213 protein-coding genes, 3 tRNA genes, 3 rRNA genes, 1 pseudogene and 1 riboswitch (2 of these 221 only partly in view) are annotated in these 230686 nt (G+C 70.1%); of the genes and pseudogenes, 97 read left to right on the forward strand and 123 right to left on the reverse strand.

Annotation, left to right across the window (positions count from 1 at the left end):
- The 4 genes from CK206_RS02655 to CK206_RS02670 all read right to left on the reverse strand — a co-directional run.
- On the reverse strand, positions 1–605 hold the 5' end (the start) of the coding sequence (locus tag CK206_RS02655) for an MFS transporter (RefSeq protein WP_254050459.1). It extends 802 nt beyond the left edge of the window; the window shows 605 of its 1407 coding nt (coding positions 1–605); the start codon lies at positions 603–605; its stop codon lies off the left edge, out of view.
- A 140-nt stretch (positions 606–745) separates the two neighbouring features.
- Positions 746–1588 carry an aldo/keto reductase gene (locus tag CK206_RS02660; protein WP_096905461.1) on the reverse strand — a complete coding sequence of 281 codons (843 nt, stop codon included), beginning with the start codon at positions 1586–1588 and terminating at the stop codon, positions 746–748.
- Positions 1589–1754: 166 nt separating this feature from the next.
- On the reverse strand, positions 1755–2324 hold the full coding sequence (locus CK206_RS02665) for a TetR/AcrR family transcriptional regulator (RefSeq protein ID WP_069390485.1): 570 nt from the start codon (positions 2322–2324) through the stop codon (positions 1755–1757).
- Between the two features lie 92 nt (positions 2325–2416).
- Positions 2417–5230 (reverse strand): aconitate hydratase, encoded by a 2814-nt coding sequence (locus CK206_RS02670; RefSeq protein ID WP_096905462.1) that lies wholly within the window; start codon positions 5228–5230, stop codon positions 2417–2419.
- A gap of 245 nt (positions 5231–5475) precedes the next feature.
- Between CK206_RS02670 and CK206_RS02675 the strand changes: the two genes are divergently transcribed.
- The 8 genes from CK206_RS02675 (at position 5476) to CK206_RS02710 (ending at position 13725) form a co-directional block, all read left to right on the forward strand.
- Positions 5476–6015, forward strand: a complete 540-nt coding sequence (locus CK206_RS02675; RefSeq protein WP_069390484.1) for a DUF6676 family protein — start codon at positions 5476–5478, stop codon at positions 6013–6015.
- Positions 6016–6299: 284 nt separating this feature from the next.
- Positions 6300–7847 (forward strand): NlpC/P60 family protein, encoded by a 1548-nt coding sequence (locus CK206_RS20225; RefSeq protein ID WP_254050460.1) that lies wholly within the window; start codon positions 6300–6302, stop codon positions 7845–7847.
- 137 nt (positions 7848–7984) lie between these two features.
- Positions 7985–8998, forward strand: a complete 1014-nt coding sequence (locus tag CK206_RS02685) for a MoxR family ATPase (RefSeq protein WP_067714538.1) — start codon at positions 7985–7987, stop codon at positions 8996–8998.
- Positions 8995–9978, forward strand: a complete 984-nt coding sequence (locus CK206_RS02690) for a DUF58 domain-containing protein (RefSeq protein ID WP_069390483.1) — start codon at positions 8995–8997, stop codon at positions 9976–9978. The genes CK206_RS02685 and CK206_RS02690 overlap by 4 nt, the downstream gene beginning before the upstream one ends.
- On the forward strand, positions 9975–10955 hold the full coding sequence (locus CK206_RS02695; RefSeq protein WP_067714366.1) for a VWA domain-containing protein: 981 nt from the start codon (positions 9975–9977) through the stop codon (positions 10953–10955). Before CK206_RS02690 ends, CK206_RS02695 begins: the two co-directional genes overlap by 4 nt.
- 110 nt (positions 10956–11065) lie before the next feature.
- Positions 11066–11752 carry a 3-oxoacyl-ACP reductase FabG gene (gene fabG, locus CK206_RS02700; RefSeq protein WP_096905463.1) on the forward strand — a complete coding sequence of 229 codons (687 nt, stop codon included), beginning with the start codon at positions 11066–11068 and terminating at the stop codon, positions 11750–11752.
- A gap of 1 nt (position 11753) precedes the next feature.
- Positions 11754–12596 (forward strand): NADH-dependent enoyl-ACP reductase InhA, encoded by an 843-nt coding sequence (inhA, locus tag CK206_RS02705; RefSeq protein WP_069390482.1) that lies wholly within the window; start codon positions 11754–11756, stop codon positions 12594–12596.
- Between the two features lies 1 nt (position 12597).
- Positions 12598–13725 carry a ferrochelatase gene (locus CK206_RS02710; RefSeq protein ID WP_096905464.1) on the forward strand — a complete coding sequence of 376 codons (1128 nt, stop codon included), beginning with the start codon at positions 12598–12600 and terminating at the stop codon, positions 13723–13725.
- Positions 13726–13760: 35 nt separating this feature from the next.
- Here the strand turns inward: CK206_RS02710 and CK206_RS02715 are convergent, their stop codons facing one another.
- Positions 13761–14573 (reverse strand): hypothetical protein, encoded by an 813-nt coding sequence (locus tag CK206_RS02715; RefSeq protein WP_069390480.1) that lies wholly within the window; start codon positions 14571–14573, stop codon positions 13761–13763.
- A 76-nt stretch (positions 14574–14649) separates the two neighbouring features.
- Between CK206_RS02715 and CK206_RS02720 the strand changes: the two genes are divergently transcribed.
- Positions 14650–15462: a DUF3097 domain-containing protein gene (locus tag CK206_RS02720; RefSeq protein WP_096907240.1), complete on the forward strand. Its 813-nt coding sequence runs from the start codon at positions 14650–14652 to the stop codon at positions 15460–15462.
- On the opposite strand, the gene CK206_RS02725 is transcribed toward CK206_RS02720, so the two are convergent.
- Entirely contained in the window at positions 15446–16081 is a 636-nt protein-coding gene (locus CK206_RS02725; protein ID WP_227022273.1) for a TVP38/TMEM64 family protein, read from the reverse strand. The two genes, CK206_RS02720 and CK206_RS02725, sit on opposite strands and share 17 nt — an antisense overlap.
- A gap of 138 nt (positions 16082–16219) precedes the next feature.
- Between CK206_RS02725 and CK206_RS02730 the strand changes: the two genes are divergently transcribed.
- The 3 genes from CK206_RS02730 to meaB all read left to right on the forward strand — a co-directional run bounded on the left by CK206_RS02730 (position 16220) and on the right by meaB (position 21466).
- Positions 16220–18058, forward strand: coding sequence for a methylmalonyl-CoA mutase family protein (locus CK206_RS02730; RefSeq protein ID WP_069390479.1), 1839 nt, complete (start codon positions 16220–16222; stop codon positions 18056–18058).
- 1 nt (position 18059) lies between these two features.
- Positions 18060–20366: a methylmalonyl-CoA mutase gene (scpA, locus tag CK206_RS02735; protein ID WP_096905466.1), complete on the forward strand. Its 2307-nt coding sequence runs from the start codon at positions 18060–18062 to the stop codon at positions 20364–20366.
- 92 nt (positions 20367–20458) lie between these two features.
- Positions 20459–21466, forward strand: a complete 1008-nt coding sequence (meaB, locus tag CK206_RS02740; RefSeq protein ID WP_096907241.1) for a methylmalonyl Co-A mutase-associated GTPase MeaB — start codon at positions 20459–20461, stop codon at positions 21464–21466.
- 151 nt (positions 21467–21617) lie between these two features.
- Here the strand turns inward: meaB and CK206_RS02745 are convergent, their stop codons facing one another.
- The 5 genes from CK206_RS02745 to CK206_RS02765 all read right to left on the reverse strand — a co-directional run bounded on the left by CK206_RS02745 (position 21618) and on the right by CK206_RS02765 (position 26286).
- Entirely contained in the window at positions 21618–22409 is a 792-nt protein-coding gene (locus tag CK206_RS02745; protein ID WP_069390477.1) for a class I SAM-dependent methyltransferase, read from the reverse strand.
- 118 nt (positions 22410–22527) lie between these two features.
- Positions 22528–23766, reverse strand: coding sequence for an RNA polymerase sigma factor (locus CK206_RS02750; protein WP_254050665.1), 1239 nt, complete (start codon positions 23764–23766; stop codon positions 22528–22530).
- A 106-nt stretch (positions 23767–23872) separates the two neighbouring features.
- Positions 23873–24238, reverse strand: a complete 366-nt coding sequence (locus CK206_RS02755; protein WP_069390476.1) for a YciI family protein — start codon at positions 24236–24238, stop codon at positions 23873–23875.
- A 351-nt stretch (positions 24239–24589) separates the two neighbouring features.
- Positions 24590–24787: a hypothetical protein gene (locus CK206_RS02760; RefSeq protein WP_067714393.1), complete on the reverse strand. Its 198-nt coding sequence runs from the start codon at positions 24785–24787 to the stop codon at positions 24590–24592.
- Between the two features lie 74 nt (positions 24788–24861).
- On the reverse strand, positions 24862–26286 hold the full coding sequence (locus CK206_RS02765) for an acyltransferase (protein WP_173674755.1): 1425 nt from the start codon (positions 26284–26286) through the stop codon (positions 24862–24864).
- Positions 26287–26494: 208 nt separating this feature from the next.
- On the opposite strand from CK206_RS02765, the gene CK206_RS02770 reads away from it, so the two are divergent.
- Entirely contained in the window at positions 26495–27541 is a 1047-nt protein-coding gene (locus CK206_RS02770; RefSeq protein WP_096905469.1) for an NAD(P)/FAD-dependent oxidoreductase, read from the forward strand.
- Here CK206_RS02770 and CK206_RS02775 read toward each other — a convergent pair.
- From CK206_RS02775 to CK206_RS02800, 6 genes are all read right to left on the reverse strand, one after another.
- Positions 27538–28557: a nucleoside hydrolase gene (locus tag CK206_RS02775; protein ID WP_096905470.1), complete on the reverse strand. Its 1020-nt coding sequence runs from the start codon at positions 28555–28557 to the stop codon at positions 27538–27540. The genes CK206_RS02770 and CK206_RS02775 overlap by 4 nt on opposite strands.
- Entirely contained in the window at positions 28554–29081 is a 528-nt protein-coding gene (locus CK206_RS02780) for a DUF664 domain-containing protein (protein WP_143337683.1), read from the reverse strand. The genes CK206_RS02775 and CK206_RS02780 overlap by 4 nt, the downstream gene beginning before the upstream one ends.
- Positions 29075–30568 carry an SDR family NAD(P)-dependent oxidoreductase gene (locus CK206_RS02785; protein WP_371606824.1) on the reverse strand — a complete coding sequence of 498 codons (1494 nt, stop codon included), beginning with the start codon at positions 30566–30568 and terminating at the stop codon, positions 29075–29077. Before CK206_RS02785 ends, CK206_RS02780 begins: the two co-directional genes overlap by 7 nt.
- A gap of 33 nt (positions 30569–30601) precedes the next feature.
- Positions 30602–31255, reverse strand: a complete 654-nt coding sequence (locus tag CK206_RS02790; protein ID WP_096905472.1) for a hypothetical protein — start codon at positions 31253–31255, stop codon at positions 30602–30604.
- A complete protein-coding gene (locus CK206_RS02795; RefSeq protein WP_096905473.1) occupies positions 31252–31620 on the reverse strand; it encodes a TfoX/Sxy family protein in 369 nt (122 codons plus the stop codon). The genes CK206_RS02790 and CK206_RS02795 overlap by 4 nt, the downstream gene beginning before the upstream one ends.
- Positions 31621–31710: 90 nt before the next feature.
- A tRNA-Leu gene (locus tag CK206_RS02800) sits at positions 31711–31795 on the reverse strand.
- 201 nt (positions 31796–31996) lie between these two features.
- On the opposite strand from CK206_RS02800, the gene CK206_RS02805 reads away from it, so the two are divergent.
- Positions 31997–32539, forward strand: a complete 543-nt coding sequence (locus CK206_RS02805) for a YbhB/YbcL family Raf kinase inhibitor-like protein (RefSeq protein WP_067714407.1) — start codon at positions 31997–31999, stop codon at positions 32537–32539.
- Between the two features lie 13 nt (positions 32540–32552).
- On the opposite strand, the gene CK206_RS02810 is transcribed toward CK206_RS02805, so the two are convergent.
- The gene (locus CK206_RS02810; RefSeq protein WP_096905474.1) at positions 32553–33620 is read right to left on the reverse strand and encodes a quinone-dependent dihydroorotate dehydrogenase; all 1068 of its coding nucleotides are present in this window, start codon (positions 33618–33620) and stop codon (positions 32553–32555) included.
- A gap of 49 nt (positions 33621–33669) precedes the next feature.
- Positions 33670–34671 (reverse strand): hypothetical protein, encoded by a 1002-nt coding sequence (locus CK206_RS02815; RefSeq protein WP_173674756.1) that lies wholly within the window; start codon positions 34669–34671, stop codon positions 33670–33672.
- 205 nt (positions 34672–34876) lie between these two features.
- On the opposite strand from CK206_RS02815, the gene CK206_RS02820 reads away from it, so the two are divergent.
- The 5 genes from CK206_RS02820 to mshC are packed head-to-tail and all read left to right on the forward strand — an operon-like array spanning position 34877 to position 39169.
- A complete protein-coding gene (locus CK206_RS02820; protein WP_194307203.1) occupies positions 34877–35722 on the forward strand; it encodes an undecaprenyl-diphosphate phosphatase in 846 nt (281 codons plus the stop codon).
- Between the two features lie 56 nt (positions 35723–35778).
- Positions 35779–36483, forward strand: a complete 705-nt coding sequence (locus CK206_RS02825; RefSeq protein ID WP_096905476.1) for a histidine phosphatase family protein — start codon at positions 35779–35781, stop codon at positions 36481–36483.
- 40 nt (positions 36484–36523) lie between these two features.
- Complete coding sequence (locus CK206_RS02830) at positions 36524–37111, forward strand: DUF3090 domain-containing protein (RefSeq protein WP_096905477.1); 588 nt, start codon at positions 36524–36526, stop codon at positions 37109–37111.
- Positions 37108–37890: an SCO1664 family protein gene (locus tag CK206_RS02835; protein WP_096905478.1), complete on the forward strand. Its 783-nt coding sequence runs from the start codon at positions 37108–37110 to the stop codon at positions 37888–37890. Before CK206_RS02830 ends, CK206_RS02835 begins: the two co-directional genes overlap by 4 nt.
- 25 nt (positions 37891–37915) lie before the next feature.
- The gene (gene mshC / locus CK206_RS02840) at positions 37916–39169 is read left to right on the forward strand and encodes a cysteine--1-D-myo-inosityl 2-amino-2-deoxy-alpha-D-glucopyranoside ligase (protein WP_096905479.1); all 1254 of its coding nucleotides are present in this window, start codon (positions 37916–37918) and stop codon (positions 39167–39169) included.
- Positions 39170–39249: 80 nt separating this feature from the next.
- On the opposite strand, the gene CK206_RS02845 is transcribed toward mshC, so the two are convergent.
- The gene (locus tag CK206_RS02845) at positions 39250–40176 is read right to left on the reverse strand and encodes a PAC2 family protein (RefSeq protein WP_067714429.1); all 927 of its coding nucleotides are present in this window, start codon (positions 40174–40176) and stop codon (positions 39250–39252) included.
- A gap of 49 nt (positions 40177–40225) precedes the next feature.
- On the opposite strand from CK206_RS02845, the gene metH reads away from it, so the two are divergent.
- The 5 genes from metH to hisG all read left to right on the forward strand — a co-directional run bounded on the left by metH (position 40226) and on the right by hisG (position 47754).
- Entirely contained in the window at positions 40226–43786 is a 3561-nt protein-coding gene (metH, locus tag CK206_RS02850; RefSeq protein WP_096905480.1) for a methionine synthase, read from the forward strand.
- A 185-nt stretch (positions 43787–43971) separates the two neighbouring features.
- A complete protein-coding gene (locus CK206_RS02855; protein WP_254050461.1) occupies positions 43972–45873 on the forward strand; it encodes a heavy metal translocating P-type ATPase in 1902 nt (633 codons plus the stop codon).
- Positions 45874–45876: 3 nt separating this feature from the next.
- Positions 45877–46593 (forward strand): HAD family phosphatase, encoded by a 717-nt coding sequence (locus CK206_RS02860; RefSeq protein WP_096905482.1) that lies wholly within the window; start codon positions 45877–45879, stop codon positions 46591–46593.
- On the forward strand, positions 46590–46853 hold the full coding sequence (locus tag CK206_RS02865; RefSeq protein WP_096905483.1) for a phosphoribosyl-ATP diphosphatase: 264 nt from the start codon (positions 46590–46592) through the stop codon (positions 46851–46853). Before CK206_RS02860 ends, CK206_RS02865 begins: the two co-directional genes overlap by 4 nt.
- Positions 46854–46902: 49 nt before the next feature.
- Positions 46903–47754, forward strand: a complete 852-nt coding sequence (gene hisG / locus CK206_RS02870) for an ATP phosphoribosyltransferase (RefSeq protein WP_067714440.1) — start codon at positions 46903–46905, stop codon at positions 47752–47754.
- A gap of 101 nt (positions 47755–47855) precedes the next feature.
- Here the strand turns inward: hisG and CK206_RS02875 are convergent, their stop codons facing one another.
- Both CK206_RS02875 and CK206_RS02880 read right to left on the reverse strand, forming a co-directional pair.
- Positions 47856–48626: a thioesterase family protein gene (locus CK206_RS02875; RefSeq protein ID WP_341254086.1), complete on the reverse strand. Its 771-nt coding sequence runs from the start codon at positions 48624–48626 to the stop codon at positions 47856–47858.
- Positions 48623–49534, reverse strand: a complete 912-nt coding sequence (locus CK206_RS02880) for a RecB family exonuclease (protein ID WP_067714445.1) — start codon at positions 49532–49534, stop codon at positions 48623–48625. Before CK206_RS02880 ends, CK206_RS02875 begins: the two co-directional genes overlap by 4 nt.
- A gap of 59 nt (positions 49535–49593) precedes the next feature.
- Between CK206_RS02880 and CK206_RS02885 the strand changes: the two genes are divergently transcribed.
- The 10 genes from CK206_RS02885 (at position 49594) to CK206_RS02930 (ending at position 61589) form a co-directional block, all read left to right on the forward strand.
- Complete coding sequence (locus CK206_RS02885) at positions 49594–50433, forward strand: tRNA (adenine-N1)-methyltransferase (RefSeq protein ID WP_096905485.1); 840 nt, start codon at positions 49594–49596, stop codon at positions 50431–50433.
- Positions 50434–50530: 97 nt separating this feature from the next.
- The gene (gene arc, locus CK206_RS02890; protein WP_096905486.1) at positions 50531–52231 is read left to right on the forward strand and encodes a proteasome ATPase; all 1701 of its coding nucleotides are present in this window, start codon (positions 50531–50533) and stop codon (positions 52229–52231) included.
- Positions 52228–53745, forward strand: coding sequence for a depupylase/deamidase Dop (gene dop, locus CK206_RS02895; protein ID WP_096905487.1), 1518 nt, complete (start codon positions 52228–52230; stop codon positions 53743–53745). The genes arc and dop overlap by 4 nt, the downstream gene beginning before the upstream one ends.
- A gap of 60 nt (positions 53746–53805) precedes the next feature.
- Positions 53806–53982 (forward strand): ubiquitin-like protein Pup, encoded by a 177-nt coding sequence (locus CK206_RS02900; RefSeq protein ID WP_096905488.1) that lies wholly within the window; start codon positions 53806–53808, stop codon positions 53980–53982.
- A gap of 6 nt (positions 53983–53988) precedes the next feature.
- The gene (gene pafA / locus CK206_RS02905; protein ID WP_096905489.1) at positions 53989–55395 is read left to right on the forward strand and encodes a Pup--protein ligase; all 1407 of its coding nucleotides are present in this window, start codon (positions 53989–53991) and stop codon (positions 55393–55395) included.
- Between the two features lie 11 nt (positions 55396–55406).
- Positions 55407–56375 (forward strand): YafY family protein, encoded by a 969-nt coding sequence (locus CK206_RS02910; protein ID WP_067714466.1) that lies wholly within the window; start codon positions 55407–55409, stop codon positions 56373–56375.
- Positions 56372–57340 (forward strand): YafY family protein, encoded by a 969-nt coding sequence (locus CK206_RS02915; RefSeq protein WP_067714469.1) that lies wholly within the window; start codon positions 56372–56374, stop codon positions 57338–57340. The genes CK206_RS02910 and CK206_RS02915 overlap by 4 nt, the downstream gene beginning before the upstream one ends.
- 108 nt (positions 57341–57448) lie before the next feature.
- Entirely contained in the window at positions 57449–57871 is a 423-nt protein-coding gene (gene tatA / locus CK206_RS02920) for a Sec-independent protein translocase subunit TatA (protein ID WP_096905490.1), read from the forward strand.
- A 12-nt stretch (positions 57872–57883) separates the two neighbouring features.
- Entirely contained in the window at positions 57884–58945 is a 1062-nt protein-coding gene (gene tatC / locus CK206_RS02925; RefSeq protein WP_067714475.1) for a twin-arginine translocase subunit TatC, read from the forward strand.
- Entirely contained in the window at positions 58929–61589 is a 2661-nt protein-coding gene (locus CK206_RS02930; RefSeq protein WP_096905491.1) for an RNA helicase, read from the forward strand. The genes tatC and CK206_RS02930 overlap by 17 nt, the downstream gene beginning before the upstream one ends.
- A 51-nt stretch (positions 61590–61640) precedes the next feature.
- Here CK206_RS02930 and CK206_RS02935 read toward each other — a convergent pair whose 3' ends face one another.
- A complete protein-coding gene (locus CK206_RS02935; protein ID WP_096905492.1) occupies positions 61641–62570 on the reverse strand; it encodes a 5'-3' exonuclease H3TH domain-containing protein in 930 nt (309 codons plus the stop codon).
- A 93-nt stretch (positions 62571–62663) separates the two neighbouring features.
- Between CK206_RS02935 and CK206_RS02940 the strand changes: the two genes are divergently transcribed.
- Positions 62664–63770, forward strand: coding sequence for a Xaa-Pro peptidase family protein (locus CK206_RS02940; protein ID WP_096905493.1), 1107 nt, complete (start codon positions 62664–62666; stop codon positions 63768–63770).
- 245 nt (positions 63771–64015) lie between these two features.
- On the opposite strand, the gene CK206_RS02945 is transcribed toward CK206_RS02940, so the two are convergent.
- On the reverse strand, positions 64016–64423 hold the full coding sequence (locus CK206_RS02945; RefSeq protein ID WP_069389236.1) for a pyridoxamine 5'-phosphate oxidase family protein: 408 nt from the start codon (positions 64421–64423) through the stop codon (positions 64016–64018).
- Positions 64424–64528: 105 nt separating this feature from the next.
- Here CK206_RS02945 and CK206_RS02950 point away from each other — a divergent pair, with 105 nt between their 5' ends.
- Positions 64529–65308 carry an SDR family NAD(P)-dependent oxidoreductase gene (locus CK206_RS02950; protein ID WP_096905494.1) on the forward strand — a complete coding sequence of 260 codons (780 nt, stop codon included), beginning with the start codon at positions 64529–64531 and terminating at the stop codon, positions 65306–65308.
- Positions 65305–66534 carry a cobalt-precorrin-6A reductase gene (locus CK206_RS02955; RefSeq protein WP_254050462.1) on the forward strand — a complete coding sequence of 410 codons (1230 nt, stop codon included), beginning with the start codon at positions 65305–65307 and terminating at the stop codon, positions 66532–66534. Before CK206_RS02950 ends, CK206_RS02955 begins: the two co-directional genes overlap by 4 nt.
- Positions 66535–66575: 41 nt before the next feature.
- Here the strand turns inward: CK206_RS02955 and CK206_RS02960 are convergent, their stop codons facing one another.
- The gene (locus CK206_RS02960; RefSeq protein ID WP_096905495.1) at positions 66576–67508 is read right to left on the reverse strand and encodes a precorrin-3B synthase; all 933 of its coding nucleotides are present in this window, start codon (positions 67506–67508) and stop codon (positions 66576–66578) included.
- Positions 67509–67577: 69 nt separating this feature from the next.
- Between CK206_RS02960 and CK206_RS02965 the strand changes: the two genes are divergently transcribed.
- Genes CK206_RS02965 through CK206_RS02975 form a run of 3 tightly spaced genes read left to right on the forward strand, consistent with a single transcriptional unit; the run spans position 67578 to position 70858 of the window.
- Positions 67578–68483, forward strand: a complete 906-nt coding sequence (locus CK206_RS02965; RefSeq protein ID WP_096905496.1) for an amidohydrolase — start codon at positions 67578–67580, stop codon at positions 68481–68483.
- Positions 68483–70078: an apolipoprotein N-acyltransferase gene (gene lnt, locus CK206_RS02970; RefSeq protein ID WP_096905497.1), complete on the forward strand. Its 1596-nt coding sequence runs from the start codon at positions 68483–68485 to the stop codon at positions 70076–70078. Before CK206_RS02965 ends, lnt begins: the two co-directional genes overlap by 1 nt.
- Positions 70079–70858: a polyprenol monophosphomannose synthase gene (locus CK206_RS02975; RefSeq protein WP_067714501.1), complete on the forward strand. Its 780-nt coding sequence runs from the start codon at positions 70079–70081 to the stop codon at positions 70856–70858.
- A 118-nt stretch (positions 70859–70976) separates the two neighbouring features.
- On the opposite strand, the gene CK206_RS02980 is transcribed toward CK206_RS02975, so the two are convergent.
- Positions 70977–71321 (reverse strand): RNA polymerase-binding protein RbpA, encoded by a 345-nt coding sequence (locus CK206_RS02980; RefSeq protein WP_067714504.1) that lies wholly within the window; start codon positions 71319–71321, stop codon positions 70977–70979.
- Between the two features lie 157 nt (positions 71322–71478).
- On the opposite strand from CK206_RS02980, the gene CK206_RS02985 reads away from it, so the two are divergent.
- The 6 genes from CK206_RS02985 to CK206_RS03010 all read left to right on the forward strand — a co-directional run bounded on the left by CK206_RS02985 (position 71479) and on the right by CK206_RS03010 (position 77908).
- Positions 71479–71835, forward strand: a complete 357-nt coding sequence (locus CK206_RS02985) for a hypothetical protein (protein WP_096905498.1) — start codon at positions 71479–71481, stop codon at positions 71833–71835.
- Positions 71832–73580 (forward strand): alpha/beta-hydrolase family protein, encoded by a 1749-nt coding sequence (locus CK206_RS02990; RefSeq protein WP_096905499.1) that lies wholly within the window; start codon positions 71832–71834, stop codon positions 73578–73580. The genes CK206_RS02985 and CK206_RS02990 overlap by 4 nt, the downstream gene beginning before the upstream one ends.
- Before the next feature lie 67 nt (positions 73581–73647).
- Positions 73648–76002: an excinuclease ABC subunit UvrA gene (locus CK206_RS02995; protein WP_096905500.1), complete on the forward strand. Its 2355-nt coding sequence runs from the start codon at positions 73648–73650 to the stop codon at positions 76000–76002.
- 29 nt (positions 76003–76031) lie between these two features.
- Positions 76032–76475, forward strand: a complete 444-nt coding sequence (locus CK206_RS03000) for a PaaI family thioesterase (protein ID WP_096905501.1) — start codon at positions 76032–76034, stop codon at positions 76473–76475.
- A gap of 203 nt (positions 76476–76678) precedes the next feature.
- On the forward strand, positions 76679–77269 hold the full coding sequence (locus tag CK206_RS03005) for a pyridoxamine 5'-phosphate oxidase family protein (RefSeq protein ID WP_096905502.1): 591 nt from the start codon (positions 76679–76681) through the stop codon (positions 77267–77269).
- Positions 77270–77278: 9 nt separating this feature from the next.
- The gene (locus CK206_RS03010) at positions 77279–77908 is read left to right on the forward strand and encodes a GyrI-like domain-containing protein (protein WP_096905503.1); all 630 of its coding nucleotides are present in this window, start codon (positions 77279–77281) and stop codon (positions 77906–77908) included.
- A 2-nt stretch (positions 77909–77910) separates the two neighbouring features.
- Here CK206_RS03010 and CK206_RS03015 read toward each other — a convergent pair whose 3' ends face one another.
- A complete protein-coding gene (locus CK206_RS03015; RefSeq protein ID WP_096905504.1) occupies positions 77911–78357 on the reverse strand; it encodes a MarR family winged helix-turn-helix transcriptional regulator in 447 nt (148 codons plus the stop codon).
- Between the two features lie 60 nt (positions 78358–78417).
- Here CK206_RS03015 and CK206_RS03020 point away from each other — a divergent pair, with 60 nt between their 5' ends.
- A complete protein-coding gene (locus tag CK206_RS03020) occupies positions 78418–78894 on the forward strand; it encodes a DoxX family membrane protein (protein ID WP_096905505.1) in 477 nt (158 codons plus the stop codon).
- A 24-nt stretch (positions 78895–78918) separates the two neighbouring features.
- Positions 78919–80409: an amidase gene (locus CK206_RS03025; RefSeq protein ID WP_096905506.1), complete on the forward strand. Its 1491-nt coding sequence runs from the start codon at positions 78919–78921 to the stop codon at positions 80407–80409.
- A gap of 535 nt (positions 80410–80944) precedes the next feature.
- On the opposite strand, the gene CK206_RS03030 is transcribed toward CK206_RS03025, so the two are convergent.
- Both CK206_RS03030 and CK206_RS03035 read right to left on the reverse strand, forming a co-directional pair.
- Positions 80945–81325, reverse strand: a complete 381-nt coding sequence (locus CK206_RS03030) for an SRPBCC family protein (RefSeq protein ID WP_096905507.1) — start codon at positions 81323–81325, stop codon at positions 80945–80947.
- A 284-nt stretch (positions 81326–81609) separates the two neighbouring features.
- Positions 81610–82392, reverse strand: a complete 783-nt coding sequence (locus CK206_RS03035) for an alpha/beta fold hydrolase (RefSeq protein ID WP_096905508.1) — start codon at positions 82390–82392, stop codon at positions 81610–81612.
- A gap of 107 nt (positions 82393–82499) precedes the next feature.
- Between CK206_RS03035 and CK206_RS03040 the strand changes: the two genes are divergently transcribed.
- Complete coding sequence (locus CK206_RS03040; protein WP_096905509.1) at positions 82500–83003, forward strand: DUF309 domain-containing protein; 504 nt, start codon at positions 82500–82502, stop codon at positions 83001–83003.
- A 59-nt stretch (positions 83004–83062) separates the two neighbouring features.
- On the opposite strand, the gene CK206_RS03045 is transcribed toward CK206_RS03040, so the two are convergent.
- Positions 83063–83806, reverse strand: coding sequence for an MBL fold metallo-hydrolase (locus tag CK206_RS03045; protein ID WP_069388883.1), 744 nt, complete (start codon positions 83804–83806; stop codon positions 83063–83065).
- 155 nt (positions 83807–83961) lie between these two features.
- Between CK206_RS03045 and CK206_RS03050 the strand changes: the two genes are divergently transcribed.
- The 3 genes from CK206_RS03050 to CK206_RS20235 all read left to right on the forward strand — a co-directional run bounded on the left by CK206_RS03050 (position 83962) and on the right by CK206_RS20235 (position 86838).
- Positions 83962–85392, forward strand: a complete 1431-nt coding sequence (locus CK206_RS03050) for an L-lactate permease (protein ID WP_096905510.1) — start codon at positions 83962–83964, stop codon at positions 85390–85392.
- Between the two features lie 56 nt (positions 85393–85448).
- Positions 85449–85802 (forward strand): cupin, encoded by a 354-nt coding sequence (locus CK206_RS03055; RefSeq protein WP_096907244.1) that lies wholly within the window; start codon positions 85449–85451, stop codon positions 85800–85802.
- Between the two features lie 556 nt (positions 85803–86358).
- Positions 86359–86838 (forward strand): N-acetyltransferase, encoded by a 480-nt coding sequence (locus tag CK206_RS20235; RefSeq protein ID WP_241742343.1) that lies wholly within the window; start codon positions 86359–86361, stop codon positions 86836–86838.
- Here the strand turns inward: CK206_RS20235 and CK206_RS03065 are convergent.
- Positions 86822–87589, reverse strand: a complete 768-nt coding sequence (locus CK206_RS03065) for a thioesterase family protein (RefSeq protein WP_096905512.1) — start codon at positions 87587–87589, stop codon at positions 86822–86824. The genes CK206_RS20235 and CK206_RS03065 overlap by 17 nt on opposite strands.
- 64 nt (positions 87590–87653) lie before the next feature.
- Between CK206_RS03065 and CK206_RS03070 the strand changes: the two genes are divergently transcribed.
- Complete coding sequence (locus CK206_RS03070; protein ID WP_067717382.1) at positions 87654–88136, forward strand: MaoC family dehydratase; 483 nt, start codon at positions 87654–87656, stop codon at positions 88134–88136.
- A 62-nt stretch (positions 88137–88198) separates the two neighbouring features.
- On the opposite strand, the gene CK206_RS03075 is transcribed toward CK206_RS03070, so the two are convergent.
- Both CK206_RS03075 and CK206_RS03080 read right to left on the reverse strand, forming a co-directional pair.
- Positions 88199–88678, reverse strand: a complete 480-nt coding sequence (locus CK206_RS03075; protein WP_069388887.1) for a nitroreductase family deazaflavin-dependent oxidoreductase — start codon at positions 88676–88678, stop codon at positions 88199–88201.
- Positions 88679–88688: 10 nt separating this feature from the next.
- Positions 88689–90029: a class I SAM-dependent methyltransferase gene (locus CK206_RS03080; protein ID WP_069388888.1), complete on the reverse strand. Its 1341-nt coding sequence runs from the start codon at positions 90027–90029 to the stop codon at positions 88689–88691.
- Between the two features lie 226 nt (positions 90030–90255).
- Here CK206_RS03080 and CK206_RS03085 point away from each other — a divergent pair, with 226 nt between their 5' ends.
- On the forward strand, positions 90256–91695 hold the full coding sequence (locus CK206_RS03085) for an NAD(P)/FAD-dependent oxidoreductase (RefSeq protein ID WP_096905513.1): 1440 nt from the start codon (positions 90256–90258) through the stop codon (positions 91693–91695).
- Between the two features lie 99 nt (positions 91696–91794).
- Here CK206_RS03085 and CK206_RS03090 read toward each other — a convergent pair whose 3' ends face one another.
- Positions 91795–92211 carry a PaaI family thioesterase gene (locus tag CK206_RS03090; RefSeq protein WP_096905514.1) on the reverse strand — a complete coding sequence of 139 codons (417 nt, stop codon included), beginning with the start codon at positions 92209–92211 and terminating at the stop codon, positions 91795–91797.
- Positions 92212–92318: 107 nt separating this feature from the next.
- Positions 92319–93083, reverse strand: a complete 765-nt coding sequence (locus CK206_RS03095; RefSeq protein WP_096905515.1) for a hypothetical protein — start codon at positions 93081–93083, stop codon at positions 92319–92321.
- 297 nt (positions 93084–93380) lie between these two features.
- Between CK206_RS03095 and gndA the strand changes: the two genes are divergently transcribed.
- The 3 genes from gndA to CK206_RS03110 are packed head-to-tail and all read left to right on the forward strand — an operon-like array spanning position 93381 to position 97125.
- Positions 93381–94853 carry an NADP-dependent phosphogluconate dehydrogenase gene (gndA, locus tag CK206_RS03100; RefSeq protein WP_067717399.1) on the forward strand — a complete coding sequence of 491 codons (1473 nt, stop codon included), beginning with the start codon at positions 93381–93383 and terminating at the stop codon, positions 94851–94853.
- 41 nt (positions 94854–94894) lie between these two features.
- Positions 94895–96181: a DEAD/DEAH box helicase gene (locus CK206_RS03105; protein WP_240341283.1), complete on the forward strand. Its 1287-nt coding sequence runs from the start codon at positions 94895–94897 to the stop codon at positions 96179–96181.
- Positions 96178–97125: a hypothetical protein gene (locus CK206_RS03110; RefSeq protein WP_254050463.1), complete on the forward strand. Its 948-nt coding sequence runs from the start codon at positions 96178–96180 to the stop codon at positions 97123–97125. Before CK206_RS03105 ends, CK206_RS03110 begins: the two co-directional genes overlap by 4 nt.
- Positions 97126–97145: 20 nt before the next feature.
- On the opposite strand, the gene CK206_RS03115 is transcribed toward CK206_RS03110, so the two are convergent.
- Entirely contained in the window at positions 97146–98081 is a 936-nt protein-coding gene (locus tag CK206_RS03115) for a hydrogen peroxide-inducible genes activator (protein ID WP_096905517.1), read from the reverse strand.
- 152 nt (positions 98082–98233) lie between these two features.
- Here CK206_RS03115 and CK206_RS03120 point away from each other — a divergent pair, with 152 nt between their 5' ends.
- The 3 genes from CK206_RS03120 to CK206_RS03130 all read left to right on the forward strand — a co-directional run bounded on the left by CK206_RS03120 (position 98234) and on the right by CK206_RS03130 (position 100504).
- Entirely contained in the window at positions 98234–98830 is a 597-nt protein-coding gene (locus CK206_RS03120) for a peroxiredoxin (protein ID WP_067717408.1), read from the forward strand.
- Complete coding sequence (locus CK206_RS03125) at positions 98827–99351, forward strand: carboxymuconolactone decarboxylase family protein (RefSeq protein WP_067717410.1); 525 nt, start codon at positions 98827–98829, stop codon at positions 99349–99351. Before CK206_RS03120 ends, CK206_RS03125 begins: the two co-directional genes overlap by 4 nt.
- Before the next feature lie 178 nt (positions 99352–99529).
- Positions 99530–100504 carry a hypothetical protein gene (locus CK206_RS03130; protein ID WP_096905518.1) on the forward strand — a complete coding sequence of 325 codons (975 nt, stop codon included), beginning with the start codon at positions 99530–99532 and terminating at the stop codon, positions 100502–100504.
- A 94-nt stretch (positions 100505–100598) separates the two neighbouring features.
- On the opposite strand, the gene CK206_RS03135 is transcribed toward CK206_RS03130, so the two are convergent.
- The 4 genes from CK206_RS03135 to dut all read right to left on the reverse strand — a co-directional run bounded on the left by CK206_RS03135 (position 100599) and on the right by dut (position 103212).
- Positions 100599–101234, reverse strand: coding sequence for a DUF3159 domain-containing protein (locus CK206_RS03135; RefSeq protein ID WP_240341332.1), 636 nt, complete (start codon positions 101232–101234; stop codon positions 100599–100601).
- A 79-nt stretch (positions 101235–101313) separates the two neighbouring features.
- Entirely contained in the window at positions 101314–101583 is a 270-nt protein-coding gene (locus tag CK206_RS03140; protein ID WP_227022268.1) for a hypothetical protein, read from the reverse strand.
- A 169-nt stretch (positions 101584–101752) separates the two neighbouring features.
- Complete coding sequence (locus CK206_RS03145) at positions 101753–102652, reverse strand: DUF3710 domain-containing protein (protein ID WP_096905520.1); 900 nt, start codon at positions 102650–102652, stop codon at positions 101753–101755.
- 80 nt (positions 102653–102732) lie between these two features.
- Positions 102733–103212 carry a dUTP diphosphatase gene (dut, locus tag CK206_RS03150; protein WP_067715856.1) on the reverse strand — a complete coding sequence of 160 codons (480 nt, stop codon included), beginning with the start codon at positions 103210–103212 and terminating at the stop codon, positions 102733–102735.
- A 53-nt stretch (positions 103213–103265) separates the two neighbouring features.
- On the opposite strand from dut, the gene CK206_RS03155 reads away from it, so the two are divergent.
- Positions 103266–103772, forward strand: a complete 507-nt coding sequence (locus tag CK206_RS03155) for a DUF3093 domain-containing protein (protein ID WP_067715853.1) — start codon at positions 103266–103268, stop codon at positions 103770–103772.
- A 34-nt stretch (positions 103773–103806) separates the two neighbouring features.
- Here CK206_RS03155 and CK206_RS03160 read toward each other — a convergent pair whose 3' ends face one another.
- On the reverse strand, positions 103807–104109 hold the full coding sequence (locus CK206_RS03160; RefSeq protein WP_067715850.1) for a DUF4193 domain-containing protein: 303 nt from the start codon (positions 104107–104109) through the stop codon (positions 103807–103809).
- Between the two features lie 203 nt (positions 104110–104312).
- Between CK206_RS03160 and cei the strand changes: the two genes are divergently transcribed.
- Positions 104313–104951, forward strand: coding sequence for an envelope integrity protein Cei (gene cei / locus CK206_RS03165; protein WP_067715848.1), 639 nt, complete (start codon positions 104313–104315; stop codon positions 104949–104951).
- Here the strand turns inward: cei and CK206_RS03170 are convergent.
- Positions 104941–105816, reverse strand: a complete 876-nt coding sequence (locus CK206_RS03170; RefSeq protein WP_096907246.1) for an inositol monophosphatase family protein — start codon at positions 105814–105816, stop codon at positions 104941–104943. The two genes, cei and CK206_RS03170, sit on opposite strands and share 11 nt — an antisense overlap.
- 226 nt (positions 105817–106042) lie before the next feature.
- Between CK206_RS03170 and ppgK the strand changes: the two genes are divergently transcribed.
- Complete coding sequence (gene ppgK / locus CK206_RS03175) at positions 106043–106897, forward strand: polyphosphate--glucose phosphotransferase (protein ID WP_096905521.1); 855 nt, start codon at positions 106043–106045, stop codon at positions 106895–106897.
- 178 nt (positions 106898–107075) lie between these two features.
- Complete coding sequence (locus tag CK206_RS03180) at positions 107076–108452, forward strand: RNA polymerase sigma factor (RefSeq protein ID WP_096905522.1); 1377 nt, start codon at positions 107076–107078, stop codon at positions 108450–108452.
- 216 nt (positions 108453–108668) lie between these two features.
- On the opposite strand, the gene CK206_RS03185 is transcribed toward CK206_RS03180, so the two are convergent.
- Both CK206_RS03185 and CK206_RS03190 read right to left on the reverse strand, forming a co-directional pair.
- On the reverse strand, positions 108669–110507 hold the full coding sequence (locus tag CK206_RS03185; protein ID WP_067715840.1) for a DEAD/DEAH box helicase: 1839 nt from the start codon (positions 110505–110507) through the stop codon (positions 108669–108671).
- Complete coding sequence (locus CK206_RS03190) at positions 110500–110745, reverse strand: DUF3039 domain-containing protein (RefSeq protein WP_017837712.1); 246 nt, start codon at positions 110743–110745, stop codon at positions 110500–110502. Before CK206_RS03190 ends, CK206_RS03185 begins: the two co-directional genes overlap by 8 nt.
- A 58-nt stretch (positions 110746–110803) precedes the next feature.
- Here CK206_RS03190 and CK206_RS03195 point away from each other — a divergent pair, with 58 nt between their 5' ends.
- From CK206_RS03195 to CK206_RS03210, 4 genes are all read left to right on the forward strand, one after another.
- Positions 110804–111244, forward strand: coding sequence for a DUF3099 domain-containing protein (locus CK206_RS03195; protein WP_096905523.1), 441 nt, complete (start codon positions 110804–110806; stop codon positions 111242–111244).
- Positions 111241–112836 carry a class I SAM-dependent methyltransferase gene (locus tag CK206_RS03200; protein WP_096905524.1) on the forward strand — a complete coding sequence of 532 codons (1596 nt, stop codon included), beginning with the start codon at positions 111241–111243 and terminating at the stop codon, positions 112834–112836. The genes CK206_RS03195 and CK206_RS03200 overlap by 4 nt, the downstream gene beginning before the upstream one ends.
- The gene (gene dtd, locus CK206_RS03205; RefSeq protein ID WP_067715834.1) at positions 112833–113270 is read left to right on the forward strand and encodes a D-aminoacyl-tRNA deacylase; all 438 of its coding nucleotides are present in this window, start codon (positions 112833–112835) and stop codon (positions 113268–113270) included. The genes CK206_RS03200 and dtd overlap by 4 nt, the downstream gene beginning before the upstream one ends.
- 162 nt (positions 113271–113432) lie before the next feature.
- Positions 113433–114401, forward strand: coding sequence for a sigma-70 family RNA polymerase sigma factor (locus CK206_RS03210; protein ID WP_096905525.1), 969 nt, complete (start codon positions 113433–113435; stop codon positions 114399–114401).
- A 178-nt stretch (positions 114402–114579) separates the two neighbouring features.
- Here CK206_RS03210 and CK206_RS03215 read toward each other — a convergent pair whose 3' ends face one another.
- Both CK206_RS03215 and CK206_RS03220 read right to left on the reverse strand, forming a co-directional pair.
- On the reverse strand, positions 114580–117330 hold the full coding sequence (locus CK206_RS03215) for a GNAT family N-acetyltransferase (RefSeq protein ID WP_096905526.1): 2751 nt from the start codon (positions 117328–117330) through the stop codon (positions 114580–114582).
- Between the two features lie 57 nt (positions 117331–117387).
- Positions 117388–118620: an acetoin utilization protein AcuC gene (locus CK206_RS03220; RefSeq protein ID WP_096905527.1), complete on the reverse strand. Its 1233-nt coding sequence runs from the start codon at positions 118618–118620 to the stop codon at positions 117388–117390.
- Positions 118621–118849: 229 nt separating this feature from the next.
- On the opposite strand from CK206_RS03220, the gene CK206_RS03225 reads away from it, so the two are divergent.
- The gene (locus tag CK206_RS03225) at positions 118850–119539 is read left to right on the forward strand and encodes a metal-dependent transcriptional regulator (RefSeq protein WP_096907248.1); all 690 of its coding nucleotides are present in this window, start codon (positions 118850–118852) and stop codon (positions 119537–119539) included.
- Complete coding sequence (gene galE / locus CK206_RS03230) at positions 119536–120516, forward strand: UDP-glucose 4-epimerase GalE (RefSeq protein ID WP_069390204.1); 981 nt, start codon at positions 119536–119538, stop codon at positions 120514–120516. Before CK206_RS03225 ends, galE begins: the two co-directional genes overlap by 4 nt.
- 11 nt (positions 120517–120527) lie before the next feature.
- Here the strand turns inward: galE and CK206_RS03235 are convergent, their stop codons facing one another.
- Positions 120528–121685, reverse strand: a complete 1158-nt coding sequence (locus CK206_RS03235; protein ID WP_241504281.1) for a DUF4192 family protein — start codon at positions 121683–121685, stop codon at positions 120528–120530.
- 286 nt (positions 121686–121971) lie between these two features.
- Here CK206_RS03235 and CK206_RS03240 point away from each other — a divergent pair, with 286 nt between their 5' ends.
- The 7 genes from CK206_RS03240 (at position 121972) to CK206_RS03270 (ending at position 129201) form a co-directional block, all read left to right on the forward strand.
- Positions 121972–122922, forward strand: coding sequence for a proteasome assembly chaperone family protein (locus CK206_RS03240; RefSeq protein WP_096905529.1), 951 nt, complete (start codon positions 121972–121974; stop codon positions 122920–122922).
- A gap of 27 nt (positions 122923–122949) precedes the next feature.
- Positions 122950–125496: an RNA helicase gene (locus tag CK206_RS03245; protein WP_096905530.1), complete on the forward strand. Its 2547-nt coding sequence runs from the start codon at positions 122950–122952 to the stop codon at positions 125494–125496.
- 85 nt (positions 125497–125581) lie between these two features.
- Positions 125582–126040 carry a DUF3817 domain-containing protein gene (locus tag CK206_RS03250; protein WP_096905531.1) on the forward strand — a complete coding sequence of 153 codons (459 nt, stop codon included), beginning with the start codon at positions 125582–125584 and terminating at the stop codon, positions 126038–126040.
- The gene (locus tag CK206_RS03255) at positions 126037–126657 is read left to right on the forward strand and encodes a TetR/AcrR family transcriptional regulator (protein WP_067715815.1); all 621 of its coding nucleotides are present in this window, start codon (positions 126037–126039) and stop codon (positions 126655–126657) included. The genes CK206_RS03250 and CK206_RS03255 overlap by 4 nt, the downstream gene beginning before the upstream one ends.
- A 52-nt stretch (positions 126658–126709) precedes the next feature.
- Positions 126710–127525, forward strand: coding sequence for an NUDIX hydrolase (locus tag CK206_RS03260; RefSeq protein ID WP_067715878.1), 816 nt, complete (start codon positions 126710–126712; stop codon positions 127523–127525).
- A gap of 79 nt (positions 127526–127604) precedes the next feature.
- Positions 127605–128606: a hypothetical protein gene (locus tag CK206_RS03265; protein ID WP_096905532.1), complete on the forward strand. Its 1002-nt coding sequence runs from the start codon at positions 127605–127607 to the stop codon at positions 128604–128606.
- 55 nt (positions 128607–128661) lie between these two features.
- Positions 128662–129201 (forward strand): hypothetical protein, encoded by a 540-nt coding sequence (locus tag CK206_RS03270; protein ID WP_096905533.1) that lies wholly within the window; start codon positions 128662–128664, stop codon positions 129199–129201.
- Here CK206_RS03270 and CK206_RS03275 read toward each other — a convergent pair.
- Positions 129198–129581, reverse strand: a complete 384-nt coding sequence (locus tag CK206_RS03275) for a YchJ family protein (protein ID WP_096905534.1) — start codon at positions 129579–129581, stop codon at positions 129198–129200. The genes CK206_RS03270 and CK206_RS03275 overlap by 4 nt on opposite strands.
- 140 nt (positions 129582–129721) lie before the next feature.
- On the opposite strand from CK206_RS03275, the gene CK206_RS03280 reads away from it, so the two are divergent.
- Entirely contained in the window at positions 129722–129970 is a 249-nt protein-coding gene (locus tag CK206_RS03280; RefSeq protein WP_206471979.1) for a hypothetical protein, read from the forward strand.
- A gap of 42 nt (positions 129971–130012) precedes the next feature.
- Positions 130013–131569 (forward strand): fatty acyl-CoA synthetase, encoded by a 1557-nt coding sequence (locus tag CK206_RS03285; protein WP_096905535.1) that lies wholly within the window; start codon positions 130013–130015, stop codon positions 131567–131569.
- A 15-nt stretch (positions 131570–131584) separates the two neighbouring features.
- Here CK206_RS03285 and CK206_RS03290 read toward each other — a convergent pair whose 3' ends face one another.
- From CK206_RS03290 to CK206_RS03375, 18 genes are all read right to left on the reverse strand, one after another.
- Positions 131585–132433: an alpha/beta fold hydrolase gene (locus CK206_RS03290; protein ID WP_173674757.1), complete on the reverse strand. Its 849-nt coding sequence runs from the start codon at positions 132431–132433 to the stop codon at positions 131585–131587.
- A 26-nt stretch (positions 132434–132459) separates the two neighbouring features.
- Entirely contained in the window at positions 132460–133287 is an 828-nt protein-coding gene (locus CK206_RS03295) for a hypothetical protein (RefSeq protein WP_096905537.1), read from the reverse strand.
- A 50-nt stretch (positions 133288–133337) separates the two neighbouring features.
- Positions 133338–136217: an aminomethyl-transferring glycine dehydrogenase gene (gene gcvP, locus CK206_RS03300; protein ID WP_096905538.1), complete on the reverse strand. Its 2880-nt coding sequence runs from the start codon at positions 136215–136217 to the stop codon at positions 133338–133340.
- Positions 136218–136394: 177 nt separating this feature from the next.
- Positions 136395–136494: riboswitch (glycine riboswitch) on the reverse strand.
- Between the two features lie 34 nt (positions 136495–136528).
- The gene (locus tag CK206_RS03305) at positions 136529–137170 is read right to left on the reverse strand and encodes a MerR family transcriptional regulator (RefSeq protein WP_069390214.1); all 642 of its coding nucleotides are present in this window, start codon (positions 137168–137170) and stop codon (positions 136529–136531) included.
- 248 nt (positions 137171–137418) lie between these two features.
- Positions 137419–137919, reverse strand: coding sequence for a bifunctional nuclease family protein (locus tag CK206_RS03310; RefSeq protein ID WP_096907250.1), 501 nt, complete (start codon positions 137917–137919; stop codon positions 137419–137421).
- An 80-nt stretch (positions 137920–137999) separates the two neighbouring features.
- A complete protein-coding gene (locus CK206_RS03315; protein ID WP_096905539.1) occupies positions 138000–138734 on the reverse strand; it encodes a MerR family transcriptional regulator in 735 nt (244 codons plus the stop codon).
- Positions 138731–139150 carry an FHA domain-containing protein gene (locus tag CK206_RS03320; protein WP_172812138.1) on the reverse strand — a complete coding sequence of 140 codons (420 nt, stop codon included), beginning with the start codon at positions 139148–139150 and terminating at the stop codon, positions 138731–138733. The genes CK206_RS03315 and CK206_RS03320 overlap by 4 nt, the downstream gene beginning before the upstream one ends.
- A gap of 121 nt (positions 139151–139271) precedes the next feature.
- On the reverse strand, positions 139272–139676 hold the full coding sequence (gene gcvH / locus CK206_RS03325; protein ID WP_067715784.1) for a glycine cleavage system protein GcvH: 405 nt from the start codon (positions 139674–139676) through the stop codon (positions 139272–139274).
- Positions 139677–139723: 47 nt separating this feature from the next.
- Positions 139724–140488, reverse strand: a complete 765-nt coding sequence (locus tag CK206_RS03330; RefSeq protein ID WP_096905540.1) for a CDP-alcohol phosphatidyltransferase family protein — start codon at positions 140486–140488, stop codon at positions 139724–139726.
- Positions 140485–142782, reverse strand: coding sequence for an accessory Sec system translocase SecA2 (gene secA2, locus CK206_RS03335; protein WP_096905541.1), 2298 nt, complete (start codon positions 142780–142782; stop codon positions 140485–140487). Before secA2 ends, CK206_RS03330 begins: the two co-directional genes overlap by 4 nt.
- 87 nt (positions 142783–142869) lie before the next feature.
- The gene (locus tag CK206_RS03340) at positions 142870–144009 is read right to left on the reverse strand and encodes a hypothetical protein (RefSeq protein ID WP_096905542.1); all 1140 of its coding nucleotides are present in this window, start codon (positions 144007–144009) and stop codon (positions 142870–142872) included.
- 115 nt (positions 144010–144124) lie between these two features.
- A complete protein-coding gene (locus CK206_RS03345) occupies positions 144125–145726 on the reverse strand; it encodes a polyamine aminopropyltransferase (RefSeq protein ID WP_067715776.1) in 1602 nt (533 codons plus the stop codon).
- Positions 145727–145748: 22 nt separating this feature from the next.
- Positions 145749–146201 carry a DUF350 domain-containing protein gene (locus CK206_RS03350; protein WP_067715773.1) on the reverse strand — a complete coding sequence of 151 codons (453 nt, stop codon included), beginning with the start codon at positions 146199–146201 and terminating at the stop codon, positions 145749–145751.
- Positions 146202–146244: 43 nt separating this feature from the next.
- Positions 146245–146664 carry a DUF4247 domain-containing protein gene (locus CK206_RS03355; RefSeq protein ID WP_067715770.1) on the reverse strand — a complete coding sequence of 140 codons (420 nt, stop codon included), beginning with the start codon at positions 146662–146664 and terminating at the stop codon, positions 146245–146247.
- On the reverse strand, positions 146661–147266 hold the full coding sequence (locus CK206_RS03360) for a DUF2617 family protein (RefSeq protein ID WP_096905545.1): 606 nt from the start codon (positions 147264–147266) through the stop codon (positions 146661–146663). The genes CK206_RS03355 and CK206_RS03360 overlap by 4 nt, the downstream gene beginning before the upstream one ends.
- A complete protein-coding gene (locus CK206_RS03365) occupies positions 147263–147889 on the reverse strand; it encodes a DUF4178 domain-containing protein (protein WP_067715765.1) in 627 nt (208 codons plus the stop codon). The genes CK206_RS03360 and CK206_RS03365 overlap by 4 nt, the downstream gene beginning before the upstream one ends.
- Before the next feature lie 517 nt (positions 147890–148406).
- Entirely contained in the window at positions 148407–148589 is a 183-nt protein-coding gene (locus CK206_RS03370) for a hypothetical protein (protein ID WP_096905546.1), read from the reverse strand.
- Entirely contained in the window at positions 148576–148914 is a 339-nt protein-coding gene (locus CK206_RS03375) for a hypothetical protein (protein ID WP_096905547.1), read from the reverse strand. The genes CK206_RS03370 and CK206_RS03375 overlap by 14 nt, the downstream gene beginning before the upstream one ends.
- 202 nt (positions 148915–149116) lie before the next feature.
- On the opposite strand from CK206_RS03375, the gene CK206_RS03380 reads away from it, so the two are divergent.
- Together CK206_RS03380 and CK206_RS03385 are read left to right on the forward strand one after the other, a co-directional pair.
- A complete protein-coding gene (locus tag CK206_RS03380) occupies positions 149117–150526 on the forward strand; it encodes an IS1380 family transposase (RefSeq protein ID WP_069389547.1) in 1410 nt (469 codons plus the stop codon).
- Between the two features lie 34 nt (positions 150527–150560).
- Positions 150561–150992 (forward strand): hypothetical protein, encoded by a 432-nt coding sequence (locus tag CK206_RS03385; protein ID WP_096905548.1) that lies wholly within the window; start codon positions 150561–150563, stop codon positions 150990–150992.
- A gap of 266 nt (positions 150993–151258) precedes the next feature.
- On the opposite strand, the gene CK206_RS19445 is transcribed toward CK206_RS03385, so the two are convergent.
- A complete protein-coding gene (locus CK206_RS19445) occupies positions 151259–151828 on the reverse strand; it encodes a hypothetical protein (RefSeq protein ID WP_143337685.1) in 570 nt (189 codons plus the stop codon).
- Positions 151829–151947: 119 nt separating this feature from the next.
- Positions 151948–152148 carry an AlpA family transcriptional regulator gene (locus CK206_RS03390; RefSeq protein WP_096905549.1) on the reverse strand — a complete coding sequence of 67 codons (201 nt, stop codon included), beginning with the start codon at positions 152146–152148 and terminating at the stop codon, positions 151948–151950.
- Between the two features lie 126 nt (positions 152149–152274).
- On the opposite strand from CK206_RS03390, the gene CK206_RS03395 reads away from it, so the two are divergent.
- From CK206_RS03395 to CK206_RS03400, 3 genes are all read left to right on the forward strand, one after another.
- Positions 152275–152829, forward strand: a complete 555-nt coding sequence (locus CK206_RS03395; RefSeq protein ID WP_143337686.1) for a hypothetical protein — start codon at positions 152275–152277, stop codon at positions 152827–152829.
- Between the two features lie 5 nt (positions 152830–152834).
- Positions 152835–153053: a hypothetical protein gene (locus CK206_RS19450; protein ID WP_143337687.1), complete on the forward strand. Its 219-nt coding sequence runs from the start codon at positions 152835–152837 to the stop codon at positions 153051–153053.
- A gap of 111 nt (positions 153054–153164) precedes the next feature.
- Entirely contained in the window at positions 153165–153524 is a 360-nt protein-coding gene (locus CK206_RS03400; RefSeq protein WP_096905551.1) for a tyrosine-type recombinase/integrase, read from the forward strand.
- A gap of 25 nt (positions 153525–153549) precedes the next feature.
- Here the strand turns inward: CK206_RS03400 and CK206_RS03405 are convergent.
- A pseudogene (locus CK206_RS03405) lies at positions 153550–154811 on the reverse strand (IS256 family transposase).
- 4 nt (positions 154812–154815) lie between these two features.
- On the opposite strand from CK206_RS03405, the gene CK206_RS03410 reads away from it, so the two are divergent.
- A complete protein-coding gene (locus CK206_RS03410; RefSeq protein WP_096905552.1) occupies positions 154816–155427 on the forward strand; it encodes a site-specific integrase in 612 nt (203 codons plus the stop codon).
- 74 nt (positions 155428–155501) lie between these two features.
- Here the strand turns inward: CK206_RS03410 and CK206_RS20075 are convergent, their stop codons facing one another.
- The 43 genes from CK206_RS20075 to infC all read right to left on the reverse strand — a co-directional run bounded on the left by CK206_RS20075 (position 155502) and on the right by infC (position 199761).
- The gene (locus tag CK206_RS20075; protein WP_216824114.1) at positions 155502–155972 is read right to left on the reverse strand and encodes a hypothetical protein; all 471 of its coding nucleotides are present in this window, start codon (positions 155970–155972) and stop codon (positions 155502–155504) included.
- Complete coding sequence (locus CK206_RS03415; protein ID WP_096905553.1) at positions 155969–157129, reverse strand: hypothetical protein; 1161 nt, start codon at positions 157127–157129, stop codon at positions 155969–155971. Before CK206_RS03415 ends, CK206_RS20075 begins: the two co-directional genes overlap by 4 nt.
- Positions 157130–157411: 282 nt before the next feature.
- Positions 157412–157485 (reverse strand) — tRNA-Pro (locus CK206_RS03420).
- 71 nt (positions 157486–157556) lie between these two features.
- Positions 157557–159023 (reverse strand): ribosome biogenesis GTPase Der, encoded by a 1467-nt coding sequence (gene der, locus CK206_RS03425; protein WP_067715763.1) that lies wholly within the window; start codon positions 159021–159023, stop codon positions 157557–157559.
- Complete coding sequence (gene cmk / locus CK206_RS03430; protein ID WP_067715760.1) at positions 159020–159748, reverse strand: (d)CMP kinase; 729 nt, start codon at positions 159746–159748, stop codon at positions 159020–159022. Before cmk ends, der begins: the two co-directional genes overlap by 4 nt.
- Positions 159745–160587 (reverse strand): pseudouridine synthase, encoded by an 843-nt coding sequence (locus CK206_RS03435; RefSeq protein ID WP_371517504.1) that lies wholly within the window; start codon positions 160585–160587, stop codon positions 159745–159747. Before CK206_RS03435 ends, cmk begins: the two co-directional genes overlap by 4 nt.
- On the reverse strand, positions 160511–161224 hold the full coding sequence (gene scpB, locus CK206_RS03440) for an SMC-Scp complex subunit ScpB (RefSeq protein WP_067715754.1): 714 nt from the start codon (positions 161222–161224) through the stop codon (positions 160511–160513). Before scpB ends, CK206_RS03435 begins: the two co-directional genes overlap by 77 nt.
- Positions 161215–162060 carry a ScpA family protein gene (locus CK206_RS03445; protein WP_067715751.1) on the reverse strand — a complete coding sequence of 282 codons (846 nt, stop codon included), beginning with the start codon at positions 162058–162060 and terminating at the stop codon, positions 161215–161217. The genes scpB and CK206_RS03445 overlap by 10 nt, the downstream gene beginning before the upstream one ends.
- 7 nt (positions 162061–162067) lie before the next feature.
- Positions 162068–162943, reverse strand: a complete 876-nt coding sequence (locus CK206_RS03450) for a ParA family protein (RefSeq protein ID WP_067715749.1) — start codon at positions 162941–162943, stop codon at positions 162068–162070.
- A gap of 102 nt (positions 162944–163045) precedes the next feature.
- Positions 163046–163996: a site-specific tyrosine recombinase XerD gene (locus tag CK206_RS03455; RefSeq protein WP_082923875.1), complete on the reverse strand. Its 951-nt coding sequence runs from the start codon at positions 163994–163996 to the stop codon at positions 163046–163048.
- Positions 163997–164012: 16 nt separating this feature from the next.
- Positions 164013–164582 carry an NUDIX hydrolase gene (locus CK206_RS03460; RefSeq protein ID WP_067715746.1) on the reverse strand — a complete coding sequence of 190 codons (570 nt, stop codon included), beginning with the start codon at positions 164580–164582 and terminating at the stop codon, positions 164013–164015.
- A 5-nt stretch (positions 164583–164587) separates the two neighbouring features.
- On the reverse strand, positions 164588–166417 hold the full coding sequence (locus tag CK206_RS03465) for a CTP synthase (protein ID WP_096905554.1): 1830 nt from the start codon (positions 166415–166417) through the stop codon (positions 164588–164590).
- A 58-nt stretch (positions 166418–166475) separates the two neighbouring features.
- Entirely contained in the window at positions 166476–167408 is a 933-nt protein-coding gene (locus tag CK206_RS03470; protein ID WP_254050465.1) for a copper transporter, read from the reverse strand.
- Positions 167405–168577, reverse strand: a complete 1173-nt coding sequence (steA, locus tag CK206_RS03475) for a putative cytokinetic ring protein SteA (protein ID WP_096905555.1) — start codon at positions 168575–168577, stop codon at positions 167405–167407. Before steA ends, CK206_RS03470 begins: the two co-directional genes overlap by 4 nt.
- A gap of 58 nt (positions 168578–168635) precedes the next feature.
- Positions 168636–170381: a DNA repair protein RecN gene (gene recN / locus CK206_RS03480; RefSeq protein ID WP_096905556.1), complete on the reverse strand. Its 1746-nt coding sequence runs from the start codon at positions 170379–170381 to the stop codon at positions 168636–168638.
- A gap of 9 nt (positions 170382–170390) precedes the next feature.
- Complete coding sequence (locus CK206_RS03485; RefSeq protein ID WP_096905557.1) at positions 170391–171320, reverse strand: NAD kinase; 930 nt, start codon at positions 171318–171320, stop codon at positions 170391–170393.
- On the reverse strand, positions 171317–172138 hold the full coding sequence (locus tag CK206_RS03490) for a TlyA family RNA methyltransferase (RefSeq protein ID WP_067715729.1): 822 nt from the start codon (positions 172136–172138) through the stop codon (positions 171317–171319). The genes CK206_RS03485 and CK206_RS03490 overlap by 4 nt, the downstream gene beginning before the upstream one ends.
- Positions 172138–172350: a hypothetical protein gene (locus CK206_RS03495; protein WP_067715725.1), complete on the reverse strand. Its 213-nt coding sequence runs from the start codon at positions 172348–172350 to the stop codon at positions 172138–172140. Before CK206_RS03495 ends, CK206_RS03490 begins: the two co-directional genes overlap by 1 nt.
- 10 nt (positions 172351–172360) lie before the next feature.
- Positions 172361–173359 carry an HAD-IIA family hydrolase gene (locus CK206_RS03500; RefSeq protein ID WP_096905558.1) on the reverse strand — a complete coding sequence of 333 codons (999 nt, stop codon included), beginning with the start codon at positions 173357–173359 and terminating at the stop codon, positions 172361–172363.
- A 5-nt stretch (positions 173360–173364) separates the two neighbouring features.
- Positions 173365–174450: a hypothetical protein gene (locus CK206_RS20080; protein ID WP_216824115.1), complete on the reverse strand. Its 1086-nt coding sequence runs from the start codon at positions 174448–174450 to the stop codon at positions 173365–173367.
- A gap of 108 nt (positions 174451–174558) precedes the next feature.
- Positions 174559–174675 (reverse strand): 5S ribosomal RNA (rrf, locus tag CK206_RS03510).
- Between the two features lie 91 nt (positions 174676–174766).
- Positions 174767–177862: ribosomal RNA gene (locus CK206_RS03515) — 23S ribosomal RNA — on the reverse strand.
- 341 nt (positions 177863–178203) lie between these two features.
- A 16S ribosomal RNA gene (locus CK206_RS03520) occupies positions 178204–179720 on the reverse strand.
- The 16S, 23S and 5S rRNA genes sit together here, the layout of an rRNA operon.
- A 546-nt stretch (positions 179721–180266) precedes the next feature.
- Positions 180267–181547 carry a tyrosine--tRNA ligase gene (gene tyrS, locus CK206_RS03525; RefSeq protein ID WP_173674758.1) on the reverse strand — a complete coding sequence of 427 codons (1281 nt, stop codon included), beginning with the start codon at positions 181545–181547 and terminating at the stop codon, positions 180267–180269.
- 6 nt (positions 181548–181553) lie between these two features.
- A complete protein-coding gene (locus CK206_RS03530) occupies positions 181554–182177 on the reverse strand; it encodes a DNA-3-methyladenine glycosylase (protein WP_096907256.1) in 624 nt (207 codons plus the stop codon).
- A gap of 59 nt (positions 182178–182236) precedes the next feature.
- Positions 182237–182458, reverse strand: coding sequence for a Trm112 family protein (locus CK206_RS03535; RefSeq protein ID WP_067714095.1), 222 nt, complete (start codon positions 182456–182458; stop codon positions 182237–182239).
- A gap of 5 nt (positions 182459–182463) precedes the next feature.
- Entirely contained in the window at positions 182464–183903 is a 1440-nt protein-coding gene (gene argH / locus CK206_RS03540; RefSeq protein WP_096905559.1) for an argininosuccinate lyase, read from the reverse strand.
- The gene (locus CK206_RS03545) at positions 183900–185099 is read right to left on the reverse strand and encodes an argininosuccinate synthase (RefSeq protein ID WP_067714089.1); all 1200 of its coding nucleotides are present in this window, start codon (positions 185097–185099) and stop codon (positions 183900–183902) included. Before CK206_RS03545 ends, argH begins: the two co-directional genes overlap by 4 nt.
- Positions 185100–185147: 48 nt before the next feature.
- Positions 185148–185645, reverse strand: coding sequence for an arginine repressor (locus CK206_RS03550; RefSeq protein WP_096905560.1), 498 nt, complete (start codon positions 185643–185645; stop codon positions 185148–185150).
- Positions 185642–186649, reverse strand: coding sequence for an ornithine carbamoyltransferase (argF, locus tag CK206_RS03555; protein WP_371606843.1), 1008 nt, complete (start codon positions 186647–186649; stop codon positions 185642–185644). The genes CK206_RS03550 and argF overlap by 4 nt, the downstream gene beginning before the upstream one ends.
- Positions 186646–187887, reverse strand: coding sequence for an acetylornithine transaminase (locus CK206_RS03560; protein WP_096905561.1), 1242 nt, complete (start codon positions 187885–187887; stop codon positions 186646–186648). The genes argF and CK206_RS03560 overlap by 4 nt, the downstream gene beginning before the upstream one ends.
- Entirely contained in the window at positions 187884–188819 is a 936-nt protein-coding gene (gene argB / locus CK206_RS03565) for an acetylglutamate kinase (RefSeq protein WP_067714080.1), read from the reverse strand. The genes CK206_RS03560 and argB overlap by 4 nt, the downstream gene beginning before the upstream one ends.
- A gap of 1 nt (position 188820) precedes the next feature.
- A complete protein-coding gene (locus CK206_RS03570; RefSeq protein ID WP_069390102.1) occupies positions 188821–189297 on the reverse strand; it encodes a hypothetical protein in 477 nt (158 codons plus the stop codon).
- Positions 189294–190331: an N-acetyl-gamma-glutamyl-phosphate reductase gene (argC, locus tag CK206_RS03575; protein WP_096905562.1), complete on the reverse strand. Its 1038-nt coding sequence runs from the start codon at positions 190329–190331 to the stop codon at positions 189294–189296. The genes CK206_RS03570 and argC overlap by 4 nt, the downstream gene beginning before the upstream one ends.
- Before the next feature lie 112 nt (positions 190332–190443).
- Positions 190444–191247 carry a DUF2786 domain-containing protein gene (locus CK206_RS03580; protein ID WP_096905563.1) on the reverse strand — a complete coding sequence of 268 codons (804 nt, stop codon included), beginning with the start codon at positions 191245–191247 and terminating at the stop codon, positions 190444–190446.
- Positions 191248–191338: 91 nt separating this feature from the next.
- The gene (gene thiD / locus CK206_RS03585; RefSeq protein WP_069390176.1) at positions 191339–192178 is read right to left on the reverse strand and encodes a bifunctional hydroxymethylpyrimidine kinase/phosphomethylpyrimidine kinase; all 840 of its coding nucleotides are present in this window, start codon (positions 192176–192178) and stop codon (positions 191339–191341) included.
- Complete coding sequence (pheT, locus tag CK206_RS03590; protein WP_067714076.1) at positions 192171–194690, reverse strand: phenylalanine--tRNA ligase subunit beta; 2520 nt, start codon at positions 194688–194690, stop codon at positions 192171–192173. The genes thiD and pheT overlap by 8 nt, the downstream gene beginning before the upstream one ends.
- Positions 194691–194738: 48 nt before the next feature.
- Positions 194739–195788 carry a phenylalanine--tRNA ligase subunit alpha gene (gene pheS, locus CK206_RS03595; protein WP_067714075.1) on the reverse strand — a complete coding sequence of 350 codons (1050 nt, stop codon included), beginning with the start codon at positions 195786–195788 and terminating at the stop codon, positions 194739–194741.
- A gap of 119 nt (positions 195789–195907) precedes the next feature.
- Entirely contained in the window at positions 195908–197569 is a 1662-nt protein-coding gene (locus CK206_RS03600) for an ABC-F family ATP-binding cassette domain-containing protein (protein ID WP_096905564.1), read from the reverse strand.
- Positions 197566–198429, reverse strand: a complete 864-nt coding sequence (locus tag CK206_RS03605; RefSeq protein ID WP_067714052.1) for an RNA methyltransferase — start codon at positions 198427–198429, stop codon at positions 197566–197568. The genes CK206_RS03600 and CK206_RS03605 overlap by 4 nt, the downstream gene beginning before the upstream one ends.
- 10 nt (positions 198430–198439) lie before the next feature.
- Positions 198440–198820 (reverse strand): 50S ribosomal protein L20, encoded by a 381-nt coding sequence (rplT, locus tag CK206_RS03610; protein ID WP_007630820.1) that lies wholly within the window; start codon positions 198818–198820, stop codon positions 198440–198442.
- Positions 198821–198889: 69 nt separating this feature from the next.
- Positions 198890–199084: a 50S ribosomal protein L35 gene (rpmI, locus tag CK206_RS03615; protein WP_007630819.1), complete on the reverse strand. Its 195-nt coding sequence runs from the start codon at positions 199082–199084 to the stop codon at positions 198890–198892.
- A gap of 92 nt (positions 199085–199176) precedes the next feature.
- Positions 199177–199761 carry a translation initiation factor IF-3 gene (infC, locus tag CK206_RS03620; RefSeq protein ID WP_082923789.1) on the reverse strand — a complete coding sequence of 195 codons (585 nt, stop codon included), beginning with the start codon at positions 199759–199761 and terminating at the stop codon, positions 199177–199179.
- Between the two features lie 353 nt (positions 199762–200114).
- Here infC and CK206_RS03625 point away from each other — a divergent pair, with 353 nt between their 5' ends.
- On the forward strand, positions 200115–200516 hold the full coding sequence (locus tag CK206_RS03625; RefSeq protein ID WP_069390177.1) for a DUF1844 domain-containing protein: 402 nt from the start codon (positions 200115–200117) through the stop codon (positions 200514–200516).
- 91 nt (positions 200517–200607) lie between these two features.
- Here CK206_RS03625 and uvrA read toward each other — a convergent pair whose 3' ends face one another.
- Positions 200608–203688 (reverse strand): excinuclease ABC subunit UvrA, encoded by a 3081-nt coding sequence (gene uvrA, locus CK206_RS03630; RefSeq protein ID WP_096905566.1) that lies wholly within the window; start codon positions 203686–203688, stop codon positions 200608–200610.
- 148 nt (positions 203689–203836) lie between these two features.
- Here uvrA and CK206_RS03635 point away from each other — a divergent pair, with 148 nt between their 5' ends.
- The 4 genes from CK206_RS03635 (at position 203837) to CK206_RS03650 (ending at position 208778) form a co-directional block, all read left to right on the forward strand.
- Entirely contained in the window at positions 203837–204538 is a 702-nt protein-coding gene (locus CK206_RS03635; RefSeq protein WP_096905567.1) for an MBL fold metallo-hydrolase, read from the forward strand.
- A 195-nt stretch (positions 204539–204733) separates the two neighbouring features.
- Positions 204734–205801: a DoxX family protein gene (locus CK206_RS03640; RefSeq protein ID WP_096905568.1), complete on the forward strand. Its 1068-nt coding sequence runs from the start codon at positions 204734–204736 to the stop codon at positions 205799–205801.
- Positions 205802–205968: 167 nt separating this feature from the next.
- Positions 205969–208362: an ATP-binding domain-containing protein gene (locus CK206_RS03645; RefSeq protein ID WP_096905569.1), complete on the forward strand. Its 2394-nt coding sequence runs from the start codon at positions 205969–205971 to the stop codon at positions 208360–208362.
- A complete protein-coding gene (locus tag CK206_RS03650) occupies positions 208359–208778 on the forward strand; it encodes a DUF732 domain-containing protein (RefSeq protein WP_240341260.1) in 420 nt (139 codons plus the stop codon). The genes CK206_RS03645 and CK206_RS03650 overlap by 4 nt, the downstream gene beginning before the upstream one ends.
- Positions 208779–208817: 39 nt before the next feature.
- Here CK206_RS03650 and CK206_RS03655 read toward each other — a convergent pair whose 3' ends face one another.
- Complete coding sequence (locus tag CK206_RS03655; protein WP_069390259.1) at positions 208818–209267, reverse strand: universal stress protein; 450 nt, start codon at positions 209265–209267, stop codon at positions 208818–208820.
- Between the two features lie 90 nt (positions 209268–209357).
- Positions 209358–211487: an excinuclease ABC subunit UvrB gene (gene uvrB / locus CK206_RS03660; protein WP_096905570.1), complete on the reverse strand. Its 2130-nt coding sequence runs from the start codon at positions 211485–211487 to the stop codon at positions 209358–209360.
- 126 nt (positions 211488–211613) lie between these two features.
- Between uvrB and CK206_RS03665 the strand changes: the two genes are divergently transcribed.
- A complete protein-coding gene (locus tag CK206_RS03665) occupies positions 211614–213038 on the forward strand; it encodes a DUF4185 domain-containing protein (RefSeq protein ID WP_096905571.1) in 1425 nt (474 codons plus the stop codon).
- 1 nt (position 213039) lies between these two features.
- Positions 213040–214596 carry a DUF4185 domain-containing protein gene (locus tag CK206_RS03670; RefSeq protein WP_096905572.1) on the forward strand — a complete coding sequence of 519 codons (1557 nt, stop codon included), beginning with the start codon at positions 213040–213042 and terminating at the stop codon, positions 214594–214596.
- 43 nt (positions 214597–214639) lie between these two features.
- Here the strand turns inward: CK206_RS03670 and coaE are convergent, their stop codons facing one another.
- Positions 214640–215728, reverse strand: a complete 1089-nt coding sequence (gene coaE, locus CK206_RS03675; RefSeq protein ID WP_096905573.1) for a dephospho-CoA kinase — start codon at positions 215726–215728, stop codon at positions 214640–214642.
- A gap of 101 nt (positions 215729–215829) precedes the next feature.
- Here coaE and CK206_RS03680 point away from each other — a divergent pair, with 101 nt between their 5' ends.
- Entirely contained in the window at positions 215830–217383 is a 1554-nt protein-coding gene (locus CK206_RS03680; RefSeq protein ID WP_143337688.1) for a DUF4185 domain-containing protein, read from the forward strand.
- A gap of 360 nt (positions 217384–217743) precedes the next feature.
- Here the strand turns inward: CK206_RS03680 and rpsA are convergent, their stop codons facing one another.
- Positions 217744–219219 carry a 30S ribosomal protein S1 gene (gene rpsA, locus CK206_RS03685; RefSeq protein ID WP_067714021.1) on the reverse strand — a complete coding sequence of 492 codons (1476 nt, stop codon included), beginning with the start codon at positions 219217–219219 and terminating at the stop codon, positions 217744–217746.
- A 142-nt stretch (positions 219220–219361) separates the two neighbouring features.
- Between rpsA and CK206_RS03690 the strand changes: the two genes are divergently transcribed.
- Positions 219362–220117, forward strand: a complete 756-nt coding sequence (locus CK206_RS03690; RefSeq protein WP_254050668.1) for a class I SAM-dependent methyltransferase — start codon at positions 219362–219364, stop codon at positions 220115–220117.
- A gap of 27 nt (positions 220118–220144) precedes the next feature.
- Here the strand turns inward: CK206_RS03690 and CK206_RS03695 are convergent, their stop codons facing one another.
- The 4 genes from CK206_RS03695 to polA all read right to left on the reverse strand — a co-directional run bounded on the left by CK206_RS03695 (position 220145) and on the right by polA (position 225673).
- Positions 220145–220906, reverse strand: a complete 762-nt coding sequence (locus CK206_RS03695; RefSeq protein ID WP_096905575.1) for an amino acid ABC transporter ATP-binding protein — start codon at positions 220904–220906, stop codon at positions 220145–220147.
- Positions 220903–221886 carry an amino acid ABC transporter permease gene (locus tag CK206_RS03700; protein ID WP_067714016.1) on the reverse strand — a complete coding sequence of 328 codons (984 nt, stop codon included), beginning with the start codon at positions 221884–221886 and terminating at the stop codon, positions 220903–220905. The genes CK206_RS03695 and CK206_RS03700 overlap by 4 nt, the downstream gene beginning before the upstream one ends.
- An 11-nt stretch (positions 221887–221897) precedes the next feature.
- Positions 221898–222800, reverse strand: coding sequence for an ABC transporter substrate-binding protein (locus CK206_RS03705; RefSeq protein WP_096905576.1), 903 nt, complete (start codon positions 222798–222800; stop codon positions 221898–221900).
- Between the two features lie 86 nt (positions 222801–222886).
- Entirely contained in the window at positions 222887–225673 is a 2787-nt protein-coding gene (gene polA / locus CK206_RS03710; protein WP_096905577.1) for a DNA polymerase I, read from the reverse strand.
- Between the two features lie 79 nt (positions 225674–225752).
- Here polA and CK206_RS03715 point away from each other — a divergent pair.
- The 3 genes from CK206_RS03715 to CK206_RS03725 all read left to right on the forward strand — a co-directional run bounded on the left by CK206_RS03715 (position 225753) and on the right by CK206_RS03725 (position 228243).
- A tRNA-Leu gene (locus CK206_RS03715) sits at positions 225753–225829 on the forward strand.
- A gap of 240 nt (positions 225830–226069) precedes the next feature.
- Positions 226070–226456: a MarR family winged helix-turn-helix transcriptional regulator gene (locus CK206_RS03720; protein ID WP_206474142.1), complete on the forward strand. Its 387-nt coding sequence runs from the start codon at positions 226070–226072 to the stop codon at positions 226454–226456.
- Positions 226453–228243, forward strand: coding sequence for an MDR family MFS transporter (locus CK206_RS03725; RefSeq protein ID WP_096905579.1), 1791 nt, complete (start codon positions 226453–226455; stop codon positions 228241–228243). The genes CK206_RS03720 and CK206_RS03725 overlap by 4 nt, the downstream gene beginning before the upstream one ends.
- A 36-nt stretch (positions 228244–228279) precedes the next feature.
- Here CK206_RS03725 and CK206_RS03730 read toward each other — a convergent pair whose 3' ends face one another.
- A complete protein-coding gene (locus tag CK206_RS03730; RefSeq protein ID WP_067714004.1) occupies positions 228280–228729 on the reverse strand; it encodes an SRPBCC family protein in 450 nt (149 codons plus the stop codon).
- Between the two features lie 81 nt (positions 228730–228810).
- On the reverse strand, positions 228811–230686 hold the 3' portion of the coding sequence (locus CK206_RS03735) for a cation-translocating P-type ATPase (RefSeq protein ID WP_096905580.1). It continues 872 nt past the right edge of the window; 1876 of the gene's 2748 nt are visible here — the last part of the coding sequence; its start codon lies off the right edge, out of view; the stop codon is at positions 228811–228813.

Here is a 230686-nt window from a genome sequence, read left to right on the forward strand (position 1 = left end):
GGCCCGCCGCCGGCGGCGTCGCGCAGCGCCGGGCCCCCGCCCCCGGTGAGCAGGATCGCCGCGGCAAGAACGGCCACCCGCCACGCCAGCAGCGTCACGCGGGCGGCGGCGTCATCGGTGAGCTCGGCCGGCAGTGCCAGATACGGCACCTGGAAGCACGAATACGCGATCGAGGCCAGGAGGAAGAAGCCCATCACCCACACCCCGGCCGCGCCCGTGCTCCAGCCGGGCGGCGCCGAGAAGGTCGCCACGAACAGCAGCGGCAGGGCCAGCGCGCCGAACAGCATCAGGCCCGTGCGATAGCCGCTGCGGTGGGACGCCCTGTCCGAGATCGCGCCGATGAGCGGGTAGGCCAGGACGTCGATGACCTTGGGCACCAGCACGAGCACCGTCGCGACGGCGGCCGCCACCCCGATCGAGTCGGTGAGGTAGTACGCCAGCACCAAACCGGGCAGGGTGCCGAACGCACCCGTGCCCAGGCTGCCCGCCGCGTACGAGGCGAGGACCGGGGCCGTGGTGGACCGGTCGGTCGCTGTCCGGCCCGGCGCGCCGCGGGGAGCCCCGCCCGCGCCGGGCTCCCCGCCCGTGGCCGCGGTGGTGGTCATGGACCGACTCTAGGGCGCTTGCGGCCCGTCGCGCCGTCGAAAAGAGCGTTCCGCACACCTACCTCTCGGCAAACGTGTGCGGAACTGTCTTCGCGACGGGGTCGGGAGCCGGGGTCTGGCGGTGGGGTCAGGCGGTGGGGTCAGCCGCGCCAGTCGAAGCTGTCCGGGTCCGGGCCCGAACGGGTGCCGTTGTGCAGCGCGGTGATGGAAGCCATCTGCTCGTCCGACAGCTCGAAGTCGAACACCTCGAGGTTCTCGCGCATGCGGGCCGGGCTCGAGGACTTGGGGAAGACGATGTCGCCCCGCTGCAGCACCCACCGGAGCACGACCTGGGACACCGTGCGCCCGACCTGCTCGGCGAGCGCCTGCAACTGGGGGTCACCGAAGACCGCGCCCTGGGCCAGCGGACTCCACGCCTCCACGGCGATGCCCCGCTCGACGCACGCCGTGCGCAGGTCGTCGTTGACGAAGTACGGGTTGGACTCGATCTGGTCGACCGTCGGGGTGCTCAGGCCGGCCTCCGCCAGTCGCGCGAGGTTCGCCGCGGTGAAGTTGGAGACGCCGATCGAGTCGACGGCCAGGTCGGAGCGGATCTCCTCCATCGTCTCCCACACGGTGGCGACGTCGTTGTGCATCGCCAGTGGCCAGTGCACGAGGTAGAGGTCGATGCGCCCGCCCAGGGCCTCGAGCGAGCGCTCGGTGGCCTCACGGGCGGCGGTGCGTTCGTGGAAGGTGTTGTTGAGTTTGGTGGTGATCCAGAACTCGTCGCGCGGGATGCCGGACGCCGCGATGGCCCGGCCCACGCCCTCCTCGTTGCCGTACATCTGAGCGGTGTCGAGGTGGCGGTAACCGGCTTCGATCGCGTCGGTGACGACCTTCTCGGTGTCGGCGGGCGGGACCTGGAAGGTGCCGAATCCGACCTGGGGGATCGAGCGGCCGTCGTTCAGGGTGAGCTGGGGGATCTGCGTGTCAGGTGTGGACATGCGACCAACGTACGCGCCGTTCCCGTGGCCCCGCCGAGAAGAGGATCTCGTGCACGCTCACTCGACCGATACGCGCGTTTTCCTCTTCTCGGCGGGAACCTGCGGAGGCGGCGGGAACCTGCGGAGGCGGCGGAGGCGGCAGGCCCGGCGGGAGACCGGCTCCGGGTCACCCCTGCCCGGTCCGCAGGGACGCCTCGACGAGGTCGAGCATCTCGCTGACGTGCTCGGTGCCGCGACCCGTCGCCAGGTGAGTGATGAGGCCATCGAGCACGATGTCGAGGTACACACGCAGCACATCCGCGGGGATGTCGGTGCGCATCCTTCCGGACGCCTTCTGTTCGCGGAGGCGGGCCACGACCGCCGCGTCGACCTCCGCCTGTCGGTCCGTCCACCGTTCCCGGAAGTCCGGGTCGGTGCGGATCCGCCGGGCGATCTCCAGACGCGTCCCGAGCCAGGAGAACTCCTGGGGGTCGGCGAGGATCTCCCGCATCACCTGGACCAGACCCTGCGCGGCCACGGTGGCGGCCATCGCCGCCGCGTCGTCGTGCGCGAGTGCGAGGAAGAGCGCGTCCTTGTCGTCGAAGTGGTGGAAGATGGCACCCCGGCTCAGTCCGGTGGCCTCTTCCAGACGACGCACCGTGGCGCCCTCGAACCCGTACTCGGCGAAGCACTCACGTGCGCCTGACAGGATCTGGTGTCGCCGGGCGTCCATGTGGTCCTGACTGACCCTGGGCATCTCGCAACCTTCCTTCGGAAACACCGCGGCGGTGCGCAGTCACCTTGCCTGAGCAGGGGAAACCGCGCACCGCCGTTGATGTGGGAGGCCGATCAGCCCTTGATCATGTTCCGCAGGACGTACTGCAGGATGCCGCCGTTGCGGTAGTAGTCCGCCTCACCGGGGGTGTCGATGCGCACCTTGGCGTCGAACTCGACGACCTGGCCGTCCTCCTTGGTGGCGGTGACCTTGACCGTCTTGGGCGTGGTGCCGTTGTTCAGCTCCTCGATGCCGGAGATGTCGAAGGTCTCCGTGCCGTCGAGCCCGAGGGTCTCGTGGGACTCGCCCTCGGGGAACTGCAGCGGGATTACGCCCATGCCGATGAGGTTGGAGCGGTGGATGCGCTCGAACGACTCGGTGATCACGGCGCGGACGCCGAGCAGGCGCGTGCCCTTGGCGGCCCAGTCACGCGAGGAGCCGGTCCCGTACTCCTTGCCGCCGAGTACGACGAGCGGGGTGTTCTGCTCGGCGTAGTTCTGTGCGGCGTCGTAGATGAACGCCTGCGGCGCACCCTCCTGGGTGAAGTCCCGGGTGTAACCGCCCGTCACGCCGTCCAGCAGCTGGTTCTGCAGCCGGATGTTGGCGAACGTGCCACGGATCATGACCTCGTGGTTGCCGCGGCGGGAGCCGAAGGAGTTGTAGTCCTTGCGCTCCACGCCGTTGGCGTCGAGGTACTGCGCCGCCGGGGTACCCGGCTTGATGGTCGACGCCGGCGAGATGTGGTCGGTGGTGACCGAGTCGCCGAGCTTGGCCAGGACGCGGGCGCCCTTGATGTCGGTGACCGGCTCCGGCTCCATCTCCATGCCCTCGAAGTACGGGGCCTTGCGAACGTAGGTCGACTTCTGGTCCCACTCGAAGGTCTTGCCGTCCGGGGTGCTGAGACCGCGCCAGCGCTCGTCTCCGGCGAACACGTCGGCGTACTTGGACTTGTATTCGTTGGACGAGATGGAGGCCTTGATGGTCTCCTCGATCTCCTCGGAGGTGGGCCAGATGTCCTTGAGGAAGACGTCGTTGCCCTCCTTGTCCTTGCCCAGCGAGTCATTCTCGAAGTCGAAGTCCATCGAGCCTGCGATCGCGTAGGCGATGACCAGCGGCGGGGACGCCAGGTAGTTCATCTTGACGTCCTGGTTGATCCGGCCCTCGAAGTTGCGGTTACCGGACAGGACGGCGGTCGCGGTGAGGTCGTTCTCCTGGATCGCGGCGGAGATCTCCTCCGGCAGCGGACCGGAGTTGCCGATGCAGGTGGTGCAGCCGTAGCCGACGAGGTGGAAGCCGAGGGCCTCCAGGTCGGGCCAGAGACCGGCACGCTCGTAGTACTCGGTGACGACCTGCGAGCCCGGGGCCATGGAGGTCTTGACCCACGGCTTGGCCGTGAGGCCCTTCTCGTGCGCCTTGCGGGCGACGAGCCCGGCGCCGATCATCACCGACGGGTTGGAGGTGTTGGTGCACGAGGTGATCGACGCGATGGACACGATGCCGTGGTCCAGCACCATCTCCGTGTCGCCGACCTTGACCTCGACCGGCTTCGACGGGCGGCCCTCGGAACGCGTGGACGCGTCGGCGCGGACCGCACCTTCCTCGGCATGGGCGAGGGTCACCTTGCCGGCGTTGTCCGACGGGGCACCGCCCTCGGACTGCATCCGGCCCTTCTCGGTGTCACCGAGCGGCTTGGCCTCGCCGTCCACGTAGTTGTGGATGTCCTTGCGGAACGCGCTCTTGGAGTCGGACAGCTCGATGCGGTCCTGCGGGCGCTTGGGGCCGGCGATCGACGGGACGACGTCGCCGAGGTCCAGCTCGAGGTACTCGGAGAACTCGGGCTCGGCCGCCTCCGGGTCGAGCCACATGCCCTGCTCCTTGGCGTAGGCCTCGACCAGCGCGAGCTGCGCCTCGTCGCGACCGGTCAGGCGCAGGTAGTCGATGGTCTCGCCGTCGATCGGGAACATGGCGCAGGTGGAGCCGAACTCCGGGCTCATGTTGCCGATGGTGGCGCGGTTGGCCAGCGGCACGGCGGCGACGCCGGCGCCGTAGAACTCGACGAACTTGCCGACGACGCCGTGCTTGCGCAGCATCTCGGTGATCGTGAGGACCACGTCGGTGGCGGTCACGCCCGGCTTGATCGACCCGGTGAGCTTGAAGCCCACGACGCGGGGGATGAGCATGGAGATCGGCTGGCCGAGCATGGCGGCCTCGGCCTCGATGCCGCCGACACCCCAGCCGAGGACGCCGAGGCCGTTCTCCATGGTGGTGTGGGAGTCGGTGCCCACGCAGGTGTCGGGGTAGGCGACGCCGTCGCGGACCATCACCGTGCGGGCCAGGTACTCGATGTTGACCTGGTGGACGATGCCGGTGCCCGGGGGGACGACCTTGAAGTCGTCGAACGCGCCCTGGCCCCAGCGGAGGAACTGGTAGCGCTCCTCGTTGCGCTGGTACTCGATCTCGACGTTCTTGTCGAACGAGCTGTGGTCACCGAACGACTCGATGATGACGGAGTGGTCGATGACCATCTCGGCGGGGGCGAGGGGGTTGACCTTGTCCGGGTCGCCGCCGAGCTTCTCGACGGCCTCGCGCATCGTGGCGAGGTCGACGATGCAGGGCACGCCGGTGAAGTCCTGCATGATCACGCGGGCGGGCGTGAACTGGATCTCGGTGTCCGGGTCGGCGTTGGGATCCCAGTTCGCCAGGGCGTCGATGTGCGCCTTGGTGACGTTCTTGCCGTCCTCGGTGCGCAGGAGGTTCTCGGTGAGGACCTTGAGGGAGTAAGGGAGCTTCTCCGCTCCCGGGACCGCCGACAGGCGGTAGATGTCGTAGGCCTCGTCGCCGACCTCAAGGGTCCCCTTGGCGCCGAAACTATCAATGCTTGCTGTCACGTCAGCTCCACTCGTGGTGCGAATGTCGGTTCGTCATCCCTCCCGGTGTCACCGCGTCTGTCTCGGGCGGCGGCGCCGGGGCGGACACAGCATCCATTGTGGACCCTGTGATCCGTCTTCGGCCGCCAATTTACCAGTACGCCCGTCCTGTATAGCCCCCGGCACGCCCGAACGTGGGCACGCGACTGCGGTTATCGCCGACGAGCGGCGCGTGGGTTCGTGGGCGACGACGGAGAGATGGCACCATGTCGCACGTGGACACTCCCTCCGATCCCGTGACGGTGCTCGCGTATGCGGCCGAGCCGATCATGTCGTTACGGGAGGACGAGGTCCCGCCCTGGTTGGACTACCAGGCCGTGGTCGCCGACCTCGCCGACGACGGGGTCTCCGCACCTGCACGGTTCGTCGAGGGCCTCCGGACCGTGGTGGACGAGGCCGGTGATCGCGGCCTGGACCTGAAAGTGGTCTACACCGAGGCGCCGGCGACCGTCTACACGGACGCCCGTGACCTCGCGGCGCTCCTGGGCGAGGAGTACGACGGCACGATCCTCGTGCGCACCCCGGTGTTCATCGGTAGCTCCAGCGACTCGATCCCGCGCCACCGACTCGAGGCCGGACAGGACGACGCCTGGGAGGAGTTCGACCCGGTGGCCTCCGCCGCGGTCTTCGCCCACAAGGTCACCGCCCCCGCTCCGCCATGGGGCGCCCTGACCGCGGCCGCGATCGTGGTCACCGTGCTCGCGCTCGTCGCCTTCGCGATCGTCCTGCGACGTCGCTCACGCTGAGAAGACGCCGAAACGTCGCTTTTCCGACAGCGGTGTCCAGTTCGCGACACGCCGTCAGTCCTGCTGTTATGCAAGTTACAGCAGTGTATTTTGCCGACCGATGTTTCACATGTGTTCCCTGTGACCTACGGTGCTAAAGGAACACTAGGTTCTACCGAGTCGTGTTGAGGCTCCAGTGGCGCAGGGGAAGGCATCACCGGCCGCCGACACCGCCTCGGTCTCGCGTCCCGCCGTGCGGGTCGCGCGGTCAGCCGCACCCCGGTGCGGTCAGCGGAAGGTGAAACGTGGAGCCTGACCATTCGTCGAACCGTGCCCGAGGGGCGCGCACACGCAGGTATCCCGGAAGGGCACCCGGGCGGGCGGCACTGGCCGCGGTGCTGGTCCTGGGAACAGCCGCCGGTGCGGTGCAGGCGCCGGTGGCCGGAGCCCAGCAGGTCACCGCGGTCGCGCCCGGCGACATCTCCGGCCTTATCCGTGCCGTCGCCGATGCCAGCGCCCGACTGGACCAGACCCGCGAGGAGATCGCGGTCAGCCGGGAGGGCGTCAATAAGAGCCTGGTCGACCTCCAGATGGCCCGGATCGAACTCGACCGGGCCGTCGCCGAGGCAGACCGCACCTCCGCCGAACGCGAGCAGGCGGAGTTCGGCGTCGAGTCCGCGCGCGGCACCCTCGACGACTATTCACGGCTGTTGCACCGGCAGGGAACCGCACCGGGCGCGGCGTCGGCGATCCTCGATCCCGGCGGGCCGGCGGATGCCGGGTTGCGCCAGGAGTATCTCCAGCGAGCCGCGGCCGACCAGCGCACCGTGGTGGGGGAGATGGTGGCGGCCGCCGATGAGGCCGCCCGGCGCGAGTCCGAGGCAGTGGCCGCCCGCGACTCCGCCGAGCAGCGTTACTCGGACGCCGCCGAGCGTCGGGCCTCCGCCGAGGCGGAGGTCTCCAGGGTCGCGGGCGACGTCACCGCTCTGGAGGACCGGGTCGTCGCGCTGACCCGTGAACTGGACGAGCACCGCGCCGCCCTCGCGGAGTCGGGTGCCACCCCGGCGGGGCCACGGGTCGACGCCGCGGACGCGGTCGACGCAGAAGCGATGCGCGCGGAGGCCCTCAGTGTCCTCGCGGGCCAGCCGGAGGCCGGGGAGCAGGCGGCCGACATCGCCTCCGCGCTCCCGTCGCATCTCGACCTGGGTGCGGTCCGGCAGTTCGCCGGGGGCTCCTCGGACGAGGCGACCCGCGCCATCGGGGGGACCATCGACGCCGGCAGCGTGGGCGCGGCGGTCGACGCCGGCATCAACGGTGACACCGAGGCGATCGTGCAGCAGGTCGCCGACGCGATCAGTCGGGCCGACTTCGGCTCGATCGCCCAGGGGCCGGCGGCGCCCGGGCCGGGCGCCGGCCAGGGCGGGAATGCCGGGACCCCCTCGAACAGTGCTCGCGTGGAGACCGTCGTCAACCGCGCCCTCTCCCAGCTCGGGATGCCGTACGCGTGGGGAGGCGGCGATGCCAACGGGCCCACCCGTGGCATCCGCGACGGCGGGGTCGCCGACTGGCACGGTGACTACAACAAGATCGGCTTCGACTGTTCGGGGTTGATGATCTACGCGTTCGCCGGGATCGGCAAGGCGCTCCCGCACTACACCGGCTACCAGTACACCGCCGGGCCGCAGTTCCCGGTGGCCACGCGACAGCGGGGCGACATGCTGTTCTGGCCCGGCCACGTGGCCCTGTACCTCGGCGACGGCCGCATGGTCGAGGCACCCCAGTCCGGTGACGTCGTGAAGATCTCGCCGGTGCGGATGGCCGGGATCTCGCCGATGGTGGTCCGGTTGGTCTGACCGCGGCACCGGTACTGTCGTCCCCAACCCGTTCGGACGGCCCCGGCAGGGCGCCCGGAACACCCGACCACGCGAAGGAGCCCTCCGCGGTGAGCGATCCCCATCCCGAACAGTCGAGCCGTCCCGGCGAGCCCCCCGTGAGTGCGTCGACGGCCGCGGAGGACGCACGTCTCCTCGAGCGAGCGGTCTACGAGGTCAAGAAGGTCGTGGTGGGCCAGGACCGATTGATCGAGATGATCCTCGTCGGCCTCCTCTCGCGGGGTCACATCCTGCTCGAGGGCGTCCCGGGCGTGGCCAAGACCCTCACCGTGGAGACCTTCGCCACCGTGGTGGGAGGGAGTTTCCGGCGGCTCCAGTTCACCCCGGACCTCGTCCCCGCAGACATCGTCGGCACCCGCATCTACCGGCAGGGCCGCGAGGAGTTCGATGTCGAGCTCGGCCCCATCCTGGCGAACTTCGTGCTCGCGGACGAGATCAACCGTGCACCCGCCAAGGTCCAGTCCGCGCTGCTCGAGGTCATGGCCGAGGGGCACGTCTCGATCGGCGGGCAGACCTTCCCCATGCCCAGCCCATTCCTCGTCATGGCCACGCAGAACCCCATCGAGAGCGAGGGTGTCTACCAGCTGCCGGAGGCACAACGGGACCGCTTCCTGTTCAAGCTCGTCATGGACTACCCCACCCCGGAGGAAGAACGCGAGATCGTCTACCGGATGGGCTCGACCCCTCCGGAACCCACGCGGGTCCTCGGCGTCGACGCCCTCATCCGGTTGCAGAAGGCCGTCCGCGAGGTGTTCGTCCATCACGCGTTGGTCGACTACGTCGTCCGCGTCACGGTGGCCACCCGCGAACCCGCACGGCACGGGCTGGAGGACGTGGCGCGGTGGCTCTCCTACGGCGCCTCTCCCCGTGCGACGCTCGGGGCCGTCACCGCAGCCCGTGCGCTCGCCCTGGTGCGGGGACGCGACTACGTGGTGCCGCAGGACGTGATCGACGTCCTGCCGGCCGTCCTCCGGCACCGTCTCGTGCTGACCTATGACGCGCTGGCCGACGAGGTCACCGCCGACACCGTGGTGCGACGCGTGCTCGAAGCCGTACCGCTCCCACAGATCAGCGCGGTTCCCGCCCAGGCCGGCCCGCCGCCGTCACGGTGACCGCCGCGGACGAGGGCAGACGCGACGACCCCGTCGACGCGTCGTCCCGTGCGGCCCTGGCCCAGCTGGAACTGCTCGTCACGCGCCGTCTCGACGGGGTACTCAACGGCGACCACCGCGGACTGCTGCCCGGGCCTGGCACCGAGCCCGGGGAGGCGCGGGCCTACGAACCCGGGGACGACGTCCGAACGATGGACTGGTCCGTCACCGCCAGGACCACCGTCCCGCACATCCGTCAGACCATCGCCGACCGCGAGCTCGAGACGTGGCTGGTCGTCGACCTCTCGCCGAGTCTCGACGTGGAGGGCCGGTACGGAGCCAAGCGGCGACTGGTCGAGGCCGCCGTCGCCACCGTCGGCTTCCTCTCGGCGGGCGGTGGCAGCCGGGTCGGCATGGTCCTCACCGGGGACGGACGCCCACGCGTCCTGCGGGCGACCGGCGGACGGGACCACGTCCGACGCCTACTGGAGGAGGTGGCGCGGTCGACACCACGCGTCACGCCGGGGGGCTCGCTCGACGACTGCCTCCACGCCGTCCGGAACGCCGCTCGCCGGCACGGCCTGGTGGTGGTGATCTCCGACTTCCTGTCCGAGGTGGACTGGGAACGGTCGCTGCGCGTCCTGGGCACCCGCCACGAGTTCCTCGCCGTCCACGTGGCGGACCCACTCGACATCGCACTCCCGGCCGTGGGCGCCGCCCTGCTGCAGGATCCCGCCACCGGGGAGGTCCTCGAACTCGACGTCGACGACGCGCTCGCCGCCGACTACCGCCGAACCGCCGGTGAGCACCGCGACCGCGTCCACTCCGCGCTCCGGCGGTGCGGCGCACCCGTCCTCGCCCTGCGGACCGACCGTGACTGGATCCGTGACGTCATCGACTTCGTCGGCGTGCGCCGCCAGGGCGGCCTGCCGACCGGCGACAACCTCGTCCGCGACCTCCCCGACGACCGGCCCGGCACGCAGGAGGTGGCGACGCGATGAGCCTGTCCGAGTTCCAGCATCCGCTCTGGCTGATCCTGCTGGTCGTTCCACTGGCACTCGCCGTGGGATACGTCATCGCGCTGCGGTCCAAGAAGCGCCGGACCGTGCGGTTCGGCAACTTCGGGGTCCTCCGGACCGTCGATCGCCGAGGACGCCGCTGGTTCACGCACGTCCCGGCCGTGCTCCTGGTGCTGTCACTGCTCACCCTCGTGGTGGCCCTCGCCGGCCCACAGCGCGAACAGAAGGTTCCACGGAACCGGGCGACCGTCATGCTCGTCGTCGACGTGTCCCTGTCCATGGAGGCCACCGACGTCTCCCCGTCGCGACTCGAGGCCGCACAGCAGGCCGCCACGACCTTCGCGAACAACCTCACCCAGGGCGTCAACCTGGGCCTGGTCTCCTACGCGGGCACCGCCTCGATGCTCGTCGCCCCCACCACGGACCGGGGACCGGTGGTCCGCGCGGTCGAGCGACTCAGGCTCGACGAGCGCACCGCCACAGGGGAGGCCATCTACACCGCCACCCAGGCGATCACCACGTTCACCGAAAGCCTGGGCGGACCAGACCAGGCACCTCCGGCGAGGATCGTCCTGCTCTCCGACGGCAAGGAGACCGTCCCCGCCGACCCCACCGAGGAGCGGGGCGCGTTCACCGCCGCCGAACGGGCCTCGGAAGCCGGCATCCCCGTCTCCACCATCTCGTTCGGCACCCTGTACGGCACCGTCGACATCCAGGGCAGGCCGCAGCCCGTGCCCGTCGACGACGCGTCGCTGCGACAGATCGCCGACATCTCCGGGGGCGACTTCTTCACCGCCTCCAGCCTCGAGGAGCTCGACTCCGTGTACCGCACCCTCGAGGAACAGATCGGCTACGAGTGGAAGAAGGCCGACGCCTCCCGCCCCTGGCTCGTCATCGGCACCCTGCTGGCCATGCTCGCCGCGGCCGGGTCACTGACCGCGCACCGGCGGATCCCGTGACACCGACCGGGACACGGTTGCGGACCAGCGCCGGACCGCCCGCCCCGGCTCGCTAGGGTGGAGGACATGGTTTCCGAGAGCACGCCCGGCACCACCCCCGAACGGTCCTCGTGACCGGAGGCAACCGCGGAATCGGGCGGGCGGTGGCCGAGCGGCTCCATGCCGACGGCCACCGCGTCGCCGTCACGCACCGCGGATCCGGCGCCCCCGAAGGGCTCCTCGGAGTGCAGTGCGACGTGACCGACCCCGACTCAGTCGACGCCGCCTTCACCGCCGTCGAGGCCGAGTACGGCCCGGTGGAGGTGGTGGTCTCCAACGCGGGGACCACCGAGGACACCCTGCTCATGCGGATGAAGGACGAGCAGTTCACCAGCGTGGTGGACGCCAACCTCTCGGGCGCGTTCCGGGTGGCCAAGCGTGCCTCCCGCGGGATGTTGCGGGCCCGGTTCGGTCGCCTGATCTTCATCGGTTCGGTGGTCGGGCAGTCGGGCACCGCGGGGCAGGTGAACTACGCCTCGTCGAAGGCCGGGCTGGTCGGCATGGCACGCTCGCTCACCCGCGAACTCGGGTCCCGCAGCATCACCGCGAACGTCGTGGCGCCGGGTTTCATCGACACCGACATGACCGCCGGTCTCGATGACAAGACGCAGGAGCAGGCGATCGCGGCGATCCCGCTCGGACGCAAGGGGTCGGCCGGAGACGTGGCCGGGATCGTGAGTTTTCTCGCCGGTGACGACGCCGGCTACATCTCCGGGGCCGTGATCCCGGTCGACGGCGGAATGGGAATGGGGCACTGACATGAGCCAGACCGACACGGGCGAGAAGGTGGCGACCGGCTCCGGGCTGCTCTACGGTAAGACGATCCTCGTCACGGGCGTCATCACCGATGCCTCCATTGCGTTCCACATCGCCAAGCACTGCCAACTGCACGGTGCGCAGGTCATCCTCACCGCCTTCGGCCGCCCGTCGTTGGTCAAAGCCATCGCCAAACGCCTGCCCGAGCGTCCGCCTGTGATCGAGTTGGACGTCCAGAGTGAGGACGATCTGGCCGCGCTGGCCGACCGGGTGCGGGAGCACGCCGACTCGCTGGACGGCGTCGTGCACTCGATCGGGTTCGCGCCGCCCAGCTGTCTCGGGGATCCCTTCCTCGACGCGCCCTGGAAAGACGTGGCCGTGGCACTCGAGGTCTCCGCCTACTCGTACGCGTCGCTGGCGAAGGCCGTGCATCCCCTGCTGAACCGCGGTGCGTCGATCATCGGCCTGGACTTCGACCCCCGGTTCTCCATGCCGTTCTACAACTGGATGTCGGTCGCCAAGAACGCCCTCGAGGCGGTCAACCGGTACGTCGCCCGCGACCTGGGTCCAGAGGGGATCCGCTCGAACCTCATCGCGGCCGGGCCCGTCAAGACGCTCGCGGCGAAGGCGATCGCGGGCGAGGCCCTCGGACCCGGTGGCGAGCTGGACCAGATGCAGGACGAGTGGGACCGGCGGGCCCCGTTGGGATGGGACGTCGACGACCCCACCGCGGTGGCCACGACGGCCGTCGCCCTGCTCTCGGACCTCATGACCGCCACGACCGGCACGGTGATCTACGCGGACGGCGGCGCGGGGACGGTCTCGTTCAGCGGACAGGAGAAGTGACATGACAGGAGCGACGGACGACACCGTGGGGCAGGACGACACCGTGGGGCAGGTCGACGCCCTGCTCGTGCTCTCATTCGGCGGGCCGGAGGGGCAGGAGGACGTGATCCCGTTCCTGGAGAACGTCACCCGGGGCCGGGGGATCCCGCAGGAGCGCCTCGAGGAGGTGGCCACCCACTACCGCCACCTGGGCGGCCGCAGCCCGATCAACGACCTCAACCGCGAGATCATCGCGAATGTCGAGGCCGAACTGGCCCGCCGCGGCCGCGACCTGCCCGTCTACTTCGGCAACCGCAACTGGACCCCGTACCTCGAGGACACCCTCATGCGGATGAGAGACGATGGCGTCCGCACCGCGGCGGTGTTCGTCACCTCGGCATGGGGTGGATACTCCGGGTGCGGGCAGTACCACGAGGACATCGAGCGGGCACGGGGCGCGGTCGAGAACGCTCCCACGCTCGTGCGCCTGGGACAGTTCCACGACCACCCGAAGTTCGTCGATCGCTTCGCCGCCGACCTGTCACGTGCCCTCGAGGACGCCCGGCAACTGGCCCGCGACGCCGACTCCGACGGTGCCGGGGTCGGTACGGGGGGAGAACCCCGACTGGTGTTCACCGCACACTCCGTCCCGACCACTGCCGACGCCACCGCCGGCCCCAAGAGACTCGGCGGTCACCTCTACAGCCGTCAGGTCAACGATGCCGCGCGTCTCGTCGCCGCGGCGGCCGGGGTGGACGAGTACGACGTCGTGTGGCAGTCCCGGTCGGGGCCACCGAGCGTGCCGTGGCTCGAACCGGACGTCGTGGACCACGTCCGGGACCTCGCGACGCATCAGGGGATACGTGACGTCGTGGTGTGCCCGGTCGGCTTCATCTCCGACCACGTCGAGGTGATCTGGGACCTCGACACCGAACTCGTCGAGGACACCGACGACCTCGGGGTGCGCATCACCCGGTGCGCGACCCCGGGCCCGTCTCACGAGTTCACCGAGATGATCTTGCAGATGCTCGACGAGGTCGAGACGGGGGAGCGGATCGAGCGGCTCGGTGACGTGCCGTCCCTGGGCTGTACCCGGAACGGCGCCCGGTGCGCGGTCGACTGTTGCCCGGCACCCTCGCGGAGAGCGTGACCTGACGCTCCGACGGTCCCGGTCCCCGGGCGTCGTCAGAAGGTTCTCAGCGCCGCCTCGCCGGCCGCGGCCACCGCGGACCGGCGTGCGGCGTCCTTCACCGCGACGAGTCGCCGGAGGACCGGCTCGCGCGCGGCGGGATCCACCCCGGCCTCCGGCTGTGCCAGCGCGACGGAGGTGATCGCCTCCACCCGGTCGATCCTGTCCACCAGCTCGAGGACGCGGGACGGGAGCCCGGCCGGCAGGCGGGTGACGTGGGAAGGGATGTCGATCCGGGCCACGTCGTTGGTGCGTACGGCGGTGCGTTCGATGAGGTCGGCGGCCTCCACGACGGCTCCACCCAGGTCGGCGAGCGCCTCCGAGGGGCCGGCCGGTTGGGGCGCGACGGGGCAGTCATGGACCCCGCGCGCCCGCCACCGCAGCACCTCGGGATGCGGTTGGACGCAGGTCAGGCACACGGCGTCCCGTGAGCCGGGGTCGCGGACGAGGATCCCCCACCCGGCGTCGGCCACGTCCGCGCGAACCGACGGGACCGGCGGCAGGCTCGAGGAGTCCCCGGGCGCCGTCGTGAGCAGGGACAGCGCCTCCGGCGCCGGATACGAACGCCCGGCGCGCCGCAGCGTCGTGACGAGCCCGGGCAGGAGTCCTGCCGGGCCGGCGGCGGGGGAGACCTCGGCGAGCATCGGGACAGGCGCTCCGACGATCTCCAGCAGGTGCGACTCCGCCAGGCCGGAGACGTACGAGGTCAACTCGTCGAACGGTTGATCCGCCCACGCGGTGCGCAGGAGGTACAGCGGCAGCGGCCACGCCGGGGACAGCGCGGTACTGCGGGTGAGGGGTCGGGACATGACGATCAATCCTACCGGCGGTGTGCCGCCGGCACCCCCGGCGCGGCGACGGCTACCGTGTCTGGCCATGGCAGACATGTACGGCTCCGACATCCTGTCCGGCACGGCGCGACGCCGCCGCCCGGAGGTCCCCGTCGTCGACGCCGAACGGGACCTGGTGGTGGAGGACGCCGATTCCGGGTTCTGCGGCGCCGTGGTGGGTTTCGACCGGTCCTACGACGGCGAGTTCGTCAAACTGGAGGATCGGCGCGGTCGGGTGCGCCTCTTCGCGATGACCCCCTCGGCGTTCCTCATCGACGGCTCCCCGGTCACCCTGCGGAAGCCGGCCCCGGCAACGCGGCGGGGGCCCGCGGTCACCGCGTCGGGGTCGCGGAAGGTCGAGGGACTGCGGGCCCGCACGGCCCGCGCGGGGCGAATCTGGGTCGAGGGCATCCACGACGCCGCGCTCGTGGAGAAGATCTGGGGCCACGATCTGCGGGTCGAGGGCGTGGTGGTCGAACCGCTGCACGGGATCGACGATCTGCACGCGCTGGTCACCGAGTTCGGCCCCACCCGTCAGGCGAGACTCGGCGTGTTGGTGGACCACCTCGTCGAGGGCAGCAAGGAATCGCGGATCGTCGCCGGACTGGGGCAGGACGTCCTCGTGACCGGCCACCCGTACGTGGACATCTGGCAGGCGGTCAAACCCTCCGCCGTGGGGATCCGCGAATGGCCGGTGGTCCCCCGCGGCGAGGACTGGAAGACGGGGATCTGCCGGCGGCTGGGCTGGGGCGAACCCGCGGACGGGTTCCGCCACGTGCTCGCCTCCGTGAGCACCTACCGGGACATCGAACCCGCGTTGCTAGGAGCGGTGGAGAGGTTGGTCGACTTCGTCACCGAACCGGCCTGACCGGCAGCGTGGCGTCGAGGACCATCCCCACCAGTCCGATCAGTGCGAACCCAGCGGTGGCCCACAGTGCGGCCGTGCCGTCACCCTCGGTCAGGGAATGCCCCAGGAGAACCGCGGCGACGGTCCCGGGCGCACTGCCGATGAGGGTGGCCAGCAGGAACTGCGGGTAGGAGATCGAGGTCAGCGCGGCGGCGTAGTTGACCACCGAGAACGGCACCGCGGGTACCAGCCGCAGACTGCCCACCGAGAGCCACCCGCGCCGACGCAGTCGTGCGTCGATCGAGGCCACCCGCGGATCCGCACGCAGCGCGGCTGTCCGGTCGTGACCGAGGCGACGGACCCCGGCGAACGCCAGTGTCGCCGCGATGCCGGTGGCCACGAGAGACCACGGGATGGCCACGGCCGGGGTGAACAGGACCGCGGCGGTGTAGGTGAAGGTCGACCGGGGGATGGGCGAGACCGTGACGAGCGCGTAGGCGGCGAAGAAGGCAACGGGGAACCACGGACCCAGTCGCGTGGCCCAGTCACGGAACTGCTCCAGCCCCGGGGTCGGCACGAGGGTCGCGACCAGGACCACCAGCGCGACGGCCGCCACCCACGCCAACACCCGGTTCCGCACCGGGACGACTGTAGTCGCCGTGGTGCGGAGGTCGTCCCCCACAGGTCCCCCTCACCGCGAGGGCGTGTTCCGGCCCCGGTGGGGCTGGACTAGAGTCCGGGGGTGACCCCCTTCACTCCACACGAGAACGAGGTACCGGTGACCAGTTCGACCACAGGCCCAGACCTTCGCTCCTGGTACGCCTCTGTGGGAGCCGTCCTCGCGAAGGCCGCCCGCAAGGATCCCGCCGACATGCCCGAGGACGCCTGGCGCGCACTGGTCGCCACCACACGCGACGGCATCGAGATCAACCCGCTGTACACGCGGGAGGACGAGATCGCCGAGCGCCCCGCGCCCGGGCAGTTCCCCTTCGTCCGCGGCGGGGACCGGTCGGGGCTGCCCGAGAGCGGCTGGCACGTCAGCTCGCGCGTCGAGGTCACGGGGGAGGCATCGGAGGTCAACACCGAGATCCTGGACCTGTTGAACCAGGGTGTCTCGGCACTGTGGCTGACCGCCGAGCCCGCCGAGCTGGGCGCGGTCCTCAAGGACGTCTACCTGGATCTGGCCCCGGTCACCTTCGATTCCGGCGCCGGCCTGGTCGAGGTCGCCGAGTCGTTCCTCGCCCTGCTCGACGAGCGCCGCACCGCAGGTGACGGGGTCGTGGACCGCGCCGCCGTCGTCGCCGACCTGGGGGCCGCGCCCGTGACCGCCGCCTACGTGGGGACCGGCACGATCGAGCTCGACTCCGCGGTGCAGCTGGCCACGCGGGTCACCGAGCGCGAGGAGACCATCCGGACCTTCGTCGCCGACGGCACGGTATTCCACGCCGACGGCGCCGGCGACGCCCAGGAGTTGGCCTACGCCGTGGCCGCCGGGCTGGAGTACGTGCGTGCGTTGATGTCGGCGGGGTTGTCCGCCGCCGCCGCGCTGCGCCAGGTCTCGTTCCGGCTCGCCGCCACCGATGACCAGTTCGCGTCGATCGCCAAGTTCCGCGCGGGACGGCTTATGTGGGCCCGCGTCGCCGAACTCCTCGGCGCTCCCGAGGCCGGTGGCGCTCCGCAGCACGCGGTGACCTCCATGGCGATGATGTCGCGCCGGGACCCGTGGGTGAACATGCTCCGGACCACCCTCGCCGCGTTCGGTGCCGGGGTCGGCGGCGCCACCTCGGTGACGGTCCTCCCGTTCGATGCCTCGGTGCCGGGGGGCCTCGAGAGCACCTCCCGTGCCTTCGCCGCGCGTATCGCCCGCAACACCCAGCTCCTGCTGCTCGAGGAGTCCCATCTCGGCCACGTCGTGGACCCGGCCGGTGGCTCCTGGCACGTCGAGTCGCTCACCGACGCGCTCGCGGACGCCGCGTGGTCGGCGTTGCAGACGATCGAGGCGGAGGGCGGCCTGACCGCCGCGATCTCCTCGGGGACCGTCGCCGACGCCATCGCCCGCGTACGCGAGGCACGCGACGCCGACATCGCCCACCGCACGGCCCCGATCACCGGTGTGTCCGAATTCCCCGATCTCGACGAGCAGCCCCTCGACGCCTCCCGCCGTGGCGGCGACGACTACCGCTACGGCCGCGCGTTCGAGGACCTGCGGGACCGGTCCGACGCGCACCTGGAGACCACCGGCTCCCGCCCGACCGTCCTGATCGCGGGCCTCGGCCCCCAGGCCGAGACGACTCCCCGCGTGACGTTCGTGGCCAACCTGCTCGCCGCCGGCGGCATCGAGGCACGCAATCCGGTCGTCACCGAGGCCGGGCAGTACGCCGGGGCGCACGAGGGCGAGCGGATCGCCGTGCTCTGCGGCGCGGACAAGCGCTACGCGACCGAGGGCGCCGACGCCGTCCGCGCCCTCCGGGACGCCGGGGTGTCGACGGTGTACCTCGCCGGCGCCGAGAAGGGCTTCCCCGCCGACGCCACCGACCGCCCGGACGGGTACCTGGCCCTCGGCATCGATGCCGTCGCCGCCCTGACCACCCTCCTCGACCAGCTGGGAGTGCAGTGACATGACGACCTTCCCCGATTTCAGCACCACCCCGTTGCGGGAGACCTCCGAGGGGGCGCCCCTGCCGGACGGTGTCGAAACCACGGCCGACCACGAGGTGGGTCCCGGCGTCGACGCGGACCCGACGTGGGAGACGCCGGAGGGTATCGACGTCAAACGCGTCTACACCAAGGCCGACCGTGACGCCGTGGAGGCGGGCACCGCCCCGACCGACGACGGCGAGGAGGTCACCCCCTTCCCGTTGGACACGGTGCCGGGTGCGGCACCCTTCCTCCGCGGGCCCTACCCGTCGATGTACGTCAACCAGCCGTGGACCATCCGCCAGTACGCGGGGTTCTCCACGGCCGCCGAGTCCAACGCCTTCTACCGGCGCAACCTCGCAGCCGGCCAGAAGGGCCTGTCGGTCGCGTTCGACCTGGCCACGCACCGCGGGTACGACTCCGATCACCCGCGGGTCGCCGGCGACGTCGGCATGGCCGGGGTGGCGATCGACTCCATCCTGGACATGCGCGAGTTGTTCGACGGCATCGACCTGTCGTCGGTGTCGGTGTCGATGACGATGAACGGCGCCGTCCTGCCGATCCTCGCGTTCTACGTGGTGGCGGCCGAGGAGCAGGGGGTGACGCCGGACCAGCTCGCGGGGACCATCCAGAACGACATCCTCAAGGAGTTCATGGTCCGCAACACCTACATCTATCCGCCCAAGCCCTCCATGCGGATCATCTCGGACATCTTCGCCTACACGTCGAAGATGATGCCGCGCTTCAACTCGATCTCCATCTCCGGTTACCACATCCAGGAGGCCGGTGCGACGGCCGATCTCGAGCTGGCGTACACGCTGGCCGACGGCGTGGAGTACCTCCGCGCCGGTCTGGACGCCGGGTTGGACATCGACAAGTTCGCGCCCCGCCTGTCGTTCTTCTGGGCCATCGGCATGAACTTCTCCATGGAGATCGCCAAGCTGCGCGCGGGGCGTCTGCTGTGGAGCGAGCTGGTCGAGAAGTTCGGGCCGAAGAACGCCAAGTCCAAGTCGCTGCGGACCCACTCGCAGACGTCGGGGTGGTCCCTGACCGCGCAGGACGTCTTCAACAACGTCGCGCGGACCTGCATCGAGGCCATGGCGTCCACCCAGGGTCACACGCAGTCGCTGCACACCAACGCCCTCGACGAGGCTCTGGCACTGCCCACCGATTTCTCCGCGCGGATCGCCCGCAACACGCAGTTGCTCCTGCAGCAGGAGTCCGGGACCACGCGGCCGATCGACCCGTGGGCCGGCTCGTACTACATCGAGTGGCTCACCGCCCAGCTCGCCGACAAGGCCCGTCTGCACCTCCTCGAGATCGAGGAGGCCGGCGGCATGGCCCAGGCGATCGGGGAGGGCATCCCCAAGCTCCGCATCGAGGAGGCCGCCGCCCGGACCCAGGCGCGCATCGACTCCGGTCGTCAGCCCGTGATCGGCGTGAACAAGTACGTTGTGACCGAGGACCAGGAGATCGACGTCCTCAAGGTCGACAACTCCCGGGTCCGCACCGAGCAGCTGGCGAAACTGGACAAGCTGCGGGCGGAACGGGACGAGGACGCCTGCCAGGCAGCCCTCACCCGCCTGACCGAGGCCGCCTCCGGCGGGGCGAGCAGCGATATGGACAACAACCTCCTCGCCCTCGCGATCGACGCGGCCCGCGCGTACGCCAGCATCGGGGAGATCTCCGACGCGCTGGAGAAGGTCTACGGTCGTCACAAAGCGGAGATCAAGACCCTGTCCGGTGTGTACCGGCAGGAGGTCACCAAGGAGGGCGCCGTGGACAACGTCACCCGGGCCATGCGGATGGCCGATGCGTTCGCCGAGCAGGAGGGACGCCGTCCCCGCATCCTGCTGGCCAAGATGGGACAGGACGGCCACGACCGCGGTCAGAAGGTCGTGGGCACCGCGTTCGCCGACCTCGGGTTCGACGTCGACATGGGCCCGTTGTTCCAGACGCCGGAGGAGGTGGCCCAGCAGGCCGCCGACGCCGACGTGCACGTTGTGGGCGTGTCCTCCCTGGCCGCGGGCCACCTGACCCTGGTACCCGCACTGCGTTCGGCGCTCGCCGGGGTGGGGCGCGAGGACATCATGGTCACGGTCGGTGGCGTCATCCCGCCGGGTGACTTCCAGGAGCTCTACGATGCCGGGGCCGCCGCGATCTACCCGCCGGGCACCGTGATCGCCGAGGCCGCCATCGGGCTGCTCGACGCGCTCGCCGGCGAGCTCGGCCACGACCTCTCGTCGGCCGCCTCGGGTGAGGGGGCCGGCTCGGAGGTGACGTCCTGACCCGCCTCGGCTCCGGACCCGACCCGGCCGGTTCGGGCAATCTGTCGGGCAGTCTGTCTACCACGGCCGGTACCGGCTCGGTGCGCGGCCCGGTGCCCTCGGCCACCGGGCCGCGTCCGCGGCGCGAGATCGATGTCGACGCCCTGCTCGCCGGCGTGCTCGAGGACCGCCGCCCGGTCCTCGCCCGCGCGATCACACTGCTGGAGTCCACGAACCCGGCGCACCGGGAGAAGGCCCAACAGCTCCTGCTGGGCGCGCTGCCGCATGCCGGTGGGGCGCTGCGGATCGGCATCACCGGGGTGCCTGGGGTCGGCAAGTCGACGTTCATCGAGTCCTTCGGCCTGTATCTGGTGGAGCAGGGTCACAAGGTCGCGGTCCTCGCCGTCGACCCGTCGTCCACCCGCACCGGCGGCTCGATCCTCGGCGACAAGACCCGCATGGCCACCCTGTCCACGGAACCGAGGGCCTACATCCGGCCCTCGCCCACGTCCGGCACGCTCGGGGGCGTGGCCAAGGCCACGCGGGAGACGATGGTCCTGCTCGAGGCCGCCGGGTTCGACGTGATCCTCGTGGAGACCGTCGGTGTCGGCCAGTCCGAGGTGACGGTGGCCGGGATGGTCGACTGCTTCACGTTCCTCACCCTCGCCCGCACCGGCGACCAGCTGCAGGGCATCAAGAAGGGTGTCCTCGAGTTGGCGGACATCGTCGCCGTGAACAAGGCTGACGGCCCGCACGTCAAGGACGCCTCGCGGGCCGCCCGTGAACTCGGGGCCGCACTGCGACTGGTGCGTCCGGCCGACGCGGTGTGGAAGGTGCCCGTCCTGACCATGTCGGGACTGGAGGCCGAGGGACTGGATCGCTTCTGGGACGCCGTCCGCTCGCATCAGGACACGATGAACGGGATCGGCGAGGTGGAGGCGCGGAGGGCGCGTCAGCAGGTGGACTGGACGTGGTCCATGGTCCACGACACGCTGATGGCCCGGCTGGCCGCCGATCCGGAGGTGCGCAGGATCGCCCCGGAAGTGGAGCAGCAGCTGCGCGAGGGCACGCTCACCGCGGCCCTCGCTGCGCAGGCGATCATCGACGCCTTCGACTCCTGAGCCCCGCCGGGCACCGTCTTGCGCAGTGCGCAGGCTTCGCACCGCCCCCGACCGCCCACACCAAATCCGCTACTCGCACTGCCAATCTGCTACTCGGAATCGGGTAGCGGATCCGGAGGGAGAGTAGCGGATTTCGTGTGCCGCGGCGTGGTCAGCGTTTGCGCAGTACGAACCCGACCGCGCTCATGTGCTGGTCGTGCGCGACGAAGGTCCTGCGCATGGCGAGAACTCGTCGGCGGGCGTCCGCGTCGCGGAGGAGGTTTCGGACGATCCGGGCCACGCCGACGATGCCCTCGTCGGCGAGGACACGGCGGGGCTGGAGCAACGCCATCGGGCGGAGTTCGGTGCTCTCGACCTCGAAGCCGGCCTCGTCGAACAGGTGGGTCCACTCCGCTACGGTCAGTGGCCGCGCGTTCACTCGGATCGAACGGGCGAGGTCCTTGCGGATACCCGTCTTGATCTCGTCGTCCAGGGTGTCGGGGACCAGGCACAGTTCGTGGACCAGGTACCGCCCGTCCGTCCCGAGCACCCGGCTGGCCTCGGCCACGATCTGCCGCTTGGCCGAGTCGCCCTGCATGGTGAGCATGGCCTCGCCCACGACGATGTCGGCGGACGCGGTCTCCAGACCGGTTTCCTGGGCAGTCGCCACCACCAGTTCACCCCGGCCTCCGATTGCGTGGCGCGCGACGGCGACGGCGTCGGCATCCGAGTCCACGCCCACATACGAGGCCGGGCTCTCGTCGAGCAGCAGTGTCGCTGTCAACCCCAGTCCGGGAGCGAACTCCACTACGCGTTTGCCCGTCACGGTGGTGGCCGAGACGAGCCAGCCGGACAGTTCCTTACCGCCCGGACGAAGGACCTTCTTGCCCATACGCGCCAGGAGCCAGTGCCCGGCGACGGACTCGGGGTCCCGGTCGTGCTGGGGGAGCGGACTGGCGGTCATGTGGGATCCTCCTCGGGGATACGGCGCCGACACCTGGAGGTCGCGGCGTGAGGTTAGCCTAACCTCCCTTGGGTCGAGGGGGAAGGGAAGGCGAGTCGAGCTACGCGACGCACGAGCTTCAGGCGTCCCACCAGCGCTGCATCAGGTAATCTCGCTCGGCGTCGTTGCGGCTGAGCGCGTGGGCACGGGCCCACGCCTGACGCGCCTCCTCCGGACGCCCGAGCAACTCCAGGGTGACCGCCCTCGCCTCGTGGAACGGGTGGTGCTCGGCGAGCGCCGGGTCCGCGGACAACTCGTCCAGGTGGGCGATCCCCACCTCCGGCCCGTCTCGTCGCCCGAGGGCCACCGCCCGCGCCATCCGGACCACCGGGCCGGGAGCGAGGATCACGAGCACATCGTAGAGAGCCACGATCTGCCGCCAGTCCGTCGACGCGAAGTCAGGGGCCTCGGCGTGCACGGCGGCGATGGCGGCTTGAACGGAGTACGGGCCCGGGCCGCCCGCGGCAGCCTGCTGTGCGAGCGACAGGCCTTCCTCCAGCAGAAGACGGTCCCACGTGCGGCGGTCCTGGTCCGGCAGGGGAACGGGCATCCCGTCGCGACCGGTCCGTGCGGACGCCCGTGCCTCGATCAGCACCATCAACGCCAGCAACCCGGTGACCTCCGACTGCGTGGGCATCAACCGGTGGACGATGCGGGCCAGCCGGATCGCCTCCTGCGTCAGATCCGTCCTCAGGTGACTCGCCCCCTCGGTCGCGGCATACCCCTCGGAGAAGACGAGGTAGATCACGGTGAGAACGGCCGAGAGCCGGTCGGGAAGCTCCGCGCTCCCGGGTACCCGCACCGGGATCCGGGTGACCCGCATCCGCCTCTTCGCCCTGACCAGCCGCTGCTGCATCGTGGGCACCGGCACCAGGAACGCCTGGGCGATCTCGGCGGTGGTCAGCCCCGCCAGGTACCGGAGCGTGAGCACGACCTGCTCCTCGACCCTCAGGGTGGGGTGGCAGCAGGCGAAGAACAGCTCGAGACGCTCATCCGGGATTTCGTCCGGATCCGCGGGCGAGACCTCCACCGCACGGGCCACCCGGTGTTCCTGCTCGACGTGCAGCCGGGCCAACCGCTCCGTCAGAGCCCGCTGTCGCCGGAGTCGGTCGATCGCCTTCCGCGCCGCGGTGGTCATGAGCCAGGCCAGGGGCTTGTCCGGCACACCGGTGACCGGCCACTTCTCCAGCGCGGCCGCGAAGGCGTCCTGCGTCGCGTCCTCCGCGAGGTCGAGGTCTCCGAACCGCGCCACGAGAGCCGCGAGCAGTCGCGAGCGGTCCTCCCGGCGCAGCGCGCCGAGCACGTCGCGAACCGCCAGACCCGGGGCCGCGCTCTCGCACCCCCCGGGTCGGCGGTCACCGGGCGCCCCGCGCTCGGTGCCCACGGCGTCTCCTGGTCCCTCGGTCACCGGTGCCCGGCGTCCGTCAGTACTCTGCGATGGCCCGGACCTCGACCCGGCCACCATGCACTCCCGGGCATCGCCGCGCCCACGCGAGCGCCGCGTCGATGTCGGGCACGTCGATGATGATCGTGCCCCCGACGAACTCGCGGCTCTCCGCGAACGGACCCGAGGTGATGACGGGGTCGCCGCCACCGGCGGGGGCCGCGAGACTGACCGCGGTCTCCGGGTCGTGCAGGGCGAAACCGCCGGCGAGGACCCCCGCGGCCTCGAGTTCGGCATCGAACGCCATGAACGCCTCCGGTCCGGGCCCCTCGACGGCCCCCTCCGGCCCGGCCTCCCCGCACCGGACGTCGTCGATGTTGCCGAAGAGTAGAAGCACGTACTTCATGTCGATCTCCTGACTGTGACTGGTGGATGCCGGCCGCGGTGAAGTGCGCCGACACCTTCTTGACGAACGGGCACCCGAAGATCGACAGGTCCGCAGAATGAATCTCGGCGCTCGCGGATTCCGCTCCCGGGGCATCCGCGCAGGAGATGTCGCCCGCGGCTGTCTCAGAGGCCGCGCGACTACACTCTCGCGGGCACACGAGGCTCACAGCCGTCAGGGTCGGATGCACACGCCGGCATGCTCACCCACACGCGACAGCTCGTCTGTGAACGACGCGGACGCGAATGGAGTCAGACAGGAGACGACGGGGGAGACGACAGATGCCGACTCCGAGCCCGCCGACGCTCCGGTTCAGTACCGTTCGTCCGGCACCCGACGGCTCCGCGAGCGCATCGCGAACAGCAGACCGATCACGAAGAGCACCACACCGGCCACCATCAGGATCACCGCGAGGGTGTTCGAGTCGATACCCGGAATGCTGATCTCGACCGCGTACATGAGTATCGCGCCGAGCACCACGAGGACCACTCCGCCGCCGATGTAACCCATAGCTGTTCTCCTTCGTCGTGAGCGTGCGCGTGTCCGCGGTTGTGCGCTCACCCTACGAGAACTCGGCGCCGAATTCAGGCGTGCGGGGAGAGCAGCTTTCGTGCCGGTTCCTCGATGAACCGGTGGCTCGCTGCGCCCGCGGCCAGCGAGCCGGCCACGGTGACGGGCCAGATGACCCCCATCCGCTGGTCCCATAGCCGCGTGCGGGTGAGGGGGAACGCGGCGTGCAGGACGAGCTGATGCCACAGGAAGATTCCGTAGGACCAGGTGCCGACCTTCTGCAACGGCGCGGACTCCAGGACCGGGAACCGCGTGCCCTCCGGGGCGAGGACCACCGGGGCCAGGACGAGGAACGCCATCGTGCCCGCCAGACCGGTCCGGGCCGCGAACTCGACGGGGCCCGGGTGGACGAATCCCTCGGAGAACCATCCGGGAACGGTGGTGGCGACCAGGGCAGCGCCGCCGGCGAGCCACCACCCCCACCTCGCGAGTCGATCGCGACACATCCGAGCGAGCGTGCCGGGGGGCGCGGTGACGACCTCGGCCAGCAGCATCCCCGCGGCGAACCAGGCGGCGAACGACGGCGGGAGGATCTGGACGTTGACGTCGGCCGGCAGGATGCCGAGGGCGTGCCACGGGAGCATCGGGAACACGAGACCCGAGGCACCGAACGCGGCGATCGCCGGGATACGCCACCGGGCGGAGTCGCCGCGCAGGTCCTTCATCGCGGTCCACAGCAGCGGGAAGGCGAGGTAGTACGCCATCTCCACGGCCAGCGACCACGCGTGCGTCAGCCCGGCGACGAGGAAGTTCGACGTGTAGATCTGCGTGAGGGTCAGGTTGGCGATCCAGGAATCCGGGCCGTTGACGTGGTTCTGCTCGAGCAGCAGCATCGCGGCGGCGACCAGCACCGCGTACGACGGCAGGATCCGCACGAGACGCGAGCGGAGGTACTCGCGGGTCGGCCGGGCGGTTCCCGGCTCGTCCCTGCGCGCGTGGGCGGCGTGGGCTCGCCACAGCAGGAACCCGGATTTGGCGAAGAAGACGGCGACCGCCAGGTCGAGTCGCCCGAACAGCCGTTTGACGGGTGACCCGGTGGACGCGCGGGTGACGAAGGCGACGTGGGTGGTCAGCACCCCGACGGCCGCGAGGCCACGGATCCCCTCGAGGGCGGGGACGAATCCCCGGGCCCCGGCGAGTCGGCGTGGCGCCGAGCCGGCCGAAGTCGCGTCCCTGCCCGCCGGGTATCCCGAACGGGTGGCCGTCGCGTGGCCCGCACCCTCGAAGGACGCCGCACCGGGGCCTGCCGCCGGTACGGTCACCTCGGCGCGTTGCCGGATCCGCCTACGCACGGTCTCCCGCGCGGTGGCCACGGCGTTCCGGACGGTGGCCACCGCAGGCTCGGCCTCGCCGGAGGCCACCGCTGCGCGACGTGCGGAGACCCCGGCGACGACCGCCCCGCCCGCGACGACGATCAGGGCGGTGGCGACAGACCTCATGGACTCTCCCGGGGCGGTGAGGTGGGATGACGGCGGTGCCCGGGAGGGCCCAGAGGCCGCCCGGAACATCCGGAGGAGCCTAACACCGGTTCTAGTTCCGTCCATCGACCGCCCGCGCCTCCGGGTCCGATCACTCCGGGGGCGGGCCGGTGGTCGGTCGGCACCGGTTTTCGTAGGGTGGCATCACCCGTTTCCCGATCGGAGAGCCATGACCGACGCCCCCACCGACCCCGGGTCCGACGCCGTGGACTACCACCCGCCGGAGGCCGTGGACGTCCTGGTGATCGGCGGGGGCCCGGCGGGCCTGTCGGCCGCCACCTGGGTCGGCCGGTATCAGCGCTCCACCCTGCTCGTCGACGCCGGGTGCCAGCGCAATCTCGCGGCGCAGCGGATCCACGGCATGCTCGGCACCGGCCCCACCACACCCGCCGAGTTCTACGCCGACGTCGACGAGGGTCTTCGCGAGTACCCGACCGTCCGACGACTCGGTGGAGTCGTCACCGACCTGGTCAGGGAATCCGACGACCGGTTCGTCGCCCGAATCGCACCCGGCGCCACAACGGATGGTGGTGACGAGAACCCCGTCACGGTCACCGCCAGGCGGATCATCCTCGCCACCGGCGTGCGCGACCGGCTACCCGACCTCGCGGGGATCGACGACCACTACGGGGTCGACGTGCACCACTGTCCCGCCTGCGACGGCCTCACCGCCGCCGGCCGGCGGATCATCGTGCTCGGCGTGGGCGCGCATGTGCCCGCCTACGCGTCCGAATTGCTGGACTGGGCGTCGGAGGTGGTCATCGTCACCGAGAGCGACTCCGACCCGGCCTTCGACGACGATCAGCGGGCCGCCTGCGCGGAGCACGACATCGAGGTGATCGACGGGGTCGCCCGGGAGCTCGTCGGCGACCCCGGCCAGCTGGAGGGGGTCCGGCTCGCGGACGGGAGGGTGATCGCGGGGTCGAAGGTGTTCTTCTCCTACGCGCACCACCCGACGAACGAGCTCGCGACGTCCCTGGGCTGCGAGCTGGACGACGAGGGCGGTCTCACCGTCAACGCGATGCAGCTGACCAGCGTCGACGGCGTGTACGCCGCCGGCGACATCGTGACCGGCCTGCAGCTCGTGCCGATCGCCGTGGGCACCGGCGCCGCGGCCGGCGTGGCGTGCGCGACCTCGCTGCGCGGGCACGCCACCGCCGAGTGCGTTCCCGACCCGGCACCGCCGACCCGGAACTTCACGCGGCCGGACAACTAGCCGGGCCGGCCCGCCACCGAGACGATCGCCGCGCAGATCTCGTCCAGGACCGCGTCCGGCCCACCCGGCACCAGCACGTCGGTCGCGATGCGGGCGTTGTCCACCCGGCGCCGGTGCCCGCGGACGTCCGCCACCGTCATGCCGCGAGTGTGCTCGCCCGAGCACTCGACCCGTACGTTCGCCGGCGCGGCCACCACCGCCTCCGGGTGCAGGGCCATCCACGCGACGAACGGGTCGTGGACCTGCGCCAGGTATCCCTCCCCGACGGAGTCGTGGAACTCGAAGTAGAACCGCAGGGCCTCGGTCAGCCGCCGCGCCAGCGGGGAATCCGTGGCCTCGAGGAGCCACTCCGACCGCTCGGGGGTCCATACCGCGCGTTCGGTGAGGTTCAACCCGCACCACAGCGGGGTCGGCACCGCGGGATCGGCGGTGCGCGCGTCCTCCCACGCCCGGCACACGCGGTCGGCGGCTTCGGGGTCCACGTCGACGTTCCATTCGCTGACCGGCGTGGTGTTGCCCGGATGCCCACGGAACGTCCCGCCCATCACCACCAGCCCGCCCAGCAACCGGGGGAGTGCGGGATCGAGTGCCAGGGCATGGGCCAGCGTGGACGAGGGACCGGTCACGATCCCCACCAGCTCACCGGGGTGGGCGCGCGCCGCGTCCACCCAGAGTCGCGCACCGTCGCGGGGATCGACCGGCCTCGTCGTCGTCGCCCTCGTCGTCGTCAGTTCGGCGTACCCGGCCCCGCGGGGGCCGTGCGTCTCGGGGGTGAGCACGTGGGGCACGGCGATCGGGCCGGGCGCGCCGGCGGCCACCGGGAGCCCCGGCGCGCCCGCGAGGTCCAGCCACGCACACGCGTTGGCGACCGTGTCCTCCGACCCGACGTTGCCGGCCGTGCACACCACGCCGGTCAGCTCGGTCCGCCCGGCGCGGTGCTCGGCCACCAGGTAGGCGATCGCCAGGGCGTCGTCGATGCCCGGGTCGCAGTCGAGCAGCACCGGGGTGCGGCTCACCGCGAGCGGCCCCGGGACAGCAGGACGTCGCGGGTCACCTGCAGCTGGCCGGTGTGGGCGGCGACCTCGTGCAGGATGTGGCCCACGACCCACTCCGGGGTGAAGGTCCCCGCCCGGCGCGCGGCGTCGACGTCGACCGTGGTCCCGGCGGGAGTGGCCAGATCGCCCCGTCCGACCGCCGCGGTGACCCACCCGGGAAGTCGGTCGATCAGGGCGCCAAGCCGGTCGAGCTCCGGCCCCACCGGTCCGGTGAAGGCGAACTCGGCGTCACGATCCCGGACGATGTCCTCACCACCCAGGCAGGCCGCGCCCCAGGAGGCGAGCACCCCGCACAGGTGGTGCACGAGCGCGGCGGCGGTGTTGGTGGGCCAATCCGACCCCGCGGTCGTGGGCCGCGAGTGCACCAGCGTGTCGGGCCCGTCGCCGCCGAGATCGGCCACCGCGGCGCGGATCGTGGGCAGCAGCTCGTCGGCGAGGATCCGGCGGGCGGCGTCGACGATCACGGCGGGGTCGACGTTCACCACGGGCTGGGCTCGAAGTCCTTGAGGAAGCAGCCGTAGAGGTCCTCGCCGGCCTCGCCGCGGACGATCGGGTCCACCACGCGGGCGGCGCCGTCGACGAGGTCGAGGGGCGCGTGGAAGCCCTCCTCGTGCAGCCGGACCTTGGTGGTGTGCGGGCGCTCGTCGGTGATCCAGCCGGTGTCCACGGCGGTCATGAGGATGCCGTGTTCGGTGAACATCTCCTCGGCGGAGGTGCGGGTGAGCATGTTGAGGCCCGCCTTGGCCATGTTGGTGTGCGGGTGGCCGGCGCCCTTGTAGCGGCGCGAGAACTGTCCCTCCATGGCGGAGACGTTGACGACGTACTTGCGGCGCGCCTTCGAGGCCGCCATGGCGGGGCGCAGGCGGGAGACGAGGATGAACGGGGCGACCGAGTTGGCGAGCTGCACCTCGAGCATCTCCATCGGCTCGACCTGCTCGACCGTGGCCACCCAGCTGTTGTGGTCCACCACGTCCGGCAGCAGCCCGCCGGCGTCGATGGCGGTCCCGGCTGCCATCCGCTCCAGCGAGGACGAGCCGGCCTGCAGCGCCAGGGTCGCGATGTGGTCGGCCTCGCGCTCGGCCTCCTCGGACCCGATCAGCGCGGACTCGCCGCCCATGAGCGCGGCCGGGTGCAGCTCGGAGGTGCGGCCCATGGTGACCACGGGGATGTCGGCGGCGCGGCCGGTGAGGGCAGCGGACTCGCCCTCGACGAGCCCGGAGTACGAACCGGGGGAGCGGCGCACGGTCTGGGCGGCGTTGTTGATGAGGATGTCCAGTGGGCCGCCGGCGGCGACCTCGTCAGCCAGCGCCACCACCTGGGCGGGGTCGCGCAGGTCCACGCCGATCACGTGCACGCGGTCGGCCCACTCGGAGTGGTCGTCCATCGAGGCGAACCGGCGGGCGGCGTCGCGGGGGAAGCGGGTGGTGATGGTGACGTCGGCGCCGGCGCGCAGCAGCATCAGGGCGATGTACATGCCGATCTTCGCCCGGCCGCCGGTGAGCAGGGCCCGCCGGCCGGTCAGGTCCATCTCGGGATCCCGCCGGGCCCGGTTGAGCGCGGCGCACCTCGGGCACAGCTGGTGGTAGAAGGCGTCGACCTGGGTGAAGCGCTGCTTGCAGACGTAGCACGCCATCGCGCGCTGGAGGTGGCCGGCGACGGCGCCCGGGGTGGTGGAGACCAGGCGGATGCCGGCGGTCTCGTCGTCGATGCGGGTGGGCGAGCCGGTCGCGGTGGCCTCGATGACGGCCTTGTCCGCCTCCTGGCGGGCGCGACGCACCTCGGCGCGGCGCGTCTTCTTGAGGAGCTTGAACATGTGGCCGACCGACCGCTGCACCCGGATGGAGTCGGGGTGGTCCTCGCCGAGCGCGGCGGCCTGGTCGAGGACGCGCAGGCAGATCTCGAGGTCGCCCGGGTCGATACCGCTCGGGTCACTACCGCCTGGATCGAAACTGTCTGGGTCGATGCCGGTCACCCCGATACGGTACGACGACGAGGTGGTCAGCCCCTAAACCGTCCGCCCCCGCAGGGTGGACACGTCGCCGGCACGCAACCCGGTGAGCACGTGCTCCACCGCCCGCAGGTGATGGTCCCGCCCGGAGAGGACGGCGGTGGGGGCGAAGCCGTGGCCCGCGGCGTACGCCTCGGACACCAGCTGGGCGTGGGCCTCCACGGGCAGCACGCCCGGGCCCTGGCCGGCGGGGGCGTCGTGGACGACGCGGGCGAATGCCGCCCGCCAGTCGTAGGCGCGCCGGCCCAGGCGGATCTGCTCGCTCAACGACCGCACCACGTAGCGCGGGCCGAGGTACCGGCCCTGCCAGATGTGGGTCAGTTCGTGCACCAGGGTCGGGGTGGCCCGTAGCCGCGTGGGGCCGGGGTCGGTCATGACCACGATCCCGGGGTCGGCGCCGAGATAGATCAGGCCCGGCAGCGCAAACGCACGCCGGTGTGGGACTCCCGGAACGTGGCCGCGGCGGATCACGACCGGCGTGGGGTCGATCGTGCCCGCGAAGAACCCGTCGAGATCGGCGCGGACCTCCGACGGCAGGTCCAGGGGCGGCGGAGCCAGCCCCAGGGCGTCCAGGCCCCGGTCTGCGGCGCGGGCGGCAGCTGCCAGGGCCCGTCCCGCCGCATCGCCCGGTCGGCCGGCGCTCGCCCTCACGGCGTCCCGCCGGTGACCGAACGGTTGTACTCCAGGGCCGGCGCGAGCCACCCGGCCACCTGATCGTCCGTCGCGATCGACGACGGCTCCACGGTGATCCACCCGGGCCCCATGTCCCGCCCGGCGCCCATCTCGGCCCGGATCGCGCCGGGCAGGGCCATGAGCTCATCGTGCCGGTCGGGGGAGACCCTCACGAGCAGTGACCCGTCCCGTCCGGCGCTGACCGCGATCTTCTCGGACACCATGACGCAGTGGCCGCCGAACATCGACACCTCGCGGGTCACCGGCTCATCGACGAGGAGTTCGCGCAGGCGGTCGATGAGCTGCTGCTGAGCGGGGGGCGGTGTGCGGGGTGTGCGGGCCATCGGGCGACCTCCCCAGCAAAACTCACCCAGAAACAAGTGGGCCCCGGATCCTCACGGATCCGGGGCCACTTCTACTGTCTCGACACAGTGTGCGCGAGGGGGACTTGAACCCCCACGTCCGTTAATAGGACACTAGCACCTCAAGCTAGCGCGTCTGCCATTCCGCCACTCGCGCTCGCACACTGGTGACCTCCACCGGCTCGTGTCCGGCTTGGTCGTGCGAGGAATGACATTAGCCGATGCCCGAACCGTGGACCAAATCGGGGTCCCGCCGCGGCTCCCACCGCCGGGTCATCGCTGGTAGACAGGGCTGGTAGACAGGGACGTGACCGGATGGAGGACCACTCCACACCGCCACGATCGCAGGAGGATGACGATGACCGACTTCCGTGTGCCCGACCCCTACGCCGCACTCCCGGATCTACCGGCCCTCGAGGTGACGAGCGAGTCGTTCACCGAGGGTGCCACCCTGTCGGCCGCGCAGCTCGGCGGGAAGATGGGTGTCGAGGGCGGCGAGGACAGGTCGCCACAGGTGAGCTGGAGCGCGGGTCCGGAGGGTACGAGGACCTACGTGGTCACCGTCTTCGACCCGGACGCCCCCACCGCGTCGGGCTTCTGGCACTGGTCGGTGGCCAACATCCCGGCAGAGGTGACCTCACTGCCCGAGGGCGCGTGCACGGGCGACGACACCTCGGGCCTCCCCGAGGGCGCGGTCGTGGTCCGCAACGACGCCGGCTTCAAGGGCTTCGTGGGCGCGGCCCCGCCGGCGGGCCACGGGCCGCACCGCTACATCCTCGCCGTCCACGCGGTGGGCGACGAGATCGAGCTCGGTGACGACGCCTCGTGCGCGTTCGTCGGGTTCAACCTGTTCGGCCAGGGCCTGGCCCGCGGCACGGTGACGGGGATCTTCGAGCAGTAGCGCTCAGTAGCGCTCAGCGCACCGCCGAGCCGACGGCCTCCGCCAGGGACCCGAACCCGCCCTGGCGGAGGCGCTTGGCCACCAACCGGTTGGTGCCGCGCAGGAGCGTGGGTCCGGTGAAGATGAACCCGGTGTAGGTCTGGACGAGGTTCGCGCCGTGGGTGATGCGGTCCCAGACGTCCTCGGGCGTCTCGATGCCACCGACGGAGATGATGACGATGCGGCCGCCTGCGCGTCCGTGGATCCGCGAGAGGACCTCCCGCGACCGGGCGGCGACCGGCGCGCCGGAGATGCCCCCGGCGCCCAGTGCCTCGACCGCCGCGGCGGGGGTCCGCAGTCCGTCACGCGAGATGGTGGTGTTGGTGGCGACGATGCCCGCCAGCCCCAGTTCCAGCACGAGGTCCGTCACCGCGTCGATGTCCGCGTCGTCCAGGTCGGGCGCGATCTTCACCAGGACGGGGATCGTGGCCACGTCCCGCACCGCCGCGAGGATGGGCCGGAGCGACTCGACGGCCTGCAGATCCCGTAGACCGGGAGTGTTGGGGGAGCTGACGTTGACGACGAGGTAGTCGGCGAGACCCGTGAGCATCGTCGCCGAGGCCACGTAGTCGCGGACCGCGTCCTCCGCGGGGACCACCTTGGTCTTGCCGATGTTGATCCCCACCGGGTCACTGCTGCGGCGCCGACGGAGGTTGTTGGCCGCGTTACCGGCCCCGTGGTTGTTGAACCCCATCCGGTTGAGGATCGCCCGGTCCTCGACGAGCCGGAACAGGCGCGGGGTGGGATTGCCCGGTTGGGGAGAGGCGGTCACGGTGCCCACCTCGCTGAACCCGAAGCCGATCGCGCCCCACGAGTCCACGGCGGCGGCGTTCTTGTCGAACCCGGCCGCCAACCCGAGCGGGCCGGGGAAGGTACGACCGAGCACCTCCTGGGCGAGCACGGGGTCCCGCACACCCAGGATCCGGCGAGCCACGGCACCGAGCGGGGGCACCAGGGTCAGGAGCTTGAGCAGGCCGAACACCAGGTGGTGGATCCGCTCCGCGGGAAAGCGGAACAGCACCTTCTTGAGCAGTGCGTACACGGTCCTCCTCGGTGAACGTCCCCGGGCGGGACGTGGGTCTTCTGGGCGATCAGCTCGCCGGCTCGGTGAGGGTCGGTCGGATGAGGTGCAGTCCCGCCCCGTCCGCGGAACCGACCACCACCGTCCCCGAGTCGGTGACCGCCAGCGAGTCGGGCTGGCGCACCGTCGGGATGTCCGCGCGCTGGATACCGACGCCGTCGCCGAGATCGTACGCCTGGACGGTGTTCGTCCCCGTGGAGGTGACCCAGACGAGTCCTCTGGACGTGTCCTCCGCCACCGCCCACGGGGCCGCGGCGACGGGGAACTGCTGATGCAGCCGGACGGGCGAGGTCGAGTACACCAGCAGGGTCCCGCCGACCGTGTCGCTGGCCACCACGGAACGCTCGCCGAACTCGTCGAGCTGACCCGCCCCCTTGCCGGCACGCAGGAGCGGCCCGGCGTTGTCCGAGTCGAGGTCGATGCTGGCGATGACGGTGTCGGGGCGGCTCAGGGCCGTCACCGAGCCGTCCCGGGCGACGCTGATCCGGTCCACGGCGGTCAGCCCGCCGATGCGACGCTGCTCGGCACCGTCGGCGTCGCGCACGACGATCTCGCCCTCCGGGGTGCCGGTCAGTAGTCGACCGTCCGTGGTCAGCGCGGCCGCGGTGACCGGGCCCAGCCCGGTGATCTCACGGACCTGCCCGGTGGCCGACACCAGGACGACGCCGTCGGAGTGGGGGACCAGCACCGTGCCGTCGTGCGCGGCCGAGACATCGCCGGCACCCGGGGGCAGCGGCACGGAGTCCTCCTCCACCCAGCGGGTGCCGTCGATTCGACCGATCTCCAGCGACGGCGGGTCGTCGACCCGGGCGATGACCCGGTCACCCACCGCGACGAGGGAGCGGACCGAGCCGGGAACCGGGATCACGTCACCCCCGGCGGGGTCGGAGACCTGCGGCGACTCCGCGGGGGAGGCGTTGCCCTGGGCGATTCTGTTCTGCTCCTCGAGCTCCGCGGTGGGCGAGGAGCAGGCGGTCAGTGCGATCGCCAGGGCGAGGAGGGCGGCGGGCATGCCGGAACGGTGGAGGACACGTCGGTGCACGGTGTTCCTTTCGACTGCCCGCCATTGTCCACCACGCGGGTGCTCGGGCACCGTCCAGGTCCGGGCGACTACTCTCGCTGGGTGCGGTGACGCGATCCGCGTCCGATCCGCCGGAACCCGAGAGGAAACAGCGCACGTGAACACATCGGTCCTCGCCGCGCCCACCGCGGAAGGGATGTCCTGGCTCCAGGTCGTCGTGCTCTCGGTGCTCCAGGGCCTCACCGAGTTCCTGCCGGTGTCGTCGTCCGGCCACCTACGGATCTTCTCCACCTGGTTCTTCGGCGAGGACGCGGGCGCGTCCTTCACCGCCGTGGTCCAGCTGGGCACCGAGGCCGCGGTGCTGGTGTTCTTCTTCAAGGACATCGTGCGCATCCTCGTCGCCTGGTTCCGGGGCGTGTTCGACTCCGAGCACCGCGCCGACCCGGATTACCGCCTGGGGTGGTTCGTCATCGTCGGGTCGGTCCCGATCGCGCTCATCGGTTTCGTCGGCAAGGACTTCATCCGTGACGCCGCGCGGAATCTCTGGATCACCGCCATCGTGCTCATCGTCTTCTCCTTCGTGTTCCTGCTCGCCGAGAGGTTCGGCCGGCAGGACCGCCCCGTCGACGCCAAATCGCTCGAGGGTCTGACGATGAAGGACGCGATCGTCATGGGGCTGGCCCAGTGTCTGGCGCTCATCCCGGGCGTGAGCCGCTCCGGGGGCACGATCTCCGCCGGCCTGTTCCTCAACATGTCGCGTGAGGCCGCGGCGCGGTTCTCGTTCCTGCTGGCCATCCCCGCCGTCCTCGCCTCGGGCCTGTTCAGCCTCCCCGACGCGTTCGAACCGTCGGTGGGGCAGTCGGCGAGCGGATTCCAGCTCCTCGTGGGGTCGGCGATCGCGTTCGTCATCGGGTACGCCGCCATCGCCTGGCTCCTGAGGTTCGTGCAGAACCACTCGCTCGCCTGGTTCGCCGGGTACCGCATCCTCCTCGGCGCCCTGGTGATGATCCTGCTCGGCACCGGCACGATCCCCGCGACCTGACCGGGGCCGCCGCCCGGCCGGTGACCGACCCGGCGGGCCGTCGGTAATCTTCCCGTATGACCGTCATCCTGCTCCGGCACGGCCGATCCACCGCCAACACCGCCCTCACGTTGGCAGGCCGTACACCGGGGGTCGGCCTCGACGACACCGGCCACGCCCAGGCCGCGGAACTCGGCCGTCGGCTCGGGGAACTGCCCGTCGAGGCGGTCGTCCGGTCGCCCCTCATGCGGTGCCGTCAGACCGTCGAACCCCTGGCGCGGTCGCTGGGCGTGGAGCCGCTGGTCGACGAGGGGCTGGTCGAGGTCGACTACGGCTCCTGGACGGGCCGACCACTCAAGGACCTCGCCTCCGAGCACCTGTGGTCGGTGGTCCAGCAGCACCCCTCGTCGGCGGTCTTCCCGGACGGGGAGTCCCTGGCCGGGATGGCCGGTCGGGCGGTGACCGCCATCCGTCGCCACGACCAGCGCCTGGCGGAGGAGGCGGATCGCGACGTGCTGTGGGTGGCGTGTAGCCACGGCGACGTCATCAAGGCGGTGATCGCGGACGCCTACGGGATGCACCTGGACCAGTTCCAGCGGATCGTGGTGGAACCCGCGTCGGTGTCCGTGGTCCGGTACACGCCACACCGCCCGTTCGTGCTCCGGGTCAACGACACCGGCGGCGACCTGGCGGGTCTCCGCGGGGACCCGGCCGGCCGGGTCGGCGACGCCACGGCGGGGCACGCCAGCTCGGACGCCGTCCCCGGCGGGAACGTAGCCTGATGATCCGCACCACCATCCACCCCACGAGGAGACCACCCGCATGAGCAGGGCAGTGCACGAGTTCCGCGACCCGACCCGGTTCGTGGTGGGCACGGTCGGCCAGCCGGGCGAGCGCGTCTTCTTCGTCCAGGCCACCGAGTCGGGCCGGACCATCTCGGTGCGGTGCGAGAAGCAGCAGGCCCAGATCCTGTCCGAGAGGATGGGCGACCTGCTCGACGAGATCGCCGCCAAGTCCGACGTCCCGATCCCGCCGGCCGGCGGCGTCGTGGATGATCTCGACCCGCTCGAGATGCCGGTCGACGCCGAGTTCCAGGTGGGCACCATGGGGCTCGGCTGGGACGGGGAGCACTCCAAGATCGTGGTGGAGTTGTTGGCGATGGACCCGTCCGCCACAGACGAGTCGGTGGTGCTGTCGGACGCCGAGGACGCGCCGGACGCGCTGCGCGTCTTCCTCACCCCCCAGCGCGCCCGGCAGTTCGTGCTCCGCAGCGAGAAGGTCGTCTCCGCCGGCCGTGCCCCGTGCCCGCTGTGCGGCGAACCGATCGACACCACCGGCCACCTGTGCGTCCGCCTCAACGGTTACCTCCCGCGGTCCGATGAGGCGCTCACCGACCTCATCGACCCGTGACCGACCGCCCGGTCAGCCCCGAACTCACCGTGCTGTACCGGATCCCGTCCGGCAGCAACGCGGTTTACCACTGCGTGGACGCCCACGGGGACAGCTGGGTCTACAAGCCGTCGGCGGGGGAGCGGCCGCTGATGGACTTCCCCGACGGCAGTCTGGCCGCGCGGGAGATCGCCGCACACGCGGTCTCCGAGGCGTTGGGCTGGGACCTCGTGCCACAGACCGTGGCCGCGCACGGCCCGGGCGGGCCGGGGATGGCCCAGCGCTGGATCGAGGAGATCGATCGCGAGCAACGCTCCGGGCACGACCCGATCGACGTCCACCCCGCCGACGCCGTCCCGGGCGGCCGGGCGGTCGTGCTGCGGGGGGAGGGCGCGCGGGGAGAGGACGTGGTGGTGGCACACGGCACCGACGACCGGCTGCGCCGTATCGCGGTGTTCGACCACGTGGTCAACAACGCCGACCGGAAGGGCGGACACGTCCTCGTCGACGCCGCGGGGGTCGTCTGGGCGATCGACCACGGCCTGTCCTTCCACACCGAGCCCAAGGTGCGCACCGTCCTGTGGGGGTGGGCGGGTCAACCCCTCACCGCCGACGACGTGGCGGGGTTGGAGCGTCTCCGGCGCGACCTGGCAGAGGGCGGCGCACTCGGCGCGGCCCTGTCCGACCTGCTCTCCTCCGCCGAGGTCGAGGCTCTCACCGAGCGCGTCGACACCCTCCTCGCGACCCGGGTGTTCCCCGTTCCCGGCCCCGGCTACCCCTTACCCTGGCCGCTCTTCTGACCGCGTGGTCTCTAGACTCGGCCGCATGCACTCGTGGTCCACGCCTGTCGTCCCCTCGGTCCCCGGCGACGGCGTCCCCCTGAGGTTGTTCGACACGGCCGGCGGGGAGTCCCGCGAGGTGGCGCCGGGGCCCGTCGCACGCATGTACGTCTGCGGGATCACCCCGTACGACACCACCCATCTCGGTCACGCGGCCACCTATCTCACGTTCGACCTCGTCTACCGTCAGCTGCTCGACGCCGGGCACGAGGTCCACTACGTCCAGAACACCACCGATGTCGACGACCCGCTGTTCGAGCGGGCCGAGCGTGACGGCGTCGACTGGCAGGAGCTGGGGGACCGCGAGACCGACCGGTTCCGCGAGGACATGGAGGCGCTCCGGGTCCTCCCGCCGCGTGACTACGTCGCGGCCACCGAGACCATCGACGAGGTTGTGGAGATGGTGGCCGAGCTCCTTGAGCGTGGTCACGCCTACTGCATCGACCCCGCCGTCGACGGCTACTCCGACGTCTACTACCGCCACGGCGCGACCGAGGAGTTCGGGTACGAGTCGGGCTACGACGACGACGAGATGGCCGCCGCCTTCGCCGAGCGCGGTGGCGACCCCGACCGAACCGGCAAGGAACACCCGCTGGATGCGTTGCTGTGGCGCGTCAATCGTCCCGGCGAGCCGGCGTGGCCCTCCCCCTGGGGGGCGGGCCGACCCGGGTGGCACATCGAGTGCTCGGCGATCGCCCGCAACCGACTGGGGATGGAGTTCGACATCCAGGGTGGCGGCAGCGACCTGGCCTTCCCCCACCACGAGTTCTCCGCCGCCCACGCCGAGGCGGCCACGGGGGAGGCGCCCTTCGCCCGTTTCTACGTCCACGCCGCGATGATCGGGCTCGACGGCGTGAAGATGAGCAAGTCGCTCGGCAACCTGGTGCGCGTGCAGGCGCTGCGGGAGGAGGGCGTCGACCCGGCGCTCATCAGGCTCGGCCTGTTCGCCGGGCACTACCGCGTGGACCGGTCCTGGTCCGGGGAGCTCCTCGAGGCCGCCCGTCTCCGATACGACACGTGGAACCGGGCCGTCGCCCGCGGCGCCGGTGCGGACTCGGCGGCCGCGATCACGGCTCTGCGCGAGCGCCTCGCGGACGACCTGGACACGCCCGGGGCGTTGGCCGCGATCGACGCGTGGGCGGAGGCGACGCTGGGCGGTGACGAGGCGGACCCGGCCGCCGGTGTCGCGGTCGCGACCGCCCTGGACGCTCTTCTCGGCATCCCGTCGACCGCCGCCTGACCGGCCGGGCCGGCTGACCTGCTGACCGGCGGGGCCGCCTGCCTGCGGGACGCGGGTGCCGCGTCCCGACCGGCCGCGGGTCACCCGGCGTCGGGCTCGTCCCGCTCGCCCCGCAGGAAGCGCTCGAACTCGGCGGCGATCGCGTCGCCGTCGACCAGCGGCATCGCCTCCCCACCCGACGCGCGGCCGCGGTCGGGCTCCGGGTCGACCCCCGGGGTCACTCCGGAGTCCTCGTCCATCCGGTCCTCGAGGGACTGGATGTAATCGCGGAGGTCCTCGTCCTCGCCCGCGGCTGCGTCGACACGGTCGGCCCACGTCCGCGCCTGCACGCGCAGCGCGTCCATCGGTACCGCCATGCCCAGGTTCTCCGCGATCCAGGACAACATCGCCTCGGTGCCCCGAGGGTTCGGCGGCGAGGCCACGTAGTGGGGGACCCCCGCGAACACACTCAGCGTGGGCACCCCCGCCTCGGTGAGCAGTTGCTGGAGCACCCCGGACATCCCGGTGGGCCCCTCGTAGTCCGACGGTTCGACACCCATCGTCGCCATCCGCTGGCGGCTGAACGCCGCGCCGGTGAGCGGGACCGGACGGGTGTGCGGCACGTCGGCGAGGTAGGCCCCCAGCAGGATCACCTGGGACACCCCGAGGGTGTCGACCAGGTCGACGAACTCCGAGGCGAACCGGCGCCACTTCAGGGCCGGCTCGGGCCCCCGCACCAGCAACACGTCCGCGGCGAACCCGTCCGGTCGACACGCCGACACCACCACCCGGGGCCACTCCACCGAGCGGGACACCCCACCCGAGATCCGGACGACGGGCCGCTGGTCCAGGTAGTCGAAGAACTCGTCACCGCCGACCTCGGCGATCTGGCGGGCCTCCCAGTTCAGGGCGAGGTGTTCGATGGTGCCGGTCGCTACGTCCGCGGCGTCGTTCCAGCCCTCGAAGGCCACGATCATCACCGGGCTCTCCAGATCGAGATGCCCGTCGGGACTCCATTGGACAGTCATTAGTACAGCCTACGTTCGTCCGGTTGTTCCCCACCCATACACTGGGGCCATGTCTGTCGATTTCGATTCGCCCTTATTGGATGCCGCCCGTCGGCGAGTACTGATCGGTGACGGGGCGATGGGCACGATGTTGCAGGCCGTCGACCTCGACGTGGACGCGGACTTCCTGGGCCTGGAGGGCTGCAACGAGATCCTCAACGCCACACGTCCGGACGTCGTGGAGGACATCCACCGGGCGTTCTTCACCGCTGGCGCCGATCTGGTGGAGACCAACACCTTCGGCTGCAACCTGTCCAACCTGGGCGACTACGACATCGTCGACCGGATCGGTGAGCTCGCGGAGAAGGGCGCGGCGATCGCCCGCAAGGTCGCCGACGAGATGGGTCCGTCCGAGGACGGGACCCCCCGGATGGTGCTGGGTTCCCTCGGGCCGGGCACCAAGCTGCCCTCCCTGGGGCAGACCACCTTCGAGGAGATGCGGGACGCGTACGCCCAGGCCGCCGAGGGGCTGGCACGAGGTGGCGCGGACGCCTACCTCATCGAGACGAGCCAGGACCTGCTCCAGGTCAAGGCCGCGGTGCTCGGGTGCCAGGACGGGATGGCCGCCGCCGGCCGGCGGCTGCCGATCATCTCCCACGTCACCATCGAGACCACGGGCACCATGCTGCTCGGCTCGGACATCGGCGCGGCCCTCACCGCGTTGGAGCCGCTGGGCATCGACATGATCGGCCTCAACTGCGCCACGGGTCCGGCCGAGATGATCGAGCACCTGCGGTTCCTGTCCCGGCACGCCGGGATCCCCGTGTCGGTCATGCCCAACGCGGGACTGCCGGAGCTCGGCGAGCACGGCGCCGTCTACCCCCTGGGCGCCGACGCGTTCGCGCCGCAGGTGGCCGATTTCGTCTCCGAGTTCGGCCTGTCGATGGTGGGCGGGTGCTGCGGCACCACCCCCGAGCACATCACCCGCCTGCGCGACGAGGTCCTGGGCCGCGAGAAGGCCGAGCGTCGGGTGGAGCCCGTCAACGCGGTCGCCTCGCTGTACAGCTCGACCCCCCTGCGCGCCGACGCCGGGATCCTCATGATCGGTGAGCGCACCAACGCCAACGGTTCCAAGCGGTTCCGCGAGGCCATGCTCGCCGGCGACTGGGACACCTGCATGGACATCGCCAAGGAGCAGATGCGCGACGGTGCGCAGATGGTCGACCTCTGCGTGGACTACGTCGGCCGGGACGGCTCCGACGACATGAAGGAGTTGGCCGGCCGGCTCGCGACCTCCTCGACGCTGCCGATCATGCTCGACTCGACCGAGCCCGGTGTCATCGAGGCCGGTCTGGAGAAGCTGGGTGGCCGCTGCGCGGTCAACTCGGTCAACTACGAGGACGGCGACGGGCCGGAGTCCCGTTTCCAGCGGATCATGCAGCTGGTCTCCCGCCACGGCGCGGCTGTGGTCGGGCTGACCATCGACGAGGAGGGCCAGGCCCGGACCGCGGATCGCAAGGTCGAGATCGCCGAGCGGCTCATCGCCGACCTCACCGGTAACTGGGGGGTGGCGGAGGAGGACATCATCATCGACTGTCTGACCTTCCCCATCTCGACCGGCCAGGAGGAGGTCCGCCGCGACGGCATCGAGACAATCGAGGCCATCCGCCGGCTCACCGGGTCACACCCGAAGATCCACACCACGCTCGGCTTGTCGAACATCTCGTTCGGCCTCAACCCGGCCGCCCGCCAGGTGCTCAACTCGGTGTTCCTGCACGAGTGCATCCAGGCGGGTCTGGACACCGCGATCGCGCACAGTTCCAAGATCCTGCCCATGAGCAAGATCGACGAGCGCCAGCGGGAGGTCGCCCTCGACCTGGTCTACGACCGTCGCGGTGAGGGATATGACCCCCTCCAGGTGTTCATGGAGCTGTTCGAGGGCGTGTCCGCGGCCGGCGCCAAGGACGCGCGCGCGGCCGAGCTCGCCGCGATGCCGCTCATGGAGCGGCTGTCGGCCAGGATCGTCGACGGCGAGCGCAAGGGACTCGAGGCGGACCTCGACGCCGCGATGGCGGAGATCCCCCCTCTGGAGATCATCAACACCCACCTGCTCGGTGGGATGAAGACCGTGGGTGAGCTCTTCGGGTCCGGTCAGATGCAGCTGCCGTTCGTCCTGCAGTCGGCGGAGACCATGAAGGCCGCGGTCGCCCACCTCGAGCCCCACATGGAGGCCAGCGACGAGGACGGCAAGGGCCGCATCGTCCTCGCCACGGTCAAGGGCGACGTGCACGACATCGGCAAGAACCTCGTGGACATCATCCTGTCCAACAACGGCTACGACGTGGTCAACATCGGCATCAAGCAGCCGATCTCGGAGATCATCTCCGCGGCCCGCGAGCACAAGGCCGACGTGATCGGCATGTCCGGCCTGCTGGTGAAGTCGACCGTCGTGATGAAGGACAACCTCGCCGAGCTCAACTCGGAGGGGATCGCCGGGGAGTTCCCGGTCCTACTCGGCGGTGCCGCGCTGACCCGGTCCTACGTCGAGGTCGATCTCGCCGGGATGTACCAGGGTGAGGTGTTCTACGCGCGGGACGCGTTCGAGGGCCTGCGGCTCATGGACGAGGTGATGACGTCCAAACGGACCGGGGTCCCGATGTCGCAGTCGTCGGAGTCCGCGGCCAAGGCCGAAGAACGCCGCGAGCGCCGCGCTCGCAGTGAGCGGATCGCCGCCAAGCGCGCCGCCGAGGCCGAGCCCGTCGTGGTCCCCGAGCGGTCGGACATCGCGGCCGACCAGCCGATCGCGACCCCTCCGTTCTGGGGGACCCGGATCGCCAAGGGGATCCCGGTGGCGGACTACGCCGGTCACCTGGACGAGCGTGCCCTGTTCTTCGGCCAGTGGGGCCTGCGGGGCACCCGCAGCGGCGACGGGCCGGACTACGAGGAGCTCGTGGCCACCGAGGGCAGGCCCCGCCTGCGTTCGTGGATCGACCGGTTGACCACCGAGAACATCCTGTCCCACTCGGCCGTGGTGTACGGCTACTTCCCGGCCTACTCGGTGGGCGAGGAGATCTGGGTGCTCGCCGAGCCGCGCCCCGACGCCGAGGTGCTCCACAAGATCGCGTTCCCGCGCCAGCAGCGACCGCGCTTCCTGGCCATCCCCGACTTCCTGGCCTCCAAGGAGCGCTGCGAGGCCGAGGGAGTGGTGGACGTGCTGCCGTTCCAGCTGGTCACCATGGGCACGCCCATCGCGGACTTCGCCAACAAGCTGTTCGCCGCGGACAACTATCGGGACTACCTCGAGGTACACGGCCTGTCCGTGCAGCTCACCGAGGCCCTCGCCGAGTTCTGGCACCGACGGGTCCGCGACGAACTCCGCCTGCCCGAGGGCACGGTCTCCGACGAGGACCCGGACAGCATCGAGGAGTACTTCAACCTCAAGTACCGGGGTGCCCGGTACAGCTTCGGCTACGGCGCCTGCCCCGACCTGGAGTCCCGCAAGGTGGTCGTCGATCTGCTCGAGCCCGAGCGCATCGGCGTCGAACTCTCCGAGGAACTGCAGTTGCATCCCGAGCAGTCGACCGACGCGTTCGTGCTGTACCACCCGGAGGCCAAGTACTTCAACGTCTGAGGCGGGCACGCAGGACAGCCTGTCCTTGCTGGTAGAGGCCATATCCGACGGCGGATGATGAAGTCATGCACACCATCGGGCACCGATCTGGCGGTGAATCCACCAGCCCCGCGTCGGCATCGACGCGGGGCCGGGCGGACGGGCCACTCCGCGCCTTCGTCGGCTCTCGCCAGGGGGTACTCGCGATGGCCACCGTCCTGGCCATCGCGATCCACCTCGTGTCGCGCGCGGTCACCGGTCCCGGCGTCTCCACGACGGTCGAGTGGTCGATCCGGGCGCCCCTGGTCGCGGTGGTCGTGGTCGGCGGGGTCCCACTCATCCTCGAGGTACTGCGCTCGGCGGTGAGGAGCGCGGGTGGGGCGGACATGCTCGCCGCCATCTCGATCATCACGGCGGTCGCTCTCGACGAGTGGCTGGTCGCCGCGATCGTCGTCCTCATGCTGTCCGGGGGCGAGGCGCTCGAGGCCGCGGCGTCGCGGAGGGCATCGGCCACCCTCGACGCCCTCGCGCGGCGCAGTCCCACGATCGCGCATCGACTCCGCGGGGACTCTACGGCCGCGGGCGTGGACGACATCCGCGCGGAGGAGGTCCGCGTGGATGACCTCCTCCTCGTCCTGCCTCATGAACTGTGCCCCGTCGACGGCGAGGTCGTGGGTGGCGACGGCGCCATGGACGAGTCGTTCCTGACCGGCGAACCGTACGTCGTGCCGAAGTCACCCGGCTCCCAGGTGCTCTCCGGGTCCGTCAACGGCGAGGTGGCGTTGACCGTCCGGGCCGAACGCCGGGCGGCAGACTCCCGGTACGCGCAGATCGTCGGCGTCCTGCGGGAGGCGGAGGAACACCGGCCCCCGATGCGTCGCCTGGCCGACCGTCTCGGCGCCTGGTACACGCTGGTTGCACTTGCCCTCGGCGTCCTCGGCTGGGCCATCTCGGGCGACCCGACCCGCTTCCTCGCCGTGGTGGTCGTCGCGACCCCGTGTCCACTGCTCATCGGCGTACCGGTCGCCATCATCGGCGCCATCTCGCTGTCCGCCAAGCGTGGGATCATCATCCGGAACCCGGCAATGCTCGAGAACGTCAGCCGGATCGAGACGATGATGTTCGACAAGACGGGCACACTGACCTACGGTCGCCCCGTCCTGACCGAGATCATTCCTCGACCGGGCGCCGATCCGGATGGCGTGCTGGCGACCGCAGCAGCGGTCGAGGTTTACTCCCGTCATCCTCTTGCCCGAGCTGTCGTCGACGCCGCCACCGAACGAGGTCTCGCCATACCACCACTCAGCTCGGTCGCCGAGAAACCCGGCGCCGGACTGGTCGGTGAGGTGGGCGTCCACAGCCTTCGCCTGACCAACCGTCGTGGACTCGCCGCGGTCGACCCCGACGCCGTCGACCTCCTCCCGGAGACGGAGGCCGGTCTGGAATCGATCGTCCTCCTGGACGAACGGTACGCCGCCACCTTCCGGTTCCGGGACGAACCGCGGGCGACCGCAGGCGACTTCATCGCACATCTGCCGCGCTCGCACGGCGTCAAGCACATGATGATCATCTCGGGTGACCGCGAGACCGAGGTCCGCCGGTTGGCGGACCGGGTGGGCATCAGTGAGGTGTACGGCGGGGTCGGCCCCGAGGGCAAACTCGCGATCGTCCGCGAACGCACTGCCACGGGGCCGACGCTGTTCCTCGGGGACGGCATCAACGACGCCCCGGCGATGACGGCCGCGACCGCAGGAGTCGCGTTCGGTGCCACCTCCGACGTGACGTCCGAGGCCGCCGACGCCGTGGTGCTGGATTCCTCACTGGAGCGCCTCGACGACCTGCTCCATATCGGAGCACGTATGCGTCGGATCGCCCTGCAGTCAGCGGTCGGCGGGATGGCCGCCTCCGTGATCGGGATGCTCCTCGCCGTCTTCGGGTTGCTGAGCCCTCTCGCGGGGGCGATCGCGCAGGAGGTCATCGATGTGCTGGCGATCCTCAACTCGGCGCGCGTCGTGATGGTGCCACGGAAGCTCAGTGACTTCGATGCGATCCCGTCGCAATCGGCGCCTCGGGTCACCCCCGGTTCACTTGACTCGGGTAGACAGTAGGCCGTGACCAGCAATTCCTCTGACAGTGTTCCGGCCGCCGTCTGTCTCGACATGGACGGCACCCTCGTCGACACCGAGCGACTGTGGGACATCGCCGTGTACGAGCTCGCCGAGCACCTGGGGCGCCCCCTCGACGAGACGACGCGCGAGAGGACGCTGGGCAACTCCCTCCACGGGTTCTTCGAGATCCTCGGCGAGTACACGGGTCGCCGGATCGTGGGCGAGGAGTTCGACCGCCTCGCCCACCGCTTGAACTCCCGGGTCACCGAGCTGATGCGAACTGATATGAGGTGGCGGCCGGGCGCCGAGGATCTCCTCGCCGATATCGCGTCGACGGGGACTCCGGTCGCGTTGGTCACCAACACCACCGCCGATGTCGCGGTGGTGCCCCTCGAGTTCATCGACCGCTCCCGCTTCGACGTGGTGGTCACCGGGTGCATGGTCACCGAGGCCAAGCCCGCCCCGGACCCGTATCTCCTCGCGTGTGCCCGGCTCGGGGTGGAGCCCGGCTCGGCGGTGGCGGTGGAGGATTCCGTCACCGGCGCGACCGCGGCGGTCGCCGCCGGATGCCGGGTGCTGTACATCCCGTCGACCGACGGCCAGCCCGGCGTCGTCGGGGCCCACACCCACGACACCCTGGAGGGCGTCGACACCGCGGCGCTCCACGGGCTCACCTCCGGCACACCCGTGGGTGCGGCTATGGGACAATCGAGCGTGTGAAGACCTTCGACTCGCTGTTCACCGAGCTGTCCGAGCGCATCACCGCGCGCCCCGAGGGGTCCGGCACCGTCGCCGCGTTCGACAAGGGTGTGCATCAACTGGGCAAGAAGGTCATCGAAGAAGCCGGAGAGGTGTGGATCGCCGCCGAGTACCAGTCCGACGAGGAACTGGCGGAGGAGATCTCGCAGCTCCTGTACTGGACCCAGGTCATGATGCTCAGGCGCGGACTCGGCCTCGAGGACGTCTACCGACATCTCTAGACCCCGCCCCGCGTCCACCCTCACGCTCACAGATCCCGGAGCCCCCGTCATGCTGCGCGTCGCACTGCCCAACAAGGGCGCCCTGTCCGAGTCCGCCTCCGAGATGCTCGCCGAGGCGGGGTACCGCCGTCGGCACGAGGGGAGCAAAGACCTCACGCTGATCGACCCGGACAACGACGTCGAGTTCTTCTTCCTCCGTCCCAAGGACATCGCCGTCTATGTGGGCTCCGGCCGCCTCGAGATGGGCATCACCGGCCGGGATCTGGCCGCGGATTCCATGGCCGAGGTCGATGAGCTCCTCGATCTGGGCTTCGGCCACTCCACCTTCCGCTACGCCGGTCCCGCCGGGGCGGGATGGTCCACCGACCGGCTCGCCGGCGCGCGGATCGCGACCTCGTACCCCAATATCGTGCGTCGGGACCTCCAGCAGCGGGGGGTCGAGGCGGAGGTCATCCGCCTCGACGGCGCCGTGGAGATCTCGATCCAGCTGGGGGTGGCCGACTGCATCGCCGACGTCGTGGGGTCCGGGCGGACGCTCAAGGTCCACGGCCTGGAGGCGTTCGGCGACATCCTGTGCGACTCCTCGGGCGTGCTGATCTCCCGGGCGGACGCCGAGGTATCCGCGGCGATGGCACAGCTCAGGGCGCGCCTGCAGGGTGTGGTGTTCGCCCAGCAGTACATGATGCTCGACTACAACTGCCCCAAGGATCTGCTCGACGAGGTCTCGGCGATCACGCCGGGGATCGAGTCGCCCACGGTCTCGCCGATGGCGGACCCGGCGTGGATCGCCGTCCGGTCGATGGTGCCGCGCAAGCGGGTCAACTCGATCATGGACGAGCTCGCCGCGTCCGGTGCGAAGTCGGTCATCGCGACCGACATCCGTTCCTGCCGAATGGGCTGACAACCACAAGATCCGCTACCCTCCCTTCGAATCCGCTACCCGCACAGGGGTAGCGGATCCGAAGTCGGAGTAGCGGATCCCTGGGCAGGGACCGCGCCCGATCAGACCCGCTCGACCAGCAAGGCCTGCAGGGTGTGTCCGATCGCACCGACCTCGTCGAAGAGCGTTCCGGTGGTCGCGCCCACCCCGTCGGGACCGATCGAGGCCCGCGCTGTCACCCCGATCCACTGCCCGACGGGCCGGCGGTGCAGGTGCGTGACCACGTCGGTGTTGAGGAATCGCCACTCGTGGGGCTCGAGGACCGCTCCGACACCGTTGGCGATGTCCGCCACGCACATCACGTGTTCGGCGGGGGTCGTCTCCTCACCTGCCACCAGCGGCAGGGTGGGCCGCGCCCACACCGTGCCGTCCTCGGCACCCCGGATCTCGAGAGAGTCGATGTAACCGCTGGTCCAGCGGTTGAAGAACTCACTGTTGTGATCAGCTCCCGGCAACTCGCGGGGCTGATCCAGCGTCTGCTCGACCTCCGCGGTGTCGCTGACGAGCATCCGCCACGCACTCGCCCGGGCGACGATCCGTCCCCGCGCCTCGAGCTCGGACTCGACCAGCTGGATCCGCCGGCCAGGTCGGGTCACGCGCGCCCGCGTCCGCAACTCGCCCAGGGGCACCGGACCCAGCAGGTCGACCGCCACCCGCGCGATCCGCGTCTCCTCGGACGGGTCCAGCCGATCCATGGCCCGGGTGAGGAGGGCAGAGGGCGGGGCCCCGTGTTGCAGGTCGGGGCCCCAGGCGCTCACGGTGTGCGGCGTCGCTCGGAAGACCTCCCAGCCGTCGTCGGTACCCAGCGGCTCGAAGTAGGCCTCCGTCATCATGTTCTCCTCGGTTCTCCCTGACCTGACAGCAGACTGTCCGTCCCGGCTGGTACCACCCGCGTCCCGGGCCACCCCGGGTACTCCGGCGGGGTACCGCCGTACGCCGGACACAGCGCCTGATGATTGCACCAGTCGCACAGGCGGGACGTACGGGGGCGGAAGTCCCCCGTCTCCCCGGCCCGCTCGATCTCCGACCAGAGCGAGTCGAGGGACGCCTCGGTCTCACCGAGGGACGCATGATCCGGGGTGAGGGTGAGCCAGCTGCCGTTCTTGAGGTAGATGAGTTTGAGCTGCGCGGGGAGCACCCCGTGGACGCGGTGGTACATCAGGGCGTAGAAGCGCATCTGGAACATCGCCTGGTGCTGGTACCGCGGGTTCGGGGGTTTGCCGGTCTTGTAGTCGACGACCCTGACCTCGCCGGTCGGCGCCACGTCGACCCGGTCGAGGTAGCCGTGGAGCGGGGTCCCCGACTGAGTGGCCGTGAGCAGGTACTGCTCGCACGAGGCGGGGGAGAAGCGCTGCGGGTCCTCGACGCCGTAGAGGGCCGAGACCAGGCCCGCGACCTCGGCCTCGAACCCGGGGCGTTCGGCCACAGGTACCACGTCGGCGCCGTCCTCCGCCGCGTAGAAGTTCTCGACGGCGGCGGGGACGAGGTCCGCGGCGCGCTGCGGTGCCCGGTCGGACTGCTCGAGGCCGTAGAGCTCCTCGAGCACCGAGTGGACGACGGTGCCCGTCACCTGGGCGCGCGTCTTGGGTTCCGGGATCCGGTCGATGGTGCGCAGGCGGTACAGCAGCGGGCACTGCCGGAAGTCCGCCGCGCGCGAGGCGGACAGGGCGAGGGGCTTGCGTTCCGGCAGGGGTACGTCGCCCGCTGCCGGGATGCCGCCGATTTCCAGGGGATCCGTCACACCTGGCAGGGTAGACAACCGGTCGGACAACCGGCCCGTATGTCCCCCCTGGAGGTCCTGTGCAGCGATCCGGTCCGTTCGTCGTGGGCGACCGCGTCCAACTCACCGACACCAAGGGGCGCAAGTACACGGTCGTCCTCGTCGAGGGCGCCGAGTTCTTCACCCACCACGGGGCCGTCCGCCACGACGACCTGATCGGTGCGCCGGAGGGGTCGATCGTCACCTCGACCAAGGACTCCCACTACCTCGCGCTCCGGCCGCTCCTCACCGACTACGTGCTGTCCATGCCGCGCGGCGCCCAGGTGATCTACCCCAAGGACGCCGCGCAGATCGTGCACGAGGGTGACGTGTTCCCCGGCGCCCGGGTGTTGGAGGCCGGTGCCGGTTCCGGTGCGCTGACCTGCTCACTGCTCCGGGCCGTGGGCCCCGAGGGTCGGGTGTTCTCCTACGAGATCCGTGAGGACCACGCCGAGCACGCCGAGCACAACGTCCGCACGTTCTACGGCGAGCACCCCGAGAACTGGGACCTGCGCGTCGCGGACCTGGCCGAGACCTCCGTGGAGGCGCTGGGGGGCCAGGTCGACCGCGTGGTGCTGGACATGCTCGCGCCCTGGGAGTGCCTGCCCACGGTGAGCGACGTGTTGGTGCCCGGCGGGGTGCTGGTCGCCTACGTGGCCACCACGACCCAGCTGTCGGACGTCGTGGAGGCCCTGCGGCGTCAGCAGTGCTGGACCGAGCCCCGGGCGTGGGAGTCGATCAACCGCGGCTGGCACGTGGTCGGCCTGGCCGTGCGTCCGGAGCACCGCATGCAGGGCCACACGGCGTTCCTCGTGACCGCCCGCCGGCTCGCCGAGGGCGTGACCACCCTCAAGCCCAAGCGGCGCAGCGGAAAGGGCTGACCGGCGGACTCGCAGGGACCTGCGCCCGCGTCCGCCGATAGGGTGGAGGGGACGACGACGAGGTGACTCGTCGACGACCAGGAGGGCAGGTGATCGCGTGACCGAGGGACGTTCCCCGGCCGGCGACGGGCAGGACCGGGTCGCCATCGACCGGGCCGAGCTCGCACGGCTGCGGAAGGCCGTGGACGAGGGGGCCCGCTCGGACCGCGAGAAGGCGATCAAGATCGACGCCCTCGGCGCCCGCAACGTCCGGCTCGCGGACCTGCTCAGGGACTCGCGCGACCAGCTCGAGGCGCTCAAGGGTGAGGTCGAACGACTCGGCACCCCGCCCAGCACCTACGGCGTCGTACTGGCCCGACCCTCCGGCCCGGACTCCGTGGAGGTCATGGCCGCGGGTAGGCGGATGCGCCTCGCGATCGCCCCGGGGGTGGACGCCGCCGAGCTGACCGCCGGTACGACGGTGCGTCTCAACGAGGCCATGACCGTGCTCGAGGTCTCCGGGGAGCTGCCCGTCACGGGCGTCACCGCCGTGTTCCGCGACGTACTCGCCGACGGCGTCCGCGCCCGCGTCGTGATGGGCAACGACGAGGAGCACATCGTCGTGCTGGCCACCGCCCTGCGGGGCGGTCGGACCGCCGAGCACCCCGCCCCGGTCCGTCCGGGCGACGCGGTGCTGGTCGACCCCAAGGCGGGCGTGGCGTATGAGGTCGTGCCCAAGGCCGAGGTCGACGAGCTCCTGCTCGAGGAGATCCCGATGGTGGAGTACTCCGACATCGGTGGACTCGGACCGCAGATCGAGCAGATCCGCGACGCCATCGAGCTGCCCTTCATCCACCACGACCTCTACCGCGAGTTCCACCTGGCCCCACCCAAGGGCGTCCTGCTCTACGGGCCCCCCGGCTGCGGCAAGACCCTCATCGCCAAGGCCGTCGCGCACTCGTTGGCCCGCGCGTCGGCGGTCTCCCGGGGCGACGACGTCTCCGACGGTCGCTATCCCAACTCGTACTTCCTGTCCATCAAGGGCCCGGAACTGCTCAACAAGTACGTCGGCGAGACCGAGCGGCACATCCGCTCCATCTTCGAGCGGGCGCGTGAGAAGGCGACCGAGGGCAACCCGGTCATCGTGTTCTTCGACGAGATGGACTCGATCTTCCGCACCCGCGGTTCCGGTGTCTCCTCGGACATGGAGACCACGATCGTGCCCCAGCTGCTCGCGGAGATCGACGGCGTGGAGGACCTGCGCAACGTCATCGTGATCGGCGCCTCCAACCGCGAGGACATGATCGACCCGGCCATCCTGCGCCCCGGCCGGCTCGACCTGAAGATCCGCATCGACCGGCCCGACCGCGACGCCGCGACCGATATCCTGGCGAAATACATCACCCCCGACCTGCGCTTCGACCCGGAGGAGGTCGGGGACGCGGACGAGCAGACGCACGTGGCGGACCTCATCGACCGGATCGTCGACAGGCTCTACACGCGCGACGCGTCCACCACGTACGTGCACCTGGTGTACGCCTCGGGCCGCCGATCCTCCCTGTACCTGGCCGACCTCACCTCCGGGGCGATGCTGCGCAACATCGTGGACCGGGCCAAGAAGCTGGCGATCAAGGACATCGTCCACGGCACCGGGCAGGGCCTGACCACAGACGACTTCCTCGACGCTGTCGACGCCGAGTTCGCCGAGAGCGCGGACCTGCCCAACACCTCCAACCCGCAGGAATGGGCGCGGCTGACCGGTGTCCGCGGTGAGCGCGTCGTCGACGTCTCCATCCCCAACAAGGGCGTGGACCAGTGACCCCTCCCGTTCGGAACGCGTCGGGTGAGGTCGGGCGAGGCCGGATCATCGGCACCGAGATCGAGTTCGGCATCGTCGCGGTCGGGCAGCCCCTGCTCAGCTCGGTGGTCACCTCCACCCAGGTGATCAAGGCCTACACCGACCCCGGGGAGTCCGCCGGCGGCGCCGACGAGACCCGCTGGGACTACGAGTCGGAATCGCCCCTGCGCGACGCCCGCGGTTTCGACCTGGGAGCCGTGCGCGCCTACGACCCCGGCGAGTTCGGGGTGACCAATCGGGTGCTGACCAACGGCGCGCGCTTCTACGTCGACCACGCGCACCCCGAGTACTCCGCGCCGGAGGTCGACTCCCCGCGCGACGCGGTGATCTGGGACAAGGCCGGCGAGCTCGTCATGCACCGCGCCGGGGTCGAGTCCTCGGCGACCGAGGGCAGCGCCGAACTCAAGCTGTACAAGAACAACGTCGACGGCAAGGGCGCCTCGTACGGCGCGCACGAGAACTACCTCGTCCGCCGCGACGTCGACTTCGACGCCCTGACCCTGAGCCTGGCACCGCACCTGCTGTCCCGGCAGGTGTTCTGCGGCGCCGGACGCGTGGGGATCGGGCAGTCCGGCGAGACGGCCGGCTTCCAGCTCTCCCAGCGCGCCGACTACATCGAGGTGCTCACCGGGCTCGAGACGACCCTGCGTCGCGGGATCATCAACACCCGCGACGAGCCGCACGCGTCCGACGAGACGTGGCGCCGACTGCACGTGATCATCGGCGACGCGAACATGTCCGAACTGGCGACGTACCTCAAGATCGGCACCACGTGCCTGGTCCTGGACGCCATCGAGGAGGGCGTGGACTTCTCCGATCTCCTGCCCGTCGACCCAGTGGAGGCGGTGCACGTCATCAGTCACGACACGTCGCTGACCGCCACGGTGCCGCTGCCCGACGGCCGCGCACTGACCGGGATCGGTCTCCAACGCGAGATCCTGGACCGGGTCGCCGACCTCATCGGCGACGGCGCCGGCCGACCGGACTGGGCCACCGAGGTCCTCGCCGAATGGCGGGAGATCCTCGACGCCCTCGAGCAGAACCCCATGTCGTGCGCCGACCGCCTGGACTGGCCCGCCAAGCTGCGCCTGCTCGAGGGATTCCGCGCCCGCGACGCACTGGACTGGGACCACGCACGGCTCGCGCTCATCGACTTCCAGTACCACGACATCGATCCGGAACGCGGCCTCTACAACCGTCTGGTGGCGAAGGGCGCGATGCGCCGACTGACCACCCCAGACGAGGTCGAGGCCGCCGTCACGACCCCGCCCGCCCGGACGCGGGCCTGGGCCAGGGGGCGCTTCCTCGCGGAACTCGGAGACAGCATCCACTCCGCCGGATGGGACCTCGTCGTCGTCGTCGACTCACGCGGCCACCAGCGCCACGTCGACCTCACCGACCCGTACACCGGGACCCGGGAGTACTGCGAGGCGCACCCGGACTTCCTCACCACCGACGGACCGTCACCGTGGTGACCGCACCGACCCACACCTCCACCTCCGACCACCGAACCTCCCACCGCTAAGGAGCAGTCCATGTCCCGGATCCAGAAGAACGCCGGCGGCCCCGCCGACGGTGACGACGAGGCCGGCCAGGTCGCCAAGGCCGCCGACACCACCTCCGCCGACTCGCTGCTCGACGAGATCGACGACATCCTCGAGACCAACGCCGAGGAGTTCGTGAAGTCCTACGTCCAGAAGGGCGGGCAGTAGACCGCCATGATCCGTCGCATCGTCGGGATCGAGACGGAGTTCGGGATCACCAGCGTCGGCGGTGACGGCGCGCGGTCCCTCGGCGCCGACGAGATCGCCCGCTACTTCTTCCGGCCCGTCGTGCAGCGGTGGCGCAGCTCCAACGTCTTCCTGGAGAACGGCTCCCGCCTCTACCTCGACGTGGGCTCCCACCCCGAGTACGCGACCGCCGAATGCGACGGCCTGCGCCAGCTCGTCGCGCACGACAGGGCGGGGGAGCGGATCGTCGACGACCTCGCCCTGCAGGCCGAGCAGGCACTCGCCGCCGAGGGGATCGACGTCAACGTCTATCTGTTCAAGAACAACACCGACTCGGTGGGCAACTCCTACGGGTGCCACGAGAACTACCTGCTCGACCGTGCCACCCAGGTCCGCAGCATCGCCACCACACTGTTGCCGTTCCTCGTGAGCCGGCAGCTCCTCTGCGGCGCCGGCAAGATCCTGCCCGGCACCCCGGCGGGCGTGGGCCTCGGCGAGACGGAGGAACCGACGTTCTGCTTCTCCCAGCGCGCCGAACACATGTGGGACGGCGTCTCGTCCGCCACCACCCGGTCGCGACCGCTCATCAACACCCGCGACGAGCCGCACGCCGACTCGACCCGGTTCCGGCGCATGCACGTGATCGTGGGCGACTCCAACATGATCGAGACCACCACGCTGCTCAAGATCGCCAGCACCCGGCTCGTGCTGGAGATGCTCGAGGCGGGCGTCGAGCTGCGCCCGATGGCGGTGGCGCACCCGGTGCGGGCCATCCGGGAGATCAGCCGCGACCTCACCGGCACGCGGCCCGTCGCGATGACCGACGGCACCACCATGACGGCGCTGGAGATCCAGCGGGAGTTCCTCGCCGCGGTCCACCGCTACCTCGACAGCGGCGGCTGGGAGCGCGACGACCGCCCCGACATCGAGCGGTGCGTGGCCCTGTGGGAGCGGGTCCTCGACGCCGTCGAGTCCGGGGACCACGAGTCGATCGCCGCCGACATCGACTGGGCCGCCAAACTGCGGCTCATCCGGCAGGTGCAGGCGAAGACCGGCGCCGACCTCGACCACCCGAGGCTGTCCCAGATCGACCTGACCTACCACGACGTGCGGCCCGGACGCGGGCTGCACTCGGTCCTCGAACGCCGCGGGCTCGTCTCCCGCGTCGTGGACGACACCGAGGTGGAGCGGGCCCGCACCGTCGCGCCCGAGACCACCCGCGCCGCGCTGCGTGGCAGGTTCATCACGGCCGCCCGGGACGCCGAGCGCGACTTCACCGTGGACTGGGTACACCTCAAGGTCTCCGACGGCACCCTGCCCACCGTCGCGCTGACGGACCCGTTCGCCCACGAGGACCCGCGTGTCGACGAACTCGTCGCCGCGCTCGGACGATAGCGTCTCCAGGCGTGCCCACCTCGAAGTCCCAACGTCTGGTCAACCTCGTGATCTGTCTGAGGTCGACCAACGCGTTCTTGTCGGCGGGGGAGATCCGCAGGATGGTCCAGGGGTACGACGACGCCGAGAACGACGCCGCCTACCTGCGGATGTTCGAGCGGGACAAGCGGGAACTGCGCGACGCCGGGGTCCCGCTCGAACAGGGCGCCTCGCTGGCCCCCGGATCGCCGGCCGGGTACCGCATCCCCGCCCACGGGTACGAGCTGCCCGACATCACCCTCACGCCCCAGCAGGCCGGCGTGCTCGCCGTCGCGGCCGAGGTGTGGCGCGAGGGGGAGCGGGCCGCGCGCGCCGACGGGGCGCTGGCCAAACTCACCGCCGCGGGGATCGAGCCCGCGCACGACGCCGGCGCGACCGTGTCCGTGACCGACCCGGCCGAGCTGGCGACCGCCGCCCTGGTCGCCGAGGCGATCGCCGAGGGATCCACGGTCACGTTCTCGCACACCCCCGCGGGCGCCGCCGACCCCACCTCCCGGCGGGTCGAGCCCTGGTGGACCGGATCCCGCCACGGCCACTGGTACCTCGTCGGTCACGATCTCGACCGTGGCGAACCCCGGACGTTCCGGCTCGTCCGCATCTCCGACGTCCGGCTCGGGCGCGCCGCCCGGACCGTCCCCGTCCCGCCGACCGAGCAGGTCCTCGCGTTGCTGGACGGCGCCGTCTCCCGGCTCAACCCCCTGGTGGAGGCCACGGTCTGGGCCGCCGACGGCAGAGCCGCCGAGCTGCGCGCCATGGCCCGGTCCCAGAGCCCCGCCCGGCGATTCGGCAGGGACGGGGTCGACCTCGAGGTCGCCGCGCCGCTCGGTGAACTGTCCGCGCTCGTGGCCGCCCAGGGTGCCGACGCCGTGGCCCTGCGCCCGGCCGAGCTCCGCGTCCGGGTCGTGACGATCCTCACCGCCGCCGAGGAGGCCGCCCGATGAGCGCCCGCGCCGTCCCGCTGGCCACGTTGCTCAGCGTGGTCCCGTACTTCCACACCCGGGGCGCCGTCCCCGTGGCCGACGCGGCCCGCGACCTCGGGTTGACCGAGAAGCAACTCCGGGCCGCCCTGTGGCAACTGTGGTCCTGCGGTCTGCCCGGGTACGGCCCCGGTGACCTGATCGACCTCGCCTTCTCCTCCGAGGACCTCGACGACGCCGATCTCGTGGAGGTGACCTTCACCGCCGGGATCGACCGCCCGGTCCGCCTGACCGCCGCGGAGGCGGTCACGCTCGAGACCGGGCTGGCGGTGTTCCTCGACCAGCCGGAGGTGATCGACCAGGGCGCGCTGCGCGACCTGCTGTCGACGCTCCGGACCGCCACCGGCGCCGACGTGCACGCCGGGGGGCTCGACGCCCGACGCGAGACGGCCGACTCGGACGCGGACGTCGTGCGCACGGCCGTCCACGACGGTCGGGCGCTGCGCTTCGTCTACCACTCGGCCAGCTCCGACACCTCCACCACCCGGGTCGTGGACCCCGCACGCCTGTCCGTCGCCGACGGCCATTCCTACGTCCACGGGGTGGACCGTGAGTCGGGTCAGTGGCGGACGTTCCGCACCGACCGGATGAGCGGGGTCGAGGAGGTGGGGCCGCGCCGCGCGCTGGGACCCCGACCCCAGGACGACGGCGAGGGCGACGTCCGCCTGGAGTCCGCCCGTGTCCCCGCCGCCGCGGCCTGGTTCCTCGACGAGTTCCGATTCCACAGCGTGGTCCGCCGCCCGGACGGCGACCTGGACGTGGAGATCGCCTACCACGACCGGGCGTGGCTCCTGCGCTTCCTGCTCGGTCACGCGGACGTCGTGCGGGCCGCCGATCCCGAACTGTCCGCCGAGGTGGCGCGCCGCGCCGTCGAGGGGCTGGAGGCGTACTCGGCGGAGCCGGGGGAGACCTCCGTGACGGATTCGTGAAATCTCGGTAAATAACCAGGTAGCAGCCGGTTTCGGGGAGCGCTCGGGTGACGCCGCCCGGTGTGGGTGCGCTAGCATGGGCACGTTGTCAGACAAACGGAGGTTGACATGGGTGCGTTGAGCATCTGGCACTGGCTCATCGTCCTCGCGGTGGTGCTCCTGCTGTTCGGTTCGAAGAAGCTCCCGGACGCCGCCCGCGGCCTCGGACGGTCGATGCGCATCTTCAAGTCCGAGATCAAGGAGATGCAGAACGACGACAAGCCGGTCGAGGACCCCGCGCCGCAGGCTCTCACCCAGGCGCAGCCGAACGCCGCCCAGTACGCGCAGCCGCAGGCACAGCAGTCCGCCCAGCCCCAGCCGCAGCAGTACCAGCCGCAGGCACCCCAGCAGTACCAACCGGCGGGGCAGCCGAATGCCCAGGGGCAGGGTTACCCGCAGGCACCCCAGCAGCCGTACCAACCACAGGGGCAGCAGCAGTACACCGACCCCACCGCCCCGTACCACGGCGGTCAGGGTCAGCAGGGGCAGTAGGCCGACCCCTCCATGACGCAGACCGACACCGCGGACACCGGCGCCACCCGCAAGGGTGGCGCCGGTCGCCTGCTGACCAGACGCCGCCGCAGGCCCCGCAACCCGGACGGCACCATGCCGTTGATCGAGCACATCTACGAGCTCCGCAACCGCGTGCTCATCGCGATGGCGGCGATCATCGTGACGTTGGGCTTCGGATTCTGGTGGTACGGCAGCGGCTTCTTCGGCATCCCGTCGTTGGGCGGGATCCTCACCGGCCCCTACTGCGACATCCCCCCGGGGGCGCGCCTGCAGCTCGGTGACGACGGCGACGAGTGTCGCCTGCTCGCCACCGGACCGTTCGAGCAGTTCATGCTCCGCCTCAAGGTGTCCGCCACCGCCGGCATCGTGTTGGCCAGCCCGGTCTGGCTGTACCAGCTGTGGGCGTTCATCACGCCCGGCCTGCACAAGAACGAGAAGCGCTACGGGGTCGTCTTCACCATCCTGGCCGCGGTGCTGTTCATCGGCGGCGCGGTGCTCGCCTACGTCGTGATCGTCCACGCGTTGGAGTTCCTGCTCTCGATCGGCGACAACGTCCAGACCACCGCGTTGTCCGGCACGCAGTACTTCACGTTCCTCATCCAGCTCATCCTCATCTTCGGCGTGAGCTTCGAGATCCCACTCCTGCTCGCGATGCTCAACGTCGCCGGGGTCGTGAGCTACGAGGTTCTCGCCAAGTCGCGCCGCGGGATCATCATGGGCATCTTCGTCTTCGCGGCCGTGGCCTCGCCCGGCCAGGACCCGTTCTCGATGCTCGCCCTCGCACTGGCGGTGACCATCCTCGTCGAGGGCGCGATCCAGTTCGCCCGCCTGCATGACAAGCGCAAGAACAAGTCCCGCGCCGACTGGCTCGAGGTCGACGACGAATCCGCCTCGCCCCTCGGCCCCGCCGACGACCTCGGCGGATCCGGCCCACTCGAGCGGCCCGCCCCTCTGACCACCCCGGCCCCGGACACCGGCACCCGAACGCCCGGCGACACCCGACCGCTCCAGGCCCCGGCCGGTGGCGGTTCACTCTATGACGACATCACCTGACCGTCCCCGGACCGATCACCTGCTCGAGGACTTCCTCACCGGGGAGGGGTTCTCGCCTGACCCCTTCCAACTGGAGGCGTTCTCCGCCCTCGACGCGGGACGCAACCTGCTCGTCTCGGCGCCCACCGGGTCCGGCAAGACCCTCGTCGGCGAATACGCGGCTCACCGGGCGCTCGCCGGGGGAGGGCGCTGCTTCTACACCACCCCGATCAAGGCGCTGAGCAACCAGAAGTTCCGGCAGTTCCGCACGCGCTTCGGCCCCGAGAACGTGGGGCTGCTCACCGGCGACCACTCGATCGACGCGGACGCGCCCATCGTGGTGATGACCACCGAGGTCCTGCGGAACATGATCTACAGCGGCTCGTCGGCGCTCCACGACCTGGACTGCGTGGTGATGGACGAGATCCACTACCTCGGGGACCGCTCGAGGGGCGTCGTGTGGGAGGAGATCATCCTCACGCTCGATCCGGCCGTCCGCCTGGTCGGGCTGTCCGCCACCCTGAGCAACACCGACGAGCTGGGCGACTGGATCACCGAGATCCGTGGCGACACCGCGGTGGTGCTGTCCGAGCACCGTCCCGTGCCGCTGGCCCACATGCTCTACACCGATGGGGACCTGATCCCCATCCGGGCCGCTGCCGACCAGCGCAGACGGTCCCGGAGCGGCTACCACGAGGAGCGGGTCACGGCCCGGCCCCGAGCGCAGTGGGCCAGACGCCAGGACGTCATCGAGAAGCTCGACGACGAGCGACTCCTGCCGGCCATCTACTTCGTGTTCTCCCGGGCGGGGTGCGACGGCGCGGTCGCTCAGATGCGTCGCGCCCGCCTCCGGCTCACCACCGGGGAGGAGGCCCGGCGTATCGCCTCACACGTGGACGCCGCCTGCGCCGAGGTCCCACAACACGACCTCGACGCCCTCGATTTCACCTCGTTCCGCGCCGGGCTGGTCAACGGGCTCGCCGCCCATCACGCCGGGATGCTCCCGCTCTTCCGCACCATCGTGGAGGAGCTGTTCTCCGCAGGGCTGATCAAGGTCGTGTTCGCGACCGAGACCCTGGCGCTGGGCATCCACATGCCGGCTCGCGCGGTGGTGCTGGAGAAGACGACCAAGTTCAACGGCGACACCCACGCGATGCTCACCTCCGCGGAGTACTCACAGATCACGGGCCGGGCCGGCAGACGGGGCATCGACACCAAGGGCACGGCAGTCGTGCTCGACCAGCCGGACCTCGACCTGGACGCCCTGTCCGCGCTCGTCGACACCCCGCGGTTCCCATTGCACAGTGCCTTCGCTCCCGACTATTCGATGGCGGTCAACCTCGTCGAGCAGCTCGGCGTCGAGGAGGCCACCATCCTGATCGGCCGGTCGTTCGCCCAGTTCCAGACCGACCGCACCCTGGTGTCCCGGTCCCGCGCCATCGAGCGCCGGTCCGATGAGCGCGACCGCATGCGGGCGTCGCTCGAGGAGGCCGGGGGAGACGAGGACCTCGACGAGTACATGGGGTTGCGCGCCGAGCTCAGCCGTCTCGAACGCAAGGCCGAGAAGTCGAACCGGGACGACCGGCTGGCGTCCGTGCGCGCGGCCATGCTCAAGCAGACCGCCGGCTCCGTGATCACCGTGGGCCGCAAACGATTCGGCATGGTGGCGACCGTGCTGCAGGTCCGGACCGACATCCAGTCCGACCCCGCGCTGCTCTGTCTCACCGACACCGGGTGGACCGGCTGGTTACGCCAGAACGACTTCGCCTCGCCCCCGATCCCCGTGGGTCGGGTCGACCTGCCCAAGGGCCGCCGCAAGCTCGACGGGCGCGCCAAGCGGGCTCTGGTCCAGCGGATGGAGCACCTGCGGGGCAAGGCGAAGGGTCGGATGAAGAACGCCGGCGGTAAGCCGGTCCGCAAGGACCCGCGGATCGCCGCGGCGCGCCGGGCACTCCGGCAGCACCCGCTGCACGAGGACCCCCGGATGGACAAGCTCGCCCGCCTCCACGAGCGCTGGGCCCACGCCGACGCCGACGTGGCCGCGCTCACCGCCGAGGTCGACGCCGACGCCGATTCGCTGGCCCGCCGCTTCCGCCGCATCGTCGACCTGCTCCGGCACCTCGGTTATCTCGAGAAGGTGGACGGCGTACTCCGTGCCACCGACGCCGGGCGGCTCCTGGCCGGGGTACACACCGAGCAGGACCTGTTCGTCGCCGAATGCCTGCGGCGGGGAGTGTGGCGCGGGCTCGATGCCGCCGGCCTCGCGGCGGTCGTCACCACGGTCGTGGCCCACCCGCGGACGGACTCCGCGGTCCGCGAACCCTCCGACGACACCCTGCGCGCCGCCCTCGCCGAGACGGAGCGGGTGGCCGGTGACGTCGCCGAGATCGAACGCGCGCACCGCCTGCCCACCACCCCGGACCTGGACGCCGGCCTCGCGCCCGTGATGCACCACTGGGTCTCCGGCGGGGCGCTGGCCTCGATCCTCGCCGCCTCGTGGCAGGAGGGCGTCGAACTCACCGCCGGCGACTTCGTCCGCTCCGCCCGCCTCGTGGTGGACGTCCTCGCCCAGGTCGGTCAGGTCGCCGAACCGGAGCTCGCCCGCACCGCCCGGTCCGCCGTGGGGTCACTGCGCCGCGGTGTGGTGCTCGACCACATGGCCTGAGCCGACGCGGGCGAGCGGCGACGGGAACGGGGCGACGGGCGCCTGCCCGGCTCAGACCGCGTCGAGCCCCTCGGTCGCCTCGACGAGCCGGCCGATCGCGCGGGCCTGCCCGGTCGATTCGCCCAGCGCCTCGAGGCGGTCGGAATCCACGGCGCCACGGCGTCCGTCGACGTCGCCCTCGAACTGTACGTCGAACGCGCGGCCGCCCAGGCGGACGACCCCGCGCGCGGCGGAGAGGTAGTCGGCCCCCTCGGTGATCGCCGTGCGCTGGCGGGCGGTGAGCGCCGACCCCGGATCGCCGGCGGCGGCGACGATGCCGTCGAGGTCGCCGTATTCGCGCAGCAGGGCCGCGGCGGTCTTCGCACCGACCCCCGCCACGCCGGGCAACCCGTCCGACGCGTCGCCGACCAGCACCGCGTAGTCCGCGTACACGCGGGCGTCGTCACCAGCGGGCAGATCGAAGCGCTCCGCCACGACCTCCGGGGTGTACGCCAGACGCTTCTTCATCCCCGCTCCCACGTACACCACGGTGGTGCTCGCCGATGCCAGCTGGAACAGGTCGCGGTCGCCCGTCACGACCAGCACCTCGCGATCCCGGGCGGCCAGCGCGGCCAGCACGTCGTCGGCTTCCGCGTCCTCCGCCCACGCCTGGGCGATGCCCGCCGCCCCGAGGATTCCGCGGATCGACTCGACCTGCGGGCCCAGTGACGCGGGGGCGTCCTCCTCGCCTTCGTCACCCACGCGGTGCGCCTTGTACGAGGGCAACAACTCCACCCGCCAGTCCGGACGCCACGCGCGGTCGAGGCCGGCCACCAGGCCGGTCGGGGAGTACTCGTCCACGAGCACGGCCACCATGTCGCAGAAGCCGCGCACGGCGTTGGCGGGGGAGCCGTCCGGGCCGGTGATCTTCTCGGGCACGGAGTGGAACGCGCGGAACCACAAGCCGGCGCTGTCGAGAACCATGAGCGGGCCCTGGGACACCGCGCCTCCTTGATGTCGTCGGGTCGGGAGCGAGTACCTGCCGTCAGGCTAGTCGGCTCCGGCCCTCTGCGGCCCCGGCCTACTGTGGAGGACATGAACAGCCCCACTACGCAGATCCACTCGCACCGTCTGGCAGCCGTCCGCGATCGCGCGCGGGACCTCGGGATCGACCACGTGGTGGTGTATTCCGGCGAGGACATGTCCTACCTCACCGGTGAGCGAATGGACTCGCACGAGCGGCTCACCGCGCTGGCCGTGCCCGTGGACGGGGCTGAGCCACTGCTGGTGCTGCCGTCGCTCGAACTCACCGACGTCACCCGGCGAGCCGCCGACCGCGTGGGCGCGAGGATCCACCCGTGGGCGGACGGGACCGACGCCATCGCGCTCGTCACCGGGTCGGTCGCCGGGCGGGTGGCGGTGTCCACCGCCCTGCCGGCGTTGCACCTGGTGCCGCTCCAGGACGGGGTCGACGGCGAGGTGGTCCTCGCCTCGGAGGTGATCGACCACGTGCGGGCCGTGAAGACCGCGCACGAGGTGGGCGAGCTCGCCGAGGCCGCCCGTCGCATCGATGCAGTGCACGCCCGGATGGGGGAGTTCCTGCAGGTGGGCCGGACCGAGGCGGAGGTGGGCGAGCTCATCACCGCCGCCATCGAGGCCGAGGGGCTCACGCGCGCCGAGTTCGTGATCGTCGGCTCGGGCCCGAACGGCGCCGACCCGCACCACGGGGTGTCCGACCGGGTGGTCGAGACCGGGGACATCGTGGTGGTGGACATCGGCGGGCCGCTGCCCAGCGGCTATCACTCCGACTGCACCCGGACCTACTCGATGGGCCAGCCCTCCGCCGAGGTCGCCACGACGTACGCGGTGCTGGAGGAGGCGCAGCGCCTGGCACGCGAGTCCGTCCGACCGGGGATCGCGATCGGCGAGGTCGATGCCGCCGCACGCGAGCACCTCGCCGCGGCCGGGCTCGGGGAGTTGTTCATTCACCGCACCGGGCACGGGATCGGCCTGGGACTGCACGAGCCGCCGTTCGTCGCACCCGGAGCCGATACCGTGCTGGAGGAAGGGATGACCTTCTCGGTCGAGCCCGGCGTCTACACGACCGGGTCGTGGGGCGCGCGGCTCGAGGACATCGTGGCCGTCACCGCCGATGGCCGCCGCGACCTCAACGACGGCGAGCGCGGCCTGCGCGTCCTCTAGAGTCGGCGGACGCCAGCCTGCCCGCATCCGCTCCCGCCCCTGGCGCCTCGCCCCCGCCCCTGCACGCGTCCGCCACAGCCGCCCCCGGGCATGTCGTCCGGCCTGCGCCTCGGCTCACGCGAGACGCCATGGCGGCGGGCGGCTTTGACCGAGCAGGCGAACCCGGGAGATTCCTCTGATTCCGTCCGGCAGGCCGCGGCCCGGCGCGCACCCGGCGCGCACCCGCCGAGCGCCCGGCCGCGGTGTCAGTCGCCGGTGAACATCTGCTTGGAGCCCAGGACGCGATCCACCTCGATCGCCAACACCACCCTCTCGGGGTTCGGACTCGGCTCGCGGTACCGCAGCGCGTAGCGGCGCTCGCCCTCGCGGACCGAGTCGGGATCCTCGAGTAGGCGGATTGTGCCCTCGAAGGTGAGCCACCGTCCGCGGTCGACGTGCGAGACCGCCGCGCGGCCGCCACGCCGGGCGTTGGCCGCCTTCTGCGATCCCCGCCGGGTGATGACGCGCGCCAGCCCGCCCTCCACGTCGATCGTGAAGCCCACGGCGACCACGTGGGGCGAACCGTCGCGCCGGAGTGTGGTCAGGCTGCCGAGGTGGTATTCGGACAGGAACCGGTGTGCCTCGTCAGAGAGTTCTGCCATCGAGTGGGCCATGACGCCGAGCCTGCCACAGTGAACTGACTGCAGTGAGCCGGCCGCAGTGAGCGGACCGCAGTAAGCCGACGCAGAGCGCGACGCGGTACGTGGGACACTGGGCCCATGCCCACATCCGCAACCCCGTCGTCCCGGTCCGAATCCGGCGGTGAGGTCGTGGTGGTCTTCGGTGGCCGCAGCGAGATCGGTCTGGCCGTCGCCCACCGCCTCGCACCCGGCCGCACCGTCGTGCTCGCGAGCCGCCCCGGTGGCGACGTCTCCGCGCTCGAGGCCCCACTCCGGACCGCGGGCGCCGTCGCGGTGGAGCTCGTGGACTTCGACGCCGACGACCTCGACTCGCACGCCGCGATCGTGGCGGACATCGAGACCCGGGTCGGGGAGATCGACATCGCCGTCCTGGCGTTCGGCATCCTGGGCGACCAGGAGGTGGCCGAGCGCGATTCCCGGGCCGCGGCCCGCATCCTGCATACCGACTTCGTGGCGCAGGCGGCGCTTCTCACGGTCCTCGCCGAGCGGATGAAGCCCCGTCGCCGCGGGGTTCTCGTGGCGTTCTCCTCGGTCGCCGGGCAGCGGGTCAGGCGCGCCAACTACGTGTACGGATCGGCCAAGGCGGGACTCGACGGGTTTGCCTCCGGCATGGCCGACGCCCTGCACGGCACGGGCGTCACGCTGGTGATCCCGCGTCCGGGCTTCGTGATCGGCCGGATGACCGAGGGCATGGACCCCGCCCCGTTCTCGTCCACGCCGGACCAGGTGGCGGACGCGGTGGTCGACCGGGTGGAGTCGCGCACGGCGGATGTGGTGTGGATCCCGTGGCAGCTGCGCGTGATGTTCGCCGTCGCACGGCTCGTCCCGCAGCCGATCTGGAGGCGGATGCCGCGGTGAGCGCTCCACCCCGGTCGGGCGCCGACCCGGCCGCCGTACACCTTGTCGGCACCGGTCCCGGCCCCGTCGATCTGCTCACCGTCCGCGCCTCCCGACTCATCGCCATGAGCGGCACCGTCCTGGCGGAGCCGGGTCCGATCGGCCCTGGGGCGCTGAGACTGTGCCCGTCGACGGCCCTGGTCATCGACGCCTCAGCGCTGTCGCCGACGGACGCCGCCGCGAGGATGCGTGAGGCCGTCGACCGCGGCGACCGGGTCGTCCGGCTCTATCCGGGCGATCCCACGGACCACCCCGAGCTGCCGGCCCACACCGGCGCCCTCGACGCCGAGGGGATCAGCTGGGAACTCGTGCCCGGCATTCGTTCCGGCGCCCCTGTCGAGGCCCTCCGGGACGCGCGGCCCGCGCCCGCCCCGGAGGCCCCGCGGTCTCAGCCCGTCGCCCCGCCCGCGACCGCGATGCCGGGAGGCTCGCCCGGCCTGATCCTGGTGCTGGGGGGCACGGGCGAGGCCCGTCGACTCGCCGACCTCATGGTCACCGCCGGGCTGGACGTCGTCACCTCGCTGGCGGGCAAGGTCACGCGGCCGAGACTCCCCCGTGGGGAGGTGCGGATCGGTGGCTTCGGAGGTGCGGAGGGGTTGACCCACTGGATGCGCGAGAACGGCGTCAGCGCCGTCATCGACGCGACCGACCCGTTCGCCGACCAGATCTCGGAGTCCGCGGTCCACGCCGCGCGCGAGACGGCCACGCCGCTGCTCCGCCTGCACCGCCCGCCGTGGACCGAGCAGGCGGGCGACGAGTGGATCCGCGTCCCGGACATGCAGACCGCGGCCCACGTAGTGCGGGAGCGTTTCCGCCGGCCGATGCTCACGGTCGGCAAGCAGGGCGCGTCCGCGTTCGCCGGGGACACCCGGGGGTCGTATCTCATCCGGTGCTCCGAGCCGCCCCCCGGGGCGCTGCCGCACCGCTACCTGCTGGTATTGGACCGGGGCCCCTTCGGGGTGGAGTCCGAGCGGACGCTAATGTCCCGCCACCGGATCGACGTGCTGGTCACCCGCAACAGCGGCGGAGCCACCTCCGAGGCCAAGCTCGCCGCCGCCCGCGACCTGCGCATACCGGTGGTGATGGTGGACCGGCCCGAGACCCCGCAGGCCCCTCGGGTCCCTGAGACCGTGCACTCCGTCGAGGACGCCGCCCGCTGGCTGGTCGAGCGGTTCGGCGCGCGCTAAGCCTGCCCAACTGCTGAGCCGACCTCACCACAGAACCGACCTCACGGGAAAGCCGTCACCCAGGGCGATTCGGCGTCGAAGATCATCCCCATCGGTGCCAGCACCCGCACCACCTGCTCCGCCATCGGTTCGGTGAGTTCGTGCAGGCCGATGACCGGGTCGGCCGAGACGGTGGTCGGACGCTCCACCGCGCCGAGAAATTCGGCGAGTCGGGCGGGAACGACGCCGTCGGGCACCACGGCGAGCAGGCTCACCAGCCCGTCGGCGGTGTCGATCCAGCCCACCCTCGGCACGTCTACATCGGTAGCAGGAGGGGACGTCGGGTCGACGGGAGCGGGGATGGTCCGGGGGTGGGATCCCAGGGCGTCGACGACGAGCTGGTGCAGGTCGCCGGACCCGGGCACTCGCGTCGGTCCCGCCGAACCGGTGAGCTTCACGGCCGCGTCGACCAGCACGGTGGCGGCGTCGGCCACCGCGACCCGGAGCGGGACGGGGTGACCGGCGACGTGGACCCGCGCGCCGCCGTCGGACCCGTCCACCGCCACCGCCAGGTCGGGGGAGTGCGCCAGGACGTCGCCCGACCCGTCGTCGATCCCGAACAGCACCTGCCCGTGCAGGGCGTCAGCCGCGTCGCGGGCGAGCAGCGCGGCCCCGAGCCCCGTCGGCAGGTCGCCGACGTCGTGATGCCCGCCGAGCCGGCCGGCCAGAGGAGAGGCGATGATGTCGCGTCCCCTGGGGTGGGCGACTGCCTCGGGCAGGCCCGCGGCCTCGAGGTCCCGCACCGCGAGATCGATCGGATCCCGGTCCGCGCCCACGATCCGGGCTGCGCCCCCGGCCGTGAGCTGGATGCCGCCGCGATGTCCGGCCGCGAGCTCCGCCAGGGCGGTCCAGTGCTCGGGGCGCAGCCGGCCGCCGGGAAAGCGCAGGGTGTCCCCGGGTCGGGACGACCCGGCCGCGTGGTGGGAGTCGTTCATGAGCACCCAGCGTAGGCGCGGGGGGTGGGCGGCCGGGCCGCCGGTCGGTGCTCGGGGATAATCGCCCGCATGACCGCTTTCCTGGCTACCGGGGGCCGCGTGCTCACGCCCGCCTCACGAGACGCAACCGCCCTGACACACGAGAACGGGCTCATCGTGTGGGCCGGCTCGGATGCCCCGGGCCCCGCCCTGTTCCCGGGTGCCGAGCAGGTCGACCTGGAGGGGGACTGGGTGGCCCCGGCGTTCGTCGAGTGCCTCCCCGAGGGCCTCGACCCGGCGGTCGCGGCCGCCGGCGGCGTGGTGCCCGCCGGTCTGCCGCGCGCACACGGGCTCGAGGAGGTCGAGGAGCGGGTGCGTGCGGGGGAGCGGGTGGTGCTCGACGACACCGTCGACCCGGCGCGCCTCGCGACCGAACTCACCCGCCTCGCCACCGAACTCGGCGGGCCGGCGGTCGCCCGGTGCATCCCGGTCCTCGTCGGTGGGGCCGGGGCCGGGAACGCGGACGGCGACACGCTCGCCGCCCTGGCCGCCGTGGGCACGGTGAGCCTGTTGCACCCGCTCGTCGATGACCTGACGGGGATCGACCTCGTGCGCATCGCCGCCTCCGGCGTGGCACTGGCCGCGTCCACCCGGGCCGGTGACGAGGTCCGGCCGTGGGACGCCCTGCGGGCCCTGACCTCCGTCGAGGGCGGCCGTGGCCTGTCCCCGCGGGCGGCGTTCACCGCGACCACCCGGGGCGCACACCGGGCGGCCGGCGCGCGCGACGGCACGGCGGGCACCCTCACCCCGGGCACGGCGGCCACCTTCGCGAGGTGGCGGACCGGGGAGCTGGCCGTGATCGCCGCGGACGACGCCGTCCAGCGGTGGTCCACGGACCCGCGCTCCGGAGTTCCTCCGATGCCGGATCTCACCGGACCCGACCCCGTTCTGCGCGCGCTCGTCGTGGACGGCCTGCCCGCCGGCCCCGCGACCTGATGCCCCTGCTCACCAGGCTGGCCTTCGCGGCTGCCGCCGGGGCGCTGCTGGCGGCCTCGTTCCCCCCGGTGGGTCTGTGGTGGACGGCGCTTCTCGCGATTGCCCTCCTCGTCGTCGTCCTGTCCCCGTCCGGCGCCTCCACGGTCCGGCCGCGCACCGGCGCGCTCCTCGGGTTCACCTCCGGCCTGGTCTTCTTCCTCCTCCTGGTGCCGTGGGTGGGCCTGTACGTGGGCGCCTACGCCTCGTGGGGCCTGTCGCTGGTCGAGGCGCTGTACCTCGCCGCGTTCGGCGCCGGCGCCGCGGTCATCCTCCGGGCCGGCCTGGACCCCGGCAACCGGCGCGGCCCGCGTGCGGTCGGCGCCGTGCTCGGGGTGGCCGGCTGGTGGTCGCTGTGGGAGTGGGTCCGCTCGTCCTGGCCCTGGGGCGGCTTCCCGTGGGGACGGCTGGCGTTCGGCCAGGCCGACGGGCCGCTGCTACCGCTGGCGTCCCTGGGCGGCACCCCGCTGGTCGGGTTCGCGGTGGCGTCGATGGGGGCGGCGATCGGCGTCGCCGTCCTGCTCCTCGCCCGCCGTGACCGACCCGTCCGCGCCGCCACCGGCCTGCTCACGGTGCCCCTGGTGACCGCGGGCCTGGTCGCCGTCGCGTCCCTCGCCCCGACCGGCGACGAGCCCACCGACACCGTCGAGGTCGCCGTGATCCAGGGCAACGTCCCGCGCCTCGGCCTGGACTTCAACGCCCAACGCCGCGCGGTGCTCGAGAACCACCTGCGCGTCACCGCCGAGTACGCCGACGATGTCGAGGCCGGCACCGAGGCCCCGCCGGACTTCGTGCTGTGGCCGGAGAACGCCTCCGACATCTCGCCGCTGGCCGACCGCCTCGCCGCCGCCCAGATCACCGCCCTGTCCCGACGCCTGGACGCACCGATCCTCGTGGGCACCGTCCTGCCCACCGGCGAGGGCCGCGAAGCCCACAACTCCTACCTCGTGTGGGACGGCCGTTCCTCCGACCCCGCCGAGGGCCCGGTGGTCGACCGCCACGACAAGAAGTACATCCAACCGTTCGGCGAGTGGCTCCCGCTCCGCGAACCGCTCGAGGCGCTGTTCCCGATCGCCCGGACCGCCGGGCACTTCATCCCCGGCGACGGCGACCACGTCGTCACCGCGGGCGGGGTGGACCTGGGCGTGGCCATCTGCTTCGAGGTCGCCTTCGACGCCGCCGCCCGCGAGCCCGTCTCCCGCGGCGCGCAGATCCTCACCGTCCCCACCAACAACGCCACCTTCGGCCGCTCACCCATGACGTACCAGCAACTCGCGATGTCCCGGGTGCGGGCCGTGGAGCACGACGTGCCCGTGCTGATCGCCGCGACCAGCGGGGTCAGCGCCGTCATCGGCCCCGACGGCGACGTCCGCGCCGAGAGCGGCATCTTCGAGCCCGCGGTGCTGGCGGCGCAGGTCGAGGTGGGCGGGGCCGGTACGATGGCAACCCGACTGGGTGGCATCCCGCAGGCGGTGAGCTGCCTCATCGGGCTCGTCGCACTGGCATGGGCGCTGGTCCGCACCCGGCAACGAGCCGCGACCCGAACCGAGGAGAAGTAAGTGACCGATCCGACGACGCCGGGCCGACACGCGCCGTCCGCGCGCACCCTGGTGATCATCCCTACCTACGACGAGCGGGACAACCTGCCCGGCGTGGTGGAGCGGTTGCTGGCCGCGGCCCCCGAGGTCTCGGTCCTCATCGCCGACGACAACAGCCCCGACGGCACCGGCGAGGTGGCCGACCGGCTCGCCACCGAGGACCCGCGCGGGCGCATCACCGTGATGCACCGCGAGGGCAAGCAGGGGCTCGGGGCCGCGTACATCGCCGGGTTCCGCTGGGGTCTCGAGCGCGGGTACACCGTGCTCGTGGAAATGGACGCCGACGGCAGCCACCCGCCCGAGCGGCTCCCCGCGATGCTCGCCGCCGTCGACGGCGGCGCCGACCTGGCGATCGGCTCCCGCTACGTCCCCGGCGGCGCGGTGGTCAACTGGCCGTGGCAGCGCCACGTCATCTCCCGCGGCGGCAACGTCTACTCCCGGGTCATGCTGGGCGTGGGCATCAAGGACATCACCGCCGGCTACCGCGCCTACCGGGCCGACGCCCTGGCCGAGCTGGACCTCGACGCCATCGAGTCCAAGGGCTACTGCTTCCAGATCGACATGACGTGGCGCCTGCTGAACAACGGGCGCCGGGTCACGGAGGTGCCCATCACCTTCACCGAGCGCACCGTCGGTCAGTCCAAGATGAGCGAGTCGATCTTCCGCGAGGCCGCGGTCAACGTGGCCCGCTGGGGCTGGGAGAAGCGTCGACACCAGCTCAAGGGCCTCGTCGGCCGCTGACCCGGTGCGCGCCGGCTCCGGCCGCACACCGACCCCGGACACAGGAGAACGCCCCGGCCCTGCGGGGCCGGGGCGTTCCGGTGCCACCGGGTGATATCCGGTGACCGCTCGGTACTACCTACCGCGCACCGGCGCGGCGCCGCTTCTTGAGCAGGTCCATCCGCTCCTTGAGCAGCTCCTCGAGCTCCTCCAGGGAGCGACGCTCGAGCAGCATGTCCCAGTGGGTACGCGGCGGCTTGCCCTTCTTGACCTCGACCGCGGGGCCGTCGATGAGCTGGCCCTCCTGGCCGTTCTTGCACATCCAGGCGCCGGGGATCTCGGCGTCATCGGCGAACGGGACCTCGTAGACCTCGCCGTTGGGGGTCTGGTACCGCGCCATGCGGCGCGGCGCGAGGTCGGTGTCCCGGTCGGTCTCGTAGCTCACCGCACCGAGGCGGCTGCCCCTGAGGACTCGATCTGCCATGCGAACTCCTTCTGCCGTGTTCGTCTGCGTCAATTCATGCGGATCGACACGACGCTGCGTGGTTCCTGCTTGTGTCAACGCCAGGGGAACCCCCAAATGTTCCCACGTCCCGACACCACGGGCCACCCCGGGGGCGCCGCTGGGTAACCTCACACCCGTGGAACCCGACGCCCGACCCGAGCCGACCGCGCCCCGGAGGGGCGAGGCCTCGTGCGCCTGGTGCGGCCGTCCCGTGGACGAGGGCGGGACCGGGCGCCGGCGCCGCTACTGCCGGCGGTCCTGCCGGCAGCGGGCCTACGAGCAGCGCCGGTCGCTCCGGATGCAGGACCTGCCCGAGGGCACGGTCGTACTCACGGAGGCCGAATCGACCGACCTGATGGACCGCATGTTCCAGCTGCGCTGCGCCTGCGAGGATCTGCGGACCGCCATCGCCGAGGGCGAGGACCCCGCCGAGCTGGCCCGCATGTCCCAAGAGCTCGTGGCGGCGGCGAGACGGGCCGAGCGCCTGCGGTGAGCGAGGACGGAGAGGCCGGTCGGCCGACAGCGGGGACCACGCCCGTCGCCGCGCTCCGGACGTGGTGGGAACGGTGGCGCCCCTCGGTCACCGGCCTCATCGTGGCCGCGCTGGCGGCGTGGGTCTCGCTCATGCCGTCCCTGCTGCCGCGGGCCTGGTACTACCAGGGGGTGGTCACCGGCGTGTCAATGCTGGTGGGCTACGGGGTCGGCGTTGCACTGAGGACCCTCTGGCGGCGGGTCGTGGCGCCCCGCATCACCCTCCACCCCGACCTCCTCGCGTTCGGTGACCGTCTCCTGGCCTTCGCCCGTCTGTCCGCCCCGTACATCCTGGTGGTCTACCTCATCACGGCCACGGCCACGGCGATCCGCTGGCAGGACCAGGTCTCCGATCTGGTGCGCTCACCCCGCCCGCCCTGGGCGGACTACATGAAGATCCCGTGGGTCGCCCTGGCGATCTTCCTGGGGCTCCTCATCGCAGCCCGCGGCGTCCGGGCGGGGTACCGGTGGCTGGCCCGCGCGGTGGGCCGCAGGTTCGGCGTGGGGGAGTACACCGCCCGGCTCACGGGCGTCGTGATGGTGGCCGTGCTCGCGCTCGGCGTGGTGCAGGGCGTGGTGCCGCGCCTGTTCTTCGGCGGCGCCAACCGGATCTACAGCGGGCAGAACAACGAGTACCTCCCCGGCGCGCGACCGCCGTCGGCGCCGGAGCGATCCGGGTCCCCGGGGTCGGTCGTGGACTTCGGGGACCTGGGCCTGCAGGGCCGACGGTTCGTGAGCGGCGGCCTCGACGGGGAGCGACTGGGGGATCTGTTGGGCGAGAACGCACCCGAGCCGATCCGGGCGTACGCCGGTCTGGAGTCCGCGCCGACCGACGACGAGCGTTCAGCGCTGGTGGTGGAGGAGTTGGAGCGGACCCGGGCCTGGGAACGTGAGTCGGTGGTGATCGTCCCGACCACCGGCACCGGGTGGATCAACCCCCATGCGGCTCAGGCCATCGAACTGCTCTCCGGTGGCGACGTGGCGATCGTGGGCACCCAGTACTCGTACCTGCCGAGCTGGATCTCGTTCCTCGCCGACCGCGAGAAGGCGGAGGCGGCGGGCCGGTCACTGATCGAGGCGGTGGTGACCTGGCGCGACTCCCTCCCACCGGGTCGGCCGCAACCGAAGCTGTACGTCTACGGCGAGAGCCTGGGCACCCGGGCCGGGGAGGCGGCGTTCTCCGGCATCCGCGATATCCGGGCGACGGTGGACGGGGTGCTCTGGGTCGGTCCACCCAACTCGAACCACATCTGGCACGCGCTCGTACAGCGGCGCGACCCCGGTACCCCGGTCACCGAGCCGGTGTACGCGGACGGCCTGCTGGTGAGGTTCTCGGAGGATCCCGCGGAGTTCCGCGACGACGACACCCCGTGGATCCCGCCGCACGTCCTGTACGTCCAGCACGCGACCGACCCGGTGGTGTGGTGGACCCCGGATCTGCTGTTCGACCGCCCCGCGTGGCTGGCCGAACCGCCCGGCAAGGGCCGACATCCGGGCATGTTCTACATGCCCGTGTTGACCCTGTTCCAGGTGACCGCGGACCTCGGAAACGCGATCGGCGGGTCGCAGGGCTACGGCCACCTGTACGACCATCAGATCCTCGACGGATGGGCGGCCGCGACGGGACGCGAGGGATGGGACGACGACGAGTTCCAGCGGTTCGCCCGACTGCACGCCACCGCGATGGAGCAGCAGGACCGCGGCTGACGCCCTTTCCCGCCGGGGGCCCGCGGTCTAACGTTGCCGCTGAGCGGACAGGCTGAGGAGACCCGGGATGAGCGCCCACACGGCAGACACGCACGACACCATCCGCGTCCTCGGCGCGCGGGAGAACAACCTCCGGTCGATCGACGTGGATCTGCCCAAGCGGCGGCTCACGGTGTTCACCGGCGTCTCCGGATCCGGCAAGAGCTCGCTGGTGTTCTCGACCATCGCGGCGGAGTCGCAGCGGATGATCAACGAGACCTACAGCGCGTTCCTCCAGGGCTTCATGCCCACCCTGGCGCGGCCGGACGTGGACGTGCTGGAGGGGTTGACCACGGCGATCGTCGTGGACCAGGAGCGGATGGGCTCCGACCCCCGCTCCACGGTCGGCACCGCCACGGACACCGGGGCGATGCTGCGGATCCTGTTCAGCCGTCTCGCGCAGCCGAGGATCGGCGGCCCCAAGGCGTACTCCTTCAACGTCGCGTCCGCCTCCGGGGTCGGCACACTGAAGAAGGCCGACGGAACCTGGCAGAAGGCCGAGTTCTCCATCACCGGCGGGATGTGCGTCCGCTGCGAGGGTCGCGGATCAGTCTCCGATTTCGACGTCGACGCGCTGGTGGACCGCTCCAAGTCCCTGTCCGAGGGCGCGATCACCGTCCCCGGATACTCGATGGACGGCTGGTACGGCCGCATCTACTCCGGCTCCGGGTTCTTCGACATGGACAAACCGGTGGGGGAGTTCACCGATCGGGAGATGCACGACCTGCTGCGTAAGGAGCCGGTCAAGGTCAAGGCCGACGGCATCAACGTCACCTTCGAGGGCCTGATCCCCAAGATCCAGAAGTCGATGCTGTCCAAGGACGTCGAGGCGATGCAGCCCCACATCCGCGCGTTCGTCGAGCGGGCCGTTGTCTTCACCCCCTGCCCCGAGTGCGACGGCACCCGGCTCAACGAGGGGGCCCGGTCCTCCCGGATCGGGGAGAGAAACATCGCCGACGTCTCGGCGATGCAGATCACCGATCTGGCCGAGTGGCTGCGCGGTCTCGACGAACCGTCGGTCACGCCGCTACTGGATGCGCTGCAGCACACGCTCGACTCATTCGTGGAGATCGGCCTGGGGTACCTGTCGCTCGACCGCCCCGCGGGCACTTTGTCAGGCGGCGAGGCACAGCGGGTCAAGATGATCCGCCACCTCGGTTCCGCCCTGACCGACGTCACCTACGTGTTCGACGAGCCGTCGATCGGCCTGCACCCCCACGACATCCAACGCATGAACGGGCTGCTCCTGCGGCTGCGCGACAAGGGCAACACGGTCCTGGTGGTGGAGCACAAGCCGGAGACCATCGCGATCGCCGACCACGTCGTCGACCTCGGACCCGGCGCCGGCTCCGAAGGCGGTCGGATCTGCTTCGAGGGATCGGTCAGCGGGCTCCGCGGGAGCGACACCGTCACCGGCCGGCATCTCGACGACCGCGCCGCACTGAAGGACAGCGTGCGGGCGGCCACCGGGCGGATCGAGGTGCGTGGCGCGACAGCCCACAACGTGCGAGGCGTGGATGTGGACATCCCCCTCGGGGTGCTGTGCGTGGTGACCGGCGTGGCCGGATCGGGCAAGAGTTCGCTCATCCACGGCTCGGTGTCGCCTCGCGACGGGGTGGTGGCGATCGACCAGGCCGCCATCCGCGGGTCGCGGCGCAGTAATCCGGCGACCTACACGGGACTCCTCGAACCCATCAGGAAGGCGTTCGCCAAGGCCAACGGCGTCAAGCCGGCGCTGTTCAGCCCGAACTCCGAGGGCGCGTGTCCCACCTGCAAGGGCGCGGGCGTGATCTACAGCGACCTGGCCATGATGGCCGGCGTCGCGACGACGTGCGACGACTGTGAGGGCAGGCGCTTTCAGGCCGAGGTGCTCGAGTACCGGTTCGGTGGCCGGAACATCGGCGAGGTGCTGGCGATGTCCGTCGCACAGGCCGAGGAGTTCTTCGCCGGGGGAGAGGCGCGGATCCCCGCCGCGCACAAGATCCTCGTCCGGCTCCGCGACGTCGGTCTGGGCTACATCCGTCTCGGCCAACCCCTGACCACGCTGTCCGGTGGCGAGCGGCAGCGGCTCAAGCTGGCCGCCCAGATGGCCGACAAGGCCGAGGTCTACGTGCTGGACGAACCGACCACCGGCCTGCACCTGGCCGACGTCGCGACCCTGCTGGCGATGCTCGACCGGCTGGTCGACGCCGGGAAGTCGGTGATCGTGATCGAACACCACCAGGCGGTGATGGCCCACGCGGACTGGATCATCGACCTCGGCCCCGGGGCCGGGCACGACGGGGGTCGGGTCGTGTTCGAAGGCACCCCGGCAGATCTCGTCGCCGCAGCCTCCACTCTCACCGGGGAGCATCTGGCGGAGTACGTGGCTGCGGCGACCTAGCCGGTGCCGGTAGCGGGTAGAAAGACCCCATGATCGATTCCGGCGGGTTCCCCGATGCCAGTTCCTCCGACGCTAGCGCCTTCGTCCGCGCCTCCGGGCTCGTCGTCGACGGGGTGACGACCACCTCGCTGCGCGGCCACGCGGAACTGGGGGAGGAGCACCTCACCGCGTGGGGAACGGTCCACGGCGGCGTCTACGCGAGCATCGTGGAGTCCGCCGGCGGCGCGGGAGCCGGATTCGCGGTCGCTGACCGGGGGCAGATCGCGGTCGGCGTGCACAACGGCACCGATTTCCTCCGTCCGTCCACCGGCGGGCGGGTCGAGGTGACCGCCCACGCGCTGTTCCAGGGCCGCAGCCAGCAGCTGTGGGATGTCGTGATCAGCCAGGCCGAGGGTGGAGCCGTGCTCGCGCGGGGCCAACTCCGGCTGCAGAACGTGCCCAGGCCGGACACCGCCGCCACTCCCGGACGCTGAGCACTTAGCCGAGCTGCGCTCCGATGCGTCGGCACTGTTCACGGATACGCACGTCGACGGGTTGGTCGACGTCGTGCGCGGTCACTCCGTCCTTCCGAATCGCTTGTGCAGCGCCTGTGTGCTGACGCCGAGCACCATGCCGATCGACGCCCAGCTCATGCCCTGCAGCCTGGCGTGCCGCACCGCAACCTATATTGACGACCATGGCAGCCAATCACTACCCGGGGATCGCGTACGGACCGGCGGTGCGGGCCCGGCAGGACGCCGTGGGGGTCACCCTCCCCGTCGACACCGGCGACTTCGCCCTCGAGGGCACAGATGTCGCCCTGATCCGGAGCGCCGACCACTTCTCCCTCTCGACGGTCACCGAGTCGGGCTGGCCGTACGCGCAGCACCGCGGCGGCCCGGCGGGATTCGTGCACGTCGTCGACGACACGACACTCGCCTGGGCCGAGTTCCCGGGCAACCACCAATACCTCTCCACGGGCAACGTGGATCACGACGGACGCGTCTGCCTGCTCTTCGTCGACTACCCGACCCGCCGGCGGTTGAAGGTCTTCGGTCACGCGCGGACGGTCGAGCCTGACGCCGACCCCGAGCTGATCGACCGGCTCCGGGCCATGGGGGAGAAGCAGTACTCCGGCCGCGTGGAACGCGCGATCGTGGTGGACGTCGTGGCCGCTGACGCCAACTGCAGTAAGCACATCACCCCACGGTGGAACCGCCGGTACATCGACGAGTTGACCGCGGTGTACCGACGCCGGATCGAGGAACTGCAGGCCGAATCGGCGTAGCCTGCTGCCATGGTCGGCGACCCACCCAACTTCGACATCAAACGAGAGCGCAGGGACCTCTACGGCGGTAAGGCCGGCCGATTCGACCTGGTCGAGGTGCCGCCGATGCGGTTTCTCATGGTCGACGGGCGGGGAGATCCCAATACCGCCCGAGAGTACCGAACCGCGGTCGAGGCGCTGTACGCCACGTCCTACGCCGTGCGCGCGGCGGCCCGGACCGTGCTGGGACGGGTCTACACGGTGGGCCCGCTCGAGGGCCTCTGGTACGCCGACGACCCGCAGGTGTTCACGGCCCGCGACAAGGCCGCCTGGAGTTGGACGATGATGATCTGGCAGCCGGACTGGGTCACCCCGGACATCCTGTCCGCCGCCATGGAGAAGGTGACGACGACGAAGGTGCCGGACGCCCGCGAGCGGGTGCGGTTCGACGGGTATGCCGAGGGGTCGGCGGTGCAGACGCTGCACGTGGGCCCCTACGACGACGAGGGCCCGATCATCGCGCGGATGCACGAGGAGATCATCCCCTCACGAGGGGCGACCCCGTCGGGCCACCACCACGAGATCTACCTCTCGGACCCCCGCAGGTCCGATCCCGCCAGACTCAGGACGATCCTGCGTCAGCCGATCACCATCGGCTGACGCTACTGATCGCCGCGATCGACTCCTTCGAGCGAGGTCACGAGACGCTGGGCCAGGGTCCGCAGCTGGACGAGGTCCTCCTGCGGCATGTCCACCCTGTCCAGCAGGGAACACTGGATCGTCTCGGCTTCGGCGCGCAGCCGCCCGCCGGCCTCGGTGAGGTGCACGTGGACACTCCTCCCGTCGCCGACGGAGCGGGACCGCTCGACCAGTCCGGCATGCTCCAGCCGTGCGAGCAGAGGGGAGACGGTGCCCGAGTCGAGGAGTAGTCGGTCGCCCAACTGGCGGACCGTCAGCCCGTCCTCCTCCCACAACACGAGCAGGGCGAGGTACTGCGGATAGGTGAGGCCGACCGACGCCAGGGCGTGGCGGTAGGCCGACGTCGAGGCGCGGGAGGCGGCGTAGAGGGCGAAGCAGACTTGCTCTTCCAGTCGGAGATCGGGATCCATCACCCGAGTATCGCCCATTTTTAGGTTGCGCTCAATTAAGTTGTGCGCAACACTACCCCCATGGACAAACTCGACCGGCCCCTGAAGAACTCGCGATCCCGCACACCGGTGCGCCGCCGCAGTGCGGGCGAGGTGGTCCGACATCTCGGACGATGGGCCCTCGGCGCCGCCCTTCTCGGGGCGGGGACCGGGCACCTGACCACCATGCGCGAGGAGTTCCAGGCACAGGTCCCGACGTGGGTCCCACTCGACCCGGACTTCGTGGTCGTCGCCTCCGGCGTGGTGGAACTCGGACTCGGCGCGGCGCTCATCCTCGCACCGGCGCGATACCGGCCGGCGGTGGGCGGCGTGACGGCGGCGTTCTTCGTCGCGATCTTCCCCGGCAACATCTCTCAGTACGTGACGGGCACGGACGCGTTCGGACTCGACAGCGACCGCGCACGCCTCGTGCGGTTGTTCTTCCAGCCCGTCCTCGTCGCGTGGGCCCTGTGGTCCACGGGCGCCTGGCGCGCCTGGCGGAACCGGAACAATCGCTGATCGCGCTGCGTAGACTCCGGCCCCATGCGCTTTGACGAGTTCCGAAGTCACGATGCCCTCGGTCTCGCCGCCCTCGTGCGGCAGGGCGAGGTCACCCCGGGCGACCTGCTCGACGCGTCGATCCAGCGCGCCGACGGTGTCAATCCGCGACTCAACGCGATCGTGCGCCGGCTGGACGGGCCGGCTCGCGCCCGGGCGACCGAGGAGCTGTCGGGCCCGTTCGCCGGGGTGCCGTTCCTCCTCAAAGATCTCGGTCAGGACTACCGGGGAACACCCACCAGTGGCGGGTCGCGTCCACTGGCCGACGTACCGGCGACCGAGCACGCGACCGTGGTCCGGCGGTGGTTGGACGCTGGCCTGGTGGTCTTCGGCAAGACCAACACCCCGGAGTTCGGGGCCAAGGGAATCACGGAGCCCGAACTGTTCGGCCCCGCCAGGAACCCATGGGACACCAGCCGCAGCCCCGGGGGCTCCTCGGGCGGGTCCGCCGCCGCGGTCGCAGCCGGCATCGTCCCGGTCGCCGGGGCGAGCGACGGCGGCGGTTCGATCCGCATCCCGGCCGCGTGCTGCGGGCTCGTCGGCCTCAAACCCGGCCGCGGACTGGTCCCGATGGGGCCCGCGCGCGGCGAGGCGATGCACGGCGCGGCCACCAATGGCGTCATCTCGCGGTCGGTTCGCGACTCGGCTGCGATGCTGGACGTCCTGATGGGAGGGGAGCCGGGCGGGCCGTACGTCCCGGCCACCCCGTCGGAGTCGTTCCGGTCCCAGGTGGGGGCGGACCCCGGACGTCTGCGGATCGGCGTGTGCACCGCGTCCTCGATCAACTCGTCACCCCACCCTCAGGCTCTCGCCGCTGTCGAGACCGCCGCCAGAGCGCTCGAGGATCTCGGCCACCGCGTCGACATCCTCGAGTCACAACCCGTGGACGACCTGGCTCTGGCCCGCGATTTCCTCACCAGCTGGTTCGCCTACCTCGCGTGGTCGGTCGAGGACACCAAGCGCCGGACGGGGTGCGCAGACCGGGACTTCGAGACGGACACGCGGATCGTGGCGGCACTCGGCCGGGCGCAGAGCAGCGTGGACTATCTCGATGCCGTGATGCGGCGGGATCAGTACGTCGGCGAACTCACCAGCTTCTTCGAGGGCTACGACTTGCTCATGACGCCGACGCTCGCAGATCTCCCGCCCCACATCGGCGCGCTGGACACCCCGCCGCTCGCGCGTCGCGCGGCGACCGCGTTGCTCGCGACGCGCACAGCTCCGCTGCTGCGGTACTCGGGATTCGTGGAGTCGCTCATCGACGCCAACCTGAGCTGGGTGCCGTACACCCAGCTGGCCAACCTGACCGGTCGGCCGGCGCTGTCGCTCCCGCTGCACTGGACGCCCGAGGGCGTCCCCATGGGGGTGCACTTCACCGCCGGACTCGGGGGCGAGTCGATGCTGCTGCGTCTGGCCGGCCAGCTGGAGCAGGCACTGCCGTGGACTGACAGGCAGCCGGCGGCTCTGGGCGGATGACCCCGCAGGCGTACTGCGTCGGGGACACCCGCCCCCGAAACGTCACAGTGTCGAATCGGAGCTGACTGGCGGGACCACCGGCAACAGTGGCGGATAGATGCCGCGAGGCCCAGGTGCGGATTCGCACGGTAAACCGACGATGTCCACGACCCGGGGCCTCGCAACGAACGACGGCGACGGATCGCCGCCGGGGAACTCAGGCCATTGCAGAACTCAGGTCATGTCCGCCGGGAGGACACTGAGGAGCCACTGGTAGAGATCCACCAGAGGGTTGTGGATGAGCATGAAAGCGTTCTCGACTGATCCGCGCATGATGTCGCACCTTTCTCTACCGAGCGACACGGTCTCGCCTCAGTGACCATTCGTGGCAGTGTGCACGGCGGATGGTGACGAACTCCGGAAGCTTCTCACCGGACCACCCACTCCCGAAGTGCCGATAATCTACATTATGTAAAGTTCGAATACCGCTGTCCCATCCCCATCGGCGCGGTGGTCACATGCCACCGTCCTGCTGCGCGATCCACGCCGACGCCTCTCAGTGAGCTCGTTCGACGGAGATCCGTTCGATGCGCGGCAGCGCGATCGCCAGCACCGGCAGGTATCCCGCCGCCCAGACCGGAGCACCGAAGCTGAGGACACAACCACCCGGTACCTCGATCACCTCGTGCCGGGTAGCGCTCACTCCTGCCACCTTCCACACCCAGAGCCGCCGCTCCACGAACTCGGTGATCTCGAAGGGCAGGGACAGCCCCACCGCGGTCGTGACCGTCCCTCGCGCGCCGCCCGTCAGGCCGGAGTCACCGTCGATCCGCGCCCCTGAGACGGTGGGCCCCCATCGCGGCCAGGTCTGCACATCGGTGATGACTGACCACACCGTCTCCGCATCCACGTGCATCCGCAGTTCGGTCGTCCACATCCCTCGGCGGAACGCACTTCGCATTCTCAGCACCGAACTCAGCGCAGCGAAACTCGGTGCAGTGGAACTCAATGCAATGGCGGACGCGAGGTGTTTCATCGTCCGGCCCGGCTGTTCGACTCCCGGGCTTCTCCACCCCCGCCTCGCGGTGGGCTACTCCTCCACGTTGATGGCGGTCTCCCCCGGTCGCGCGTGTGACGCATCATCCGCCCATGGTGGCAGAGCTTCGTGCGGGCGCAACCGCCCATGGTGCTCACCACACCACTACCGCGGAATGCGCCGGGTCAATTGGTCCGGTCCAGAATGAGCCGACTCGCTTCGCGGGGCGCGTCCCATTGCGGGAAGTGGCCGCACCTATCGAACCAGTGCAGTGTCGCGTCGGGGAACGCGCGGGCGGCTCGCCGGGCCTGGGCCGGGAGTGTCACCAGATCGCGACGCCCCCACCCGATGGTGACCCGTCCCGGGACCGTGCCCGCGGGGGCACCCTGCTGCGGGGGGCCCTTCGTGAGCGCGTCCATCGCCGGGCCCGTCGCCGGTGCGTCCGCCAGCCCGGCCACGTCAGGCAGCACGGTCTGTGCCGACAGCGCCCATGGCCGCGCCGACAACTGCGCCAGCACGGCGGTCCGACTCATCGGATTGCCCAGGAGTGCCGGGAGCGCTCCGCGCACAGCGCTGACCAGGGCGATCGACGGCCGCAGGGTGGCGCTGAAGATCGCCAGCTCGCGATCACTCCAGAATCCGCCGGGGTCCAGCGCCACGGTGTCGCCACCGACGCCGCGCCGGGCCAGCTCGAGAACGATCCGCCCACCCATCGACTGTCCGGCCGTGGACACCCCGTCCAGACCCGTCTCCTCGATGAACCGGGCGACGGCGTCAGCCAGCGCCGCTATGGACACCTCACCCTCCAGCGGTGGGGACTCACCGAAACCCGGCAGGTCGACAGCGATGACCTCGCGACGCGCTGCCAGATCGTCGATGATGGGTTCCCACGATCGCCACCCCGCGCCGAGTCCGTGCACGAGAAGTAGAGGGCTCCCCTGCCCGCGTCGAACATGATGCAACGTCATGGGACAAGCCTACGGAGCGCGCGCGGAGGAGAGCGCGCGCGACGTGTCACGATCGGGGCCCGTGTCCGAGGTGGCCGGCCGTCGTCAACAGATGAGACGATGGCGCCATGCGCACCCCACCCGGCATGGACCGTGATCGCGACGAAGACGGCCGCGCGCGCAATTCGCGCCCTCGCGATGAACTCGGTCGGCCATTGCCGATCGGCAGCGTCGGTGTCGAGCGTATCCCCGAGGATCTCGATCTGCCCCCCGCCCGATCGCTGGAATGGGCACAGGATCTGCTGGACCGCGGCCTCGCGTTCAATGCCCACGAAGTTCTCGAGGGTGCCTGGAAGGCCAGTCCCGATGACGAGCGCATGCTCTGGCAGGGCCTGGCCCAGTTGGCGGTCGGCATCACCCATATCCAGCGCGGCAACACCAAGGGGGCATTGTCGCTGCTCGCCCGTGCCGCCGAACGTATCGGCCACGGCGGCGGCCCCGCGCCTCACGGGATCGATGCGACCGGGTTGATTTCCCACGCTGACGCACTCATCGCCACCGTCGAGGGGGGCGACGAGCCCTCTCCGGATCAGCTGACGCCGCGGCTGCGCGTCCCGTCAGCTCTCCCCTGACCTCCGCCAGACACTCCTCCCCTCGGGTCTCCCTGCTCTCGTGCGGTGATGCGCTCTGATCAGTGTTCGCCGACGGCGCGGGCGTGTCCGACCGCGGCGTCGACTCCGTGGGTCCAGGGGTCCCCGTGGCCGGGCAGGACGGTCGAGGCCCCGGTGGCGGCGACCGGGCCGAGAGACTCCATCGCGCGGGCGGTGTCGGCCGTGGCCGCCGAGGCGACGATCTGCGGTCCCGTGGCGCCGGTGTACGGGTCCAGGGTGACCAGGGCGTCCCCGCTGATGACCGTGTCCCGGTCGGGTAGGTGCAGGATGCAGTGTCCTCCGGTGTGCCCGGGGGCGAACATCGCCACGGGACGACCCGGGACGTCGAGAGCGGGACCCACCGGTAGCTCCTCGGTGTCCTCGACCCCCTTGATCGTGAGAGCGCCGGCCATGGCCATCCTTCCGAGCACGGGAAGCGACCGGGGATGGGTGAACGGGTACAGGAAGCGGTTGCGCTGGGGTGTGTAGCTGTAGGGGTGCGCGGCCAGGTGTCCGTCCGCGGGGTGCACCAGCACCGGCACCTCCAGCTCGACCCGGGCGCGCCGTGCGAAGCCGACGTGGTCGAAGTGCCCGTGGGTGAGTACGAGAGCCCGCACGTCAGCGGGACCACGGCCCAGCCGACGGAGTGTCTCGGTCATGAGGTCCCACATGCTCGGCAGGCCGGCGTCGACGAGGGTCACCCCGTCATCGTCCTCCACGAGATAACAGTTGACGTGGGCATGCGCCAGGCGGTGGACCCGGTCGGCGACTTCGGTGGCGTCCACGGTGCTCCTCTCCGTCGGTGTCTCGGGGGGTCGGCCGCGGATCGCGTCGACGTCTCACCCGCCCGCGGTTGCGCCCGCAGGTGTGTGACGAGGCTGCTCGCCGTCCGGCGCTCTCGCAACCGCTGGCCCCGGGCCACCTGGGTAGGTTGGGTGCAGTGAGCGCTCTCGTGCAGACCGGCGCCGCCGTCGCGCCGGTCGTGGTGGTCCTGGCCCTGTTGGCGCTCCGCTCCCCCTCTCTCCTGGCGGGAAGCGCCGGCCTGGTGGCCGCGCTCGTCGGTGCGATCACCGTTTTCCGGCCCGACGACGACGAGGTCCTCGCCTCACTGGCGCAACTCGGGCCGACGGTCCTCGAGGTCGCTCTCATCCTCCTCGGCGGCGTCCTGTTGGCCACCGCCCTGTCGGCGACCGGGAGCAGGGATCACATCGCCGGATGGCTCGAACGAGTCGGCTCCGGCGACGACCGGGTGCCCGCGATCCTGCTGCTGGTCTTCGGGTTGACCCCGTTCATGGAGTCGGTCACCGGCTTCGGACTCGGCGTGGTGATCACCGCCCCGCTTCTCGTCCGGATGGGACTGTCGCCGGTGAAGGCCGTCGTCACGGGGTTGCTCGGGTTGGTCCTGGTCCCGTGGGGCTCCCTCGGCCCCGGCACCCTCGTGGCCGCGGAGCTCGGCGGTCAGGACGTCGCGGAACTCGGATACTGGTCGGCTCTCCTGACCCTGCCGGTCCTCCTCGTGAGCATGACGACCGTCCTCGTCGTCGTCTCCACCCGGCCCTCCGCGCGCCACGTGGTTCTCGGCGCCGCCGTCGTCGTGACCCAGTGGGCCGCCCTCGTCGCGGCCAACGCGGCGGTCGGCGTCCCCCCGTCGGGCATCCTCGCCTCGACCGCCGTGATCGCCCTCCTCCTGGGGGTCGGGCGCGCCCGGCACGGCGTTCTCCCCGCGGTCACCGCCGAGCTCGGACGCGCACTCATCCCGTTCGCGGTCCTGCTCGCGGGGATCCTCGGCGCCAGCGCCGTGCTCGCCCTCGCCGGCGCCCCGGCCGGGACGGGATGGCTCACCTCCCCCGCCCTCTGGGTGAACGTCGCGGCCCTCGTCGCGCTCCGCGTCTACACCACACCGGGCCCGCCCGTGACAAACCTGGTCCGGACGGCGCTGGCGACGTGGGTCCCCGTAGCGGGCAACGCCATCGTGTTCATGTCCATCGGCGTCGTCATGGCCGCCGCCGGGATGGCCGCCCACCTCGCCGATCTCGCGTCCGGGTTCGGACCTGCGTCACTGGCCGGCATCCCGGCCATCGGGGCGCTGGGCGGCTACCTCACCGGTACCAACACCGGCGCGGCGGCCATGTTCTCCTCCGCCACCTCCGGCGCCGCGACCGGGCTGGGAGCCGACAGCCTCGTCACTCTCGCCGGCCAGAACGTCGGCGGGTCGTTCGCCATCATCGTCTCGCCCCCGCGCGTCGCCCTGGCCGTCGGCTTGGTCATGGCCGGACACACCCGGCTCCCCGGCGCCGCCACCCGGACGCTGGCCACCGCCGTCGTGGCCGCCACGATCATGCTCTGCGCGGCGGTCGCCGTCCTGGCGTAGGGTGCGGACCACGCGACCCAAGAGGCAGTTCACACCGAGAGGCAGTGAGTTCCACCATGAACCATGTGACCGAGACCGCCGACCGCATCCTCGCCCGCGCGAAGGAGTCCGCACACGGACGCCACGCCGAGATCCTCGTTCGCGAGGGGCCGCTCCGGCAGTCCCTGCTCGCGCTGACGGAGGGCACCGAACTCGAGGAGCACAACTCTCCCCCGGCCGCGAGCCTCTACCTCCTCAAGGGCGCCGTCCGCGTCACGGGCGAGGGGGACACCGACATCGCCGCTGGCGAACTGCACACACTCACCCACCACCGCCACGCCGTCACCGCGCTCGCCGATTCCGTCTTCCTCCTGACGACGGTCACCAGCATCGCCGGCCAGGGCAGCTACGACGAACCCGCCACTCCCTGACCACCCGCGCCACATCCCGACCACCCGCGCCACAGTCTGACCACTTTGCCTCTGCTGCACCCTGGCGCGGACGGTGGACGCGGCGGATACTCGTCCCATGCGCACCCGGCACCTGGGCGTGGTCATCCGCCGCTCCCCCGACGAGGTCTACGCCCTCGCCGCCGACCCCGCCCACCTGCCGTCGTGGGCGGCCGGACTCGCGGCGGGTGAGGTGCGATCCGACGGCGACATTCTCGTCGTCAACTCCCCCACGGGCGAGGTCCGCGTCCGGTTCGCGCCCACCAACGCGTTCGGTGTCCTGGACCACGAGGTCACACTCCCCGACGGGACGGTCACCCTCAACCCGCTGCGGGTCCTCCCCCACCCGCACGGGAGCGAGGTGGTGTTCACCCTGCGCAGAACCGACGGCGGCGACGACGAGGACGACGTCGAACGGGACGCCGCCGCCGTGGCCGAGGATCTCGACCGCCTGCGCCAGTTACTCGACACGGCCGCACCATCTGTAGAGGACACTGCGCAGGCCCCGGCGCGTCCTGCCGAACCGGCGAAGATCCGCATGGCCACGCCCGCGGACGCGGAGTCACTGGGGCGCCTGCTGTTCGACTTCAACACCGAATTCGGCGCGGAGACCCCGGACGGCCCCACCGCCGCCGCCCGATTCGAGTACCTGCTGCGCCGGGACGACGTCCTGGCGGTCCTCGCTCGAGTCGGCTCGGATATCGGCGGCGAGAACACGGCGGACATCGGGTTCGCGTTCCTCACCCTGCGCCCCACCCCCCTGTGGGACGGTCCGCTGGCACAGCTCGAGGAACTCTACGTCCGTCATGACCTCCGCGGGAACGGGGTGGGGACCGCGCTGCTGGCCCGCGCCGTCGACGAGGTGCGGTCCCGCGGCAGCGAGGAGATACTCATCAACGTGGACACCGACGACGCCGGTGCCCGTCGGTTCTACGAACGGCACGGGTTCTCCGACCGCGACCCCGACACCGGCTCCGGCATGCGGTGCTATCTCCGACAGCTCACGGTCGGACTGTGAGCGACTGGGCGACGGTCCCCAACGGTCCGGCCTCATCGTGGATCACGCTCGACGTCAGCCCCAGTCCGCCGGGCCCGAAGGTCACACGGGTGTCGAACCCCAGCCACTCGCCTGCCGGCGGGCGGGTGAGGTGCGCGGTGAGGTCGATGTTCGGATAGTGCACCGACGTCGGATCGGCCCGGACCGCCATCCCGTTGGCGATATCGAACAGCGCGGCCATCCGCGCCAGTGCGCTGACATCCTCGCCGGTCAGGAGTGGGACGCCGGTGCGGACCCAGTACCGCGACCGGCCGGGGCCGTCGCTGATCCGCCGGACCTCGACCGAGGCGAGGTACCCCCCGCGCCAGATCGTGGTGGGGTCCCACGGCTCCATCCGCTCCGGCGGCGGGATCGGGTCGAATCCGGCGCCCTCGATCGCCTCGGTATCGCGGGGCTGCTGCAGCCACGCCCGCAGTCGGATGCCGGTGCGCTCGCCGTGCCCACAGGTGGCCTCGACCAACTCGATGGTGCGCCCCGGTCGGACGACCTCCACCCGGATGTCCATGATGTCCATCGGCACCACACCGAGCAGTTCGTAGGACAGGCGGGACACCACCATGGGATCGTCGCGACGAGCGGCGAGGTCGAGCTCGACGGCGTGGACGAGCAGACCGAGTGCGGGCCCGATGTGCTGCGTTGACTCGTCCCAGGCTCCGCCCACGTGCTCGGTCGGGCGGAATCTGCCCGGCCCGAGACGATCGAAGTACGCCATCTCCGTCCTCCAGTCGGTGAGTGGTGATTAACTAAAAAGCGTACACACCGACGTGGGAGAGACGATGCAGGACGAGACGTACGACGAGTTCACCGCCCCGATCGACGACAGGTACCTCGAGGACTACACCGAGGGCGCGAGGTACCGGTTCGGTGAGGAGTCGGTCGACGCCGACGAGATCATGGAGTTCGCGCGTCGGTACGACCCGCAGAGCATCCACACCGATCCCGAGGCGGCCGCCGCCGGCCCGTTCGGCGGACTCATCGCCAGCGGGTGGCAGACCGCCGCACTGATGATGCGCCTGTTCGCGGACAACTACCTGACCAGCGTGGCGAGCCTGGCCTCCCCCGGCATCGACGAACTGAGGTGGGTGCGCCCGCTGCGGCCGGGCGACCGTCTGACCCTGCTCTGCGAGACCACCGAGGTCCGACCGTCCAGGACCAAGCCGGACCGCGGCGTGCTCACCACCGATGTCACGCTGGTCAACCAGGACGGGGATCCGATCCTCACCGCCACCGCGATGAACATGGTCGCCCGTCGCGGATGACCCGGGCCGCCCGGCGCGGACGTGACTACAGACCCCGGCCCCACCCGGGGCCGCCCCCGCGGCTACAGACGGGGGGTGAGGTGGAAGACGGGTAGTTCGCGGCTGGTGCGCCGAGCGTAGATCTCGTAGTTCGGCCAGACACGGGCCGCCGCCGACCATGCCGAGTCCCGCTGGTCACCGGTCAATTCACGGACGTCCACGACCAGCCTCGCGCCGTAGACCGAGATCTCGACCTCGCCCTCGGCGGCGGCCCGGAGATTATGGACCCAGGCCGGGGTCTTCTGCCCACCCCAGTTCGACCCGACGACGACCAGCCCGTTCCCCCACGACGCGCACAACAGCGGCGTGCTGCGTGGTGCGCCGCTCTTGCGACCAGGGACGTGCAGGGTCAGAGTGGGCAGCCCCGCGACCCGGAGAAGCGGCACCCGCCCGCGGGTGACCCGGTCGAGCCACCGGTCCACCGTCACGACAAGGTGAGAGTTCTCCCGGGTGGCGTCCTGTCGGCCGAACCACACGGCGATCGGGGTGAGGATGTTGCCCATGGGGCAAACCCTATGTCGTGCGCCCGTCCGCGCGCCGCCGGACCGCCTCACCGGCCGTCGCGAGCAGCTGAACCGACTCGACCCATCCACTGCGGAGCCCGGTCTCCAAGGCCGCCAGGTGGAACGACCACATCCGTCGGTAGACGGCGTCGAACCCCAGCGCGGCGGCATCGCGTCCGCGCTGCGCGAACGTCTCCGACCACAGGCGCACGGTCTCCGCATGATGAGCGGTGATCTCCACCCGCCCCCGGAGCGTCAGACAGGGCGCCCGGTCGACCATCTCGACGAGTTCCGACCACCCCACCGGGGGCCCCGCCTCGGACACGTAACGGGACTCCCACGCGGCCAGCTCCACGACCGCCGGGGTGGGCCGACCCGGTGAGACCGTCGTCTGGAGGGCGAGACGGCCCCCCGGGCCGAGAAGCCGGGCGGCCACGGCGAGGACCTCGGCGTGCCCGGCGGATCCGGCGGTGATGCCGGGGTCCACCGCGACGACGGAGTCGACCGCGCCCGCGACTTCCGACGGCGCTCCGAGGAACAGCGAGATCTCCTCGTCGAGACCTGCCGCGGTGAACCTCGACCCGAGCGTCGCCAGTCTCTCCGTCGACGATGTCATGGTTCGGACGTGCGCCCCGCGCTCGGCAGCCCTCATGGGCAGTTCGCCCCACCCCGGTGTGGCGACCAGGGCACGGGTCCCCTCCCCGATCCCGGCCAGCGTCAACAGGGTGTCCGCGGCCCGGCGTTGGGCGTCGCCGAGGTCGGTGCGGTGCGGCGGAGCCGCCGGCGCTTCGAGGCGTACCACCTCGGTCCCGTCGTCCAACCGGGCACGGGTGCGCGCTCCGGAAGCGAACACTGCACCCGCGGTCGACATCGTCTCGTCCGTGTACAGCGAGGTCAGCGCGCCGGGGACCGAATCCTCCAGTTCCACGGCGACCGGCCCGCCACGCCGACGACCGCCACCGGCGGGGCCGCGACCCTCCCGGCCGTACGCGCGTTCACCAGGGTGCGCGCAGTCGGCGTTCGAGGCGATCCACGGGGCCAGCACCGCAATGGCGGCACACAGGTCCGGAGTGGCCCAGTCGCCCGCCATGAACGACTCGCCGAGCCCCACCACGCCAGCGTCCGCCAGCCGGGCCCAGAAGTGATCGGGTTCGCGCAGTACCACGCGCACCGGGGCGTCGTACTCTCCGGCCGCCGACGAATCGGGGTAGTCGATCCGCACCCCGAGCTCGCGCGCCGACCGCCGGAGCGCCTGGGCGACGAGCGCCGAGGGCTGTCCCCCCGGTCCGGACGGTGGCGCGAGCGCGGGCCAGCGTTCGAGGTCGACGGTCTGCGGTTCGACTCTGACCACCCTGTCCCTCCCTCCGGGGCTCTCGTCAAGTGGACGGTACCGTCGCCTGCGCGTCCGCCCGGTCAGGCGCGGCGGGGGGCCACCCACCCGCGTGCGGTGCGGCTACCTGTGCACGGGGTCAGGCGGAGCACTATCCTGGGGACCCGTGCCCGGCGTCATCCCGCGCGGGCCCCAGACCGACGAGGCCACCGAGCCCCTCAACCCACCAGCCTCATCAGGAGACGCCATGACCGAGCCCGCAACCGACCAGGTCACAGCCACCGCACCGGCCGGCCGCCGGCACCGCGTCGTCATCGTCGGCTCCGGCTTCGGCGGTCTGTTCGCCGCGCAGCAGCTCGCCAAAGCGGACGTCGACGTGACCCTGGTGGCCAGGACCGGCCACCACCTGTTCCAGCCCCTGCTGTACCAGGTGGCCACCGGCATCCTCTCCGTGGGCGAGATCGCCCCGCCGACGCGACTCATCCTGAGGGATCAGAAGAACGCCACCGTGGTCCTGGGTGATGTCGACACGATCGACGTGGCCGGGAAGAGGATCCACGCCTCGGCAGGACACATCGACTTCGATCTCGAGTACGACAGCCTGGTCGTCGCCGCGGGGGCCAACCAGTCCTACTTCGGGAACGACCACTTCGAGCGGTGGGCGCCGGGGATGAAGACCGTCGACGATGCGCTCGAGTTGCGCAGCCGCATCCTCGGCTGCTTCGAGCAGGCCGAGGTCATCGACGACGAGGAGGAGCGCCGCCGGCTGCTGACCTTCATCATCGTCGGGGCCGGCCCGACCGGGGTCGAGATGGCGGGTCAGGTCGCCGAGCTCGCCCAGCACACCCTGAAGGACAGCTTCCGCCGCATTGATCCGGCCTCCGCACGCGTGATCCTCCTCGACGCCGCCCCGGCCGTGTTGCCCCCGTTCGGAAACAACCTCGGCAACGCGGCCCGCGCTCGGCTGGAGAAGATGGGCGTCGAGATCCAGCTCAACGCCATGGTCACCAACGTCGACTACCAGGGCATCGAGGTCAAGGACCCGGACGATTCGGTCCGCCGGATCGACGCCTCGTGCAAGATCTGGTCCGCGGGCGTCAAGGCCAGCCCGCTCGGCAAGCAACTCGCCGACCAGACGGATGCGGAGATCGACCGTGCCGGGCGCGTGCTGGTCAACAAGGACCTCTCACTGCCCGGTCACCCGGAGATCTTCGTCGTGGGCGACATGATGAGCCTCGACGGATTGCCCGGTGTCGCGCAGGTCGCCATCCAGGGCGGCAAATATGCGGCCAAGCAGATCATGGCCGAGGTGGAGAAGGGCCGGACCCCAGCCGAGCGGAAGCCGTTCAAGTACTTCGACAAGGGGTCCATGGCCACGGTGTCGCGCTACAGCGCAGTCGTGAAGATGGGACCGATCGAGATCTCGGGCTTCATCGCCTGGGTCATGTGGCTGGTGGTCCACCTCGCCTACCTGATCGGCTTCAAGAACCGGATCACCACCATGTTCTCGTGGGGCATGCACATGGGCGGCGACCACCGGTCGCAGCTGACCTCCACCAAGCAGTGGGTCTACGCGCGCCAGGCCATCGAGCGGGTGGCTGCGGACGAGGCGGCCGCATTCCAGTCGGCCGAGCGGTCCCGCGTCGAGGCGCAGCAGTCGGCGTCCGCCTCGGCCACGACCGACTGACCGGGGCGAGACGGCGACGCGCCCGGCGGGATCCACCCGCCGGGCGCGTCTTTCTCTCTGCCAGGGAGTTCTCCCGGTCTCAGACGCTTCCCTGCCCGCTTACTGGAGATTCGCGAGCCGTACCTGCCCGACCGCTGCGGTGCGCCCCCGGTCGTCCTCGATCTCGACCCGCCAGAGTTGCTGTGAGCGGCCGCGGTGGACGGGCGTGCCCGTCGCCGTGAGGGTGCCCTCCGTGACGGCGCGCAGGAAGTCGGTGGAGTTGTTGACACCGACCACCTTGCCCTCGCCACCGAGCCACACCGCGCCGGCGATACTCGCGACCTCCTCCGCGATCGCGCAGTACACACCGCCATGGACGATCCCGTAGGGCTGGTGGAGATGCGGCCCCACCGTCACCGTGACGACCACCTTGTCGGGCGTCACCTCGGTGTATTCCATCCCGATCCCGCCGCCGAACCCGGTCCCGGAATGGGAACGGATCATGTCGATGAATTCGCTACGAGCCGCCTCGGACATCCGACCTCTTTCCCCGGCCCGGCGTGCCCGGGCGTCCGGGACGGAACGTTACCCGCGGGGACGGGCGCCCGTCGCGACTCCCTCGACGCGCAGCGCGCCTACGACGCTCAGCGGACCGATCGCCAACCGCGGTCCCGCACGGGGATCGGCCCGGCACCGGGGGTGCGTGGGAGCCGGCTCCGTCGCCGGACCGCCAGGCCCGAGTCGTGGAGAGCCTGCAGGACCATCTGCCCGCGACGGTAGCCGGTCTCCTGACTGGTCTCCGCGAACGTGGGGACGATCGTCGCGGCGCCGAGGACGCACTCGCCCGCCATCGACCACAGCGTCTCCACACTGCAGTTGCTCACCGCCGACAGCCCCTCGAACACCGTCGTCAGTGTCGCGCGCGACCGGCAGGCGAGCCACTGCGCCAATGCCTGCTCGCAGGGCAGGATCACGGTGCCGGGCGAACCCGCGACGGGGTCGTCGGGCAGCACCCTCAGGGTGGTGTCGCGGACGCCCGCCCAGTCCAGGCCGCCCTCGATGTCGGTTCGCACGGCCATGTTCTCGGCGCCGGTGTCCCACACCCTGCCGATGGTGACGAAACTGGCCACGGCCCTGCCGAGGACGCCGTGGGTGAATGCCTCCGCCACGAGATAGGTCGAGAAACGGATATCGCCGGACTCCGCGAAGTGGTTGCGGAACATGAGTTCCACCCGCCCGCTGTCGACCGCCTGCTCAAGCGGCACCCACCGACGTCGCGACTGCGTGCACAGATCAGCGATCGAGTAGAACTTGGGATAGCCCGCGCGAAAGCCGCCGAGCGCCTCGACCGTGTCGTCGAACACGGTGCGTGTCCCCATCAACTGCGTGGGCAGCGTTGAGCCGGTCATGTCTGGTCTTCCCCCTAGTCGGTTCCTCTACACGGCCGGTCCGTCCCTACGAAGTACGTCCCGGCACCGCGATCCGACCCCCCGATCCGCAGTGGCCCAGGTCATCCGGCCGGTATTAAGTGTTACAACAGACACCCGTCCGTAACCAAGGGATTTCGCCCGGTTCGGCCAAACGGTGCACTCAGTGCACGTCTGATCTGTCAGCAAGAACACAGGTGGTGTTCAGCCACGCGGTGAGTGTCGGTACCCATCACCGCAGGTCCGACCGGCCGGAGGGCGTCGACTACTCTGAACACCATGAGTACTGAACGCGAAGGCGCGACGCCCACCTCCGACACTGCCGGAACCGCCGATATCGGTGTGACCGGTCTCGCCGTCATGGGCTCGAACATCGCCCGCAACTTCGCCCGGCACGGGTACACGGTCGCCGTCCACAACCGCTCCGCGGGGAAGACCGACGCACTGCTCGGCGCGCACGGCGATGACGGGGACTTCGTCCGCACCGAGACGATCGAGGAGTTCGCGGCAGCGCTGCGTTCCCCCCGTCGGGCACTGGTCATGGTCCAGGCCGGCGCACCGACCGATGCAGTGATCGACGCGCTCGCCGATGCCTTCGACGAGGGCGACATCATCATCGATGGTGGCAACTCCCTGTACACGGACACCATCCGGCGCGAGAAGGCCATGGCCGCGCGCGGAATCCGGTTCATCGGTGCCGGGATCTCCGGCGGCGAGGAAGGGGCCCTGGAGGGACCGTCCATCATGCCGGGCGGCCCGGCCTCCAGCTATGAGGTCGTCGGGCCGATGCTCGAGGACATCTCGGCGAAGGTCGACGGGATCGCCTGCTGTACCCATGTCGGCGAGGACGGCTCGGGTCACTTCGTCAAGATGGTCCACAACGGCATCGAATACTCGGACATGCAGCTCATCGGCGAGGCCTACCATCTCCTCCGGGGCGTGGCCGGGATCGAGCCGGCCGCCATGGCCGATACATTCCGCGAATGGAACACAGGCGAACTCGACTCCTACCTCATCGAGATCACCGCCGAGGTCCTCGCCCAGGTGGACGCCGAGACCGGCGCCGCCCTGGTGGACGTGATCGTGGATCGGGCCGGGCAGAAGGGCACCGGTCGCTGGACCGTCAAGTCCGCTCTCGACCTGGGCGTCCCCGTCACCGGTATCGCCGAGGCGGTGTTCGCGCGAGCCCTCTCGAGCTCGGTTCCGCAGCGCGAAGCCGGTCGGGCCCTGCCCGCGGGCTCCGTATCCACTCCCGCCGGGATCGGCCCCGATTTCGTGGAGGACGTGCGCAAGGCGCTCTACGCGTCCAAGGTCATCGCCTACGCCCAGGGGTTCGATCAGATCACCGCTGCCAACGCCGAGCACGGCTGGGAAGTGGCGCGCGGTGACCTCGCCACCATCTGGCGCGGGGGTTGCATCATCCGCGCCACGTTCCTCGACCGCATCCGCGAGGCGTACGCCGAGAACGGCGATCTCCCCTCACTCCTCGCCGCGCCGTACTTCGCCGAGGCCCTGTCCGACTGCGTGGACAGTTGGCGCCGGGTCGTGACGACCGCGGTGACCGCAGGGATCCCCGCACCCGGGTTCTCCGCCGCCCTGGCCTACTACGACGGCCTCCGGACCGAACGCCTGCCGGCCGCGCTCATCCAGGGCCAGCGTGACTTCTTCGGCGCGCACACCTACCAGCGCACCGATCGAGAGGGGAGCTACCACACCCTCTGGAGCGGCGACCGTTCAGAGGTGCGGGCCTGACCGGCCCGCGGCCCGGGGAACTGGGCCGCCTGCTCGAGGAGTTGGGAGTCGCGGTCCCGATCCGGCACGCCGTGTCGGGTCTGGTTCCGGGGACGCCCACCCCGATCCAGGCCGCCGCCCTCGCGGATGCCGTCGGGGGCGCGAACCTCCTGGCCGTCGCCCCCACCGGATCGGGCAAGACGTTGGTGTTCGCCATCGCGGTGGCCCACCGCCTCGCCGGGTCGCCGAGCCTGACCGGCCGGCCCCGCGCCCTGGTCGTCGCCCCCACTCGCGAACTGGCCGAGCAGAACGCCGAGGTCCTCGCCGCGGTGGGCGCGGGCGCCGGGCTGAAGATCGCCTCGTTCGTCGGGGGACAACCCCTCAAACGGGACCGGCGCGCGCTCATAGCTCCGGTCGACGTGGCCGTCGGGACCCCCGGGCGTCTCGCCGACCTGGTGCGCGCCTCGGCCCTGTCCCTGGACGGTGTGGACCTGGTGGTGCTCGACGAAGCCGATCAACTGCTGGGTCCGTCCTTCGCCGAGCAGACAGAGGCCCTTCTCGCCGACTGCGTCGGCGCGGGCCTCGTGGCGACCACCGCCACGGCCGACGACGACATCGAGTCGATTCTGGAACGCACACGCCCGGGACTCCGGGTGCACCGCGTGGAGCACTCACCGCTCCCGTCGTCGGCCCCCACCCGCGGCGACTCCGAGGCGGCCGGGGCACCTCGTCGACTGGTGGTGCTCTCGACCCCGGACCCGGACCGTCTGGTGGTCCGCCTGGCGGCACGGTGCACCCGCGGCCTGTTCTTCGTCCCCAGACGGGACGCCGTGGAGCCCCTGCGTTCGGCAATCGCCGACACCGGTGTCACCGCTGCCGGGGTCGCGGGGTCCGCCTCCCCCACCCGCCGGGCGGCCGCGTTCGCCGATCTGGCATCGGGCGCGGTGAGGGTCCTGGTGAGCACCGACCTGGCGGGGCGGGGCCTCGACATCGACAGCATCGGACACGTGGTGCACGTGGGCCCACCGCACTCGATGGACGACCTCGTCCACCGCTCCGGGAGAACCGGTCGAGGCGACGCCCGGGCCGGCGTCGTCGCCGCGGTTCTCCGTCCCTTCGAGGTCGCCAAGGTCGCCGACCAGGCACGTTCGGCCGGCATGACGGTCGAGATCGTCGACACCTCCCGGTCCGACGCGGAGCGGGTCATCGACGCGCTGTTCGGCCCGGAGATCGTCCTGCCACGTACCCGCAGGGCACCCGCACCGTCGGAGCGGTCCCGCCGCCCCTCGCAACCCCGACGTCCGACGCAGTCCCGGGTTCACCGCCCCAAACGGAAGAAACGCTCGTGACCTCGGCGCGGCGACGGAACCGTCATCGAGTCGGTGCCCCGGTCGTCGTTCCCGAAGAGCTGTGGCGCGTTCGCGAACAGCGACACCACGACAGGGTCGACCGTCTCACCACCGACCACCTGGAGCGACGTCGCAGGGGCGAGCAACACCCGGTCGTCGACTTCCTCTTCACGTACTACCGGACCAGCGTCGCCACCGTCCGACGGTGGCACCCGGGCCCGGGTGTCCTACTGGAGAACGCCCATCTGACCGAACGTCAGGACTGGCGCCACTACCGCCGGGAGGGTGTGGCCGGCCGGGAGGGGCTCGTGGTCGACGCGCCCTCGGTGTGGGAACGCGCCGGCGGCAGGATCGCACGGGCACGTGACGTGATCGCGTCCACCGCGTCCCGCCGGGGCGCCACCGGATGCTTCGGTCTGCACGAATGGGCGATGCTGTACAAGACCGGGCAGGGGGACGTCCGGCACGGCCGGGTGCCCCTGCGGCTCCCACACGAGCGGATCGACGAGGTCGTCCGAGGTTCCCGCCTGCGGTGCACGCACTTCGACGCTTTCCGCTTCTTCACCGATGCCGCCGTCCCCCGCAACCAGGATCCGCTGACCCGGGACGACCAACTCCGACTGGAGCAGCCTGCCTGTCTCCACGCCGGAATGGACATCTACGCCCACACCGCGACGATGGAGGCAGGAGCACCGGGGGAACTCCTCCTGGACTCCCTCGCGGCGGCATTCGACGCGCGGGAGGTGGACATGCGGTCCTCTCCCTATGATCTGTCCTCCTGGGGGCTCCAACCGATCCGGGTGGAGACCAGCGAGGGTCGGGCCGAGTTCGTCGCGTTCCAGAAGAAGTGGACGGAGCGCACGCAGGGCCTCAGGTCGAGATTCCTCGCCGCCGTCGACACGGTGGAGGAACTGGCGTCCCCCGTGGGCGATCTAGTGACCTGAGGACGTGAGCTGAGGACTCGTCACACCGGGGTCGCGTCGAACTGGTCTACGGCCACCTCGGCGACGACTCTGCCGAACTCGCCATAGGCTTCCGCTCCCGCGGTGGCGCTGCGCAGTACCAATCCGATCGTGCGGCCCGGGACGGGATCAGCGAACCTCGCGACCGCGATCCCCGGATCCCGGGTCTCGGGACCGACCGCGGACTCGGGGACGAGCGTCACTCCCAGACCACCCGCCACACACCGAACCGCGGTGGTCAGCGATGCGGCTCGGGACTCCCCCCTGCCCAACACGGGGGCGGACACCCGGCGGCACAGTTCCACCGTCTGTTCGCGCAGACAGTGCCCCTCGTCGAGCATCAGCAGCGGTTGGTCGACGAGAATCTCCAATGGCAACCCCTCTCTGCCTGCGAGTTCGTGATCCGCGGGCACGAGGAGCGCGAAGGGCTCGCTGTACAGTGGCGTGGCGGCCACCCCCACAGCGTCCGTGGGGACGGCCATGATCGCCAGGTCGATCACGCCGCTCCGGAGTCCGTCCAGGAGCCTGGCCGTCTGATCCTCGACGACCCTCGGTCGCAGGTCCGGGAACCGCTCCCCCAGTGCGGGCAGCAGCCCGGGCAAGAGGTAGGGAGCCACCGTCGGGATGACCCCGATGCGCAGCGAGCCGAACAACGGGCCGTCGCTTCCCGCCGCCGCGTCCGCCACCGCGTCCATCGCGGTGACCGCGGCCCGGGCGTACGGCAGGAGCCGGTGCCCCGCGGGGGTGACGAGGACGGAGCGGGTGCTGCGCTCGACCAGGTGGAGACCGAGCCCGTCCTCCAGCGTCGCCAGGGCCTGGGACAGCGAGGGCTGGCTCATGCCGAGGTCCTCCGCGGCGCTACGAAAGTGCAGTCGCTCCGCCACCGCGAGGAACACCCGGAGCTGCATGAGACTCGGAACGAACCGATGATCGGCCATGTCGATGAGTCTATGCCCGGTGATAACCAGAAGTCGATGATTATTTGCACAATCCTATGAGTGATCTACCTCTCATTGGCTTTACCTCTCATAGGAAGTGGGGCATAGTCGGGGTCGTCCGTCCGACACAGGCACATCCTCAGGAGGATCACATGGCTATTCTCACCATCGGCGACCAGTTCCCCGACTTCGAACTCACCGCGCTCAAGGGCGGTGACCTGCAGGCGGTCAACGCCCAGCAGCCGGAGGACTACTTCGAGACCGTCACCAACCAGTCCTACGAGGGCAAGTGGCGCGTGATCTTCTTCTACCCGAAGGACTTCACCTTCGTCTGCCCCACGGAGATCGCCGCGTTCGGCAAGCTCGACGAGGACTTCCAGGACCGCGACACGCAGATCCTCGGCGGCTCCATCGACAACGAGTTCGCGCACTTCAACTGGCGTGCGACCAACGATGAGCTCAAGACCGTGCCGTTCCCGCTGCTGTCGGACATCAAGCACGAGCTCATCCGCGCTCTCGGCGTGGAGAACGCCGACGGTGTCGCCGATCGTGCCACCTTCATCGTCGACCCGGACAACGTCATCCAGTTCGTCTCGGTCACCCCGGACGCTGTCGGCCGCAACGTGGACGAGGTTCTCCGCGTCCTCGACGCCCTCCAGTCGTCCGAGGTCTGCGCCTGCAACTGGCAGAAGAACGACCCGACGAAGAACATCAACAAGATGGACATGCTGCAGGAGGGCATCAAGTGAGCATTGAGAATCTGAAGTCCGGACTCCCCGAGTTCGCCAAGGATCTCAAGCTGAACCTGGGTTCGCTCGCGCGATCCACCGAGCTGAACCAGCAGCAGCTCTGGGGGACGTTCCTCGCCACCGCCGCTGCGACCAAGTCGGCGACCGTCCTGTCAGAGATCGCGGACGAGGCCCGCCAGCACCTGTCGGACGAGGCGTTCAACGCCGCCCTCGGCGCCGCCTCGATCATGGGGATGAACAACGTGGCCTACCGCGCCAAGGAGTTCCTGGGCGATGACTACACCCAGGTCCGCATGGGCCTGCGGATGAACATCATCGCCAACCCGGGCGTGGAGAAGGCCGACTTCGAGCTGTGGTCGATGGCCGTCTCCACGATCAACGGCTGCGAGAACTGTACTGCCGCTCACGATGCCGTCATCCGCAAGGAGGGCATCACCAAGGAGCAGGCCTGGGAGGCGGTGAAGATCGCCGGCACCGTCGCCGGCGTCGCACAGGCCGTCGAGATCGACGCAAACATCTGATCCTCACCCTCCCCCGGTGAACACGGGCCCCGCTGACCGCGCGTCAGCGGGGCCCTGTCGTCTCTTCCGGTTGCGGGCGCGCGGCGAGTTGCCCCTCCCGCAAAGCACTCCCCGGCACTAGGTTCGTATGTAGAGCCGGGGAAATCCTTCGCGGCGCACATAGCGATCTGGAGACGTCATGACTACCGGAGGTACCCCGTCAGGGGACGGCTTCCCGAACGATCCGTCCAACTCCGGCCCGGGCGAGCCGAACTGGGGCCGGGGTTACGGGGAACAGGGCCACGGGAACCAGAATTACGGCCCGACGCAGGGTCAGGAACCCTACACGGGGCAGGGTTACGGTCAGGAGCCCTACCCCGGTCAGGGTCAAGGTCACGAGCCCTACCCCGGCCAGGGATACGGACAGCAGGGTTACGGGCAGCAGGGCTACGGCCAGCAGAATTATGGCCACCAGTCCTTCGGCGATCCCGCCTACGGCGGTGCGTACGGGCAGAGCGGTCCGGGCGGCGGCCCGGTCATGACGGGCAAGGTGTCCGCGACCGACGCGGTCAGTGCCGGCTGGCAGCTGTTCAAGAACAACCCGCTGCCCTGGGTTCTCATCACCCTGGCGAGCGTGGTGGTCGGCAGTATCGCGGGGCAGCTCGCGAACTCCGAGTCTCTCGCGGTGGTGTTCCTGGCCCAGATCATCTCCTTCGTCGTCGGACTGCTGTTCCAGGCGTTCATCCTGCGCGGCGCCCTGCTCGAGGTGGACGGACACAGGCCCGCTATCGGCGACTTCTTCAAACTGCACAACTTCGGCTGGTTCGTCGTCGCGGCGATCCTCGTCGGGATCGCGACGTTCGTCGGGCTCATCGGCTTCATCATCGGCGCGTTCGTCGTGGCGTTCTTCCTGTACTGGACGCAGTACTTCGTCGTCGACCGCAACATGACCGCCACCGACGCGATCGTCTCGAGCTTCAACGCGATCAAGTCGGACGCCGGCAACCTCTTCGCACTCGCCCTCCTCAACGTCCTCATCCTCGTGGTGGGCGCGCTGGCACTGCTCGTCGGCCTGTTCGTGGCGATTCCGGTCACCACACTCGCCTCGGTCTACGCCTACCGGGCGATTACCGGGCCGAGCGACTTCTCCCGCGCGGCGACCGCGGCGGTCTGACCTCCCGTCGACGTCGTCCATCGCTCGCGAAGCAACGGGACAGCCCCGGCGACCATCCGGTCGCCGGGGCTGTCCCGTCCCGCGGAGCGGAGTGTCAGGCGCCGCCGGTCTCGTCCTCGGGTGACGCCGGGGCCCCGGTGTCCGAGTCAGCCTCGTGCAGCATCTCCTTCTCGTGCGTCGAGGCCCGTCGGACCGCCCAGACGGTTCCCAGGAAGGCCACGAGTGCCAACGGCCATCCCATGCCGATGCGCGCGGCACCGAGCCAGGTGACCTCGTCATTGAGGTACAGCGCGTATTGCAGGACGGCTCGGATGGCGAACAGTCCGGCCCAGAACGACGTCGCGACCGTATACCACCGCCGGGCCGCCGGAATCCGGCGCCAGGCCATCCCCCTGCCGTCGAGGAATCCCCAGATCACTCCGACCAGAGGCCAGCGGACGAGCGCGGAGATCGCGAACGCCGCGCCGTACACGGCCTGGGTGATGATCCCGTAGAGGAAGTAACCCTTGGCGTCCCCGGTCCGCCAGGCGATGAAGACGCAGATGGCGACACCGATGAAACCCGAGATCGCGGGCTGCGGGTTCTCTCGACGCCCCAGTGACCACGCCAGCATCGCCACGGCGACGCCCAGCGCACCCCAGATCGCGACGGTCAGCCCCCAGATCCCGTTGAGGGGGACGAACGTGAGAATCGGGATCGACGAGTACACCAGCCCGCGGATCCCGCCCATCTGATCGATCAGGGACGCGTCGGGGTCCCCGAAGGACGATCTCCGGCGCGTCGCACCGGTCGCCTGCGGGGTCGCCCGTTCAGACTCGGTCACGCGACTCCTCCACGGCGGTGCGGGGCTGCTCGTCCAGTAGCTCATATCGCGGGTTGAACATGATCTTGTGTCCGTGCCGGACGCCGACCCGTCCGGTGACACGGAGGCACCGGCCGGTGTCGATGCCCGGAACGGTGCGTCGCCCGAGCCAACACACCTCGACCGCGCCCGTACCGTCGAAGACCTCGGCGGTGAGACCGAGGAAGTCCTCTCCCCCACATGTCAGGACGGTGCGGACACGCCCCGTCAGGGTCACGTGATCCCCACGCGACACAGTCGCGACATGCGAGCATCCGGTACGGTGCACCCGGCCGGCGAGGTCAGCCGCGTCGAGCATTTCCACCGGATCGGTGAGCCGGGCGGTCAATGCCCGGAGCGTTCGGGGGAACGGCACGGTCACCCCCCCGCTCGCTGGTCGGGAAACCTCACAGGTCGTCGTCTCGGTCACGGAGCCTGTCCATCGCGCTACCGTCTCTCCGCGGCGCCCTGGGGGCACTGTCCGGCGCGGGCGACGCCGCGGGAGCGGCAGGCTGCGCCTGGGGGTTCCGGGATGCCCGAGCCTCCTGCGATGCCGGCGACTGGGCCGGAGCCTGGCCGGCAGGGCCTGGCTGGCGCGTCTGGCCGGCATTGCCGGGCTGGCCGGTCCGGCCTGCCGCCATCTGCTGCTGGTACGCCTGGGCCTGCTGCTGTGCGGCCAGCTGGGACTGCGCCTGCGTCAGTGCTTGTTGGATCTCGTCCGGAATGGTGAGCGGTAGCTGCTCACGAACCGGCATGGGGCCGTCCCCGCGATGGATGAGCAGGTGCTGGAAGACCTCGCGGCCCTCCTCCGCAGCCTGGTCCGCCAGCTCGGGGGTGGCCATGATCCGCACCTCGGCGGTCCAACGGTGGCCGTCAACCCCGATCGCGCGGAAAACGGCTCCCGGCATCACCGCCACCAGTTCACGCCCCCACGGCCCGTCCTCGACGGAGACGTCCGCGCCCTGTTGCTCGAGCTGCTCGCGCATTCCCGTCACCATCGTCCGCCACTGACCCGCGGACTTGGGCGCGGCGAACGCGCGTGGGATGACCCTCGAGACCTGGGTGACCACATGGAACTCGGGCTGACCGTTGGGGTCCAGTGCGACGTTCAGGTCACGTCCCTTGGGAACTCCGATGACCAGCGAACCGAGATCGATGTGGCCGTAGCCGAGCGAGGTGTAGTACCCGGGCACGTCACCGACGGACGAGCGGTCATGAGGCCCCGTCGTGGAAGGGGGCTGCGACTCCTGCTCGGTGGCCGTGGTGGCGTCGCGGGCCCCGGTCACCGGCTTCTTTCGTCCGAACATGGTGGAAATCCTCTCCCCGTGCGACCCGGCCCCGAACGGGACCGTCTCGGGTCGACGCTACCCAACGAGGTGGACGCCGGTCAGGTCAGGCGGTGGTGCCCGCCCGTCGACCCGTGGCCGCCCTCACCCCGGTCGGTCTCGCCGAGCTCGTCGACCTCCACCACATCCCACAGTTCGACGCGCTGGACCAGGAGCTGGGCGATGCGGTCACCTCGTCCGATACGGACCGGCTCCGTGGGGTCCAGGTTGACGAGGTTGACCTTGATCTCCCCCCGGTAGCCGGCGTCGACCGTCCCCGGGGCGTTGACGATCGACAGACCCGCCCGTGCCGCGAGGCCGGACCGCGGATGGACCAGGCCCACGTAGCCCGCGGGGACCGCCACCGCCACCCCCGTGCCCACCAGGGCCCGGTGCCCCGGCGCCAGCTCACAGTCGTGCGCGGCGTGCAGATCGATCCCCGCATCCGTGGCGTGTGCCCGGACCGGAAGGGGAAGCCCACGGTCCAGACGGCGTACCCGTAGCACCCCGCCGGTGCCGTTCTCGTCGTCCGGATTGCTCATGGCCTCTCGCCCTCCTGCCGGGTCCGACCCGGTTGCTCGATAGTCTTGACGTCGTGACCGACGAAGATCTCCGCCCGCCGCCCGATCGCGCTCCGCGCCCGGTTCACTCGGAAACCCTCCGGGTCCCGGCATGGTGGTGGGTCGTCCTCGCCGTGATCACCGTCGTGGTGGTCGCCCAGGCGCTCGTTATCGGAGCGCGGTGGTGGCTGTGGCTGCTGGCCGTCGTGGTCCCCGTCCTGCTCGCCTGGCTGTTCATCTCCGTCGGCCGGGTGAAGATCGAGGTCGAGTCCGACGGCCAGGGAGGGGGGACCCTCTATGCGGGCAACGCCCGCCTGCCCTTCGACGCCATCGCCCGCAGCGCCGTCGTGCCCGCCACCGCCAAGCAGGCCGCGATGGGGCGGCAGCTCGACCCCGAGGCCTTCGTGGTCCACAGGGGATACATCCCCACGATGGTGATCATCGTCCTCGACGACCCGATGGATCCCACCCCGTACTGGCTCATCAGCACGCGGGACCCCGAAGGCCTCGCAGCGGCGCTTCCGGACAACCACTACAGCTGACCGGCCGAGCCGCGGCGGAGTAGCCGGCGGTCGATCAGCCGGCGCAGTCCACGCAGATCGGCATCCCGTCCCGCTCCTCGGCGAAACGGCTGCGGTGATGCACCAGGAAGCACTCACCACAGGTGAACTCGTTGTCCTGCTCCGGCACGACACGCACCGTGAGCTCCTCGCCGGACAGGTCGGCGCCCGGCAGTTCGTAGGACTCGGCGGTGTCCGTCTCGTCGACGTCGACCTCGCCGGTCGCTCCCTCTGCGCGCCGGGCCTTCAGCTCCTCCAGCGAATCGCCGGTGAGCTCGTCGGCCTCGGTGCGGCGGGGGGCGTCGTAGTCGGTTGCCATGAGTCTCATTTCTGCGGGTCTGTGTGGGGGGCGCGCGGACCGGTCGTGTCGCGACCAGCGCACGCATAGTAACGGAATTAATCGGCATTTTCATCCGCGGCATCCGCCAGTGCGGCGACCGGGCCGACAGACGCCGGGCGTTTACAGTGATGGGTCAGGGCCCGGAGGGGCTCTCACTCCGTCCACCTGCAGGAAAGGACCTCATGGTCGTCCACCTCAGCACCCAGGCGACACCGAGTCCGACCCCCACCCGGGGGATACACCGTCTGCGTTCCGCCTACGTCCTGTTCGTAGTGGTGGCGCTGGTGCTGGGAGCACTCGTCTGGGCCACCGCACTGCGGGGAAATGACGCCGCCACACAGGCCGCGGCGTGTCCGGTACCCCCCGCGGCCGAGGACGCGGGCCTCCGTGACCAGCCCGCGGACGCCCTCGACGGGGTCGAGCCGGCACTACTGGACGAGACCCGCGTCCGCGTGCTGAACGCGAACGGGCAGAGCGGCCAGGCCGGAGCCGTGGCCGCTCAACTCGCCGAACGCGGATTCCAGCCCGCCGGCTCGAACGCCATCGGCAACGACCCGATCTACGGGCAGGCCCTCGAGTGCCACGGACAGATCCGCTACGGCGACGCGGGGCAGGCGGCCGCGCGGTCACTCTCGCTCGCGGCGCCGTGCATGCAACTGGTGAGGGACGGCCGTGAGGACGACACGGTCGACCTCGCACTGGGCACGATCTTCTCGCGGTTGTCCGACTCGACGGAGGCGGTGGGGGCACTCGACGAACTCGAGGTCGGGCGTCAGCCCATCTCCGCCGAACTCGACGCGGCCCGCATGGTCAGCTGTTGACCCCGGCCGACAGGTGGTCGAGCGCACCGAGGAAGTCCTCCGCCACGCCGGGCGATGCAGCGGTCGTCGGCACCGCGGGGTCGTCCGACACGGTTACCATCGCACCGGCTTCGCCCGCGACGAGGGCCCCGGCAGCGTAGTCCCACGGCTTCAACCCGCGCTCGTAGTAGGCATCCAGCCGGCCACCGGCGACCATGCACAGATCCAGTGCCGCCGACCCACACCTCCGGATGTCCCGTACGCGCGGCAGCAGGCCCGCGACCACCCGACCCTGCTCGGCCCGGATCCCGGCGTCGTAGGAGAAGCCGGTACCGACCAGTGACAGGGACAGGTCCACGCACGCCGAGGTCCGCAGCGCCCTCGACGTGCCGTCGGCCTCCCGCAGGGTCGCCCCGCGGCCGAGGCCTGCCGACCACGTCTCACGGGTGACGATGTTGTGCACCGCCCCCGCCACCACGACGCCGTCCACCTCCGCGGCCACCGAGACCGCCGTGAACGGGATGCAATAGAGCAGGTTGACGGTCCCGTCGACCGGGTCGACGATCCAGCGCACGCCTCCCCGGCCACCCGGGGCGTCGGCCGAACCGGACTCCTCGCCGCCCTCCTCGCCCAGCACCCGGTCACCCGGACGGCTGGACTCGATCTCCCCGCGCAGATGCTGCTCCACCGAGGTGTCGATGACGGTCACCGGATCCGTGGCCGAGGTCTTGGAGCGCGAGTCCAGACCAGACGTGTCGAACTCGGCCAGCATTCGCCGCGCCACGTCACCGCCGGAAGAGGCGAACCGCAGCGCGAGGGCCAGCAAGTCGTCGATGAACTCCGGGCCCGGTCGGCCGACCGCCGCGTTTGTCCCCCGCCCCGTCATGTGCGTCTCCTCGTCGTCGTATCCCACATGGTCGTATCCCACATGGTCGTATCCCACATCGTCCTCACCCACTGTCGTCACCCGGTGCCCCTCCGGCGATGATCCCGCCCGGCGGCGCGACCGACGGATACCCTGGCGGGCGCCCCACGCCCATCGTGCCCCGACGACGCGGGCGCCCGACGACCCACGCCGCGCCCGTGTACGTCCCGCCACCCAGGAGCCCGACATGTCCGTCCCCACCCCCGCAGCGACCGACCTCCCACCGGGCACCCCGGGCACTCCCACAGGCCTCGGCGTCGATGTGGGCGGCACCGGGATCAAAGTGGGGCTCGTCGACCTCGCACGCGGCGAACTCATCGGGGACAGAGTCGTGCGGGGCACCCCCCAGCCCGCCACGCCCGACGCGATCGCGCAGACCATCCGCGAGATGACCGAGGAGTTCGAATGGACGGGCCCGGTCGGGGTCGCCCTGCCCAGCGTCATCCACGAGGGGGTGGCGCGGATCGCCCACAACATCGACAAATCGTGGATCGGGTGCGACGTGGCGGAGCTGTTCGACCGGCATCTCCCCGGCCGCACCGTGCTCATGCTCAACGATGCCGACGCCGCCGGCCTCACCGAGGTGCACTACGGCGCCGGCGAGGGAATCGACGGGCTGGTGATCCTCCTGACCTTCGGCACCGGCATCGGCTCCGCCCTCCTGCTCGACGGGAGACTGCTGCCGAACTCCGAGTTCGGTCACGTGATCGTCGAGGACATCGCCGGACGCGGATTCGACGAGGCCGAGCACCTGGCCTCCGCCGCGGTCCGGTCCCGCGACGGCCTGAGTTTCGCCGAATGGGCCCCCCACGTGTCCAACGTCCTGCGCTCGATCGAGGACCTCCTGTGGCCCCGCGCCTTCGTCCTGGGCGGCGGGGTCAGCGAGGTCGCCGACGAGTGGTTCCCTCTCCTCGAGAACCGGACCCCGGTGCGGGCCGCGGTCCGGCGCGGCGACGCCGGGATCATCGGCGCAGCGCTGTACGCGGCCGGCCATTCGGGCGTTCTCGACCTCGGCGGGGCACTACCAGACGACGAGGACTGACGCGGACCAACCCCGCCGGATGCGACCCCCCGACCAGAATCTCGTTACAATGGCCCACGCCGGGAACACGTACCGGCCGGGGACGGGCCCGGTACCGCAAGGCGGACGGCTCGAGTGTCTGCAGAAGGCGGCATCGATCCCCGATTCCCATCAAGTAACCGGTTGTGAAGGGGCGTTTGTGGCAGCCACGAAGACCACCAGTTCGGATTCCGCGGCGAGCGGCGATCCGTTGGACAGCGAGGTCGCTGGCGAGGCCCCCGCCAAGAAGACCGCCGCGCGCAAGGCGCCCGCGAAGAAGACGGCGACCAAGAAGACCGCCGCCAAGAAGGCCCCGGCGAAGAAGGCGGCCGCCAAGAAGACCGCGGCCAAGAAGACGGCGGCCAAGAAGACCGCCGCCCCGACGAAGCCCGAGGGCGTCGACGGCGACCAGGTCGACGAAGAGCCGACCGATGCTCCCGAGGCCGAGCCGGACACCTCCGAGCTGGAGGACGTCGAGGTCGACGTCGAGGACGTCGAAGCGGACGAGGAGACCAAGGAAGAGCCCACCGCCAAGGACAAGGCGTCGGGCGATTTCGTCTGGGACGAGGACGAGTCGGAGGCCCTGCGCCAGGCGCGCAAGGACGCCGAGCTGACCGCCTCCGCCGACTCCGTACGCGCGTACCTCAAGCAGATCGGCAAGGTCGCCCTCCTCAACGCCGAGGAGGAGGTCGAGCTGGCCAAGCGCATCGAGGCCGGCCTGTACGCCACCTGGTTCCAGGCGCAGGTCGCCGAGCGCGGGGAGAAGCTCACCACCGCGCAGAAGCGTGATTACCGATGGATCGAGCGCGACGGCGTCCGCGCCAAGAACCACCTGCTCGAGGCCAACCTGCGACTCGTCGTCTCGCTGGCCAAGCGCTACACCGGCCGCGGCATGGCGTTCCTGGACCTCATCCAGGAGGGCAACCTCGGTCTGATCCGCGCGGTCGAGAAGTTCGACTACACCAAGGGCTACAAGTTCTCGACCTACGCCACCTGGTGGATCCGGCAGGCCATCACCCGCGCGATGGCCGACCAGGCCCGCACCATCCGTATCCCGGTGCACATGGTCGAGGTCATCAACAAGCTCGGGCGTATCCAGCGTGAGCTGCTCCAGGACCTGGGCCGCGAGCCCACCCCCGAGGAGCTCGCCAAGGAGATGGACATCACGCCGGAGAAGGTGCTGGAGATCCAGCAGTACGCCCGGGAGCCGATCTCGCTCGACCAGACCATCGGCGACGAGGGCGACTCGCAGCTCGGTGACTTCATCGAGGACTCCGAGGCCGTGGTGGCCGTGGACGCCGTGAGCTTCACACTCCTGCAGGACCAGCTCCGTTCCGTCCTCGACACGCTGTCCGAGCGTGAGGCGGGCGTGGTGCGGCTGCGCTTCGGCCTCACCGACGGGCTGCCGCGCACCCTCGACGAGATCGGGCAGGTCTACGGGGTCACGCGCGAGCGGATCCGGCAGATCGAGTCCAAGACGATGTCGAAGCTGCGCCACCCGTCGCGGTCCCAGGTGCTGCGCGACTACCTGGACTGAGCCCTTTCACGCATTCTCCGGCCCCGTTGTGCTCGCCCGACGGGGCCGCGACGTGTCCGCGACACCCGGGAGGGACGGGGGCATACGATCTCCGGCATCAGCCTGGGAGAGACGACGAACGGCACCTGAGCTCCCGTCCGACAAGAACGCCCCGGCCAGTGCGGCCGGGGCGTTCTCTTGCGTATCCTGCGCTCGGGGCCTACCCCACGCCGCCGGTCACCAGCTCCGCAGGAGGGTGATCCTCTCGCGGATCTGCTCGGCGGAGGCCATCGGCACGGGCGGGCCGCCGCACGCATTGCGGAGCTGCGTGTGGATCGCCCCGTGCGACTTGCCCAGGCGACCCGAGTACACCGACACGAGGGTGTTGAGCTGGCGCCGCAGGTCCTTGAGCTCGGCGGCGGAGGCGACCCGCTCGGCGGCGGCGCCGGCATGTGCGCCCGGGCCGGCGGCGTTGCCGGGGATCGTCGCTCCTGATACCGCCGGGTCCGCTCCCACGACCGCGACCGACCCCGCCCCGGAGGCGGACTGGGCGGACGTGCGCTTGATCTGCTCCTTCTCGCGCTGCCGCAGCAGGGCCTTGACGTCGTCGGCGCCCAACAGTCCGGGGAGCCCGATGTAGTCGGCCTCCTCCTCGCTGCCGGCGAATGTGGCCGTGCCGTAGGACGAGCCCTCGTACACGATCTGGTCGAGCTCTGCGTCGGCGCCGAGGGAGATGTAACCGCGGTCCTCGTCGTCCTCGGTGTTCTCGTCCTGCTGCTGGTTCGCCTGGGCGAGCAGCTGGTCCTCCAGCCCCTCCTCCCGGTGGGGCTTGCCCAGGACGTGGTCGCGCTGCGCCTCCATCTGCGAAGCCAGTTGCAGCAGCACGGGTACGGACGGGAGGAACACCGACGCGGTCTCCCCGGGCCGACGGGACCGGACGAACCGCCCGATCGCCTGCGCGAAGTACAGGGGTGTCGAGGCACTGGTGGCGTACACGCCGACGCTCAGTCGTGGCACGTCGACGCCCTCGGAGACCATCCGGACCGCGACCATCCACTCGTCGGTGGAGTCGGAGAAGGTACCGATCCGACTCGAGGCGGTCGGGTCGTCGGAGAGGACGACGGTCGGCGGGGTACCGGTGATCTCCGTCAGGAGCGCCGCGTACTCGCGGGCGCGCTCCTGGTCGGTGGCGATCACCAGACCGCCGGCGTCGGGCACTCCGCCGGCGCGGATCTGCCGGAGCCGGGTGTGCGCCGCCTGGAGCACGGCGGGCATCCAGTCACCGTGGGGGTCGAGGGCGACGCGCCAGGCACGGGACGTCTGGTCGGCACTCAGCGGCTCGCCGAGGCGGGCCGAGAACTCCTCGCCGGCGTTGCTGCGCCACCGGGCCTCGCCCGAATAGGCGAGGAAGACCACCGGGCGGACGACGCCGTCCGCCAGAGCATCGGCGTAGCCGTAGGAATGGTCGGCCTTGGAGCGCTGGTGCCCCTGCCCGTCGGGCTCGTAGGTGACGAACGGGATGGGACTGTCGTCGGACCGGAAGGGGGTGCCGGTCAGCGACAGGCGGCGCTCCGCGTCCTCGAACGCCTCGCGGATCGCGTCGCCCCAGCTCTTCGCGTCACCACCGTGATGGATCTCGTCGAGGATCACCAGGGTGCGCCGGGACGCGGTGCGTTCCCGGTGCTTGAACGGGTGCGCGGCCACCTGGGCGTATGTCACCACCACGCCGTGGTATTCCGGGGCGAGCGCGCCCGAGGTGTTGGAGTACTCGGGGTCGAGGGCGATGCCCGCGCGCGCGGCCGAGGCGGCCCACTGGTACTTGAGGTGTTCGGTGGGGGCCACCACGGTGATCGCGTCGACCGTGCGGTCGGCGAGCAGTTCGGAGGCGACTCTCAGGCCGAACGTCGTCTTGCCGGCGCCCGGGGTCGCCACGGCGAGGAAGTCCTTCGGCCGCGCCATGAGGTACTTGCGCAGCGCGGTGCGCTGCCAGGCGCGCAGCGACGCACCCCCGGCCGGCGGGGTGGAGTGTTCTGCGGTCTGTTCGTCTGGGCCCGGGACCGCGCCGGGATCACTCACCAGGCTTCAGGGTCTCGTAGACGCGCTTGCACTCCGGGCACACCGGCGATCCGGGCTTCGCGGATCGGGTGACCGGGAAGACCTCACCGCACAGGGCGATCACGTAGGAACCCATGACCGCGCTCTCGGCGATCTTGCTCTTGTCCACATAGTGGAAGAACTTGGGTGCGTCGTCCTGCGTCTCCTCGGTCGTCGTGACCTCGGGACGCTCGAGTGTCTTCGTCCGGGTGGTACTCACCCCCTCATGATGCCGCACCCGGGCGTCGCGGCGCCAACGCCGGAGTACCTTGGGCCCCATGGCACCCGACTTCCGCCGTCAGCGATCCGGGGAACGGGACGACACCTCGAGACCCGTTCTCATCACGGGTGCGCGCGAGTCGTACCACGACGAGCTGGCGGGCCGGAAGAAGCGCTACTTCCTGCTGATGAGCATCCGGATCCCCGCACTGTTCCTTGCGGCGGGGTCACTGGCCCTCTGGAACAACCCGTGGATCGCCCTGGCGATCGTGGCGGGGTCCATCCCGATCCCGTGGATCGCCGTCATCGGGGCCAATGACCGGCCTCCCCTCCCCAAGGGGCAGGCCCGCACCTACACCGCGGGTCGCCTGTCGTCGAACACCCCGTACGCCCTGCCACCCGGGCTCACCGGGACCGACGCACCGCCCCGGGACACGAGCGCCCCCGACGCCGCACCCGATCCCACCCCGTCCACCGACGAGAGCGACCCCGACACGTGAGCAGACCGAACCCGACCCTCGCCGAGCTCGCGCCCGCGCTGGCCGAGGCCTTCCGGCGGCACGACTACACGGTGGAGGGACTGGAGCGGGAGCTGGGGCCCGAGGCGATCTCGGCCCTGGACAGATCGGATGCCGCGACGGTCCGCCGCCACGCCCGTGACGCGAAGGCTGTCGGGACCCTGGTGCGGTTGTTCGTGCTGGGTGATCCGCTCCCCCGCTCCGAGGTCACCGCGACCCTGCCCGGGGTCGACGTGCGGGACGGCGTCGCTGCCGGATTGTGGACCGCGATCGACGACGGTGCCTCCCTGCGTGCGGAGATCGACCTGCGTCCGGTGGACACCGGGCACGGGACCCGCTGGGTGTTCGCGGACGTCGACGGGTCGATGGTCCACACCACGACCCGGCCGGACCACGTCCTGGGGGTCGGGCAGGCGACGCTCTCGCTGCTGCGTGTCACGCCCTCGTCCACCACCGGGTCGGTCCTGGATCTCGGCACCGGGTGTGGGATCCAGATGGTCCACGCGTGGGGGTCCGCCCGAACCGTCACCGGGACCGATATCACCCCTCGGTGCCTCGAGTTGGCGGCCGCCACCCTGGCGATCAACGGCCAGCGTGCGGAGCTCCTGCACGGTCCGTGGTTCGAGCCCGTGGCGGGGCGCCGGTTCGACCGTATCGTCGCCAATCCCCCGTTCGTGGTGGGCCCGCCCGAGACCGGGCACTCCTACCGCGAGTCCGGCCTGAAGCTCGACGGTGCCAGTCGGACGGTCGTGTCGGGCGCGCCGCAGCATCTGGCCGACGGTGGCACCGCGGTTTTGCTGGCGTCCTGGGTGGAGCGGGAGGACTCGGACTGGCGGGCCCACGTGTCGTCGTGGGTGCCGGCCGAGGGCGTCGACGCATGGATCGTGCGGCGGGACGTCTCCGACCCCGGCCTCTACGTGTGGACCTGGCTCACCGACGAGGGCATGGACCCACGCGACGAGGCCACCACGAGGGCCGCGGACGCCTGGTTGGACCACTTCGCCGAGGAGGGTGTGGCCGGGATCGGGTTCGGCTACGTCTACCTCCGGCGGATCGACGGGCCGTCGTCCGTCCTGTGCGAGGACCTCACGCACCCGCTCGGCGACGGCCTCGGTGACGAGGCGGAGGCCTACTTCGCGCGCACGGCGTGGCTGCGGGAGGCCGCGGAGCAACACGGCGGACAGGAGCGCGCCCTCGATGCCACGGTCTTCACAGTGTCGCCGGACGTCCACCTCCACCTCTCCGAATCCCTCGCCCCCGCCGGGCCGGACGAGGTCGGCTCCCCCGGTCCGTCCACCGTCGTGGTGGAGCGGGTCACCGGCGCCCGGTGGCGCCACGAGATCGATCCGCTCACCGCGAGCGTCCTGCGTGGGGCGCGGACGGGCGCGCTGCAGTTGGAGGACCTGGTGGTGCTCGCCGCGGTCGGTGCCGGGGAGGATCCCGACGCCCTCGCCGGCCCCGTCCGCCGGGTGGTCGCCGACCTGTTCCTCCACGGGTTCGTCGTCCCGGCGGGGATGCCAGGCCTCCTGCCCCCGGGGGTCGCCGCGGCCGTGGCCGCAGGGGCGGCGGGATGAGGGCCGTCGTCTCCCGGGTCACCGAGGCGTCGGTGACGGTGGACGGTGAGGTCGTCGGGGCCCTGTCACGCCCCGGGCTGCTGGTCCTGTTGGGGGTGTCGGACGACGACGACGAGACCGACGTCGCCACGATGGTCCGCAAGATCTCGGACCTGCGGATCCTGCGGGAGGAACGCAGCGCCGCGGAGGTGGGCGCCCCCGTCCTGGTCGTCAGCCAGTTCACGCTCATGGGGTCGACCGCGAAGGGCAGGCGGCCGTCGTGGTCGAGAGCGGCTCGGGGCGAGGTGGCCGAACCCGTGGTGGACGCCGTGGTCCACGGTCTGCGCGAACGCGGCCTCGAGGTGGCCACGGGAGTCTTCGGCGCGATGATGCAGGTCCATTCGGTCAACGACGGCCCGTTCACGCTGCTGGTGGAGACCCCCGGCTCGGGCTGAGCGGGTTTCCTCGACGGATCGTGACCGACATCATCGGCGCGGGAACATTCCCGGTACCCCCGTCGTTGTAGAGGTACGTGACCGTGACCCGGCCACGCGCCTGATCCGTCCACCAGCAACCGAACGCCGGCCTCGTCACATGGCCAGGCAGGAGGAGGAGACATGACGTCAGCCACCACCCGATCGGACCGTCGGACGGAGGCGGGGCCGGACGGCCAGAGCCCGAGCGCTGACCTCGTCCGTGTCTACCTCAACGGGATCGGCAAGACGGCACTGCTCAACGCTGAGGACGAGGTCGAGCTCTCCAAGCGGATCGAGGCCGGTCTCTACGCCAAGCACGTGCTGGAGACCAAGAAGCGTCTGGGTCCGGTCCGCAAGGCCGACCTCAAGGCGATCGTCGCGGAAGGTGAGGCCGCCCGCGCCCATCTGCTGGAGGCCAACCTGCGCCTGGTGGTGTCGCTGGCCAAGCGCTACACGGGCCGCGGCATGCCGTTGCTGGACCTCATCCAGGAGGGCAACCTGGGCCTGATCCGTGCGATGGAGAAGTTCGACTACGCGAAGGGCTTCAAGTTCTCCACCTATGCCACCTGGTGGATCCGTCAGGCGATCACCCGCGGAATGGCCGATCAATCCCGCACCATCCGTCTGCCGGTCCACCTGGTCGAGCAGGTCAACAAGCTCGCCCGGATCAAGCGTGAACTCCACCAGCAGCTCGGCCGTGAGGCCTCCCTCGAGGAACTCGCCGAGGAGTCGGGCATCCCCGCGCACAAGATCGAGGAGCTGCTGGACCATTCGCGTGACCCGGTGAGCCTCGACATGCCGGTCGGCGCGGACGAGGAGGCGCCGCTCGGTGACTTCATCGAGGACGCCGAGGCCACCAGTGCGGAGAACACCGTGGTGACCAATGTGATGCACTCCGACGTGCGCGCGGTCCTGGCCACCCTCGAGGAGCGCGAGCAGCAGGTCATCACGCTGCGTTTCGGTCTCGACGACGGCCAGCCTCGCACCCTCGACCAGATCGGCAAGCGTTTCGGACTGTCGCGCGAGCGGGTCCGCCAGATCGAGCGCGAGGTCATGGCCAAGCTCCGCGAGGGTCGTCGCGCGGACAAGCTCCGCTCCTACGCCGTCTGACCGGACGCCGGATCGCACGCCGCACGATCAGACGCTGCCCGATCGGACGCCGCCCGATCAGACGCGAGCCGGGTTCCCCGGAGCCCTTCACACCGTGAGGTCGCAATCCCAGGGCCCCGCCTCCCCCGATCGGGAGGGGCGGGGCCTTCGCGGTGCCGTCCAGGGCCGACCACAGCGCCTAGCGCAGCCGGCGGGGCCCCTCGTCGGCGCTGAACCTGGGGGGCGGCCCCAGCCGGACCGTTGCGTAGAGCACCGCGAGACCGTCGGGTCCGGCGAGCGCCGGGTCCACCGACAGGCGCCGCATCTCCGGCACGTCCTCTGCCAGGCATGAAACCCGCCCCATGAGCTCCACCAACGCGTCACGGTCCACAGGCGCGTCCCCGGCATACCCGTCGAGGAGCGCTGCGGCCCGGGGCCGGTCGAGCAGGGCGGCCGCCTCGCGGGGTGAGATCGGCAGCGTGCTGAACGCCCGGTCGGCCAGCAGATCCGACAACATCCCGGACAGTCCGAACGAGATGAGGGTGCCGAAGATCGGGTGATCGGCGACCCGGATGGTCACGGCGACCCCCTTGGTCGCCATCTTCTGCACGTGCAGGGAACGTGAGCCCGTCGTGGACTGGAGGAACGCGAAGGCATGCCGCACCGCGGCAGAGTCGACGAGGTCGAGTCGCACCCCGGACTGATCGCTGCGGGTCCGCCACCGGTCACTCATCGCCTTGACCGCCACCGGGTAGCCCAACTCGTCGGCGGCCATCACGGCCTGGTCGACATCCGTCACGACGCGGTAGTCGACGATGTCGATCCCGTAGCACTCCAACAGGGCCCGGACCTGGCCCTGCGTGAGCTCGAACGACTCGGTTCCGGCGTGGAGCTGGCAGAGCGAGTCCACGAGCTCCCGCGCGCGTGCGCGGTCGATGTCCTCGTACTCGGCGGGCTCCTCGGCCGGCTTGTCGAGCCACTCGGCGTACCGGCGGGCGCGCACCAGTGCGGACACCGCTCGTTCGGGATACGGGTAGGAGGGTATCGAGCCCCGCGCCGCCACCCCGGACTCGTCGGTCACCGTCAGTCCCTCCGGCAGCCCTTCCCCCGCGAGGAAGGTACTCACCACGGGCTTGCTGCTCTCGCCCGCGGCGGTACGGATCGCCTCGGCATAGGCGTCGGGTTCCGTCGCGACCGGAGGGACGAACACCGTCAGGACCGAGTCGACCTCGTCACGTGCGAGGACGTCCGCGATCGCCTCGCGGAACTCCTCCGGGGACGCGCCGGCACCCAGATCGACCGAATGCGCCACGGTGAAGCCCTGTTGACGCGCGGAGTCCCCGCCGAGGCGTCCGACCGCGGAGGAGTTGCCGACGATGCCGAGGCGACCTCCCGTGGGCAGCGGTTGGTAGGCCAGGAGCGTGGCGGTGTCGAACATGTCCGTGATGGAATCCACCTGGATGAGGCCGGAGTCGCGGAACAGTCCACCGATGGCGTTCGCCGTCAGCCCCTCGACGCCCGACTCCAGATCGTCGGCCGCTCGGCGGACCACCACCACCGGCTTGTTGCGCGCCACGCGCCGGGCGATCCGGGAGAACTTGCGGGCGTTACCGAAGCTCTCCAGGTAGAGCAGCACCACCTCGGTGGCGGTGTCGGTGTCCCAGTACTGCAGCAGGTCGTTGCCGGAGACGTCGGCGCGGTTACCGGCGGAGACGAACGTGGACAGCCCGAGCCCACGTCGGGCCGCGGCGGCGAGGATGGCGATCCCGAGCGCACCCGACTGGCAGAAGAACCCCGTGCGGCCGGGTCCCGGAACGACTTCTGCGAGGGTCGCGTTGAGCTGCACGTCGGGTGAGGTGTTGATCACCCCGAGCGCGTTGGGGCCGACCACGCGCATCCCGTGGGCGCGGGCCTCGCTGACCAGACGCCGTTCGGAGACGACGCCGGCGCTGCCGACGTCCGAGAACCCGGCGGAGATGACGACGAGGGTCGACACGCCCTTCGACAGGCAGTCGTCGAGGACTTCCGACATGGACGCCGCCGGTACTGCCACTACCGCGAGGTCCACGGGATCCGGGATGTCCCTGACGCTCGGATAGGCGCGCACGGACTGCACCGACGTGGCATCGGAATTGACGGGGTACACGGGACCGGAGAACCCGTTGCCGATGAGGTTGCGCAGTACCGTGTGCCCGATCTTGCCCACCTGGTCCGAGGCGCCGATCACGGCGACGGAACTGGGGTTGAGCACACGCGCCAGACTCCGTGCCTCCGCCGCCGCCTCCCGCGAGTTCCGGACATTGGTCAGGGCCTCGGACGGGTCGATCGCGAACTCCAGGTGGAGAGTGGACCCATCGAACGAACGGGAGATCTCGTACCCGGCCCGCCGGAACACCTGGATCATCGACCGGTTCTCGGAGAGCACCTCGGCCTCGAAGTGGTCGATCCCGCATTCGGCCGCGGCGCCGGCCAGGTGCTCGAGGAAGATCGACCCCAGCCCACGCCCCTGATGCTGGTCGGAGATGGTGAACGCGACCTCGGCGAAGGTCGAGTTCGGCAGTCGCTCGTAGATCGCCATGCCGATGACCTCCGCGCCCAACTCGGCGACGAACGCCATCCGGTCGCGGTAGTCGACGTTGGTCATCCGGGCGAGTTCACGGTCGGACAGCACATCGTGCGATCCGAAGTAACGCAGGTAGCGGGTGCGCTCGGACAGGCTGGTGTGGAACCGGGAGATCTTCTCGGCGTCGTTGGGCAGGATCGGCCGCACGCGCACGGCCCGCCCGTCGGATCCGAGTACGTCCGCAGCCCACTCGTGGGGATAGCCCTCCGGGTACTCGTCGACGGAGGTGTCGGTCGACGCGTGCTCGGGTGGGTCCACCGCCGGGGTGGCGTCGGTGGGGTTCTCGGTCACCGTGTCAACGGTCTCGCGGTCGCCGGGGTGCGCCATGGGGTCCTCCAGGGACTGAGGGGTAGGGGGTCGATGAGTCTGTTGCAGTGCCGCCGGTCAGTCGCGGGGATCGTCCGGGTCGAGTCCGAGCAGGGGGTAGACCGAGCGGCGGGTGTCGAGGATCGACTGGTCGAGACGGGCGAGCGAACGATCCATCTCCACCCCCCGATCGGATCCCGCGGGCTCCCACGGGGTGTAGCCGGGGGTCTCCCCGTCCCCCATCGTCTGCGGGACGCGGTCGGGGACGGTGAACCTGCCGGCCGCGGCCCGCCACTGGTCCGGGATCGCGGTCGCCGGGTCGAGCGGGACCCCCAGCACGGCAGCGATGAGGTGGGTCCACGACCGCGGGACCACCCGCACCAGTTCGTAGCCGCCCCCGCCGATCGCGATGAGTCTCCCTTCGCAGAGTTCGTCAGCCAGCGCCACGACCTCAAGATACGACTGCCGGTGACCGTCGACGGTCAACGAGAGGTCGGCGAGCGGGTCTTCGCGGTGCGAGTCGCACCCGGCCTGCATGACGATGATCTGGGGTTCGAACGTCCGCAGCACTCCGGGGACCACGGCGTGGAAGCCCCGCAGCCAGAGATCATCGGTGACCGCGGGGAGGTACGCCAGGTTGACGGCGGTGCCCTCCGCGCGGCCGACACCGGTCTCCGACGCCCAGCCGGTGGACGGCCACAGGGTGGCTGGGTGCTGGTGCAGGGACACCGTCAGGACCCGCGGGTCCTCGTAGAACGCGGTCTGGACGCCGTCCCCGTGGTGGACGTCGATGTCGACGTAGGCAACGCGGTCGTACCCGTTGTCGAGCAACCAGCTGATCGCCACCGCCGCGTCGTTGTAGACGCAGAACCCGGCGGCGGCAGCGGGCATGGCGTGGTGCATCCCCCCGGCGACGGAGACCGCACGCGTCGCGGCCCCGCTGGCGATGGCCCGGGCGGCCGTCAGCGTGCCGCCCGCGACCGCCGCGCTGGCCTCGTGCATCGCCGGGAACGTCGGGTTGTCGGCCGTCCCGAGCCCGTGGCTCATCCCGACATGCTCACCGGGCGGCAGGTCGCCGGCGGCCTTGACGGCGTCGATGTAGCGGGAGGTGTGGACCCTCAGTAGCTCGTCCTCGCTGGCCGACCCGGGGTCCAGCATCTCGACACCCTGCAGGACGCCGAGCTCGGTCGCGAGCGACATGGTCAGATCGAGCCGCCGTGGACTCATCGGGTGGTCAGCGGAATGCCGGTACTCCAGCAATGACGGACTCCACACGACCTTCGCCGCGACGCCGTCCCCGATCCCGGCCATAGCCACCGTCCTCCCGTGGGCCGGGTCGTTCCCGGCCCGAGCACCCCGAGCGAGCAGTGGGGCACGTCACCCGTGAATCTACGCGTGTGGCACCGGGCCCGGCCCCCGATTGTCCGCTCTCCACCCCGGTCGGTGGCCCGACGGTAGTCTCGGAGGCAGAACCCTGACGGCGCCCGCGCCTGCGGGGAGTCGCACACCTATCGACGATCCGACCGTGGAGGACTGCAGCGTGAAGGACCTGGTGGACACCACCGAGATGTACCTCCGCACCATTTACGAACTCGAGGAGGAGGGCGTGATCCCGCTGCGGGCGAGGATCGCCGAGCGCCTCGAGCAGAGCGGGCCGACCGTGAGCCAGACCGTCGCGCGGATGGAGCGCGACGGGTTGGTCCTCGTGGCCCCCGACCGGCATCTCCAGCTCACCGCCACGGGCAGGGAACTCGCGGTGGGTGTGATGCGTAAGCACCGCCTCGCCGAGCGTCTCCTGGTCGACGTGATCGGACTGGAGCTCGAGAAGGTCCACGCCGAGGCGTGCCGCTGGGAGCACGTGATGAGCGACGACGTCGAGCGGCGGCTCATCGAGGTCCTCGATGACCCCCGGACCTCTCCCTACGGCAACCCGATCCCCGGGCTGGAGCGGATCGGGTACCCCGCCTCCGCCCTCGACGACCCCAACCAGATCAGGCTCTCGGCGCTGGAGAGCGACGTGGCCCACCGGGTCCGGATCCGGGCGATCGGTGAGAACGTGCAGATCGACACGGAACTGATCTCCGAGCTCCGGGCCGCGGGCGTCGAACCGCTCAGAACCGTCACCGCCACCCGCCGCGGGCACCTCGTCGAGCTCGACTCCGGTGAGGGGCACACGGTGGAACTCGACGGCGACCACGCCCACGCGATCCAGGTCGAGATCGTCTCGTGAAGCTGCTCGTCACCGGCGGCGCCGGGTATGTCGGCGGGGTCTGCGCGACGGTCCTGATCGAGCGCGGTCACGAGGTGGTGGTGCTCGACGACCTGTCCACGGGTAACCGGGACGGGGTTCCCGAGGGGGCGACGTTCGTCGAGGGGGACGTGGCCGTACGCGCGCCGGAGGTTCTCGACTCCTCGTTCGACGGTGTCCTGCACTTCGCCGCGCGTTCCCTCGTCGGCGAGTCCGTCGAGAAGCCCGGGGAGTACTGGCAGGGCAACGTCGTCACGTCCCTGGCCCTCCTCGACGCGATGCGTGAGTCCGGGGTGGGCAACCTGGTGTTCTCCTCCACCGCCGCCACCTACGGCGAGCCCGAGCAGGTCCCCATCACCGAGGACATGCCCACGCGTCCGACCAACACCTACGGGGCCACCAAACTCGCGATCGATCACGCCATCACGTCGTACGCCACCGCGTACGGTCTCGCCGCGACCAGCCTGCGCTACTTCAACGTCGCCGGGGCCTATCACGGTGCGGGCGAGAACCGGGTCGTGGAGACCCACCTCATCCCCCTCGTGCTGCAGGTCGCGCTCGGCCATCGCGCCGATATCAAGGTCTTCGGTGACGACTGGCCCACCCCCGATGGCACGTGCATCCGCGACTACATCCACGTCGCCGACCTCGCCGACGCCCATCTGCTGGCGCTGGAGACCAACACTCCCGGCACCCACCGGGTGCTCAACCTGGGCAGCGGTGAGGGGTTCTCCGTCCGTGAGGTCATCGACGTGTGCCGGGAGGTCACCGGACATCCCATCCCCGACGTCGTCGCCCCACGTCGCGCCGGCGACCCGGCGGTGCTCGTGGCCTCCAGCGCCCGGGCGATCGCCGAACTCGGGTGGAACCCCTCCCGCACCGACCTGCGTACGGTCGTCGAGGACGCCTGGGCGTTCACCGAGGCGCTCGGCGACCGCGCGCACTCGGCTCCGCGCTGACCCGGAGCGGCTCAGGCGGCCGCGGCCACCTGCCTGAGCCGTTCCGGAGACAGGCCCGCGTGCAGGCTGTCGATCAGGAGCCGGGCGAGGGAGTTGCCGGCGTCGGCGTCCAGGGCCGCCGACAGGGCCGACCAGGCGTGCACCCCGCTACCGTCGAAGTAGGCCGCGGCGCCGAGTAGCAGGAGCGCCACCGAGCGTTCGCGCCCCGGCCTCCGGCGCGCGACCGCCCACCACACGAGACGTCGGCCGTCGCCGTCGCCCAGACCCCGCTGGGCCAGCCGCCGGTAGATCTCGTCCCGAACCGCGATGACGAGCAGGTCCCGGCCGATTCCGGCGAGCTCGTCGTCGTCGACACTCTCCCCCACCTCCAGTCGACGTGCGGCGTCGTCGTGACGCTCGACCGCCTCGGCCACCACCGCCTCCGCCACCCGACGGGCCCCGTCCACCCGCGGCGGCCCCGACTCGTGGGGATCCTCGTCGCAGGCGTCCGCGTCCCGCACGAGGTACATCCGGTCTATCTCGTCCCGCGAGCCGGCCCGGACCCGGCCACCGTACGCGTGGACCGCGGCGATCTGCGTCGAGTCGGGATCGAGTTGGACCCCACGGACCATCCCGAACAGGTCCACCCACGGTGCGCCCTCGGCGAACTCGCCGACGCCGTAGGCCGCCGCGACCTCTGTGCCCGCGACACCCAGCCAGTACTCGAACGCCGATGCGGCGTCCTCCGCCCGCAAGCCCGCGTGGTAGTCCTCCACGCAGTCCTCGTGCACCACGACCAGATGCACCGACCCGATCCCCTCCCGCGCGCAGAACTGCGCCAACCCGCGCGCGGGACCGGGATCGACAGCCGGGTTCGAGCGCCCCACGGAAGCGTCGTCGGGACCGCCGTCGTGATAACCGTCCACGTCGTCGTCACCGTCGAGCAACTCGTCGTCATCGGGGTCGCCCCGTCCCGCCCCCAGCAACCCGTCGACATCCATACGGACCACCGGCCCCTGCCCGCCGTCGGCCGTCTCGCCGCACAGCACCACCACCGACCCCCGGCCCGGTGGGAACCCGAGCATCGCCGGTATGGAGGCGATCAACTCCTCCGGCGAGGAGATCACCACCGTCGCCCGTCCGTCCGCCCCGTCATCGTCGATCATCTCGCCGGTCGTCATCGTCCTCATCCGTCTCCTGTCTCGCGCGTCCTGGGCCCCGCCCGGGTCCCGGCCCGCAGGTGCCGTGCACCGGTCTCACCATCGGGCACGTGGTCGGCCACCGGAGGCCTGCGGGCGTCCTGTCGCGCCCCGCCTGTGGAGAGGGGGACGACCTGTGGGGAACGGCAGGGGCACCGCCACCGGGGAATCAACCCGGGCGCGGTGTCGTTGTCACAGTTGTGAACCCCGTCCCGGATGGACGACCGGGCGACCCCGTACTCCCGACGGACGGGGTGTGGTGACGAGAGGAGTCGACATGGCCAGGCACAGCGATCTGTACCGAATGATCGAACCCGTTCCCGACCTGCGTTCTGAGGACGGCCGCGGGCCGGTCCTCGTGCACGGACTCGAGGGGTTCTCGGATGCCGGCCAGGCGATCCAGGGCGTGGCCGAACACCTCCGCGAAACCCTGGACTCGCAGCTGATCGTCGAGTTCGACGTCGACGAGCTGGTGGACTACCGGTCCCGCCGCCCCCACCTGAAATACTCGTTCGATCGGTTCTCCGAGTACGACCAGCCGACGATCCAACTGCACGCCGTCAAGGCCACCGACGGCACGTCGTTCCTGTTGCTCTCGGGCCTCGAACCCGACCTGAAGTGGGACGGTTTCACCAACTCCGTGATCGATCTGGCCGCCACCTTCGGCGTCCGCATGTCGATCGGACTCGGGGCCATGCCGCTGGGCGTGCCGCACACCCGGCCGACCAACTCCAGCGCCCACGCCAGTGATGTGGACCTCATCCAGGGGTTCACCGCCTGGCCCGGCGAGTTCTCCGTGCCCGGCAACGTGACCTCACTGCTCGAGCTGCGGATGGCCGAGCACGGGATCCCGTCCGCGGGCTTCACCGTGCACGTCCCCCAGTACCTGTCCCAGACCGCGTACCCCGCGGCGGTGCTCAACCTCGTCGACAACGTCTCGCGGCTCGCGGACCTCGAGCTGCCGACCACCGGACTGGAGAAGGCCGCCGAGGAGTTCACCGCGCAGGTCAACGCGCAGATCGAGAACAACCACGAGGTCCTCACCGCCGTCGAGCTCATGGAGAAGCAGTACGACCAGTTCATGGAGACGCGGCTGGGCTCCGATTCACTCAACCCCGGCGGCAAGCCGTTGCCCTCCGGCGACGAGATCGGTGCCGAGTTCGAGCGGTTCCTGGCCCAGCAGGCCGAGGACGACGGGTCGGGCCGGGGCCCGGAGATGAACGACTGACCGACCCCGGCGACTAGGCTCGGACCGGTGCATCTGCCCCACCTCCTCGCCGACCTCGACGACGTCCCCGCCGACCTGCACGACGAGGCGGTGTTCGACGCGTTCGTGGCGTGGGCCGCCGACCGGGGGCTGACGCCGTACCCGGCGCAGGAAGAAGCCGTCCTCGAGATCGCCGCCGGCAGCCACGTGATCCTGGCCACCCCCACAGGCTCCGGCAAGTCCCTCGTGGCACTGGGGGCCCACTTCTCGGCGATGGCACGAGGTGTCCGCAGCTACTACACCGCCCCCATCAAGGCGCTCGTCAGCGAGAAGTTCTTCGCACTGTGCGAGGTCTTCGGCGCCGAGAACGTGGGCATGCTCACCGGCGACGCCTCGGTCAACGCCGACGCCCCCATCGTCTGCGCCACCGCCGAGATCGTCGCCAACATCGCCCTGCGAGAGGGGTCGGCCGCCGACATCGGCCAGGTGGTGATGGACGAGTTCCACTACTACTCCGAGCCGGACCGCGGGTGGGCCTGGCAGGTGCCGCTCATCGAACTGCCCGACACGCAGTTCCTGCTCATGTCCGCGACCCTCGGGGACGTCGACTGGTTGCGGGAGGACCTGCGTCGGCGCACGGGTCGGGAGTGCGTGCACATCGGCGGCACCGAACGCCCCGTCCCCCTGTCGTTCGAGTACGAGCTCAGCGGCGTCCACGAGACGGTGGAACTGCTCCTCCGTGACGGCAAGGCCCCCGTCTACATCGTCCACTTCACCCAGGCCGCCGCACTCGAACAGGCCCAGGCGTTGACCTCGCTCTCGGTGGCGACCAAGGAGCGCAAGGCCGCGGTCTCCGAGGAGATCGGCGGGTTCCGGTTCAGCACCGCGTTCGGCCGCACCCTGCGCAAACTCCTGCTCCACGGGATCGGCGTCCACCACGCGGGCATGCTCCCCAAATACCGGCGGCTGGTGGAGCGGCTGGCGCAGGACGGCCTGCTCACCGTCATCTGCGGTACGGACACCCTCGGCGTCGGGATCAACGTGCCCATCCGGACCGTGCTGTTCACCGGCCTGACCAAGTTCGACGGCCGTCGTCAGCGGGTCCTCAAGGCCCGCGAGTTCCACCAGATCGCGGGCCGTGCCGGTCGGGCCGGGTTCGACACCGAGGGGTTCGTGGTGGTGCTCGCCCCCGAGCACGAGATCGAGAACGCCAAGGCCGCCGCGAAGGCCGCCGCCAACCCCAAGAAGAAGGCCAAGGCGGGCAAGAAGAAGCCCCCCGAGGGGTTCGTCAACTGGTCCCGGTCGACCTTCGACAAGCTCGTCGGCGCGCAGCCGGAGGAACTGACCAGTCGCTTCGAGGTGAGCAACTCGATGCTGCTCAACATCATCTCCCGACCCGGCAGTTGCTACGACCACATGCGGCACCTGCTGTTGTCCTCGCACGAGACCCGCGCGCGGGTACGTCGGCACGTGCTCCGCGCGATCGAGCTGTTCCGCGGACTGGAGGCCGCCGGGATCGTGGAACGGCTCCCGGAGCCCGACGGCGACGGGCGGCACGTCCGGCTGACGGTGGACCTCCAACGGGATTTCGCGCTGAACCAGCCGCTGGCGCCGTTCGCGATCGCTGCGATGGAGGTGCTCGACCCGGAGTCCCCCACCCCCGAGCTGGACTTGGTCTCGGTGATCGAGGCCGTGCTCGACGATCCCCGGCCGATCCTGTACGCCCAGCAGCGCCAGGCCCGTGGGGAGGCGATCGGGGCGCTCAAGGCCGACGGGGTCGAGTACTCCGAGCGCATGGAGTTGGTCGAGGACATCTCGTGGCCCAAGCCGCTCGGGGACCTCATCGCCGACGCGTACGACGCCTACCGCGCAGGGCATCCGTGGGTCGCCGGGATCGAACCTTCACCGAAATCGGTCATCCGGGAGATGGTCGAACGGGGCATGACGTTCTCGGACCTCGTCTCGGCCTACGGGCTCGGCCGCTCCGAGGGAGCCGTCCTGCGCTACCTCACCGACGCCTACCGGGCACTGCGCCAGACCGTCCCCGCCGACCGACGCTCCGAGGAGTTCGAGGACCTGGTCGAGTGGCTGGGCGAACTGGTCCGACAGGTGGACTCGAGCCTGCTGGACGAGTGGGAGCTCCTCACCGACCCGGATGTGTCGTCCGCCCAGGTCGCGGAGCTCGCGTTCGGTGAGTCCGCCGGGAACACCAGGCCCGTCACCGCGAACAGGCGCGCGTTCCGCGTGATGGTGCGCAACGCGATGTTCCGCCGCGTCGAACTGCTCTCGCGCGACGACATCGAGCGGTTGGCGGAACTTGACGCCGACGTGCCCGACCACCCCGACTGGGACTCGGAGATCGACGCCTACTGGGACGAGTACGACGCCATCGGAACCGGGCCGGCGGCCCGTGGCCCCGCACTGTTCACGGTCACCGAGTCGGGCCCCGGCGTGGAGACCAATACGTGGCGGGTCCGGCAGGTGCTCGACGACCCGGAGGGCGACCACGGTTGGGCGATCGAGGGTGTGGTGGACCTGGCGGCCTGCGACGAGGCGGGCGAGGTGCGTTTCGCCTCACTCGCCCTCCACGGGTGAACCCGCCCCCGACCTGGAACCTACCCGCGCGGCCCGGGTCCGTAGCATGTCCGACGAACCCCGACCCGATCGATGGAGGACAGTTGTGACCCCCCGCATCCTGTACAAGAGACTCGCGCTCGCGGAGGTGGTCACCTGGACGCTCCTGATCCTGGGCATGATCGGCAAGTACGGCTTGGGATTCGACTGGGCGACCATGGTCGGCGGCAGCGTCCACGGGTTCGTGTTCCTCTGCTACGCGGTGGCCACCGTCGCGGTCTGGACCGACAAGCGGTGGACCGCAGGGACCGGTGTCCTCGGTCTGGCCTCCGCCGTGATCCCCTATGCGACCGTCCCGTTCGAGCGGTCGGTGGAGCGTCGTGGACTGCTCGACGGCCCGTGGCGGGTCGGCCCGGAGGGCGACGCCCCGCGTACGCTCCCGGAGCGCGTGCTGGCCTTCGCGGTGCGGTCGCCCGCCCTCGCGTTGGTGGCGACGCTCGTCGTGGTGGCGATCGTGTTCTCGCTGTTGCTGATGGCCGGCCCGCCGACCGAGTGGTTCTCGTGACCCCCACCCGCGAACCCGGCCGCCGGGAGTTGAACAAGGCCGACAAGCAGCGGCGCATCCACGCGGCCGCCCGCGACCTGTTCACCCGTCGCGGCTACTCCTCGGTGACCACCCAGGAGGTCGCCGATCTGGCCGAGGTCGGGACGGGGACGCTGTTCCGGTACGCGCAGTCCAAGGGCGAACTGTTGTGCATGGTCGCCAACGACGAGTTCCGCGCGATGGTCGAGACCGTCCCGGCCACCGGCGACCCGGTGAACGATCTCGTCACCCTGTGCGAACCTCTCCTGGTGGCGCTCGACAGGCAGCCGGAGAACATCGCGGCGTACCACCGCGAGACGCTGTTCGGGGAGCCCGGGCCGCACCGCGCGGAGGCGCAACGCATCCTCGGAGAGCTTCGCGACCTCATCGCCGGCGTCCTCGCAGGTCACTCGGGCACCTCCGCGACCGCGGACGACCTCGCCGGTCCGGCCCAGACCGTGTTCGACGTGCTCTACATGACCATCGTGCGGTGCGGGGTGGAGCGCTCCCCCGTCAGCGACAGCCGCGGGACTGTCACCGAGCAGGTCCGCCACGTGCTCTACGGCGTCCTGCCTCCGGCTGCCACGGGTTCCGACTGACCACACCCACCCCGGTGTGGGGCGCGCCACCGCGTCGGGCGAGACTGACAGCATGACCGAGGTTGACCAGAGCACCGCCCGCCCCGTCAAGGACGCCTCCACCGTGATGGTGATCCGCGATTCCACCGCCGGCCCGGAGGTGTTCGTCGCCCGCCGCGTCAAGGGTATGGCGTTCGCCGGTGGGATGACCGTCTTCCCGGGTGGAGGGGTGGACGCCGCCGACGACGACCCCGACCTCGCGTGGACGGGCCCGGCCCCCACCTGGTGGGCCGAGCGCCTCGGGTGCGACGAGCCGCGGGCCCGCCGGCTGGTCTGCGCCGCCGCCCGGGAGACGTTCGAGGAGTGCGGTGTCCTGTTGGCGGATCACCTCGACGGAGCCGCGGTCTCGGATGCCGGCAGGTACCACTCGGCCCGGGCCGAGCTCGAAGCCCACGAATTGTCGTTCAGCGGCTTCCTGGAGCGGGAGGAGCTCTCGCTGGCCGCCGGCCGTCTCCGTCCGTTCGACCACTGGATCACTCCCGAGGTCGAGAAGCGCCGGTACGACACCCGGTTCTTCCTCGCCGCACTGCCGGGCGGGCAGGAGCCGGACGACCTGACCACCGAGGTGGACCTGACCATGTGGGCCCGCCCCGTGGACCTGCTGGCGGACTTCCGTACGGGCCACTCGATGCTGCTGCCGCCCACCTGGACCCAGCTACGCCACCTCGCCGAGTTCGCTGACGTCGACTCCGCACTGGCCGCGTCCCGGACCATCGCGCCGATCCAACCGGAGATCATCGAGCACCGCGGCGGCATCAGGGTCGGGTTCGACGGCTCCGACGAGTACTGGTCGGACTATCAGGCAGGGCATCCGCCGACCGGGAACTGATCGGCGCGCGCCGGGACCCGTGCGCCGGACCCTGTCGAACCGCTCACGGAGACGGTGGCTCGGTGGTTGACTGCCTTGCATGCCGGCATTCGAGTTCGACGTGGACGCGTCGATCGCGGCCGGGTGGGACCGTTTCGCCTCCCACCTGGCCGATCTCCTGCGCGACCTGGTCCCCGGCGCGATCTTCGACCTGGCGGTACCCGTCCTCGGTGCGCCCTCCGCGCACACGCCGTACATCCGGTTCACCGCCGTCGCCTCCGGGCGGGTCGACGCCGAGGTCTCCGGCGGCGGTTCTGAGGACACCCCCACCCCCCTGCGCCCCGCGCAACTGGCGCAGCTCTCGGCCCTCGGATGGCAGGCCGCCGACACGGGTCGTGAACCGGATCCCGCCGCCGGCCCACGTGTCAGCCTGACGACGGACCGGGCCCGCGAGCTGTCCCACCTCGTCGCCGGGACCCTGGAACAGGTGTTCGGGATCCGACACCCGGTGTTCCTGCACGATGTCACCGACTCCGATCCGGATGACCTCGTCGGCGCGCGTCCGGTCGAGCCCGGGGCTCCGGACGGGGACCCGGACGGGGACCCGTCCGACGCCGGGAGCCCCCCGGGCGGCGAGGATGACTTCCGCCCGCAGCCGATCACCGATCCGGACCAGGCGACCCGGGCTGTGGAAGCGGCCCTCACCGAGGTCTACCGGCGGCGCGTCCGGGCCGACGAGCACGATGTCTTCACCGTCCCCGCCGGGTGCGTCCTGCTCTTCGTGCGCGCGCACCGTTCCCTGCCGCTCATCGTGTTCCGCAGTCCGCTGGTGTCGGTGGTGGAGGACGCGGCCGCCGCGGAGACCGAGGTCGCGATCCTCAACCGCGACTCCTTGTGGTGCCGGTACGTCTTCGACGGCGAGGCGATCACCGCCGAGTCGGAGTTCGTCGACCGGGTGTTCGTGCCGGTCAACTTCAAGATCCAGCTGGCCGAGATCTCCGCGGAGCTCGATGACGTCTACCCGGACCTCGTACGCCGGGTCGCGGGCAAACACTCGCGGGACCTGCGAGCCTCCGATGACCCCGACCCCGACGGGCCGTAGGATCAGGGACTGCCGGGACCGGCCCGGCGCACGATCCCGCCACAGGAGCGCCCCTATGCGTCGCGCCGCCCTCGCCGCCGTGGTCACGGCGGCGACCGTGTTGACCAGTGCCTGCTCTCCGTCGCTCCTCGGCGACGACGACGAACGCGCCGTGCCCGTCCCCACCGCCGAGCCCAGCGGCCCGCTGCCCTCATCCCAGCAGTTCGACCGCCCGTTCCCCGTCTCGGGCGATCTGTGGGACGCCACCGTCACCGTGTCGAACCTGCGGATCGAGCCGTCCTCCGCGTACTCGGACGCCGTGCTGGTGGTGGATGTCCGTGCCGTGCAGTCGTCCGGGCAGCCCGAGCTGGGTCCGGCCGACTTCTCCGCCTTCGACCCCTCGGGACGACCCTTCGAGCGGATCCAGAACCCCGCGGGAATCGTCGACGACCCGCTGGTCCCCTCGGTCCTGGCCACCCCCGGCGAGGAGATCCGGGGAATGGTGGCCTGGACGGTGCCCCGCGGTGTCAGGATCGGCCGGATCGATGTGACCACCCCCGGCACGATCAGTTCGTTCATCGTGACCCGCCAGCCGGACGACCCCGCCCGGTCCTAGTCGCCCGCGGGATCCGACCCCGTCAGGTACGTCCAGCGCCCGCCCCTGCGCTCGAACAGCGACCGTTCCCGCATCACGGTCGGGCCCTCCGGGCCGGTGTACCGCGCTTCGAACTCGACCACCCCGTCGTCGTCGCCCTCATCTCCGGCGACCACCTCCACGACGGTGAGCCCGGTCCACTCCACGTCGGATGCCTCGACCGTCGGCGGCCTGGTCCGGGGATGCCACGTGCGCCAGAGATGGTCCGTGTGCCCCAGCACGAACGCCGTGTACCGCGACCGCATCAGCCGCTCGGCCGTGCGCGCGGGTAGGCCGTCCTCGACGATCGGACCGCAGCACGTCCCGAACCCGTCCCCACTGCCACACGGGCATGCGCTCATCGGTCCACTCCGTTCACCCTGCGATCCGATCCGATCAGGATACCGCCGTCGCACCGGGCGGCCACCGACCCGCCCCGTACCGCCACCGGACGCCGCGCGTCCACCCCCGGCCTTCCCGACGGTCTATCCTCGCTGGTGACATGACTGGTTTCGCTTCCCTCCGCTCGCTCGCGCGACGCCGCCCGGACCCCGACCTCGCACCCCTGCGCGTGCGCTCCTGCCGCGACCTGTGCAATTGGAACGAGACCCCGGTCGAGCGTCGGGGAGAGCCGCTGTTCGCGTGCCGCGGATGCGGATCCCAGTGGGTCCCGAGTGAACCGTGGACCCCGCGCGAGGCCACCGGGGAGATCCCCCGGGCCGTCCTGGACCTCCTCCGGTCCGGCGACTGACCACCCGGGGTACGACGTCACCGTCCGCTATAGAGTCGGACCATGACCACGACCCCTCTGTCCCCCCTCTCGTCCGCCGGCGCCGGGACCGTCGACGCGATCCTGCGACGGTCCGCCCGCCGGTTCCCCGACCGGGTCGCCCTGACCTTCGCCGACCGTCGCTGGACCTACGCCGAACTCGACACCGCCGTCGACCGGGTCGCCTCCCTGCTCGCCGCTCGGGGGCTCGACGACGGTGCGCGGATCGCCGCCTACGGGGTCAACTCGGACGCCTACCTCATCGGCTTTCTCGCGACCTCACGGGCGGGGTACACCCACGTCCCGGTGAACTACGCCCTGACGGGCGGAGAGCTCGAGTACCTCCTGACGGATTCCGGCGCCTCACTCGTGCTGGTCGACCCCGCACAGGCGCCGACCCTCGAGACCGTCGTCCAGACCCTGCCGTCGCTGCAGACGCTCGCGCTGCAACCCGCCGCCGGGGACCCCGCCGACGGCACGCTGCTGGGCGCGGCAGTGGATCGGGGCGAGGCCCGGCCCGTCGACTCCCCCGCATCCGGGAGCGACCTCGCGCAGCTCCTGTACACCTCGGGCACCACCTCGCGGCCCAAGGGCGCGATGATGACGCACGCGGCACTGGCGCACGAGTACGTCAGCTGCATCCTCTCCCTCGACCTCGCCGCGGATGACGCACCACTGGTGACGATGCCGCTGTACCACTCCGCGGCCATGCACGTGTTCGCGATGCCCTACCTCTCGCTGGGGGCGACGGTGCACCTGATGGCCGCGCCCGACATCCCGGAGATCCTCCGGCGCGTCGAGGAGGACGGGATCGGGTCGCTGTTCCTCGCACCGACGGTCTGGGTTCCGCTGGCCTCTCACCCCGACCTCGACACGCGTGACCTGTCGAGCCTGCGCAAGGCCCAGTACGGCGCGTCGATCATGCCGGTCACCGTGCTGCAGCGCCTGCGCGACAAGTACCCCGAGCTCGGTTTCTACAACTGCTTCGGGCAGTCCGAGATCGGGCCGCTGGCGTGCGTCCTGCGTCCCGAGGAGCACGATGCACGCCCGGCCAGTGCCGGCCGTCCCGTCTTCTTCGTCGAGGCGCGCGTCGTCGACGAGAGCGGCGCGGAGGTCGCGGCCGGCGAGCAGGGTGAGATCGTCTACCGCTCCCCGCAACTGTGCCAGGGGTACTGGAACAAGCCCGAGGCCACGCAGGAGGCGTTCCGCGACGGGTGGTTCCACTCCGGGGACCTCGTGGTGCGTGACCCGGAGGGGTTCGTCGAGGTGGTCGACCGGATTAAGGACGTCATCAACACCGGCGGTGTCCTGGTGGCCTCCCGCGAGGTGGAGGACGCCGTGTACCGGGACGAGCGGGTCGCCGAGGTCGCCGTGATCGGCACCCCGGATCCCAAGTGGATCGAGGCGGTGACCGCGGTCGTCGTCCTCAAGGACGGAGTTCACGCCACGGAGGACGAGATCGTCGCGGGCACGCGCGAGCACCTCGCCCCGTTCAAGGTGCCCAAGCGGGTGGTGTTCGTCGATGAACTGCCCCGCAACCAGTCCGGAAAGCTCCTCAAGCGGGAGCTGCGGCAGGACTGACACGCCTCGGGGCGGTCAGGCGATCCGGGCCAGGACCTCGCGTGCCACCAACGCGGGGGCCTGTTCCGGTATCCAGTGACCGAGGTCATCGAGCGGGACGAAACGGTACTCGGCCGTCACCCGCTCCGCCGTCGCGTCGGCCCCGCTGCGCGCGACCGCGGGATCCTGCCCGCCCCACAGGAAGGTGGTGGGGACGGTGACGTCGGGGAGGTCGTACCTCCGCATCGCGCGGTACCAGTGCAGGGCCGCGGTCAGGGCCGAGCGCTCCCCGAGCACCTCGAGATGCCTGTCCACCAGATCCGGCGGTACCTGCCCGCCGAACATGGCACGCAATCGGTGGGCATCCCCCTCGAGGAGCACGTCCTCGGCCTTGCCCTCCTGTCGGAACAATCCGAAGTACGCCGACCGGGCCTGTTGATCGGGATCCGCCCCGATCGCATCGGAGAACGCCGCGAGATGCGGGATCGAGATGGCCGTGAGACTCGCGACCCGATCGGCGTGGTGGGCGGCCAGCCACCATGCCACGGACGCCCCCCAGTCATGACCGACCACGTGGACACGCTCGAGCCCCAGACCGTCCGCCACGGCGAGGGCGTCAGCCGACAGGTGCTCGATGGCATAGTCCGCCACATCGTGCGGACGCGCTCCGGGCGAGTATCCACGCTGCATGGGGGCCACCACCCGGACACCCTGAGTCACCAGGTCCGCGGCGACGCGTTCCCATTCCCACGCCGACTCGGGGAAGCCGTGCAGGGCCAACACCGTCCGCACCGGTGCAGTGTCGGCCGCGTGGCCGTCCGGCTCCCACACCAGGACGTCGAGGGTGCCTGCCGGGACGTCCACGGTCGTTCTCCGGGGTTCCATGGAGCGGACCCTAGCGCGCCACCGGGTCAGCGCGGGCGGGTTTCCCGATGCGTCCGGTCGGACGCGCCCGAGCAGTCGGCCGGCGCCCGCCGGTCGTGCCACTCCCGGACGAGCCACATCTCGATCACCAGCGGGTCGACGGCCGCCTCGCGAGCCCACGCGGCGACCACGTCCAGGTAACGCTGGTAGCGCCGCGGGGTCAGCCGGGAGGCCGAGTCGATCTCGGTCCAGCCGGCGTGGATCAGGGTGCCGATCCCCGCCGGATCGACCGGCACGATATCCGGCGCCGACCAGGCCATGCCCAACGACGACAGGTACAGCGACGCCAGGGGGTACCCCAGGTCGGGAACGCCGCGCCCCGCTCTGCCGGCGGGAGCCCCGTGCCGCAGGAGGTTCATCGCCTCCACCGGCGCGTCGAGCCAGTCCACCACCTCGTGCAGCACGAGTGGGTATCCGTGGGAGGAGACCGATACCCGACCGTGCCGGTCCCGCTCGGCCACCCGGAAGTCCGGCAGCCCGCGCCGCACCCCCGATCGCGACGGGTGGCCGGACAGCCAGGCGGCGCACATGTAGAGCGCCACGACGGATTCCTCGAGACTGCCCCGGGCACGCCGACCCGCCGCCCACAGGTCGCTCCTGCGGAGGTACCCGGGCCCGGACTCGACCCGCCCGCCGTCGAGGCCACCGGCGACCAGGCGTAGGTCGACGCGCTTCTCCGCGAGGCGCAGGTTCCACAGGTCCAGATCGATCCCGACGTACTCGTCGGCGACCAGCAGCGCGGGAGGCTGCGCGCGGCACCACTCGCGGCAGGCCGCGGGGAGTGCGGGGATCGGGTGGGGTCCGGTCGTCGTCATGCCCCGTACCGTGTCATGCGGGTACGACAACACCGGACCCCGGCGCCGGCTCAGTCCTCTGCGAACGCGTCCAACGGCGGGCACGAGCAGACCAGGTTGCGGTCGCCGTAGGCCCCGTCGATCCGGCGGACGGCCGGCCACACCTTCGGGCGCCAGGTCGACCCCAGGGGGTACCCCGCGACGCTGCGCGGGTAGGCGTGCGCCCACTCGTCGGCGGACACGCTCTCGGCCGTGTGGGGCGCGCCCCTGAGCGGGTTGTCGTCCACGGTCCACTCACCGTCGGAGACGCGGTCGATCTCGGAGCGAATGGCCGCCATCGCATCACAGAACGCGTCCAGTTCGGACAGGTCCTCGCTCTCGGTCGGCTCGACCATGAGCGTGTTGGGGACCGGGAAGCTCATGGTGGGCGCGTGGAAGCCGTAGTCGGCGAGACGCTTCGCGACGTCGTCGATCGAGATGCCGACCGAGTCGATGAGCGGGCGCAGGTCGAGGATGCACTCGTGGGCGACCCACCCGCCGTCACCGGAGTACAGCACCGGGAAGTGCTCCCCGATACGCCGGGCCAGATAGTTCGCGCTGGCGATGGCGGTGAGCGTGGCCCGGCGCAGTCCGTCGGCCCCCATCATCCGCACGTACGCCCACGTGATGGGCAGGATCGACGCGGAGCCGAACGCGGCCGAGGAGACCACGCCACCCGCGCCCAGGCCGTCCTCGTGGGGATGCCCGGGCAGGAAATCGCGCAGGTGCTCGGCCACCGCGACGGGGCCGACACCCGGCCCACCGCCACCGTGGGGGATACAGAAGGTCTTGTGCAGATTGAGGTGGCTCACGTCGCCCCCGAACCGGCCCGGACGTGCGACCCCGACCAGCGCGTTGAGGTTGGCCCCGTCGATGTAGACCTGACCCCCGGCATCGTGGACGATCGCGCAGATCTCCTCGATGTCGTGCTCGTAGACGCCGTGTGTGGACGGGTAGGTGATCATGATCGCCGACAGTTCGGCGCCGTACTTGTCCACCTTCGCGCGCAGGTCGTCGACGTCGACATCGCCGTTCTCACGGCACGCCACCACGACGACCTTCATTCCGGCCATGACCGCGGAGGCGGCATTGGTGCCGTGGGCGGACGACGGGATGAGGCAGACCGTCCGGTCCTCCTCCCCGCGCGATCGGTGATAACCGCGGATCGCGAGGAGTCCGGCATATTCGCCCTGGCTACCGGCATTGGGCTGCAGACTGACCGCCGCGTACCCGGTGATGTCGACGAGCCACTGCTCGACATCCGCGACGAGTTCGCGGATTCCGGCGCTCTGGTCCGCCGGGGCGAACGGGTGGAGTCGGTTGAACTCCGGCCACGTGATGGGCTCCATCTCGCTGGTGGCGTTGAGCTTCATCGTGCACGAGCCCAGCGGGATCATGGTCCGGTCCAGCGCCATGTCCTTGTCCGAGAGCGCCCGCAGGTACCTCAGCATCGCGGTCTCGGTGCGGTACCGCACGAACGCCTCGTGCTGGAGGAACTCGCTCGTGCGATCCCCGTGTCCCGGATCCACCGGGATCTCGACGGCCCCGACGGCACCTGCGCCGAATGCCTCGAGCACGATCCCGACGTGCTCGGCGGTGGTGGCCTCGTCACACGCGATCGACACGGAGTCGTCGTCGACCTTCCACAGGTTCACCCCGCGCGCGGCGGCGGCGGCCAGTACCTCATCAGCGCGTCCCGGTACACGGGTCAGGACCGTGTCGAAGAACTCGTCGTGGACGACGTCGACCCCGGCCGAGCGCAGCCCCCGGGCGAGAGCGTCGGCGTGGGCGTGCACCCGGCGGGCGATCGCCGAGAGACCGTCGGCGCCGTGATAGGACGCGTACATCGCGGCCAGAACCGCCAGGAGGACCTGGGCGGTGCAGATGTTGGACGTCGCCTTCTCCCGGCGGATGTGCTGCTCACGGGTCTGGAGGGCGAGCCGGTAGGCGACCCGGCCGTCGGCGTCGGTCGACACCCCGACCAGGCGCCCCGGAAGGTTGCGGGCGTGCGCGCTGCGGCACGCGAGGAAACCGGCGTGCGGCCCGCCGAAGCCCATCGGCACCCCGAAGCGCTGGGTGGTGCCGAAACACGCGTCCGCACCCTTCTCCCCCGCGGGGGTCAGGACCGTCGCCGCCAGCAGGTCGACACCCGCGGCGACCATGGCGCCCCGCTCGTGGCACTGCTCGATGAGCCCGGACACGTCGGCGACACGACCGGACGCGCCGGGGGTCTGCACGAGCGCCCCGAAGAACTCTCCCTCGGGCAGGCCGTCGTCCAGCAGGTTCGCCGTGACCAGTTCGATGCCCAGGGGCTCCGCGCGGGTGGCGAGGATCGCCGCGGTCTGGGGGAAGATGTCGGTGTCGACGGCGAAGCGGGGGCTCTTGGAGGAGCGGTTGGCCCGTCGCAGCATCGTCATAGCCTCGGCCGCGGCCGTGCCCTCGTCCAGCATGGAAGCGTTAGCCATGTCCATACCGGTCAGGTCGGAGACCATCGTCTGGAAGTTCAGGAGCGCCTCGAGACGGCCCTGGCTGATCTCCGGCTGGTAGGGGGTGTAGCCCGTGTACCACGCCGGGCTCTCGATGATGTTCCGGATCAGTACCGGCGGAGTGAGCGTGTCGTAGTAGCCCTGGCCGATCATCGACACGGCGACGGTGTTGCGGTTGGCGAGTTCGCGCAGCGCCGCGAGGGTGTCCGCCTCCGACAGCGGCTCCGGTAGGGCGTCGATCCCCTCCGCGCGCCCGTCTGGTCCCACCTCGTCGAGGATGACCGAGGGCACGGCCCGCTCGGCGAGTTCATCCAGCGAACCCACGCCGATGGTGTCGAGGATGCGTTCCAGGCCGTGGGCGTCGGGGCCCAGATGGCGGGCGACGAACTCGCCTCCGGTCCGGGCGGTGTCAGGGGTCGTCGTCACAGGTGCTCCTCAGGTGGCGGGGCCGCCCGGAAAGGCGGCCTGCGGGCCGGTGCTACCCTCTCCGCTCTGTCCCCTGCCGGACGGGTGCCGGCGCCTGAGAGATTCACCGAGCCGCGTGTGCGGCCCCGGCTTTCCCCGTGGGCGGGTGGTCTGTTCCACCGCTCTCCAGAGGCGTTAGGCGACTACACGGTCCGGGTGCCTGAGAGATTCTCGGAGAGGAGTTGCTCCTTCGGCGCCCGCGACCGACAAGGCCGCGGAGCTCTCCCGTGAGTCGCGTGAACGCATGGCCGAGTCTAGACCACCGGCGCCGATCAGCCCGTGCGGCGTGAGGCGCGAGCGCGCCGTCGGGCCGCCAGCTCGTCCTCCACCGGTGCGAGGATGTCGTCCTCGGAGACCGTCTCCGCGGGGAACTCGGCGATCGACCCGGCGAGCTCACGCATCGCGCCCCCGATACCGATGCCGAACACGCCCTGCCCGCCCTGGAGCAGGTCGAACACCTCCTCCTTGGAGGTGCACTCGAACACGGTGCGGCCATCCGAGAACAGGGTGATGGTAGCCAGGTCCTCCACGCCCCGTGACCGGATCTGATCCACGGCCTTCCGGATGTTCTGGAGCGAGATACCGGTGTCGAGCAGCTGCTTGACGATCTTCAGGACGAGGATGTCCTTGAACGAGTACAGGCGCTGGCTACCCGAGCCGGCCGCATTGCGGATCGAGGGCACCACGAGGTCGGTGCGTGCCCAGTAATCGAGCTGCCGGTAGGTGATCCCGGCGATCTGGCATGCGATCGGGACCCGGTACCCGCTCGTGCCGTCCGGGATCCCGTCATCGGGGAACAACCCGGGCTGCACCTCGTCGAAGGAAGCCTGGGTGCCCTCTCCTCGGTCCCCGAAGAGACTCTCCGTGTTCGTATCGGCGACGGACGGCTCCGAGACCCGGGTGTGGTCGGCCACGATTGCTCCCTCAAGCTGCGGGTGTCGCCACGATCGTGACGACACGGTACCGGGCGACGAGGCCCGGATCCTGGACGCGTGAACACCATCGGTGTAGTTCACTGAGGGCAACGCTATGCCCGCCGGGGGCCCTGATCAATAGGACACGCGGTAAACCTCAACCTCAAGTTGAAGTTTAGAGTCTGTCCTGACCTGCGAACTGGTATCGGTGTGGCCACTGTGAATGCCAAACTCGCAGGTCGCAGGCGTCAGGACGATGACCCGCCCGGTTCTCTGGGCGCCTCCGGTCCGCCGAGAAAATCGTCAGGGTTCACCTGATCGAGGAACTCCCGGAAGGCTTCGACCTCTTCCTCGCCCTGCTCCACGAGGGAGATCCCCACCTCGTCGAGCACCTCCCGGCTCACGAGTACCGGCGAGGAGGTCCGCAGTGCGACCGCCACCGCGTCGGACGGGCGCGCGGACACCCTCGTGTCGCCGAAGACCAACTCCGCGAAGAACGTCCCCTCGGACACTCCGATGATCTCCACCTGCTCCAGCGGATGCGAGAAGGTGTCCAGTAGCGCGGCCACGAGGTCGTGGGTCAGCGGCCTGCTCGGCCGCACCCCCTGCTGTTGGAGGCTGATCGCCGCGGCTTCGGCCGCCCCGATCCAGATCGGTACGTACCGGCCACCGTCCTTCTCGTGCAGGATCAATACGGGTGCGTACTCCGGCTCCTCGAAACGGACGCCGACGATGTCGACCTCGCGCATGTTCTTTCCCATGTTCTCCGCCTCTCCCACGTCTCAAGCGTAGCCCCGATCCGGTTCACCGCGAGCGGGCGCTGTTCCCGTCAGGACTCGAGGGCGTGCCTCACGGCGACGGTCACCAGGGTCGAATGGAGCGACACCGACAGTGCCGCGATCTCCCGCGCCAACTCCGCGGCCCGGTCACGGGCATCGGCATCGCCCTGGCGAGCCACCGGGCCGGCGATCTGGGTGATCAACCCGGTCTGCCGATCCGCCGCCGTGCGGAACCCCCTGAGGTGACGCACATCCACCCCGTGCGCGGCCAGGTCGTGCGCGGTCCGCGCCACGAGCACCGCCTCCGGGTCGAAGAACCCGCCGGGGCCCGCGGCGATCAGGCCCGCGTCGATCAGCGCGTCGACCAGAGCGGCGTCCACCCCGGACTGCTCGACCACGTTCTCGCGGGTGAGCCTCTTCAGGGTGTCGCTTCGGAAGTCGTCCGGGGTCGACCCGGGGACGCCGTCCTCGCCGGGCCGCGGCCGCAGCGCGGTGGTCGACCCGTCGGCGATGCCGGCGTCCAGCGCGTCGAGCTCCTGCCGGATCACCTTGAGGGGCAGATACCGATCGCGCTGGGCGGTCAGGACGTACCGCAGCCGCTCGCGGTCCTCGACGCTGAAGCGCCGGTACCCGCTCGCGGTGCGTTCAGGGGTGACCAGCCCCTCGTTCTCGAGGAACCGGACCTTCGACACCGTCAGGTCCGGGAACTCCGGACTCAGAAGTGCGATGACGCCCCCGATGGAGAGGTACTCCTCCCTCGGGGCGCCCTGCCCGGCGGCGGTCACTGCCCGGGCGTACCCGTCAGGAAGACGAGACGGAACTTGCCGATCTGGACCTCGTCGCCGTTGGACAGCGACGCCGAGTCCACGGGCTCACGATTGACGTAGGTACCGTTCAGCGACCCCACGTCGACGACGGTGAAGGTCTCGCTCTCGCTCCGGAACTCGGCGTGCCGCCGGCTCACCGTAACGTCGTCGAGGAAGATGTCGCTGTCCGGGTGCCGTCCCGCGGACGTGGTGGCCTGGTCGAGCAGGAACCTCGACCCCGCGTTGGGGCCACGCTTGACCACGAGCAGCGCCTGCCCCTCGGGGAGCCCCTCGACACCGGTGACGGCGGAGTCGGACTGGGCCGCCTGCTGGTCGGATTCGTTGAGGAGCTCGGCACGGAACACCGAGGTGGTCTCGGCGGTCGCCTCGGGCATGTTCTTGTTCTCGGTCACGTTCGTATCTCCTCGTCCGAGCCCAGCGGGGGCTCACCGTGCGGTGCTGTTGATTCTATGTCGGAGTCCCCGGTCGCGGGGCCCGGGGGCGGCGACTACCCGCTCAGCCCTCGGTGATCTTGGCGTACCCGTCCGAATCGAGGGTCTGCTCGAGCTGGGACTCCAGGTCGTCCACATCGGCGATCTCGAGGACGACGATCCACCCCTCACCGTACGGATCCGAGTTGACCAGTTCGGGAGACGTCTCGAGGGCGGTGTTGACCTCGACGACCTTGCCGCTCAGTGGCGCGTAGAGGTCGGACACGCTCTTCGGCGACTCGACCTCACCGAAGGGCTCACCCGACTCGGTCTCCCCACCGACGTCCGGGAGTTGGACGAACACGATGTCGCCCAACTTGGACTGCGCGTACTCGGTGATACCGATGCGCACGCGGGTGTCCGACACCCGCTCCACCCACTCGTGCTCATCGGTGTACCGGAGCTGGTCGGGGATGTTCTGATCGCTCACTGACGCGCCCTTCTCGAGTGGCTCACTTCGAATTCCATCTGGCGACATTACACACCGTCGGGCGCCCCCACATCAGCCGATCGGACCCCGCGCGGGGGAACCGCCCGCGCGATCCGCCACGCCTGCCACACGTAGATGCCCCCACTCCAGGCGTACAGGCCGACACCCCAGTACAGGCACGCCTCCCCCACGAGCTGGAAGGCCTGTCCACCCGGCACACCGGCGTGGCCGGCCAGCAACAGCGGGAGCGACCAGAACAGGGCGAAGGTCGCCGCCTTGCCCAGATAGGTGACCTCGGGGTCCAGCCCGCGCCGGCGATAGACCGGGAGCGTGGCCGTCAGCAGGAGGTCCCTGGCGATCAGGACCACCACGATCCACACGGGGATGTATCCCGCGACCGCGAAGGCCACCGGCACGGCGGCGACCAGGATCCGGTCCGCGATCGGGTCCAGTCGCTCGCCCCAGGTCGAGCGCATATTCCACAGACGCGCGATCTTGCCGTCGAGCCAGTCCGAGATGACCAACACCCCGAGCAACCACAAGGCCAGGGGTGGGTCGTCCCACGCCAGGATGCTCAGGATGAGAACCGGGATCAGCGCGATCCGCGCGAGCGAGATCGCGTTGGGCAGCGTCCAGAACCGATCGCTGACCTCAGGTACGCGGGCCGGCGATTCGGGGCCCAGGCCCGGCGGGACCGCCGCGGACAGGTGCCCGTCGCGGGGAGGCGGGATCCTGGCGCCCAGGACCTTGCCCTCTCCGGTCCGCCACTCCCGGAGGTCGGTTTCCCGCCTGCCGTCGCGCGCCGCATTCATCGGAACGTCGACATCATCCCGGAGAAGACGTTCCCACCGGCCGCCATCGGGTTGTCGTGGACCATGTAGGTCCAGGTCGAGGTGGGCCGTGCCATGGAATTGGCCTCGAGGTCCACCCCGGAGGCGGTGAACTCGATCTCGGCGAACGTGGTCTCGGACTTGCGGACCGCGTCGGAGGCGAGATCGCGGAAGTGGTCGATCGCGATCCGGTGGAACTCGTCGAGGGGGTTCTCGCGTCCCAGCGCGCGGAGGTGGATCGACTCGCGGACGTCGTTCATCGTCTCGAGATGTCGCGCCCAACCACGGTCGAGATGCCACAGCATGATCTCGCGGCATCCCTGCACCACGGCGTCGCGGCCGTGCGCCTCCACCAGTCGGGCACTCCGTTCGGGATCATGTGCCGTGAGTTCCTCGAACGCCTTGTCCGTGCGGAGCAGCGCGGCACGTCGCTCGGCGAGGATGTCGCGCTGCTCGGCGAGGAGACGGCTGTAGCGCCAGGTGTTGGCGTGGATCTCCAGCATCTGTCCCTCGGTCACCCGCTGCGCGTGATCGACGGCGTCACGACCGCGATTGCCCTTGAGCAACCCGGTGATCCGGTCGTGGGCGGTCGGGATCTTCTCGGGTTCGAGCGCCGAGGTCACCACCGGGTCGTCCATGGACGCGAAGAACACCGAGCTACCCGGGTCGCCCTGACGCCCCGCCCGTCCTCTGAGCTGGTTGTCGAGTCGCTCCGTCCGGTGTCGACCGGTACCCACCACGTGCAGTCCGCCGAGCTCCACGACCTCGTCGCGCCGCGACTCGTCGGAACCACCGAGCCGGATGTCCGTCCCGCGGCCGGCCATCTGGGTGGAGACGGTGACGTTCCCCACGTCGCCCGCCTCGGCGATGATCGCCGCCTCCTCCTCGTCGTTCTTGGCGTTGAGGACCGCGCAGTCGACACCCTTCTCGGCGAGCCGCGCGGCCAGTTCCTCGGACTCGGCCACGTCGTGTGTGCCCACCAGGACCGGCTGGCCGGTGGCGTGGACGCTCACGATGTGCTCGACCACGGCGCGAGTCTTGCTGTCGGTGTCGATGTAGGTCCGATCGGCCTCGTCGAAACGGATGTTCGGCGCATTGGAGTCGATCTGGGACACGCCCAGGGAGTAGAACTCGCGCAGCTGGGCACCGGCGGCGAGCGCGGTACCGGTCATGCCGCACACCTTGTCGTACCGCCCGATGAAGGCCTGGACCGTGAGACTGTCCAGAATCTGGCCCGCTTCGGACACCGGGACGCCCTCCTTGGCCTCCACGGCGGCCTGGAGTCCGTCCGGCCACCGCTGGAGCTCGGCCACGCGCCCGCGCGAGGCGTTGACCAGTTGCACCCGTCCGTCGCGGACGATGTAGTCCACGTCCCTGCGCAGGAGGAAGCACGCGTGGAGGGCCACGTTGACCTGCACGAGGGTGGTACCGACGTGGTCGGCGTCGTACAGGTCGGCGATGCCGAGTTCGGTCTCGATGGCCTCGGCACCGTCCTCGGTGAGGAAGATGTTGCGCCGCTCGGAATCGGTCTCGTAGTGCCGCCCCGGGCGCAGCTTGCGCACCGCGGCCAGGACCTCCCCTGTCGGCGCCTCCCCGGACGTGGACCCCGCCAGCACCAACGGCACGAGAGCCTCGTCCACCAACACCGAGTCGGCCTCGTCCACGAGGGCCACGTCCGTCGTCGGGGAGATGAGGTCCGACGGGTTGGTCACCAATTGCTCGCGGAGGACGTCGAAACCGATCTCCGAGACCGAGCCGTAGGTGACATCGCAGCCGTAGGCGTCACGCCGTTCATCGCGTGTCGAGGATTCGGTGACGTGGCCGACCGACAGTCCCAGCAGCTCGAACATCGGGCCCATCCAGCGGGCGTCCCGGGCGGCGAGGTAGTCGTTGACGGAGACGACGTGGACGGTGTGTCCCTGGAGGGCGTACCCCGCCGCCGCCACCGCCCCGGAGAGGGTCTTGCCCTCGCCCGTCGCCATCTCCACGACATCGCCGGAGAACATGCGCAACGCGCCCTGGAGTTGGACGTCGAACGGCCTCAGCCCCACCGTCCGGTCGGCGGCCTCCCTGGCCAGTGCGAGGAAGCGGGCGAGGTCCTCGGGAGGATCCCCGAAGAGCTGCAGGTCGTGCGCCGTGTCCGCGAACTCGCCGTCGTCCAGTCCCGCCGCCCACCCGTCGTACTCGTGCGAGGCCTCGACCGCGCTCTGCGCGCGCGAGGTGTCGCGTCCCTGGGTGGAGCCCATGAGCTTCCAGAAGCGGTTGGCCAATCCCACGCGTGGAGTCCTTCCCGGTCACGAACAGATGCGTCCACCGTACGCAGGCGGGACGCGGGCGGGGACGTGCCCCGCCGGTCACGGCGTCTAGCGCTCCGGGTCGATCTGGCCCCGCAACCGCCGCATGGCCTCCGTCGAGAGCATCCGGTCACCCGCGCGCGCCGCCAGATGCTCGGCCGCCACATCCGCCGGGGAGGGACGGTAGGGGGTCGAGGGCGACGCCACACCGTTGTCACGGGCGATGCCGGCGAGACGGTCCGCCTCCGCCACCGCGGCCTCGGCCCGCGACTCCACCGACTCGACGAGCTCCCGGAACGCGACCGCCCTGTCGACGACCTCCGCCCACACCTCGTCGATGGAGACGCCCATACCGGTCAGAGTGGTGAAACCGTCGCTCGCCGGCGGCACCCCGGCCGTGGCCGCGGCCTCGCGCAGTCGGCACAGATCCCCGGCGAGGCCGACCACCTCGGATTCGGCGTCGAACTGCAGCCGGATCTCCTCCACCGACCGTCCGCCCCGCGAGTACGCGCGGTACAGACGGTCGTACAGACCACCGACCTCCATGAGGGTTGCCGTATACATCTCGGGAATCCGACGCCGGTCCGCGCGGATGTGCGGGAGCGAGGGAAGGGACTGCACCACCGACTGCACCCGTGGTGGCAACACCACCCGGCCCATCTCCCGCTGCCCTCTGGCCGCTGCGACCGTCCCGAGCTCCGCGAGGGTCCGGGGCACGAGCGGGACGGGGGCCATGGTCGGCGTCGATGCCAGGGCGTCGAACAACCGGCCACGGTCATCGGTGTCCAGGTGCACACCGCGCCGCCGGTCGGCGCGGATGTCCTTGACCCGGAAAGCCCAGACGCCGGAACCCCGGGTGAACCCGGTCCGCAGGACGAGGTACTTCCGGTCGAGATCTGCGAGTCGGGTCCGCAGCGCCATGCGCAACATGGAGGGCACCGGGGTGCCGAGGATCCGCCTCAGATCGTGGCGCTGCTCCTCGATGATCCGGAGCTGGTGGAATCCGTTCACAGTCGGGAACGGCAGATTGCGGTGCATCCGGGCCAGGACGACGTCGCCGATGCAGGGTTCGATCAGCCCGCAGGCGACGAGCAGAGCCGCCCGGTCGGACAACTCTGCCACAGGGGCCTGCCCCTCCCCCCGGCACATGCGGTCGATATCGGACACGATCCGGTCCCGTGCCGTCTGTGGCGTGCGCTCGTCGGCCATGCCCCTCCTCGCCCGCGCGTCCGGCGCGCGGCTCTTCTCACGGGATACCTATCGGTTACAACGGTAGGCCCCGGCCCCGTGTTCCCCCGCGGGGGGCAGGCCGGCTCCGCACCGGTCAGCGTTCATAGCCACGTCGGGCGTCATCGAGGATCCGGGGCCGGTCGAGTGTGGAGGGCTCGAGTCGCATCGGGGCCACGTCGCGACCGAACCGGCCGGCTGCCTCGAGGGTCCCCTGGTCGAGGTATCGCAGGCCGGTGACGTCGGGCCGCAGTCGGAGATCCGGGGCGTCACCGTCGGCCGAGGCCAGGACGAAACCCCAGTCCCCGAACGTCGGGACGTGAACGTGGTACGGGGTCGTGCCCCATCCCGCGGAATCGACTGTCGACACCGTCCGCCAGAACTGCCGCGGTGTGGAGAACGGGCTCCCCGATTGGACGACCATGAGGCCGTCATCGCCGGTGACCCCGCGCACGAGGCCGTAGAACTCCTCGGAATACAGGCGGGACAGCGCGGCGTTGCGCGGGTCCGGCAGATCCACGAGCACCGCCCCGAAGCCGCCCGGCGGCACGGCGCCGTCGCCGCCCCGGCGCAGCCACGCGAAGGCGTCGTCGACCACCACCTCGACGCGCGGGTCGTCGAGGGAACCCCGGTTGTCCGCGCGCAGCTCGGTGCGGGCGATCTCCAGCACGGCCGGGTCGAGCTCCACCTGGACCACTCGCCGAACGCCCGGCACGGCCAGGAGGTCTCGGGCCGCCAGACCGTCGCCGCCGCCGAGTACCAACACGTCGCCGGGCCGCTCGGCCATCGCGGGCTGGACCAGCGCCTCGGTGTACCGGTACTCGTCCAGACTCGAGTACTGGAGCGTGCCGTCGAGGTACAGACGGCGGTCCGTGCGGCCGTTGTACCTCGCTCTGGTGACGACGATCTCCTGGTAGGCGGACTGGGTGTGGGAGAGCACCGGGTCCGGGTACAGCTTGGACCGCGACCACTCGGTGACGTCGTCGAGCGCGACGAGCAGCGTGCCCAGCAGAGCCGCGACCAGCGCGAGCGACAACGCCGCTACGGCAGTCTGCGTCCGGGTCAGCAGACCCCGCAACGCGAGCGCGAGCAGCACGGCCGCGGCGGCCACGTTGACCACCCCCGTGATGGCGGCGGCCTGCTGCATCCCGAACGACGGCAGGAGCAGGAACGGCCACAGCAGTCCCCCGACGAGCGCCCCCAGGTAGTCGGCGGCGTTGAGATCGGCCAGTACCCGGCCGGCCTCGGCCGACCCGGTCCGGCGGCCGGTCTGCAGCAGGGACATGAGCAGTGGCACCTCTGCGCCCACCAGCACGCCGATCGCGGCGGTGGCCACCACCAGCGTCACCAACGACGCCGAGTCCGACCCCAGGGTCGTGAAGGTCACATAGAGCGCCGTGGCCGACGCCCCACCGACGAGCCCCAGCGTCGACTCGACGGCGACGAAGCTCGACGCCGGGCGGTCGACGAACGGCTTGGCCAGCAATGCGCCGAGGCCGAGGGCCGCGACGTACCCGGCCACCACGAGACTCGTGGCGACGATCCCTCCGCCCTGGACTGTCGTCGCGAGCGTGAGGAGGGCGAGCTCGTAGATGAGCCCGCAGGCGGCGCACGCGGCGACGGAGGCCAGCACGACAGGACGCCACCAGCGGCCGGCGCGCGGCGGGGGTTCTCCGGCAGGGTCCGCCTCCGTCGGCACGGGAACCGCCGTGCCGACCTCGTCAGGCAATGGCGGCCGCGTTCACGGCGGAGACGGCGAGGAGTGTGGCCGCGACGGCGAGTGCGGCGGTGCTGAACCGTGGCGCGCCGACGAGGTCGCGGAACCTGCCGGGGACCAGCAGTTCCAGGATCACCAGGGTGACGGCCTGGAAGATCACGCCGAGCAGGCCGTAGACGGCGACGTCGATCAGGCCCAACACCAGGGAGTCCGAGGCGTTGGTCATCACGGTGACGACGATGATCGCGAGGGAGAACGCCGAGGACACGAACAGCGCCGCGGCGTTGGGACGGTGGTCGACGAACACGTGGTGGCGCAGGCTGCCCGGCGTCAGCAGGTCGAGCATGACGAAACCCAGCGCCAGGACCAGGGCGCCGACGCCGAAGTACGCCAGCGACACCCCGATCCCGTCCAGGAGTTCGGGTACGTGGTCGGCGGTTCCGGCGGCGATGGTCACCGTGTCTCCTCGGGGTTCGGGTGATCTGTGGGCGTCTCGTGGGTCACTTCACGCCGACCCCGCCGGAGCTGCCCCCGGCGGACCGCGCCGGGCTGCCCGGCCCGAAGGCCCCGCCGAGGAAGATGAAGCCTCCGGAACGGAGCGTGCGCGAGTTCTCGTCGAGCTGGACACGACAGGCGAGATCGCCGGAGCGGCCGACGACGATCATGTCGTCCCCGTACCTCAGGTACCGGGTGTCCTCGTTCAGCTGGTCGGCGTCCGGCCGCTCGTGGTTGCTGATGTCCCTCGCCGTGGAGTCCCGGTCGCCCCGGCACTCGTAGGTCTGGGACGCGCCGGCCACCGGGGAGTAGTTCTCACGGACATAACGCACGGCATTCGTGCCGGACCCCACCAGGACGAGGCCCAGCAGGACCGCGCACAGTCCGGCGACGAGCGCGATGATCCACCCGCGGTAGGGCTTCACGAGGCCACCCCCTCTGCAACGTCCACCCCGGCGCCGGCCAGCCCGGCGACGTGCACCCCGGCGACGTGCAACCGGGACGTGGTGGCGACGACGTCGCCACCGCTCTCCCCGGAGTCGTCTCCAGCCGGGTAGAGATGCCAGGTGTCCCACGACCAGCCCGTGTCGTCCGGCGTCGGAGCCACCACCGTGAGCGCCCCGTCAGAGCCCGGGAACCGTCCCGCGAGCACGGTCGGATCGGCAGCCGCGAGCGACGTCAGTCGCTCCACGACCGCCCCGAAGTCGGCGGCGGCGAGGGTCTCGGTGGTCCCGCGCAGATGGTGGACACCCCACGGACCGGGAAAGGACTCCTCGGCCGGCAGAGGCGCCCCGCCGTCTGCCGTTGCGCGGCAGGACACCTCCTCGGTCATCGCGTCGCGTCCGTCGATCATCAGCGTCACCGCGTGTGACGCCCCGAGGATGGACAGGCGTAGAGCGCTGTCGAGTGCGGGGTGCTCGAGAACGGTGGAGACGAGGGCGTTCCGCTCGGGCGTCACGCCGACCCGGTAACCCAGTGCCGCGGCCGCCACATCACTCGGTTCCGTGGCGAGGTCGTGGACGGTCACCGTCTGTAGTCCGGGTCGCCGGCGACGGGGGGCGCCGGGTAGACGGTCAGCTCACCCCGGGACATCGGGCGTCCGGAGGAGACCTCCCAGCCGGCCCCGTCCCAGTCCTCGAAGGACAGCAGCGAGCTGCCGTCCCCGGTACGCATGTCCTGGTACCGCATCCGGCCGCGCTCGGGCAGACCGGTGGTTCCCTCGCACGAGTACTCCGCCTCACCCGACTCCTCGAGCCGATGGACCCGATCGTCGACGATCACCTCGGATCCGGGGCTGACGCCGAGTCCCTTGCGGGTGTTCCACCAGGTGAGCTCGAGGGTTCCCTCGTCCTCCTCGACGCCCAACCACTGCGCTCCGTCGCCGCCCTCCAGGAGATGCTCCCACCAGATATACGGGCCCTGGCGAAGGGTGACCGAGCCGCGGACCACATAGTCGATGCCGCCGTAGGAGACGATCGCACCGGGGCCGAGCTCTCGCGGGCCGAAGCCGTGGACCGGCCGGTCGGCGGCGAGCGGGTCGAGGCGGGGTCCGGCCGCCTCGGGCTTCGTGCCACCCCGTGCCTTGACGATGATCCCGACGACCGCGATCACCGCGACTACCAGCCCCGCTATGACGAGTAGCTCTCCCACCGCGCGCTCACTCCTGGATCGAAGACTGACGGTCGACCCGGGTCGCCGTTTCGTGACCAGGCCAGGCTAACGCACCCCGGATTCTGCGGGCGTGACCCGCCGCTTGAACCGGAGTGAACCGCGGAAATGGACTCAGAGCCGGTCCCCCTCTCGGGAAACCGGCCCTGATCTGTGTCGGGCTGACAGGATTTGAACCTGCGACCCCTTGACCCCCAGGATTCGCAGGCATGTTCGCATGCGTCCATGGGCGTCCGTCCGTCGCAGTTCAGGGCCCGCTTCATTTCCGCACATCAGCGGACAGCCACGGACACGGCGGGAAACTGTCCGGTTGGGGTGCGCGTTGGGGTGCGGCACCGGTTTAACCCCCTGAGTGCCCGGTAGACGGCCTAGCTGCGGCGACCGGCCCCAGAGTGCACCCCAATCGCCTCCGCCCCGGAGAAAGCAAGACGCCCCCCGGCGCTACGCACCTAGCGGGTCGGGGGACGTCTTACTGTTCCGCACCGGACGCCGGGGAGGTCTAGCCGACGACCGCCTCAATCGTCGCCTGATGCCGGGGCGAGAGGGTAATCAAACCCGCACGCGCCTCGGCCAGCTCGGCGTCGTAATGCGCGATGACGAAGCGGGCGAACGCCTCGGGATCGGCGGGCAGGTCGAGCCCGGCGGCGGCGAATATTGCCGCGACCCGCTCAGGCGTCGCCATATCGCGCCTGCCGTGCTGCTCGCAGTGCGTCGATGGTGTCCGGGGCGGGGCCCGCGTCCACGTCGCCGACGCCCCCAGCGCGTTCGTACACGCGCTGGCGGCGAGCGCGGTCGACCGCCTCGGCGGACTCAGCTCGGGCCCGGTGCGCCTCGGTGACGTGCTCGGGCACCTCGGGCGCGGGGATGTCCACGTGATTCCAGCCGGACACGCGGGCGGTGGTCTCACGGTCGCGGCGCTCCCATTCGACCTCGGCGGCGTCGTGCTCACGGACGGCATCCCAGAACGCGCCCTCGGTGACGAAGTCCTCGCGTGCGGGGCGGGTCACTTGGTGCCCCCCTTGCGGCGTGCGCCGAAGTCGGCCAGTGACCCCATGCGTCCGGCCTGGGTCCACGCACTTCCCTTAAGCCTGGATCCACCGATGAGATGAACTTCTAGCGCGGTGTGGGAACGCGAGAATGCCCTTCTGAACTGGCAAGATACGACTTGCTTAAGGTCCGTATCGCCAATTCAAGAAGGGCATCCCGCAGATGCAACTATCTCACACTCTGCCCGTAAGCTTCGCGACGTTCGATGAGCCCAACCTCGTGTCGGGCGCCGGCCTCGTGCCGCTGATGAAACTCGCCGACCGGGCGGGCCTGCACCGGCTCGGTGACGAGCATCTGAGCGTGCCCACCGACAAGGGCTCCAACGGTGGAGTGAAACTGGCCTCGCTCGTGGCCGGGATGGCCGCAGGCGCGGATAGCATCGACGACATGGCCCTGCTGCGCCACGGGGCGATGGGCACACTCTTCGACCGCCCGTACGCCCCTTCGACGCTGGGATCGTTCCTGCGGCAGTTCACCTTCGGCCACGTCCGCCAAACCGATGCGATCGCCTCGCGGTTCGTGCGCGCACTGGCCGAACACACCGGACTGCTCGGTCATGAGTCGGACACCGGGACGGTGATGGTCGATATCGACGACACGATCGTGGAGGTCTACGGACACGCCAAGCAGGGCGCCTCGTTCGGCTACTCCGGGGTACGTGGCCTGAACGCGCTGCTGGCCACGGTCTCCACCGAGCAGGCTGCTCCGGTGATCGCCGCTCAACGGCTGCGCAAGGGCTCTGCCGGGTCCCCGCGAGGGGCTGCCCGGCTGGCCACCGACACGCTGGCACTGATCCGCCGCACCCACCTTCACGGCCGTGACGTGCTGGTCCGAGGCGATTCGGCGTTCTACTCCCACAGCATGGTCACCGCCTGCCTGGCCGCCGGAGCCGAGGTCTCGGTCACCGTACGCATGGACCCGGCGGTCAAACGTGCCATCGCCACCATCGACGACGACGCGTGGACCACGATCAACTACACCGACGCGATCTTCGACGAACACACCAACCGTTGGATCTCCCGCGCCGAAGTCGCCGAGGTCGACTTCACCGCATTCACCTCGAAGCCCAAGAACGACCAGGTGCCGGGTCGGCTCGTGGTGCGCCGTATCCCCGACCTGAATCCCAAGGCTGCAAGTGGGCAGGCGAGCCTGTTCGATACCTGGCGGTTCCATGCGTTCTTCACCACTACATCCGTAGAGCAGTACGACACAGTGGCGGCCGACAAGACCCACCGCGCACACGCGATCATCGAGAACGTCCACGCTGACCTGAAAGCCTCCGCGCTGGCGCACCTGCCCTCGGGCGTGTTCAACGCCAACGCCGCCTGGCTGACCTGCGCCGTCATGGCGTTCAACCTCACCCGCGCCGCCGCCACCCTGACCACAAGCTCGAGCCTGGCACGCGCGACGACCGCGACGATCCGCCGCAAACTCATCAACATCCCGGCCCGGATCGCCTCCTCAGCCCGGCGGCTCCGACTCCATCTACCCGAAAGCTGGCCATGGCAAACAGCCTGGCAGGCGCTCTACGACACCGTCTTCTCCCCGCGCCGGCCCAACGTGCCGATCTGACTCCCAACTCCAGCACCTACGACCAGGAACCAAAGTGGAAAGCCGGGCAGACCGGCGGACCTCACACGCCCTCCATACGGTCACGACCCACGACCATGCCAGCGACCGCCCCGGCTACTTCATCGGTGAATTGAGGTTAAGGGCCCCGGCGTTCTCCGTACCTGCGGGCGGTACGGCCTGGGTGGTGCGGGGGCTGATGGTGGAGAAGCCGGACCCGGAGGGCGTTCGCTTCGAGCTGTTACTCATGGGTGTTCCTTTCGGTCGCGACCTCGGCGGTTCCGGGGTCGTCGTCTGTGGGGGCGACCTCGGCGGCAACGGCGACCGCGAGGGCATCGAAGACAGACAGCACGCGGGCTCGGGCCGCATCGTGGTCCGGGCTGACGAGGATCGACTTGTCTACGGCCACGGCGGCAGCGATGACAGCGGCACGTACGTCGGTCGGCTTGGCTGGATCGGCGGCGTCTAGCGTGCGGTCGGCAAGGTCTAAGGCTTTGGCAACGACGGCGCGGCGATGCTCTGAGGCATGCAAGCGGCGACCGGCACCCGACGCGGGGGACGGCGACGAACCCCACACGATGCCGAGTGCTGCGGCGTCGTCTGAGACGGTGTCTCGGCGCACCCCGAGCCGGGCCGCTATCGCGTTGCGCCCCAGGCCCTCGGCGGCAAGCCGGTCGACCTCGGCACGCCGGTCGGCGGCTTCGTCTTTTACGGAGCGGGGTCCGGGCCCGGTTGTCACGACACACCGCCCGGTTCGTCCCACGGGACGTCTGATGGGCCCCAGCGGTTCGCGTACTGGTCGGGGTCTAGTTGGTCGACTGTCGCGGGGCGTTCGGTTGCCCTTCCGCTGCATCGTTCTTCTGCTCCCATCAATGCCCCGTCCTGTACCCGTCCTGTCCTGTCCCTTTGGGTTTCGCTTCCGCTTTGCGACTCGGAAACCGACTCGGTTTCGGGGGCGCTGCGCTCGGGCTTGCTGTCAGGTCGTGCCTTGCGGGGCCGTCCGCCCTTGCGCCCGTTCGTCTTGTTCGCTTCCTGTTGCGCGATGACCTGCTCCCGCAAGCGTTGGTAGTCGGCGTGGTGGCGGATGCGAAGTGTGTCGCCCTCGGCTATCCACCAGCCGCCGTCTAGTAGCTCGTTCACGGCATCGGGGTGCTTGGCGAACCGGCGTAGGTCGTCGCGAGGGATACGGCAGTCCAACAGCTTCCGGTTCGACCACGTCAGTCCTTCCACGTGCATCCGGAACGCGGCATCGGAAAGGGTCCAACAGTCGTCAGGGAAGTCGTCGCTGAGCTTGGTCCACGTCATGCGGCGTTCCCTTTCGCTGGCTGTCCGGGAGGCGTGTGCGGGGCTCGGGTAGTCCGTCGCGGGCCCGGTCGTGGATGTCCAAGGGCGTGCTCACTGCGGCGTTGTCGTCGGTGTCCGGGTCAGTCACGGGGAGCAGTCCCCCGCAGTCGGTCGACGTAGGCGTCGATGCTGTCGATGGTGATGAACCCTCTGCGCCCGATGCTGACCTTGGTCAGTTCGCCGTTCTGAACCAGCTTGTAGAGCGTTGAGCGGCCGATACCTCCGAGCGCGGTTCGGGCTTCGTCGATGGTGGCGAGGTGCCGGGTCGGGGTCTCTTGCATGTCCCTACCTTTCAGTGCGGTCCCCCGGCGTCTGCCGGTGTATATTGAGAATGACATGGTTAGTGACAGGGTTTCCCTGTCACCGAGTAAGCGGATGCTGACAGGGGCGACATGAGTGCGGTTTGGGTGACGCAAGGCCTGTTCATCGAGTGGGAACCGGGAGCGAGGCTGGTTCCCGTTGGGGATGTGTTTCTCCCCGAGGTGCTGAGGGTCGACGGGAGAGTCAGCTCTACCGGCCCGACGCTCACGGTCGTCATCACCGTTATCGAAGGGATACCCCGATGCACTGAGGTCGAACTGCGAGAGTCCCCCGAGTGCCCGGAGGTGCGGGCGCGTGACCTTGCCGCCGTTCGACTAGAGGACGTTCTAGAGGCCGCTACGGCGCTCTCTGCGTACCGGGCAGGCGAAGACGGGGCTATGGTCCGCGTGTCGCCAAAGCAGTCAGACCGCGCCGCCGACCTGCGGGCTATCAGGGCGGCGCGGTCACAGACTCGCCGAAAGGTCACCCCGGAACTTCTCGCGGAGGTGGCAGACCTATACCGCGCGTTCTTCGACGACTCCCCCATTGAGCGCATCGCGACGGCCTTCCAAGTGTCAGAGCGAACCGCCGCCCGATACGTCCAACTATGTCGACGTGGCGGGCACCTCCCCCCGACGACCCCCGGCAAGAAAGCGAAGTGAGAAAAGTGAGCAAGCGAAGCAACGGCGAGGGCAATATCCGGCGGCGCGAATCCGGCGGGTGGGAAGCTCGCCTGTCCTACGTCGACCCCGCGACCGGGGTGCGGCGGCGCGTGTCGTTCTACGGGCGGACCAAAGCTGACGTGCGAGACAAGATGCGGGAAGCTCGGGATCGGCTCGACGCGGGGGCACCGCCGAAAGACGCCACGATTACCGTTGCGGAATGACTCGCACGGTGGCGGGCGACGACGCTCGCAGCATCAGACCGCAAGCCGACCACTAAGGCCCTCTATTCGTCCCTGTCGAAGTCGCATCTAGACCCCGCCCCATTCGGTGCGGTGCGGCTCGACAGGCTGGCACCGACCGACGTAGAGGCCCTGTTGGTGGTGCTTAGGGATAAGGGACTCGCCGAGTCGTCGATCCGCAACGTGTTCGCAGTGCTGTCGCAGGCGTTGGACGTGGCGGTGCGGGATCGACTGTTGGCGCGCAATCCGGCGTCGGCGGTGAAGCGCCCTCGGGTCGCGGCGTCCGAAGCGGTGCACTTGGACGTGACTCAAGTCGGCAGTCTTCTCGACGCGGCGAACGGCATGCGCTACGTGGACGCCCTGCGCCTTATCGCGGCGACAGGCTTACGGCGGGGCGAGGCCCTGGGGCTGTCGTGGGGCGACGTAGAGGTCAAGCCCCTAGAAGTGGTGTAACTGAATTGTGATCCTTCGTTGGTGATCAGGCGGGTAGTTGCATCAGTGCATCAGTGGTCACCTCCGTCTGCGAGCTGGTGTCGGTGTCGGCGGTCAGGGTGAGTCGGCAGCGGCCCAGGACTTCGAGTCCGAGGTATCGGCGTCCTTCGGCCCATTCGTCGGTCTGCTCGGCAAGGACGGCGCCGATGAGGCGGACGATGGCATCGCGGCCCGCGGAAGATGCCCACGACGTCGGTGCGGCGGCGGATCTCTCGGTTGAGCCGCTCGGTGGGGTTGTTGGACCAGATCTGTCGCCACACGTCGTCGGGGAACACGGTGAAGGCGAGCAGGTCCTCGCGGGCGTCGCCGAGGTGCTCAGCCACGTCGGGCAGTCTGCCTTCGGTGTACTCGAGGAGCCGGTCGAACTGCTCGTGCACCGCGGTGTCGTTGGGCTGGTCGTACACGCTGTGCAGCATCGCCTTCACGGCCGGCCACATGGACTTGGGGCACACCGCCATGAGGTTCGCCGAGTAGTGGGTGCGGCAGCGTTGCCACGCGGCTCCCGGCAGGTTCGCCGCAATCGCCCCGACCAGCCCGGCGTGGGCATCGGAGGTCACCAGCCGCACCCCGCCCAGGCCGCGGGCAACCAGGTCGGCGAAGAAGGTGTTCCACGAGGCCGTGGTCTCACTGGTGGCGACCTGTATGCCCAGTACCTCGCGGTGGCCGTCGCCGTTGACGCCGGTGGCCAGCAGCACGGAAGCCTTGACGACCTGCTTGTTCTCGCGGACCTTGATCGTCAACGCGTCGGCGGTGACGAAGGTGAACGGCCCGGCCTCGTCCAGGCGGCGGTGCCGGAACGCCGCGACCTGCTCGTCCAGGTCCTGGGCCATGCGTGAGACCTGCGACTTGGACAGCGAGTCGATACCCAGGGTCTTGACCAGCTTGTCCATCCGGCGGGTAGACACCCCGGCCAGATAGCAGTCGGCTACGACGGTGATCAGCGCGGACTCGGCCCGCTTGCGGCGCTCGAGCAGCCACTCGGGGAAGTAGCTGCCCGAGCGCAACTTCGGGACGGCGACGTCGACGGTGCCGACCCGCGTATCCAGGGGCCGGTGGCGGTAGCCATTGCGGTGGTTGGTGCGCTCAGCCGAGCGGGCGTTCCACTCGGCGCCGCACACAGCGTCGGCATCGGCGGAGAGCAGTGCGTTGATCATGGTCTCCCAGCAGCTCGCGCATCAGATCCGGCGACGCGTCAGATAGGGCTTGGCCAAGCAGGCCTGCAGGGTCGACAATATGGGGTGCGGTAATCGCGATGACTCCTCGAGGATTCTTTAGACGGTTGACTCGAAAGATCACGCGGTGGCCGCTCTACATCCGTCAACGACACGGATGTCGGAGACGATCTCGGCCACCGAGTTACACCACTCTATGGGGCACTACTGACGTAGACCTAGACGGCGCGACTATCCGCGTTCGTCATACGGTCGCGTCGGTTGACGGAAAGCTCTCCCTGTCGGATGTGAAGACGGCGAAGTCCAAGCGGACCGTTCCGCTTTCCCCAGCCACGGTGGCGATGCTGAGAGGGCGTCGTCCCGCTCTACTTCGTGAACGTCTCGCAGCGGGCAACCAGTACACCGACAACAGTCTCGTGTTTCCGACCGAGGTCGGCACGATAGTCGATCCTCGGAACCTGTTGCGCGAGGTCGAGACGGCGGCGGCGCGGTGCGGATTCGAGGGTGTGGGCGTCCACACCCTGCGTCACTCGGCGGCGGTCGCTTGGCTAGAGGCTGGCGTCCACATCCGGGCGGTGGCTGACCTACTGGGGCACTCGTCCGTCTCGATCACGGGAGACGTGTACGGACACACGTCCGAGCCGGTGTCACGGTCGGCTGTCGAGGGTCTTTCGGACGCTCTGGGCTTCTAGCGATGAGGCGAGCGTGTGCTGGCCATTGATGCACGAAGGAAAGACTGACACTGCCCTCTTTCACGATTCGACGACTAGAAGAGGGAGCCGTCCGCGCGGAGTGGCTCTGTAGGAATTTCTCCACGCCCCATCGCGTGCATGTACAGCTTTGCCCGCAGCTCTCGCTCTTCAGACTTGGGGAGTCCTCGGAAGTCGACGAAGCAGTGGCCAGGCGCGCGGTCGCTTTCGCCCTCTGCGAGGGGGCAGCAGGAGTCGTCGATCACGACGCTTCCGGCCGTAACCACCTCCTGTACCGACACCGCATAGACGGCTTCGGAGGGACTTCGGGCTTTGGATGAGTGCCAGTCACGTGCTTCTTGAGCAGTCACGATTGACGAACGCGAGTACGAAGGTTTCCCCGCGTCTGCGCTACTCGGTCCGAATGCAGAACTCGCAACTTGGTCGCCGTCTTTAAGCAAGTGCGGTGTGATCTGTCGATAGGTGAGCTCGTCAGCATCGCCGACGAGCTGCTCACCGTCTTGTAGCTCGACACGCATTTCGGTCATGCTTCGACCGCCTTGAGGAACTCGATCGCAACTGTGAGGTTGTCCCCCTCGGAATGCTCGCCCCGCTTCTCACCCGCAGCCAGTGCAAACGTCTCGTAGCTACCGTCTGACAGCAGTTCGACGCTCACCACCGACTGTGCGCTCCCCCATTCGAGAAGGACACCGCCCTCCGGTGTAGGGAACACGCCCGGTCGTTCACGCCCGACCTCAGTGACCGCTCGAAGGACAGTCTGCGCCGCGTCAAGCGCGACGGGGGAAATCTGCTCCGCACCGGACCCGTCCCAGTTGGAGCGAAGTGTGGCGAACTCGCCAAGACGCTGGCCCCAGTCGGTGTCGTCAAACTGCACCTGCTCGACACTAACGGTCTTCCAGAATCGGAACAGCTCGCCGTTCTTCACCTGCAGTTCGCCTGTGACCCGTGTCAGCGGGCCCTCTTCCGCGTCGTTCACGACCTTGCGGAGGTCTCCTAGAAGGCTGGGGTGGCTCTTGTAGCGGCCAGTCAGTCTTCTGCCGTCGTGCAGTGTGAACCGGTAGGTCATCTCGTCGGCATCAAGCGCCGTAACCTTCCCGACGAGGCTCTCGTTCACTTTCTGCAAAGACGCCTTGTCCGGCTCGGGTTCGGGAGAACGTAGGAAGTCCTCCGGCGTCAGAAGCACCCCGACTGCTTGATCGCGAGTTTCGACTGAAATCGTGATCGGGCTCGCGCTCGGGGCGTCCGGGTAGTACTCGATCGTCTGGCCTGGTTGCAGTGTGCTCCCGAACTCGGCGACGATAACTCGGAACTGATATGCCTCTTCCTCTGACAGCCCGGGGAGCTCGGGAATCTCCGTGCCCGAGTACGCCGCGACAAGGAAAGCATCGGCATCTTCTTGGGCTTCAACCTGATAGTGGTCATAGGCCTGGTGTTGCTCGAACGCGAGAAGGACGTCCGCGCTGCCCTCATCAATGCGCTCGATGGTTAGGCTCACAGAGCTGCGGAGGTCCTCCGGGATGTCCTCGTCCGGATGCTCTTGCTTCCACTCAGCCTCGGCAGCGATTCGGACTATGTCCTGGTACTTCTGCAGCTCGACAAGCGAGTCGACTGGAAGTCGGCCACCCTCAAAGCGCGCGCCAGTCAGACGAACACGCTTCAACTCGGAACGCTCGTCACTTGCCACGGACCGATCCTAACCGAGGGTCACCCCGCCGCCCGGGTTTGACCCGACGCTGCCGAGCAAAGCCCCCGTAGCAGGGTGAAACTCGCATCTGCCCGTCCTCGGGTGCCTTTACCTCTACCCGCAGCGTGGCCGGGCAGACCCTGAGCTCTATTGCATTCGGCTAGCTATTAACGCCCGGCGCGTCCGGCAAATTGCGGGTCGCGCGTTCCGGTTGGGGTATCCGTTGGGGTATTCGACGAATCAGGGGCGGTCTCCCGTTTGGAAAACCTCCCCTGACCTCTGTCGGGCTGACAGGATTCGAACCTGCGACCCCTTGACCCCCAGTCAAGTGCGCTACCAAGCTGCGCCACAGCCCGTCCGCCACCGCGGCTCGCGCGGCGACTCGATTACCCTAGCGCACCGGTTCCGTCGGACTCCAATCGGCAGGTCACTTGCGCTGTCGACGCTCCTTGACCCGCACGTTCACCCGGACCGGGGAACCATCGAAGCCGAAGGTCTCACGGAGGCGACGCTCGAGGAAGCGCCGGTACCCGGCCTCGAGGAACCCCGTGGAGAAGAACACGAACGTCGGGGGCCGGGTGGTGGCCTGGGTGCAGAACCTGATCCGCGGCAGACGACCACCACGCATGGGCGGCGGGGTCGCGGCGACGACCTCGCTCATCCACGTGTTGAGGGGCCCGGTGGGGATCCGCTTGTCCCAGGAGTCCAGCGCCGTCTCCATCGCGGGCACGAGCTTGGCCAAGGCGCGGCCGGTCCTGGCCGAAATGTTGACCCGGTGGGCCCAGCTCAGCACCCGGGACAGTTCGCGGTCGATCTCCTTGTCGAGGTCGTACCGCCGGTCCTCGTCGACCAGGTCCCATTTGTTGAAGGCGATCACCAGCGCCCGGCCGGCGTCGGCGACCATCGAGATCACCCGCAGGTCCTGCTCGGTGATGGGCTCCGAGGCGTCGAGGAGCAGGACGACGACCTCGGCCGCCTCGATCGCGCCACGGGTACGCAGAGAGGCGTAGTACTCGTGACCGTAGGCCTGGTTGACCTTGCGGCGCAGGCCGGCGGTGTCGACGAACCGCCAGGTGCGTCCCCCGAGCTCCACGAGCGAGTCGACGGGGTCGACGGTGGTGCCGGCGACGTTGTCGACCACGGAGCGCTCCTCGCCGGTCAGCTTGTTGAGCAGGCTCGACTTACCGACGTTGGGCTTGCCGACGAGCGCGACGCGCCGCGGCACGTCGGTGGCCTCGCGCATCCTCGCCTTGGACGGCAGCTGCCGGAGGATCTCGTCGAGGAGATCCGCCGTGCCGCGACCGTGGGCGGCGGAGATGGCGTGGGGCTCGTCCAGGCCGAGGGACCAGAACTCGGCCGCCTCCAGTTCGGCCTTCTCACTGTCGACCTTGTTGACGGCGAGGATGACCGGGGTGTCGGACCGACGCAGGCTCTTGGCCACCGTGGCGTCGGCGGCGGTGATGCCCACCGTGCCGTCGCACACCAGCACGATGAGGTCGGCCGTGCCCATGGCGATCTCGGCCTGCTGCGCGATGGAGCGGTGCATGCCCTTGGCGTCCTGCTCCCAGCCACCGGTGTCCTGCACCATGAAGGTGCGGCCGTTCCACAGCGCCTCGTAGGAGACCCGGTCGCGCGTGACGCCCGGGACGTCCTCGACGACGGCCTCCCGGCGGCCGATGATGCGGTTCACCAGGGTGGACTTGCCGACGTTGGGTCGGCCGACGATCGCGACGGTGGGCAGGATCTCCACGCCCTCGGTCACGGCCCCGATCTCGTCGGCGAACTCCGCGGCGACCGCCTCCCAGTCGGTGTCGTCGTTCCAGCCGTCCTCGATGGTCTCCTCGCCGGGCCCGGTGGGCAGGTCGAAGTCGGTGCTGTCCTCGTTGGTGGTCACAGTGCGGTCCCTTCTGCGGTGGCGCCGTGCGACGCGTGGATTCCCTCGGCGAGCGCGACCAGGCGGTCGAGCACCTCGTCGAGGGTCAGGTCGGAGGTGTCGATGACGACCGCGTCGTCGGCAGGCCTCAGGGGGCTCGCGGCGCGCGTGGAGTCCTTGCGGTCGCGTTCGATGACGGCGGCCAGCACCTCGTCGTAGTCGGCCCTGCGGCCGGCGGCCAGGTCCTGGTCGGTGCGGCGCCGGGCCCGCACCTCCGGGCTGGCGGTGAGGTAGACCTTCACCTCGGCGTCCGGCAGCACGACTGTGCCGATGTCACGCCCCTCGAGGACGACGGTGCCCCCGCTGGCGGCCAGCCGTCGCTGCAGGAGGACCAGGTTCTGGCGGACCTCGGGCACGGCGGACACCGCCGAGACCGCAGCCGTGACGCGGGCGGTGCGGATCTCCTCGCTGACGTCCTCACCGGCGAGCAGGACGCGCTCGGCTCCGGCGTCGGTGCCGATCTCCAGAGGCAGGTCGGCCGTGGCGGCGATCACGGCGGCCGCGTCCTCCGGGTCGATCCCGGCGCGCAGGACCTGCAGGGTCGCCACCCGGTACATCGCGCCGGTGTCGAGGTACGCGCCGCCGATACGCCGTGCCAGGGTGCGGGCCAGGGTGGACTTCCCGGTGCCGGCGGGGCCGTCGATCGCGATACGTCGACGCGCGGCCGGGGCGCTCGGGGCGCTCACAGGCCTACCGCCTCGTACAGGTCGGAGACCTCTTTGCGGCCCAGCTTGCGGAAGGTGCCCGCGCGCTGGTCACCGAGCGCGATGGCCCCGAACCGGGTCCGGACGAGCGCCTCGACCGGGTGCCCGACCTCGGCGAGCAGCCGCCGGACGATGTGCTTGCGACCCTCGTGGAGCACGACCTTGACCAGCGAGCGCCCGTCGTGGACGTCGAGGATCGAGAACTGGTCGACCTTGGCGGGTCCGTCCTCCAGGGTCACCCCGGCGCGCAGCTGCTTGTTGACGCCCTTACCCACGACGCCGGTGACGGTCGCCATGTAGGTCTTGGAGACCTCGTAGGACGGGTGCATGAGGCGGTGCGCCAGCTCCCCGTCGTTGGTCACCAGGAGCAGCCCCTCGGTCTCGGCGTCGAGACGCCCGACGTGGAACAGCCGCTGCCCGGCGTCCACGCGGTCCGCGACGAGGTCGCCGACACAGGGCCGGCCCTTCTCGTCGGACATGGTGGTGTGGTAGCCGCGGGGCTTGTTCAGTGCGAGGTAGACCAGGGTGTCGTCCAGGACGATGCGGGTGCCGTCCACGCGGATGACCGCCGTGGCGGGGTCGACCTTGACGCCCATCTCGCGCACCTTCTTGCCGTCGACCTCCACCCGTCCCCGGGCGATGAGCTCTTCGGAGGCCCGGCGGGAGGCGACCCCGGCCTGGGCCAGGATCTTCTGGAGGCGGACCGGTGCGCCGTCTCGGCCAGCGGATTCAGTCATGAAAACGTCACATCTCTTCGTCGTCGTCTCGGGGAGTGGGGTCGGGCGCCGCGGTTCGGCGCCGCCCCAGTGGGATCCGCGGATCGTCCGCGGGGTCGTCGCTCATCTCGTCGACCAGGTCGACATCCGGCAGCAACGGGGCGATGTCCGGCAGCTCGTCGAGCGACGTGAGTCCCAATCTTTCCAGAAATAGCTCTGTGGTCCTATACAGGATGCCCCCGGTGTCCGCATCTGTGCCGCATTCCACCGCCAGCCCGCGCGCCACAAGTGTCCTCATCACGCCGTCGACGTTCACCCCGCGGACCGCCGCGACCCGCGACCGGGTGACCGGCTGCCGGTAGGCGATCACGGCGAGGGTCTCCAGCGCGGCCCGGGTCAGCGTGGACCGGGTGCCGTCCGTGAGGAGCCGTTCCACGTACGGCGCCAGGTCTCGGCGGGTGTAGAGACGCCAGCCGTCGGCGCTGCGACGCAGGTCCATCCCGCTCCCCGCGGCCGTGAGCTCGTCGCGCCACGCCCGCAGCTCGGCCTCGACCTCGGCCGCCGTCGACCCGGCGGCCGCGGCCAGTGCACTCTCCGGTGTCGGTTGGTCCACCACCAGCACCAGGGCCTCGAGCCGGGCACGGAGCGGCGGCCCCTCTGGCTCCGGCACACCGGGCTCGTCGTCGTCCCCGATCGCCACCGGCTCGGGGGCGCCGGGCCCCGACACGTCGCTCACGTCCACTCGTCCCTTCCCTTCGTCACCTCGTCGGCGTCCACGCCCGTCCACCTCACCAACAGGTCCCCCAGTGCCTCGTCCTGGGCGAGCGCGACCGCGCGCGCCCGGTACAACTCCAACAGGGCGAGGAACCTGGCGACGACGACGAGGGAGTCGTCGCACCCCGTGATCAGGTCGCGGAAGTCCACCCACCGACCCTCGCCGTGGAACTTCAACAGCTCGAGGACGCGGCCCGCCTGCTCGGGGACCGAGACGACGGGAGCGTGGATGTGCCCCACCCCCACCTCGTCGACCGGCCGTGGCCGGAACGCGACCGCGGCGATGGTGGCGAACTGGTCGGGATCCACCCCGAGCTCCACCTCGGGGAGCAGTCCCAGGAACTCCTCGTCGGGCCCGGCGGTCCTCGGGTACGCGTGTCGCGCGGTGCGGTCGAGCTCACCGAACAGCTCCGCGACCTGACGGAACGCCCGGAACTGCAGCAGGCGGGCGAAGAGCATGTCCCGGGCCTGGAGCAGGGCCAGGTCCTCGGGATCCTGGACCTCGCCGGACGGGACGAGTCGGGCCGTCTTGAGGTCGAGCAGTGTCGCCGCGACGACCAGGAACTCGGTGACCTCCTCGAGCCCGGCCTCCGTGCCCAGGCGGCGGGTGTGCGCGATGAACTCGTCGGTGACGGCGTGGAGGGCCACCTCCGTGACGTCGAGGCGCTTGGAGTCGATGAGCCCCAACAGCAGGTCGAACGGACCGGTGAAGTTGGTCAGGTGGACGGTGAACGCCCGCGGGTCCCCGACCTCCGTCGCCGACCCGACCGGGTCCTGACCCGACGGGGGCCCGACGCCGGTCACCGCCCGGTCACCTGCCGCGCTGGATGACCTCGCGCGCCAGGGCGCGGTAGGCCTGCGCACCCGCGGACTTCGGAGCCCACGTGGTGATCGGCTCGCCGGCGACGGTGGTCTCCGGGAACCGGACGGTGCGGGTGACGAGGGTGTCGAACACCTTGTCTCCGAACACCTCCACGACCCGGCTGAGCACGTCGCGGGCGTGGACCGTCCGACGGTCGAACATCGTGATGAGGATGCCTGTGAGGTGCAGTCGGGGGTTGATGCGGTCGCGCACCTTGTCGATCGTGTCCGTCAGCAGCGCCAACCCGCGCAGCGAGAAGTACTCGCACTCCATGGGGATGAGCACGCCGTCCGAGCACGCCAGCGCGTTGACGGTGAGCAGGCCCAGCGACGGCTGGCAGTCGACGAGGACGAAGTCGTAGCGGTCCAGGACCGGGTACAGGGCGCGGCCCAGCGCCTGCTCGCGACCGACCTCGTTGACGAGCTGGATCTCCGCGGCCGACAGGTCGATGTTGGCGGGGATGAGGTCCACGCCCTCGACACGGGTCCGGACCAGGACCTCCTCCGTCGACACGGAGTTGTCCACGAGCAGGTTATAGACGGTGAGATCGAGCTGGTGGTGCGGGATGCCCAGGCCCGCGGACAGCGCCCCCTGGGGATCGAGATCCACAACGAGCACCCTGCGGCCGTACTCCGCCAGTGCCGCCGCGAGGTTGATCGTGCTGGTGGTCTTGCCGACGCCGCCCTTCTGGTTGCACATCGACAACACCACGGCGGGCCCGTGCGAGGACAGTGTTTCCGGTTCGGGGATCGCGGAGAACCCCTCGCCGGCCGCCGGGTCGTCGGCGCCCAGGAGCTCGGCGCGGGAGAACAACGCGGGGTCCATCGCCCCAGTGTTCAGCGCCACCGCATCTCCTCTCCTCGCCGTCTCACCCGTGCCGTGTCGAGCGTGCCGTCTCGAGCGCGCCGGGCCGTATCCACGGTCACGTTACCGTGCCCGGGGGTGACACTCGGCCCAGACCTCTCGGAGCGTGTCGACGGTGACGAGGGTGTACACCTGCGTGGTGGTGACCGAGGAGTGTCCCAGCAGCTCCTGGACCACACGGATGTCCGCCCCGCCGTCGAGGAGATGGGTGGCGAACGAGTGCCGGAACGAGTGTGGTGAGACGTCCTGCTGCACACCGGCGCGTCGTGCCGCGACCGACACCACGTTCCACAGGGTCTGCCTGGTGACGCGCCCACCGCGGGCGTTGAGGAACAGGGCCGGGCCCCCTCGGGTGGCGAGCGCGGGTCGGGCACGCACCAGATAGGCCCCCACCGCCTCGCACGCCGGACGCCCGACCGGGACGATCCGCTCCTTACCACCCTTGCCCCGCAGGATCACCGCTCCACCGTCCGGGTGGTCGAGACCGTCGAGGTCGTCGACGTCGAGCCCGACGAGTTCGGCGGCCCGGGCACCGGAGGCGTAGAGCAACTCGAGCATCGCGCGATCGCGCAGGCGTGCGGGGTCGGTGTCCGTCTCGGTGGCGCCGGCCGCCTCGATCACCGCGATCATCCGGTCGACCGGCAGTGCCTTGGGGAGCCGCCGCGGCGGACGGGGCGGGGTGACGGCGGCGGCCGCGTCGAGGGCGGTCACCCCGTCACGGGTGGCGAACCGGTGGAGACCGCGGACCGCCGCCATGGTCCGCGCGATCGAGCTGGGGGCCAGGGCCTTCCGTCCCTCGTCCGGGTCGGCGGTGGCCAACCGGGTGCGGAACTCCTCCACGTGCGCCTCGGTCACGGACGTCAGGTCGTCGACGCCCGAAGCCGCGAGATAGCGGTGGTACTTCTCCAGGTCGCGGCGGTACGCGGCCAGGGTGTGGGCCGAGGCCCCCTTCTCGACGGCGAGGTGGTCCAGATACCCGCGGATCTGCACGGTGGCGCCGCCCTCCGAGGTCACCGGGGGTCCGATCCCGTCAGGACCGGTCGATCACCGAGTGGGCCGCGAGGATGCCGGCCACGGCGATACCGTTGACGATCCGGCCGTCCAGCACGGCGTCGACGGCCTCGGCGAACGGCATGCGCGCGACCTCCATGTCCGCCTCCTCGTGCTCCGCCTCCGGGCGCTCGACCTGCCGGAGTCCGGTGGCCAGGTACACGTGGACGCGCTCCGTGCAGAACCCCGGGGACGGGATCATCTCGATCACCGGGCGCCAGTGCTCGGCCTCGAGACCGGTCTCCTCGGCGAGCTCACGGCGCGCGGTCGCCAAGGGCTCCTCGCCGTCGACGTCGCACAGCCCTGCGGGCAGTTCCCAGAGTCGCTCCCCCACGGCGTGCCGGTACTGCCGGACGAGGGTGATCCGGTCGTCGTCGTCGAGGGCGATCACCGCGACGGCGTCGTCGTGCCCGCAGATCTCCCGGTCGGCGGTGCCCCCGCCCGGCATGGTCAGGGTGTCCACACGCAGCCGCACGACGCGGCCGTCGAAGATCTCACGGCTCGCGACGGTGCGGTAGTCGTGCGTCCCGGGGGCACCGCGCTCGGACACGCCGGTCAGCTCCCGTCCGCGCGGGGGTCGGAGGCCGTCTCGGTGTCCACCTCGTCGGCACGGACGCTGGACGTCTTGGCGTCCGGCGCGTCCACCGTCTCCGGAGTGGAGCCCCCGCCCTGACCGGAGCGCCACGGTTCGACGGGCAGCCGCATCTCGTTCTCGTAGTCCAGCGCGGCCTTGATGAACGCGACGAACAACGGGTGGGGGCGGGTCGGACGCGACTTGTACTCCGGGTGAGCCTGGGTGGCGACGAAGAACGGGTGATGCTCGCGCGGGTACTCGACGAACTCGACCAGGTGCCCGTCCGGGGAGGTCCCCGAGAACTGCAGGCCGGACTCGGCGATCCTGTCGCGGTAGGCGTTGTTGACCTCGTAGCGGTGGCGGTGGCGTTCGGTGATCTCGGTGGACCCGTACGCCTCGGCCACGACCGAGCCGTTGGTGAGCGTGGCCGGGTAGGAGCCCAGACGCATGGTGCCGCCGAGGTCGGCGTTGCCGGCGACCGCGTCCACCTGATCGGCCATGGTCGAGATGACCGGGTGCTCGGCATCGGGGTCGAACTCGGTGGAGGAGGCGCCCTCGAGCCCGACCGAGCGGGCAGCCTCGATCACCGAGCACTGGAGACCGAGGCACAGCCCGAGCAGCGGGATGCGGTTCTTGCGGGACCACGAGATGGCGCCGAGCTTGCCCTCGATCCCCCGGATACCGAACCCGCCGGGGATGAGCATGCCGTCCACACCACGGAGCGCCTCGCGTGCGCCGGCCTCGGTGGTGCAGGCATCGGATTCGACCCACCGGATGTTCACCCGGGCGTGGTGCGCGAAGCCGCCGGCGCGCAGTGCCTCGGTGACGGAGAGGTAGGCGTCGGGCAGGTCGATGTACTTGCCCACGAGGGCGATCTCGACCTCCTCGCGCGGCTCGTGGACGCGCTGGAGCAGGTCGCCCCACACGGTCCAGTCCACGTCCCGGAACGGCAGGTTGAGACGCCGGATGACGTGCGTGTCGAGGTGTTCGTTGAACAGCACCTTGGGGATGTCGTAGATGCTCGGGGCGTCCGGGGTCGACACGACGCCCTCGAGGTCCACGTCGCACATCAGGGCGATCTTGGCCTTGAGCCCGTCGGTGACGTCCCGGTCCGACCGCAGGATCAACCCGTCGGGGACGATGCCGATCGAGCGCAGCGCGGCCACCGAGTGTTGCGTGGGCTTGGTCTTGAGCTCACCCGACGGTGCGAGGTACGGGACCAGCGACACGTGCAGGAAGAAGATGTTCTCCCGGCCCACCTCGTGGCGGACCTGCCGGCACGCCTCGAGGAACGGCTGGGACTCGATGTCGCCCACGGTCCCGCCGACCTCGGTGATGACCACGTCGGGGCGACGCCCCTGGTCGTCGGGGTCACCCATCGCGATGATGCGGTCCTTGATGGCGTCGGTGATGTGCGGGATCACCTGCACGGTGTCACCGAGGTATTCGCCGCGGCGCTCCTTGGCGATGACCGCGGAGTACACCTGCCCGGTGGTGACGTTGGCCTTCGCGTCCAGGTCGCGGTCGAGGAACCGCTCGTAGTGGCCGAGATCCAGGTCGGCCTCGGCGCCGTCCTCCGTGACGAACACCTCGCCGTGCTGGAAGGGGTTCATCGTGCCGGGGTCCACGTTGATGTACGGGTCCAGCTTCTGCATGGTCACACGGAGGCCGCGGGCGGTGAGCAACTGCCCGAGACTCGAGGCGGTGAGCCCCTTGCCCAGCGACGACGCCACGCCGCCGGTGACGAAGATGTGCTTGGTCTCGGACCGCGATGCGGTTCGGTTCAGTGCCAAGGGGACTCCCGTGTCCATACGCCGGAATGGATGAATGCTGGTGTGGCTCCGGTGCACCCCACGGGGCTTCAGGCTATCACCGCTCCGGCGTCGGGGGGAGCGACGGCGCCGCGGCGGTCGCGTCCGGCCTCAGCCCGTAGTGACCCTGCCCACCGTCGAGCTGCTCCGCCAGCGCCAGCGTCGTCGCCAGACGTCCCGCCTCGGTACCGGCGTCATCGATGGTCGAGACGTCCTCCTCCGCCGAGGACCGCAGGATGCTGACCGCGTCGCGTCCCCCGGAGTCGCCCGTCCGCACCGCGACCACCGCGCCGGCGCCCTCACCGTCGAGGGTGCGGGCCAGGGCGGCGACACGGACCCCTGTCGATTCCTCGTCCCGGGGCCCGGTCACGACCAACGCCAGCTGTCCGGGCCGAAGGGTCCCGGGTTCGTAGCCGATGATCCCCGCATCCGCGAGGGTGGTGAGGACCGTCTCCCGGTCGTCGTCCTCGAGGTGCGGTTCCGCGTCCTCGGCGCGCAGCAGCCCCGCGCGACCGAGCGCCGTGCCCAGCTGGGTACCGAGGTCCGCATCAGCGGCCGGGGCGGTGCCGATGGGCAGGTTCGCGACGAGAGCCTGGAGTTCCGCGTCCGCCTCCGGGTCGACGGCCTTGTCCGTCAGGGTGACGCGGCCGGCGTCGATCCCGCCGGCGGCGTCGATGACCTCGCGCGCCGCGGAGACGTCCTCGTCGGAGGCTCCGGGTGCCACGATCGTCAGGACCGGCCTCCCGTCGAGCCGACCGTCCACGACGGCCGGGGTGAGGTCTCCCGCCAGCGAGTCGAGTCGGTCGACGGCGATCCGCTCCGCGGCCAGATCCTCCTGCGACGCCTCGAGCCGCGCCGCCGTCGTCTCCTCACGCTCGACCACCGCGTCCCTGATGGACGTCGCCACGGACGTCGACCCGAGGACGACCCCCACCGCGAGAGCGAGGAACACGGCCACCAGCGTCAGGACGTGGCGACGCAGAGAGATCAACGGAAGAGCCCCTGGACCCAGAGCGCGAAGGAGTTCCAGGTTTCGACGGCCCAGATGAGCAGGTCCGCGGCGGCGTCGCGGGCCACCACGACCGCGGCCACCGCGATCAGGGCGGCGAGTACGACCAGGGCGAGTCCGATCCCGGCGCCCCGCGACCGGTACAGGGTCGCGCAGGCATCGGCGTGGACCAGGCGGGAGGAGACGGTCGTGTCGACCATCGTGGACGAGGGTGCGGACGAGTCGCGGAACGCGTTCTCGAGCCCCCTGTCGTCGCCGGTCACCACGATCATCTCGGCGCCCCCGTGGTAGGCCAGCAGCAGCGCCATGTCCCTCGCGGTCGCGGCGGCGGGGAATGTCGTGGCCCCCAGTCCGAGCTCTGTGATCTTCTCGAGGCCCTCGGCGCGCCCGTCGCGGTCGGCGGGCACCACCAGGACGGCGCCGTCGGTGAGGACGTCGTCGGACACGTCCGTGGGGGTCGCGACGACGACGTCGGCCGTCAGCCGAGCGGAGCGCAGGAACTCCGCGCCGGCACCCACGCCGACCAACAGCGGTCGGTACTCCCGGATGAACGGCTTGAGTTCGGCGAGCTGGCCGCGCGCGGCCGCGTCACCGGTGACCACAACGACGTGACGGTCGGTGAAGTCGACGTCGATCGACGGGAGGCCCTCGCCGTCCAGCAGCAGCGGGTGCTCGAGGCTGAGGAACTCGGTGGCGTTGGCCAGGTGCGCCAGCGCCGACTCGACGTACCCGCTCTCCGCGGTGTCCACCTCGGCGAGGAGCGTGGCCGAGTCCACCTCGCGGCCGCTCGTGATCTCGTCCTCCGACTTGACCGAGTAGACGACACCGTCGTCGATCCGCACCCGGGTCCCGTCGGCGACCCCGGACAGGTCCGCGTCCTCGATGACCGGGATCGTCGACGCGGCGAGGATCCGGAACGCCGCGCGGGGGAGCATCTCCTCCCCCTGACGGGGCACGTGTACCACTGCCGCCACCCCGGCGTCGACGAGAGCGCGGGCGGTGTCGGCGGGCGCGCGGTTGAGATCGAGCACGGCGACGTCCTTGGCGCCGAGCTTCCTGGGGACCTGTGACCCCACCTCGATCTGGCGGACGGTGCCCACGACACCGGCGAGGTCAGTGGAACGGCGGCTGAGCAGACCCGACATCTTCATGCGCCGAGTATCACGCGTGTGATTCACGTGACCAGGGAGGTCTGCCCGGCGTGTCGGATTAACGGTCGACTTGAGCTTGAGACTTTTCCCGTTGAGCCTTCTCCAGCAACTCCCGCGCATGTGCCAGACCTGTGTCGGTGTCCTCCATACCGGCGAGCATCCGGGCGAGTTCGGTCACCCGATCGGAGTCGGCGACCGCCGTGACCCCGGAGACGACCCCGTCCGATCCCCCGGCGCCGGTGTCCTTGTGCACGACCAGGTGCGTGTCGGCGTACGCCGCGACCTGGGCGAGGTGGGTCACCGCGATGACCTGGTGGGTTCTGGCCAGTCTGGCCAGCCGCTTACCGATGCTCAACGCCGCCCGGCCGCCCACTCCCGCGTCGACCTCGTCGAACACCAGGGTCCCTCCCCCGGATCTCTCGGCCAACACCACCTCGAGCGCGAGCATCACCCTCGACAGCTCGCCTCCCGACGCGCCTCGGCCGAGCGGGACGATGCCCGACGGCCCGTCGAGCGCCAGCTCGACGTCGTCGAGACCCGACTCCGAGGCGCCGTCGAGGCCTTCGCCTGATCGGGTGACCCGGACCACGAGCCGGGCCCCGCCCATCGACAGCTCGGCCAGCTCGGCGGACACCCTCTCCGCGAGATCGTCCCCGGCGGCGCGTCGGATGCGCGTCAGTGTGGCTCCGCGCTCGTCGAGTTCGGCGGCGAGGCGCTCCACGGTGGAACGGAGTTCGGCGACGGCGGAGTCGGAGGTGTCGACCTCACCGAGCCGCGTACGGGCCCTGTCCGCCCACGCGAGCACGTCGTCGACATCGGTGCCGTATTTCCGGGTCAACGCCCTGAGGTCGTGGCGTCGTTCCAATGCCGAGTCGAGGTCCGCCGCGTCGACCGGCAGCTCGGCCAGGTACAGGCCGAGCTCGGTCGCGGCATCTCCGAGCGCCGCGACGGCCTGGCCGATGCTGGTGGCGATCGGGTCGAGCGCCGGGTCACCGGCAGCGGCCAGACGGTGCCGCAACTGGTCGAGGACGCCCACCACCGGCTCGCTGGTCTCGCCGTCACCGGCGAGGACGTCGTGGGCCTGACCCGCGACCTCTCGCAGTTCCTCGGAATCGGTGAGTCGGCGGATGCGGGCGTCGAGTTCGGCCTCCTCCCCCGGCTCGGGCCCCAGGGCATCGATCTCCTCGAGTCCCATCCGCAGCAGGTCGGCTTCCCGGGCCAGCTCACGAGCCCGACCGGTGCGCTCCGCCAGTGAACGCTCGGCGTCCCGCCACAGCCGATAGGTGTCGCGGTAGGCGTCGAGGGCCGCCCGCGCCTCGTCCCCACCGTGGGCGTCGACGGCGTCTCGCTGCCTGTCCGGACGGAGCAGACGCAGCTGATCGTTCTGCCCGTGCACGGCCAGCACCGGCGCGCAGAAGCGGGCGAGGGTCCCGGCGGGGACAGACCTCCCCCCGAGCCTGGCACGCGAACGGCCGTCCGCACCCACCCGGCGTGCGGCGATGACACTGCCGTCCTCGTCGAGTTCGACGTCGGTGTCCTCGAGCAACTCGTCGAGGTCGCGTCGGTCGGCTGCGTCCATGGTGGCCGTCGCGGCCAGGTCGAAGCGCCCTTCGACGAGTGCCTTCTCCGCACCGCGCCGGACACGCCCGGGGTCCGCGCGCCCTCCGGCCAGGAGCCTCAGTCCCGTGACCACCATCGTCTTGCCCGCGCCGGTCTCGCCGGTGAGCACCGACAGCCCGGGCGAGAAATCGGCCACGGCCTCGTCGATGACGCCGAGGCCGCTGATCCGAAGTTCCGTGAGCACGCACCCACCCTAGGTGAGGGGCCGGACAGCGGACCGCCCACGCCACCCGGTGACGGGCAGTTCGAACTTCGTGACCAGTCTGTCGGTGAACGGCGAGTCGTCCAGTCGGACCCACTTGACCGAGCGCGCGCCCCGCACCACCTCGACCCGGCTGCCCGGCGGGACGTCGACGAGGCGTCGTCCGTCCACCACCACCACTGCCGGGCCGGAATGCACCCCGGTCTCCACCGCGACCCTGGAGGAGGGTGCCACGACCATCGGACGGGCGAACAGCGCGTGGGCGTTGTTGGGGACCACGAGGATGGCGTCGAGTTCGGGCCAGACGATCGGCCCGCCGGCCGAGAACGCGTAGGCGGTCGACCCGGTCGGCGTGGAGACCAACATGCCGTCACAGCCGTAGTCACTGACCGGTCGGCCGTCGATCTCCACGGACGCCTCGAGGACGCCCTGCCGGGAGACCTTCTCGATGCTGACTTCGTTAAGTGCCCAGTCCCGGGCCAGGACGGTGTCCCCGTGGATGACGGTGGCCTCCACCGTCATCCGTTCGACCACCCTGTAGTCCTTCGCCGCGATCTGCTCGACGACGCCACTGAGCGAGGAGACCTCCGACTCGGCGAGGAAGCCGATGTGTCCGAGATTGACCCCCAGGATCGGCACGTCCGCGGCGTTGGCGTACTGGCAGGCGCGCAGGAACGTGCCGTCACCACCGAGGACCAGGACGAGTTCACACCCTTCGGCGGCCTCGGGGATGTCAGGGACCGTCTCCACGCCCGCCCCCGTGGCGACGCTCTCGCTGGTGCCCTCCACCATCCGCACCGCGATGCCCCTGGTCGCGCACGCGTCGACCACCTGGGCGACGGTGGCGACGATGTCCTGCCGGGCGACGTTGGGGACGAGCAGGATCCTGCGCGAGTGCACCGGTCCGGGCGTGCCGTTCATTGCGGGCCCTCCTCTACTGCCGTCCGTATGGCCTGCTGCGCCTCGGCGCTCATCTCGAGTCGCTCTCCCGCGCCGACCTTACGGAGGTGGAGGAAGTACTCGACGTTCCCGGACGGGCCGGGGAGCGGGCTGGCGACGCATCCCAGCGGCTCCAGTCCGAGTGCCGCGGCAGCCCGGGCGACACCGGTGACCGCCTCGATCCGCAGTGCCGGGTCGCGCACCACACCGCCCTGGCCGACACGCTCGCGGCCCACCTCGAACTGGGGCTTGACCATCGGCAACAGGTCGCCTCCCGGGCGCACGCACGCTGCGAGCGCGGGCAGGACGAGTGCGAGCGAGATGAACGACAGGTCGGAGACCACGAGGTCCACCGGGCCACCGATGTCGTCCGGGGTCAGGGAGCGGACGTTGGTCTTGTCGTGCACGCCCACGCGCTCGTCGCTGCGCAGGCGCCACACCAACTGTCCGTACCCCACGTCCACCGCCTCGACGCGGGTGGCGCCACGCGAGAGCAGGACATCGGTGAACCCGCCGGTCGACGCGCCTGCGTCGAGACACCGAGCTCCGGAGACCGGCACGTCGGAGAACGCCTCGAGGGCTCCGACCAGTTTGTGGGCTCCGCGGGATGCCCAGTCCGGTTCATCGGAGGCGGTGAGCGCGATCGATGTGGTCGGCTCGACCTGGGTCGCGGGCTTGGTGGCTGCCACCCCGTTGACGATCACGCGCCCGGAATCGATGAGATCACGGGCGCGTTCCCGACTGTCACAGATCTTGCGGCGAACCAGTTCGGCGTCCAGCCGCATCCGCTTCGCGACCATCAGCGCCGACTGTCCAGCGCCGTCAGCGCCAGCGCGAGGAGCTCGTGGGCGGCGTCGAGGGCGGCCACCTGGTCGTCCCGGACAGATGAGCCGTCCGGTCCAGCGCCCTGGCCCCCGACGGAATCGGCGAGCAGATCGTCGAACGTCGAGCGGAGTTCGTCGGTGTCGGGGCCCGCGGGCCCGGGGCGTGGCTGTGGTCCGGGGGTCGTCACGGTCTACACGCTAACCGACGCCGAGGCCCGCACCCGCCAGCCGGGATCGCAGACCCTCGTCGGCCGCCCGGAATGCCTTCGACTCGTGACGCCACGCCAGTCTGACCACCGCACGGGCGAGATCGAGCCGATCGAGCGCCTCCGGCGCGCTGGTCAGGTGCAGGGCACCGTTCTCGACCGTTCCGTCCAACTCCACTGCGGCGTCGATCCGGCTGGCCTCCGCCGAGGCAGACAGTGCGGAGAGATCGTCCGCCAGGTAGGTGGCCCGGCTGTCGGGATCCGCGACCAGGAGATCGTCGACGCCGTGGACGCCGGTCAGCACCATGAGCGACGGCATCCCGGCGGCGACCGCACCCTGGATGTCCGTATCGAGGCGGTCACCGATAACCAGCGGGCGGGTGGAACCGACCAGATCCGCGGCGGCGGTCAACACGCCGGCGGCCGGTTTGCCCGCGACCAGGGGCTCGCGATCGGTCGCCGCACGGAGGGCGGCGACCAGGGACCCGTTCCCGGGGAGCAGGCCTCGTTCGGTGGGCAACGTGGCGTCCACGTTGGACGCGACCCAGGGCACACCCCGACGGATCGCCAGACATCCCTCGGCCAGATCCGACCAGGTCAGTTCCCGGGACAGTCCCTGCAGGACGACCTCCGGATCGTCGTCGGCGGACAGGACGACCTCGTACCCGGCCTGCCGGGCGAGGTCGCGGAAACTGTCGTGTCCCACCACCAGGACCCTGGCACCGGGATCGACATGGTCCGCAGCCATCACCACCGCGGCCTGCGCGCTGGTCATGACGTCGTCGGCACCGGCGGAGAAGCCGAGCGACCGAAGATGGTCGGCGGTGTCCCCGGGCGAGCGGCTCGCGTTGTTCGTCACGTAGACCACGGGGAGCCCCGCGTTCGCGAGCGCCTCCGCGGCCCCCGGGATCGGCTGGCTACCGCGGATGAGAGTGCCGTCGAGATCGACGAGTAGGGCGTCGTGCCGTGCGGCCAGCGAAAGGGAGCTCAACTGACCTACGCCTCGAGCTCCGCGAGACGAGCCTCCGCGTCGGTGGTCTGCTCGGGGTCCGCGGTGACGGCGTGACCGAACCAGTCGGCCGCCTCCTTCTTGCGATCGGCGACGAGCAGCACCTCGGCGTAGGCGTAGTCGAGACGCGCCGCGGACTCACCGCGGGCGTCCTTGTCGAGGCCGGCGTCCTGGAGGGTCACCAGGGCAGCGTCCAACTGGCCCATGTCCACCCGGGCACCGGCCTCCACGATGCGGAGTTCGATGAGCTCGTCCCCCTCGAGCATCCTCGATTCCTCCCCACGGGCCAGTTCGATGGCACGTTGGGGCCTCTCCAGGCCTCGTTCGCAATCGGCCATCATCGCCAGCAGGCCCGGCCCGCCGGAGATCCGGCGGGCCGCCCGGAGTTCGCTCAGCGCTTCCGACCATTCGCCGGCGCGGTACGCCAGCACGCCGAGAGTCTCCCGGACGACACCGATGCGCCCGGCCCTGTTCTTGGCCGCGCGACCGTGGGCGAGCGCGAGCTGCGGATCCTCGTCGACCAGGTACATGGCCGCCACCATGTGCTTGGCGACGGACTCGGCGTTGGACTTGTCCAGACTGCGCAGGTCGCGGCGGATCTCTGGGTCGAGGTCGCCTGCCTCGATGTCATCGGGCAGCTGCGGCTCGTCGGCCCTGGCCGCTCGGCGTGCCTCCTGACCGGGACGCCCCTCCGATCTACGGTCGTCGCCGGGCCGGCCACCTCGCCGGGCCCCGCCCGGGGCGCCGGATCCGCGTCGGTCTCCGCTGTCACGTCGGTTTCCGCCGCCGCGACCGCCGACGGGGGCCCGTCGCGGACCGCCTCCGCCGTCGGAGCCGGCACCGCGACGTGCGGTGCCGTCGCCGGCGGAACGCGGACGTGCATCCTGTCGATCGGCCTGCTTCGCACCGTCCGACCGGCCTGTCTCCGAGCCGTCGTAGCGCTTTCCGCGGCGCTCGCCGTACGAGCTGTTGTCTCTACGACGCTCCTGTGGAGCCCGATCTCCCCGGCGGGGTACGTCGCGGTCGCCGCGTCGGGGCGAGCGGTCGGTGTTCTCGGGCCGAGGTTCGTTCACGTCGTTCACCTTACGTGCACCGGACGGACCGGCACTGGAGTGGGTAGAAGGGCACAAATGCGACCAGCGGGAGGAACATTTAGTCCCTCCCGCTGGTCTTTAAGTTGTGTTCGGCGGTGACCTACTCTCCCACACCCTCACGAGTGCAGTACCATCGGCGCTGGCAGGCTTAGCTTCCGGGTTCGGAATGGGACCGGGCGTTTCCCTGCCGCTATGGCCGCCGTAACTCTGTGAAACAAGGCCCACGTGTTTTTGCGTGGGTGTGTTGTTTCAGATACTGCACAGTGGACGCGTTGCGATTCTTTAGGGGCTGTTTGTGTGTAAGCCCTCGGCCGATTAGTACCGGTCACCTGCACGCATTGCTGCGCTTCCAGTTCCGGCCTATCAACCCCATGGTCTGTGGGGGGCCTTAACCACGCGAAGGTGGTGAGAAACCTCATCTTGGAACAGGCTTCCCGCTTAGATGCTTTCAGCGGTTATCCCTTCCGAACGTAGCTAACCAGCGATGCTCCTGGTGGAACAACTGGCACACCAGAGGTTCGTCCGTCCCGGTCCTCTCGTACTAGGGACAGCCTTCCTCAAGTTTCTTACGCGCGCGGCGGATAGAGACCGAACTGTCTCACGACGTTCTAAACCCAGCTCGCGTGCCGCTTTAATGGGCGAACAGCCCAACCCTTGGGACCTACTCCAGCCCCAGGATGCGACGAGCCGACATCGAGGTGCCAAACCATCCCGTCGATATGGACTCTTGGGGAAGATCAGCCTGTTATCCCCGGGGTACCTTTTATCCGTTGAGCGACACCGCTTCCACTTGCCGGTGCCGGATCACTAGTCCCGACTTTCGTCCCTGCTCGACGTGTCAGTCTCACAGTCAAGCTCCCTTGTGCACTTGCACTCAACACCTGATTGCCATCCAGGCTGAGGGAACCTTTGGGCGCCTCCGTTACTCTTTAGGAGGCAACCGCCCCAGTTAAACTACCCACCAGGCACTGTCCCTAACCCAGATCATGGGCCGAGGTTAGACGTCCAATACGATCAGAGTGGTATTTCAACAACGACTCCACACACACTGGCGTGCATGCTTCACAGTCTCCCACCTATCCTACACAAACCGAATCGAACGCCAATACCAAGCTATAGTAAAGGTCCCGGGGTCTTTTCGTCCTGCCGCGCGTAACGAGCATCTTTACTCGTAGTGCAATTTCGCCGAGTCTGTGGTCGAGACAGCAGAGAAGTCGTTACGCCATTCGTGCAGGTCGGAACTTACCCGACAAGGAATTTCGCTACCTTAGGATGGTTATAGTTACCACCGCCGTTTACTGGGGCTTAAATTCTCAGCTTCGCCTTGCGGCTAACCGGTCCTCTTAACCTTCCAGCACCGGGCAGGCGTCAGTCCGTATACATCGACTTACGTCTTCGCACGGACCTGTGTTTTTAGTAAACAGTCGCTTCTCTCTGGTCTCTGCGACCACCCCCAGCTCAGATCGCAAGGATCGTCACCGGGCGTGGTCCCCCTTCTCCCGAAGTTACGGGGGCATTTTGCCGAGTTCCTTAACCACAGTTCTCTCGATCGCCTTGGTATTCTCTACCTGATCACCTGTGTCGGTTTGGGGTACGGGCCGTGTATGAACTCACTAGAGGCTTTTCTCGGCAGCATAGGATCACTGAATTCCCCACAACGGGTATGCATCAAGTCTCAGCCTTGATGTGACACGGATTTGCCTATGTCACGGCCTACACTCTTACACCAGTACAACCACTGACTGGCCCAGCTACCTTCCTGCGTCACCCCATCGCTTGGCTACTACCAGTTCAGGTCCCGCGCATCCGGTCCACGTCATCCCGAAGGATGCTCTAGGACGTTCAGGGCGGTTAGTATCACTGATTCACCATGGGCGCGCACACACGGGTACGGGAATATCAACCCGTTGTCCATCGACTACGCCTGTCGGCCTCGCCTTAGGTCCCGACTCACCCTGGGCAGATTAGCTTGACCCAGGAACCCTTGATCATTCGGCGGACGAGTTTCTCACTCGTCATTCGCTACTCATGCCTGCATTCTCACTCGTGTGGCCTCCACACCTGGATCACTCCGGCGCTTCTATGGCCACACGACGCTCCCCTACCCATCCATACACCTGCCCGGAGGAGGTTATTGTATGAATGCCGCGGCTTCGGCGGTGTACTTGAGCCCCGCTAAATTGTCGGCGCAGGACCACTTGACCAGTGAGCTATTACGCACTCTTTCAAGGGTGGCTGCTTCTAAGCCAACCTCCTGGCTGTCTCAGCGATCCCACATCCTTTTCCACTTAGTACACGCTTAGGGGCCTTAGCCGGCGATCTGGGCTGTTTCCCTCTCGACTATGAAGCTTATCCCCCACAGTCTCACTGCCGCACTCTCACACCTCGGCATTCGGAGTTTGGCTGACGTCAGTAACCTTGTAGGGCCCATCGGCCATCCAGTAGCTCTACCTCCGAGGTGAAACATGCGACGCTGCACCTAAATGCATTTCGGGGAGAACCAGCTATCACGGAGTTTGATTGGCCTTTCACCCCTACCCACAACTCATCCCCTCAGTTTTCAACCTAAGTGGGTTCGCGCCTCCACGACGTCTTACCGTCGCTTCACACTGGCCATGGGTAGATCACTCCGCTTCGGGTCTAGAGCATGCCACTCAAACGCCCTATTAGGACTCGCTTTCGCTACGGCTTCCCCACACGGGTTAACCTCGCGACATACCACTAACTCGCAGGCTCATTCTTCAAAAGGCACGCCATCAGCTTATGAGCCTCTGACGGATTGTAAGCACACGGTTTCAGGTACTATTTCACTCCCCTCCCGGGGTACTTTTCACCATTCCCTCACGGTACTAATCCGCTATCGGTCACCAAGAAGTATTTAGGCTTACCGGGTGGTCCCGGCAGATTCACAGCAGATTTCACGGGCCCGCTGCTACTTGGGAACACAAATCGCCCCGCCGCAAGGTTTTCAGGTACGGGACTCTCACCCTCTCCGGCCGACCCTTCCAAGTCGTTCCCCTAACCCGCGATCAATCAGCGCCCGGTCCGGCAGAACCGGGACATCATGCCCCACAACACCACACACGCAACCCCTGCCGGGTATCACACGCATGCGGTTTAGCCTGATCCGCGTTCGCTCGCCGCTACTGACGGAATCACTGTTGTTTTCTCTTCCTGCGGGTACTGAGATGTTTCACTTCCCCGCGTTCCCTCCACACACCCTATGTATTCAGATGCGGGTAACACGCCATCACGCGTGCTGGGTTTCCCCATTCGGACACCCTCGGATCACAGCTCGTTTGGCAGCTCCCCGAGGCTTATCGCAGCCTACTACGTCCTTCATCGGCTCTTGGTGCCAAGGCATCCACCGTGTGCTCTTACACACTTACATTCACAAACAATTAAAGATGCTCGCGTCCACTGTGCAGTTCTCAAACAACACACACCAACCCCACCCACACCCCGGCCACGTATGGCGCATCAGATGTCTCGGGAATCAGTGCCATCAGAAACAACCAAACCCGAAGGCCCGATGGTGTTGTTTCAGACACCCAACAGTGTGTTTCGTCCGGACCACGCTAACGCCGGCACCAGATCCTGCAATCTGATACCGCCGATCACGGCGAGTCCTACGCGATAGTGTTCCACCCAATGAGCCACAGAGCGCGCCACATTCGGACGCGAACCCTGCGCAAACTCTGACCACACCAAAGCGTGGTGAGTGCTCCTTAGAAAGGAGGTGATCCAGCCGCACCTTCCGGTACGGCTACCTTGTTACGACTTCGTCCCAATCGCCGATCCCACCTTCGACGGCTCCCTCCACAAGGGTTAGGCCACCGGCTTCGGGTGTTACCGACTTTCATGACGTGACGGGCGGTGTGTACAAGGCCCGGGAACGTATTCACCGCAGCGTTGCTGATCTGCGATTACTAGCGACTCCGACTTCATGGGGTCGAGTTGCAGACCCCAATCCGAACTGAGACCAGCTTTAAGGGATTCGCTCCACCTCGCGGTATCGCAGCCCTCTGTACTAGCCATTGTAGCATGTGTGAAGCCCTAGACATAAGGGGCATGATGATTTGACGTCATCCCCACCTTCCTCCGAGTTGACCCCGGCAGTCTCTCACGAGTCCCCACCATTACGTGCTGGCAACATGAGACAGGGGTTGCGCTCGTTGCGGGACTTAACCCAACATCTCACGACACGAGCTGACGACAACCATGCACCACCTGTATACAAGCCACAAGGGAAACGACATCTCTGCCGTCGTCCTGTATATGTCAAGCCTAGGTAAGGTTCTTCGCGTTGCATCGAATTAATCCACATGCTCCGCCGCTTGTGCGGGCCCCCGTCAATTCCTTTGAGTTTTAGCCTTGCGGCCGTACTCCCCAGGCGGGGCGCTTAATGCGTTAGCTACGGCACGGAGTCCGTGGAAGGACCCCACACCTAGCGCCCACCGTTTACGGCATGGACTACCAGGGTATCTAATCCTGTTCGCTACCCATGCTTTCGCTCCTCAGCGTCAGTTACTACCCAGAGACCCGCCTTCGCCACCGGTGTTCCTCCTGATATCTGCGCATTTCACCGCTACACCAGGAATTCCAGTCTCCCCTGTAGTACTCAAGTCTGCCCGTATCGCCTGCACGCCCCCGGTTAAGCCGAGGGATTTCACAGACGACGTGACAAACCGCCTACGAGCTCTTTACGCCCAGTAATTCCGGACAACGCTCGCACCCTACGTATTACCGCGGCTGCTGGCACGTAGTTAGCCGGTGCTTCTTCTGCAGGTACCGTCACTTGCGCTTCGTCCCTACTGAAAGGGGTTTACAATCCGAAGACCGTCATCCCCCACGCGGCGTCGCTGCATCAGGCTTTCGCCCATTGTGCAATATTCCCCACTGCTGCCTCCCGTAGGAGTCTGGGCCGTGTCTCAGTCCCAGTGTGGCCGATCACCCTCTCAGGCCGGCTACCCGTCGTCGCCTTGGTAGGCCATTACCCCACCAACAAGCTGATAGGCCGCGGGCTCATCCTGCACCGAAAAACTTTCCAACCCCCACCATGCGGCAGGAGTTCATATCCGGTATTAGACCCGGTTTCCCAGGCTTATCCCGAAGTGCAGGGCAGATTACCCACGTGTTACTCACCCGTTCGCCACTCGTGTACCCCCGAAGGGGCCTTACCGTTCGACTTGCATGTGTTAAGCACGCCGCCAGCGTTCGTCCTGAGCCAGGATCAAACTCTCCATAAAAGCTTCTCAGCACTACGAAAAGCACAATCCAAGCAAAAACAAACCAAAAACTGGCTGTTCAAACAAAAACGCGACCCCCACGACAGGGATGTGAAAGGGTCGCAACCAAACAAAAAATTTGGCACTATCACAAACAAAACACACTGTTGAGTTCTCAAACAACACCCACACACCGTCTCCGCGGGGCTGTTCGCCTCGCCTCAACCGGGGTAATCTTCGCCGCCCTCCCGAGGAGGGCAACTCCACCAGCGTAACAGGTTCGCGTTCCGATTCACAATCCGGTCTGCTTTCCCGCCTCGCGGCGCCGCTGCCACTCTCTCGAGGGCAACTTCTCCATCTTAGCTACCCGGTCTCACCGGGTCAAACCGGCGGGATCTTCCTGCTGTTCGGAGCCTGTCTCCTCGGCGTCCCCGGCCTCTCGGCCCGGGCCGCTCTCGGCGACTTCCAATAAGTTACGCAGACGTGAACGGAAACGCAAACCCGCAGGTAACTCGCCGAAACGCCGACAGCGCCGGGATCACCGGCGCTGTCAACGATCCTCGGGACTCAGGCGATCCTGACCCCGGCGAAGTTCTTCTTCCCCCGGCGGAGCACCAGCCATGAACCATGGAGGAGATCGGGGGCCGTCGGCGTCCATTCCGGATCCGAGACGCGCTCGTTGTTGACGTACGCGCCGCCCTCCCCGATCGCACGCCGCGCCGCCCCCTTGCTGTCGCAGAGACCGGAGGCCACCAGGAGATCGACGATCGTGGCGGGCTCACCGTGAGCGATCTCGACAGCGCCGGCATCCTCCAGCGACGCCGCCAGCGTCGCCTCGTCGAGGCCGGTCAACTCTCCCCTGCCGAAGAGTGCCTGCGCTGCGGCCTGCACGGACTCGGTGGCGGAGACCCCGTGCACCAGGGTGGTCATCTCCTCGGCGAGTCGCTTCTGCGCGGCCCGCATGTGGGGCTTCTCCCGGGTGAGTTCCTCGAGTTCGTCGATCTCCTCCCTACCGAGGAAGGAGAACCACCGCAGGTACCGCACCACATCGGCATCGGCGGTGTTGAGGAAGTACTGGTACCAGGTGTACGGGCTCGTCATCGCTGGATCGAGCCACAGACTCCCGCCTCCGGTCGACTTCCCGAACTTCTTCCCGTCCGATGAGGTCACCAGAGGAACGGTCATCGCGTGCACGGACTCCCCGTCGACCCGGCGGTTCAGATCCACTCCGCCGACGATGTTGCCCCACTGATCGGACCCCCCGAGCTGCAGCGTGCACCCCATGTTGCGGCGCAACTGCAGGAAGTCGTTGGCCTGCAGGAGCATGTACGAGAACTCGGTGAAGGAGATCCCCTCCCCCTCCAGCCGACGCTTGACCGTGTCCCGACCCAGCATCGTGTTCAGCGAGAAGTGCTTGCCGACATCGCGGAGGAACTCGATCACCGTCATGTGGCCGGTCCACTGCATGTTGTTGACGACCCGCGCCCCCGCGGGGCCCTCCGTGAGGTCGACGAACCGCTCGAGCTGCCCGGCGATCCGTTCGGTCCACTCCGCCACGGTGTCGGACGTGTTCATGACCCGCTCCCCCACGTCGCGGGGGTCACCGATCATGCCGGTGGCACCGCCTGCCAGAACGATCGGCCGGTGTCCGGCCAACTGGAACCGGCGCAGGGTCAGTAGCGGGATGAGGTGACCGGCGTGCAGGCTCGGCCCGGTCGGGTCGAACCCGCAGTAGAGCGACACGGCGCCCTCGTCGAGGTGCGCCCGGAGCGCATCGAGGTCTGTCGACTGGGCGATCAGCCCGCGCCACTGCAGTTCATCGAGGATGTTGTTGGTCACGACCCACATTGTCCCTCACTCGGCGCGCCCGGCCACCACGGGGCGGGTCACCTGCGGGGCCCGTGGGCTGCGTCGGTACGCGGAGACCTCCCGCGCGCCGGCCACCCAGAACCGCCACGGGCGGTCGGCCTCACGGGAGACCCCGACCCTCGGACCGGACCTGATGTGGTGGCCGGGGAGCGGGTCCGGGCGGAAGTGGACCGACGACGACGAGTCGAGCACGTCGATGCCCCTCATCGTGAGGTCGATGCCCAGGGTCCTGCCGAGATTGCCGGGTCCGCGGGCGGCCCGCTCGGCCGGGATGCCGGGCCGGCGGGAGTCCACGACCTCGTGGCCGCCGGCGATGCGGGCCGCCCGGAGCAGAACACCCCCGCCCTCCCCGGCGGGCCGGCACGTGATGTTCACACACTGGTGGATCCCGTGGCTCAGGTAGACGTACAGATGACCGGCGTCCCCGAACATGACCTCGTTCCGGGGGGTGGGGCCCGGCCAGGTGTGAGCGGCCGCGTCGGGAAAGCGGGATTCCGGTGGCCCGCCGTAGGCCTCGACCTCCATGATCCTCACCGAGACCGCGCCGTGGCACAGGATCCCTCCGAGCAGAGCCCGGGCCGCGGTGTCAGGCGATGACTCCCGCAGCAGCGTCCGGAACCGATCGGCATCGGTGCCGACGGCGGGGCCTGTCCGGTCGTCCGGGGGACTCACCCCTCGGTGCCTCCACCTGCCAGGGCGACCAGCTCCGCGTGCTCGGCGTCGTCCACCTGCCGGGATTCGTCGACCAACAGCACGGGGATGCCGTCGTCGATCCGGTAGGCCCGGCGCAGACGCGGGTTGTACAGCGTCTCCGATCCCGCGAGCAGGAGCGGGCCCTTGTCCTCGGGGCAGGCGAGGATCTCGAGCAGACGTGCGTCAATGACGGACATGGCGCTCACCCTACCCAGCCCGCGAACTCGTCGCGGATCTCGCCCAGCCGCCTGCGCTGCGCGGCCACCGCCTCGCCCGCGGTGCCACCCCGGGCGTTCCTCGACGCGATCGAACCGGTGACGGTGAGGACCTCGCGTACCTCGGGCGTCAGCGCGGGGTCCACGGCCGCCAACTCGTCGTCGTCCAACTCGTCGAGCCCGACGCCGCGGTTCTCGGCCACACGGACGCACTCCCCCGCCGCCTCGTGGGCGACCCGGAACGGGACGCCCTGCCGGACCATCCACTCCGCGATGTCGGTGGCCAGGGTGAACCCGGCGGGCGCGAGCTCGGCGAGCCGCTCCGGATGGAACTCCAGGGTGGCCACGAGACCGGCCATGGCCGGCAGCAACAGATCCAGCTGCGCCACCGAGTCGAAGACCGGTTCCTTGTCCTCCTGCAGATCGCGGTTGTAGGCCAGCGGTTGCGCCTTGAGGGTCGCCAGCAGGCCGGTCAGGTTACCGATCAGTCGACCGGTCTTCCCGCGCATCAACTCCGCCACGTCCGGGTTCTTCTTCTGCGGCATGATCGAGCTGCCCGTCGACCACTCGTCCGCCAACGTCACGTACCCGAACTCGGGCGTGGACCAGGCGATGATCTCCTCCGCCAGGCGGGACAGGTCGACCGCGATCTGCGCCAGCACGTACGACGCCTCGGCGGCGAAATCGCGGGAGCTCGTGGCGTCGATCGAGTTGTCGGCCGCCCGGTCGAAACCGAGCTCGGCGGCGATCGCGTCCGGGTCCAACCCCAACGACGACCCCGCCAGCGCACCCGATCCGTACGGCGACACCGCCAGACGACGGTCGAGATCACGGATCCGGTCCAGATCGCGCAGCAACGGCTGGGCGTGCGCGAGCAACTGGTGGGCGAGCAGGACCGGCTGCGCGGCCTGGAAGTGCGTCTTGCCCGGCATCACCGTCTCGGGGTGGGCGTCCGCCTGGCCGACGAGCGCGTCGACCACATCGAGGACCCCCGCCGCGACCGCCCGCACGGCGTCGCGGAGCCACATGCGGAACAGGGTCGCCACCTGGTCGTTGCGCGACCGGCCCGCTCGCAGCCGGCCCCCCACCTCGGGCCCCACCCGCTCGATCAGGCCGCGCTCGAGGGCGCCGTGCACGTCCTCATCGGACTGCGCCGGGACGAACGCCCCCGAATCGACGTCCGCGGCGAGGCGGTCCAACCCGTCGAGCATGGCGTCCAGGTCGGGACCGGTGAGCAGACCCGCACGGTGCAGAACCCGGGCGTGGGCCTTGGACGCGCGGATGTCGTACGGGGCCAGCTCCCAGTCGAAGTGGGTGGACTTGCTCAGCGCGGCCATGGCCTCCGACGGCCCGCCGGAGAACCGACCTCCCCACAGGGAGCCCGTGTTGGTGCCGTGGCGCCCGGAGTCGCCCTGCTCCGCACTCACAGGCCGAGGTCCCGCTTGGCGGCGATCTTGGAGCTCAGGCCGTGCAGGTTGACGAAGCCCTTCGCGTAGCTCTGGTCGAACGAGTCGCCCTCGTCGTAGGTGGCGAGGTTGAAGTCGTAGAGCGAGGAGTCGGAACGACGGCCGTTGACGGTGATCGAGCCGCCGTGCAGGACCATCCGGATGTCACCGGACACGTGCTGCTGCGTGTTGTCGATGAAGGCGTCCAGGGCGTACTTGAGCGGCGAGAACCACAGACCGTCGTAGACCGCGTTGGACCAGGTGTCGGACACGCCGGACTTGTAGCGGGCGAGCTCACGCTCGAGGGTGACGTCCTCGAGTGCCTTATGGGCGGTGATGAGGATCATTGCGCCCGGCGCCTCGTAGACCTCGCGGCTCTTGATGCCCACCAGGCGGTCCTCGACCATGTCGAGGCGCCCGACGCCCTGTGCGCCGCCGCGACGGTTGAGCTCCTCGATCGCTTCGAGCACGCTCACCTTGCGGCCGTCGATCGCGACCGGCACGCCCTCGGAGAAGGTCACCGTGACCTCGTCGGGGGCGGCGAAGTTGATGGTCGGGTCCTCGGTGTAGTCGTAGACGTCCTTGGTCGGGGCGTTCCACAGATCCTCGAGGAAGCCCGTTTCCACCGCACGGCCCCAGACGTTCTGGTCGATGGAGAACGGCGACTTCTTGGTGACGTTGATCGGGATCTCGTTCCGCTCGGCGAACTCGATGGCCTTCTCACGGGTCCAGGCGTAGTCACGGACCGGCGCGATCACGTCGAGGTCCGGCGCGAGCGCCCCGAAACCGACCTCGAAGCGGACCTGGTCGTTGCCCTTACCCGTGCAGCCGTGCGCCACGGAGGTCCCGCCGTGCATCTTGGCCGCGGTGACCAGGTGCTTGACGATGAGCGGACGCGAGATCGCCGAGACCAGCGGGTACTCGCGCATGTACAGGCCGTTGGCCTTGATCGTGGGGGCGCAGTAGTCATCGGCGAACTCGTCGCGGGCGTCCACGACCACCGACTCGACGGCTCCGCAGTCCAGTGCGCGCTGCCGGATGACGTCCATGTCCTCACCACCCTGACCGAGGTCGATGGCGACGGCGACGACCTCGGCACCGGTCTCCTGACCGATCCAGCTGATGGCGACGGAGGTATCGAGTCCGCCGGAGTAGGCGAGGACGACGCGATCGGACATGGTGTTCTCCTTGATGTGTGGGGTCTGTTCAGGGGTGTGCGGGGCCGGTCAGATCTGGCGTCGTGCCAGTCCGGCCAGCCGGTCGGCGAGTTCGGCTCCGGTGACGGGTTCACGGGCCATCACGAATATGGTGTCATCCCCCGCGATGGTCCCGACGACGTCGTCCAGATTGGCCCGGTCGAGGGCGCTGGCGAGGAAGTTTGCCGCCCCGGGAGGAGTTCGCAGGACCGCGATGTTGGCACTGTGGTCGGCGGACACGAGCAGGTCCGCGATCAGCCTGCCCAGCCGGTCCGTCCCGCCGGGGATTCCCGGCACGTGGCTGCCGTCCTCGGGGATCACGTAGCGCCCGGCGCCTCCGTCGGCGGCGCGGAGCTTCACGGCGCCGAGTTCGTCCAGGTCCCGGCTGAGGGTGGCCACCGCCACGGCGATACCCTCCTGCGCCAACGCCTCGGCGAGCTCGGTCTGACTGCGCACCGGTCGGCGACGCAGGATCTCCGTGATCCGGGCGTGCCGGGCCGTCCGGCTGACGGTGCCGACGGCGGTCACGATCGCTCCAGTAGCCAGACCAGCAGCGCCTTCTGGGCGTGGAGTCGGTTCTCGGCCTCGTCGAAGACCCGACTGCGGGGGCCGTCGATCACCTCGGCGGAGATCTCCTTGTCCCGGTAGGCGGGCAGGCAGTGCAGGACGATGACATCGTCCGAGGCCCTGGCCACCGACGCCCGGTCCAGCTGGTAGTCGGCGAGGTCCCGCAGGCGCTGCGTGGCCGAGTCCTCCATGCCCATCGAGACCCAGGTGTCGGTGATGAGGACGTCGGCATCGTCCACGGCCGGGTCGACGTCCGCCGTGATGGTCACCGAACCGCCGGTTCCCGCCGCGATCCGCTGGGCGTCGGCGACCACCTGGCCGGTGGGCTGGTACCCCTCGGGGGCCGCGATGGTGATGTGCATGCCGGCGGTCGCGAACCCGAGGAGGTAGGAGTGGCCCATGTTGTTGGCCCCGTCCCCCAGGTACACCGCCCGGAGTCCCTCGGTGCGGCCGAAGTTCTCGCGGATGGTGAGCAGGTCGGCCAGGATCTGGCACGGATGGAACTCGTCGCTCAGGGCGTTGACGACGGGAACGTCCGCGTGGGCGGCGAGTTCGACGAGGCCGTCCTGTGAGTAGGTGCGCCAGACGATCGCCTCGACGTAGCGCGACATCACCCGGGCGGTGTCGGAGAGGGTCTCCCCCTTGCCCATCTGGGTGGAGCCGGACTCGACGACGATGGCGTTCCCGCCCAGTTCCGCGATCCCGGCGTCGAACGAGAACCGGGTGCGGGTGGATGTCTTGTCGAAGATGACCGCGACCGACCGCGGGCCCTCCAGGGGTCGGGCGGAGAACGGCTCGGCCTTGAGTTTCAAACCGAGGTCCAGGACTTCGGCCTGCTCGGCGGGGCTGAGGTCGTCGTCGCGGAGGAAGTGACGGAGCGCAGGGGTGGAGGAGGCCACGGGGGTGGTGGAGGTCGCGGTCGACGCGGTCGCGGCGGTCGATGAGCTGACGGTCGGGCCGGTCATGACGAGGACTCCTTCTGGGCTGCGATGGTGGACGACGCGGTGTCGAGGATCCCGGGCAGCGCGGACACGAACTCGGCGACCTGCTGTTCGGTGAGGATGAGCGGTGGTGCGAGGCGGACCACGTCCGCCGTGGTGGCGCCCACCAGGTACCCGGCTCCGCGCGCCGCCTCCTCCACCGCTTTGGCGGCCGGCGCGGTGAGCACGATCCCGAGCAGGAGGCCCCGTCCACGCACGTGGTCGACAAGTGGGTGGTCGAGGCACTCGATTTCGGCGGCGATGATCTTGCCGAGGCGGTCGACGTGCGCCACGAGGTCATCGGACTCGATCGTGTCGAGTACGGCGAGAGCGGCGGCGCACGAGATCGGGTTGCCGCCGAAGGTGGTGCCGTGCTGCCCGGCGGTGAGTAGTTCGCCCGCGGCGCCGACGCCGAGGCACGCGCCGATCGGCAGGCCACCACCGAGCCCTTTCGCGAGGGTGACCACGTCGGGCACGACCCCGGCCTTGCGGCAGGCGAACATCGCACCGGTACGGGCGATCCCCGTCTGGACCTCGTCCACGATCATCAGGACGCCGTGCTCGGTGCACAGGGCGCGCACGTCGGCGAGGAACCCCTCGGGGGGCTCGACGACGCCGCCCTCGCCCTGGAGCGGTTCGATGATGACGGCGGCCGTCTCGCCCGGAGCCTGCTCCACCAGCGTGGTCAGGGCGTCGATGTCGCCATAGGGGAAGAACTCGACCCCGGCGGGCATCGGCTCGAACGGCGCGCGCTTGGCGGGCTGGCCCGTCATCGCCAACGCCCCCATCGTCCGTCCGTGGAAGCCGTTCTCCGCTGCCAGGATGCGGGACCGGCCCGTCCGGCGGGCGATCTTGAACGCGGCCTCGTTGGCCTCGGCTCCCGAGTTGCAGAAGAAGGCCCGTACCGGCTGGTCCACCGCCAAGAGGGACTCGAGGCGTTCGGCCAGCTCGACCACCCTGGGGTGGACGTACAGATTGGAGATGTGCCCGAGTTCGGCGACCTGGCGACTGACCGCGTCGACCACGGCCGGGTGGCCGTGTCCGAGGGAGTTCACGGCGATCCCGCCGAGCAGGTCGACGTACTCACGACCGTCGGCGCCCGTGAGCGTCGCGCCACTGCCCGAAACCAGCTCAAGCGGCGGGGTGCCGTAGTTGCGCATCAGCGCGTCGTCCCACCGCGCGGTGAGGGTCGGGGTGTCGGTGACGGTGTGCGCGTCGTTCATTTCTCGACTCCTGCCGGCGACCTGGTTTCGTGGTGGCCCTCGGTGACCATCGTCCCGATGCCCCCTTCGGTGAGGATCTCGAGCAACACCGAGTGTTCGACGCGGCCGTCGATGACGTGGGCTGCGTGCACCCCGCCCCGGACCGCCCGCAGACAGGCCTCCATCTTGGGAACCATCCCGCTCTCGAGGGACGGGAGGAGCCGCTCGAGTGGTTCGGTACCGAGATGCGTCACGAGGGACGAGCGGTCCGGCCAGTCGGTGTACAGCCCCTCGACGTCGGTCAGGACGATCAGCTTCTCCGCACCCAGGGCCGCTGCGAGCGCCCCGGCCGCGGAGTCGGCGTTGATGTTGTGCACGGTTCCGTCGGAGTCGGGCGCGATGGTCGACACGACGGGGATCCTGCCCGCCTCGATGAGGTCGAGGACGGCCCGCGGGTCGACGGACTGCACATCGCCGACCAGGCCGATGTCGGTGGGTTCCCCGTCGACCATCGCTGTCCGGCGAACCGCGGTGAACAGTCCCGCGTCCTCTCCGGAGATCCCGACCGCGTAGGGGCCGTGGGCGTTGATCAGACCGACGAGCTCGCGTCCGACCTGGCCGAACAGCACCATGCGGACGATGTCCATGACCTCGGGGGTGGTGACCCGGAACCCGCCGCGGAACTCGCCCTCCATGCCCAGACGACCGAGCATGGAGGTGATCTGCGGCCCGCCCCCGTGGACCACCACGGGCTTGAGCCCGCAGGTGCGCAGGAACACCATGTCCGCCGCGAAAGCCGCTTTGAGGTCGTCGTCCACCATGGCGTTACCGCCGTACTTGACCACGACGATCTTGTCGTGGAACTTCTGCAGCCACGGCAGCGCCTCGGCGAGCACGTGCGCGCGGACGAACGGCGTCAGCTGCGTGGAGCCGTCGTTCATCTCGGTGGTCATGTCAGGCCTCTCCGGGCTGGTCGGGAATGGTCAGGGCGAGTCGGACGTCCGCGCCACCGCGGTGTCGGAAACGGAACTCGGCTCCGTCCGCCGTCGGTGCGGGTTCCGGCCACGGCGCGTGATCGGTGTCAGGCCGGAAGACGAGCACCTCGATCGGGCCGGCCTCGACACCCGATCTCGAGCTGACGAACCGGGCGACGTTCTCGGCGACCTCGTGCGCGGCCGTGAAGTCCGCGCCGGGGTCTCCGACGCCGGGGCCGTCGAGCAGGACGACCGCGCGGGTGGACGGGATCTCGGCGCTCAGGGTGCTCCACCGCAGTTCCACCGCGTCCGCCCCGTCACCGTGGACGTTGAGGATGCCGGTCGAGCCGGCGGGGGCGACCCAGAACATCGCATGGGTTCCCTCCGGGGCCCACCACATCTCGAGACCGTGGACCCGGCCTCTGGAGGTGGCGCCCGCCAGGGCGTCCGCGGTCACGGGGCCAGGCCGACGGTGCTGAGTCCGGCGGTCTCGGGGAGTCCGAGCGCGAGGTTCATCGACTGGATCGCGCCCCCGGCGGTGCCCTTGGCGAGGTTGTCGATCGCCGCGGTGAACACCGCGCGGCCGGCGCGCTCGTCGACCTCGATGCCGAGTTGCACCGCATTGGATCCGAGCACGGAGGCGGTCATGGGCTGCACGCCCGCGGGCAGGACGTGGACGAACGGCTCGTCTCCGAACGCCTCGGCGTACACCGCCCGGAGCTCCCCGGCGGTCGCGGTCGTGGGCGCCACCGCGGTGGTGAGGATGCCGCGGGCCATGGGGGCGAGAACCGGGGTGAAGCTCACCGACACCTCCGCGTCGGTGACCGCACGAAGGTTCTGGGTGATCTCGGGCGTGTGCCGGTGGGTGGTCACGCCGTACGCCTTGGCCGAGCCCATGACCTCCGCGGCGAGCATCGGGACCTTGGCGGCCTTGCCTGCGCCCGACGCTCCGGTCACGGAGACGATCGTGATGGCGGAGGCGTCGACGAGGCCGGCCGCGACGGCCGGGAACAGCGCGAGCGTGGCGCCCGTGGGGAAGCACCCCGGGACCGCGACGCGGCGGGTGGACCGCAGCGCCTCACGCGCCCCGGGGAGCTCCGGGAGACCGTACGGCCAGGTACCGGAGTGCTCGGAGCCGTAGTACGCCGTCCAGTCCTCTGCGTCCACCAGTCGGAAGTCCGCCCCGAGGTCGACGACGAGGACGTCCGGCCCCAGTTGCTCGGCGATCGCCGCGGAATGCCCGTGGGGCAACCCCAGCACCACGACGTCGTGGCCTTCGAGCGTCTCCGCCTCGGTCTCCGCGAGGGCGCGGTCGGCGAGGGGCAGCAGGTGCGGGTGGTGCTCCCCGAGCGTCTGTCCGGCGCTCGACCCGGCGGCGAGCGTGCCGATCTTTAACTCCCCCGCCGCATAGGACGGGTGCCCGAGTAGGAGTCGGAGGAATTCCCCGCCCGCGTAACCCGAAGCACCTGCGACCGCCACCGTGATTGCCATACGCACGAGTATGCACCACTTTGCAATGTTTTGCATCTCGCCCGGCGAGCCGCGCCCCTTGCCCCGCCCCCCGCCGTCCGACGCCCCGCCGCCCGGCGCCCCGCGTGCGGGGTCAGGCCCCGATCTGCCGGCGGCCGCCCGTGAAGCGGCGCTGGCCGAGATCCACCGAGCCACCGACCCGACGCCCCTCCTCGATCCCGGACGTACCGACCCGCCTGCGGGCACCGCGGACGGCGGTCGGGAAGCGCCGACGGAGTTCGGTCTCCGCCCGCTGCGAGTCGGACCGCAGGACGAGCCCGGCGCCCGCGGCGTCCCGGCTCTCGGCCACCGCGCCCCGCTCGGCGGCCTCCAGTCTCCGCCCCACCTCGAAGGCGAAACCGGTCATGAACGACTTGCGGTGGGTGACCGCGGAGACACCCGGGGAGGGCCGCTGTCTGGCCGCTGCGGCGAGCATGACCCCGGTGAGGGCCCCGGCGAGCATGCCCACCCGCTCGACGTGGCGGCGAACCCCCACGATGTGCACGACCCGGGTGCCGTCGCCGCGGGCGGACGTGACGGCCCGGCAGTGCATCGCGGCGGCGAGGGCGGCCACCAGTCCCACCTGGTCGGGTTGATAGCTCCCGGAGATCACGTGGTCGATGACCGCCACCTCGGCGGCGGTATCCGGACCGGTCCGCGCGAGCGCCTCGTCGACGCCGTACTTGGCGAGCAGGGCGTAGGCACGCTCGAGCAGGACCTCGGCCTCGGGCGTGCCCGCCACGCTCTCGGCTTTGGCGAAGAGTTTGCGGACCCTGTCCAACGCCTTCTCTGACGAGGGGGGCCCGGCGCCCTCGTGCCCGTCCTGCGATCGGGTCTGCGAGGTGCCCTGCGAGGTGTTGTGGGAGGTGTTGTGGGAGGTGTTGTGGGAGGTGTTCACTGTCTGCTCCTGATCGTCTCGGCCGTTCGGCGGAACCGATACTCGCACAGGTGTACGACACAGTCGGTGCGGACGGCCGCGCCGTCCCAGGTCAGCGGTGCAGGAACCAAGTGTGGTCGAGCGGGCCGGAACCGCGGCCGACCTCCAGGGTGAGACCGCCGTGGAGGGCCCCGTCGATCCACGGGCGGACGCGGCGGTAGGCCGCCTCCCAGTCCCTCTCCCCCACCCGCGCGGTGGCCAGCGCCGAGGACAACGAACACCCGGTGCCGTGCGTGTGCGGGGTGTCGACGCGGACGAACGGCAGACGCAGCGTCGTGCGTCGGTCCCCCTCGGACTCCACCAGCACGTCCTCCGCACTGCCGTCGTCCAGATCGCCCGTGGTGGCGAGCACCGCGCAGCCGGTCTGCTCGTGCACGAGCTCGGCCTGCCCGACGATCGTCTCGATGTGCTCCGCGGACTCGCCGCCACACAGCACCGCGAGTTCGGGGACATTGGGCGTCACCAGGTCCGCCAGCGGGACGAGGTCCCGCAGCATCCGCGCCGCGTCCTCACTGGCCAGCCGGCCTCCGGTGGTGGCCACCATCACCGGGTCGAGGACGACGTGGGGTGGACGACGACGACGAAGCCAGTCGCCGACCGCCTCCACCAGAGCGGCCTCACCGAGCATGCCGATCTTGACGGCGTCGATCGTCACGTCATTGGCGACGGCGTCGAGCTGGGCGATCACGTCGTCGACGGGCACGGCGTGCACCCCGGTCACCCCGACGGTGTTCTGGATCGTGACCGCGGTGACGGCACCCATTCCGTACCCGCCCATCGCGGCGACGGCCTTGGTGTCGGCGAGCAGCCCGGCGCCGCCGGACGGGTCCGTGCCCGCGATGCACAGGACCCGCGGCACCCGTGCACCGGCGGGGCGTCGACCGTCAGCCACGCAGGCTCGCCCCCACGGCCTTCTCCGCCGCCTCGACGGCGGCCGTGCGCCATGCGCTCGCCTCGTCCTCCGTGAGGGTGCGGTCGTCGGCACGGAACGTCAACGCGTAGGCGAGGGACTTACGCCCGTCCCCGAGCTGGGCGCCGGTGTAGACGTCGAACAGTCGCGCGCTCTCGAGCAGCTCCCCGCCTCCCGAGCGGAGTGCAGCCTCGACCTGTGCAGCGGGCACGGCCACGTCCACGACGAGCGCCACATCCTGGTTCACGGACGGGAACGACGAGATGGTCGGGGCCGGCAGCACCTCCCGGGCGCCGATCGCGGTGAGGTCCAGTTCGACCGCGCACGTGCGCGCCGGGAGCCCGAGCCGCTCGCACGCCGCGGGGTGTAGCTCACCGGCGTGACCGACCACCACGATCTCACCCGGCCCGGCGTCGCGGTCGCCACCATCGACCAGGACCTCCACGCAGCGACCCGGGTGCCACGGCGCGCGCTCGGCCGCCCGCACCTCGACCTCGGCCCCGAGGGCCCGCCCGACGATCCTCGCCGCCTCCACCGCGTCGAGGGCGTCGGCCTCCCTGCCGGGGCCGAAGTGCCCGCCCGGCTCGCGCCTACCGGTGTAGAGGGCTGCCACGTGGAGCGGCTGGTCGGGCAGCGACGCCGCCAGGCTGTCCCGCTCCTGCGGGGTCGGCTCCCGATCGACCGGCAGCATGTCGACCCCGGACGTCGTCGGCGTCCGGAAGGACACCTGCGCGACCGAGAAGAGCGCGAGGTCGCGGGCCCCGCGCGTGATGTTGCGGCGGGCGATCTCGGCCAGCGAGGGCAGCAGCGTGGTGGCCAGATGAGCCTTGTCGCTCTCGAGGGGATTGACCACGGCCATGGTGCTGCGGCGCTCGTCGTCGTCGTCCAGTCCCATGGCGTCGAACACCGACGGGTCACAGAACGGCGACGTGAGCACCTCGACGTGCCCGGCCGCCGCCAGGGCGTGCCCCACGGCACGGCGGCCGCGCTGGAACGCGGTGAGTCCGCGACCGGCGGGCGCGGTGGGCAGCACCGACGGGATGTTCTCCAGTCCCTCCAGGCGAAGCACCTCCTCGACCAGATCCGCGGGCAGGGTCAGGTCGGGGCGCCATGCCGGGGCGGTCACCTCCAGCAACACCGCGTCATCGCCGGCGACGGTGCACCCGATCTGCTCCAGACGGCGGCGCGTGGTCCCCGCCGGATACCCGACCCCCGCCACCCGCGAGGGGCGCTCGGGATCGAACGCGATCGTCGGCATCACGGGCGCCGAGCCGACGTCCGTGAGAGAGGCCTCCACGGAGCCACCCGTGATCTCGGCGAGCAGGGTGGCCGCGCGGTCCAACGCCGCGATCGACGCGGCGGCGTCGACCCCACGCTCGTAACGCTTGCCCGCCTCGCTGGGGAGCTTGTGGCGGCGGATGGTCCGGAACACCGCAAGGGTGTCCCACACGGCGGCCTCGAGCAGGACGTCGGTCGTGTCGTCGGAGACCTCCGTGCTCGCACCGCCCATGACGCCCGCCAACGAGATCGGGCCGCGGTCGTCGCAGATGACGACGTCCTCGGGATCGAGCGTGCGCTCGACGTCGTCGAGGGTCGTGAGGGCCTCCCCCGCGCGAGCCCGACGGACGACGAGCCCGCCCTGCAGGCGCCCCGCGTCGAACGCGTGCATGGGATGACCCAGCTCGAGCATGACGTAGTTGGTGACGTCGACGGCCGGGGAGATCGGCCGCACGCCCGAGAGCAGCAGGCGGCGCGCCATCCACCACGGGGTCCGCGCGGACGGGTCGACTCCGGTGACCCGGCGCAGGGCGAACCGCTGGGCACCGGACTCGGCGGTCACCTCGAGCGGCCAGGCCTCCTTCTCCGACGGCAGCCCGAGCTCGACCGCCGGGTCGGCGAAATCCAGGTCGAACCCGCACGCCAGCTCGCGGGCCAGACCACGGGCCGACAGGCAGTAGCCACGGTCCGGCGTCACGTTGAGTTCGATCACGGTGTCCCGCTCGCCGGCACCCGCGGCCAACACCGGGCCGGCGGGGACCCCGGGCTCGGCGGTGCCCTCGGCGAGGACGATGATCCCGCTGTGGTCGGAGCCGATCCCCAGCTCGGAGGCCGAACAGATCATGCCCTCACTCGGCTTGCCGTAGGTCTTGCGCTTGCCGATCTCGAACCCGCCCGGCAGGACGGTGCCCGGTAGGGCGACGACGACCAGGTCGCCTTCCGCGAAGTTGCGGGCGCCGCACACGATCTGCTGCGGCTCGTCACCGCCCACGTCGACCAGACAGAAGCGGATGGGCTTCTTGAAGCCCTCCAGCTCCTCGATGGTGCTGACACGGCCGATGGTGAGCGGGCCGTCGATCTCGGGCAACTGCTCCGGTTCACCCTCCACCTCGAGGCCGACGCGCACGAAACCGGCGTCGAGCTCGGCCGGGCTGACGGACCAGCCGTCGTTGGCCCGCTGCAGGATCTCGGTCAGCCAGGACTGCGCAATTCGCACTGTGGGGTCCTTCGTCTTCTGGGGTGGGGGTGGATCGGTACCGCGGGTTTAGTACCGGACGCCGAAGGGCAGCGAGAACCGCACGTCGCCCTCGACCATGTCCCGCATGTCGGACAGTCCGTTGCGGAACTGCAGGGTGCGCTCCAGGCCCATGCCGAACGCGAATCCCGAGTACTCCTCGGGGTCGATCCCGCAGGCGATGAGCACGTTGGGGTGCACCATGCCGCAGCCGCCCCACTCGACCCAGCCGGCGCCGCCCTTCTTGCGCGGGAACCACACGTCGACCTCTGCGGAGGGCTCGGTGAACGGGAAGTAGTTGGGCCGCATGCGGGTGCGGGTCTCCGGGCCGAACAGCGCGCGGGCGAACGCGTCGAGTGAGCCGCGCAGGTGCGCCATGGTCAGGCCCTTGTCGATGGCCAGTCCCTCGACCTGGTGGAACACCGGGGTGTGGGTGGCGTCGAGTTCGTCGGTGCGGAACGTCCGCCCGGGGCACGCCACATAGATGGGCGGTTCCCGGTCGAGCATGGTGCGGATCTGCACCGGCGAGGTGTGGGTGCGCAGCACCTGCCGGCTGCCCTCGGGCGCGATGTGGAAGGTGTCCTGGAGGGTGCGCGCCGGGTGGTCGGGAAGGAAGTTGAGCGCATCGAAGTTGTAGTGCTCCGCCTCGACCTCGGGCCCCTCCGTGATCTCCCACCCCATGGCCACGAACACGTCCGCGACCTGCTCGGTGATGATGGTGATGGGGTGCTGCGCGCCCACCGGCGCGCGCCCCGACGGGACCGTCAGGTCGAGCGTCTCGGCCACGAGGACGGCGGCGTCCCGCTCGGCCTGCAGTTCGGCCAGGCGGGAGTCATACGCCTGCTGGACCCGGGTCCGTGCCACGTTCACGGCCTTTCCCGCGGACGCCTTCTGCTCCTTGGGGAGAGAGCCGAGGGTACGACGACCCAGGGCGATGGGGCTGCGGTCACCGAGGTGCGCCGTCTTGGCGGCGGCCAGCGCCTCGAGATCCGCCGCGGCGGCGAACGCGGCCTCGGCGTCCGCGGAGTACCGCGCCAGCGACTCCTCGTCGATCCGGACCTCGCCTGTGTCTTCGCTCACCGGTGCCCTCGTCCTCCCCGTCACGGCGGACTTCCGTCGACCGCCCCGCATCGGGGCCAAGACTAGTCGATCCCCGGTCCCGCCCCCGCTCCCCCCGGCGATGGCCGGGGGGAGCCGCGTCAGTGTCGTTCCCGCACCGACCCGGCGTCGACCAGCAGCTCGCGGGTCGCGCGGAAGGCGTCCCGCATCCGCCGGTCGTGGGTGATGAGCAGGACCGTGCCGCCGAACGCGTCCACGGCCTGCTCGAGTTGCTCGATCGCCGGCAGGTCCAGATGGTTGGTCGGCTCGTCCAGCACCAGCAGGTTCACCCCGCGCTGCTGCAGGAGGGCCAGCGCGGCACGGGTCCGCTCCCCCGGTGACAGTGACGCGCAGGCGCGGGCGACGTGCTCTCCACCGAGCCCGAACTTGGCGAGCAGGGTGCGGGCCTCGGTGGGGTCGAGGCCGGCCGGGTCGGCGGCGACGCAGAACGTGTCCAGCAGCGGGTCCGGCCCGCCGAACTCCGTCCGTGCCTGGTCCACCGTCCCGGGCTGGACCCCCGACCCGACGGTCGCGCGGCCCGAGTCGACCGCCCGCTCCCCGGTGATCGCGGCGAGCAGCGTGGTCTTGCCCGAGCCGTTGGAGCCGCTGATGAGGATCCGGTCCCCGGCATCGATCTGCAGGGTCACCGGGCCGAGGACGAAGTCGCCGCGGCGCACGACGGCCTCGGCGAGCACGGCCACCACGGAACCGGAGCGGGGCGCCGTCGCGATCTCCATCTGGAGCTCCCACTCCTTGCGCGGTTCGGCGACCACCTCGAGGCGTTCCATCGCCCGCTCGGACTGGGAGATCTTGGCGGCCTGCTTCTCGGAGCGCTGGCCCGCCCGGTTCCGGATGTGCTTGTCGCGCTCCGCGTCCTTTCCGCCGGTCTTGCGCATCGTGTTGCGCACGCCCTTGTCCAGCCAGGATTTCTGTGTCTGCACGCGGTCCTTCAGCTGATCGACCCGGCCCGCGTACTCCTCGTAGGCGTCGCGGGCCCGTTGCCGTGCCAGCGCCCGTTCGGCGAGGTATGCCTCGTAGCCGCCGTCGAAGACGGCGATCTGCTGCTGGGCCGAGTCCAGTTCGACGATGCCGGTGACGCACCTGGCCAGGAACTCGCGGTCGTGGCTGACCACCACCATCGGGCGCCGTTCGGCCTGCATGAAATCCTCGAGGACGGCCAACCCCGCCAGGTCGAGGTCGTTGGTGGGCTCGTCCAGCAGCAGGATGTCGTACTGGCTGAGCAGCACGGCGCCGAGGTTCACGCGGGCGGCCTGCCCTCCCGACAGCGCCGACATCGGCAGGTCCGGGACCGTGTCGTCCAGCCCCAGCCGGGCTGCGGTGACGGGGATCCGCTCGTCGAGGTCGCCACCGCCGAGCGCCAACCAGCGCTCCAGGGCGTCCCCGTAGGCGTCGGCGGCCGAGTCGGAATCCGCCATCTGCCCTGCCAGCGCGTTCATCCGCTCGAGCGCGTCCGCGACGCCGGTGACGCGGTGCAGGAAGTCGCGGACCACCTCGTCGTCGTCGCGCTCCACCTCCTGTCGGAGGAGCCCGACCGTGGCGTCCGGCGGGCTGAGGGTGAGCTGTCCCGTCATCTCGGCGACGGGGTCGCCGGCCAGCGCGTGGAGGAGAGTGGACTTTCCGGCGCCGTTAGGTCCGGTGAGGCCCCAGACGTCTCCGGGTTCGACGACGAGGTCGAGCCCGTCGAACAGGGTCCGCGCCCCGCGGGTGGCGCCGAATCCGCGGGCGGTGAGGGTCGCGGTCATGATCCCGCCAGCAGCCGGGCGCTCGTGTGGAGGCAGATGGAGGCGGCGGTGACGATGTTCAGGCTCTCGGCCCTTCCACGGATGGGGATACGGACGCGGAGATCCGCGCGCGCGGCGAGGTGCTCGGGCACCCCGTGGGCCTCGTTGCCGAAGATCCACGCGGTCGGCTCGGCGAGGGCCTCGTCCGCCCGCTCGACGTCCACTTCGCCGTGGGCATCGGCGACCGCCACCTGCAGTCCCGCCCGGTGCGCCCGGTCGATCAGGTGGTCCTCGGCGATCCGCCGCACGACCGGGAGATGGAACAGGCTGCCGGCGGACGCCCGGACCGCCTTGGGGTTCTCCGGGTCGGCCGCCCCCTCGGTGAGCCAGACCGCGTCGGCCCCGAGCGCGTCCGCGACGCGGACCAGGGTGCCGACGTTGCCGGGTTCGGACAGCGCCTGGCCGACGGCGACCAACCGGGGCTGCGGTTCGGTCCCGGACGCGGGCCCGTCGGCGACGGGATCCCCGGTCGCCGTGCGCGCCACGGCGCGGCACAACGCGACGATGCCCGTGGGGGTGACCGTGTCCGAGAGTCCCTTCAGGGCCCGGTCGGTCGCCACGGACACCGGGATCCCGGCGGAACGGGCCGCGTCGACCAGGCCGGCGAACCGGTCGAGTGCGTCGGCGGTGCAGAAGATCTCGACCGCGACGCCGGTGGCCACCGCCGCCTCGACCGAGTTGGTCCCCTCGGCGAGGAACCGGCCGGCCTCACGCCTGGCGGCGGCGCGGTGGAGCTTGGATGCGGAAACGACCCGCGGGGTCCGTTCGGTGAACGGATCCGCGGGTCGTCCCGTGCCCTGTGCGGGCGGAGTGTTCGTCAATTCGCGGGTGTCAGGCAGCCGGCGCGTTGACGTCGGCCGGAAGCGCCTTGCGCGCGACCTCGACCAGCGCCGTGAAGGCGGCCGGGTCGGTGACGGCGAGGTCCGCGAGGACCTTGCGGTCGACCTCGACGCCCGCGAGCTTGAGGCCCTGGACGAAGCGGTTGTACGTCATGTCGTTGGCGCGGGCCGCGGCGTTGATGCGGGAGATCCACAGCTTGCGGAAGTCGCCCTTGCGCGCACGACGATCGCGGTAGCTGTAGGTCATCGAGTGGAGCATCTGCTCCTTGGCCTTGCGGTACAGCCGCGAACGCTGTCCGCGGTAGCCCTTGGTGGACTCGAGTACGGTCCGACGCTTCTTCTGGGCGTTGACTGCCCTCTTCACGCGTGCCACTGATCAATCCTCACTGGTTTGGGCCGGTCGCTCGTGGGCGACCGGAAGTCTCTTCGGTGGTGGGAGGGCTCAGAGCCCGAGAAGCCGCTTGATGCGGGGGACGTCGGCCGGGGCGACATCCGTACGGCCGTCGAGGCGACGGGTGCGCTTGGTGGGCTTCTTCTCCATGATGTGGCGACGGTTGGCCTGCTGGCGGACCAGCTTGCCGGTTCCGGTCTTCCGGAAGCGCTTGGCGGTGCCCTTGTGGGTCTTCATCTTCGGCATGATCGGTCTTCCTCACATGGTTCGTCCCGGAAGGCCCGGTGGGACCTCGGGTGTGCGGACGTCGGGCGTCCGTGGTCTGGGCGGCGGAGTGCCTATTCGGAAGCGGGGTCCGTGACCTTGGACTCCTGCGCCTTGGCGCGGGTCTTGGCGCCCTTGTGGGGGGCGACGACCATGGTCATGTTGCGGCCGTCCTGCTTGGCGCTGGTCTCCACGTATCCGTACTCGGTGATGTCGTCCGCCAGGCGCTGGAGCAGACGGAAGCCCAGCTCGGGGCGGGACTGCTCACGTCCGCGGAACATGATCGTGACCTTGACCTTCGAGCCCTTCTCCAGGAAACGGACGACGTTCCCCTTCTTGGTCTCGTAGTCGTGGGTATCGATCTTCGGACGGAGCTTCTGCTCCTTGACCACGGTCTGCTGCTGGTTCTTCCGCGACTCGCGCTCTTTCTGCGCCGCCTCGTACTTGAACTTTCCGTAGTCCATGATCTTGCAGACCGGCGGGCGCGCGGTGGGCGCGACCTCGACGAGGTCCAGATCGGCCTCCAGGGCCAGACGAAGTGCATCCTCGACGCGAACGATCCCCACCTGCTCGCCCCCGGGGCCGACGAGTCGGACTTCGGGGACACGGATTCGTTCGTTGATACGTGCTTCGGCGCTGATGGGCCCTCCTCGGTAGATGGTGCTCTGTCGCGACCACTGGCGCGGTCGCGCATCCGCCCTCGAGGGACCCCGGGCCACACCGGGTACGCCGGTGAAACCGAGAAGGCCCCACGGCAGGGATGCCGGGGGCCTCTCACTCCTCACCCGTCGACGACGAGACTTCCGCGATCACTCGCGGCCCCTCGTCGGGGTGGTGACCATCAAACTGCCTTCCGGCGTCGGATGGTGGGAGATCGGGCTCCTCTTGGACGATGGAACCCACTACGTAGCAGGTTCCCACAGTCGGGAGTTGACTGTACCAGTCGTCGGCGTTGCCCCCAAACCGGTGGCTGGCGACACGATATCGACCGGTCCGTGGGACAGTGTTCGGCATGACCACCGACCAGCCCGCCTCCACCGACCAGGCCGCCGCCGAGAACCTGCTCGAGGGGCACCTCGACGCCCGCGAGGTCGAGGTCGTCGATCTGGCGGACGTCTCCGCACAGGAGATCATCTTCCGTTCGATCGTCGTCCTCATGAGTGCCGCTGCTGAGAAACTGGGGCTCTCCGACGACGACCCCTCCGCCAGCCCGCGACTGGATCTCGACGAGTCCCGCAAGCTCATCACGGCCCTCGCCGGCCTGGTGGCCGGGTCGGCCGAACACCTGGGGCCGCAGGCCCGGGTCGTCAAGGACGGTCTACAGGGGCTGCAGCGCGCGTTCCGCGAGGCCAGCGCGTACCCCGATGAGCCCGGCGAGGGCCCCGGCGAGAAGTTCACCGGCCCAGTCTACTGACCGCGCCGCGCCGACCGCGCCGCCCACTGACCGCGCCGCGCTGACCCGACGGGCCCCGGTCCGGGGCCATCCGTCCCGGACCGGGAAGCCGTCAGCGTAGGGCGCGCGCCTTACGTGCTGCCTTCGCAGCGGTCTTCTTGGCCGTCGCGGACGCCGCTGACCCCGCCTCGGCGGTCTTCTCGGCCTGCTTCTTCGAGGACTGGTTCGTCGTGGCGACAGCCTTCTTCTTCGGTGACTTCCTCGCCGACGCCTTCTTCCCCGTCGTCTGCTCGGTGACCTCGGTCGCAGTCGGGGCCTCGGCCTCCCCGTCGGCCACGCCGGGGAGCACTTCGGCAAGGAAACGGCCGGTGTGGCTCCCGGGTACGGTCGCCACCTGCTCCGGGGTGCCTTCAGCCACGACCGAGCCGCCCCCGGCACCGCCCTCGGGCCCCATGTCGATAACCCAGTCGGCGCTCTTGATCACGTCGAGGTTGTGCTCGATCACGATGACCGTGTTGCCCTTGTCCACCAACCCCTGGATGACCAACAGCAGTTTGGTGATGTCCTCGAAGTGCAGACCGGTGGTCGGCTCGTCGAGGATGTACACCGTCCGCCCGCTCGAGCGCTTCTGCAGTTCGGCGGCCAGTTTGACGCGCTGGGCCTCACCACCCGAGAGGGTCGGGGCGGGCTGACCCAACCGCACGTATCCGAGCCCCACCTCGGTGAGGGTCTGGAGGTAGCGATGGATCGAGGTGATCGGTTCGAAGAACTCGCTCGCCTCCTCGATGGGCATGTCCAGCACCTCGGCGATGGTCTTGCCCTTGTAGTGCACTTCTAGGGTCTCGCGGTTGTACCGCGCCCCGTGGCACACCTCGCACGGCACGTAGACGTCCGGCAGGAAGTTCATCTCGATCTTCAACGTCCCGTCACCCTGGCAGGCCTCGCAGCGCCCACCCTTGACATTGAACGAGAACCGGCCCTGCTTGTACCCGCGGACCTTGGCCTCGGTGGTGGCGGCGAAGAGGGTGCGGATCTTGTCGAACACGCCGGTGTAGGTGGCGGGGTTGGAGCGCGGGGTACGACCGATCGGCGACTGGTCCACCTGGACGAGCTTGTCGAACCCGTCCACGCCGTCGATCCGGGAGTGCCGGCCGGGCACCTGCCGGGCCCGGTTGAGCTGATTGGCCAGCGAGGTCGCGAGGATGTCGTTGACCAGAGTGGACTTGCCCGAGCCGGAGACGCCGGTGACCGCGCACAGCACGCCGCCGGGGAAGACCACGTCGACGTTCTTGAGGTTGTTCTCCCGGGCGCCCTTCACGTGCAGACGCTTGTCGGGGCTCGGAGCGCGCCGCTTGTCCGGGATGGCGATCTGACGACGCCCGGCGAGGTAGTCGCCGGTCAGCGATTCGGAGGCAGCCAGGAGCCCCTCGTAGTCGCCCGAGTGCACGACCCGGCCCCCGTGCTCACCGGCGAGCGGCCCGATGTCGACGATCCAGTCCGCCGAGCGGATGGTGTCCTCGTCGTGCTCCACCACCAGGAGCGTGTTGCCGAGGTCGCGCAGCCGGACGAGGGTGTCGATCAGTCGCCGGTTGTCCCGCTGGTGCAGGCCGATGGACGGCTCGTCCAGGACGTAGAGGACGCCCGCGAGGCCCGACCCGATCTGCGTGGCCAGGCGGATCCGCTGGGCCTCGCCGCCCGACAGGCTGCCGGCGACGCGGTCGAGCGACAGATAGTCCAGCCCCACGTCGAGCAGGAAGCCCATCCGTGCCTGGATCTCCTTGAGGACACGACCGGCGATCATTGCCTGGCGCGGGTCGAGTTCGAGCCCGTCCAGGAACGCAGCGCAGTCCTCCACGGACATACGGCTGATGTCGGCGATCGAGCGCTCCATGCCCCCGGGCCCGGCGAGGGTGACGGCGAGGATCTCCGGCTTGAGCCTGGTGCCGTCGCATCCCGGGCACGGGACCTCGCGCATGTAGCCCTGGTAGCGCTCCTTCTGCGATTCCGATTCGGTCTGGTCCAGGCGACGCTTGAGGAACGACATCACGCCCTCGAACTTCGCGTCGTAGGTCCGGACGCGGCCGAACCGATTGCGGTACTGTACCCGGACCTTGGTGGGGGCGCCCCCCATCACGGCCTTGCGCACCTTCGCGGGCAGGTCCTGCCACGGGGTGCGGAGGTCGAAGCCCATGTCCCCGGCCAGGCCGGTCAGCAACTGCTGGAAATAGTCGGCGCTCTGGCCACCCGACCATGGTGCGATCGCGCCGTCGGCGAGAGACCGCTCGGGGTCCGGGACGACCAGGTCCGGATCCACCTCCAGGTGGGAACCGAGACCGTCGCACACGGGGCAGGCCCCGTAGGGGTTGTTGAACGAGAACGCGCGGGGCTCCATGTCGTCCAGCGCGATCGGGTGCCCGTTCGGGCAGGCCATGTGCTCGGAGAACCTGCGGTGCCGGGCGGGATCGGAGTCGTCGAGGTCGACGTACTCGATCACGATCACGCCATCCGCCAGCCCCAGGGCGGTCTCCACGGAGTCGGTGAGCCGCTGCCGTGAGGACGGCTTCGCCGCCAGCCGGTCCACGACCACCTCGATGTCGTGCTTCTCCTGCTTCTTCAGGACGGGCGGCTCGGCGAGCGTGTGCAGCTCTCCGTCCACCCGCACGCGGCTGTAACCGTCGGCGGCGAGCTGGGCGAAGAGGTCGACGAACTCACCCTTGCGTGTCCGGACGACGGGGGCGAGCACCTGGAACCGTGCACCCTCCTCGCCCTCCAGGATCTGGTCGACGATCTGCTGTGGGGTCTGGCGGGAGATCACCTCCCCACAGGTGGGACAGTGCGGGACCCCGGCGCGGGCGTAGAGCAGGCGCAGATAGTCGTGCACCTCGGTGATGGTGCCGACGGTCGAGCGGGGATTGCGGTTGGTCGACTTCTGGTCGATCGACACGGCCGGGGACAGTCCCTCGATGAAGTCGACGTCCGGCTTGTCCATCTGCCCGAGGAACATCCTGGCGTAGGAGGACAGCGACTCGACGTAGCGGCGCTGGCCCTCGGCGAAGATGGTGTCGAACGCCAGCGAGGACTTGCCGGACCCTGACAGTCCGGTGAACACGATCAGCGAATCGCGGGGGACGTCGATGTCCACGCCCTTGAGGTTGTGCTCCCGTGCGCCGCGGACGACCAGACGGTCCACCATGGGTTCTCCTTCCGAGTCGGGAGGCCGCCACGTCTCCGTGGCGAAAGCCGCACCTGCCGCATGGCTGCCGTTCCCGCAGACGAAGGTACCAACGTAGTACGACACGCTTCCGGCCACCGACCGCGCCCGACGTCGGTAGCCTGCCGTTATGTCGAATCCCACCGAGTCACTACCCGACCGCATCACCCTCACCGAGGGCTACTCCGGCCGTACCGGAGGCCGACTGACCGGCGAGCGCTGGACCGTGGGCCCCGCCCGACTGACCAAGATCTCGGTCGGCGAGATGGACAACAACGTCTACGTGATCGAGTCGACCGCGACGGGCGACGTACTGCTCGTCGACGCCGCCAACGACGCGCCGCAGCTGATCTCCCATCTGAGGGACCGCGCACCCGGGGTCAAGGAGGTGCTCACCACGCACCTCCACGCCGATCACTGGATCGGTCTCGCCGAGACGGTCGCCGCCCTCGGCCTGACCACCATCGCCTCCCCCGGCGACGCCGGGGGCATCGACGTCCCCACCGACCGACATGTCGCGCACGGGGACGAGCTCGTGGTCGGCGACCTCCGGCTGGCGGTGATCGGCCTGCGGGGTCACACTCCGGACGGCATCGCACTCGTCCTGCGCACCGACGCGGGCACCCACCTGTTCTCCGGGGACTCCCTCTTCCCCGGCGGCCCCGGGAAGACCGGTTCGGAAGCCGACTTCGCCTCGCTGATGGACGACCTCGAGGCCCGGGTCTTCGACGTCCTCGATGACGACGTCGTGGTCCATCCCGGACACGGGGACGACACCACCATCGGTGCCGAGCGATCGCATCTGGGCGAGTGGCGGGAGCGCGGGTGGTGACCGCGACGGGGGTCCTGTCCCCGTCGCCCTGTGGGCCGACATCCAATCGTTATCAAACCGCCACCGTGTGCGATCGCCGCAGCACACTCCCCCGGTGACGGTCCGTCGACGGGTAGCCCCGGATCGCGACCGGAGGCGCCCTCACCGGGTTCGGACTAGGTTCGACCACGCACTCCCACCTATCCAGGAGGAACGATGATCCGACGACTCGCACGACCCATGCTCGCCACGGTGTTCGTCATCGACGGCGTTGAGACGCTTCGCAATCCGCAGGCCCATGTCGCCGACGCGGCGCCGCTCGTCGACAAGGCCACCCCGCTGATGGAGAAGGGCGAGCAGGCGGTGAACGACACGGTCTCCGCATCGGTGCCGCCCGTCCCCAAGGACACCGAGACGCTCGTCAAGGCGCTCGCCGGGGTCAAGATCGGCGCGGGCGTCCTGTTCGCGCTGGGCAAGGCCCCCCGCCTGTCGGCGCTCGCGCTCACCGCCGCCCACGTGCCCTCGACCGTCAGCCGCCACGCGTTCTGGATGGAGTCCGACAAGGACGCCCGCAGTCGCAAGACCACCGGTCTGGCGACCGACGTGGCGCTCCTAGGCGGGCTCATCCTCGCCTCGGTCGACACCGCCGGACAGCCCGGGGTGGCCTGGCGCGCCCGGAAGGCCGGCGACAAGATGGCCGCGAAGCTGCCCGGGGCGAAGGCCGAGTCCGCGGCCGCCGGTGCGGCGCTCGCCGGTGTCGCACACACCGTGGCCGATCAGGCGCGTGGCGCGGCGGACGCCGTGCGCGACAAGGCTCCCGAGGTGGCCGACACCGTGCGGGCGAAGGCCCCGGAGGTCGCCGATCAGGTGCGTGACCAGGCGTCCGGCTTCGCTGGGGTCGTGCGTGACACCGCGCCGGTGGTCGCCGCTCGCGTGCGGGATCGCGCGGCCACCGCCCGGGAGCAGGCCGCCCCGATCGCCGCGCAGGTCCGCGAGCAGGCGGGCGCCGCGGCCCACGCAGCGGCCGACGAGGCCCGGCCCTACACCGCGCAGGTCCGCGACCAGGCCGGTGTCGCCACCCGACTCGCCGCGGTCCGGGCCGAGGAGGCCCGCAAGGCCGCGCAGGCCAAGAAGAAGGACGCCCGCAAGAAGGCGACCCGCGCCGGCAAGGACGCCAGGAAGAAGTCCGCCCGGTTCGAGAAGGAGGCGGGCAAGAAGGCCTCCGAGGCCAAGAAGATGACGGACGAGGTCCGCGCGAAGGCCGCCGACGTCATCCGTCCCTGACGACCGGGGCGGGCCACCGCCCCCGGACTACCGCCGGCGGCCACACCGCCTCCCGACGACCCCGCCCCCACCCGGGCGGGGTCGTCGTCGTCTGAGCACCCGTCGCGGTTCCCGGTAGCCTGGTCATCCTGCCCGAACCGACCACGCAGACCCCGGAAGGAGCGCCCGTGACGGGACACGACGCCGTCGACGAGGAACAACGTCACCTCGGCCGCCTCCTCGACCGCCTCGAGGAGTTGCGGGCGGACACGCGTGCGCGCCTGGACGCCGTCCTGCGCGGGTCGGGCGGCACCCCGCAGGCGCGGTCGGAACGGGAGTCGTTCGCCCGGCTCTACACCTCCGAGCTCGCGGCGTTCAGCGCCGCCAACTTGGGCCTGTACTTCGGCCGGTTGGACATGGGGGACGGCGAGGTACGTCGGATCGGGCGCGTGGGTCTCCGCGACGACGACGACGACCTCACGACGCTGCTCCTCGACTGGCGCGCCGACCACAGCCGGCCCTTCTACCTGGCGACGACCGCCCGGCCGGAGGGCGCTCACCGGCGCCGCCACCTGCGGACGATCGGTCGCCGGGTGATCGGGATCCACGACGAGTACCTCACGGCCCCGCAAGACGGTGAGGTCCCCGAGGACCACGACGACGTGGTGGGCGAGTCCGCCCTGCTCGAGGCGCTGGACACCGCCCGTTCCGCCCACATGACGGACATCGTGGCCACCATCCAGCGGGAGCAGGACGAGATCATCCGCAACCCGCACTCCGGCGTCCTGGTGGTCCAGGGCGGCCCGGGTACCGGAAAGACCGCCGTGGCGCTGCACCGCGCCGCCTACCTCCTCTACACGCACCGGCAGCGGTTGGACCGCAGCGGTGTGCTCATCGTCGGACCCAATGCGCGGTTCCTCGACTACATCGCGCGCGTGCTGCCGTCCCTCGGCGAGTCGGGGGTGGTCCTGCGGACGCTCGCCGATCTCTATCCGGGCGTCCGGGCGACCGGACCGGAGACACTGCGCGGCGAGGAGGTCAAGGGCTCCGGCGAGATGGTGGGAATCCTCAAGGCCGCGGTGCGGGCCCGCCAGCTCGCCCCGGAGGCCGACGTCGTGGTGCGGGTCGAGGGACACGATCTGACACTGACCCCGGCGACGGTGCGGGCGGCGAGAGGGCGCGGACGGATGACCCGGCGACCCCACAACCAGTCCCGCGACGCGTTCGCGACGCGGATCATCGACGCCCTCACCGAGCAGTACGTCTCCGCACTCACCGACCCGGTCGGGCGGGCGGAGGACGAGGCATGGTCACCGGACGGCGACGGTGTCGGCGACCTCGGCGACGCCGCCCGCCCCCTGTTGGACGCGGATGACCGCGCGGAACTCCGCCGGGAGGTCGAGGCCTCCCGCGAGGTCGCCGAGGCGATCGACGGGTGGTGGCCGGTGCTACGGCCCGAGCAACTCCTCGCCGACCTGCTGTCGAGCCGCGACCGGATCGCCGAGGCGGCGGGTGACTACGTCGCGGAGGACCAGGATGCGCTCTTCCGGGAAAACGGCGCCGCGTTCTCGGTGGCGGATGTACCGCTGCTGGACGAGCTCGCCGAACTCCTCGGCGAGGACCCGACCGCCGATGGCAGTGAGGCGGACCGCGCGTGGGCGGAGCAGGTCCGACAGGCGGAGGAGGCTCTCGAGATCCTCACGGGTTCGGCCGTGCAGGACATCGAGGACGACCTCGATCCGGAGGTGCTCATGGCCTACGACGTCGTCGACGCCGAGTCCCTGGCCCGCCGTCACAGCGAGGACTCCGATCTCACCGTGGGCGACCGGGCCGGCGCGGACCGGACGTGGGCGTTCGGGCACGTGATCGTCGACGAGGCGCAGGAGCTGTCCACCATGGCGTGGCGGGTGCTCATGCGCCGCTCCCCCAACCGGTGGATGACCCTCGTCGGTGACGTCGCCCAGACCTCGAGCCCGGCGGGCATCGACTCGTGGGCCGATGCCCTGTCGCCGTATGTGGACGACCGGTGGGTGCTGTCCGAGCTGACCGTGAACTACCGCACCCCGGAGACGATCTCCGCCGTGGCGGAGCTGCTGCTCGCCGAGATCGACCCGGCCGCGTCGTCGCCGCGGACGGTGCGCGCGGGGCGACGGCCGGTCGCGTGGCTCGAGCCGGACGGTCGGTCGGTGGCGCAGGCGGTCGCCGAGGAGGTCGCGGCGGTGCCGTCGGAGCGGGCGGTGGCGGTGCTGCTGCCCGATCCCGGCGGCGACGAGGACTCCCGAGGAGACGACGACGAGCTCGGCGGTGTCGGCTATCCCGCGGTCCACGAGGCTGCCGAACTGGCCCGGCCGGGCACATCGGTGTTGCCGCTGGCGTTGGCCAAGGGGCTGGAGTTCGACGTGGTCGTGGTGGTGGACCCCGAACGCGTCCTGGCGCGCTCGCCCCAGGGGATGCAGGACCTGTACGTCGGCGCCACCCGGGCGACACAGGAACTCATCCTGGTCCAGCCCGGCGGCTTCGGCCCGCTACTCTCGGGTATACGGGACCGTCTCGATGACAGCGCACAGGAGCCCACCGCATGACCCACACCCGATCCCGCGTGCTGGCGGCCTCGGCCCTCATCGCGGTCGCGGCGGCCGGCGGGTGCGGCACCCGGGCGGAGGCCCCGGTCGACAGCGTGTCCGCCGTCGCGGAGCCCCGACCCGTGACCTCCGCACAGACCGCGGCCCGGGACAGGCCCGACCCGCGCACCGACGACGAGCAGGAGTTCCTCGCAGAACTGTCCGGATTCGGCCTCCCCACCGAGATGACCGCCGTCACCACCATCGAGGTGGGCGCCGGCATCTGCGGGGGGATCGCCGACGGCGCGGACGACGAGACGATCCTCGAACGAATCCGCCCGCTCACCAGCGCGATCGCGGCGCAGGACCCGGACCTCGACACCGCCGAGGTGGGTCGGGCGATCGTCGATGCGAGCCGGACCCACCTCTGCCACTGACCCCGGCGGCCGGGTGGGGCGCCGGGTTCGGCGCGCGGTCTAGGTGGTGTGGACGATGAGCACGTCGCAGGTCGCGCGTCGTGCGGCGTCGGCGGGTACGGACCCGAGCAGCCGGCCCGTCAGGGAGTTGAGTCCCTTGTTGCCCACCACGAGGAGGTCGGCCCCCACGTCGTCGGCCAGCTTGATGAGCGATTCGACGGGCGCCCCCTTCACGGTGCGCGCCTCGATCTTGGTCGCTCCGGCCTTCTGGGCCCGGTCCCTGGCGCCGCGGACGATGTCCTCGGCAGGATTGTCCCCGCGGATCTGGTAGGCGTCGTCACCGAGCTGATCCGCAGCCTGGCTGACCGAACGCGGATCGGCGGGCACGTAGGCGCAGGCGATCACGAGGTCCGCCGAGGCGTCGGCGGCCAGCTGCGCGGCGCGATCGACGGCGCGGTAGGACGACTCGGAACCGTCGGTTCCCACCACCACTCTGGTGTAGGCGCTCATTTGCTTCCTCTCCTCGGGAACACGTTTCACCCAGAGTAGTCCGAACACGCCGCCGACGGGCGGGGTAAACGCGGGAAAAAGCGGCCCGGGTCAGTCGATCCCGGCCTCACGCATGCCCTTGAGTTCCTTGCGCAGTTCGGCGATCTCGTCCCGGAGCCTCCCCGCGAGCTCGAATCTCAGGTCGGTGGCCGCGGACATCATCTGCTCGGTCATCTCCTCGATGAGCTTCTCCAGCTCCTTGCGGGGTCGCGCCGACCCGTCGGCCGCCCGGGCGCCCACGAGCTCCGGTCGGTCCTGGGGATCCGCGTCGTCCCCGCGTTCCTCTCCGACCCGGTCGAGGATGTCGGCGATCTTCCTGCGGAGCGGCTGCGGGTCGATGCCGTGCTCGGTGTTGTACGCGACCTGCTTCTCACGCCTGCGATCGGTCTCGTCGATGGCCTGCCGCATGGCCTCGGTGACCGAGTCCGCGTACATGTGGACCTCACCGGAGACGTTGCGGGCCGCACGGCCGATTGTCTGGATGAGCGAGGTGGCCGAGCGGAGGAAACCCTGCTTGTCGGCGTCCAGGATCGCCACGAGCGAGACCTCCGGCAGGTCCAGTCCCTCCCGGAGCAGGTTGATGCCGACCAGGACGTCGTACTCCCCGCGCCGGAGATCCCGGAGCAGCTCCACCCGCTGGAGGGTGTCGATCTCCGAGTGGAGGTACCGAACCCGGATCCCCAACTCGAGCAGGTAGTCCGTGAGGTCCTCCGACATCTTCTTGGTCAGCGTGGTCACCAACACCCGCTCGTCGCGTTCGGCGCGCTGACGGATCTCCCCGATCAGGTCGTCGATCTGCCCCTTGGTGGGCTTGACCACGATCTTCGGGTCGACGAGCCCGGTCGGCCGGATGACCTGTTCGACGAACTCCCCACCGGCGCGCCCCATCTCGTAGGGGCCGGGCGTGGCGGAGAGATAGACGGTCTGACCCACCCGGCCGGAGAACTCCTCCCAGGTCAGGGGACGGTTGTCCAGGGCGGACGGCAGGCGGAACCCGAAGTCGACGAGATTGCGTTTGCGGGAGGCGTCGCCCTCGTACATGGCGCCGATCTGCGGCACGGTCACGTGGGACTCGTCGATCACCGTGAGGAAGTCCTCGGGGAAGTAGTCGATGAGCGTGGCCGGCGAACTGCCCGCCGGCCGGCCGTCGATGTGCCGTGAGTAGTTCTCGATACCGGAGCAGAAGCCCACTTGCTGCATCATCTCGATGTCGTAGGACGTCCTCATGCGCAGCCGCTGCGCCTCGAGCAGTTTGCCCTGGTTCTCCAGCTCCGCCAGGCGCTCCTCCAGCTCGGCCTCGATCGAGGCGATCGCCTTGGCCATCCTCTCGGGACCGGCGACGTAGTGGGTGGCCGGGAAGATCCGCACCTCGTCGACCCTGCGCACGACGTCACCGGTCAGCGGGTGGATGTAGTACAGCGCGTCGATCTCGTCCCCGAAGAACTCGATGCGGACGGCGAGTTCCTCGTAGGTGGGGATGATGTCGACGGTGTCGCCCTTCGCTCGGAACGTGCCCCGGGTCATGGACACGTCGTTGCGCTCGTACTGGACGTCCACGAGCAGCCGGAGCAACTGGTCGCGGTCGACCTCCTGCCCGACGGCCAGCGCCACCGACCTGTCGAGGTAGGACTGGGGTGTGCCGAGACCGTAGATGCACGAGACCGAACTGACGACGACGACGTCGCGCCTGGACAACAGGGACGACGTCGCGGAGTGCCGGAGCCTCTCCACGTCGTCGTTGATGGACGAGTCCTTCTCGATGAAGGTGTCCGTCTGGGCGATGTACGCCTCCGGTTGGTAGTAGTCGTAGTACGAGACGAAGTATTCGACCGCGCTGTTGGGCAGCATCTCGCGCAACTCGTTGGCCAGCTGCGCGGCGAGCGTCTTGTTGGGTGCCATCACCAGGGTCGGCCGCTGCACCTTCTCGATGAGCCAGGCGGTGGTCGCCGACTTACCGGTGCCGGTCGCGCCGAGCAGCACGACGTCGCGCTCCCCACGTGCGAGGCGTTCGGTCAGTTCCGCGATCGCCGTGGGCTGGTCGCCCGACGGTGTGAACTCACTGACGACCTCGAAGCGGGTCGCACTTCGTTCGACATCGCCGATCGGTCGGAACTCCGAGTACGAGAGCACTGTCGGGTCGGCGGGGACCCCGTCGTCGGGGATCTCTGTCGCGAAAGCCATACCACCAGCGTACGAGCAGCCGTTCACCCCCGCCCACCGGTGTCGCCGCAGCGGATGTCAGGGGTGCCAACTACCGTAGGAGTGAGCAGCCCCTCACCGTCCCTGTCATGTCGTCTGGAGAACCCCATGGCCCGCAGCCCACTTCGTCGTCGTACCGCCCGCCCTGACGGCGCGCGTCGGCCGATCACGGCGGTCGCCGCCGCCTCTCTCGCGGCGGGGGCCCTCACCCTCCTCGCACCGGTCGCCACGGCCGCACCGTGTGACCCGTGGCCCCCGGCCGGCGGCACCGCGGGCGGGTCGGGCTCCCTCTCGGGGTCTCTGGGGGCGCCCACGTCCGCGCCCGCCACCCCGTGGGCCGACGGCGGGAACGGGTACATCCCGGTTCTCCGGGGCCGGACCACCACGGTCGAGTTGCTGACGGGACCCACCAGCCCCAACGACACGGTCGACAGATTCGGCATCTCCGGCACCGACCTGGGAATCCTCTGGGACAACGGCGACGCCTCGGATCCGCAGATGATGATGGCCCTCGGGGACACGATGGGCGACTGTGACGAGCCCGGTGACCAGTGGCGCAGCAACATCCTCTTCCGATCCGGCGACCGCACACTGGCCGACGGGATGCGCATCACCGACGCGCCGATGGAGCGGCCCGGGATGGCGAAGTCGATCCTCCCCCGCACCGGCCACCCCGACGAGACCACGGTGATCCCCACCGCCGGCGTCGAGGTGGGCGGCACCCAGTACCTGCGGTACATGTCCGTTGAACGGTGGGGCTCGCCCGGCGAGTGGACCACCAACTACTCCGCTCTCGCCCGGTCGACGGACAACGGCGAGAACTGGGTCCCCGTACGCGATACCGCCCGGCGGGGTACCGCACCGATGCCCCTCCCGGTCGACCTGGGCCCGGAGTCCACCACCCACACCGCCGGGCAGATGAGCGCGTTCCTCAAGCACGACGGGTACGTCTACGAGTACCTCACACCGTCCGGTCGGAGCGGGTCCGCACGGCTCGCGCGGGTCCCCGAGAACCGGATCGAGGAGATGGCGGCCTACCGCTTCTGGGACGGCGGCGACTGGGTCGTCGATCACCGCGACGCCGTGCCGGTGCTCGGCGCTCCGACGGTCAACTCGGCCGTGAGCGAGTTGTCGGTGTCCTGGAGTGCGCACCTGGGTCGCTTCATCGCGTTGTACAACAACCGCGCCAACAACATCGTCATGGCCCAGTCCGCCACCCCTTGGGGCCCGTGGTCGGGTGAGGACATCCTGCTCTCGTACCAGCACGTCCCGACCCTCTACGGCGCCTTCGTCCACCCGTGGAGCCCCGCCGTGGAGACCCGCGGCGAGGACCTGTACTTCACCATGTCCACCTGGGACGCCTACAACGTCTTCCTCATGAGGACCGACCTCACCCAGATCCCGCCGCGGACCCTTCCCGACGCCCGGTCGCGGATGCGGACGACCGACGACAGCTGGACCCGCAACACCCCGGACCCGGCGGACACCGGCGAGACCGTCCTGGTCGAGCGTCGGCCCATCCCGGAGGCGTGACATGACCCGACCTCTCCCCCGCCGCCTGAGCTCGGTCGTCGTCGCGTCGATCACGGCCGCCGCGTCGGTCGTGACCCTCGGCACGGTCGGAGCCGGAACCGCCGCTGCCGGCCCGTGCAGCGAGATGTTCGGCAACTTCGGTTCCCTGCTGGAGAACCGGACCGGGGCCGGTATGGGCACCGGTTCCCTCGGTTCGCTCGGGTCCTCCGGTGGCTCCGGGTCGCTGGGCTCCGCCTCCCGCGCGCTGGGCTCCGCCGACCGTTCGGGATCGCTGGTCCAGCAGTTGGAGACCGGCTCCCTGGGCAACGGTTTATCCGGCTCGCTCGATCCGATGATCGGGTCGGTCTACGGGATGCCCCCGTGGATCACCGGAGAGGAGGGCACGGTACCCGTCCTGCGTGGACCCACCCGGTTCGAACAGCTCGTCACCGGGCCCACGAGTCCCGGCGATTCCGTCAACCGGTTCGGCGTGGCCGGAACGGACCTGGGCATCATGTGGGACAACGGTGATCCCGCCCACCCACAGGTCCTGATGGCGTTCGGCGACACCATGGGCGACTGCACGGTGCCCGGCAACCAGTGGCGTTCCAACGTCCTGTTCCGCTCCGCCGACACCGATCTGACCGACGGCATCACCATCGATTCCGCCGCCATGGGGACCGATGGTCTCGCCAAGTCGCTGGTCCCGCGATCCGGGCTGCCCGGTGAGGTCACGATCATCCCGACCTCGGGCATCTCCGTCGACGGTGTCCAGTACCTGCGGTTCATGTCCGTGGCCCACTGGGGCCAACCCGGATCGTGGACCACCAACTACTCGGGGATGGCGTACTCGACGGACAACGGCGAGAACTGGGCCGTCGTCCCCTCTCTGGCCCGCCCCATCACCGACACGGTCCCCCTCGGCGCCGGAGCCCCGGCCGTGGATCCTGCGTGGCGCGGCTCCCAGATGAGCTCGTACCTCAAGACGGACACGCACCTGTACGAGTACCTCACCCCCTCCGGGCGACAGGGCGGGGCGGTCGTCGCACGCGTTCCGCTCGCCGGTTCCCCGACCGCGGACGAGCTCGACGGATCCGCCAACCCGCCCGCCGCGGGCGTCCTCGACCCCGAGGCGTACGAGTACTGGAACGGCTCGGCATGGGTGTCCGATGTCGGCGCCGCCGAGCGGGTCCTGCCCGCCCCGGCGAGCGAGATCTCGACCATGTACAACGAGTACCTCGGGAAGTACACCGCGATGTACTCGCAGGGGTACGACTCGGTGGTCCTCCGCACCGCCGACCGCCCCGAGGGGCCGTGGAGTTCCGCCACCACGCTGGTGGACTACTCGGTGCTGCCCGGCGTCTACGGTGCGTTCATGCACCCGTGGGCGCAGGGCGAGGACCTCTACTACCTCGTCACCACCTGGAACGCCTACAACGTCTTCCTCGTGCGCACCCGGCTGTCGGAGGTGTTCCCCGACCCGAACCTGCGCCGGGCCAGCTCTCAGCCGGCGCCGACCGAGGTCGTGCGGCAGGTGCCGGTCTCCGAGTTGGTCGACGGGGTGGTCCCGACCGAGTGAGACCCGGCCGGGGGCGGGGCTGCGGACCCGCCCCCGGTCGGCGCTACCGCCCCCGCAGCACGGCCTCGCTCAGGGTGCGCTCCCACTGACGCGTCTCCTCGCGGTCCGCGCGACGCAGGATCTCCGCGTACTCGGCCCGTGCGTCGGGGTCCGCGCCGATCACCTCGGCCATGAGTAGCGAGAACTCGTGCTCGGGGTCGTCCTCTGCCAGGATCGACACCTCCAGCGGCCTGGCGGGGTCGCACCAGTGCAGCAACGGCCGTTCGCTCGACCGATCACGCACGTATCCCGCCTCGGTGAGCGTGCGCAGGGCGACCTCGACCGCTGCCGCGTCCCGCACCGTCACCTGCAGATCGATGACGTCGGGCGCGTCCAGTCCCTCGACCGCGGTCGGACCGACGTGGTCGATCCGGGTGGCGATCTTCCCCACCACGTGACGCAGGCGCCCGCACGCCCGCTCCGCCTCGCCTGCCCACTCGGGCCGGAACGGGACGACGGTGCGGTCGCCCACCACGGGGGTCCCGGTGCGCAGGTTGTGCTCGAACGGGCGGAGGCGGACCTCGACCAGGGCGCTGGTGAGGTCCACGGCGGTCTGCCGGTCCCCGGAGTTGTCGATCACCACGTCCGCGGCGGCCCGGCGGGCCTCATCGGTGGCCTGCCTCGACATGCGGGCGCGGGCGTCGTCCTCCGGCATCCCCCGGAACTCCACCAACCGCTGCAACCGGATCTCCTCCGGGGTGTCGACGACGATCACCAGGTGGTAGCCGGGTGTCATCCCGCCCTCCACGAGGAGCGGCATGTCGTGCACGACGATCGCGTCCTCCGGCGCCGAGCCGAACAGCTCGGCGGTCCGCTCCCCGATCAGCGGATGGGTGATGGCGTTGAGGGCCGCGGTCCGCTCCGCGTCGACGAAGGCGCGGGCGGCGAGGGCGGCGCGGTCGAGTGCACCGTCCGGCCCCAGGATGTCCTCGCCGAATTCGGCGACGAGCATCGCCAACCCGGGGGAACCCGGTTCGACGACCTCGCGGGCGATGAGGTCCGCGTCCACGATCACCGCCCCCGCCTCCGCGAGCACCGCCGTCACCGTCGACTTGCCGGCACCGATCCCACCGGTCAGACCCACCATCAGCATGACGTGGAGTCTAGGTGACCGAAAGGCGTGCCGGTCCGAGCGACGTAGGTAAGGTCTCACGTGTGAACCGGATTAACTCTGTGCCACGTCTGCTCTCTGCGTTGCCTCTCGTTGTAGCACTGGCGATCACGGTGGCTCCCGCCCACGCAGCCGCCCAGTCCGCAGACTCCACGGGTTCCACCAGTTTCACCGGTTCCTCCGGGTCGACCGGATCGACCGGGTCCTCGGGCTCGACAGGCTCACTGCTCGGCGAGAGCGGTCCGTGCAACAGCTTCTTCGGGAACATCCCCCCGGGTTCCCTCGGCCCCTTCCCCGTCACCGGATCGCTCGCGAACGCGACCAACTCGGTGCTCGACGCCACCGCATCCTCGGTTCGCCGATTCCCCCGATGGGTCACCGGGGCCGACGGCACCATCCCGGTCCTCAAGGGCGCCACGTCCGTACGCCAGCTGGTTACCGGGCCGACCAGCCCCGCGAAGACCGACGAGCTGTACGACATTCACGGCACAGACCTCGGGATCACCTTCACCCACGATGGCGAGACCATGGCCCTGTTCGGCGACACCTTCGGAGACTGCACTCCCACAGACAACCAGTGGCGCTCCAACGTCATGCTCGCCACCGCCGGCGGGAGCCCCGAGAACGGGATGGACGTCCTCAGGGCGGTCCCCTCCGATCCACAAGGGAAGGCCACGGCACTCGTCCAGGGTGCGCACCAGTCCAACGGGGCCGGCGAGGTCACCGTCATCCCGACCGCCGCGATCAGCACCGGTGATGACATGTACATGCGGGTCATGTCCGTGCGGGACTGGAACGCGCCTGGCGGCTGGAACACCAACTACTCCGCACTGGTGAAGTCCACGGACGACGGCGAATCGTGGACGGTGCTCACCGAGACGATGCGGCGCGTCACGGATTTCACCGGATGGAACCCGACAGTTCAGTTCGAACCCGCTCCGGACAGCGAGACCCTGCCGCCGGTGGACGGAGACCGCTGGTACGGGGCGCAGATGAGTGCGTTTCTCCTCGACGCTGGTCATCTCTATGAGTACGTGACCCCGTCCGGTCGTCAGGGTCCTGCGATGCTCACTCGGGTTCCGATCGGGCAGATCGAGGACCCCGCCGCGTACGAGTGGTACGCGGGTCCAGGCGCGGGCTGGACCGACGAGCCGACCGGGTACGACGTCATCCCGGCACGCGTCGAGGAACTCTCGGTACAGTACAACGAGCACCTGGACAAGTACATCGCCGTGACGCCCTCGCCGACGGGCGTCGTCTCCATGCGGGTGTCGGAGAGCCCCTGGGGACCGTGGTCCGAGCCCCAGACCATCGTCGATCGAAGCATGTTCCCGAACGGCTACGCCCCGATGATCCATCCCTTCACCACGGACAACGACAGCCGGTACCTGTACTACACGCTCTCCACCTGGGACGCGTACAACGTCTTCCTACTTCGCACCGATCTCGACGAGTTCGACTTCGCCGCTCCGGACGCGGACCCCCGGACCACCGTGGAGTCCCGTGTCACGGTCAGTACCGCGGCGGAGTCCGGAGCCATCGACGACCGCGGTGTGATCGACGAGGAGCGCCTCGAGGAGATCGCGGAGGTCGAGCCCGCCGTCGCCGAGCCGATCGTCGAACCGCCCGGTCGTTGACCGATCGCTGCGCGCCACTCCCGCGTGTCGGGCACACCCCCGCCGACGCCCGTGAGTCCTCGGGGATGCGAGGCAGGGTGGTCACCGCCCCGATCTCACCCGCTCCGACATCCACCGCGATGACCCCGGGAGCGGGACGGTCGGTGCGGGCGGCCTCCTCGCCCCCCCGGCATGACGCGCCACCAGCCAAGCCCGGGAGCTCGCATCGCCAAGGGTGCTCACCCGTCCGGCGCGCAAGGCAGCACTTCCGCACTGCGCACGTCACAGACCGGCCACCGCCACCGGAGCGCACCGGGGATAGACGGACCGGCCCCGCACCGGATACCGGTGCGGGGCCGCTCTCAGATGCCTACTGTGCGATCACTCGCCTCCGGCGAGCTTCGCGCGCAGGGCGGCCAGCTGCTCGTCCGAGGCCAGCGAACCGCCGGTGGACTCGGCCGGAGCGGCCTCCGCCGCAGCCGGACGCGACGACGGGGTGGACTCCGACGAGTAGTTGGTCGGGGCGGCCTCGGCGGCCTCCGCAGCAGCGGCCCGACCCTTCTCGATCTGGGCCGTGTGCATCTTGTGGCGACGCTCGGCCTCCGCGTAGCGGTTCTCCCACTCCTCGCGCTGCTTCTCGAAGCCCTCGAGCCACTCGTTGGTCTCGGGATCGAAGCCCTCGGGGAAGATGTAGTTTCCGGCCTCGTCGTAGCTGTCGGCCATGCCGTACTTCGACGGGTCGAACTCCTCAGCATAGTCCTCGTCCGCCTGCTTGAGCGAGAGCGAGATACGACGACGGTCGAGGTCGATGTCGATGACCTTGACCATGGCGTCGTCGTTGACCGTGACGACCTGGTCCGGGACCTCGACGTGGCGCTCGGCCAGCTCCGAGATGTGGACCAGGCCCTCGATGCCCTCGTCGACACGCACGAAGGCGCCGAACGGCACGAGCTTGGTGACCTTACCCGGGACGATCTGACCGATCGCGTGGGTCCGGGCGAAGTGCCGCCACGGATCCTCCTGCGTGGCCTTGAGCGACAGCGAGACGCGCTCGCGGTCCAGGTCGACGTCGAGGACCTCGACGGTGACCTCCTGGCCCACCTCGACGACCTCGGACGGGTGATCGATGTGCTTCCAGGACAGCTCGGAGACGTGGACGAGACCGTCGACCCCGCCGAGGTCCACGAAGGCACCGAAGTTGACGATCGAGGACACGACGCCCTTGCGGACCTGGCCCTTCTGCAGCTGGTGCAGGAACTCGGAGCGCACGGCCGACTGGGTCTGCTCGAGCCATGCACGGCGCGAGAGCACCACGTTGTTGCGGTTCTTGTCCAGCTCGATGATCTTGGCCTCGAGCTCCTGACCCACGTAGGGCAGGAGGTCGCGGACCCGGCGCATCTCCACCAGCGAGGCGGGGAGGAAGCCACGGAGACCGATGTCGAGGATGAGGCCACCCTTGACGACCTCGATGACGGTGCCCTTGACGGCCTCGTCCTTCTCCTTGAGCTCCTCGATCGTGCCCCAGGCGCGCTCGTACTGTGCGCGCTTCTTGGACAGGATCAGACGGCCGTCCTTGTCCTCTTTGGTCAGGACCAGGGCCTCGACCTCATCGCCCACCTCGACGACCTCACCCGGGTCGACATCGTGCTTGATGGAGAGCTCGCGCGAGGGGATGACGCCCTCGGTCTTGTAGCCGATGTCGAGCAGGACCTCGTCACGATCGACCTTGACGATCGTGCCCTCGACGATGTCACCATCGTTGAAGTACTTGATCGTGGCGTCGATGGCGGCGAGGAAGTCCTCAGCGGAGCCGATGTCGTTGACGGCTACCTGCGGGGACGTGGTGTTGGTGGTCATATGGTGGGGTGCTCCGGAGTGGATAGGAATCGTAGCGGACGGGAAGAAAGCGAGCGCGTACGCACGCGACCGTCAACTGTACGCTTCACACGTGACGTCCACAAACCCCCCAGGACATGGAGAGTCGGTCCGAGCCTCACGGATGTGGTGGGACTCGGAGGCGACGGATTACCACCATCACCACGGCGACTTCCTCGGCGCCCACTCCGCCGACGGCGAGTTCGTCTGGTGCCCCGAGGGCCTGCACGAAGGTGACTGGCATCTGCTCGGTGACGTGGAGGGCCGCGACGTGCTCGAGATCGGGTCGGGGTCGGCTCCGTGCTCCCGGTGGATCGCCGGCCGGGGCGCCCGTGCCGTGGCCGTCGACCTCTCGGCCGGGATGCTCCGTGTGGGGGCTGAGGCTGCGAGCCGGGCGACGGGCCCGGCGGCGAGCGTACCCCTGATCCAGGCCGACGCCGGCCGGCTGCCGTTCGCGGACGGCAGTTTCGATGTCGCGTTCTCGGCGTTCGGAGCCATCCCGTTCGTGGCGGACTCCGCGGGCGTGATGGCGGAGGCGGCGCGCGTCCTGCGACCGGGCGGCCGGTTCGTCTTCTCGGTCAACCACCCCATGCGGTGGATCTTCCGCGACGATCCGGGCCCGGAGGGTCTGTTGGCCGTGTTCCCCTACTTCGACCGCTCGCCGTACACCGAGTACGACGACGACGGCCAGCTGACCTATGTCGAGCACCACAGGACGGTGGGCGACCGGATCCGCGAACTGGTCGCCGCCGGGTTCGTGGTGCAGGACCTCATCGAGCCGGAATGGCCGGAGTGGCTGGACCGGGAGTGGGGGCAGTGGAGCCCGCTGCGTGGCGGGATCTTCCCCGGCACGGCGATCTTCGTGGCCACGCTCTCCTGACCCACCCTCGCCGGACCCGCCCCGGCGTCACAGGATCTTGGACAGGAAGTCCTTGGTCCGTTGGTGTGACGGCGAGGTGAGAACGTCCGCGGGTGTGCCGGACTCCACCACGACACCGTCGTCCATGAACGCCACCGTGTCGGCGACCTCCCGGGCGAACCCCATCTCGTGGGTGACCACGACCATGGTCATCCCCGCGTCCGCGAGATCCCGCATGACGCCCAGCACCTCACCGACCAGTTCGGGGTCCAGCGCTGAAGTGGGCTCATCGAACAGCATGAGCTTGGGCTCCATCGCCAACGCGCGGGCGATCGCCACCCGCTGCTGTTGACCACCGGACAGCTGCGCCGGGTAGGCATCGGCCTTGGCGGCGAGACCCACCTTCGCGAGCAGGTCGCGGGCCCGCTCGGTGGCCTCCCCACGCGACTGGCCTTTGACCAACATCGGCGCCTCGATGACGTTCTCGAGGGCGGTGCGGTGGAGGAACAGGTTGAAGTGCTGGAACACCATGCCGATGTCCCGTCGCTGGCGGGCGGCCTGCTTCGGGGAGATCTCGAAGAGCTTGTCACCCTTCTCCCGGTAGCCCACCAGCTCGCCGTCGACGTAGAGCCTGCCGGCGTCGACCCGCTCCAGGTGGTTGATACACCGGAGGAAGGTGGACTTGCCCGATCCGGAGGGCCCCACCAGGCACAGCACCTCACCGGCGGCGACCTCGAGGTCGATGCCCTTGAGGACGCGCAGCGACCCGAAGTTCTTGCAGACCTGCTCGGCCCTGACCATCGTCGTCATGCCATCCCTCCCGACTGATCGGTGCCCTTGACCGCGGCGAGGGCGGACGGGGTGAGCCCGTCCGCATCGGCGAGTGCGCGCAGTTGCCGGCCGGTGAGCTTCCGGGTGGCGCCGCGGGAGAAGCGCTTCTCGAGGTAGTGCTGACCCACCATGAGCACGCTGGTGATGACCAGGTACCAGGTGGCGGCGACCAGAAGGAGCGGGATGGGCTGGAAGTTGACGCCCGAGATGTCGCGCGCCTGCCCGTAGAGCTCACCGGAGAACGGGATCGCCACGACGAGTGAGGTGGTCTTGAGCATCGAGATGAACTCGTTGCCCGTCGGCGGGATGATGACCCGCATCGCCTGCGGCAGGATGGTCCGCCGCATCGTCTGGCCCCACGTCATCCCCAGTGCGGTCGAGGCCTCGGCCTGCCCCTCGGGAACCGACGAGATGCCCGCGCGGACGATCTCCGCCATGTACGCGGCCTCGTTCATGGCCAGGCCCACCACGGCCAGCCAGAACGCCGAGTACAGGACCATCGTGTCGTCGAACCGGACGAACTGAAGGTCGGTGAACGGGATCCCGAACTGGACCTGGCGGTACAGGGTGAAGATCAGGCCCCAGAACAGCAGCTGCACGTAGATCGGCGTTCCGCGGAAGATCCACAGGTACACCCAGGCGACTGCTTTGAGCACGGGGTTGCTGCTCATCCGCATCACCGAGAGGATGACGCCGAGGACCACGGCGAGGATCATCGACAGCAGCGTCAGCGCGATCGTGTAGAACACGGCCATGCCGAACCTGGTGTCGAACAGGTAGCGGGCGTAGGTGTCCCACCCGTAGGCCGGGTTGGTCGCCGCGCCCCAGATGAACAGGAACACCAGGACCAGTACGACGGTCGCCGACACCCAACGCCACGGGTGCCGGAGAGGCACCGCCCGGATCGGTTCCGGGGCCTCCGCCGCGGGGGCGTCCGCCCCCTTCTGCGCGGTACTCACCTACCGGTCACTCAGCCCTTCCGGATCTCGGCGTCATCGATGAGCCCGGCCTCGAGGCCCCAGTTCTGGGCGATCGTCTCGAAGTCGCCGGTCTCGATGAGCTTGTCGGCGGCAGCCTCGAGGGCGGCGGCGAGTTCCGAGTCCTTGCGGACGGGCCAGCCGTAGGGGGCGGAGTCGAACACGTCGCCGACGAGCTGCATCTTGCCCTCGGACTGCTTGACCGCGTAGGCGGAGATGGGCGAGTCGGCGGACATCGCGTCGACCTTCCCGAGCGCCACGGCGGTCGAGGCCTCGTCCTGGGAATCGAATTGGACCTTCTCGATCGCGGGCTTCCCGGCCGCGACGCAGGCCTCGCTGCGGGCGGGCACGTCCTCCTGGTCGGAGACCGTGGTCCGCTGGACGGCGACGTTCAGGCCGCAGGCGTCATCGGGGTCGACGTCGTTGCCGGCGGCGGCTGCCCACTGGATGCCGGCTTCGAAGTAGGTGACGAAGTCGACGGTCTGGAGCCGCTCGTCGTTGACCGTGAACGACGAGGCTCCCATGTCCATGGTGCCGCCCTCGATCGCCGGGATGATCTTCTCGAAGTCGGACTCGCGGAACTCCGCGCGGAGCCCCATCAGCTGTGCGGCGGCGGTCATCACGTCGATGTCGAAGCCGACGATCTCGCCGCTCTCGTTCTTGAACTCGTTGGGCGCGTACGGCGGATTGGTGCCGATCACGATGACGCCCTTGTCCCGGATCTCGGCCGGGACGAGCGCGGCGATCTTCTCGTCGGTCTCGAGAGACACCTCGTCACGAGGCTCCCCGGAGTTCTGCGGCCCCTCGGTGTTGGTGGTGCAACCGGTCAGCGCGAGGGCCGCGGTGGCGGTCAGGACCATGGCGGCGCGCAGTCCGCGCCGGGAGGTGAGCGTCATGGGGTGCCCTTTCAGGCGTCGTGGAGCCGAATCTGAAATGAACTTAGGGTACAGGTCGGCTGCCGCCCGGGAGGTCAACGGGACGCTCAGTGCGCCGCCGAGTCCCAGTCCGGACCGGTTCCGGTCGAGACGTCCAGCGGGACGTCGAGCTCGATGGCCGAGTACATGCGGTCCACGACCAGGTCCCGGACCTCGTCGAGTTCGCCCTCCGCCACCTCGAGCACGAGTTCGTCGTGGACCTGGAGCAGAAGGCGGCTCTTCAGCCGCCGTTCGGTGAGGTCCGCGTCGACCTTGAGCATGGCCGCCTTGATGATGTCGGCGGCCGTGCCCTGGATGGGTGCGTTGAGCGCGGCACGCTCGGCGTTCTCCCGCTTGAGCCGGTTGTCCGAGTTGAGCTCGGGCAGGTAGCGACGCCGCCCGAACAGTGTCTCCGTGTAGCCGTCACGGCGGGCCTGTTCGACCACTGCGCGCAGGTAGTCGCGCACACCGCCGAAGCGGGAGAAGTAGGCCTCCATCTGATCCTTGGCCTCACCCTGGCTGATCCCGAGCTGGGCGGCGAGGCCGAACGCGCTGAGCCCGTAGGCCAGTCCGTAGCTCATGGCCTTGACCCGGCGACGGAGCTCCGGGGTGACCTCGTCGATCGGCACGCCGAACGCGCGCGAGCCCACGAACGAGTGCAGGTCCTCCCCTGTCCGGAACGCCTCGATGAGCCCGGCGTCGCCGGACAGGTGTGCCATCACCCGCATCTCGATCTGGCTGTAGTCGGCGGTGAGAAGACAGTCGTAACCCTCACCCACGACGAACGACTCGCGGATGCGTCGACCGTCCTCGGTGCGCACGGGGATGTTCTGCAGATTGGGGTCCGTCGAGGAAAGTCGGCCGGTCGCGGCCACGGTCTGGTTGAACGTGGTGTGGATACGCCCGTCGTCACCGATGGTCTTGATGAGCCCCTCGACCGTGGTCCGCATCTTGGTGGTCTCGCGGTGCAGCAGTAGTGCCTCGAGGAACGCCCGTCCCGGGGTGTCGCCCGTCTCCTTGGTGAGCAGTTCTTCCAGCGCCTTGGCGTCTGTGGTGTACCCGGTCTTGGTCTTCTTGGTCTTGGGCATGCCGAGGGTCTCGAACAGCACGACCTGCAACTGCTTGGGCGAGCCGAGGTTGATCTGTTCGCCGCCGATCGCGGCGTAGGCGGCGTCGGCCGCCTGTCGCCCGCGGTCGGCGAAGTCGTCCCTTAACCCGTCCAGGGCGTTGCCGTCCACCGCGATCCCGATCGATTCCATCCGCGCCAGCACCGGCACGAGCGGCAGTTCCATCTCCGCCATCAGGCGCGCCCCGTGCACCTGCTCCAGTTCCACGTCCAGCCGCTCCGCGAGATCGACCACCGCGCGGGCGCGGGTCGCGGCGGCGTCGGCGTTCTTCTGCTCAGTCTCGGCGTCATCGACATCGTCGAGCAGGGACAGTTGCTTGTCCCCCGCCTCAGCCTCGGGCAGTTCGCGCTGTAGGTGACGTTGGAACAGCTCCGCCAGTCCGTAGCTGCGTTGTCCGGGTCGCACCAGGTAGGCGGCCAGGGCCACGTCCATGGTCACCCCGCCCAACCGGAGCCCGCGTCCCGTCAGTGCGTGCGTGGCGGCCTTGGCGTCGTGGACCGCCTTGGATACCGCGTCGTCGGCCAGCCAGGCGCGCAGCGCCTGCTCGTCGTCCGGCCCGATGTTCGCGAGGTCGAGGTGTCCGGAGGCTCCGCCGGCGGCGGCGATGGTGATGGTCTGCGCGTCGCCCGCGCCGGGTCGGGAGGGCCCGACGACGACGAGGCCGTGCCGCTGCCCGGCCGGCGCGTGGGCGGCGAGCCAGTCGGAGACCTCGCCGGCGTGCAGCACCGCGGCCTGCTCGAGCTCCACCTCGGCGGCGGGCTGGGGGGCGCCCTCCGGCAGGAAGGCGGAGAGGAATCGGTCGCGCGCCTGGGGGCCGAATTCCAACCGGTCGAACAGTGCGTTGACGTCGGCACGCTCCGGGGTGGCGCGGACGAGGTCCCTGATCTCGACGCCCAGGTCCAGGTCACGCGTGAGCTCGGTGATCCGCCGGTTGAGCTGCACCTGGGGCAGGTGCTCGCGGAAGCTCTCACCGACCTTGCCCTTGACCTCGTCCGCGTGCGCGATGAGCTCCGAGAGGGTGCCGTACTGGGTGATCCACTTGGCTGCGGTCTTGTCGCCGACCTTGGGCACGCCCGGGAGGTTGTCGGAGGTGTCACCGCGCAGCGCGGCGACGTCCGGGTACTGGGCCGGTGTCACCCCGTACTTCGCCTCGACGGCGCTGGGTGTGAAGCGGGCGAGCTCGGATACCCCCTTGACCGGATAGAGGACGGTGACCTCGTCGGACACCAACTGCAGAGCGTCGCGGTCCCCGGTGCAGATCAGCGTCTCGGCACCGCCCGAGTGGGTGGCGAGGGTGGCGATGATGTCGTCGGCCTCGTGGCCCTCCAGCGACAGCGTCCGCACCCCCAGCGCCACCAGCGCCTCCTGGATGAGTTCGACCTGCCCCTTGAACTCCTCGGGCGCGGCCGACCGGGTGGATTTGTACTCGGGGTACTCCGCCGTGCGGTGCAGCGTCGCACGGGAGACGTCGAACGCCACGGCCAGGTGCGTGGGCTCCTCCTCGGTCACCAGGTTGGCGACCATCGACAGGAATCCGTACACGGCGTTCGTGTGCTGCCCGGACGCCGTGGAGAAGTTCTCGGCCGGCAGCGCGTAGAACGCACGGAACGCGAGTGAGTGCCCGTCCAGGAGCAGCAGGCGGGTGGGCCCCTCCCCCGCTGTGGCGCCGGAGGAGGCGCCCGAACCGGGGGCGGTGTTGGCTTCTGCGGTCTGACTCGTGGTGCTCACACGGCCACTCTAGGGCGGGCGTCGGACAGACGCTCATCGGTCGTCGGTTAGACTTCCGGACCAGCGGTTCACCGCGTTCGCCCCCGTAGCCCAATTGGCAGAGGCAACGGATTCAAAACCCGTCCAGTGTCGGTTCGAGTCCGACCGGGGGCACCACCGCTCGAGCGAGGTCAGACCCGCTCGTATTCCTCTCATCACCTCATCACCTCATCACCGCCTCCGCCCTCTCCACCCGCGCGCCAGCCGGTGGCGCGGTGGTCCGCGACGCGCGTAATGTTTGCTTGTTGCAAGCAATCGGTTCGAGGAGTCAAGATGGCGATAGACGCGGAACGCGGTGGCCGGTTGGTGGTGGACCTCTCGCGGGTGGTCTAACTCCTGCGTGCGGTCAACCTCTCGGTGCCCCGCTACGACGAGGCCGTCGAGCCGTCCGCGCATCCGCTGCTGTTCGCCATCCATGACGGCCCGGCCCGGGTCACCGACCTGGCCGCCCGAGTCCACACCGACGTCTCGGTGGTGAGTCGCCAGGTCCGTCAACTCGAGACCCGCGGGCTCATCGCAAAGGTCCCCGATCCCGATGACGGACGTGCCAGCCTCGTCACACTCACCGCCGAGGGCACCGATCTCGTCAGCCAGGTGTTCGAGCGCAGTGGTGACTGGATGGCCGGCCTCCTCGAGGACTGGACGCCGGACCGGGCGGACGCCTTCATCGCGGACCTCGCCCGATTGGCCGACTCCCTCCACGCCGAACTCTGCTCTCTCACCTCCGCCGAGGAGAACCGATGACCACTCCCAAGACATCCTCGGTCCACGCAAGCGAGGACGGCGAGTTCACGCACCGCCAGATCCTCGTCATCCTGGCCGGCCTCATGTCCGCCATGTTCCTGGCCAGCCTCGACCAGACCATCGTGAGCACGGCGATCCGCACCATCGCCGACGACCTGCAGGGCCTTGACGCCCAGGCGTGGGTCACCACCGCGTATCTCATGACGTCCACCATCTCGACGCCCCTGTACGGCAAGCTCTCCGACATCTACGGGCGCAAGCCGTTCTTCGTGATCGGCATCGTCATCTTCGTGTTCGGCTCATTGCTCTGCACGCTCGCCACCTCGATGTACATGCTCGCCGTCTTCCGCGGCATCCAGGGACTGGGCGCCGGCGCACTGATGTCCCTGGCGCTCGCGATCATCGGCGACATCATCCCGCCGCGTGACCGCGCCAAGTACCAGGGCTACATGCTGGCGGTCTTCGCGTCGTCGTCGGTACTCGGGCCGGTGATCGGCGGGTTCTTCGCCGGCGCCGACACGATCTTCGGCATCGACGGGTGGCGCTGGATCTTCCTCATCAACGTCCCCATCGGCGCGGCGGCCCTGACCCTCGTGATGATCACGCTCAACGTCAAGAACGTCCGGGTCGACCATCGCGTCGACTGGGCGGGCGCCGCCGCGATCGTCGTCGGACTCGTGCCGCTCCTGCTGGTGGCCGAGCAGGGCAACACCTGGGGGTGGGGATCCCCTGCCGCCCTCGGTTGCTACATCGTCGGGCTGGCCGGCATCGGGCTCTTCCTCATCGTGGAGGCCCGCGCGGGCGACCAGGCCCTCATCCCGCTCCGCCTGTTCCGCGACCGCACCTTCGCGATCGTCACGGTCGGAGGCGTGATCGTGGGTATGGCCATGTTCGGCGGCATGATGACGCTGCCGCTGTACATGCAGATCGTGCACGGCGCCGATCCCATGGAGTCGGGACTCATGATGCTCCCGCTGGTCGCGGGGATGATGGGTGCCTCGATCGTGTCGGGCCAGCTCATCTCCAGGACCGGTCGTGTCCGCGAGTTCCCGATCTTCGGCACGGCGGTGGCCGCTGTCGGCCTGTTCCTGCTGTGGACGATCGATGCCGACACGTCGCTGACGCTGGTGATGGTCTACATGCTGGTGTTGGGCATCGGGCTCGGCAACTGCATGCAGCCGCTCACCCTTATCGTTCAGAACGCCGTGAGTCCGCGGGAGATCGGTGTGGCCACCGCGTCGGCCACCTTCTTCCGTCAGCTCGGTGGCACCGCCGGCGTCGCGGTGTTCCTGTCAATTCTCTTCAGCCGCGTCGGTGGCTCCATCTCGGGCGAACTCAAGCAGGCCGCCGCCGACGGTAGCCTCGCCCGCGGTGTTCAGGAGGGCCTCGCCGACCCCGCCCTGCGGCAGGATCCCGACGCGTACGGGATCGTCCGGGCCCTCGCCGACCCGACCACCGGCGCGGGGGCACTGGAGACGGTCACCAAGGACTCCTCGGTGATCAACCGGCTTCCCGAGCTGGTCGCCCACCCCTTCGAGCAGGGTTACGCACTGAGCATGTCCGAGATCTATCTGGTGGCCGGCATCCTCGCCGTGGCCGCCTCGGTGATCCTGGCGTTCATGCCGCAGATCGTGCTCCGGACCGGCTCGGCACAGGCCGAGGCCGCGCGTGAGGCGGCCGCGGCGGCCGCGCCCACGGGGACGGATGTCGAGGCGGCCGAGTCCGCCACCACGACTACGACGAGTCCCTCGGCGGACCGCTCCCGCTCGGCGGACCGGCCGGACTGAGCCCGGCCGGACTGAGCCCGGTCGGAGCCCGGTCGGCTACCCCTCGAGGTCGTCCTTGAGATTGGACAGCAGGGCGTGTTGGATGCGCTTGAGCCCGGCCGGCGCGAAGGTCCGCTCGAAGAATCCACCCACTCCCCCGGCGCCGTCCCACGAGGTTGTCATCTCGACGAGCGCGCCCCCCGTCGCCTCGCGCACCGTGTAGGTGGTGGCCATGGACGAGTTCTCGTCCTTCTCCACGAGTGACCAGTGCGCGGCGGCGTCGTCGACAGTGACGTTGGCCTTGACGTCCCGGCTTCGCTTCTTGGTGGCCTGGAGGTTCCACGCCGCGACGGTGCCGTCCCCCTGTCCACCCTCGATCAGGCGGTAGGCGCTGAACTGCTCGGGCTGGATGCGGGGCCGGACCTGCGCGTAGTCGGCGATCGCCGCGCTCACGGCCTCGACGGGCGCCTCGATGACGATGGTGTTGCTGGCGGTGACCCTGGCCATGATGATGACTCCTCCTCGTCGGTCCGACCGTGTCGCGCCCGCTACCTGACGCGGTGGTGGCGGCGCCCTCGGGTGGGCGCGTCAGACCACGTCCATCCTGCCCGACGCACCGGCCCGTCGCGTACGCCATCTCGCGCCGGCCTTGCGCAGCTCCTCCAGCCAGAGGATCGACGACGCCACCGCGGTGGCCAGCAGCCATTCGTCGGCGCGGAGCGAGGTGGTGTCGAAAACGCCCTGCAGGAACGGCACCTGGACCACCGCGATCAGCAGCAGCGGCACCGCGCCCAGCGCGACCCAGATCGGGGCGTTGTGCGCCATGTCGCGGGAGAACACCGAGCCGTGGTCGGATCGGACATTCATCAGGTTGAACACCTGGAAGAAGACGAACGTCGCGTACGCCAACGTGGTGGCGAACAGCGGTTCCCCTGCTCGATCGGGGAACACCGCCTCGGCGGACGCCAGCACGAGCAGGGTACCCCCGGCCATCACCACACCCAGCCAGAGGATCCGCACCAATCGCGCCGGAGTGAGGATCTGTTCGCCGGCCGGCCGCGGAGGCCTGCGCATGGCGTCCTTCTCCACAGGCTCGACGCCCAGGGCCATCGCCGGCGGGCCGTCCATGACGATGTTGACCAACAAAACCTGCAGCGCGGTGAACGGCACCGTCGCCAGCCCCAACAGACCACTCGCCAGGAAGACGATCACGAACGCCCACGCGGTGGTGAGCTGGAACTTCACGAACTTGACGATGTTGTCGTAGATCCCCCGCCCCTGGCGCACCGCGGAGACGATCGTCGAGAAGTTGTCGTCGGTGAGCACCATGTCCGCCGCGCCCTTGGACACGTCGGTACCGGTGATCCCCATGGCGATCCCGATGTCGGCCTGGCGCAGGGCGGGCGCATCGTTCACACCGTCTCCCGTCATCGCCACCACGTCCCCGTCAGCCTGGAGGGCCCGCACCATCCGAATCTTGTGCTCGGGGGTCACGCGGGCCAGCACTCCGAGGCGAGCGGCCCGGGCGGACAGCTCCTCGGCGTCGATGCGGTCCAGATCGACACCGCTCACCGCCTCCCCGCCGATACCGAGGTCGCGGGCGATGGCCGAGGCCGTGACCAGATGGTCACCGGTGATCATGTGCACCGAGATGCCCGCCTGGTGTGCGATGCGTATCGACTCGGCCGCACGTGGCCGCGGTGGGTCGACGATCCCCAGCACCGCGAGCACGGTCAGGTCGCGGACCTCGCCGAGCAGAGAGTCCTCGTCGGGTTGTCCGTCACCGTCGCCGAAAGGCCGGGCAGCCACGAGCAGCGTGCGCAGGCCGGACGCGGCGAGCCCCTCCGTGTCCGCGCGCAACGCTCCACGCCGCTCGTCGTCGAGCTCCACCGCCGTCGCCCCGTCCCAGACGTGCGTGGCGCGAGGCAGAACGGCACCGGTGGCACCCTTGACGTGGAGGACGAGGTCTCCACCCGGTGCGCGGTTGACCGTCGCCATGAACTTGTACGCCGAGTCGAACGGGACCTGGGCCACCCGCGGACGGGCGGCGCGCAGCCCCTCGACGTCGATCCCGCACTTGGTCGCCGCCACCAACAGTGCGCCCTCGGTCGGATCTCCGACCAGTCGCCCGTCGGCGACGATCGCGTCGTTGCACAACGCCATGGCCACCGCGGCCCGTCTCAGGTCCGGTACGACGTCCGGGTCGGACGACAGGACGGTCCCGGCCCCGTCGTATCCGGTCCCGGTCACGGAGTACGACCCGCCGCCCGCGACGATCCGCGTGACGGTCATCTCGTTGAGAGTGAGGGTCCCGGTCTTGTCCGTCGCGATGTGGCTCGTCGAACCGAGTGTCTCGACGGCGGCGAGGTTCTTGATGATCGCGCCCTCGCGGGCCAGGCGCGAGGCACCCATCGCGAGCGTGAACGCCACGACCGCCGTGAGCCCCTCCGGGATCGTGGCCACC

The sequence above is a fragment of the Dietzia sp. WMMA184 genome, assembly GCF_002441635.1.
Classification (GTDB): Bacteria; Actinomycetota; Actinomycetes; order Mycobacteriales; family Mycobacteriaceae; genus Dietzia; species Dietzia kunjamensis.

Coding starts and splice junctions, on each gene's coding strand:
- CK206_RS03635 (WP_096905567.1), top strand. CDS start 203,837: ATGTCGAATCCCACCGAGTCACTACCCGACCGCATCACCCTCACCGAG.
- CK206_RS03380 (WP_069389547.1), top strand. CDS start 149,117: ATGCAACTATCTCACACTCTGCCCGTAAGCTTCGCGACGTTCGATGAG.
- CK206_RS03285 (WP_096905535.1), top strand. CDS start 130,013: ATGACCACGACCCCTCTGTCCCCCCTCTCGTCCGCCGGCGCCGGGACC.
- CK206_RS02940 (WP_096905493.1), top strand. CDS start 62,664: ATGAACAGCCCCACTACGCAGATCCACTCGCACCGTCTGGCAGCCGTC.
- CK206_RS03485 (WP_096905557.1), bottom strand. CDS start 171,320: ATGAACGGCACGCCCGGACCGGTGCACTCGCGCAGGATCCTGCTCGTC.
- CK206_RS03070 (WP_067717382.1), top strand. CDS start 87,654: ATGCAGGACGAGACGTACGACGAGTTCACCGCCCCGATCGACGACAGG.
- CK206_RS03040 (WP_096905509.1), top strand. CDS start 82,500: ATGCGCACCCCACCCGGCATGGACCGTGATCGCGACGAAGACGGCCGC.
- CK206_RS03005 (WP_096905502.1), top strand. CDS start 76,679: ATGGCAGCCAATCACTACCCGGGGATCGCGTACGGACCGGCGGTGCGG.
- CK206_RS03730 (WP_067714004.1), bottom strand. CDS start 228,729: ATGGCCAGGGTCACCGCCAGCAACACCATCGTCATCGAGGCGCCCGTC.
- CK206_RS02815 (WP_173674756.1), bottom strand. CDS start 34,671: ATGCCCGCCGCCCTCCTCGCCCTGGCGATCGCACTGACCGCCTGCTCC.
- CK206_RS03090 (WP_096905514.1), bottom strand. CDS start 92,211: ATGTCCGAGGCGGCTCGTAGCGAATTCATCGACATGATCCGTTCCCAT.
- CK206_RS02720 (WP_096907240.1), top strand. CDS start 14,650: ATGTACGGCTCCGACATCCTGTCCGGCACGGCGCGACGCCGCCGCCCG.
- CK206_RS03240 (WP_096905529.1), top strand. CDS start 121,972: ATGGCCAGGCACAGCGATCTGTACCGAATGATCGAACCCGTTCCCGAC.
- CK206_RS03545 (WP_067714089.1), bottom strand. CDS start 185,099: ATGTCCGATCGCGTCGTCCTCGCCTACTCCGGCGGACTCGATACCTCC.
- CK206_RS02665 (WP_069390485.1), bottom strand. CDS start 2,324: ATGCCCAGGGTCAGTCAGGACCACATGGACGCCCGGCGACACCAGATC.
- CK206_RS03340 (WP_096905542.1), bottom strand. CDS start 144,009: ATGGCCGACGAGCGCACGCCACAGACGGCACGGGACCGGATCGTGTCC.
- CK206_RS03665 (WP_096905571.1), top strand. CDS start 211,614: ATGGCCCGCAGCCCACTTCGTCGTCGTACCGCCCGCCCTGACGGCGCG.
- CK206_RS03235 (WP_241504281.1), bottom strand. CDS start 121,685: ATGAGGACGATGACGACCGGCGAGATGATCGACGATGACGGGGCGGAC.
- CK206_RS02845 (WP_067714429.1), bottom strand. CDS start 40,176: ATGACTGTCCAATGGAGTCCCGACGGGCATCTCGATCTGGAGAGCCCG.
- CK206_RS02695 (WP_067714366.1), top strand. CDS start 9,975: ATGAGCCTGTCCGAGTTCCAGCATCCGCTCTGGCTGATCCTGCTGGTC.
- CK206_RS02945 (WP_069389236.1), bottom strand. CDS start 64,423: ATGGCCCACTCGATGGCAGAACTCTCTGACGAGGCACACCGGTTCCTG.
- CK206_RS03705 (WP_096905576.1), bottom strand. CDS start 222,800: ATGACGCTCACCTCCCGGCGCGGACTGCGCGCCGCCATGGTCCTGACC.
- CK206_RS02795 (WP_096905473.1), bottom strand. CDS start 31,620: ATGGCCCGCACACCCCGCACACCGCCCCCCGCTCAGCAGCAGCTCATC.
- CK206_RS03310 (WP_096907250.1), bottom strand. CDS start 137,919: ATGCGCGAGGTCGACATCGTCGGCGTCCGTTTCGAGGAGCCGGAGTAC.
- CK206_RS03270 (WP_096905533.1), top strand. CDS start 128,662: ATGCGTCGCGCCGCCCTCGCCGCCGTGGTCACGGCGGCGACCGTGTTG.
- CK206_RS03095 (WP_096905515.1), bottom strand. CDS start 93,083: ATGACCGGCTCAACGCTGCCCACGCAGTTGATGGGGACACGCACCGTG.
- CK206_RS02960 (WP_096905495.1), bottom strand. CDS start 67,508: ATGAACGACTCCCACCACGCGGCCGGGTCGTCCCGACCCGGGGACACC.
- CK206_RS03025 (WP_096905506.1), top strand. CDS start 78,919: ATGCGCTTTGACGAGTTCCGAAGTCACGATGCCCTCGGTCTCGCCGCC.
- CK206_RS03215 (WP_096905526.1), bottom strand. CDS start 117,330: ATGGCGCACCCCGGCGACCGCGAGACCGTTGACACGGTGACCGAGAAC.
- metH (WP_096905480.1), top strand. CDS start 40,226: ATGTCTGTCGATTTCGATTCGCCCTTATTGGATGCCGCCCGTCGGCGA.
- dut (WP_067715856.1), bottom strand. CDS start 103,212: ATGAGCAATCCGGACGACGAGAACGGCACCGGCGGGGTGCTACGGGTA.
- CK206_RS02830 (WP_096905477.1), top strand. CDS start 36,524: ATGAGCAGGGCAGTGCACGAGTTCCGCGACCCGACCCGGTTCGTGGTG.
- CK206_RS03170 (WP_096907246.1), bottom strand. CDS start 105,816: ATGACGGGGCGGGGGACAAACGCGGCGGTCGGCCGACCGGGCCCGGAG.
- CK206_RS03035 (WP_096905508.1), bottom strand. CDS start 82,392: ATGACGTTGCATCATGTTCGACGCGGGCAGGGGAGCCCTCTACTTCTC.
- CK206_RS02760 (WP_067714393.1), bottom strand. CDS start 24,787: ATGGGTTACATCGGCGGCGGAGTGGTCCTCGTGGTGCTCGGCGCGATA.
- CK206_RS02995 (WP_096905500.1), top strand. CDS start 73,648: ATGAGCGCCCACACGGCAGACACGCACGACACCATCCGCGTCCTCGGC.
- CK206_RS03030 (WP_096905507.1), bottom strand. CDS start 81,325: ATGTGGACGACCGAACTGCGGATGCACGTGGATGCGGAGACGGTGTGG.
- CK206_RS03120 (WP_067717408.1), top strand. CDS start 98,234: ATGGCTATTCTCACCATCGGCGACCAGTTCCCCGACTTCGAACTCACC.
- rpsA (WP_067714021.1), bottom strand. CDS start 219,219: ATGACCACCAACACCACGTCCCCGCAGGTAGCCGTCAACGACATCGGC.
- scpA (WP_096905466.1), top strand. CDS start 18,060: ATGACGACCTTCCCCGATTTCAGCACCACCCCGTTGCGGGAGACCTCC.
- CK206_RS03650 (WP_240341260.1), top strand. CDS start 208,359: ATGACCCACACCCGATCCCGCGTGCTGGCGGCCTCGGCCCTCATCGCG.
- CK206_RS20235 (WP_241742343.1), top strand. CDS start 86,359: ATGGCCACGCCCGCGGACGCGGAGTCACTGGGGCGCCTGCTGTTCGAC.
- CK206_RS02820 (WP_194307203.1), top strand. CDS start 34,877: ATGTCCTGGCTCCAGGTCGTCGTGCTCTCGGTGCTCCAGGGCCTCACC.
- inhA (WP_069390482.1), top strand. CDS start 11,754: ATGAGCCAGACCGACACGGGCGAGAAGGTGGCGACCGGCTCCGGGCTG.
- CK206_RS03265 (WP_096905532.1), top strand. CDS start 127,605: ATGCCGGCATTCGAGTTCGACGTGGACGCGTCGATCGCGGCCGGGTGG.
- CK206_RS19445 (WP_143337685.1), bottom strand. CDS start 151,828: ATGACGTGGACCAAGCTCAGCGACGACTTCCCTGACGACTGTTGGACC.
- CK206_RS02765 (WP_173674755.1), bottom strand. CDS start 26,286: ATGAGGTCTGTCGCCACCGCCCTGATCGTCGTCGCGGGCGGGGCGGTC.
- CK206_RS03075 (WP_069388887.1), bottom strand. CDS start 88,678: ATGGGCAACATCCTCACCCCGATCGCCGTGTGGTTCGGCCGACAGGAC.
- CK206_RS02745 (WP_069390477.1), bottom strand. CDS start 22,409: ATGACCGCCAGTCCGCTCCCCCAGCACGACCGGGACCCCGAGTCCGTC.
- CK206_RS20075 (WP_216824114.1), bottom strand. CDS start 155,972: ATGACCGAAATGCGTGTCGAGCTACAAGACGGTGAGCAGCTCGTCGGC.
- CK206_RS03290 (WP_173674757.1), bottom strand. CDS start 132,433: ATGGAACCCCGGAGAACGACCGTGGACGTCCCGGCAGGCACCCTCGAC.
- mshC (WP_096905479.1), top strand. CDS start 37,916: ATGCACTCGTGGTCCACGCCTGTCGTCCCCTCGGTCCCCGGCGACGGC.
- CK206_RS02980 (WP_067714504.1), bottom strand. CDS start 71,321: ATGGCAGATCGAGTCCTCAGGGGCAGCCGCCTCGGTGCGGTGAGCTAC.
- CK206_RS02855 (WP_254050461.1), top strand. CDS start 43,972: ATGGCCACCGTCCTGGCCATCGCGATCCACCTCGTGTCGCGCGCGGTC.
- coaE (WP_096905573.1), bottom strand. CDS start 215,728: ATGCTGATGGTGGGTCTGACCGGTGGGATCGGTGCCGGCAAGTCGACG.
- CK206_RS03535 (WP_067714095.1), bottom strand. CDS start 182,458: ATGTCCGTCATTGACGCACGTCTGCTCGAGATCCTCGCCTGCCCCGAG.
- lnt (WP_096905497.1), top strand. CDS start 68,483: ATGCCCCTGCTCACCAGGCTGGCCTTCGCGGCTGCCGCCGGGGCGCTG.
- CK206_RS03670 (WP_096905572.1), top strand. CDS start 213,040: ATGACCCGACCTCTCCCCCGCCGCCTGAGCTCGGTCGTCGTCGCGTCG.
- CK206_RS02915 (WP_067714469.1), top strand. CDS start 56,372: ATGAGCGCCCGCGCCGTCCCGCTGGCCACGTTGCTCAGCGTGGTCCCG.
- argB (WP_067714080.1), bottom strand. CDS start 188,819: ATGACCACCGAGATGAACGACGGCTCCACGCAGCTGACGCCGTTCGTC.
- CK206_RS03010 (WP_096905503.1), top strand. CDS start 77,279: ATGGTCGGCGACCCACCCAACTTCGACATCAAACGAGAGCGCAGGGAC.
- CK206_RS03020 (WP_096905505.1), top strand. CDS start 78,418: ATGGACAAACTCGACCGGCCCCTGAAGAACTCGCGATCCCGCACACCG.
- tyrS (WP_173674758.1), bottom strand. CDS start 181,547: ATGTGGGTCGTGACCAACAACATCCTCGATGAACTGCAGTGGCGCGGG.
- tatC (WP_067714475.1), top strand. CDS start 57,884: ATGACGCAGACCGACACCGCGGACACCGGCGCCACCCGCAAGGGTGGC.
- CK206_RS03015 (WP_096905504.1), bottom strand. CDS start 78,357: ATGGATCCCGATCTCCGACTGGAAGAGCAAGTCTGCTTCGCCCTCTAC.
- CK206_RS03390 (WP_096905549.1), bottom strand. CDS start 152,148: ATGCAAGAGACCCCGACCCGGCACCTCGCCACCATCGACGAAGCCCGA.
- ppgK (WP_096905521.1), top strand. CDS start 106,043: ATGTCCGTCCCCACCCCCGCAGCGACCGACCTCCCACCGGGCACCCCG.
- CK206_RS02755 (WP_069390476.1), bottom strand. CDS start 24,238: ATGAAGTACGTGCTTCTACTCTTCGGCAACATCGACGACGTCCGGTGC.
- CK206_RS03160 (WP_067715850.1), bottom strand. CDS start 104,109: ATGGCAACCGACTACGACGCCCCCCGCCGCACCGAGGCCGACGAGCTC.
- dtd (WP_067715834.1), top strand. CDS start 112,833: ATGAGGGCCGTCGTCTCCCGGGTCACCGAGGCGTCGGTGACGGTGGAC.
- CK206_RS02805 (WP_067714407.1), top strand. CDS start 31,997: ATGACCGACTTCCGTGTGCCCGACCCCTACGCCGCACTCCCGGATCTA.
- CK206_RS02965 (WP_096905496.1), top strand. CDS start 67,578: ATGACCGCTTTCCTGGCTACCGGGGGCCGCGTGCTCACGCCCGCCTCA.
- CK206_RS02660 (WP_096905461.1), bottom strand. CDS start 1,588: ATGTCCACACCTGACACGCAGATCCCCCAGCTCACCCTGAACGACGGC.
- tatA (WP_096905490.1), top strand. CDS start 57,449: ATGGGTGCGTTGAGCATCTGGCACTGGCTCATCGTCCTCGCGGTGGTG.
- CK206_RS03210 (WP_096905525.1), top strand. CDS start 113,433: ATGACGTCAGCCACCACCCGATCGGACCGTCGGACGGAGGCGGGGCCG.
- CK206_RS02675 (WP_069390484.1), top strand. CDS start 5,476: ATGTCGCACGTGGACACTCCCTCCGATCCCGTGACGGTGCTCGCGTAT.
- CK206_RS03085 (WP_096905513.1), top strand. CDS start 90,256: ATGACCGAGCCCGCAACCGACCAGGTCACAGCCACCGCACCGGCCGGC.
- CK206_RS03135 (WP_240341332.1), bottom strand. CDS start 101,234: ATGGGCGGGATCCGCGGGCTGGTGTACTCGTCGATCCCGATTCTCACG.
- argC (WP_096905562.1), bottom strand. CDS start 190,331: ATGGCAATCACGGTGGCGGTCGCAGGTGCTTCGGGTTACGCGGGCGGG.
- CK206_RS03465 (WP_096905554.1), bottom strand. CDS start 166,417: ATGGACACGGGAGTCCCCTTGGCACTGAACCGAACCGCATCGCGGTCC.
- CK206_RS02770 (WP_096905469.1), top strand. CDS start 26,495: ATGACCGACGCCCCCACCGACCCCGGGTCCGACGCCGTGGACTACCAC.
- cei (WP_067715848.1), top strand. CDS start 104,313: ATGGTCGTCCACCTCAGCACCCAGGCGACACCGAGTCCGACCCCCACC.
- CK206_RS03560 (WP_096905561.1), bottom strand. CDS start 187,887: ATGAACGACGCGCACACCGTCACCGACACCCCGACCCTCACCGCGCGG.
- CK206_RS03370 (WP_096905546.1), bottom strand. CDS start 148,589: ATGGCGACGCCTGAGCGGGTCGCGGCAATATTCGCCGCCGCCGGGCTC.
- CK206_RS02930 (WP_096905491.1), top strand. CDS start 58,929: ATGACGACATCACCTGACCGTCCCCGGACCGATCACCTGCTCGAGGAC.
- CK206_RS03450 (WP_067715749.1), bottom strand. CDS start 162,943: ATGGACCCCGCGTTGTTCTCCCGCGCCGAGCTCCTGGGCGCCGACGAC.
- CK206_RS03625 (WP_069390177.1), top strand. CDS start 200,115: ATGACCACCGACCAGCCCGCCTCCACCGACCAGGCCGCCGCCGAGAAC.
- pafA (WP_096905489.1), top strand. CDS start 53,989: ATGATCCGTCGCATCGTCGGGATCGAGACGGAGTTCGGGATCACCAGC.
- CK206_RS03320 (WP_172812138.1), bottom strand. CDS start 139,150: ATGCCCGAGGCGACCGCCGAGACCACCTCGGTGTTCCGTGCCGAGCTC.
- CK206_RS03275 (WP_096905534.1), bottom strand. CDS start 129,581: ATGAGCGCATGCCCGTGTGGCAGTGGGGACGGGTTCGGGACGTGCTGC.
- CK206_RS02875 (WP_341254086.1), bottom strand. CDS start 48,626: ATGATGACGGAGGCCTACTTCGAGCCGCTGGGTACCGACGACGGCTGG.
- CK206_RS03195 (WP_096905523.1), top strand. CDS start 110,804: ATGGCACCCGACTTCCGCCGTCAGCGATCCGGGGAACGGGACGACACC.
- CK206_RS03725 (WP_096905579.1), top strand. CDS start 226,453: ATGACCACTCCCAAGACATCCTCGGTCCACGCAAGCGAGGACGGCGAG.
- CK206_RS03000 (WP_096905501.1), top strand. CDS start 76,032: ATGATCGATTCCGGCGGGTTCCCCGATGCCAGTTCCTCCGACGCTAGC.
- CK206_RS03115 (WP_096905517.1), bottom strand. CDS start 98,081: ATGGCCGATCATCGGTTCGTTCCGAGTCTCATGCAGCTCCGGGTGTTC.
- CK206_RS03690 (WP_254050668.1), top strand. CDS start 219,362: ATGTGGTGGGACTCGGAGGCGACGGATTACCACCATCACCACGGCGAC.
- CK206_RS03295 (WP_096905537.1), bottom strand. CDS start 133,287: ATGACGACGACCGGACCCCACCCGATCCCCGCACTCCCCGCGGCCTGC.
- CK206_RS03130 (WP_096905518.1), top strand. CDS start 99,530: ATGACTACCGGAGGTACCCCGTCAGGGGACGGCTTCCCGAACGATCCG.
- CK206_RS03640 (WP_096905568.1), top strand. CDS start 204,734: ATGATCCGACGACTCGCACGACCCATGCTCGCCACGGTGTTCGTCATC.
- rpmI (WP_007630819.1), bottom strand. CDS start 199,084: ATGCCGAAGATGAAGACCCACAAGGGCACCGCCAAGCGCTTCCGGAAG.
- uvrA (WP_096905566.1), bottom strand. CDS start 203,688: ATGGTGGACCGTCTGGTCGTCCGCGGCGCACGGGAGCACAACCTCAAG.
- CK206_RS03600 (WP_096905564.1), bottom strand. CDS start 197,569: ATGACCGCGACCCTCACCGCCCGCGGATTCGGCGCCACCCGCGGGGCG.
- CK206_RS03065 (WP_096905512.1), bottom strand. CDS start 87,589: ATGGCGTACTTCGATCGTCTCGGGCCGGGCAGATTCCGCCCGACCGAG.
- CK206_RS03145 (WP_096905520.1), bottom strand. CDS start 102,652: ATGTTCGGACGAAAGAAGCCGGTGACCGGGGCCCGCGACGCCACCACG.
- CK206_RS03410 (WP_096905552.1), top strand. CDS start 154,816: ATGACTCCTCGAGGATTCTTTAGACGGTTGACTCGAAAGATCACGCGG.
- CK206_RS03055 (WP_096907244.1), top strand. CDS start 85,449: ATGAACCATGTGACCGAGACCGCCGACCGCATCCTCGCCCGCGCGAAG.
- CK206_RS02715 (WP_069390480.1), bottom strand. CDS start 14,573: ATGTCCCGACCCCTCACCCGCAGTACCGCGCTGTCCCCGGCGTGGCCG.
- CK206_RS03655 (WP_069390259.1), bottom strand. CDS start 209,267: ATGAGCGCCTACACCAGAGTGGTGGTGGGAACCGACGGTTCCGAGTCG.
- CK206_RS02900 (WP_096905488.1), top strand. CDS start 53,806: ATGTCCCGGATCCAGAAGAACGCCGGCGGCCCCGCCGACGGTGACGAC.
- CK206_RS03330 (WP_096905540.1), bottom strand. CDS start 140,488: ATGAATGCGGCGCGCGACGGCAGGCGGGAAACCGACCTCCGGGAGTGG.
- gndA (WP_067717399.1), top strand. CDS start 93,381: ATGAGTACTGAACGCGAAGGCGCGACGCCCACCTCCGACACTGCCGGA.
- steA (WP_096905555.1), bottom strand. CDS start 168,577: ATGAAGATGTCGGGTCTGCTCAGCCGCCGTTCCACTGACCTCGCCGGT.
- CK206_RS02825 (WP_096905476.1), top strand. CDS start 35,779: ATGACCGTCATCCTGCTCCGGCACGGCCGATCCACCGCCAACACCGCC.
- hisG (WP_067714440.1), top strand. CDS start 46,903: ATGCTGCGCGTCGCACTGCCCAACAAGGGCGCCCTGTCCGAGTCCGCC.
- uvrB (WP_096905570.1), bottom strand. CDS start 211,487: ATGGCTTTCGCGACAGAGATCCCCGACGACGGGGTCCCCGCCGACCCG.
- CK206_RS03490 (WP_067715729.1), bottom strand. CDS start 172,138: ATGGTCGCGAAGCGGATGCGGCTGGACGCCGAACTGGTTCGCCGCAAG.
- CK206_RS02710 (WP_096905464.1), top strand. CDS start 12,598: ATGACAGGAGCGACGGACGACACCGTGGGGCAGGACGACACCGTGGGG.
- CK206_RS03260 (WP_067715878.1), top strand. CDS start 126,710: ATGACCGAGGTTGACCAGAGCACCGCCCGCCCCGTCAAGGACGCCTCC.
- CK206_RS03220 (WP_096905527.1), bottom strand. CDS start 118,620: ATGGCCGGGATCGGGGACGGCGTCGCGGCGAAGGTCGTGTGGAGTCCG.
- CK206_RS02950 (WP_096905494.1), top strand. CDS start 64,529: ATGCCCACATCCGCAACCCCGTCGTCCCGGTCCGAATCCGGCGGTGAG.
- CK206_RS03695 (WP_096905575.1), bottom strand. CDS start 220,906: ATGACGACGATGGTCAGGGCCGAGCAGGTCTGCAAGAACTTCGGGTCG.
- argF (WP_371606843.1), bottom strand. CDS start 186,649: ATGACCGGCCCGACCGTCAGCTCATCGACCGCCGCGACCGCGTCGACC.
- CK206_RS03280 (WP_206471979.1), top strand. CDS start 129,722: ATGACTGGTTTCGCTTCCCTCCGCTCGCTCGCGCGACGCCGCCCGGAC.